Raw genomic sequence first — 198,940 nt, 5'->3', positions numbered from 1 at the left:
GCGCTCACGGGCCTGCTGGTCACGACGTTCGCGTTCCTCGGCGTCAACATGTTCCTGTCCGGGCTGCACAGCTACGGGCGGCTCTGAAACGCGCGCGGCGCCTCCTACCGTGTTCTACCCATGCACTTCGGCGAGCATTACCACTACAAGCCGGACGCGTGCCGCACCAGAATGTCTGAAGGGCGTATCGCCGCATGGCGCGGTGACGTGGGAGGAGCCATGAGAAGGGTCTATTTTCTGTTGCCGACGACACAATGCGCGCAGTCGGTCATCGGCGAACTGCTGTCGCTGCGAATCGAGTGGCGCCATATCCATTGCCTCGCGAATCACGACGTGATGCGCGACGGGTTGCCGGAGGCGACGCTCGCGCAACGCAGCGACCTGCTGCCGTCGCTCGCGCGCGGCACCGCGGTCGGCTTCGGGACCGGCATGCTGCTCGGGCTGCTCGTGCTGGTGTTCCCGCCCGACGGTTTGCGGATCGGCGGCGGCATCGTCGTGGCGATCACGCTGTTCGGCGCGGCCTTCGGCGCATGGGTGGCGACGATGATCGGCGTCGACGTGCCGAGCACGCGCCTGAAGCGCTTCGAGGACGGCATCGAGCACGGCGAATTGCTGATGATGATCGACGTTCCGACCGATCGCGTTCACGAGATCGAGGACGCGATCAAGCTTCATCACACGGATGCACATCTGCAGGGCGAAGATCCGACCATCCCGGCATTTCCCTGATCGTCACCTGACCCGTCGGCCGGTGTCACGCCGGCCGCGGATCGTACGCGCGGCGCCGGTGTTTCAATTCGCGGCGAGGAGCCGTTTGTAGCGCGCAAGTACGCGAGGCACGTACTCGCGTGTCTGCGGAAACGACGGAATGCGATAACCCGCGCGAATCACGGCGTTCTCCCCGGCATTGTAGGCAGCGAGCGTGAGCTCGACGTTTTCCTTGAACAGGTCGAGCAGGAAGCGCAGATACCGCGCGCCGGCCAGCACGTTGTCGCGCGGATCGAGCATGTCGCCGCCCGAAAAGCGCCGGGCCGTGTCCGGCATCAATTGCATGAGCCCGCGCGCGCCTTTGTCCGAGACCGCCTTCGGGTTGTATCCCGATTCGACGTCGATCACCGCGCGAAGGAGTTCGGGCGGAACATTGAACGACCGGCTTGCCTCGGCGATCACGTCCGCGAACGACGACGCGACCGCCGATTTCGGCGCGGCACGCTTCGCTTCCGATGCGGCCGGCGCTGCGGCCGCGACGATCACCTTCAGATTGGCCGTGCCGGGTTCGTTGGTCAGGACGATGGCGCCATTGCTCGCCACCGCGCCGAAGATCTGCGCGTGCGCGGCGCACGACCATGCCGAGCCGAATCCCACGCATGCGGCAACGAGCGCTGTTCCCAATCCGGATGAACGGTGGCGGTGCATCTTTTTGGCCTCCTGCACTTGCATTGTTGTGGCCGGTTCATCGGATCGGCAATGGGGCGACCTCCTACACTTCGATGCCGCAAGAGCAGCCGCGGCGGCGATGCAAAACTGTTACGCAAGTAATCGCAGGTAACGCCTGGTAACCGGGAGAAGTTGACGATTCTTACGCGGAACAGTTGTTTTCTGCTCAATGCGCGCGTCGTCGCGGAATGAATCGTTTCCGGCGCGACGGAAGCGATCGGATAGTCCCGCTATCCGTAGTCCTACCGATGCGACGCACAACGTCAAATCGATTCAACTCTGAAACATTCAGGCCGTTGCGCCGCATGTAGGCGGGCGCATGCCGGTCGCGGATGCTCGCGCGCGGCGCACTGGCGCGATCCTTGCTCCGAGCACGAGTGTGACCCGTCGCTCGCGAGATGGGGCGCCAGACCGGATGAAGCAACGAACGAGCGTCCGGCACCGTGCAAACGAGGCGTCGAGATCCGGCGTGGTGCAAGCGCGGAAAAAACTTGGGGGAAGTCGTGAATACTAAATATCGCGTCATGATTGCAGAGGATCACGATCTGCTGAGAAACGGGCTGCGGTCGATGCTTTCCGCACAAGGCGATTACGAAGTCGTCGGCGAAGCGCGAGACGGCAAGGAAGCGTGCCACCTGGCCATGACGCTCGCGCCGGACCTGATCCTGATGGATCTGTCGATGCGCGGGATGAACGGTATCGATGCGAGTGCGACGATCAAGCGGCGGGCGCCGACGATCCGGATCGTCGTGCTCACCGTGCATCAGAACGAGGAGTACGTGCGCGAGGCGCTGCGTGCAGGCGTCGAAGGCTACGTGCTCAAGGATGTTTCGTTTGACGAATTGCTGCTCGCGATGCGCATGGTCATGCAGGGAAAGCGGCACCTGAGCGCGGATGTGTACGGCTACATGGTCGACTCGTTCGTGACCGGCCGCGAAGCGCCCGCGCCCAAGAAGGCGTGGGACATCCTGACCGCGCGCGAACGCAGCGTGCTGAAGCTGATCGCGGAAGGGCGTACGAACCGGCAGGTCGGCCAGTACCTGAACCTGAGCCCGAAGACGATCGAGAAGTACCGGGCGAGCATGATGCACAAGCTCCATCTCGCGAATCTGACGGAACTGGTGCTCGTCGCGATGAACATGGGTCTGCTGACCACGCTCGCGTCCAAGTGCGCGGAACCGAACGTGACCGACCTGCCGGCTCACCCGATCGTCGACGGCGTGCAGGCGCCCGATGCCGTCGCGCGGCTGGACGACTATCCCGCCGGCGGGGCAAAGCACTGAGCGTCGCCGGTGTCAGAGCGGCCAGGTTGCCGAGACGCGCGTGCCCGTCGTGGCGGACGACTGGATCGCGAACGTGCCGCCGTGCGACTCGATGCGATGTTGCATGCCGATCAGCCCGAGCCCCGCCGCGCGCGCGTCGTCCGTCGCAAGCGGATGACGCTCGTAGCCGGCGCCGTTGTCGTCGATCGTCAGCAGCAGCCCGCCTGTATCGTGTCGCAGGCCGAGCACGATTTCGGTGGCCTGCGCATGTTTGACGACGTTGTGCAGCGCTTCCTGCGCGACCCGGAACATGTCCGCCTTCAGATGCTCGGGAATGTCGTCGTCGTCGACGTCGCAATTGAACTCGACCGACAGCGGGCTCGCGTCGCGCTCGATGCGGCGGCACAGCGACGCGAGCGCGGCCGGCAGCCCGAGCCGGTCGAGCATCGGAGGCTTCAGTTCGCCGCAGATCTGGCGCACTTCGCCGATCGTCTCGCGAATCCGCAGCACCGCGACGTCGAGCAGATTCGTCGCGTCGGAGATCTCGCCGCGACGAAGCCGCATGAGTGCGTCCTCATTCATCAGCTTGATCAGCGTCAGTGCCTGGCCGAGCCCGTCGTGCAATTCCGCGGCGAGCCGATGGCGTTCCTTCTGCTGGCCCATCAGCAAATAGGTGTGGCATGCATGCACGCCCGCATCGTTGGCCGCGTCGCCGCGTCGTACGGGTTCGGGCATTGGCGGTTCTTCGAACAGCGTCAGCGACAGTCGGGTGCCGGGCAGTGCCTGCTGATGGATGACGAATTGCACGGGATGGCCGCTTCGCCCGCCGAGCATCGCCGTGAACGAATGATGCTGAAGAGCGGCGCTCGTGGACAGCTCGTTCGCCAGCCCGAGATGGGCGTCGTCGGGTGCCAGGTCGAGCAGGTGCCGACCGACGAGTTCGGTGGTCTTGTAGCCGAACAGCGCAGCGGCGCTGCGATTGACCGATACGAACGCGCCGTCGTCGGCGAGAAGGGCGAGCGCGGCGCCCCGTGCATCGGTGACGACGGTGGCGCGGCGATCGTCGTGACGAAGCGCACTGCGCAGCTTGCGCATCGCATCGATCAGATCGAGCAGCCTGATCCGTGGCCCGTCGGGCTGGCGTTCAGTCATGGTGGCTCCCGAGGTGCATCTTCAGGAAAACGTAAGGTTTCGATCATTCTAGGACGTGACCGACGCGGGCCGCAACATGGGGATTTCGCGCGTTCGTCATAGGGAAATGCCTGCCGCCTGCATCGCGGAACGCGCCGAGCGGGCATGTCCTACCGGCCTTTGGGGGGCGTCATCCCATGACGCTCGCGGGCAACTTCATGACACTTCATGGACGGGGCACGGAATTGTCCGCTGCCTGGCTCGTGTCATGGAGGCTGGTATGAACAGGATCGCCAGATCGACGATGGGCGTATTCGTGGTCGCGAGCGTCGCGCTTGCCGCGGCGCCCGCGTGGTGTGCGTCCGATGGCGGCGCGATGGAGAGCGCCGGGGCAGCGGCGGCCGAAGGTGCGGCGGCGAACATGAGCGCGACGGAAAACCCGGCGCCGGATGCCGTCGACAGCCTGATGGGAAAGGACATGCAGAACGGTGCCGAACATCCTGCCGCAAACGCGGTGGACAGTGCCGCCGGGGATGCCGCCGGGAGCGCCGCCGACAGCGCAGCGATGCCCGCGATGGGGCACGGGATGGAACACGCGATGGAGCCGGCGGCCGAGCCTGCCGCGGGACCCGCGATGACGCCCGCCATCGACGTCCCGGCACAGCCCGCTCAGCCCGCTCAGCCCGCACCGGCCGCGCCTGCCGGTAACGCGGTCGACAAGGCCGGCACACCCGGCACGCTCGGCACCCCCGTGACCGAGGGCGCGACGGAAGCCGCGGGCATGCACATGCATCACGCGATGATGCCGGGCACCCTGCACACGATGGTCCAGTATGCGACGCCGGCGGTTCAGCTCGTGCGCGACGACGGTCAGTCCGTCTCGCTGGCCAAGGAGCTCGACGACGGCCGGCCGGTGATCCTGACGTTCGTCTACACCAGCTGCACGACCATCTGCCCGATGATCAGCCAGACGCTCGAGCAACTGCAGGGTGAACTCGGCGCCGACCGCGACAAGGTCCACATCATGTCGATCTCGATCGATCCGGAGGCGGACACGCCCGAGCGGCTCAGGACCTACGCGGCGCGCTTCGATGCCGGCCCCGAATGGCAGCACTACACCGGGACCGTCGATGCGAGCGTGGCCGCGCAGCGCGCGTTCAACGTGTATCGCGGCGACAAGATGAACCACACGCCGGTGACGTTCGTGCGGGCCGCGCCGGGCCAGGCGTGGCTGCGGATCGACGGTTTCGCGACGCCCACCGAGCTGCTGGCGGCCTATCGCGACGTCGTTGCGTCCAACTAGGGCCCGCTCCCGCGAATCACGGGTTTGCGCCGGCCCCACGAATGAATTTTTCCAGACAGGGAGACGTATCTTTCCGCCCGCACGGCGGCATCGTTCGTCGTTGCAATGGCTACGGCTGTTGCGACCGCTTTCTCCTTGCACGCGCCCAGCTGAAGTCCCCTCGGGGGACGCGCGGAAAGGCACGTTCGCAAGCCCGTCATTAGCGGGAACCGGCCCTGGGCGCCGCGTTTCTGCGAGGGAGCGTCGAAATTGGACAACAAGCATCGTGTGCTGATCGTCGAGGACCAGCATCTGTTGCGGATCGGCCTGAGTCACCTGGTTTCCGAGCTGGCCGACTACTGCATCGTCGGCGCGGCGAGCGGCGGGGTCGAGGCCTGTCATCTCGCCGAGAAGACCCGGCCCGACCTGATCCTGATGGATCTGTCGATGCCGGGCGGCAGCGGCTTCGAAGCAATCGCGACGATCAAGCGCGACGTGCCGCATGTGCGGATCATCGTCCTCACGGTTCATCGCAGCGAAGATGACGTGAGCGACGCTTTCGCCGCCGGTGCGGACGGCTACGTGCTCAAGGACGCGCCGTTCGCCGACCTGGTGCGCGAGATGCGCTTCGTGATGCAGGGCAAGTGCGTGGTCAGCCTCGACGCCTATCGTGCCCGCGTCGGCCTGCATGGGTTGCGCGACGCGAACGCGCACAAGGCGCGCCTGTGGGGTGCGCTGACCAGTCGCGAGCGCACGGTGTTGCGCCTCGTCGTCGAGGGGCACACGAGCCGGCAGGTCGGCGAGTGCCTGAAGGTCAGTCCGAAGACCGTGGACAAGCACCGCGCCAATCTCATGCGCAAGCTCGGCATCGCCAACCTGACCGGCCTGGTTCACTTCGCGATCGACATCGGCGTGCTCGCGCTGAACGACGACGACCATGTGTGAATCCCCTCCATCGGCAGGTTGCCCAACTGGGGGGGAACTACCCATGGGGATGGACGGCACCTCCTACTTCTGGCGCGTACCGGCGTGAACAAGAATGCAATCAACGGCATCGGCAGCGCCGACGCCGCGGGTCGATACAGGGAGGGAAGCCGTGAGCCATGAATCGTCCTCGATACCGGCCGGCGGGCCGGGCCGGCGGCCGCGCGACGAACGAAGCGTGTGCCGTGCATGCGCGAGCCGCGGCTTCACGTTGCTCGAATTGCTCGTCGTGATGGTCATCATCGGGTTGCTGGCAGGGCTCGTCGCGCCACGGTACTTCGAACAGGTCGGCAAGTCGAACGTGAAGATCGCGCGCGCGCAGATCGTGTCGCTCGGCCAGGCGCTGGATCAATACCGGCTCGACGTCGGTTCGTATCCGACCACCGAGGAAGGGCTCGATGCGCTCGTGAACAAGCCGCAAAGCGCAGCGCGGTGGAGCGGCCCCTATCTGCAGAAAGCCGTCCCGGTGGATCCGTGGGATCGGCCCTATCAGTATCGTTCACCGGGCGAACACGGCGACTACGACCTGTTTTCGCTCGGCAAGGACGGACGCGGCGGCGGTACCGGCGAGAACGTGACGATCTCGTCGTGGTAGGGGCGTGGCCACTGTGCACGGCATGAGCAGACCGCAAGGAGAGTCGACGTGAAATTCGTGCTGCGGGTATTCGATACGAGCGGCTCGGTGCAGACGCTGCGAATCGACAGCGATTCGCCGGCGAACGCCGCATCGCTTGCTCGCGCGCGCGGCCTGCGCGTCGTGTCGGTCAACGCGGACGCCGCGCGGCAGCGGCGCGGCGCGAAGCGGTTCGGCATGCCGCGTGCGCGCTTCGACGTCGACATGTTCGCGCGCGAGCTCGCGGCGCTGCTCGACGCGGGTGTCGGCCTCGTCGACGCATTGCGCACGCTCGGCGGCAGCACGCGGCGCGAAGCGTCCGCGCAGGTGTATCGCGACCTGCTGCGACATCTCGAGGAAGGGCAGTCGCTGTCGATGGCGCTCGAGCACGCGAGCCCGATCTTTCCGCCGGTGCTGGTGGCGTGCGTGAAGGCGAGCGAGCAGACCGGCGGACTGGCCGACAGCCTCACGCGCTATTCGGCCAACAGCGCGACGCTGCGCGAGCTGCGCGCACGGGTCGTGTCGGCGGCGATCTACCCGACGGTGCTGCTGTTCGTCGGCGCAGCCGTCGTGCTGTTCCTGCTCGGCTTCGTGGTGCCGCGGTTCGCGACGCTGCTCGAACACAGCGGGCGCGAACTGCCGCTGATGTCGCGGCTGCTGATGGCGTGGGGCGGCATGGTGCACGCGCACGGCGCCGGGCTGGCGGCGGGCCTGGCCGTGCTGGCGGTCGCAGCCGGCGTCGCGCTGCGGCGGCCGGCCCTGCGGATCTGGATCGCCGACCGGCTGCTGGCGCTGCCCGGCATCGGGCAACACTTCCGCGTGTTTCGCCAGTCGCAGTTCTATCGCACGACCGCGATGCTGGTCGACGGCGGCATTCCCGCCATTCGCGCGTTCGACCTCGCTCGCGGCCTGGTCGGCCGAGCGGATCAGGCCGCGCTTGCCGCCGCGCTGCAGCAGATCCGCAACGGCGCGAAGATGTCCGATGCCTTCCAGCAGGCCGGCCTCGCGAACGCGATCGGCTATCGCCTGCTGACGGTAGCCGAAAAGACCGGCGGGCTCGGGCCCGTCCTCGACCGGATCGCCGCATTCCAGGAAGCGCAGGTGTCGCGCACGATCGACCTGATTTCGCGGCTGATCGAACCCGCGATGATGATCGTGATCGGCGTGGTGATCGGCGGCATCGTCGTGTTGATGTACATGCCGATCTTCGAGATCGCATCGAGCATTCAGTAGACCGTCCTGGAGACGCACGTGGACATCGTCACTTCTCCCCTCGATCCCGATCCCGACGCGGATGCCGGCCTGCGCGACCTGCTTCGCACGCTCGGCGAACGCCACGGTTCCGGCATTCGCGCACTCGAGGCGTTGGCGGCGCACACGGCGCTCGGCGCGGACGACATCCGCGAGCGGCTCGCCACGCAGTTCCGGATGAAACCGATCGGCATCCGCGAGCTGAACCGCCTGGAGCCGGATTTCGAGCTCGTGCCGTTCGTCGAGGCGATAGCGCGTCTCTGCGTGTGCCTGCGCGATCCCGACGGCGGCGCGCTGCTGTTCGCGATCGCCGATCCGCTCGATGCGCGCACGCGCGGCTGGATCGAACACCGGATGCGTGCGCACCCGGCACTGCCGTACGGATGGGCGCTCGCGAGCGCCGGCGACCTGAGCGCGTATCTTGCGGTGCGCGAGAAGGACATCCGCGCGATGGATTCGCTCGCGTTCGACGACCCGATCCAGTGCGCGCCCGATCCGGCGTCGCTCGCGCTGACGCTGCAGGGCATCAGCAGCGACGACAGCCCGGTGGTGCGCCTGCTCAATTCGACGATCTACGATGCGCTCAAGATGCTGGCGAGCGACATCCACCTCGAATGCCGGGCGGCCGGCCTGATGATCAAGTGCCGCGTCGACGGCGTGCTGACGGTGGTGGGGCGCGTGGAGGGCCGCGACGTCGCGGATCAGGTGCTGTCGCGCGTGAAGGTGATCTCCGAGCTCGATATCGCGGAGCGCCGCATCCCGCAGGACGGGCGCTTCAAGGCGATGTACGCGGGACGCGAGATCGATTTCCGCGTGTCGATCATGCCGAACCAGTTCGGCGAGGACGCGGTGTTGCGGATTCTCGACCGCTATCAGCTTTCCCAGGCGTCGGGCGGCCTGACGCTCGAGGCGCTCGGGTTCCAGCCGGCCGACACGCGCTTCATGCGGTCGGTCGCATCGATGCCGTACGGCATGCTGCTCGTCACGGGCCCCACCGGCAGCGGCAAGACCACGACGCTTTACGCAATCCTCACCGAAATCAACAACGGGCTCGAGAAGATCGTGACGATCGAGGATCCGGTCGAGTACCAGCTGGGCGAGATCCTGCAGATCCCGGTCAACGAGGCGAAGGGCCTGACGTTCGCGCGCGGCTTGCGGTCGATCCTGCGGCACGATCCGGACAAGATCATGGTCGGCGAAATCCGCGATCCCGAAACCGCGCAGATCGCCGTGCAGGCGGCGCTGACCGGCCATCAGGTGTTTACCACCGTGCATGCGAACAACGTGTTCGACGTGATCGGCCGGTTCACGAACATGGAGGTCGATCCGTACAGCTTCGTATCGGCGCTGAACGGCGTCATCGCGCAGCGGCTGCTGCGCCAGTGCTGCACGGACTGTCTCGACGAGGACACGGTGGACGCGGATGCGCTCGTCCGCTCGGGCATCGACCCCGATACGGCCGGCAGCTACCTGTTTCGACGCGGTACCGGGTGTGCGATGTGCCGCGGCAGCGGCTATCGCGGCCGGCGGGCGATCGCGGAGGCGCTGCGCATGAACGACGAACTGCGGCAACTGCTGTCCGAGCGCGCACCGCTCGGGCATATCAAGGCCGCGGCGCTGCGCTATGGGATGACGACGTTGCGGGCGTCGGCGATCGACCTGGTGAAGCGCGGCGAAACGACGCTCGAGGAGATCAATCGTGTCACCATGGTCGAATGAATCGCTTGCCGTGGGCGTCGGTACGCGCGAGATCGTCGTCGGCGTCCGTACGCGCGCGCCGTGGCGGCCGGGCCGTCGCGGGTTCGTCGCCGAGCCGCTGAGCGTCGTCATTCCCGACGACCAGTTCGGCAGCGAGGCGGGGATGCTCGACGCGCTGCGTGCCGCGCTGGCTCCCGCGCTCGGTGCCGATGCCGATGCTGGCGCGAAGCGGGCGCCGGCGCGCGGTGCGCACATCGTGCTCGACGACTTCTGGTGTTGTCACGCGATCCTGCGCGGAGACTTCCGCGCGCTGCACGCCCGCGAGCTCGAGGAAATCGCACTCGCGCATTTCTCCGACACGTACGGCGTCGCCGCCGAGTCGCTGGTCGCGCGCTTCGACGTGCGGCACGGCGGCCGTGCGCTCTTTGCCAGCGCGCTGCCGCGCACGCTGTACGACGGCATTCTCGGTACGGGCGCGTCCGGCGACGTGCGGATCTGCTGCCTGCGCGCGGCGCTGCCGGAGACGCTCAACCGGTTCGCGGCGAAGCCGGACGGCGACGCGATGCTGCTCGTCGTCGATGAAGCGCTGCTGCAGGCGGTCATGATCGAGCGCGGCGAGTGGGTCGCGTACGACACGCAGCGCCTCTTTCCGGGCGAGTCGGGCGACGCGTCGCGGCTCGCCGAGCTCGCCGAGCAGCTGTTCGAGCGCTCGGCGATGCGCACGGGCCTGAAGCGTGATGCCTGCAAGGTCTATCTGTCCGGCGTCGACATGGATGCCGCGCCGTTCGACGCGCGTTTCGCCGCGGTCGCGCTGCCGGGCCGCGCGGCGCTCGATGGTTCGCCCGCGCGCCGGTTGCTGGAGTACGCGCCATGATCCGCACGCTCGACATCGATTTTTGCCGGCGCCGCGCGCGCATCGGCACCCGCGGCGCGATCCTCCTCGGTATCGCCGCGTTGCTGTGGGGCGCGTGCGCCGTCCGGCTCTGGTACGCGTACGCGGAGAACGATCGCGTCAGGGACAGCCAGGCGGTCGTCCAGCATCGCATGTTCGTGCAGCAACACGTCGCGAAGGCGCCGCCCACCGCGGCTGCCAAGCTCGCGGAAAAGCAGAGCCAGGCCGTGCTGCGCGAATTGACCGTGCCATGGCAGACGCTCTTCTCGATCGTCGAGGACTATCCGGGCCACGACGTCGCACTGATCGGCATCGACCAGAATCCCGCGCAGGGCCAGATTCGCATCACGGCCGAAGCGAAGGACCCGGACGCGATGATCGCGTACCTGAAGTATTTGCAGACGAGTGTCGTGCTGCGCGAGGCGACGCTCAACGGCCATCTCGTCGAGGAGAACGTGGCGGGCAAGCCGGTGCGTTTCCAGATCACGGCCGTCTGGAGGAAATCATGAAAGCCGATCGTTTCGCGGACCGCCTGCTCACGCTTCGCTTCGAGTGGCGGCGCGCATTCGGCCTGCCGGGCCTCGCCGGGCTGCTGATGCTCGGCGCCGCCGGCATCACGTGTGCGGCGATCGCGGGCGTCGAGTCCGACACGCACGCGATGCTGGCGCCGGCCGGGGTGGTGCGCGCGGCCCACGGCCATCGTCCCGCCGAGGTGCGCGACACGGCCGCGGATGCGACCACGCTTGACGCGCTGCCGACGCTCTTTCCGGCTTCGTCGCAAAGCGCGGACGACATCGCATCGATCTTCGAACAGGCACGCGACAGCCATCTGACGCTCGGGTCCGCCGAGTACCAGATGACGACGGAGTCGGGCGGACGCTTCGCGCGCTACCAGGTGCTGCTGCCCGTGAAGGATCAGTACGGCGCGATCCGGCATTTTCTCGCATCGGTGCTGAACAACGTGCCGAACGCGGCGCTGCAGGAAATCCACGTCGAGCGTCCCGCGGTGGGCAGCAGCATTCTCGACGCGCGGGTGCGTTTCGAACTCGTCTATCGGAGCGCCCAGCCATGATCTCCGCCGTCATGAAGCCTGCTTCGCGCCATCGGCTCGCACTCGCGCTCGCGCTGGGTTGCCTCGTCGTCGCCGGCGCCGGATATCGCGTGCTGGTGGCGGCGATGCAGCAACCGGCACCGGCTGCTGCAAGCATCGTGGTCCATCACGACGGTGCGCACGTGGCGTCCGCGCCGACCCGCGCGCGCGTCGCGCCAGCCTCTCATGCCGCGGCGCCTGCGCCCGCGTCGCACGCAGCGGCGGCGACGCCGCGCGACAGGCTCGCCGCGTTGCGTGCGCCTGTGTCGGTCGAAGCCGCACACGATCCGTTCACGGCGTCGTCGTGGCTGCCGCCGCCGCCCGTCGTGCCGCCGCCGCCCGAAACGCGTCCGGCGCCGCCTACCGCGCCACCGGTGCCGTTCGTCTATCTCGGCCAGCAGGATGCCAAGGCGGCGAAGCCGCAGGTGTTTCTCGGCAACGGAGACCAGTTGCTGATCGTTTCGCCGGGTGACGTGATCGGCGGCCAGTATCGGGTCGATTCGGTATCCGAATCGAACGTGGTGCTCACCTATCTGCCGCTGAACCAGGTCCAGATGGTGCTCATTCCAGTGGAAGGAAAGTAAATGAAAACCATACGCACACGGGATGCGCGCCGCGACGGGGACGACGGCCGGTCGACATGCCTTTGCTCCGCCCCCGCGGCCGACGCGCGATCGGTGCCGCCGGTCAACCGGTGCGCGACGAAACGCGCGCTGGCGATCGCCGCGGCGCTGCTCGCCTGCGGCGGCTGTGCGCATGTGCCGAATCTTCACGACGATCCGACCAATGCGCAGGTGAAGATCGACGCATTGCACGACCGCAAGGAAGCCGTCGACGAGCTGCTCGACAATGCGGACGCGTTTCGCCAGAAGAACGAGTTCGACGACGCGGCGCGCTCCGTCTACATGGCGAAGCAACTCGATCCCGCCAGCGAGCGCGCGCGCCGGATCGGCACGATGATCGACCAGGACCGCAAGCATCTTGCGATCCTGCAGGAAGCCGACCGCATGATGAAGCGCGGTTCGTACGCGCAGGCGGCCGAACGCGTGCATCGCGTGCTGGTCGAGGATCCGGCCAACACGATGGCGGCGCAGATGCAGGCGGAGCTCGACGAAAAGCGCCGCCAGCAACATGCGGATCGCGACGACAAGCTCGCGGCGTCGTCGATCATGCGCACGCCGGTGTCGCTGCAGTTTCGCGACGCGAACGTGCGGATGGTGTTCGAGGCCTTGTCGCGGACGTCCGGGCTGAACGTCATTTTCGATCGCGACGTGCGCGCCGATCTGAAGACGACGATCTTCGTGCAGAACGCATCGCTGCAGGACACGGTCGACATGATCCTGTTGCAGAACCAGCTCGACAAGAAGCAGATGAACGCGAACACGCTGTTCATCTACCCGGCGACGCCGGCCAAGGAGCTCGAATACCAGGAGCTCAAGGTGCGTACGTTCCAGCTGTCGAACGTCGACGCGAAGCAGGTCCAGTCGCTCCTGAAGAGCCTGTTGAAGGTGAAGGAGGCCGTGATCGACGAGCGCGCGAACACGGTGACGATCCGCGGCACGCCGGACATGATCAAGGTCGCCGAGGAGATGATTGCCGCCCAGGACTTGCCGGAGCCGGAAGTGATGCTCGAGGTCGAGGTGCTGGAGGTCTCGCATGACCGGATGTCGCAACTGGGCATCAACTGGCCCAGCTCGTTTACGGTGTCGACGCCGAGCTCGGCCGATACCTGGGGTGTGCTGCACCATCTGCCGATCAATGCGCTGAACGTCAGCAGCCTGTCGGCCACCGCGGACTTCAAGCTGACCGATACCGACGCGAATCTGCTCGCGAGTCCGCGCATCCGAGCGCGCAACAAGGAAAAGGCGCGCATCATGATCGGCGACAAGGTGCCGGTGATCTCGAGCTCGAGCACGCCGAGCACCAGCGGCCCGTCGTTTACGCAGATGATCCAGTACCTCGACGTGGGCATCAAGCTCGAGGTCGAGCCGCAGGTCTATCGCGACGGCGACGTCGGCATCAAGCTGAATCTCGAAGTCAGCAACATCACCAACACGATCTCGAGCGGCAACTCGCAGGGACTGAGCTCGCTCGCCTATCAGATCGGTACGCGCAGTGCGTCGACCAGCCTGCGGCTTCGGGACGGCGAAACGCAGATCATGGGCGGCCTGATTTCCGACGAGGACCGCCGCAACGCGAACAAGGTGCCGGGTCTCGGGCAGTTGCCGGTGCTCGGCCGACTGTTCTCGGATCACGGCGGCGATCACAAGAAGACCGAGATCGTGCTGCAGATCACGCCGCATATCGTCCGGCCGCAGGTTGCGGCGGATGCGGACACGCAGGAAGTGTGGTCGGGCACCGACGTCAACGTGCACGCCGACCAGCTTCGACTCGATCCGGTGATGCTGAGCGCGGAGGCGGCGCCCGCGGCGCCGGAGGCCAAGGTCGTTCCGGGCAGCGTGGGCGGCGGGACCTCGGGTCGTGCGGCGCCGTCGCCGCTGGAGGCCGCGGCGAACCGCACGCAAGCGTCGCCGGGGACCGGCGCGTTCGGGCAGCTGCCGGCCGCCCCGCGCACGACGCCGCCGCCTGAACCGTACGGCGGGCGGTTCTCGCGTCCTCAGCCGGCGCTCCCCGCGCCGGCCGCCGGGACCGGCGGGGCAGCCGCGGCGGAGCAGCCGGCCGCATCGGCGGGCAACGAAGTCGCGCCCGCGCCGGGCACCACCGTGACGCCGGTTGCGTCGCCTGCGCCGGCCGAGCAGGCTGCCGCGGCGGCCCCGCCCCCGACGCTGCAGATGCCGGCGGGCGACATTCCGAGCGAAAACCCGCTTCGCCCGGTCGGGAAGTGAGCCGTGGCCGCGCGCAATGCAGCGACTTGCGTGGGCCGCGCCAGCCGCATCGGCCAGCGCGGCTTCACGCTGATCGAGATGGTCGTCACGCTCGCGCTCGTGGCGATCCTCGCGCTCGCGGTCATGCCGTTCTCCGAACTGCTCGTGCAGCGGCAGAAGGAGCAGGCGTTGGGTGCCGCGTTGCGCGAGATCCGCACGGCGCTCGATGCGTACAAGGAGGCGAGCGACGCGGGGAAGATCGAAAAGGAAGCCGAAGCGTCCGGCTATCCGCCGTCGCTCACCGTGCTCGTGACGGGCGTGAAAAACGCCCGCGACCCGAAGGGCGGCATGCTGATGTTCCTGCGCCGCGTGCCACGCGATCCGTTCTTCACCGGCGACGCCGATACGCCGGACGAGGACACCTGGGACGTGCGTGCGTACGGCACGCCGCCTGAGCCGGCGGCCGACGGGCCGCCCGGCGGCATCGAGCCTGGCAAGGACGTGTTCGACGTGACGTCGAAATCGGCGCGTATCGGCATCAACGGCATTCCGTACAAACAGTGGTGACGGGGTTCATCATGAAACTCGCTCGCATCCGCCGGATCCGCGGCTTTACGCTGATCGAAATCGTGGTCGTGATGGCCATCATCGGACTGCTTCTGACGTTGGCCGTGCCGCGCTACATGCACAGCATCGAGCGCGGCAAGGAGCAGGTGAGGCTGCAGAACCTCGCGGTCATGCGCAATGCGATCGACCAGTATTACGGCGACAACGGGCAGTATCCCGAGACGCTCGACGAACTGGTCGCGAAACACTATCTGCGTGCGGTGCCGGTCGATCCGGTCAACGGCGACGACAAATGGGCGACGCTTGCATCGCCGGACGAGACCAAGCCCGGCGTATACGACGTCGGGCCCGCGAGCGACGCGCAGGGCGTGCCGCCGGGCGTCGCTGCAACGGCAACGGTTGCGGCCGGGGCGGCGAAATGAAGCGGGCCGGGCGCCGCGTCGCGCGCGCACCGCATGCCCGCCGCCGCGGGCGGCAGCGCGGGCTCGTGCTGCTCGCACTGCTGATCGCGCTGATGCTGATGTCGATCGCACTGGCCGGCGCGCTGGACGTCTGGTCGCTGCAGCGGCGCCGCGAGCAGGAGCGGCAACTGCTGTTCGTCGGCGACCAGTACCGGAAGGCCATCATCGGGTATTACCGGCTCGCGCGCGCATACCCGCAAACGGTCGACGATCTGCTGGAAGACACCCGCTTCGCGAAGCCCATGCACCACCTGCGCCGTGCGTATCCGGATCCGGTCAGCGGCAAGAACGACTGGTCCTTCCTGTGGCGCGCCGACCGCTTCTACGGCGTGTTCAGCAGCTCGGACGACGCGACGATCAAGCGCGCGGGATTTCCCGATCGATACATGGATTTCGAAGGGGCCGAGACCTATCGGCAATGGAAGTTCCTGTACCTCGCCCCCGGGCTGTCCGCGCCGGTCGCCGACGCACCGGCGGGGGCCCCGGCGATGCCGGCCAGTGCGCCGAGCCTGTCCGGTTTCCCGGGCGGTGCGCTGCCGGGGCGGAGCCCGGCCGGCCTGCATTGACGCGCTGGCCGCACGCAAAAAAGCGCGACGCCCGTCACGGGCATCGCGCATCAAACGGCGTGGAGCGCCGACGAATGAAACGTGATGAAGAAAGCGCGCCGGGGGCGCGCGGCCCCACGGTGCCGCGGGTCAGGCCTTCGCGAGCTTGATGCCGGTCTGCTCGGCCGTCAGGTAGCCGACGCTGGCGCCGAAGCGGTCCTTGAAGTTCGCGCGCACGAGCGGATCGAGCGTCGGCTTGACCTTGTCGTGCAGCGGCGACTCCCAGTCGCCGGCGTGCTGGAAGTTGCTCATGATGTACGTCCAGCCGTTGATCTCGTCGACCGCGTGCAGGCCCGTCGATTCCGCGCCGGCCGGGCACGACAGCACGCGCGCGAGCGTCTTCGTGTCGATGTTGTACGCCCACAGGAAGTTGTTCACGTGCATGCCCGAGTCTTCGCCGATGAACAGCGTGCGCAGCTTTTCGGAGAACTTCAGGTTGTCCGGGTTGGCGATCCTGTCCGGGTTCGCGAGGTTGCCGAGGCCGTCGGCCGCGGCGAGATCCTCGCCGACGAGCGCGGCCGGCGCGCCCATGTCGACCGGCACCCATTCGCTGTCGATCGTGCCTCCCGTCGTGTCGCGCTGGCCAGCCTTCAGGTTCAGCGCGTAGACGGCGCCGGCAGCGATCTTCTTGTCGACCGCGACGTCGCGCGACACCGCGTTGCCCTTGACCATCGACGTCTCGATCCGCGACATCGCCGTGTAGACGATCTTGTCCTTCGCGTTCACCGTCGTGCCCTCGAGCTTCGTGAAGGCCATGCTGCCGCCGAGCAGCGCCGCGTAGCGGTGCGTCTCGAGGAATGCGGCCGCCTTTTCCATCCCCGGCTTCACGCGCATCCAGTTGAACTTGCCGCCGAAGTGGATCTTCGTGTAGCTCGCGTCGTTCGGGTCGGCGGTCACCAGGTCCATGATGTCCGACGCCTTCAGCGTGTTCGCGAGCGCTTCGATCTCGCTGCTGGTCGCGTGGCCGATCCTGATCCACGTGAGCGTCGCGGTGCCGGCGCCGGCCGACGACGTCTGCGTCCACTTCGCGACGTACAGCGTGCCGGCCGACAGGTCGGCCGCCTTGTCGGCGACGAACATGAACAGGCCGCCGTTGGTCGCATCGTCGCCCATCATCACCGTGCGCTGGTCCGGCATCACCTGGATCAGCTCGTGCGAGATGCGGCCGAGGCAGTAGTGCTTCTTCACGGTGCCCGTGCCGTCCGGGTTCACGGTGATCTCGGGCAGGTGGCCGTAGTGGTAGGGGTTCGCCTTCGTCTCGTCGCCGAACGTGTTCTTGCTGAACGCCTTGAACTGCGCGTCGGTGGCAGCCTTTGTCGCGTCCGGCTCGTATTCCTCGCTCGACAGGTGGGTGCCCCACGGCGACAGGCTCGCGCCGCAGGTGATCCACAGGCCGTGCGCCTTCGACGTGTCGACGTTGTGGTACTTCACGACCTTCAGCGCGCCGGTGGCCGGATCCTGGTCGAGCGAGAGCACCGCGATCGGCGACGGCAGCTGGCCGTACTGCGACGCGCTCGCCTGGTCGCGCGTCGTGTATTCGAACTGCACGACCGCGAACACCGTGTTGCCCTTCACGCCGGGCACGTTCGCGTTCTTCAGCGTCAGCAGCGAGCTGCCGTCCGGGCAGTCGGAATAGAACTGGCGTTCCTTGCCGGCGACCGAGCGATCGATGATCGGCTGGTTGTTGATGTCGTAGTAGCCGCCCGCGAGCGTCGTGCCGCCCTTGCCGTCCGGCACCATGTCGCCCGTCACGAAGAACGGCCGGTACGCGAGCTTGAAGTTGCGCGACGAGCCGTCCGAGAACGACACCGACAGCGTCGAGCCGACCGTCGTCGTGGCCATCGCGGCTGCATTGTCGAGCGTCGGCGCGGCCATCGCCGAGAAGGCGGCCGACGTATAGGCGGCGGCCACCGGGGCCGGCGTCGATGCGGGATTGTCGTCGCCGCCGCAACCCGTCAGCAGGGCCGGCAGCGCGAGACCGGAAAGGGGAAGCATCGGCGCGCCGGCAAGGATCTTCAGGGCCTGACGACGGGCGGCATTGGGCAACGCGGGCATGTGGAGTCCAGTTTCAGTTGTTGGAGGAATGGCCGACGCGAAGCAGGCGGTCGGCAAGCTTCGCGAAGGCAAATTGAAAACTGGACCGAAGTGTAAGGACGCTAGATGAAAGTTTTTTGAATTGAAAACGTAATGATGCGCCGGGTGTTCGTCGGCGGATCGCGGATCAATCGCGCTCGGGCGTCGCCGAGATGCGATGGAGCGACAGGTCGGCACCGTCGAACTCGGCTTCGCGGTCGAGGCGCAGTCCGACGGTCGCTTTCAGCGCGCCGTAGACGAGCGTGCCGCCCGCGGTGGCGATCACGATGCCGCCGAGCGTGCCGACGAGCTGCGACAGGAACGACACGCCGCCGAGACCGCCGAGCGCAGGCAGGCCGAACACGCCGGCCGCGAGGCCGCCGAGCGCGCCGCACATGCCGTGCAGCGGCCACACGCCGAGCACGTCGTCGATGCGCCACCGGTTCTGCACGCAGGTGAACATCGCGACGAACAGCGCGCCGGCGGCCGCGCCCGTGACGAGCGCGCCGATCGGATGCATCACGTCGGAGCCGGCGCAAACCGCGACGAGGCCGGCGAGCGGCCCGTTGTACGTGAAGCCCGGGTCGTTGCGGCCGGCCATCCATGCGGCGAGCGTGCCGCCGACCATCGCCATCAGCGAGTTCACGGCGACGAGGCCGCTGATCTTGTCGAGCGTCTGCGCGCTCATCACGTTGAAGCCGAACCAGCCGACCGCGAGCACCCATGCACCGAGCGCGAGGAACGGGATGTTCGACGGCGGATGCGCGGCGATCCGGCCGTCCTTCGCATAGCGGCCGTGGCGCGCGCCGAGCAGCAGCACGGCCGGCAGCGCGACCCAGCCGCCGAACGCGTGCACGACGACCGAGCCGGCGAAATCGTGGAACGGCGCACCGAACGCGTGCGTGAGCCAGGCCTGTACGCCGAAGCGCTCGTTCCACGCGATGCCTTCGAAGAACGGATAGATGAAACCGACGATGATCAGCGTCGCGACGAGCTGCGGGTTGAACTTCGCGCGCTCGGCGATGCCGCCGGACACGATCGCGGGAATCGCCGCCGCGAAGGTCAGCAGGAAGAAGAAGCGCACGAGCGCGTAGCCGCTGTGCTGCGACAGCGTGCCGATGTCGTCGAAGAACTCGACACCGTACGCGATCGTGTAGCCGATGAAGAAATACGCGAGCGTCGACACCGAGAAGTCGACCAGGATCTTCACGAGCGCGTTGACCTGGTTCTTCTTGCGGACCGTGCCGAGTTCGAGAAATGCGAAGCCCGCGTGCATCGCGAGCACCATGACGGCGCCGATCAACAGGAACAGTGTATCGACGCCGGATTTCAGACCATCCATGCCGTGGCTTCCTTGCGCAAAAAACGGGCAAGGAACGCAAGTATCGAGCCAACTTGGTGATCGGCTGCGTGGAGTTGGTGCTTGGGTGCCGTGCGGTGCGGTATTTCGGTGAATCATGCACGGGATGGGGGCGTGGCCGGAGGCAATCGGCGACCACACGCGGTGCACGCGCATGGTGCGGCGCGTGCTGAACTGGTGCGTCGTGCGGGCGAGGTGATGCGGTGTGGTGCGCCGATGCGCACCGACCTGGCGCGTCAGTGGCGGGCGAACAGCGCGGGCGGCCGGCGCAGCCGCAGCGCGCATGCCGACCAGTAGGTGGCGACGGTCGACAGCCCGAGCGCGGCGAACGCGAGGGCCGCGAAGCCCACAAGCGACTGGCCGTCGCCGTCGGAGCCGAGGATGCCTTCCGCGACGATCAGCGCGGCCGTCCAGAAACCGATCACGGCCTGCACGAGCAGGCGCGCGGACGCGACGCGGCGCGGGCGTCCGGATTCGGCCAGGCGGCGCGCCGACGGCGCGCGCAGGCACAGGAACAGGGTGGCGGCCAGCAGCGCGGCCAGGACGATGAACCAGTCGACGAGGAAAGCCATAAGAAAAAGGGGACACGTACGAAACGGATTGGAGCGTGCCCACTTTAGTGACGTAGCGCCTGCGATTGAATCAGACGAGTCCGAAATTGAAAGGCATTTTTAATAACGGGTCGTTATTTGGCCTGTTCCACAGGCGGTATCATCGACACCGGTCCAACCCACCATAAGGCTGTGCGATGCGCGGCCGGAGATTGCTGATGAACATGAAGACATCGCGGGCGCGTCGCGTGCCCGGGTCCGTGCTGGCGGCCGTGGCCGCCGGCGCGCTGCTGTTGCTCGCGGGCTGCGAGAAGGCCGGCACGCCGGTCGCCCAACCCGATACGGCCGCGAGCGCGGCCGCGGATGCCGCGAACAATGCGGCCAAGGCGCTCGATCAGGTCGCGAGCACCGTCAACCAGCAGATCAATGCCGCAAAGGCCGGCATTGCATCCGCGGCGTCGGCCGTGCCGCCGCTGTCCGCGAGCGGCATCGCGTCGGCCGCGCAGGCGCAGATCGACGCGGCTGCCTCCGCGGTCGTCGCGCATGCGGCTTCCGAAGCGGGCGCGAAGATCGCGGAAGCCGGCAAGAAGCTCCAGCAGTGGAGCCAGCAGAACGCGTCGGGTGCCAAGCCCGCCAGCGGCGAATGACGCGGGCTTGCACGATCCGCAAAATGTAATTATCATAGTTACACATGTCGCCGGTTGCGGGTCGGACCGGCGTCGCCGAGTGAGTGAGCAATGAATACCAGCAGCCGGTTCGCGTTTGCCGTCCACGTGCTCGCCTTGCTGTCGATGCAGGAAGGCGTGCCGTTGTCGTCCGACATCATCGCGGGCAGCGTGAATACGAATCCGGCGCTGATTCGCCGGTTGCTGTCGATGCTGGCAGCCGCGGGGCTGACCACGTCGCAGCTCGGCGCCGGCGGCGGCGCGCTGCTGGCGCGCGAGCCCGGCGAGATCACGCTGCTCGACGTGTATCGCGCGGTCGACGATGCGCAACTGTTCGCGCTGCATCGCGAGGCACCGAATCCCGCGTGCCTCGTCGGCCGGCACATCCAGGGCGTGCTGACCGGTTATATCGGCGATGCGCAGCGCGCGATGGAGGCATCGCTCGCCACGCGCACGCTCGTCGACGTGACGGCCGACATGCTGGATCTCGAGCAGCGCACGCAACAGGCAGCACGCGCCGCCGGCAGATAGCCGGCAGCAGGCAAGGCAGGAAGCCGGACGGCGCGCGGCGCGGTGTCCGGTGCAACGGGGGCTTCGCCCCGTTTTTTTCGGTCTTATGTGTAATTAATTGTGTTACATATTTTTCTTACTGGAGAATCGTCATGACGCAACGTTCCTTGAATATCGCGCTGTTCGGCGCCACCGGCATGATCGGCTCGCGCATCGCGGCGGAAGCCGTGCGACGCGGCCATCGCGTGACCGCGCTGTCGCGCCATCCGGGCGCATCGGGCGACGGCATCACCGCGAAGGCGGCCGACCTGTTCGACGCGGCCAGCATCGCGGCCGCGCTACCGGGCCACGACGTCGTCGCAAGCGCGTACGGCCCGAAGCAGGACGACGCGGCGAAGGTCGTCGCGGCTGCGAAGGCGCTGGTCGCCGGCACGCGCCAGGCCGGCCTGAAGCGTCTCGTGGTGGTCGGCGGCGCCGGCTCGCTCGAAGTCGCGCCGGGCAAGCAGCTCGTCGACACCGAAGGTTTCCCGGACGCGTACAAGGCGGTCGCGCTCGCGCACCGCGACGCGTTCGACTACCTGGAGACGGTCGCCGATCTCGACTGGACCTTCTTCGCGCCGGCCGCGCTGATCGCGCCGGGCGAGCGCACGGGCACGTTCCGCACGGGCGTGGGCAAGCTGATCGTGGACGAGCAGGGCAACAGCAAGATCTCGGCAGAAGACTATGCAGTCGCGTTCGTCGACGCGCTCGAGCAGGACAGCTTCGTGCGCGAGATCGCGACGGTCGCGTATTGAGAGCGGCGCGACGGCCGGCGGCGCATGCGCGCCGGCCCGGCCGGAACGCTGCCGGCAGGCTGCAGCGCGCAGCGACTTCAGGCGATTCCACCTTGACGGGTGGAGTCGCCTGTTTCGTTTGGCGACGAAAGGTTGGCGGCGGAATCGTTCAGGATTGGTATTTATACCGGTCGACGCACGGAAGCCGTTTTCATATTGTTCCCCGTTGTGCAAGATGAATAGAATAAATTTCTATCTACGAGGGACTGGAGAAATGGACGCCATCGATCGCAAGCTGCTGGAACTGCTGCAGGCGGATGCCACACTGCCGATCGCGGAACTGGCGCAGCGCGTGAACCTGTCGCAGACGCCATGCTGGAAGCGCGTGCAGCGGCTCAAGGAAACCGGCGCGATTCGCGCGCAGGTTGCGCTGTGCGATCCGCGCAAGCTCGGCGTCGGCACGACCGTGTTCGTCGCGATTCGCACGAACCAGCACACCGAGGAATGGGCGCAGCGCTTCACGCAGGCCGTGCGCGACATGCCGGAAGTGGTCGAGGTCTACCGGATGAGCGGCGAGACCGATTACCTGCTGCGCGTCGTGGTGGCCGGCATCGACGACTACGACCGCGTCTACAAGCAGCTGATTCGCACGGTGCCGCTGTTCGACGTCAGTTCGTCGTTCGCGATGGAGCAGATCAAGTATTCGACCGCGCTGCCCGTGCGCGATCTTGCCGAGCCGGTGTAGCCTGCTTCAGCGGCCGCGCGCCAGGGCGCGCGCGCGTTCGTCGGCCAGCGCGTCGCGGCGCACGAAATCCGCGACGAATGCGCTCGCCGGATGATGGTGCAGCGCGTACGGCGTGTCCCATTGCGCGAGCCGGCCGTCCTTCATCACGCCGATCCGGTCGGCGATCGCGAACGCTTCGGCCTGGTTGTGCGTGACGAGGATCGCCGTGTGGCCCGTATGTTTCAGGATGTCGCGCAGCTCGAACGCGAGCCGCTCGCGCGTATCGACGTCGAGATTCGAGAACGGCTCGTCGAGCAGCAGCAGCTCCGGCGACGGCGCGAGCGCACGGGCGAGCGCGACGCGTTGCTGCTGGCCGCCCGACAACTCGTGCGGATAGGCGCCGCCGGCATCGGCGAGGCCGACGAGGTCGAGCATTTCGGCGACCCGCATGCGCCGTTCGGCCTTCGGCATGCGCCGCAAGCCGAACGCGACGTTGTCGGCCGCGCTGAGGTGCGGGAACAGCGCGTAGTCCTGGAACATCATGCCGATGCGCCGCCGCTCCGGCGGCACGTCGAGCGACGGCGCCGCGACGGGCGCGCCGTCCAGCACGATGCGCCCCATGCGCACGGGTTCGAAGCCCGCGATCGCACGCAGGACGGTCGTCTTGCCGCAGCCCGACGCACCGAGCAGGCAGCCGATGTCGCCCCGCGGCAGCGCGAGGCTCAGCCCGTCGACCACCATGCGGCGGCCGTGCGGCGTGTCGTAGGCGACGCAGAGATCATCGAGTTCAAGCAGGTTCACGGGTTCAGGCTCCGATCTTGTGACGGGTGCGGGCGAGCAGGATCACGGGCACGAGCCCGGCCAGCACGATCGCGAGCGCGGCGACCGCGCCTTCTTCGTAGGTGCCGCGTGCAGCTTCCGCATACAGCCAGGTCGCGAGCGTGTCGAAATTCAGCGGGCGCAGCAGCAGCGTGGCCGGCAATTCCTTCATCGCGTCGACGAACACCAGCAGCGCGCTCGTCGTGAGCGCGGGCCGCAGCAGCGGCAGGTGGACGCGGCGCAGCGTGCCGCCGGCCGTCTCGCCGAGCGAGCGCGCCGCGTGTTCGAGCGACGGCGGGATGCGCGCGAGGCCGGCCTCGATGCTGCCGGCCGGGATCGCGAGAAAGCGCACGGTGTACGCGATCACGAGCGCGGCGACCGAGCCCATCAGCAGCAGCCCGTCGCGGCCGAGCGCCGCGCCGAACAGCCGGTCGGCCGCCGCGAACGGGATCAGCAGGCCGATCGCGAGCACGGTGCCCGGCACCGCATAGCCGAGGCTCGCGATCCGCGCACACAGGCGGGCAGGGCCTGCACGGGCGCTGTCGCGTTGCGCGCGAGCGGCCCACGCGACGACGAGCCCGCACGCGAGCGTCGCGGCGGTGGCGGCGGTAGCGATCGTCAGCGTGTTCGCGAGCCCCGTCATCAACGGGTCGGATACGCCGCCGACCAGATGCAGCCGCTTGCCGGTCTCGACCGCGAGGTACGCGGCCGGTGCGCCGAAGCCGAGCAGCACGGGCAGCCAGCCGAGCACGGCGGCGCCGAGCGCGGCCGCGCCGGTGAGACGACGCGGCGAGACCGGCCGCATGCGCCGGCCGTGCGCGTAGCGCTGGCGGCGGCGCCCGTAGCGTTCGAGTGCGATCATGCCGACGACGATCGCGAGCATCGCCAGCGCGATCTGCGCGGCGCCGGCGAGGTCGGAGCGCGTGATCCACGTCGTGTAGACGGACACGGTCAGCGTCTGCACGCCGAGGAATTCCGACGCGCCGATGTCGTTCAGCGTTTCGAGCAGCGCGAGGCTCACGCCGACCGCGATCGCGGGCCGCGCGAGCGGCACGACGACGCGCCAGAACGTCGCGATGCGTCCCGCGCCGAGCGTGCGCGCGGCTTCGAGCAGGCTCGCGGACTGCGTGACGAACATCGCGCGCGTGCTGAGGTACACGTACGGATACAGCACGAAGCCGAGCACGAAGATCGCGCCGGGCAGCGAGCGCAGGTCGGGCAGGCGGAACTGGCGCGGGCTGTCGAAGCCGAGCAACCAGCGGATCGTGCCCTGGACGGGGCCGATCGGGTGCAGCAGGTCGAGATACGCGAATGCGACGATGTAGGTGGGCACCGCGAGCGGCAGCAGCAGTGCCCACGTCAGCATCCGGCGGCCGGGGAAATCGTACGCGGTGACGAGCCACGCGCAGCCGGTGCCGACGATCGACACGATCGCGCCGACCCCCGCGAGCAGCAGCAGCGTATTGACGAGCGCCTGCGGCAGCACGAATGCGGCGAGATGGCGCCAGTGCGCGAGATCGGCATCGAGCGCGGCGGCCACGAGCACCGCGAGCGGCGCCGCGACCGCCGCGGCGATCACCAGCGCCGCGAGCAGCCACAGGCTGCCCGCGCGCGGCCGCAGGCGCGGCCGGGATGGCTCGCGGCATGCGCCGGCCGGCGAAGCGTCAGTTGTCAAAGCCGACCTTGTCGACGAGCTGGCTGGCCTGCTGGCGATGCTTCGCGATGTCGGCCAGCGGCAGCGGATCGACCTTCAGCGTACCGAAGCTCGCGATCACCGGATCGAGCTTGACGTTCGCGCGCACCGGGTATTCGTAGTTCGCCTGCGCATACAGAGCCTGCGCTTCCGGCGACACGAGGTATTCGAGCAGCTTCACTGCGTTGGCCTTGTGCGGCGCGTGCTTCGCGACCGTCGCGCCGCTGATGTTCACGTGCGTGCCGCCGCTCTTCGCGTTCGCGAACGTCGGGCGCACGACCTTGATCGCGTCGCCCCACTTGCGCGCGTCGCTGCCGGCTTCCGCGTTCTTCATGTGACCGACGTAGTACGCGTTCGCGAGGCCGACGTCGCAGATGCCGCCGAGGATGTCGCGTGCGACATCGCGGTCGCCGCCCGTCGCCTTGCGCGCGAGGTTCGCCTTCACGCCGCGCAGCCACTTTTCGGTCGCGGCTTCGCCGTCGTGCGCGATCATCGCCGCGACCAGCGCCGTGTTGTACGGATGCTGGCCCGAGCGGATGCAGACCTTGCCCTTCCATTTCGGATCGGCGAGATCTTCATAGCGGAACGAGTCGACCTTCAGGTCCTTTTCGACGTACAGCACGCGGTCGCGCAGCGACAGCGCATACCAGTCGCCGTTCGCGCCGCGCAGGTTCGCGGGAATCGCGTCGTCGAGCGCCTTCGAGCGCACCGGCTGCGTGAGCCCGCCGTCGACGAGATCGAGCAGGTTGCCGACGTCGACCGTCATCAGCACGTCGGCCGGCGACTGCGCGCCTTCCGCCTTCACGCGTTCGAGCAGGCCGTCCTTCACGAACACCGTGTTGACCTTGACGCCGCTCTGCTTCGTGAATGCATCGATGAGCGGCTGGATCAGCTTGGGTTCGCGGGTGGTGTACAGGCTCACTTCCTCGGCTGCCTGGGCAAGCGGCGCGAAAGCGGCCGCAGCCAGGGCGAGGGCGCCGGCGAGCGGCAGCAGGCGGGTGCGCGGATTCGACATGGAGACTCCGGTGGGACAGGTGGACGAAGAAAATATTACAAAATGAAAGACTCCGGATTCTAGATCGAAATGGGAATGATTACCAACTGAAAGCTCGCGGAAAGCGGCGGGATCGATGAAGGCGGGGATCGGAAACGGCGCGTCGCAGCGGCGGCGCAAGCGCGTAGAATGCCCGCTTCGATGAATTTGACGAGACGCACCGACCATGAACGATCAGCGCAAGAAGAACCCTGTCCGCAACGTGAGCATCCTGATCGTCGTCGCCGTGCTGCTCGTGATCGGGACGATCCTGTACAACGCGATTTCGCAGAAGCGCGCGTACGACGAAGCCCATCCGGCCGAGGCCGCGAGCGCGGCATCGCACTGACGTGCCGGTGCGCGGCCCGGCCGGGCCGCGTGCGCGGGGCATGAGAAGGGAGGCCATCCGCGGCTTCCGGCGCGGTTGACGCCGCGCGGAGCCGGGGCAGCAGCGGGCGCCGATGAAGGCGCGCCGCGTACTCAGGTCAGCCGTGCGTCAACGTGACGCAGGTGCAAATTTCGGGCGGATCCGTGCGTAGAACACGGCCGCGAGCAGCGCGAGCCATGCCGCGCCGACATACAGCGCGACGCGCGTATCCTCGAACCAGCCGAGCATCACGATCACGAAACCCATGAACGCGATCGTCAGCGCCGGCGCGACCGGCCACAGCGGCACCTTGAACTTCAGTGCGGCGACTTCGGCGCTCGACAGGCGGCGACGCATCGCGACCTGCGACAGCAGGATCATCAGCCAGACCCACACGGTCGCGAACGTCGCGATCGCGGCGACCACCAGGAACACGTCCTTCGGCATCAGGTAGTTCAGCACCACGCCGACGAGCAGCGCGCCGGCCATCACGAGCACCGTGACCCACGGCACGCCGTGCCGCGAGGTCGTCGTCAACACGCGCGGTGCCTGGCCCTGTCGTGCCATCCCGAACATCATCCGGCCCGCGCCGAAGATATCGCTGTTGATCGCCGAGATCGCCGCGCTGATCACGACCAGGTTGAGGATCGTCGCGGCCGACTTCACGCCGAGCGCCGAGAAGATCTGCACGAACGGGCTGCCGTCGCTGCCGACGCCCGTCCACGGGCTGATCGACATCAGCACGACCATCGTCAGCACGTAGAACAGCAGGATGCGCGCGGGCACCGCGTTGATCGCGCGCGGAATCACGCGTTCCGGGTCCTTCGCCTCGCCGGCGCTCATTCCGATCACCTCGATCCCGCCGTACGCGAAGATCACGACCGACAGCGACGCGATCAGCCCGCCAATGCCGTTCGGCAGGAAGCCGCCGTGGTTCCACAGGTTCGCGAACGTCGGGACATCGGCCGAATGGCCGAAGTGCATGCCGGCCAGCAGAATTGCGACGCCGCCGCCGATCATCGCGACGATCGCGCCGACCTTGATGATCGACAGCCAGAATTCGAGCTCGCCGAACACCTTGACGTGGCACAGGTTCAGCCCGCAGATGACCGCGACGACGCCGAGCACCCAGATCCATTGCGGGACATCCGGAAACCAGAAGCCCATGTAGATGCCGAACGCGGTGATGTCGGCGATCGCGACGATCACCATTTCGAGCGTGTAGGTCCAGCCGGTGACGAAGCCCGCGAACGGGCCGAGGTTTTCGGTCGCGTAGTGGCCGAACGAGCCGGCGACGGGTTCGCGCACGGCCATCTCGCCGAGCGCGCGCATCACCATGTAGACGGCCGCGCCGCCCAGGATGTACGCCAGGATCACGGCCGGGCCCGCGAGCTGGATCGCGGACGCCGAACCGTAGAACAGGCCCGTGCCGATCGCCGAGCCGAGCGCGAGAAAGCGGATGTGCCGCGCGCTCAGGTGGCGCTGCAAGTTTTTCATCGAGTCTCCGATATCGTTATGCGACGAACCGGGCGAGTGGAACCGGCCCGATTGCGCCAAGTTGTCTATACAACTTGAATGTGAACGAATGATAACAAGCCGGGCGCGGTGACCGGAATCGGGTATTCCCTGACTGGCGCGGCGAGCGGAATGGGGCATGGGGCGGTCGCGCGATACTGGCGCGGGCCGCATGGAGCAGGCAGGTCATGCTTCGGGGATCGTTGAATCGCGGTGCGCCGGTGGCCGGTCCGCGGCGTGCGCGGGCCGGGCCACCGGCGCGGACATTCGGGTTCAGGCGGGCAGGCGGATCACGCTCGCATCCTTGCGGATCAGCAGCGACGACGCAAGCATCTGCTTGCACTGGTGCGCGAGCACCTTCAGGTCGTGCGTGAGCTCGGCGCCGACCGCATCGGATTTTTCCGCGGACACGACCATGGCGTCGAGATCGCGCGTGATCTGCTTCGATGCGTCGATCTGGTCGGCAGGCGGCGGCTCGCCGGCTTCGGCCTTCTCGAGATTGTCGAGTACGGCGGCAAGGCCGCGCTGCAGCGCGTCGTCGTGCAGGATGCCGCCGTCGGCCGCGCACGCGGTGCGGATCAGCGGTGCGGCGGCCGTGATCTGCGCGCCGAGCACGTGCGTCTGCACGAGCAGGTCGTTCAGTTCGGGCACGAAGTGCTGGTGCGCCTTCGGCTCGATCATCATGCGCTGGAACGCCTGCCCGAGGTTCGCGAACGCGATGTGCACGTCCTTGCGGGCGAGGCGGTAGCGATAGTCGTCGTCGAGGCTCGCGGCCGGCGACTCGACCACGGCCGCCACGCCCGGGACGACGGCCGCGCCGTCGGCAGCCGGGACCGGCGGCGGCGACATGCCGCGCCCGGCGCGCCACACGGCTTCGAAATACTTGCGAGTGGACGTCAGCATGTCGGTCACGAGCTTGCCCATCAGCCGGTATTCCCAGTACGGGAACAGCCGGCTCGCGGCGATCGCGATCATGCAGCCGACCACCGTGTCGATCGCACGCTCGCCGATGATCCGCATGCTGCCCGGCGCGAGCAGGTGGAACATCAGCAGCACGTACGACGACGTGAAGACCACGCTCGCCGCGTAGTTGAACAGCAGCAGGCTGTAGCTCATCACCATCGACCCGAACATGATCGCGATCAGCAGGTGCGTATCCTTGACCGTGTAGATCAGCGCGACGCTCGCCGCGCAGCCGATCAGCGTGCCGACGATACGCGCCGCGTTGCGCTGCTTGGTCAGCGAATAGCCGGGCTTCAGGATGATGATGGTCGTCATCACGATCCAGTACGCGTTCGTGAGCGGCAGCAGGCGGCCGATCCAGAAGCCGACCGCCACCGCGATCGTCACGCGCAGCGCGTGGCGAAAGCTCGGCGAGCGCATGTTCAGGTTCGAGAAGATCAGGAGCGGCGACATCCGGCGGCGCTGCAGGAAGCGCGTGAGCGCCTTGTCGATCTTCAGTTCGGTTTGCTGCGGATCGGCGTGGCCCGACAGGTTGCGCCGCATCCGGTCGATCAGGCGCGTCGCACTCCAGATGCGCCGGAACGTCGCGAGCACGGCCGCATACGCTTCCGCGTTGGTGGCCGCGAAGTTCTTCTTGCGCATCAGCTCGATCTCGTACTCGATCGCGCGCAGCTCGGCCTTCACGCTGATGTGCGAATGCGGCGCGCGGTTCTCGAGCACCGCGAGGCCGACCTCCTCGAGATCGGCCGCGGCCTTGCGGATCAGGTCGCGGTAGAAGATGATCAGGTCCGAACCGCCGAACGTGTTGCGCACCAGCGGGTAGTCGGTGTGCGCGCCGACGAACAGCTCGTGCAGGTCGACGCTGTTGATGAAAAGGTTGTACATCGCCGTGCGGCCGGGGTCGAGCTTGCCGCGCCGCAGTTTCGGCAGGTTGCGCAGCACGATGTCGCGCGCGGTCTCCTGCGTTTCGACCGCGGTGATCTGCCGGGCGACCAGATTGCGGTAGCACTCGTCGAGATCGGCGTCGAGATCGTAGAACTGCGCGCGTGCGAGCAGGTAGTCGGCACAGGCGAACAGGCTCTCGGCCAGCGCCTGCTGCTCGATCCGGCGTGCCTGCCATTGCGACACGAGCGTGGCCCAGTACGTGTACCAGAGGCCGCCCGCGAGAATCCAGCCGGCGTTGACGAACGCCTGCAGCGGCGTGAACTTCTCCTCGAGCGTCATCACCATCATGAACAGCGTCGCGAAGCTGATCTGCGGCCAGCGGTTGCCGTAGACGACGATCAGCGACAACACGAACGTGAGCGGCACGATCGTGAGCCACAGCGCGAAGATGTTCGGGGTGGCGAGGCCGGTGGCGAGCGCGGCCAGGAAGCCGATCACGCTGCACGCGAGCATTTCGTTGTGCTTGTACTTGAGCGGGCCCGGCATGTCGACGACGCAGGCGCCGAGCGCGCCCGTCGAGATCGTGAAGCCCAGTTCGCGGTTGTGAAACACGATCAGGCACAGCACGGCCGGCAGCGAGACGCCGACCGCGATCCGCAGGCCGCCGAAAAAGTACTGGCTGTAGAAAAACTTTCTGATTTCGACCGAATAGCGCATCGATGGGCTGAATGGCAGACGAAGAGGCCCGGGGGCGGCGTATTGACTGGCGACGAGTCTATCGTATTTCGCGGTCCGCAAAACCTGGCTTTCCGGCCGAGGTTCGCGGCGGCGGTCCATTTGCTATCCTTGGTGATCCTGTTCGCCCGGTCCGGCCGGTGCGAGGTTCCGACGCCTGCTTCATGCTCCATCTCTTCTATTCGAATCGTCACGAAACGCTGGCCGACGCGCTGCTCGAGGATCTGGCCGCGTTCCCGGCCCGCAACGGCCCGTGGGCGCCGCAACAGGTCATCGTGCCGAGCGCGGCGCTGCGCCGTCGCCTCGAGCTCGACATCGCCGCGCGCAACGGCGTGTGCGCGAACGTCGAGTTCACGTATCTCGCGCAATGGCTGTGGGCGCAGATCGGCCGCGTGATGGAGGTCCCCAAGCGTTCGCCGTTCGCGCCCGACCGCCTCGTGTGGCGCTGCTACCGGCTGTTCGCGCAGGTGGCCGGCGGCGCGCCGTGGCTCGCGTCGCCGCGGCTGGCCGCGTATCTGTCCGCATCCGACGATGCGATGCGCTACGAGCTCGCGCACCGCGTCGCGGCCGTGCTCGATCATTACCTGACCTATCGTCCCGAATGGCTGGCCGCGTGGCAGGCCGGCGAATCCGTGCTCGCGGGCGACGCCGCGCCGCGCGGGATCAGCGACGCCGCGCGCGACGACGAGCGCTGGCAGGCCGCGCTGTGGCGCGCGCTGCTCGCCGAGCTGAGCGACAGCGGTACGCCGCCCGCGCACCGCTTCCTCGTCGAGGCGCGCCATCTCGACGCTGAAACGATCGCACGTGCGGACTGGCCGGAATCGGTCAGCGTGTTCGCGCTGCCGACGATGCCGCCGCTGCACGTCGCGCTGCTGCGCGAGCTGTCGCGCTGGATCGACGTGCGCGTCTATGCGCTGAATCCGTGCCGCGAATTCTGGTTCGACATCGTCACGGCCGCGCATGCCGAGGCGCTCGACGCGGCCGGGCGGCTCGACTACCAGGAAGTCGGGCATCCGCTGCTCGCCGAGTGGGGCAGGCAGACGCAGGCGCAACTGCACATGCTGCACGAACTGACTGAAAGCGCCGCGTCGGGCGATGCATCGCGCTTCGTCGAGAATCCCGGGTCCACGTGGCTTGCACGCGTGCAGAACGCGATCCTCGAACTGGAGCCGGAGGCCGAAACCGGCGGCACGCCGGCCGAGCGCGGCATCGAGGTGCACGTGTGCCACAGTCTCGCGCGCCAGCTGGAGGTGCTGCACGACCGCCTGCTCGCGTGGTTCGACGCCGACGCGAGCCTGCAGCCGTCCGACGTGCTGGTCGCGGTGGCCGACCTTGCGGCGGCCGGGCCGCTGATCGATGCCGTGTTCGGCACGGCCGGTGCCGGCGGCGCGCGCGTGCCTTACCGGGTCACCGGCCTGCCGCCGTCGCAGGCAAACCCGGTCGCCCGCGTGCTGCTCGACTGGCTCGCATTGCCGGAACGGCAGGTCGGCGCGCCGGAGCTGGTCGAGTGGCTGCGCGTCGACGCGGTGGCCGCGCGCTACGACATCGACGCGGCCGCGCTCGAGACGGTGCAGACCTGGCTCGCGGCCGCCGGCGCGCGGCGCGGACTGTCGCCGCTCGCAAGCGACGACGCGGCCGTGCCCGCGCCGCGCCACACGTTCTCCGATGCGCTCGCGCGGCTCTTTCTCGGCTATGCGATGCCGGAAGGCGCGGCGCCGATCGGCGCGTGGCTGCCGATCGAGGCGGCCACGGGCAGCGAGGCCGAACTGCTCGGCCGGCTTGCACGCTTTACCGACGATCTCGACGGCTTTGCGCGTCGCCTGGCCGAATCGCACACGCCGGGCGGCTGGAGCGAACTGTTCGCCGACACGCTCGCGCGCTTCTTCGATTCGGGCGCCGCGCATGCGGATGCGCTGGCCGGCGTGCGCGACGCGCTCGATGCGATGCTGGCCGCGATGACGGAGGGGGCGCCCGACGAAGCGTTGCCGGCTGCCGTCGTCCGCGCGGGGCTGGCCGCGGCGCTCGACGATCCGGCGCGCGGCGGCGTGCCGTGGGGCGGTGTCACGTTCTCGTCGCTGACGAGCCTGCGCGGGCTGCCGTATCGCGTCGTCTGCCTGCTCGGGATGGACGACGGCGTGCTGCCGAGCCTTGCGCGCGCGGACGAGTTCGACCTGATGGCCGTGTTGCCGAAGCTCGGCGACCGGCAGCGCCGCGACGACGAGCGCAACCTGTTTCTCGACCTGCTGCTCGCCGCACGCGACCGGCTGCTGATCGCCTATACGGGGCGCAGCATTCGCGACAACGCGCCGTTGCCGCCGGCCGCACTCGTCGACGAATTGCTCGATCATCTGGCGATCGTCACGGCCGGCCCCGACGCTGCCCCCGACGAGGTCGATGCCGCGCGGCGCGCGTTCATCGTCGAGCATCCGCTGCAACCGTTCGCGGCCGCGTATTTCCAGCCGGGCAGCGCACTCGTGTCCTATGACGCCGAGCGGGCGACGCTTGCGTCGCTGCTCGCCGCCGAGGCGTCGCTGCTCGCCGCCGAGGCGTCGCGTGACGGCCCGCGCGAGTTGCCGTTCTTCGCGCAACCGCTGCCGGCCGAACCGGTCGAGCCCGTCGCGTTCAGCGAATTCGAGCGCTTCTGGCGTCATCCGGCGCGCGCGTTGCTGCGCGGCCGGCTCGGCATCGTGCTTGCCGATGCACAGGCCGAACTGCTCGATACCGAGCCGTTCTCGCTCGACTTCGCCGGCAGCGATGCGCTCGCCGAACGCGTGTTGCCGCTGTTGATCGAATCGGACGAGGGCGGCGTGCACGATCACGCGTTGCGCATTGCCGACGCGAGCCCCGAACTGCCGGGCGGTGCGACGGGCGCGGTGTGGCGCGACCAGGCGCTGGGCTCGATGACGCAGCTTGCGTCGAGCGTACGCCGCGCGCTGGCCGACGGCATCGAGCGGCGGCCGTTCTCGCTCACGGTCGTACCGGTGTGGCCCGATACGGAGCAGGCGTTGTTCGGCACTGACGACGCGATGCTGTCGGCCGATGCGGTAAGCGCACCGCTCGAACTGCACGGCACGCTGAACCGGTTGACGCCGGCCGGCCAGATCATCTATCGCTATGCACGGCCGAGTGCGCGCGACTATCTGTCCGCGTGGCTCGCGCATCTCGTCTATTGCGCGGTCGAGCCCGACGGCCCGCGCCGAACGCTGTGGTTCGGCAGCGGCGGTGCGTTCGAACTGACGCCCGTCGCGGCGCCGCTGGAGCGGCTCGCGCCGCTTGCCGCGCTGTTTCGTGCGGGGCGGCGCATGCCGCTGCGGTTCTTTCCGCGCAGCGCGTGGGCGAGGGTATCCGACGGCGAGGCCAAGGCCGCGAGTGTCTGGATCAACGAGCGCGTCGTGAGCGAAGCCGACGATCCGGCCATCGCGATCGCGTGGCGCGGTGCGCACCCGTCGCTCGACGAGCCGTTCGGCACGCTCGCGCGGCTCGTGTTCGAGCCGCTCGTCGAGCATCTGAAGGAGGTCGCATGAGCGCCGTGTCGCAGCCGCAGCAGGCGCTCGAACTCGACGTGTTCGCGTGCCCGCTCGACGGCGTCAACCAGATCGAGGCATCGGCCGGCACCGGCAAGACCTGGAACATCTGCGCGCTGTATGTGCGCCTGCTGCTCGAGAAGGATCTCGGCGCGGACGAAATTCTCGTCGTGACCTTCACTAAGGCGGCGACGGCCGAGCTGCACGAGCGGATTCGCAGCCGGCTCGCGCAGCTTGCGCATGCGCTCGACACGGGTGACGACGGCGGCGATCCGTTCATCGCACGCCTGCTCGAGACCACGCTCGGCGCTGCCGGTGCGCTCGATCCCGAGACGGCCGCGAAGCGGATCCGGCGCGCACTGCGCGCGTTCGACCAGGCCGCGATCCATACGATCCATGCGTTCTGCCAGCGTGCACTGCAGGAAGCGCCGTTCGCGGCCGCGATGCCGTTCGCGTTCGACATGGAGGCCGACGATGCGTCGCTGCGCTTCGAGCTCGCGGCGGATTTCTGGCGCACGCGTGTCGAGCCGGCGGCCGCACGCTGGCCGGGTTTCGCCACCTGGCTCGTCGAATCGGGCGCCGGTCCGGCCGCGCTCGATGCGCAGCTCGCGCGCCGGCTGAAGAAGCCGCTCGCCGCGCTGCGCTGGGACGGCGTGACCGAGCCGGACGAGTCGGCCGAGGCCGCCGCGGCCGAATGCTTCGCCGAGGCGGCGCGGCTGTGGGCGGCCGAGCGCGATGCAATCGATGCGTTGCTGCGCACCGCGCAGCCCGCGCTCAACCAGCGCTCGCACAAGCCCGATGCGCTCGCCGATGCGCTGGCCACATGGGCCGCGCATTTCGCACAGGGCGATGCGACGGCCGCGCTGCCGAAAGCGGCCTTGAAGCTCACGCAATCCGCGCTGGTGAAAGCGACGAAAAAAGGCGGCGCGACGCCCGAGCACGCGTTCTTCGATGTCGCCGACGCGCTCGAAGCCGCGGTGGCCGCCGCCGAGGCCGCGCAGCGCGCGCGCTGGCTCGCGCTGATCGCCGACTGGCTCGACGTGGCGCCGGGCGAGCTGGCCGAGCGCAAGCGCACGCGGCGGGTCGTGTCGTTCGACGACTTGCTCGCGAACCTGTATCACGCGCTGCATGCGCATCCGTGGCTCGCCGAGACGCTGCGCGCGCGCTATCCGGCAGCACTGATCGACGAGTTCCAGGACACCGACCCGCTGCAGTTCGCGATCTTCGACCGGATCTTCGCGCCGGGCGGCCCGCTGTTCCTCGTCGGCGATCCGAAGCAGGCGATCTACAGCTTCCGCGCGGCCGATCTGCATACCTATCTCGCGGCGCGCGCGCGAGCGAGCGCGTGCTACACGCTCGCGGTCAACCAGCGCTCGACGCCCGCGATCGTCGAGGCGTGCAACCGGTTCTTCATGTCGAATCCGCGTGCCTTCGTGCTCGACGGGCTCGACTATTACGCGGTGCGCGCCGGCACGCGCGTGCGCGTGCCGTTCGTCGACGAAACCGATCCGGGCCCGGCCGGTGACTTCCGGGTCTGGGCGTTGCCGGGCGGCGAAGGCACGTTGCTCAAGCGCGATGCACAGGCACAGGCCGCGCAGGCCTGCGCCGCCGAGATCGCGCGGCTGATGCGCGGCGCGCGCGAAGGGCACGTGCGGCTCGGCGAGTCGCCGCTGTCGCCGGGCGACATCGCGGTGCTCGTGCAGACGCACCGGCAGGGCAGTCTCGTGAAGCGCGTGCTCGCCACGTGGGGCATCGGCAGCGTCGAGCTGGCGCAGGCGTCGGTGTTCTCGACCGGCGACGCCGAGCAGCTCGAGCGCGTGCTGGCGGCGATCGATGCGCCGGGCGACCTGCGGCGCCTGCGCGCGGCGCTCGCGTCCGACTGGTTCGGCCTCGATGCCGGCGCGCTGTGGCGGATGGAGCAGGGCGACGGCGAGGCACGCGGCGAAGCATCCGACGGCACCGACGCGATGAGCTGGGTCGAGCGCTTCTCGCGATATCGGCTGCTGTGGCGCGAGCGCGGTTTTGCGGTGATGTGGCGCACGTTCACGCGCGAGCTGCGGATCGCCGAGCGGCTGATGGCCGGTGCGGACGGCGAGCGCCGCGTGACCGACATCAACCATCTGGCCGAGCTGACGCAGGCGCGCGCGTCCGCGCAGCCGGGCATCGCGCCCACGCTGCGCTGGCTCGCCGCGCAACGGCTCGACGGTGGCGGCGAGGAAGCGCAGTTGCGGCTCGAATCCGATCGCAACCTCGTGCAGATCGTGACCGTGCACAAGTCGAAGGGGCTGGAATACGCAATCGTGTTCTGTCCGTTCCTGAACGACGGCGGACTGCGCGAACCGCCTTCGTCCGCGCTGCCCGATGCGCGCGAGTATCACGACGAGGCGGGCGACGCCGTGCTGCATTACGGATGCGACGACGAGGCGGCCGCGCACGCGGCGCGGCAGGCGTTGCGCGAGCAGGCCGCGGAACGCGCGCGTCTCGTCTACGTGGCGCTCACGCGCGCGGTCTACCGTTGCTATGTCGTGGCCGGCCCGTACCTGTCGTCGCGCTCGACGCGTGAAGCGCGGCGCAGCGTGCTCAACTGGCTCGTCGCCGGCGCCGGCCAGTCGTTCGATGCGTGGCTCGACGAACCGCCCGACGAAGCGGCGCTCGAAACGGCGTGGCAGGCGCTCGCGGGCGGCCCCGTGAGCGTCGCGCCGCTGCCGGCGCCTGCGCGCCGCGAGCGTCTCGCGGCCGGGCACGATGCGTCGCAGACGCTCGCGGCGCGTCATGCGACGCGCGTGCTGCGCGACGCGTGGCGGATGGCGAGCTTCAGCTCGCTGACCGCGTCGATGGCGCGCGAGGAAGCGGGCGTCGCGGCCGTCCCCGACGACGAGCTGCGGCCCGATCACGATGCGCTTGCCGAGGTGACGCCGGACGGCGAATGGATCTTCGCCGAGCCGGCCGCGGCCGAACCGCCGGACGACGACATCCTCGTGTTCCCGCGCGGCGCGGCAGCCGGCGAATGCCTGCACCGGCTGTTCGAGCTCAGCCGCTTCACCGAGCGCGAGTCGTGGCACAAGGCCGCGCTCGGTGCGCTGCACGACCGGCCGGTCGAGGCGGTGCCCGAGCTCGCCGCGCGGTTGCCGGCGATGATGGCGCAGCTGGTCGACGACGTCGTGCACACCGAGCTCGTGCCGGGCATGCGGCTCGCCGATCTCGATCCGGCGAAGCGGCTCGACGAAATGGGCTTCCTGTTCCCGGCGTCGCTCGACCTGATGGCGCTGCGCCGCTTGCTGGTCGCACACGGCTATCCGGACGTTGCACTGGAGGCGGGCATGCTCGCCGGTTTCATCAAGGGTTTCATCGACATGATCGTCGAACACGACGGCCGCTTCTGGATCGTCGACTGGAAGTCGAACCATCTCGGCACGACGCCGGATGCCTACGGCCCGCGCGCGCTCGACGTCGCAATGGCCGATCACGCGTATCACCTGCAGGCGCTGCTCTACACGGTCGCGCTGCATCGCTACCTGCACGCGCGGCTGCCCGACTACGACTACGACACGCACATCGCGGGCTACCTGTACCTGTTCGTGCGCGGCGTGCGGCCCGACTGGCGCAGCGGCGGCGAGCCGTCCGGCGTGCATGCGCGCCGGCCCACACGTGCGCTCGTCGATGCCCTCGACCGGATGATGGAAGGGGGGCGCGCATGAAAGCGTCGGACGACACGCTCGAATTTACCGGCGGCCTCGTCGCGCGGCTGCCCGAGCCGGCCGATTTCGGCATCGCGCTGGCGGAGGGCTTCGCACGTCGCATCGGCGACCTCGCGCGGCGCGCCGGCGCACCGTCCGCAGCGGCGCGCTGGGCGGCACGCGCCGCGTTCGCGACGAGCCGTGCGACGGCCGGCGGCCACGTCTGCGTCGCGCTCGGCGCGCTCGCGCAGCGCTACGAAGCACCGCCCGACGAGGTGCGCGCCGCGCTCGCCGCGAGCGGCGTCGTCGCGTTCGGCACGCTTGCGCGCGGCGACGAGCGGCCGCTGATCGTCGACCGGCACGACCACCTGTATCTGTCGCGCTATTTCGATTACGAACGACGGCTCGCCGATGCGCTCGTCGCGCAGGCCGGTGTGGCCGTGCCGGACGAAGGCCTGTCGCCCGAGCGGCTGCGCGACAACCTTGCGCGCTACTTCGGGCCGGCCACCGGCGAAGTCGACTGGCAGCGCGTGGCGGCGATCGTCGCACTGACCGGCCGCGTGACGATCGTCAGCGGCGGCCCCGGCACGGGCAAGACGACGACCGTCGTCGGCGTGCTGGCCTGTCTGCTCGACGCGCACCCGGGGCTGCGCATCGCGCTGGCCGCACCGACCGGCAAGGCCGCGCAGCGGATGCAGGAAGCGTTGCATGCGCGGGCCGGCGACCTGCCGCCCGAGCTGGCCGCACGCCTGCCCGACACGTCGTATACGCTGCATCGGCTGCTGGGCGGCGGCGGAGCGGCCGGGTTCCGCCATCATCGCGACAATCCGCTGCCGTACGACCTGATCGTCGTCGACGAGGCGTCGATGATCGACGTCGCGCTCGCCGCGCACCTGCTCGACGCGCTTGCGCCGGGCGCGCGGCTCGTGCTGCTCGGCGACAAGGATCAACTGGCCGCGGTCGAAGCGGGCGCCGTGTTCGCGGAGCTGAGCGCGCGGCCTGCCTTTACGGCCGCGGCACGCACGCGGATCGCACAGGCGCTCGGCATCGACGAGGCGGCGTTCGTCGCGGCGTTGCCGGTGCCGGACGAAGCGGCGGCCGCAGCGATTCCGGCTGCGAGTCCGGCTTCTGCTTCAGCCCCGGTCTCGGCATCGGTTTCCGTTTCACGCAAACCGGCGCTCCGATCGAAGGCCGATCCGCGACAGGCGTCGCTTTTCGACGACGAGCCGCAGGATGACGAAGCTTCGTCGGCCGGAATCGCGTCGGCGCTACCCGTTGCGCCGATGCCGGCCGATACCGGCACGGCGGGCGACACGCCCGCATGGATCGAAGCCGACGAACTCACGTGGCTCGATGCCGTCGAACTGCCGCCGTTCGACGCGGGCGACGCGGCGCTTGCGTCGGTGACGGCGGCTGCATCGGCAACGATATCGAGCGGAGCGTCCGCCGCCGCGTCCGCCGTCGCCGCGCCGGCCCCGCTCGCGGACTGTGTCGTCTGGCTCGAGCGCAATTACCGTTTCGGTCTCGATTCGCCGATCGGGCGGCTGTCGCTCGCGATCCGCCGCGGCGACGTGCAGGCCGCGCTCGATGCGCTGCCCGCCGACGACGCGGCCGCCGCGTCGTTCGTCGACGATTCGGGCGATACGCTTGCCGCGTCGACGGTCGAGCGGCTCGCGCGTCGCTTCGGCGCGTACCTCGACGCGTTGCGCGACGCGCTGGCCGCGCCGGTGCCCGATCCGCTGCCGTTGTTCGACGCGCTCAACCGGTTCCGGATCCTGTGCGCGACCCGCAACGGCTCGCGCGGCGCGGAGCACGTCAATGCACTCGTGGCCGCCCATGTGCGGCACGCCGCGCGCGTGCCGCTCGCGGTCGGCGCGCACTGGTTCACCGGGCGGCCGATCATGGTGACGCGCAACGACTATGCGCTCGGGCTGTTCAACGGCGACATCGGCATCGCGTTACCCGATGCGCACGGTGTGCTGCGCGTGTGGTTCAGGCGCGCGGACGGCACCGCACGTGCGGTGTCGCCGGCTGCGCTGCCGCCGCACGAAACGGCGTTCGCGCTGACCGTCCACAAATCGCAGGGCTCGGAATTCGACGAAGCCGCGCTCGTGCTGCCGGCCGCGTTCAGCCGGGTGCTCACGCGCGAGCTGGTCTACACGGCCGTCACGCGTGCCCGCACGCGGGTCCAGGTGATCGGGCCGAGGCGCGTACTGGCGCAGGCGGTCGCGACACGCACGCAGCGCGATTCGGGGCTCGCGGCGCGCGTCGACGAAGCGCTCGCACGACGTCGCACGGAGATTTCGCGATGATGATCCGCTATACGCTCGATCCGGCCGAGGTCGAATGGACGGCCGTGCGCGCGCAGGGCGCGGGCGGGCAGAACGTCAACAAGGTGTCGAGCGCGATTCACCTGCGTTTCGACATCCGTGCGTCGTCGCTGCCGCCGGTCATCAAGGAGCGGCTCCTCGCACTGTCCGACCAGCGCATCACGCGTGACGGCATCGTCGTGATCAAGTCGCAGGAATACCGCACGCAGGAGAAGAATCGCGAGGCCGCGCTGGCGCGGCTCGACACGCTGATCGGCAGCGTCGCGTTCACGCCGCGCGCACGCGTGGCGACGCGGCCGACGCGTGCGTCGAAGGAGCGGCGGCTCGAGCACAAGTCGCGCCGCAGCGTGGTGAAGTCCGGAAGAGGGAAGGTGACCGACTGACGCAGGAGCGGCCGGCGGCCCGCGCAGGCCGACGTCCGCGGCTCGCGCTCGCTAGCGCATCACCGTGCCCGCGCTGTCGAGCACGAAGTCGACGCAGAACACGACGAGCCGGCTCTGCGCGCGGATCGCGACGGCGGCCGTATAGCAGTCGCGGCCCTCCGTCAGCGAGAAGTGCGGGCCCATCAGCGCGACGCGCCCGGGCGCGGCGATCGCACGCTGGAAATACGGGCGCCGCGACCAGTTGCTGTGGGTTTCGGGGAACAGCGGCGCGAGGCGGGTGGTGCCCGCCAGGCCGTCGTCGGTGCGGGCGCCGATCGACGGCAGGAACTGCTCGCCGGTCTCGTCGGTGACGAACACGCGGCGCGCGGTCGGTACCGCGAATACGCGTTGCGCGGCGTCCTGCAGGTCGCCGCTCGCGGAAAACGCGGCCGCACCGGTGAGCACGAGCCGTTCGATCGCGTCGAAGCCCGGCTGTTCGGCGACGACCGGCGTATGTCGCTGGCCGATGAAGCGCCGCCACGCGGCGTCGAGCATCGCGGGCGCGGCCGCGCTCGCGTGCGCGATCGACGCATCGGGCTGGCCGAACCGGAAACCCTGCACGAAATCGATATCGGCTTCCATCAGCGCCTGCAGCGCGTCGTCGCTTTCGACGCCTTCGGCCAGCACCATCGCGCCGGCCTGGTGCAGCATCGACACGAGGTGATGCATGATGCGGCGATCTTCGGCCGACCCGGTCGAGCGCTCGACGAGCGAACGGTCGAGCTTGACGATATCGGGCCGCGCGCGCCATACGCGGTCGAAATTCGAGAATCCGGTGCCGAAATCGTCGATCGCGATCAGGAAATCGCGATGCTGAATCATGTCGATCGTGCGGGCGAGCGCGGCTTCGTCGCGCGCCGGTTGCTCGACGACTTCCAGCACGATGCGGTTCGGCGGCAACGAGAAATGCCGGCACAGCGCCTCGACGAACTCGCGCTGCACGAGGCCCGTATCGAGCACGCGCGGCGTCACGTTCAGGAACAGCCAGCCGTCGCCGATGCCTTGCGCGACGAAGTTGGCCGTGTGCAGGCAGCGCGCGAGCCGGTCGAGCAGCAGCGCGTCGGCGTCGCCGCGCGTCCGGTCGAACAGCGCAGTGGGCGACACCAGCGCGCCGTTCGCGTCGACGACGCGCAGCAGCGCCTCGTAGCCGACGACGCGCTTGTGCGTGATCGACAGCACGGGCTGGAACACGCTGCGCAGCGTCGTGGTGCGATAGGTGGCGAGCCAGCCGCCGGGTGTCGGCGTGAGGCGTTCGAGCAGGGAGTCGAGCGACAGGTCGCGGGCGGGCTTCATGTCAACGGTGCCCGGGGGCGAGCGGCGGGGCGGGAGCGAGCCGCCACGCCGATGCAGTCGCATGCGCAGGCGGACGCGAAAGAACGTGGAGCATCGAGGCCGCCTTCTGCGGATAAGTGTTTCGAGTGTAACGGGATTGCAGCGTCGCGCGTATCAGGGTAACTCCAGACGCAAACGGTATACGCGCGTCCGCGGCCTGCGCGCGGCGCCTCAGGCCGCTTCTCCGCCGCGCGGCCGCAGGCCGGGAATCCGCTTGATCACGCCGGTCGCGAGCGCGGTGCCGACGAGCACGATCGCGCAGCCTTCGATCATGACGGCCGACACGTGTTCGCCGAGGAACAGTGCGCCCCACAGCAGCCCGAACACGGGAATCACGAACGTGACGGTAATCGCGCGGGCGGGGCCGACATGCGCGATCAGGTGGAAGAAGATGAAGTACGCGACGCCCGTGCATGCGATGCCGAGGGCGAGTACCGCGCCCCATGCGTGTGCACTGACCGGCGCGGCCGGCCAGGTGGCGATCGCGAACGGCAGCAGCAGGATGGACGAGCCGATCATGCTGCCGGCCGCGTTGACGAGCGGATCGACGCCGCCGAGCTTGCGCTTCGTGTAATTGGCCGCGATGCCGTATAGCAGCGTTGCGCCGAGCGCCGCGGCGGCAGCGAGCGCGGTCGCGCTGGCGCCCGTGTCGCCGTGTGCGTTCGCGATCTGGTTCCATACGAGCGTGAGCACGCCGGCAAAGCCGATCACAAGGCCGAGCGCACGCGGCAGCGACAGCTTGTCCTTCAGCCACAGGTACGCGACGAGCGCCCCCCACAGCGGCGTCGTTGCATTGATCACCGACGTCAGGCCGGCCGACAGCGTCAGTTCGGCGAACGCGAACAGGCAGAACGGGATGCCCGAGTTCAGCGCGCCGACGACGAACAAGGGCCACGCATGGCGGCGCAGCCGCGCGCCGAGGTCGGCGGGTTTGAGGCGCGTCAGCGCGAAGCCCGTGAGAAACAGCGCGCCGATGCCCACGCGCAACGCCATCAGCGGCGCGACGCCGAGATCGACCACGCCGATCCGGATGAACAGGAATGACGCGCCCCACAGGGCAGCGAGCACGGTCAGCAGGAAGGCGTTCTTGGGTGACATCGGTCGTGGGGGCGGGGACGGGATGCGATGAATCTTACACCGCGTTACCGTGCCGTCGTTTCACGATCCGATGAAATGACAAGAAGCGGGAAAGTCGCCGGCAGCGGGGGCAGGGTGGCCGGCCGGCGGCGCCCGTGCCGGTCAGTGATGGTGGTGCCAGCCGCCGCGTCCGCCGAAGCCGAAATTGAGCGACAGCGCCGGTCCCCAATAGCCGCCCCACGCGGGCGCATAGGCCGGCGCCGGGTAGTAGTAGGCGGGGGCCGGATCGACGTACACGGGCGCCGGCTGCACCGGTGCGGCCGTGTAATAGCCGCCAGGATAGTACCCGTACGGGTAGTAGCAGCCGGCGAGCGTCGCGCAGGCGAGCGCCGCGGCGACGAAGGTCCTGTTCATGATGTCTCTCCGGCGGAGCCGGCAATCGGCAGATGCTTAAGCTTAGGCCGCGCGCGGATGACACGGTGTGCAAAACGGTAACCGATCATTTCCGGGCCGCTGCCGGAGATATTGCGGCGCCGCATGCGAAAACGGCGCTTCCGCATCGCGGAAACGCCGTCTGGACGAAGGTTGCGCCGGGTCCGGCCGGCCGCTTACTTGCCGACCTGGTTGCCGATGATGCCGCCGGCTGCCGCGCCGCCCAGCGTCGACAGCGCGTTGCCGCCGATCGCCGCGCCGGCGACGCCGCCGACACCCGCGCCGATTGCCGTGTCGCGCTGGCGCCTCGTCATCGAATCGCAGGCCGACAGGCTGGCCACCGTCGTGACGAGGAGCGCGCATACCCCAATACGCCGAATCGAAATCATGATCGTTGTCCTTGTGGTAGTGAACGGAGGACGCGCGACCGGCTGGCGGTCACGCATGTCCCCAATCTACGCGCCGCTCCGCGGTGCTGCTGTAAGGACTTGTTAAGGCTCGCGCGGTTTCGTAATCAATTGTTTCCCGTGCGTCGGCAGGCACGCGACATGCGCAAAAAAGCCCGCTCGAAAGCGGGCTTCGTGCATCGCGAAGCGACCCGCGGCGGATCGCTGCCTGCGCTTACTGACGGTGGTAGATCTCGGCGCCGGTCTTGACGAACTCGACCGCCTTCACTTCCATCCCTTTCTTCAGCGCTTCGGTTTCCGACACGCCCTGCTGCGCCGCGAACTCGCGCACGTCCTGCGTGATCTTCATCGAGCAGAAGTGCGGGCCGCACATCGAGCAGAAGTGCGCGACCTTTGCCGAATCCTTCGGCAGCGTCTCGTCGTGGAATTCACGTGCCTTGTCCGGATCGAGACCGATATTGAACTGGTCTTCCCAGCGGAACTCGAAGCGTGCCTTCGACAGCGCGTTGTCGCGCACCTGCGCACCGGGGTGACCCTTGGCGAGGTCGGCGGCGTGCGCGGCGAGCTTGTACGTGATGATGCCTTCCTTCACGTCGTCCTTGTTCGGCAGGCCGAGGTGTTCCTTCGGCGTCACGTAGCACAGCATCGCCGTGCCGAACCAGCCGATCATCGCCGCGCCGATGCCCGACGTGATGTGGTCGTAGCCCGGTGCGATGTCGGTGGTGAGCGGCCCGAGCGTGTAGAACGGCGCTTCCTTGCACCAGTCGAGCTGGAGATCCATGTTCTCCTTGATCAACTGCATCGGCACGTGGCCGGGGCCTTCGATCATCACCTGCACGTCGTGCTTCCACGCGATCTGCGTGAGCTCGCCGAGCGTCTTCAGTTCGCCGAGCTGCGCTTCGTCGTTCGCGTCGTAGATCGAGCCGGGACGCAGGCCGTCACCGAGCGAGAAGCTCACGTCGTACGCCTTCATGATCTCGCAGATCTCTTCGAAGTGTTCGTACAGGAAGCTTTCCTTGTGGTGCGCGAGACACCACTTCGCCATGATCGAGCCGCCGCGCGACACGATGCCCGTCATCCGGTTCGCGGTGAGCGGCACGTACTGCAGGCGCACGCCCGCGTGGATCGTGAAGTAGTCGACGCCTTGCTCGGCTTGCTCGATCAGCGTGTCGCGGAAGATTTCCCAGGTCAGGTCCTCGGCCTTGCCGTTGACCTTCTCGAGTGCCTGGTAGATCGGCACCGTGCCGATCGGCACCGGGCTGTTGCGGATGATCCACTCGCGCGTTTCATGGATGTGCTTGCCGGTCGACAGGTCCATCACCGTGTCGCCGCCCCAGCGGATCGCCCACGTCATCTTGTCGACTTCCTCGCCGATCGACGACGTGACGGCCGAGTTGCCGATGTTCGCGTTGATCTTCACGAGGAAGTTGCGGCCGATGATCATCGGCTCGGATTCCGGGTGGTTGATGTTCGCGGGGATGATCGCGCGGCCGCGGGCGATTTCGTCGCGCACGAATTCCGGCGTGATCTCGGCCAGCGCATTCGCGCCGAAGGCGGCTGCGCCGAACGCCTGGCCCGGGTGCTGGCGGCCCATCATCGCGGCGAGCTTTGCGCCGTTCGGGCCGCTCGACTTCAGGCTCTCGATGTACTCGGCGCGGCGCTGGTTCTCGCGGATCGCGATGTATTCCATTTCCGGCGTGATGATGCCCTGACGCGCGTAGTGCATCTGCGTGACGTTCTTGCCGGCCTGGGCGCGGCGCGGATTGCGGTGCAGGCCCGGGAAACGCAGGTCGGCCGTGGCCGGATCGGCCGCGCGCTCGAGGCCGTACCGGCTCGACAGGCCGGGGAGCACTTCGGTGTCGCCGCGCGCTTCGATCCAGCGCTGGCGCAGCGCGGGCAGGCCCGCACGGATGTCGATCTTCGCGTCCGGATCGGTGTAGGGGCCCGACGTGTCGTACACGTAGATCGGCGGGTTCTTTTCGCCGCCGAAGCCGGTCGGCGTGTCGGCCTGCGTGATTTCGCGCATCGGCACGCGGATGTCGGGCTGCGAGCCGGTGACATAGACCTTGCGCGAATTCGGCAGCGGCGCGACAGCCGCGGCGTCGACGTGGGCGTCGGCGGACAGAAACTTCGGATTGGCGTTCATGCAATCTCCTGTGCGGGCGCCGGACAGGCGCTTCGGCGCTTGCCCGGAGCCCTTGACGAATGTGGGGCTCGAGCTAAGCAGGAGACGAGGCTTGGTGAGGCGGCGGATTTCGTCAGAAGGATGGCGGCGAAATCCGTACGCTTCCCTGCGCTGGCATTATCCAGATCAGGTTCAAAGGGTATTTCTCACCCGCAATGCCGGTAATTTGACCGAGCGCATTGCAGGACCCCCGCGTTAGCAAGGGCACACGATACACCGGCTTGGCGGCGGTTTCAACCGGGAGCGGATCGGATGCCGCCACGCAATCGCCGTGCCGCCGCCGGCGAGCCGGGCAGGGTGCAGCGCAGCAAGCGCGGCCGCCGATCCGCGTCCCGGCCGGGCCGGAAAGCGCCGAGCGGTGCAGCATTCCGCCCTTTCATTTCAGGCGTCTAAAATTTTTTCTACATCGCTGTCATTTCCGGCGATGTGCTCCGTCTATTCGGCTCCTAAACCCATGTAGTGGAGAGATGTCATGAAAAACGTATTCCTGGTTGCCTGTGTCGCCGCACTTGCCACGATCGCAACGGGCGCGTATGCGCAGAACGATGCGATGTCGAAGGATGGCATGTCGATGTCGAAGGACGCGATGGGCCACGACGAGATGGCCAAGGACGGCGCGATGAAGAAGGACGGCATGAAGAAGCACGCGATGAAGAAGGACGCCATGAAAAAGGACGCGATGGGCCACGACGCGATGTCGAAGGGCGACGCGATGAAGAAGGACACCATGAGCCCGTCGAACTGATCGATGCGCGCGGGGCGCGGCCGGCCGGCTGCGGGCGCATCGCGTCCCGTCGCATCATTCCGGGAGTCTTCATCATGCAAACGGTTCCTGTCACGGATCGCGCGAGTACGACGCCGCCCGCGCCCACGATCCATCCGCCGTGGGTGCGCGTGAGCCACTGGCTCAACGCGCTCGCGGCGATCCTGATGGCGCTGTCCGGCTGGCGCATCTACGACGCGTCGCCGATCTATCCGTCGTTCACGTTCGCGCACGGCATCACGCTCGGCGGCTGGCTCGGCGGCGCGCTGCAATGGCATTTCGCGGCGATGTGGCTGCTGGTCGGCAACGGGCTGTTCTACCTCGCGATGTCGATCACGACGGGGCGCTTCGCGCGCAAGCTGTTGCCCGTCACGCCGGCATCGGTGTGGCGCGACGTGCGCGCCGCGCTCGGCGGGCGGCTGGCGCACGACGACCTGAGCGTCTACAACGCGGTGCAGCGCGCCGCGTACCTGACCGCGATCGTCGATCTCGTCGTGCTGGTGCTGTCGGGGCTCACGATCTGGAAGTCGGTGCAGTTCCCGCTGCTGCGCGAACTGTTCGGCGGCTACGACAATGCGCGCGTCGTGCATTTCTGGGCGATGTCGCTGCTCGTCGCCTTCTTTGTCGTTCACGTCGCGATGGCGCTGCTGGTGCCGCGCTCGCTGCTCGCGATGCTGCGCGGTCGCTGACCGCCCCATCGCGGGCGAAGGAAATCATCATGTCGGAATCCGAAAAAAGCCGCGGCGAGCCGCGCTGGACGCTCGACCGGAAGTCGCTCGAACTCGACGTGCGCCGCGAGCTCGAGATGCCGTCGCGGCGGCTCTTCAACCGGCGCGTGCTGACGCTCGGCGGCCTCGCGATGCTGACCGGCTGCACGTTGCAGGACGACGCGTCGGTCAACACGTTCCTCGAGAAAGTGTCGCGCATGAACGATCGCGTGCAGGCGTGGCTGTTCAACCCCGACCGGCTCGCGCCGACCTACACCGAAGCCGACATCACGCGCCCGTTCCCGTTCAACGCGTACTACGGGATCGACGAAGTGCGGCACGTCGACGAGTCGACCTATCGCCTCGTGCTGTCCGGCCGTGTCACGGGCAAGCGCGTGTGGACGCTCGACGAGCTTCGCGCGCTGCCGCACGCGGAGCAGATCACGCGACACATCTGCGTGGAAGGGTGGAGTGCGATCGGCCGTTGGGGCGGCACGCCGTTCGGCGCGTTCCTCGCGCGTGCCGGCGCCGACACGCGGGCGAAATACGTCGGCTTCAAGTGCGCGGACGATTACTACGAAAGCATCGACATGCCCACCGCGCTGCATCCGCAGACGCTGCTCGCGCTCGAGTACGACGGTCGCCAGTTGCCGCCCGAGTACGGCTTCCCGATGAAGCTGCGGATGCCGACCAAGCTCGGCTACAAGAACCCGAAGCACATCATGGAAATCTTCGTGACCGATACGTTCCCGGGCGGCTACTGGGTCGATCAGGGGTACAACTGGTTCGGCGGATCGTGAGCGGCGCGCGAGGCGCGCTCGTCCGTCACGCGGATTCGCGCACCTGCAGGTCGACGCGCAGGCCGACGGCCGCGGCCATGTTCACGAGCGCGTCGAGCCCGAACAGGTTGATCTTGCCGCGCAGCAGATCGGACACGCGCGGCTGCGTGACGCCCAGCCGCCTCGCGGCCTGGGCCTGACTGAGTTCGAGCTGCGCGATGCGCTGCTTGAGCGCGATCATCAGTTCGGAGCGCAGCTTCATGTTCTCGGCTTCGGCCGGCCGGCCCTCGATTGCGTCCCAGACGCTCGTGTAGCGTTCGTTGGTCGTCACTTCTTCGACTCCATCATCAGGGCGCGATAGCGCCGGGCGGCCAGGTCGATATCGGCCTGGTTCGTGCGCGCCGATTGCTTCCGGAAGCAATGCAGCACGTAGATCGCTTCGGCGAACGTCGCGACGTAGACGATCCGGAACGCGCCGCTCGCATCGCGCACGCGGATTTCCCGCACGCCGGCACCGATCGTGCGCATCGGTTTCCAGTCGTCGGGCGCGAGGCCGCGCTGTACCTGGTCGATCTGGTGGCCGGCTTCGCGCCGCGCGGGCAGCGGAAAGCCGCGGAGATCGCCCAGTGCGCTGCCGACGAACACGACGGGCTTCGGCGGAAGGATGGTGGAATTATACAAAATTTTGTATGGATGTGCGGGTTTCGAAAAGCGGCTCTGGACGGCAAGAGGAGGGCACGTCGCCCATCACGATAGGCGTGACGGAACGCACCGGCGTGCGTGACTGGCCGTTCGGCCGACGCTCGATCCGACGCCTGCGGGTGGCGATCGCGTGTGTGCGAAACCGGCGCCGGCAACGCGTGCATCCTGCGCATCCGGCCCCGGATTTCACGCGCCCGCCGGCCGAATAATGTCGCGCCGAAACGTCAGTCGTTATCCTTTCAGACGGGTCTGACGATGCTTTCGAATCCTTGATGCCATAATGCCGAGCGTGTTCAGCCGAAGTGGTTGCGCACGTTTTTTTTGTCCCTCTGCCGCCGCTTGCCGGTTCTTTTTCGTCGCCGTTCGCACTGCCATGTCGTCCCGCACGTTCGCTCTGCCTTCCCGGTCCCGCCAGGACCGTTTGCCGGCATGGCCGGCGCCTTTCAGCGGAGCACGCGGCGTGACGTGCGGGCGGGCCGCACGATGACGCCGCTCGACCGCCTCCTCGATTTCTTCGCGCGCTTTTCGTTCCGGATCCGCCTGCCGCAAAGCCGCGGCGGCCGCGTCGCGCTGGCGCTCGTGTTCATCTATTTCGTCTGGGGCTCGACCTACAGCGGCCTGCATTTCGCGCTGCAGTCGTTTCCGCCGCTGCTGCTGTCGGGGCTGCGCAACCTGCTCGGCGGGATCGGCCTGTTCATCTTCGCGCTGCGGCGCAAGCCCGAATGGCCGACGCTGCTGGAAATCCGCAACGCGGGGATCGTCGGCACGATGCTCGTCGCGCTGTCGTCGGGCACGATCGCGCTCGGGATCAGTTCGGTCAGCAGCGGCTCGGCCGCGGTGATGGTGGCCACGGTGCCGCTGTTCGCGACCGTGATCGCGGCGGTGGCCGGCCGGCCGGTGACGAAGGGCGAATGGGCGGCCGTCGCGCTGGGGATGGTCGGTATCGTCGTGCTGAATTCGGGCGGCGCGGCCGCCCAGAATTCGGCGCTCGGCACGATCTGCGTGCTGGCCGGCGCGCTGTTCTGGGCAGGCGGCGCGCACCTCGCGACGCGGCTCAAGCTGCCGTCCGACCTGTTTCTGTCGACGTCGCTGCAGATCGGCCTCGGCGGCCTGATCTCGACACTCGTCGCCTGGCTGATCGGCGAACGCATCGAGCACGTGATGGCGGGGCCGGTGTTCGCGTTCCTCTACCTGATGGTGTTCTGCACGATGGCCGCGTATGTCGCGTACGGCTACCTGATCCGTCACACGAGCCCGATCATCGCGAGCAGCTGCATGTACGTGAACCCGATCGTCGCGGTCGCGCTCGGTGCGCTGCTGCTCGGCGAACCGGTGACGATGGCGACCGTGGTCGCGACCGTCGCGATCCTCGGCAGTGTGGGGCTGTCGTTCGTGTTCGATCCGGCCCGCCGGCCGGCGGCGCGCGCGGCTGCTGCCGGTCCGACGGCCGCGACGGCCGAGCAGGTCTCGGCAGCGGACCCTGCGTCCGCCCCCGAGCAGATCGCGATTCCCGAAGCGGCGCCGATCCTCGCGCCGTCCGCCGTCCCGCTTGCGGTGCCGACGCCGGCGGCCGTGATGGATCCCGCCGCGGTGGTGGATCCGGCACCGGCGTTCGCGCCGCCGCCCGTCGACGAACCGGTCGCGCCACGCGCCGACGCGTAACGCCGTCGTGGCCGGCCGCGCTCAGCCGTGCCGGCCGCCGCGAAGGTGGGACCCGCCCGCGAGCGCGGCAAACAGCAGCCCCGTCGCGCACATGCCGGTCCAGCCGAACGCATGCCATGCGGCAACGCCGGCCGATGAGCCGAGCGCGCCGCCGATGAAGTAACACACCATGTACACCGTGTTCACGCGGCTGCGCGCGTCGGGCTTCAGCGCGTAGATGCGCGACTGGTTCGAGATCTGCGCGGCCTGTACGCCGACATCCAGCACGATCACGCCGATCACGAGCCCGACGAGGCTCGACGCCGACAGCGCGAAGATCACGAACGACAGTGCGAGCAGCGCGATCGCGACCGAGATGGTCGCGCGCGGGCCGCGCTTGTCCGCGGAGCGGCCCGCGTACGGTGCGGCGAGCGCGCCCGCTGCACCGACGATCCCGAACAGGCCGGCGGCCTGCGGGCCGAGATGGAACGGTGCGCCGGCGAGCAGCAGCGTCAGCACGGGCCAGAACGCGCTGAACGCCGCGAACAGCGCGGCGCCCGTCAGCGACGCCTCGCGCAGCCCGCGCAGTTCGACCGCCAGATGCCACATCGAGCCGAGCAGCCTGCCGTACGACAGCGTCGACGTCGGCGAACTGCGCGGCAGCCGCATCACGATCACGGCGGCGAGCGCGACGAGCGCCGCGACCGACGCGGCGAACACTGCGCGCCAGCCGAAATACTCGGCGACGAAGCCGGCGGCCGTGCGCGCCAGCAGGATGCCGAGCAGCAGGCCGCTCATCACGGTGCCGACCGCCTGCCCGCGTTCGGCGGGCGGTGCGATTTCGGCGGCGAACGGCACGGCCTGCTGCGCGATGGTCGCGAGGATGCCGATTGCAAGGCTCGCGACGGCAAGCACGGCCAGCGACGGAGCGGTGGCCGCCACGATCAGCGCGACGGACAGGCCGGCGATCTGCATCAGGATCAGCCTGCGGCGATCGAACCGGTCGCCGAGCGGCGCGAGCAGGAACATGCCGGCGGCATAGCCGAGCTGCGTCGCGGTCGGCACGACGCCGATCCATGACGCGCCGTCCGGGAAGGCCGAGCGGAAGCTGTCGAGCAGCGGCTGGTTGTAGTAGATGTTCGCGACCGACACGCCCGCGATCGTCGCGAGCAGCAACAGCAGGCTGCGCGAGTAATGGGGCGAGGCGGCGTCGGTCGGACGGTCGGTGGAGGCGGTGGACATGGCGGCGCGGACGAAGTTGGGCGGCGTGGCAAGCGGCGCACGCGTCGGGTGCGCAGGCGGGCCGGGCGCCGGTCGAGGCTGCCGATCATACCGGAGCGTCGCGAATCCTGCCGGCCGCGCGGCGAACCGGCCGGCGGCCGTCATCGTGCGCGCCGCCAGCCATCAGCCACCAGCTATCCGCCGCCGGCCATCAGCCGCCAGCCGTCAGTCGACCAGCTCGCCCGTCGGTTCGTAGAACGGATACGGGCCGGCGCCTTCGTCGACGTACACGTGGTGCGACGTCATGCCCGTTTCGGGCGTGTAACGATGGACCGCGAACGCGGGCGGTTCGAGCCGGAATGCCGATGGCGCGTCGGTCCGCAGGTCGAATGCGACCTGGTGCGCGGGCGACGGCACCGCCGACGCAAGCGTGCCGCCGAAGCGCGTGAACATCGTGCGGTGCACGTGACCGCACAGCACGCGCTCGACGTTCGGATGACCGCGCAGCAGCGCGTCGAGTTTCGCGGAAGCGGCGGGCGCGAGGCGCAGCTTGTCCATGTGGCCGATGCCTGCCACGAACGGCGGGTGATGCAGCGCGACGATCACCGGCCGGTCGCGTGCGGCGTCGAGCTGGGCGGCGAGCCAGGCGAGCCGTGCGTCGCACAGGTCGCCGTGGCTTGCGCCGGGCACCTGCGAGTCGAGTGCCAGCACGCGCACCGCGCCGACGTCGAGCGCGTACTGCACGAATTCGCCGTCGTGCAGTTCTGCGCGCTCGGCAAACGCGCGGCGCAGCCCGGCGCGGTCGTCGTGATTGCCGATCATCAGGTAGTACGGAATCTCGAGCGCGGCGAGCAGCCCGCGCAGGTTGCCGTACTCTTCATCGTGGCCGAAGTCGGTGAGGTCGCCGGTGACGAGCACGGCGTCGGGGCGCGGCTCGAGTGCGTTCAGCTTCGCGATGCAGCGCGCGAGCGCGGCCGCCGTGTCGACGCGCCGGTACGCGAGCTGGCCCGGCCGCTTGATGTGGAGATCGCTGATTTGAGCAAGCAGCATCGAAGTTTCTCGGAATCGTCTGGTTGTTGTGGGGGCGGCGTCGTGCGCCGCCGTGGGGTGCTGCATGAATGATGCCCGAACGACGGATTACGCGCCGAGCGCGATCAGGCCTTCCGGCGCGATCGTGAGGCCGACCGCCGTGCCGCGTGCGAGCGCGATGCGGCCGGGCACGTCGATCACGAGCGCGTCGGGTGCCGCATGCTCGATCGTGAGCCGCGTGCGCTCGCCGAGGAACGCACACGCGCCGACCGCGCCGCGTAGCGGTGCATGCGCGGGATCGGCGAGCTGCGCGTCCTCGGGGCGGAAGAACCATTCGTCGGCGGCATGCGGCGTTGCGATCGCGCCACCTGTCGTCACCAGCGCGCCGTCGCGCCATTGTCCGGCCAGCCGGTTCAGCGTGCCGATGAACTGCGCGACCGTGCGGTTCGCCGGGTGGTAGTAGATGTCGCGCGGCGTGCCGATCTGCTCGATGCGGCCCGCGCCCATCACGACGATCCGGTCGCCGAGTTCCATCGCCTCGGCCTGGTCGTGCGTCACGTAGACGGTCGTCACGCCAAGCTCGCGCAGCAGCGCGTTCATCTCGCGGCGCAGCACGTCGCGCAGCTTCGCATCGAGCGCGGTCAGCGGTTCGTCGAGCAGCAGCACGCGCGGCCGCACCGCGAGCGCGCGGGCCAGCGCGACGCGCTGACGCTGTCCGCCGGACAATTGATCGACCGGTTTGTCCGCATGTGCGTCGAGCCGCATCATCGCGAGCAGCTCGTCGACGCGTTCGCGCAGCGCGCGCGGCTCGGTCTTGCGGATCTTCAGCCCGTAGCCGACGTTGCCGCGCACTGTCAGGTTCGGAAACAGCGCGTAGTTCTGGAACACCATGCCGACCTGCCGGCGCTCGATCGGCAGCGCGGTGACGTCGTCGTTGCCGAACGCGATCGTGCCGCCGGCGTCCGGCGTGTCGAGGCCCGCGATCAGGCGCAGCGTCGTCGTCTTGCCGCAGCCGGACGGCCCGAGCAGCACGAGTGTTTCGCCCGCGCCGATCGACAGGTCGAGCGGTTCGAGCACGCGGGTGCCGCGGAACGTTTTTGCGCAGCGGGTCAGCGTGATGGGAGTGGAATCGAGTTTCATGTCTGCGAAAAATTCAGCGCGTGCGCTTCTTGAGCGCGCGCGTGCCGGACGGATCGACGCCGAGCCACTGCATCGCCACGAGCAGCGGCAGCGTCATCAGCAGGAACAGGATCGTGTACGCGCTGCCGACTTCGAGGCGCAGCGACGCATAGGTATCGGCGAGCCCGACCGGCAGCGTCTTGGTATCGGGCGTATGCAGCATCCACGTCAGGTTGAATTCGCCGATCGACAGCGTGAGCACCGCGAGCGCGCCTGCCACGATGCCGGGGCGCAGGTTCGGCAGCACGATCGTGATAAAGCGCGTGACAAACGACGCACCGAGGCTCGCCGCGCCTTCCTCGAGCGTGCGCAGGTCGGCACCGGCCGCGACGGCGGCCACCGCGCGCACCATGAACGGCAGTGTGAACACGACATGGCCGACGACGATGAACCACAGGCTCATCCGGAACGCGGTGAAGCCGCCGTACACCACCAGCAGCGCGAGCGCCGAAGCCAGCCCCGGCAGCGCGACCGGCAGCACGAGCGCTTCCTCGATCGCACGGGCGACGCGGTGCTTGCTGCGCGCGAGCGCATAGCCGGCCGGTACGCCGGTGACGAGCACGATCGCGAGCGTCGCGAATGCCACGTAGAACGACAGCGCGACCGAGCCGTGATACTGCTGCCACACCTGTTCGAGCCAGCGCAGCGTGAGGCCGCTCGACAGGCCGCGGAAATAGTTGACGGTCAGGCCCGCGAGCACGGACATCACGACAGGCACGATCAGGAACGCGCACAGCAGCAGCGTGACGCCCCATTGAAGCGCGGCGATCGCGCGTGCACCCGTGACGCGCGGCGCGCGGCGCGCGACGCCGTTCGCCTGCGCGGGAGCGGGCGCCGGTGACGGTGACGGTGACGGTGACGGCGCGGAAGAGCCGGAAAGCGATTGCATGCGTAAATCCTCAGGCCGCGGCGGCGGCGGTGTGGCCGGTGAAACGGCGCGCGAGCGCAAGCACGGCCCAGGTGACGATGCCGAGCACGATCGACAGGCCGGCCGCCGTCGCGATGTTCGCGTTGAGCGTGAACTCGGTATAGATCGTCATCGGCAGCACGTTCAGGTCGGTGGCGAGCGTGAACGCGGTGCCGAATGCGCCCATCGCGGTCGCGAAGCAGATCGCGCCGGCCGCGATCAGGCCCGGCGCGAGCGCGGGCAGCACGATGTCGACGAAGATGCGCCATGGCGACGCGCCGAGCGAACGGGCGGCTTCCTCGAGCGACGCGTCGAGCTTCGACGCCGCCGCGATCACGGTGACGATCACGCGCGGAATCGAGAAATACAGGTAACCGATGAACAGGCCCGCAACCGAGTACGCGAATACCCACTTGTCGCCGGTGAGTTTCGCCGACAGCATCCCGATCAGCCCCTGGCGGCCGGCGAGCATGATCACCATGAAGCCGACGACGACGCCCGGGAACGCGAGCGGAAACGTCAGCAGCGCGAGCAGCACGCGCTTGCCGGCGAATTCGCGGCGCGCGAGCAGGAGGCCCGAGATCGTCGACAGCGCGAGCGTCGCGAGCGTGACGCCGGCGGACAGCGCCACCGTCTCGCCGAGGCTCCTCATGTAACGTGCATTGCCGAGCAGCGCCGCGTAGTGCGAGAAGAACGCGCCGTCGGCGGACACCTGCACGAGCGACGCCATCGGCAGCAGCCAGAACGCGGCGAACACCGCCAGCGCCGGCGCGACGAGCGCGATGCGCCAGCGCAGCGGGAAAGTCAGGTCGAGCATCGGTTGCGTCCCGCGGCTTACTGCATGATCTGCAGGTACTGCTGGCCGAACGCCTGCTGGCCGGCCGCCATCTTGCCGAAGTCGACCGGCTTCGCCCGTGCGTATTCGCTCGCCGGCAGGAACTTCGCGGCGATGTCGGCGCCGAGCGTCTGCGCGCGCACCGGGCGCAGGTAAGCGTTGGCCCACAGTTTCTGGCCTTCGTCGGACAGCACGAAGTCGAGCACCTTCTTGCCGTTCGCATCGTGCGGCGCGCCCTTCACGAGGCTCATCACGTACGGCACCGCGATCGTGCCTTCCTTCGGAATCACGAACTCGACGTTCGCGTTGTCCTTGTACTTTGCGCGATACGCATCGAAGTCGTAGTCGAGCAGGATCGGAATCTCGCCGGACAGCACGCGCGCATAGGCCGTTTGCTTCGGCACGATCGGCGCGTTCGCCTTCAGCTTGTGGAACCAGTCGAGGCCCGGCTTGAAGTTGTCGAGGCTGCCGCCGAGCGCCTGGTTGACGGCGACCGCACCGGCGTAGCCGACGAACGCGCTCGACGGATCGAGATAGCCGACCATGCCCTTGTATTCGGGCTTCAGCAGATCGGCCCACGAACGCGGCACCGGCTTGCCGTCGAGCGCGTCCTTGTTCACGAAGAAGCCGAGCGTGCCCGAGTGGATCGCGAACCAGTAGCCTTGCGGATCCTTCAGGTTCGCGGGGATGTCGTTCCAGTGCGCGGGCTTGTACGGCGCGATCACGCCCTTGTCCTTCGCCTGGAACGCCGACGACACGCCGAGGTAGACGACGTCGGCGACCGGGCTCTTCTGCTCGGCGATCAGCTGCGCGATCGACTGGCCCGAGTTCTTGTTGTCGAACGGCACGCGGATGCCGGTCTTCTGCTTGATCGCCGCGATCTGCGCGGCCCAGTCGGCCCATTCGGGCGGGCAGTTGTAGCAGATCGCCGTTTCGTCGGCGTGGGCGGCAGGCGCGCCGGCGATGAGCGCGGCGCAGGCGAGCGGCGCGGCGAGCGCGCGCAGCAGCGAGGTCAGGCGAAAGGACACGGTGAATCTCCGGGCGAGTGGGTGTGACGCTGGGGTGGTGTGGTTATTGGGTATGTGTAGCCGCGCGGCGCGTGCGTTCGGCGCTCAGGCGTTGCGCAATTGCAGGTCGGTGGCCGGCGGCGCAATCGTCGCACCGTCGCGCACCGTGTGCGGCAGGATCGTCGACGTGCGCTCGATCGCCGCGCCGCCGATGCATTCGACGAGGCGCTGCCACGCGTGGCGGCCGATGTCGCGGTTCGGCGTCGCGACGCTCGCGAGCGGCGGCGCGAGCAACTCGCCGATCGCGATGCCGTCGAAGCCGAGCACCGACAGGTCGTCGGGAATCGAGAAACCCGCGCGGCGCAGGCCGCGCATCACGACCATCGCGAGCAGGTCGTTGCTGCAGAAGAGGGCGGTCGGACGTGTGGCGTGCGCGGTGAGATGCGCGAGCACCGCATCGGGCAGCTCGGGCGCGTTGAAGTCGACTTCGACGGGCGGCAGCGCGGCCACGCCGACTTCCTCGAGCGCCTGCGCATAACCGAGATGACGCTGGCGTGCGCGGTCCGACGCGGCGAGCGAGCCGGCCAGCATCAGCACGCGGCGATGGCCGTGCGCGGTCAGCCGTTGCACGCCGTCATACGCGGCGCGGCGGTTGTCGACCGATACCGACGGGCGGCGTTGCGTGTCGTTGTGCATCAGCACGTAGTGCGGGCCGTCGCGATCGAGCATGTCGAGCAGCGGGTGCGTGTCCGCATCGGCGACGGTGAGGATCAGCCCTTCGACGCGCTGCTCGCGCAGCGTCTCGATCGCGTGACGCTCGCGCGCCGCGTCGTATTCGGTCGTCATCAGGATCAGCTTGAAACCGGCCGCGGTCGCGAGCGCGTCGATGCCTTGCAGGCAGTCGGCGAACACGGGGTTCGACAGCGTCGGCACGACGACGCCGACGAGCCGCGTGCGCTCGCCGCGCAGTTGGCGGCCGAGCGGGCTCGGGCGGAACTGCAGCGTTTCGATCGCGGTGCGGATCGTCTGCAGCGTCGCGGGGCTGACGGTATGCGGGGCATTGATCGCACGCGAAACGGTGGCGATCGAGAAGCCCGCGAGGGCAGCGACGTCCTTGATGGTCGAGGTCATGAAGTCATGCGATGTAAACGTTTTCGGCCGGGAAATTATCGAAAACGTTTGTGACTTCGCGATGACGCAAGAGACGCTTGTTTCGCAAGAAGCACGATACAAACATCAGACGGTTGGGGCCGTCGGACGACGCGGACCCGATTGTATCGGGGATGTTGCGGCGCGGGAGAAAATCGGCGGATGTGTCGTATCGGTGGTGATGACACGCGCCGGGCGCGAGGAGCGCGGCGGAATAAGGGAACGCATGCGCAAGCAATGGTAGAATCGCGTCCGCCCTCTTGCCGGGGTGATGAAATTGGTAAACATAGCGGACTTAAACGATTGAGTGCCCGGTCGGAAACGGTCGGTGCAGAACCCTTCAAATTCGGCGAAACCCCTGATGTGCGCATCGAGGCAACGCCGAGCCAAGCCTCGCGGTATTCGCGAGGAAGGTGTAGAGACTAGACGGGGGGCGCCTAAGGCGCACGGGCAGCGGTCACGCCCGCGCGCGACGGTGAAGGCATAGTCCAGCGCACGAACGGCATCGCTCACGCGACGCCGGCTTTGAAAGAAGCAGTGTGACGAAAATCCGCCGCCTTAACTGGCTTGCCGGTTCAAGTCCGGTCCCCGGCACCATCGATTGCGTTGACGCGAATCGATTCGATGTAGGTGAAAAAACCCGCGAGAAATACAGCGCTCGCGGGTTTTTTATTTGGCGCAGGCATCTGCCGCGGCACGCCAGCGCGGTTCATGATGCACTTCACTGCGCCGAAAGCGACACCATGTGATACTGGCACGCACGTCGCACCGGCGCCTGCGTCGCCACCGCCAAACGCGTTCCGCCGACCGCTTCCCCGTCGTTCGCCTCTCGCCATCCGATCCGTCATGACCGACTCGACCCATCACTATTACGAACCCTCGCAAGGCCACGGGCTGCCGCACGATCCGTTGAACGCGATCGTCGGTCCGCGCCCGATCGGCTGGATCTCGTCCCGCGGCAGCGACGGCACGCTGAACCTCGCGCCGTACAGTTTCTTCAACGCGTTCAACTATCGCCCGCCGATCATCGGTTTTTCGAGCACCGCCGCGAAGGACAGCCTGCGCAACGTGCAGGAAACCGGCGAGTTCGTGTGGAACCTTGCGACGCGCGATCTCGCCGAGCGGATGAACCAGACCTGTGCGGCGGTGCCGTACGACGTGAATGAATTCGAACTCGGTGGCTTGACGGCGGTGCCGTCGCGCCTCGTCGACGTGCCGCGCGTCGCGGAAAGCGGTGTGAATTTCGAATGCAAGGTGACCGACGTGATCCGCCTGCGCGATCATCGCGGTGTCGAGACGCCGGCCACGCTGGTGCTGGGCGAGGTCGTCGCCGTCCATATCCGCCGTGATCTGCTGAAGGACGGCATCTTCGACACGTTCGGCGCGGGCATCATTCTTCGTGCGGGCGGCCCGTCGGCCTATGCATACGTGACGCCCGACAGCCGCTTCGACCTCTTGCGCCCCGACGCATGATCGATCGCGCGCCGCAATAAGCGGGCCGGCAGGAGCATGCCTCTTTCGCACGCGTGACGACCCGATTCAGGCGGGCGGCGTACCGGACACCGGGCCGTGCGGCTAGCGTCGTCGACGCAAACCGGCGCCACGCCACGCCTTCAGATCAGGCCCATTGACGATGCCTTGAGCGTCGCTGCTGCGCGCGTCGAACAGCCAAGCTTGCGAAACACGCTTTCGACATGCGTGCGTACCGTGCTCGGGCTGATGGTCAGTTCCCGCGCAGCCTCCTTGTTGCTCGCTCCGCGCGAGATCACACGCAGCACGTCGATCTCTCGCTCGGACAGGCCGGCACCGGCCGGCGCGTTTCTGGATACGCGTCGGGCGACGGGGATCGATGCCGACGTCAGCACGCCGACCGCTTCGCCGCATAGCCGGCCATTGGCCGCTTCGTCCCGCAGCAGGCGGGTGGCCGCGTCGTCGGGCAGCGCGGCGCGCCAGGGGCGCGGCGATCGCAACGCGACCCACGCGACCGACGCCGCCAGTACGCGCGCTTCCAGCGTCAACGCCGGGGCGTGAGCGCCGCGGAAATATCCTGAACCGTCCAGCCGCTCGTACGCAAGCGACGCAAGCAGGGCGGCCTGGCTCAGCGCGCCGGATTGCTTGCCGGCGCGTTCGGTCCAGTACGGTACCAGCCGCACCTTCTCCCACGCGCTTGCCGGCAGCGTCGCAGGCAGGTTCCATACGTCGTTCGGCACGGCGGCCCTGCCGATGCCGTGAATCAGTCCGGCCAGGTAAACGAGCGAACGCCCCGCATCATCCGGTTTGAGTCGCGCATGACAGTCGGCCGCCGTCGTCGCGACGGCACGTGAAAACCCCGTCATCCACGGCAATTTCAGGTCGACGATGTCGGCGATCAGTTCCGCGGATGTCATCCGCTGCATATCGGACGTTGCCAGTGCGATATCGAACTCGGCCGGCGACGAGCGCGCCAGTTCCGCCAGCCAGGCCTCCGCGTGACGAACCGTCGTATCGACGAGGTGCGCCGGATACCGCGAGTCTGCACGCTGCCTGATCAGCCCCAGGGCCGGCTCGACGCCATATGTGCGACTCAACACCTCCAGATCGCCGGCAAGCGCAACGACCGGCACGGCAACGGGTACCTGTTCGCGTGCGAGTTGTGCCGGGAAGCCGTTGCCGTCCCACGCCGCGAAAATATGGCGCAGCGCCGTTTCCGTCGCTGTCGAGAGCCCCAGTATTTGCGCGACCTCGCCGGATACTTCGCAGTGAATCCGTGCGAGTTTCATCATCGACGCGCCGGCGCTTTCGATTGCCTCGGCCATGCCGGCCCTGTTCTCGAGCATCGCCGTGCGGATCGCGATGTCGTCGCCGAACACTTCCGCGAAACCGGGTGCATTCGCCGTGCAACCCGACCAGCGAAGCAGCGACGCCTCACGAACCGTATTGCAAACCGATGCGCCCAGTCCTGCTGCGTCCGCGAGGCGTACCCCCAGCCACGCGGTGCGAAGCGAGTGGTCGGTCGGTTGTCCCATGCTCAGGTCGCCGATGAAAGCGATGGCCTTCACGGAATCGAATATGCGCAGTGCGGCGTGGCTGGCTTCGGTGTTGAACATCGGGTTCGGCTTGGAAAATCGCGGGGACGAGTGACCGATCATACGCGACAGCGCGGGGGCCCTCAGTTGCGTGACGCTGTCCGGGGTCGGTCATTTGACCGATCCCGGAGAGCCCGCACGATCGGGACAATCTGGCTGCATGCGGAGCAAGTGAAATGCAAGGCCGCTCGAATGCTTCCGTGTGCCGTGGGGGCACCCGTGTCGCGGCGATCGGGGCCGATTTTTTCAGAAGGAGTCGTCGTCTTATGCCTCATCCCATTTCCACTCTGGGTGCCGGTCACACCATCGTCAGCCTCGCGACGTTCGCCGCGGGCCTCTACAGCTTCGCCCGATATCAGAAGATCGACAGCACGACGCGGTCAGCCAGGCTTTACGTCGCAGGAATGGTGATATCGGTGTTCACGTCGTTTGGCTTGTCCAGCACGGGCGGCTTCAATGCCGGGCATGCCCTCGGCATCCTGGCGCTGATCGCGACAGCGGGCGGACTCCTCGTTCCGCGCATCGAAATGCTGGGGCGCGCGCGGCCGTACCTGGCCCAGTTCGCATTTTCGTTCAGTTTCTTTCTGTTGCTGGTTCCCGGGATCAACGAGACGCTGACGCGGTTGCCGATCGGTCATCCGCTTGCGGACGGTCCCGAATCTCCCATCGTGCGCGGGTCGCTCGTCGCGTGGCTGGGCATCTTCGTGCTTGGTGCCGCGTTGCAGGGGGTACAGCTGCGGTCGCGCCGCAGCACCTGAACGCGCGGCGAGCGGGCTCCCTATCGTTTCGCTACTCGGGGCGCCCGGCCGCGCGGCGTTCCGGACCGGCGCTTGCCGACTGAACCCTCAACGTGTCGATCAGCGCGCGCAACCCGCCGGAAACATGGCGATGGCCGGGGTAATACAGGCACAGTCCCGGCATGACCGGACACCAGTCGGTCAACACACGTTCGAGAAGCCCGTCGCGCAGTGCATCGTGGACGAGATGATCGGGCACGAACGCGATCCCGATGCCGTCGATCGCGGCATCGACCATCAAGGGCTGGTCGGTCAGCGTGAGCGGGCCGCCGACATTGACCGTTTCAACGACGCCACGGCGCTCGAACTCCCAGCGGTAGATCGCGCCGCTGTCGAAGCGAAAGCGAATGCAGTCGTGCCGGTGCAGATCCTGCGGGACGCCGGGGCGCCCGCGCGCGGCGAAATAGGCCGGTGAAGCGACGGCGGCGAACCGCACCGGTTCGGACACGCGAACCGCGATCATGTCTTGCGGCACGGCTTCGGCCAGCCGGATCCCCGCATCGAATCCGCCGGCGACGATGTCGCCGAGTTTCCCGTCCGTCACGATGTCGAGATGAACCTGCGGGTAGTCGCGCAGGAAGCGCGCGAGCACCGGCTTCAGCACCATGCGGATCGCGCCTTCGCTGGCGTTGATGCGCACGGTGCCGCTGGGCGTGTCGCGCATCCCGTCGACCGCGAGCATCGCGTCGGCCACCGACGAGATTGCCGGACGGAGTTTCTCGAGGAGGCGCTCGCCGGCATCCGTCAGCGACACGCTGCGGGTCGTGCGGTTGAACAGGCGAACGCCCAGGCGCTGCTCGAGGCTCTTGATCGAATGGCTGATCGCAGACGGCGTGACGTCGAGCGCGATCGATGCCGCGCGAAAGCTGAGGTGCGTTGCCGCGGCAAGGAACACGTTGAGCGAGAGGAGATCGCCGCTTTTCAATTGATGAGCGGAATTCATCGTGACGTAAAGATTGGCGAGATTGTCATGATAATGCGCCTTTTTTAGACTAGGGCGTCCGTCAACGCAACGGCCGGTTGCGGCGCCAGCGCCGCGGCGGCTGCGTGCGCAGGCGGACCACGCAATGCACCCTACGTTCGGTTGAAAAAGGAGCAAGCAATGAAGATGAAGGCGGTCGTGATGACCGGCGCCAATCGCCCCTGGGAAGTGTGGGAAGTGCCGGTGCCGGTAGCCGGGCCGGGGCAGGTGCTGGTGAAGGTTCATGCGTCGGGGATGTGCTACACGGATGTCTGGGCAACGCAAGGTTACGGCGGCGACATTTACCCGCAGACACCCGGCCACGAGGTCGTCGGCGAAATTGTCGAAGTCGGTGCCGGCGTCCATGCGCGCAAGGTGGGCGACCGGATCGGCACGACGTGGGTGCAGTCCGCATGCGGGCGCTGCGCGTACTGTCGCGAGAATCGTCCGCTTTCCGGTCAGACGGCCGTGAACTGCGACGCGCCGCGGACCACCGGGTTTGCTGCGCAGGGCGGACATGCGGAGTACATCGCCGTCGCGGCCGAGGGGACGGTGCTGCTGCCCGACGGACTGACCTATGTCGATGCCGCGCCGATGATGTGCGCCGGCTACACGACGTGGAGCGGCTTGCGCGACGCGGCGCCGCAACCGCATGAGAAGGTCGCCGTGCTCGGAATCGGCGGATTGGGACACGTGGCGCTGCAGCTGTCGCGGGCCTGCGGTTTCGAGACCATCGCGATCACGCACTCCGAGGACAAGCGCGAACTGGCGATCCGGCTGGGCGCGGACCAGGTCGTCGCGAACGGCGAAGAACTTCGCGAGGCAGGCGGCGCAGACGTGCTGCTCGTCACGACCAACGAATTCAGTACTGCAGAGGAAGCGATGGCCGGGTTGCGGGTCGACGGCCGCGTGATCCTCTGCGGGCTCGACTTCACGAAGCCGTTCTCGATCGCGTCGGCGCGCAAGCCGTTCCACATGATGCGTCAGCAGGTCATCGGCTCCACGCATCGCGGTTTGCGCTATCTGAGCGAAGTGCTGGAGCTTGCCGCCAAAGGCCGGGTCAAGCCGATCGTCGAGACATTCGCACTGGACGACGCGACCGAAGCCTACGACCGCCTCGCGTCGGGGAAGATGCGCTTTCGCGGCGTATTCACACCTGCACAAGGACACTGAACCCGAAGTTTGCCCGGAGGCGGGGAGGTATCCCCCCGGGCAAGCTCGAGATTCGTCCGACCTGGCCGCCACCGGCTGCGGCACGCTCATTGTCTGCCCATTCCCGTCAACGCTCGATGCAGCGCAGCATGGCATCGAGCGGCGGCCAGCCGGGACAGGCCCGCCGGGCCTCCCTCCCGCGCCCGACATGGCAAATCTGCTCACTGCAATCGAGCGGCTTGGACATCGACGTCCGGCGCCGCAAGGCATAGATTTCCAAGGTTGACGTGCTTATCCGCGCGTCAGCCCGCGCGCAGGCCGGCAACCGGCCGCGCGTTCCTAATCAGCGTGAGACACAATCGAGCGTGGAGACGACACGATGAGCCTGTCAGAGCCATTGCGTCTGCATGTGCCGGAGCCCACCGGGCGCCCGGGCTGCAAGACGGATTTTTCCTATCTGCATCTATCGCCGGCCGGCGCAGTCCGCCGCCCGCCGATCGACGTAGCCGCGGCAGACACCGCCGACCTCGCCCGCAGCCTGGTGCGCGTGCTCGACGACAGCGGCAAGGCCGTCGGCCCGTGGGCGCCCGATCTCGACGATGCGCGACTGATCGCCGGGCTGCGCGCGATGCTCAAGACCCGCATTTTCGACGCGCGCATGATGATCGCGCAGCGCCAGAAGAAAATCTCCTTCTACATGTTGAGCCTCGGCGAAGAGGCGATCGGCACCGCGCACGCGATGGCGCTGCGCGACGGCGACATGTGCTTCCCGACCTACCGGCAGCAGAGCATCCTGATCGCGCGCGACGTATCGCTCGAGCGGATGATCTGCCAGCTGATGTCGAACGAGGGCGACCCGCTGAAGGGCCGCCAGCTTCCGGTGATGTATTCGGATCGCGAAGCCGGCTTCTTCTCCATTTCCGGCAACCTCGCGACGCAGTTCATCCAGGCGGTCGGCTGGGCGATGGCGTCGGCGATCAAGGGCGACACGAAGATCGCGTCCGCGTGGATCGGCGACGGCGCGACGGCCGAAGCCGACTTCCACACCGCGCTGACGTTCGCGCACGTGTACCGCGCACCGGTCGTGCTGAACGTCGTCAACAACCAGTGGGCGATCTCGACGTTCCAGGCGATCGCGGGCGGCGAGGGCACGACCTTCGCCGGGCGCGGCGTCGGCTGCGGGATCGCGTCGCTGCGCGTCGACGGCAACGATTTCCTCGCGATCTACGCGGCGTCGAGCTGGGCGGCCGAACGCGCGCGCCGCAATCTCGGCCCGACGCTGATCGAGTGGGTCACCTACCGTGCGGGGGCGCACTCGACGTCGGACGACCCGACCAAGTACCGGCCGAGCGACGACTGGTCCCATTTCCCGCTCGGCGACCCGATCGAGCGCTTCAAGCGTCACCTGATCGTGAAGGGCATCTGGTCGGACAGCGCGCACGACGCGCTGACGGCCGAGCTCGAAGCCGAGGTGATCGCCGCGCAGAAGGAAGCGGAGAAATACGGGACGCTGGCCGACGACCGGATTCCATCGCCGGCCTCGATGTTCGACGACGTGTACAAGGAGCTGCCCGCGCACCTGCGCCGTCAGCGCCAGGAACTGGGAGCATGATCATGGCGCAACACGAGACAGGCACGGCGACGCAGCCGATGACGATGATCCAGGCGCTGCGCTCCGCGATGGACGTAATGCTCGGCCGCGACAGCGACGTGGTCGTGTTCGGGCAGGACGTCGGGTATTTCGGCGGCGTATTCCGCTGTACCGAAGGACTGCAGAACAAATACGGCAAGTCGCGCGTGTTCGATGCACCGATCTCGGAAGGCGGGATCGTCGGCGCGGCGGTCGGGATGGGCGCGTACGGGCTGCGCCCCGTGTGCGAGATCCAGTTCGCCGACTATTTCTACCCGGCGTCCGACCAGATCGTGTCGGAAGGCGCGCGGCTGCGCTATCGCTCGGCCGGCCAGTTCACCGCGCCGATGACGATCCGCATGCCGTGCGGCGGCGGCATCTACGGCGGCCAGACGCACAGCCAGAGCCCGGAGGCGATGTTCACGCAGGTGTGCGGGCTGCGCACGGTGATGCCGTCGAATCCGTACGACGCGAAAGGGCTGCTGATCGCATCGATCGAAAACGATGACCCGGTGATCTTCCTCGAGCCGAAGCGGCTGTACAACGGGCCGTTCGACGGTCATCACGAACGGCCGGTCACGTCGTGGCTCAAGCATCCGGCGAGCGCGGTGCCCGAGGGCTACTACACGGTGCCGCTCGATACGGCCGCCATCGTGCGGCCCGGCAGCGACGTGACGGTGCTGACGTACGGCACGACCGTGCACGTGTCGCTCGCCGCGGCCGAGGAGACGGGCATCGATGCGGAGGTGATCGACCTGCGCACGCTGTGGCCGCTCGACCTCGACACGGTCGTCGCGTCGGTGCGCAAGACCGGGCGTTGCGTCGTCGTGCACGAGGCGACGCGCACCTGCGGTTATGGCGCGGAGCTCGTGTCGCTGGTTCAGGAGCACTGCTTCTATCACCTCGAAGCGCCGGTCGAGCGCACGACAGGCTGGGACACGCCGTATCCGCATGCGCAGGAATGGGCGTACTTTCCGGGCCCGACCCGGGTCGGTGAAGCGTTGCGACGCGTGATGGAGGCGTGAGATGGGGATTCATGTCATCAAGATGCCGGATATCGGCGAAGGGATTGCCGAGGTCGAGCTGGTGGCCTGGCATGTGGAAGTCGGGCAGGTGATCAAGGAAGACCAGCCGCTCGCCGACGTGATGACCGACAAGGCGGCGGTCGAGATTCCGTCGCCGGTGACGGGCAAGGTGCTCGAACTGGGCGGCCGGATCGGCGAGATGATGGCGGTCGGCAGCGAGCTGATTCGCCTCGAGGTCGAAGGCAGCGGCAACCTGAAGGCCGGCGCACCGGTGCGAGAAACAAAGGTGGAAACCGCACCGGTCGCGGTCGCGGCAGCGCCGTCGAAGCCGGCGGCCGAGGTGCCGGCCGAACCGCCCGCCCGGCCCGCGCCGCAGCGCGCACCCGCGGAGCCGCGTCGTGCGGCGCAATCTACGACGCAGCCGCGCGCGGCGCTCGCGCCGGGCGAACGGCCGCTCGCGTCGCCGGCCGTGCGTCAGCGCGCATGGGACATGGGGATCGAGCTGCGCTATGTGCGCGGCACCGGTGAAGCAGGGCGGATCCTGCATGCGGATCTCGACGCATATGCGGGCTCCGGCGGTGGCGCGGCGCGTGCGTCGCACACGCATGGCTACGAGGAGCGCAACGACGAAACGGACGTGCCGGTGATCGGCTTGCGGCGTGCGATCGCGCGCAAGATGCAGGAAGCCAAGCGCCGCATCCCGCACTTCAGCTACGTCGAGGAAATCGACGTCACCGAGCTCGAATCGTTGCGCACGGAACTGAACCGGCGCCATGGCGATGCGCGCGGCAAGCTCACGCCGCTGCCGCTGCTGATCCGCGCGATGGTGATCGCGCTGCGCGACTTCCCGCAGATCAACGCGCGCTTCGACGACGAAGCGGGCGTCGTCACGCGCTACGGTGCCGTGCACATGGGTGTCGCGACGCAGACGGACGGCGGCCTCACGGTACCCGTACTGCGGCATGCGGAAGCGCGCGACGTGTGGTCGATCTCGGCGGAAATCGCACGGCTCGCCGATGCAGTGCGCGCGAACCGCGCGCAGCGCGACGAGCTGAGCGGTTCGACGATCACCATCTCGAGCCTCGGTGCGCTCGGCGGCATCGTGTCGACGCCGGTCATCAATCATCCGGAGGTCGGCATCGTCGGCGTGAACCGGATCGTCGAGCGGCCGATGATCCGCGACGGCGCGGTCGTCGCGCGCAAGATGATGAACCTGTCGTCGTCGTTCGATCATCGCGTCGTCGACGGCGCGGACGCGGCCGAATTCATCCAGGCCGTGCGCGCGGTGCTCGAACGCCCGGCCCTGCTGTTCGTGGAGTGAGCGCGATGAAGAACGAACACACCACCTTGCTCGTCATCGGCGGCGGCCCGGGCGGCTACGTCGCCGCGATCCGCGCCGGCCAGCTCGGCATCCCGACCGTGCTGGTCGAGCGCGAACGGCTCGGCGGCACGTGCCTGAATATCGGCTGCATTCCGTCGAAGGCGCTGATCCACGTGGCCGACGCGTTCGAACAGGCGTGCGGTCATGCGGGCGAGGGCGCGCTCGGGATCCGCGTGCGCACGCCCGAGATCGACATTGCGAAAAGCGTCGCGTGGAAGGACGGCATCGTCGACCGGCTGACGCGCGGCGTCGGCGCGCTGCTCAAGAAGAACGGCGTGCGCGTGCTGCATGGCGATGCACACGTGGTCGACGGCAAGACCGTCGATGTCGTCACCGGCGGCCATTCGGTGCGGGTCAGTTGCGAACACCTGTTGCTCGCGACCGGTTCCGAGCCGGTCGCGCTGCCGACGATGCCGTTCGGCGGGCACGTCGTGTCGTCGACCGAGGCACTGTCGCCCGCGACGCTGCCGAAGCGGCTGGTCGTCGTCGGGGCCGGGTATATCGGGCTCGAACTCGGGACCGTCTATCGCAAGCTCGGGGTCGACGTCAGCATCGTCGAAGCGGCCGACCGCGTGCTGCCTGCGTACGATGCGGAACTCGGGCGGCCGGTGGCCGATTCGCTCGCACGGCTCGGGGTCAGGCCGTGGCTCGGCCACAAGGTGCTCGGGCTGGCGGAGCACGGCGCGGTGCGCGTGCAGGCTGCCGACGGCGCCGAGCAGGTGCTGCCGGCCGATCGCGTGCTGGTGGCCGTCGGCCGCCGGCCGCGCGTCGACGGTTTCGGGCTCGAGACGCTGCAGCTCGATCGCAACGGCCGCGCGCTGCGGATCGACGACGAATGCCGGACGTCGATGCGCAACGTGTGGGCGATCGGCGATGTTGCCGGCGAGCCGATGCTCGCGCATCGCGCGATGGCGCAAGGCGAGATGGTCGCCGAGCTGATTGCCGGCCGGCGCCGCCAGTTCGTGCCGGCGTCGATCCCGGCCGTGTGCTTCACCGATCCCGAGATCGTGACGGCCGGCTGGTCGCCGGACGATGCGCACGCAGCCGGCGTCGATTGCCTGAGCGCGTCGTTCCCGTTCGCGGCGAACGGGCGCGCGATGACGCTGCAGGCGACCGACGGGTTCGTGCGCGTCGTCGCGCGGCGCGACAATCACCTGATCGTCGGCTGGCAAGCCGTTGGGCGCGGCGTGTCGGAACTCGCCGCGGCGTTCTCGCAGTCGCTCGAGATGGGCGCGCGGCTGGAGGACATCGGCGGCACGATCCATGCGCATCCGACGCTCGGCGAGGCGCTGCAGGAAGCCGCACTGCGTGCGCTCGGCCACGCGTTGCACATCTGACGGGCAAGCCTGACAGGCGCTGCCGATGCGTCACGCACGCATCGGCGGCGCTTGGGCCGTCCATGCCGATTCGTGCTGCGGCGGCGGCACATTCGATGACCATGCACTCGCCGCGCAATGCGTGAATGCGCGCGACACGCGGACCGGTGCGCATGTCACGCCAGCCAAGCCGCATTCCATCGCGCCGGCCCCCACCTGATAGCGCCGTAATTTTTCGAGACGAGGGGAGGGTTGCCGGCGCTGCGCCAGCCGACGATCATGTCGATAGCCGGAAACCGGGCCGCATCGGGCCCGCCAACGCAGGCTTCACACGGAAGAAGCGGACATGAAACTGCTGCTTGTCGGCGCGACCGGACTCGTCGGGCGCCACGTCCTCGAAGTCGCGCTTGCCGATTCGCGGGTCGATCAGGTGGTCGTCCTCGCGCGCCGGCCGCTGTCGCCGCATCCGAAGATGCGCGCGCTGGAGGTCGATTTCGACCAGTTGCCCGACGCGGCCGACTGGTGGCAGGCCGATGCGGTCGTTTGCACGCTCGGCACGACGATGCGGGCCGCCGGCTCGCGGGCGGCCTTCCGGCGCGTCGATCGCGACTATCCGCTGGCGGTCGCGCGCCACGCGCACCGGCACGGCACGCCGACCTATGTGCTGAATTCCGCACTCGGCGCGGATGCCGCATCGCGTATCTTCTACAACCGCGTGAAGGGCGAGGTGGAGCAGGCACTGGCCGGCGTCGGGTTTGCGTCGCTCACCTATGTGCGGCCGGGCCTGATCGGCGGCAGCCGCGATGAATTCAGGTTCGGCGAACGGCTGTTCGTGTTTGCGCTGAACGCGCTCGGGCCGGTGCTGCCGGCGAAGTGGCGCGTGAACCCCGCGTCGCGGATCGCGCGTGCGCTGGTCGATGCCGCGATCGACGCGCGGCCGGGCGTTCACGTCGTCGCATCGGACCGGCTCGTCTGACGCGCAACGGGCTGCGCGCGACGGCATCGAGCGGCCGGCGCGCGGGTCGTCGTCGGTTTGTAAAACTGTTTCGTCATACAAAGCGATAGTGCCGTCCCTGCACGTGCGCTGATCTACGATGGAGACATTGCGTCCATCGTCCGCCCGACCGTGTGCACTCACTACCGCGCTCCCGGTGAAGACCCGGGCATCAGCGAACTGAAGATCGGCATCGGCGATCTGTATCGTCGCGACCCGTGGGCACCCGACGTGTATCCCGATTACGCGGCGCCCGTCGCCTGCGCCGACGGCGATGGTCTCGCGGTCGTGGCGGCCGTGTTCGGCTTCTGGCCGAAATTCATGCAGCCCGAGCGGTTCGACGAGCACGGCCGGAAGAAAAAGAAGCTCGACACGGTGAATGCGCGCGCGGAAACGGTCGGCACGTCGCGTCTCTACGCGAATGCCTGGCGCAACGGCCAGCGCTGCCTGATCCCGGTGCGCTGGATCTGCGAGCCGTGCTACGAGACCGGCCGCAACGTGTGGCACCGGATCGGCATCGACGGCTGGCAGCCGTATTGCGTCGCCGGTATCTGGCGCCGCTACGAAGACGGCGACGGGCGCGCATGCATCGGCATGACGATGCTCACGGTGAACGCCGACGCTCATCCGCTGTTCGCGCGAATGCATCGGCCCGGCGACGAGAAGCGCGGCGTCGTGATCCTGCGCAGCGACGATTACGACGAATGGCTGCACACGCGCGACGTCGAAGCCGCACGGCGCATGCTGAACCTGTTTCCCGCCGGCGACATGACGGCCGAGCCTGACCAGGCAGCACCGGCCGGTACCTGACCTTTCGTTTTCACGATGCCCGACTGGCGGCGAAATGGCCCGCCTGCACGACGCTTGCTCGGACGATTTCGAAAATCGGTCGATTCCGGGTAATTACCGATATCTCGCAAGTTGTATATACAAGATCATCCGCTGGCAATGTCGGCACACGTCGTGCCGCTTGCGCGCCAGCGTGCTGACCGTGCGTGCGTGGCGCATGCCGGCGATCCACGGCGCCCCGCACCCGCAGAGCCGAAAGGGCGGCTCGCAGCATCCTGTCCCGTTCAAACCATGTGTGGTCCTGAGTATTTTGGAGATTGACCCGTGTCAACGAATTCCAGTGGAAAAGCCGGCGGACTGATCGAGGTACGCTCGATCGACTTCATTCCCGATGCCGAGCGCCATGGCGGCCTGCTGAGCCAGTTCACGCTGTGGCTGTCGGCGAACATGCAGATCACGGCCATCGTCACGGGCGCACTCGCGGTCGTGCTCGGCGGCGACGTGTTCTGGTCGCTGGTCGCGCTGCTGCTCGGCCAGCTCGTCGGCGGCGCCGTGATGGCGCTGCACGGCGCGCAGGGGCCGCAGCTCGGGCTGCCGCAGATGATCTCGAGCCGCGTGCAGTTCGGCGTATACGGCGCGATGATCCCGATCGTCCTGGTGTGCCTGATGTATATCGGTTTTTCCGCGAGCGGCTCGGTGCTGGCCGGGCAGGCCGTCGCACAGCTGCTGCACGTCGACGACGCAGCCGGCATCCTGCTGTTCGCGGCCGTGATCGTCGTGCTGACCGTGTTCGGCTACCGCGCGATCCACCTCGTCGGCCGGATCGCGAGCGTGGTCGGCATCGTCGCGTTCGTCTACATGTTCGCGCAGCTGTTCGCGAACCACGACGTCGGCGCGTTGCTCGCCAACCGTCATTTCTCGCTCGCGAGCTTCCTGCTGTCGATGTCGCTGTCCGCGTCGTGGCAGATCGCGTTCGGCCCGTACGTCGCCGACTATTCGCGCTACCTGCCGCGCTCGACGTCGTCGGTCGCGACGTTCCTCGCGGTCGGCCTCGGCTCGGTGATCGGCGCGCAGGCGGCGATGGTGTTCGGCGTGTTCGCGGCCGCGCTGGCCGGCAGCCAGTTCGCGCACCATGAAGTGTCGTATATCGTCGGGCTCGGCTCGACGGGCGCCGTGGCCGCGCTGCTGTACTTCAGCATCGCGTTCGGCAAGGTGACCGTGACGGCGCTCAACGCGTACGGCAGCTTCATGTCGATGGCGACGATCGTCAGCGGCTTCCGCGGCAAGGGCGCGGTGTCGTCGAAGAGCCGCCTCGTGTACATCTTCGGGATGATCTGCGTGTCGACGCTGATCGCGCTCGCGGGCCGTCATTCGTTCCTGAAGGAATTCACCGCGTTCATCCTGTTCCTGCTCGCGTTCTTCACGCCGTGGAGCGCGATCAACCTGGTCGACTACTACTGCTTCACGCGCTCGCGCTACGACGTGCCTGCGCTGTCCGATCCGGACGGCCGCTACGGCCGCTGGAACGTGATGGCGATCACGATCTACGTCATCGGCATCCTGGTGCAGCTGCCGTTCATGTCGACGCACATCTACACGGGGCCGCTCGTCGATGCGCTCGGCGGTACCGACATCTCGTGGATCCTCGGGCTGATCGTGCCGGCCGTGCTGTATTACATCGGCGCGCGCGCGTCGCGTCGCAGCATTCCCGAACGCCTGATCCTGCCGCTCGAACGCGGCGAAGTTCACCACTGACCGCGCATCTCGCGCATCGGGCCGGCGCGTTGCCGGCCTGAGCGTCGAGCCCGGCGCCGTCTGCGCCGGGCCGACCCGACCGATTCCCATTCCCGCGATACCGGTACGGCGTGATTGCCGCGCCCGGCATCGTTTCATTCTTCGTTTATTAAATAGTATGACTAAATATATTGAAGCGCACGGCAGCGATTGCCGAGCGCGGCCGGTGCACGCCGGTCTTCGCACGACGGTCGCAGCCGCGTGCCTCGCCGCATCGGGAACCGCGCTCGCGCAGGACGGCGTCACGCTGTACGGCGTGATCGACGAATTCGCGCAGGTCGTGAATACGGGTAACGGCTATACGGCGGCGCTCAACTCGGGTGGCCAGTGGGGCAGCCGGTTCGGATTGAAGGGCGGCGAGGATATCGGCGGTGGCCAGAAGATCGAGTTCGCGCTGGAGAACGGCTTCAACCCGAACAACGGCTCGCTCGCGAGTGCGGGCAGCCTGTTCAACCGGCAGGCGTGGGTCGGCATCGCAGGGCAGTGGGGCAAGGTGCGCGCGGGCCGGCAGAATTCGCCGCTGTTCAACGACCAGGGCGGGCAGGATGCGTTCGGCGGCGTCACGCAGGCGTCCGGCATGGACAACCTGACCGTGTTCGCGTTCCGCACGAGCAACACGCTGTCGTACCAGAGCCCGGAGATCGCCGGTTTCCAGGGCGGGTTGTACTTCGGGTTCGGCGATGCGGGCGGCGTGCGCTCGGCCGGCTCCAGCCAGCAGTTCGACCTGACCTACGAACACGGGCCGTTCGGCGCGTTCGTCGCGGGGCAGTGGTTGAAGAACGCGACGGCGACCACGACCGATCGCACGATCATGGCCGGCGCATCGTACGAGATCGGCAAGGCCACCGTGTACGGCGGCTTTTCGGCAGTGAAGTGGGCCGACCTCGGCATCGATTCGCGCGTGTACGGGCTGTCGGTCAAATACCAGCTCAACCCGGCGAACACTGTCGCGCTCGGTTATGCGTACCTGCACGACCAGTCGTCGCAAGGCAACAATGCGGACCAGCTCGGGCTGATGTACGAGTACGACCTGTCGAAGCGCACGAGCTTCTACGGCGCGCTGTCGTACCTGCGCAACCGCAACCAGGCCGGCTACACGCTCGCCGGCGCAGCGAACCCCGGCTTGCCGCTCGCGTATCCGGGCGCGAATGCGCGCGGCATGCAGCTCGGCATCGTGCATCGCTTCTGACGTTGCCGACGGGCCGGACCGCGTGCGCCCGGCGCCTTCCGCCGGCGCATGCGCGCCGTCATTTCCCGAGCCGTTCCGCGAGCGAATAGCGCTGCATGCAGCGCTCCATCGCGTCGAGAAACGCATGCTCGGCCGCATTCATCTTGCGGTCGCGATGCCACAGCAGGAACACGTCGACGTCGACGAGCCCGTCGTCGGGCGGCAGCCGCCACAGCCGCTGCTGCGCGATGTCGTCGCGCACGATGTGCTCGGGCAGGCACCCGATTCCGTAGCCCGCGAAGATCAGCCGCCGCACTTCCTCGAGGCTCGGCGACGACGCGACGATGCGGCCCGTGAAGCCCTTCTGGTCACGGAACACGGTGAGCGGCGACAGGCTGTCGCCGATCTGGTCGCTCGTGAACGACACGAAGTTCTCTGCGAGCAGGTCGTCCATCCGCAACTGCGTCTGCCCGAACAGCCGGTGATGGCGGCCGCAGTAGATCGCATAGCGCTGGCGCAGGAAACAGCGCATCTCCAGCTTGTCGTGCGGCGTGCGGCACAGGCCGAGCCCGGCCGTGGCCGTCTTCTGCAGCAGCGACGACAGGATGTCCGACGAGCGCATCACTTCGATCTGCAGGTCGATGCGCGGATACGCGCGATGAAATTCCGCCAGGAACTCGTCGTAGACGGGCGATTCGATGCGGCTCACCGTCAGCAGCCGGATCGAGCCGGTCAGGTCGGCCGTGCTGTCGTCGATTTCGGTTTCGAGGCGCGAGATGCCGCAGTAGATGTCGCTCGCGATCCGGTACACGGCTTCGCCGGCCGGCGTCGGCGCGAAGTGTGCGCCGCGCCGCTCGATCAGCCGACGCTCGAGCGTCTCCTCGAGCCGCCGCAGCGCCTGGCTCACGGCCGGCTGCGTCACGTGCAGGCGCGCGGCCGCACGGCTCACGCTGCGCTCCTGCATGATCACCAGGTAGGTGCGCAGCAGGTTCCAGTCGAGGCGGTCGTTCAGGAATGGGGCGAGGTCGGGGCGCATCGGGTCTCCGGGCGGGCGGCGAGCAGGCATTAGTTGAATTTATACGGCGAATAATAACTTGAAATTTGACTAATGATTTGCGGCCACCGATAAAGGAGGGGCGCCGCAGCGTGCGGCGCGAGGCCGCGACAGACGGCCATCACCCGATATTGCGTGTCGCCCCGCCGCGGCGCGCGTCAGGAGCCCGCATGACCCAGTCCCTTCCTTCCGCCCGCCAGCCGGCACGCGCCGCGACGGCCGCGTTCATCGGCACGATGATCGAGTGGTACGACTTCTACATCTACGCGACCGCGGCCGCGCTCGTGTTCGGCGAACTCTATTTCCCGTCGCACGACCCGTTCGTCAGCACGATGGCATCGTTCGCGACGTTCGCGGTCGGCTTCTTCGCGCGTCCGCTCGGCGGCGTGATCTTCGGCCATCTCGGCGACCGCATCGGCCGCAAGAAGGCACTCATGACGACGCTGATGATGATGGGCGTCGCGACCGTCTGCGTCGGGCTGCTGCCCGCTTATTCGAAGGTCGGCATCCTCGCGCCGGTGCTGCTCGTCGCGCTGCGCGTCGTGCAGGGGATCGCGGTCGGCGGCGAATGGGGCGGCGCGGTGCTGATGGCCGGCGAGCATGCGCCGCAGGGGCGCCGCACGTTTTTCGCATCGTTCGCGCAGCTTGGCAGCCCGGCCGGACTGATCCTGTCGCTGATCGCGTTCCGCGCGGTCACGTCGATGGACAAGGCCGACTTCCTCGCGTGGGGCTGGCGCCTGCCGTTTCTCGCGAGCGCGGTGCTGCTCGTGGTGGGCATCCTGATCCGGCTCGGCGTGAACGAGTCGCCGGAATTCGCGCGCGTGAAGGAAACCAACCGCACGGTGAAGCTGCCGGTCGCGGAAGTGTTCCGTTCGGCGTCGGGGCTCGTGCTGCTCTGCATCGGCGCGAACACGATCGGCATCGCGGGCGTCTATTTCACGAACACGTTCATGATCGCGTACACGACGCAGTACGTCGGCGTGTCGCGTTCGCTGATCCTCGACAGCCTGTTCGCGGTTGCGATCATCCAGTTTATCGCGCAGCCGATCGCCGCCTGGACCGCCGAGCGGATCGGCGGCGCGCGCTTCCTGAAGGTCGCGGCGCTGCTCGCGATGCTGTCGCCGTATCCGATGTTCATGCTCGTGCAGGGCGGCACGTCCGCATCGCTGATTGCGGGCATCGCGCTCGCGGTCGTCTGCATGGCCGGCTTCTATTCGGTGATCGCGGGCTTCGTCAGCGACGTGTTTCCCGCCCACGTGCGCTATTCGGCGATCTCGCTCGCGTATCAGATCTGCGGCGCGATCGCAGGCGGCCTGACGCCGCTCGTCGGCACGTGGCTCGCGCATCGCTTCGCCGGCCAGTGGTGGCCGCTCGCGGTGTTCTACACGTGTCTCGCCGGCATCTCGCTGCTCTGCATCGTCGCGCTCGACGCACGCCGGGCAGCGCGGCCGGCCGCTGCCGAAGCGCTCGGCTCGCACTGAACCTCAACGAACGAATTCATCCGGAGTGCACATGAAAGACCTGCTGGAAATCGACGGCGCCCGCTTGTGGCAGAGCCTGGCCGACATGGCGCGCGTCGGCGCGACGCCGCGCGGCGGCGTGCGGCGCCTCGCGCTCACCGATGACGACCGGCGCGGGCGCGACCTGTTCGCGCAATGGTGCCGCGACTCGGGGATGACGGTGAGCGTCGATGCAGTCGGCAACCTGTTCGCGCGGCGCGACGGCACCGATGCGCAGGCCGCGCCCGTGCTGATCGGCAGCCACCTCGATACGCAGCCGGAAGGCGGCCGCTTCGACGGCGTCTATGGCGTGCTCGCCGCGCTCGAACTCGTGCGCACGCTGAACGACGCGGGCATCGCGACCGGCAAGCCGCTCGAAATCGTGTCCTGGACCAACGAGGAAGGCGCGCGCTTCGCGCCGGCGATGCTCGGGTCGGCCGTGTTCACGGGCGCGTTGCCGCTCGACGAAGCGCTCGTGAAGCAGGACGCCGACGGCGTCACGCTCGGCGCCGCACTGGACGCGTGCGGCTATCGCGGCACGCGTGCGACGGGCGGGGCGGTCGACGCGTATTTCGAAGCGCATATCGAACAGGGGCCCGTGCTCGAGGCGAACGGCACGACGATCGGCATCGTCACGGGCGGGCAGGCGATCCGCTGGCTCGACGTGACCGTGACGGGCGTGGCCGCGCATGCGGGCACGACGCCGATGCCGTATCGCAAGGACGCGTATTTCGCGAGCGCACAGATCGCGCTCGAACTCGAAAGGATCGTCGCCGGCCATGCACCGCGCGGGCTTGCGACGATCGGGCAGGTCGGGATCCGCAATGCGTCGCGCAACACCATTGCCGGCGACCTGACGTTCACGGTCGACCTGCGCCATCACGACGATGCCGAAGTCGATGCGATGGAGCGCGACCTGCGCGATGCGTGCGCACGTATTGCCGCCGTGCGTGGCGTGCAGGTCGCGATCGACACCTGCTGGCGCAGCCCGGCGACGCCGTTCGACCGCGGCTGCGTCGAACTGGTTGCGCAGGCGGCCGAAGCGTTCGGCTACACGAACGAGCGGATCGTCAGCGGCGCCGGCCACGACGCGATCCTGCTCGCGCGCCGTTTCCCGACCGCGATGGTGTTCATCCCGTGCGTCGACGGCCTGTCGCACAACGAGGCCGAGGACGCGTTGCCCGACGACGTGACGCGCGGCACGAACGTGCTGCTCCATGCGGTGCTGGCGCGCGCAGGCATCGCGGCGCGCGTCGAGGCGGCGGCCGCCACGCACGACGCGTGACGCGGGGAATCGACGAGGACGAACGATGAAAACCTATTTCCATCCCGAACAACTGCTGCACCATCCGCGCAGCTATCTGTCGCGCGGCCGGATGCGCGAACCGCAGGAAGTGCCCGAACGCGCGGCGCGGCTCGTCGCGGCCGTGCGCGCGCTCGACTTCGACGTGCGCGAACCGGCCGACCGCGGCACCGCGCCGATCGCGGCCGTGCACGACATGAACTACCTGCGCTTTCTCGAGGAGGCGCATCGCGACTGGAAGCGGATGCCCGACGACTGGGGCGACGAAGTGATGTCGAATGTGTTCGTGCGCGACCCGAACCCGTTGCGCGGCGTGCTCGCGAAAGCCGCGCGCTATCTCGCCGACGGCAGCTGCCCGGTTGGCGCGAATACGTGGCGCGCCGCGTACTGGTCCGCGCAGGACGCGCTCGCGGCCGCGGCCGACGTCAACGACGGCGCGCGCGCGGCCTACGCGCTGTGCCGGCCGCCCGGCCATCACGCGCGCCGCGATGCAGCCGGCGGCTTCTGCTACCTGAACAATGCGGCGATCGCCGCGCAAGCGCTGCTCGGTCGCCATCGTCGCGTCGCGATCCTCGACACCGACATGCATCACGGGCAGGGCGTGCAGGAGATCTTCTACGGCCGCGACGATGTGCTGTACGTATCGATCCACGGCGATCCGACCAACTTCTACCCGGTCGTCGCGGGCTACGAGGAAGAGACGGGTGCGGGTGCCGGCGACGGCTTCAACCTCAACCTGCCGATGCCGCACGGTGCGCCGGAATCGGCATTCTTCGAGCGGCTCGACGACGCATTGCGTGCCCTCGCGCGATTCCAGCCCGACGCGCTCGTGCTCGCGCTCGGCTTCGACATCTACAAGGACGATCCGCAATCGCAGGTTGCCGTCACGACCGACGGGTTCGGGCGGCTCGGCGGCGCGATCGGCGCGCTCGGGGTGCCGACGGTGATCGTGCAGGAGGGCGGTTATCACCTCGACAGCCTCGACGCGAACGCCCGTGCGTTCTTCGGCGGGTTTGCCGCGGGGCGCTGATCGAGCCGTCGGGGACGTTCGTCGGATTTCGTCATGAAAAACACCCCGAAGGTTGGATCCAGGTCCACCCTTTGGGGTGCAGTTCAATCGCGCGGCCGTAAAAATGCGTGCGGAACGGGCCTCGGCAGTCCGGGCCTTGCCCGCGCTTACGAGTTCGCGGCGGCCGGCGAGCGGCGGCGCTGCGTGACCTGCAGCATGACGAGCGCCAGTCCGGCCGCCGCGATCAGCCCGCCGACGAGCGGCACCGCCGCGTAGCCGAACCCGGCCGAGAGCGCCGCACCGCCGGCAGCCGCGCCCACTGCATTGCCGAGGTTGAACGCACCGATGTTGACGGCGGACGCGAGGCCCGGCGCTTCATGGGCGGCGCGCATCACGCGCATCTGCAGCGGCGGTACGACCGCGAACGTCGCGACACCCCACACGAGCAGCGTGACGGCGGCGCCGACATGCGTGCTGGCGAGCAACGGGAACGCAGCCATCGTCGCGATCAGCAACAGCAGGAAGCCGATCAGCGTGCCGTCGAGCGAACGGTCGGCGAGGCGGCCGCCCGCGATGTTGCCGATCGAGAAGCCGACGCCGATCAGCACGAGCATCGCGGTCACGAAGCCGGGCGTCGCGCCGGTCAGGTGTTCGAGCGTCGGCGCGACATACGTGTAGAGCGTGAACATCGCGCCGGCGCCGAGCACCGTCGTCGCGAGCGCGCCGAGCACGACAGGGCGCGTCAGCACCGAGAGTTCGGCGCGCAGGTCGGGCATCTTGCCGGCTTCGCCCTTCGGCAGCGCGGCGAACAGGCCGGCGATCGCGATCAGGCCGAGGCCCGCGGTTGCCGCGAACGACATGCGCCAGCCGATGATCTGGCCGAGCCAGGTCGCGGCCGGCACGCCGCCGACGTTCGCGATCGTGAGGCCCATGAACATCGTCGCCACCGCGCTCGCCTGCTTCTCGCGCGGCACGAGGCTGGCCGCGACCACCGAGCCGAGCCCGAAGAACGCGCCGTGGTTGAGGCTCGTCACGAGGCGGGCGAGCAGCAGCGTCGTGTAGCCCGGCGCGACGGCCGACAGCAGGTTGCCGATCGTGAAGATCGACATCAGTGCGATCAGCGCCGAGCGGCGCGACCAGCGTGCGAGCAGCAGCGTCATCATCGGCGCGCCGACCATCACGCCGATCGCATACGCGCTGATCAGCATGCCGGCCTGCGGAATCGACACGTGCACGCCGTCGGCGATCACGGGCAGCAGGCCCATCGGCGAAAACTCGGTCGTGCCGATGCCGAACGCACCGGCGGCGAGCGCCAGCAGCGGCAGCGCGGCGCTGCCGCCCGGGCGGGAAGGAGAAGATGTCGTGGCGTTCACGCGATGGGCTCCTGTAGTCGAGGGGCAACGGCACGGGACCGTTGCGGACAGGGCGAAGTGTGCCTGCATTACTTTTGCGGAAAAAGCCGCGCGCGGACGAAATTATCTTGATTTCATGTCAACAATGCGGACGGTGAGCCGTGCGCTCGCGAGGCCCGTGGGCGTTGTGCCGGCGCGGTTGGCGAGCGACGGTGTCTTTTGTGAAAGGTATTGGTAATGCAGGCGACGGATCCGTCCGCCATGCGGTCGCGATTCGGAGGCGGGTTGCGGCTGGAGGAGGGGCGTGCGGCATGACACGCCGGACGTTGCCCGGCGACGTGCCGCCATCCCGCTCGGGCTCGTCGTCCCGGCGCCTTCCATCACGTGGAGCCGGAATTGCGCGACGGCCGGAAACCCTTTCAGGCAAGGCACCAAAGCAAAAAAGCCCCGACCACAGGGGGACCGTGACCGGGGCGGAAACGCATCCTCTCTTTGGCACGAGGGTTGGATGCGGGCGCAGTATATTTCGGCCCGCGGCAATTCGAATCGGCGTTAAACGACCGTTTTTGGTGCCAATTTGAAAATTCCGGGGCCGCAATATGAATCGTCGGCTTTTGAAAGATTTTTTGCCAGCACGGCAGCCTTGTCCCGACCCGAAGCCGGACCCGGCACAGGGCTCACGATCATCTCGTCTCGCCGGCCGCATTGCGTACGGCCGCGAGAAACCGCGCGACGATCGGCGACGGTGCCGCCGCCGCGCCGTCGAACACGAATTCGATATCGAAGCGGCTCGCCAGCTCGTCGAGCGCGACGAGCCGGACCGTGTGCGGGCAGGTCGGCGACGCGCTTTCCGGCACGAACGCGCAGCCCATCCCGGCCGCGACGAGGCCGATCAGCGTCGGGATGTCGCTGCCGACCTGCGCGATGCGCGGCGTGAAGCCGGCCTGCTGGCACTGCGCCATCAGGAACCGGTGGTGCGCGGCCGAGCGCTGCGCGTCGAACCAGACGAACGGTTCGTCCGCGACGTCGGCCAGCGTGCGCGGCGCATCGAAGCGGCCGCCCGGCGGCGCGGGCATCGCGAGCACGAAGCGGTCGCGCAGCAGCCGCACGCCCGACAGGTGCGGCGCCTCGTCGCGACGCCACGCCATGATCCCGGCGTCGAGCTGGCCGCGCATCAGCGCGCTCGCCTGTTCGGCAGACAGCATCGGCGCGATCGACAGCTTCACGTCCGGGCACGCGTCGCGAAACGCCTTGAGCACGTTCGCGACGATCGGCAGCGGCAGGCAGTTCGGCAGCGCGCCGAGCCGCAGTTCGCCGAGCTGGCCGGCCGCGCTGCGCAACGCGCGTTCGCGGCTGTCCTGCAGCGTCGCGAGCAGGCCGGTCGCATCCTTCAGGAAGCTCGCGCCGGCCGCCGTGAGCGTGACGCCCGTCGCGCGGCGGACCAGCAGCGGCGTGCCGATCGCGTCCTCGAGTTCGCGGATCTGCCGCGACAGCGCGGGCTGGACGATGCCGGCCGCGCGGGCGCCGGCCATCACGCTGCCGGCTTGCGCGACGGCCACGAAGTAGCGCAAGTGACGCAGTTCGATCTGGCGCATGCGGTGTTCGCTCCGGTTTTCAGATATACCTCCCAAGCATAGCAAACGCTACCGGATGGTATTGGAAAGCATGGCTGGCCTGCCGTACGATGGCTGTCATTGCCGCACGCGCTTGCTCGCGAGTCGCGTGCGCTTCCTCCGTTCCCACTGCGCCCCGTCCCATGCCGCTTCATATCCCGACCCCTTATATCCGCTCGCAAATCGCGTCCCGCCGGCTCGGCCGCACCATCCGGCTGAAGCTCGATGCGCTGCAGCCGTCGGGCTCGTTCAAGCTGCGCGGCATCGGTGCCGTCTGCGAAGCGCGGCACGCGGCCGGCGCGCGGCGGTTCGTGTCGTCGTCGGGCGGTAACGCGGGTATCGCGGTCGCGTATTGCGGCCGCGAACTCGGCGTGCCGGTGCTCGTCGTCGTGCCGGAAAGCGCATCGGCCCGCGCGCGCGAACGGATTCGCGTCGAAGGCGCGGAAGTGGTCGTGCATGGCGCGAGCTGGGCCGAGGCGAACGCGTTTGCGCAGTCGGCGCTCGGCGAGCACGACACGTTCGTCCATCCGTTCGACGATCCCGTGCTGTGGCAGGGCCACGCGACGATGATCGACGAGATGGCGGCGGCCGGACCGAAGCCCGCTGCGGTCGTGCTCGCGGTCGGCGGCGGCGGGCTGCTGTGCGGCGTGCTCGAAGGGCTGGCGCGCAACGGCTGGCACGACGTGCCGGTCGTCGCGGTCGAAACGGAAGGCGCCGACTGCTATGCGCGGTCGCTTGCGCAGGGGCGCCCGGTCGAACTGGCCGCGATCGCGAGCATCGCGACGTCGCTCGGCGCGAAGCGGCCGTGCGATGCGGCGGTCGAATGGGCGACACGGCACGAGATCCATCCCGTCGTCGTGTCCGATGCGGACGCGGTGGCCGCATCGCTGCGGTTTCTCGACGAACACGGGATCGTCGTCGAACCCGCATGCGGCGCCGCGCTGGCCGCGCTCGAGCGGCCGGTGCCCGTGCTCGAGAAGGCGTCGGACATCGCGGTGATCGTCTGCGGTGGCGTGACGGCGTCCGTCGAGCATCTGCAGACGCTGCGCGCGACGTTGCGGTAAATCGCTGCGCAAGCGAGCAGGGCGGTCGGCAAATCGCGGGCGGTCAGTGACGCTCGGGTTGCGGCCGCCGCGGGCAGCGGCTGCGCATGGTGTGGCGCGTCGCGTCGGCGTAATTTCTCCGTCGGCACTGCGCGGCCCGGCCGGAAGTGCGGAAATCGCTTTGGAGAATGATGCGCAGGGAGCGCGTATCGTCGCGCTGTACCGCGTGCGGCCGGGCGCGACGATACGGGACGGCGGAGCCGGTCAGTTCGCGGCCGGTGCGCTCGCGCCGGACGGCGCCGACGATGCAACCGGGTTGGCGGCGGCAGGCGCGGGCACGGACGAGGCCGGCTTGGCAGCGGCCGGTGCCGAAACGGCGGGCGTCGATGCCGCGGCGGCAGGCGCCGCCGGGCTGGAAGCCGATGCAGGTGCGGAAGCCGGTGCGGCAGCCGAAGCCGGCGCGGGGGCGGAACCGGAAGCCGCTGCCGGCGCGGCAGCATGCGTCGCAGCCGACGCCGCGGCAGGCACGGCAGTCGCACCCGATTCGGGCGCGACGCCCGGCACCGACAGCGGGACCGGCGCCGCGGGCGGCGTCGGCACGACCGGCGTCGTCATCTTCATCGGCTCGCCTTGCGGCGTCGGCGCGGGTTCGGGCAGCGGCGCGACGGGTTCCTTCTCGGCAGCCTTCACGGTGGCGCGATCGCGGCGTGCCGGGTCGATCTTCAGGAAATGGTCGACGAGATTGAAGAAGCGCTCATAGAACACGCCGGCCGGAATCGTCTCGCTCGCGGTCTTGACGAGCGCATCGTCGCTCGACCCGATCGGCAGCGACAGCGAGCCGAACACGCTCAGGCCGACGCTGGCCGACGTATTCGACTTCTTCAGCGTGTAGCGGTCCTGCACGGCGTTCACGTACGCGATGCTCGACGTGCCGTCGGCATTCGCATCCGCGCACACGACGTGAAATTCGATCACGACGTGCATGTCGTTGCTCGGCTGGAAATTCTTGCTGCCGTCGACCGCGTCGTTACGCGACGACGACACCACATAGCCCTGGCTCAGCAGCGCGCGCCGCGCGGCCTCGCAGGCCGCGTCGGATTTCGAGTGGAACGTATGCGCATACGGGCTGCTGGTCGCGTCGAACTGTTCCTGCTGGTAGATCGGCTTGGGCGGCGACGAGCACGCCGCCAGCACGGCCGCGGCCGCGAGCGCGCACGAAACGGAAAACAGGCGAAATCGGTTGTGCATGGCGTCTTTCAGAAGGCTTGGCGAGAGGTCGCGCAATGGCGGTGCCCGCGATGATGCGCGTGCACATCTCGTAAGGCCGGGGCGTCATTATAGTTTCGTTTGATGTCGCGCTCGCTTCAGTCGGCCGGCGCAACGCGCGCCGCGGCCAGCAATTGCGACGCCAGCGGGTGATGTTCGCCGCGCCGCGAGCGGATCGCGTGGATCTCCTCGGTCACGTCGCCCGCGCGCCCGAGCCGCCGCAACCCGCGCAGCAGCGACGCATCGTTCGCGCCGAGTTCGCTCAGCGGAAACACGCCGAGGCCGCGCGCCGCGAACACGGCCATCAGCGCACTGTCCTCGAATTCCCCGGCCACGCGCGGCACGATCCGTTCGTCTTCCAGCCACAGGTCGAGGCGGGCGCGCAGCGCCGAATGCGCGGTCGGCAGCAGCACGGGCAGGTCGGCCAGGCACTGCGGAAAGTGCTGCCGCGCGGCCGGCGTGACGAGCGCCGCGGGGCCGTACCAGTCGACCGGCGACGCGACGAGCCGCTCGCTCGTCACGCGCAGGTTCGACCCCGACGGCGCCCCCTGGCCGGCGAGCACGAGATCGAGATGATGCAGCGCGAGTTCCGCGAGCAGCGCATCGTGCTCGCCCTCGTGGCACAGGAGCCGCAGCGTGGGCGTGTCGAGCACGGGAGCCAGGATCGCATGCGCGGCGAGCTTGGAGATGCCGTCCGCGAGCCCGACCGCGAGCCGCACGGTCGGCCGGCTGGCCGCCGCGCGCACTTCGTCGGGGATCAGCCGCCCCATCTCGAAGATGGCCTCCGCACGCGCAAACGCGGCCTGGCCCGCGTCCGTCATCGTGACACCGCGCCCGGCCGGGCGCAGTAATTGGTGCCCGAGCGATTTCTCGAGCTCGCGCACCTGCGCGCTGATCGTCTGCACGGCCATGTCGAGCCGGCCGGCCGCGCGCGCGAAGCCGCCTTCCTTCACGACGACCCAGAAATAGTACAGATGTCGAAAATTGAGCATCGGATCGATATATCGTAAAAACCGAACCTAAAGTCAGATTCTCTCTGATTTTTTCGAAGTTCGGGGCGGCCTATCATCAGGCTTTCCACTTTCGTATCGGCCCATTTCATGGACTACCTGCTGACGCTTGCCGTCGATCCCGCCGTCTGGGCTGCGCTCCTGACGCTCGTCGTGATGGAAGTCGTGCTCGGCATCGACAACCTGATCTTCATCTCGATCCTCAGCAACAAGCTGCCCGAAGCGCAGCGCGCTCGCACGCAACGCCTCGGCATCGCGCTCGCGCTGGTGATGCGCCTCGCGCTGCTCGGCAGCGTCGCATGGATCGCGAGCCTCACCGAACCCGTGTTCACGCTGTTCGACCATGCGTTCTCGTGGCGCGACATGATCCTGCTGTCCGGCGGCCTGTTCCTCGTGTGGAAGGCGACCACCGAGATCCATCACCACGTGTCGCACGACGGCGGCGGCGAGGGCGGGGCCGGCGGCGCGGCCGGCCTGACGGTGTGGGCGGCGATCGGCCAGATCGTGTTGCTCGATATCGTGTTCTCGATCGACAGCATCGTGACCGCGATCGGCATGACCGAACACATCCCGATCATGTTCGTCGCCGTGATCGTCGCGGTGACCGTGATGCTGTTCGCTGCGCAGCCGCTCGCACGCTTCATCGACCGCAACCCGACCATCGTGATGCTGGCGCTGTCGTTCCTGGTCGTGATCGGCATGACGCTGATCGCCGAAGGTTTCGGCTCGCACGTGCCGAAGGGTTACATCTATGCGGCAATGGCGTTCTCGGCATTCGTCGAGGGCATGAACATGCTGGCGCGGCGCGCGAAGGCGAAGCGCGCGGCGCAAGTGGAACGCGACTGAGCCGGCGCGCGTGACGCCGGCCGCCGCGGCAGCCGGCTCGCTGCGCGTCGTACGGAATCCAGACGAAATTCGCACGGAAAGGAGAAGCGCGATGAAATGCCCTGTCTGCAAGACGCCCGACCTGCTGATGGCCGAGCGCCGGTCGATCGAGATCGACTACTGTCCGACGTGCCGCGGCGTGTGGCTCGATCGCGGCGAGCTCGACAAGCTGCTTGCCCGTGAAACCGGCGATGCACCGGCCCGCCGCGACGCCGCACCGACGCAGCACACTGCACCGGCGCAGCGCGGCCGCGACGATGGCTGGGGGCGCGACGGCCGCGTGCACGACGAGCGTTACCGGCACGACGGGCAGCGTCGCAAGAAGTCGGTGTTCGACCTGTTCGATTTCGATTGAATCTGCAGTCCGCGTGCCTGAACGCGCGCGGCCCAATGCAAAAAATCCCCGCCTGGCATCGCGCCTGGCGGGGATTTTTCATGTGCGTCGCGTCAGGATACGCGCCAACACTTACGCATTGCCGGCCGTCACGTCGATGCGGCGCGGGCGCGTCTCCTCGCGGCGCGGAATCGTCAGCGTCAGCACGCCGTCGCGCAGGTTGGCGTCGATCCGCGACGTGTCGAGGTCGGGACTCAGCACGAACGTGCGTGCATAGCGTGTCGAGCGAACTTCGGCATGTCGCACGCGCAGGTCTTCCGGCGTATCGATGTGCGTGCCGGCTTCGATCGTCAGCGTGTTGTCGTACACCTTCACGTCGAGGTTCTCGCGCGGCACGCCGGGCAGGTCGGCCCGCAGCGTGACGCCGCGATCGTTCTCGACGATGTCGACGGCCGGCGTGATCGCGGGCCGGCGCGCGGCCTCGGCGGCAGCGGCAGGATGAACGGTGTTCGTTTGGCGCTCGGCCAGGATCGGGTTCGTATTCATGTCGGTATCCTGAAGGTTACTGAACGGTGATCGCGCGCGGCTTCGAGGCTTCGCGCCGGCCGACGCGAATCAGCAGGCAGCCGTTTTCGTAACGCGCGCTGACCTGGTCGGGATCCGCGTCGCGCGGCAGTTCGACGACACGGCGGAACGCGCCGTGAAAGCGCTCCTGTGCATAGGTGCGCACGTCTTCGCCTTCGGCACGCGGCGCCGGTTTGCGCTCGCCGCTGATCGTCAGCAGGTCCTTGTCGATCGACACGTCGAAGTCGCCCGCGGCCATGCCGGGTGCGAACGCAACGATCTCGATGGCTTCGTCGGTGGCGCCGACGTTGAGTGCGGGAAACGCGCCCGGACGCACCGCGCGGATGCCGGACGGGCGCTCGCCGAGCAGGTTCGCCACTTGCCGCTGCACGCGGGCAAAGTCGTCGAACAGGTCGTAGCCGTGATGGATACCGCTCATGTTGGTCCTCCTGAACAGGGAACACGGGAGACGTGACGGCGCGACGCCTGCGGCGGGCGCGACGGGTGGCTCCACTGGATCGAAACGGGGGCCGTGCAAGCGATGAAGCACGGCCCGACGACGGTTAATTAGTGGCCGCTGCCGCGCATTTCAAGAGGGCATCCGCAATCTGCGTCAATGCATGCGCACAGGATTCGATGCGACAATCGCCGCGAGCGATCTGCAGACCAACCACACGGGACAATCATGGACATTCGACGTATCGCGATCGTCGGCGCCGGCGTGATCGGCGCGAGCTGGGCGGCTTTCTATCTGGCGCAGGGTTTCGACGTCGTCGCGACCGATCCGGCGCCGCACGCCGACGCGCGGCTGCGCGACGCGCTGGCCGCATTTCTCGGCGAGCGGGCCGCCGAACTTTCCGCGCGGCTGTCGTTCGACGCCGATCTCGGGCGCGCGCTGGACGGCGTCGACTTCGTGCAGGAAAACGGCCCGGAACGGCTCGACCTGAAGCGCGCACTGTACCGTCAGATGGACGACGTGCTGCCCGCGCACGTGCCGATCGCATCGAGTTCGTCGGGTCTGAAGATGTCCGATATCCAGATCGCGTGTGCGAAGCATCCGGAGCGTTGCCTGATCGCGCATCCGTTCAATCCGCCGCACCTGATCCCGCTCGTCGAGCTGGTCGGCGGCGACGCGACCGGCCAGGATGTGATCGCGCGCGTGAAGCAGTTCTACGATGCGCTCGGCAAGCAGACGATCGTCCTCAACAAGGAGATGACCGGCCACGTCGCGAACCGGCTCGCGGCCGCGCTGTTCCGCGAGGTGTATCACCTCGTCGCCGAAGGCGTCGTGAGTGTCGCCGACGCGGACAAGGCCGTCGCGTGGGGGCCGGGCCTGCGTTGGGGGCTGATGGGGCAGTGCCTGACCTATCACCTCGGCGGTGGCGCGGGCGGGATCGCGCACTTCCTCGAACACCTGTCGGGGCCGATCACGAGTTGGTGGGACGATCTCGGTACGCCGTCGTTCGATCCGGAGGTCGACCGCAAGCTGACCGACGAGCTGCGCGCGATCCAGGGCGAGCGTTCGATGCAGGAACTGGCGGCCGAGCGCGACCGCTTGCTCGTCGAGCTGATCGACGCACGGCGCCGCAGCTTCCTGCCCTGATCCGGTCGTGTCGGCGCGGCGGCGCCGGTCATTGCTGCGACGTCGCCTGGCTGGCCGGCGGCACGTGGGCCAGCCAGGCCGGGCTCGCGGCCTGCACGAGTTCGCGGTTGCGTGCGCGGGTCGCGGCGTTCGGCGGATAGTTGCTGTCGTTCGTCGGCAGTTCGCCGTCGAGATAGGCCTGCTTGAGCTGGTCGATGACTTCCGCGCGCGTCAGGCCCTGTTGTGTGGGCGCCGACGCGTCGGTCTGGGCAAAGGCGGGGGACAGCAGCGCGGCTGCAGCGGTCGCGACGGCGAATCGCAAAACGTTCATGGTGGGCTCCGATCAAGGGGACGGGGAACCGGACGCGCACGGCGACCTGCCGTGCGTTCCGATGGGTCCCATTGTCGCGAGCGGGTGCTGCGCGGACGATGACGCGTTCCGGGCAAAGCTGTCAGGTGCGGGCGCGGCCGTGCCCGCGTGCGGCGCGCCCGGCGCGGCTACAGCTCGGCCGCGGCGGTGATCAGCGTCGCTTCGAGCGCGAGTGTCGAACGCGACGCGGCCGCCGGCCGGTCGATCACGTATTCGAGTTCGCCGAGTTCGGGCAGCCCCGCGTCGAGCCGCGCGAGCCCGGCCGGGATCACGTAGCCGGCGAACGCGCTGACGCCGAGCCCCGCGCTCGCGGCCGCCCGCAACACCGCGACGCTGCTGCTGACCACCGCGATCCGGTACGGCCGCCCGACGGCCTCGAGCGATTCGAGCACGCGGCGGCGCGATACGCTCGGCTCCGGGTGCATCGCGAGCGGCAGCACGGTTTCATGGCCGGTGAGCCGCGATTCGGGGCCGGTGCACCAATACAGCGGTTCGCTGCGGATCACGCGGCCGCGCCGGCTGCCCGCGATGCGCTTCGCGAACACGAGATCGTGCCGGCCTTCGTCGAGCGCGTCGAACAGGTCGCCCGACAGCCCGGTCGAGATCGCGAGCTCGACGTCCGGGTTGCGCTGCACGAAGCTCGCGAGCGCGGCCGTCAGGTGCGCCGACGCGAAATCCTCCGACATCGCGAGCCGCACCTTGCCCGACAGCGGCGGCCCGCAGACCGACGTGACGGCCTCGTCCATCAGTTCGAGAATGCGCACCGCGTAACGGAACAGCGCGTCGCCGTGCTGCGATAGGTGCACGTTGCGCGTGTCGCGCTCGAACAGCGGCCGGTCGAGCAGCTCCTCGAGGCGGCGGATGTGCTGGCTGACGGTCGACTGCGACAGGCTTACGCGCTCGGACGCAGCGGTGAAGCTGCCGGACTGGGCGACGGCGACGAAGCTGCGCAGCAGCTCGGGCGGTAACGGACGCATTGCTAAATCCACTGAATCGGTTTCGACAACTTCATAAATGGCCGGGTTTTGCGGCGCTAGTATCGGATCACGCGCCAGTGCGGCCTCCGCGAACGGGGCGAATCGGGCGCGTAGCCCGTGTCGCGCCGCCGGCTGCTTCGGTCAGTCTAAGCCATCCGGCGTCCGGCCCGAAACCGCATCATCCCATCGACCCCGAGAACGTGCTCGCACGACGAGCCGCCGGGCCGCGGCGCCCCCGCCGCAGGAGACACAAGTCCGCGCCCGGGATCGGCGTGCGGGCCCGGTTCCTGCATGCGTCCGGCGCCCGTCACGAAGAGACTGGAGACGACTCATGATCATCTACGGAACCGCGCTGCTGGCGTTCTGCCACCTGGCCGGACTGTTTCTCGGCGACCTGCTCGGCAGCGCGATCGGCGTGAAGACCAACGTCGGCGGCGTCGGCATCGCGATGCTGCTGCTGATCTGCCTGCGCCTGTGGCTGCACCGGCGCGGCTGGCTGCCGAAGGAGACCGAGGCCGGCGTCGGTTTCTGGGGCGCGATGTACATCCCGGTCGTCGTCGCGATGGCCGCGAACCAGAACGTCGTCGCCGCGCTGAAGGGCGGCCCCGTCGCGCTGCTGGCCGCCGTCGGCGCAGTCGCGATCTGCGCATGCTGCATCGCGGTACTCGTGCGCACCGGGCGCGACGACACGGCCTTCGCGGGCGTGCCGCAATTCGAAGAACAGTAACGGAGGCCGCCATGCTGCAGATGCTCGAAAAGACTGTCGCCCACAATGGGCTCGTCGCGTCGTTCGCGCTGGTCGGCCTGATCATGTGGCTGTCGTCGATCGCGTCGCGCAAGCTCACGTTCGGCCGCGTGCACGGCTCCGCGATCGCGATCGTGATCGGTCTCGTGCTCGCGTACGTCGGCGGCGCATTCACCGGCGGCGAGAAGGGGCTGGCCGACGTCAAGCTGTTCGCCGGCATCGGCCTGATGGGCGGCGCGATGCTGCGCGATTTCGCGATCGTCGCGACCGCGTTCGAAGTGCAGCCGACCGAGGCGCGCAAGGCCGGGCTCGTCGGCGTCGTGTCGCTGCTGCTCGGCACCGTGCTGCCGTTCATCGTCGGCGCGTGCATCGCGCGCGCGTTCGGCTATACCGACGCGGTCAGCATGACGACGATCGGCGCGGGCGCCGTCACCTACATCGTCGGGCCCGTCACCGGCGCGGCGATCGGCGCGAGCTCCGACGTGATCGCGCTCAGCATCGCGACCGGGCTCGTGAAGGCGATCATCGTGATGGTCGGCACGCCGGTCGCGGCGAACTTCATGGGGCTGAAGACGCCGCGTTCCGCGATGATCTTCGGCGGGCTGGCCGGCACCGTCAGCGGCGTGAGCGCGGGGCTCGCCGCGACCGATCGTCGGCTCGTCCCGTACGGTGCGCTGGTCGCGACGTTCCATACGGGCATCGGCTGCCTGCTCGGGCCGTCGCTGCTGTTCTTCACGACGCGCGCGCTGGTCGGCGCATAGCGCGCTGCGGTGCGGCCCGCGCGCGGGCCGCATCCATCGCGGCGTCCTCTGAGTCGCATTCGTCAACATCATCAATCGGCGGCGGCACGAGGCTTAGAATGCCGCTGAACCATCGAAGCGGGAGAACTGTTCATGACGGGATGGAATCACGCGCGGCAGGCGCGCGATGCACGGCTCGCGGCCGGCGCGGCTTATGCGCAGGGCAAGCGGGTCGATGCGCGCGACACCGTCGCGTTGCTCGAAGCGGTGCTGCGGCCCGGCGACCGCGTCTGCCTCGAAGGCGACAACCAGAAGCAGGCCGACCTGCTCGCGACGGCGCTCGCCGACGTCGACAGCGCGAAGATCCACGACCTGCACATGGTGCAGTCGGGTGTCGTGTTGCCCGAGCATCTCGACGTGTTCGAGCGCGGCATCGCGAAGCGTCTCGATTTCGCGTACTCGGGCCCGCAATCCCAGCGCATCGCGAAGCTGCTGTTCGGCGGCAAGATTGCGCTCGGCGCGGTGCACACCTATCTCGAGCTGTTCGCGCGCTACTTCATCGATCTCACGCCGCAGGTCGCGCTGATCGCCGCGGTCAGCGCCGACGCCGACGGCAACCTGTACACGGGCCCGAACACCGAGGACACGCCGACCGTCGTCGAGGCCACCGCCTTCAAGGACGGCATCGTGATCGCGCAGGTCGACCGCATCGTCGACAAGGTGCCGCGCGTCGACATCCCCGGCGATCGCGTGCATTTCGTCGTCGAGGCCGGCCGGCCGTTCTACGTCGAGCCGCTGTTCACGCGCGATCCGGCCGCGATCACCGAAACGCAGATCCTCACCGCGATGCTCGCGATCAAGGGCATCTACGAGCCGTACGGCATCAAGCGCCTGAACCACGGGATCGGCTTCAACACGGCCGCGATCGAGCTGCTGCTGCCGACCTACGGTGCAAAGCTCGGGCTGAAGGGCAAGGTCTGCACGCACTGGGCGCTCAATCCGCACCCGACGTTGATTCCCGCGATCGAGTCGGGCTGGGTCGAGCAGATCCACTGCTTCGGCTCCGAGGTCGGGATGGACGACTACATCCGCGCACGTTCCGACGTGTGGTTCACGGGCCCCGACGGGTCGCTGCGCTCGAACCGTGCGTTCTGCCAGACGGCCGGCCTCTATGCGTGCGACATGTTCATCGGCTCGACGCTGCAGATCGACCTGTCCGGCCATTCGTCGACGGTCACGGCCGAGCGGATCGCCGGTTTCGGCGGCGCGCCGAACATGGGCAGCGATGCACGCGGCCGGCGCCATCCGAGCGAGCCGTGGCTGAAGGCCGGCGCAGAAGCCGACCCCGACACGCCGGCGGCACTCAGGCGCGGCCGCAAGCTCGTCGTGCAGATCGGCGAGACGTTCGGCGACAAGAACGTGCCGATGTTCGTCGAGAAGCTCGATGCGCTGAAGCTCGCCGACAAGCTGCAGCTCGATCTCGCGCCGATCATGGTCTACGGCGACGACGTCACGCACATCGTCACCGAGGAAGGGATCGCGAACCTGCTGATGTGCCGCGACAAGGACGAACGCGAGCACGCGATCCGCGGCGTTGCCGGCTATACGGAAATCGGCCGCGGCCGCGACCGCAAGATGGTCGAGCGGTTGCGCGAGCGCGGCGTGATCCGCCGCCCGGAGGATCTCGGCATCGATCCGCTCGACGCCGACCGCCGCTGGCTCGCCGCGCGTTCGATCAAGGATCTCGTGCACTGGTCGGGCGGGCTCTATGCGCCGCCGGCCCGGTTCCGCAACTGGTGAGGAAAAGCGCATGGAACAGTTGAACTATCGCTTCACCGCGCGTGAACGCGCGAAGGGCGAGCAGGCCGCGGCGCTGGTCGGCGTGGTCGCGTCCGGCAATCTCGAGGTGCTCGTCGAGCGTGTGCTGCCGGGTAACGAGTGCGAGATCGACATCCGCACCGCGGCGGTCGGTTTTGGCGCGGTATGGCAGGCCGTCGTGTCGGATTTCGTCGAACGGCGCACGCCGGGCGGCCTGAAGCTGTCGATCAACGACGGCGGTGCGCGGCCCGACATGGTGTCGCTGCGGCTCGCGCAGGCCGTGCGCGCGATCGAGGGGACGCATGATGAGTGAAGTGATCCACGACGCACCGCCATTCGTCGCGAACGGCGCGAGCTGGTACGAAGCATCGGCGCGGCAGCGCATCGACGGGCTGCTCGACGCGGGCAGCTTCGACGAATTCCTCGGGCCGGCCGAGCGCGTGACGAGCCCGCACCTGCCGCTGTTCGGCCTGCCGCAGCAGTTCGACGACGGGATGGTGGTCGGCCACGGCCGGCTCGACGGCCGGCCGGTGTTCGTCGCCGCGCAGGAAGGCCGCTTCATGGGCGGCGCGTTCGGCGAGGTGCACGGCGCGAAGCTCACGGGGCTGCTGCGCGCCGCGCGCGAAGTCGGCAAGCCGGTGCTGATCCTGTTCGATACGGGCGGCGTGCGGCTGCAGGAAGCGAATGCGGGCGAGCTCGCGATCGCCGAGATCATGCGCGCGCTCGTCGACGCGCGTGCGGCCGGCGTGCCGGTGATCGGGCTGATCGGCGGGCGCGCGGGCTGCTACGGCGGCGGCGGGTTGCTCGCCGCGTGCTGTTCGGCGCTCGCGGTGTCGGAGCAGGGGCGCATCAGCGTGTCGGGCCCCGAAGTGATCGAGACCAATCGCGGTGTAGAGGAATTCGATTCGAAGGATCGCGCGCTGATCTGGCGCACGATGGGCGGCAAGCACCGGCGGCTGATCGGCGGCGCCGATCGTTACGTGGCCGATACGCCGGACGCGTTCCGCGCGGCGGCACTCGACCTGATCGGCCGTGCGCCTGGATTCGATACGGCGATGCTGCGCGCGGAGCAGGCGCGTCTCGAAGCGCGTGTCGAACGGTTCGGCGCGTGCAAGGATGCGCTCGACGTGTGGCGCGCGCTCGGGGCCGACAAGCCGGAAGCGATTCCGGGGATGCCCGACGAAGCATTCGCCAAACTCGCCGATCAACTGCAGGAGCCGCAGCATGACGCTCGATGAAGTTTTGAACTCGCTGTTTCCCCGAGGCCATTCGATCGCGCGCAAGGGCGGCCTGCTGACGGGCCACGCGGAACTGGCCGGCACGCGCGTCGACGTGATCGGCGTCACCGACCGCTTGCCGTTCGGCATCGACGAGGCGCTGGCGCTCGCGTCGCATGTGCTCGACACGATCGCGCGCGGCGGCGACACGCCGATCGTCGTGCTCGTCGACAGCGACAGCCAGCGGATGAGCAAGCGCGACGAACTGCTCGGCCTGAACGAAGGGCTGTCGCATCTCGCGAAGTGCCTGATGCAGGCCGATCTCGCCGGGCACCGGACGATCGGCGTGCTGTATGGCCACACGGCCGCCGGCGCGTTCATCGCGACCGCGCTCGCGACGCGCACGCTGCTCGCGGTGCCGGGCGCCGAGCCGGAAGTGATGGACCTGCCGTCGATGTCGCGCGTGACCAAGCTGCCGATCGACGTGCTGAAGGAAATGTCGCGCTCGACGCCGGTGTTCGCGCCGGGGCTCGACAATCTCGTGAAGATGGGCGCCGTCGATGGCGTACTCGATCCGTCTCGTGCGCTCGACGCACAGGTCGGCGAATGGCTCGGCAAGCCGGCCGACCGTATCGACCGGCGGGCGTCGCGCGGCCGGCCGGTTGCGTCCGACGTCGCGCAGCGCGTCGAGGCACTCGCGCGTGCTGCGCGCTGAGCTGCCGCTGCGCCGCCACACGCTGGTCACGCTGACGGCGGCCGGGTGGAGTGCGGCCTTCGCGCGCGACCCCGCGCTCGCGGGCGAGCCGCTCGTGCGCACATGGGCCGAGCGCGGCTGGCCGCTGATCGTGCGCCGTGCGTCGCCGGATGAAGCCGACGCCGGCCGCGTGCCGCTCGGCCTGCCGCTGCCGCCCGCGGCAGGCAAGCGGCGCATCGCGCTGAACGTCGCCGCCGACGTGCTCGCGACGGTCGGCCCGCTGCCCGCGCTGGCCGACGTGTTCGCCGCCGCACCCGACGCATGGCACGTGCCGCTGCGCGAGCTCGACGCGCTCGGCGCGCGCTGCGGCGTGCAGGGTCGCGTGTTCGGCAGTCTTGCCTGGCAGGCGCTGACGGGCGAGCGGTACCTCACCGCATCGTCCGATCTCGATATCGTGTTTCCGCTGCCGGCGGCCGAGCCGCTCGCCGCGCTGCTCGACGGCCTCGCCGCAATCGACGCGCGCGCGCCGATGCGCATCGACGGCGAACTGCTGCGCGCGGACGGCGCGGGCGTCAACTGGCGCGAACTGCACGCGCGGCGGCCCGATGTCGCGGTGAAGACCGCGATCGCCGTCGAACTGATGGCGGCCGACGCCTTCACCGGAGGCACGCGATGAGCGCATGGGCTGCCTGCCGCGTACCGGCGTCGTCCGATGCCGAGCGCATCGCCGCGCTGGCCGAGCGCAGCCTCGTGCTGGAGATCGAGACCTATCCGAAGCCGGGTCTCGTCAGTCATGTCGACACCGGCAGTCACAGCGACATGGATGCCGCGACGTTCGCGCGCAGCGCCGCCGTGCTGCGGCCTTACTTCGCGGAACTGGCCGCCGCGGGTGCGCGCGATGCCGACATGGCCGTGCTGCGCAAGATCGGCCTGCGCGCCGAGCACGCGATGCTGGCCGCGACCGGCGGCGTCAATACGCATCGGGGCGCGATTTTCGGGCTCGGGCTGCTGTGCGCGGCCGCGGGCCGGCGCGCGGTGCCGGATGTCGTGCCGGACGGGACGACGCTCGGCGCGTTCGTCTCCGGCCGCTGGGGCGTCGATATCCTCGGCGGCCCGCGTTTGCCCGACAGTCACGGCGAACGTGCGAGCCGCCGCTACGGCGTCGGCGGCGCGCGTCGCGAAGCGGCCGACGGCTTCGCGACCGTGTACGCGGTCGGGTTGCCTGCGCTGCGCCGCGCGCAGCGCGATCTGCCCGGCGATCCGGAAGCCGCGCGCGTCGACGCGTGCTTTGCACTGATCGCCGCGCTCGACGACACGAATCTGTTGCACCGGGGCGGCCAGGGCGGCCTCGATTTCGCGCGGGCGACCGCCCGTGCGTTCGTCGCACGCGGCGGCGTGCGGGCGCGCGACTGGCGGCTGCGCGCGGCCGCCGCGCACCGTGCGTTCGTCGCGCGCCGGCTGAGCCCCGGCGGCGCGGCCGACCTGCTTGCGATGAGCGTATTCGTCGATGCGCTCGAAGCCGGCGGGGAGACGCGATGACGCTGGCCATCCTCTGTTCGGGGCAAGGCGCGCAACGCGCCGACATGTTCGACCTGACGGGCGCGGCGCCGCAGGCCGATGCGTTGTTCGCGCACGCCGGCCGGCTCCTCGGCGACGATCCGCGCACCTGGGTCCGGCAGGCCGGGCCCGACGCGCTGCGCGAGAACCGCGCGGCGCAGATCCTTTGTACGGTCCAGGCGCTCGCGGCCGCCGCGCTGCTCGACGCGGCGTGGCCGCGCCGGCGCTGCGTCGCCGGCTACAGCGTCGGCGAGGTCGGCTCGTGGAGCGTCGCGGGGATGATCGAGCCGCATGACGCATTGGACCTCGCCGACGCTCGCGCCCGCGCGATGGATGCGGCGAGCGGCGGCGACGAGCGGATGGTGTTCGTGCGCGGCCTCACGCGCACACGGCTCGCGCAGCTGTGCGACGGCCGGGAGGCGGCCATCGCGATTGCGAATCCCGGCGACGCGTTCGTCGTCGCGGGCCGGCAGGCCGATGTCGATGCGGTGGCCGACGCCGCCGCTCGCGCCGGCGCATCGCGCGTCGCGCCCGTCTGCGTGCACATCGCATCGCACACGCGCCGGCTCGCGGCGGCCGTACCGGTGTTTCGCGCGTCGCTCGCCGCGCTGCGCGTGCGGCGGCCGTTGCCCGTCACGCGGCTGTTTTCGGGGATCGACGGCGCGTCGGTGCTCGACGTCGACACGGGCCTCGACAAGCTCGCGCGGCAGATCGCGGAGCCGGTCGAGTGGGCGGCCTGTCTCGCCGCCTGCGTGGAGGCCGGTGCAACGGCGTTTCTCGAACTCGGGCCCGGGCGCGCGCTGGCCGAGATGGCCGGTGGCGCGTATCCGGCGCTCCCGGCGCGCAGCCTCACGGATTTCCGTTCCGTCGACGGCGTGACGAGCTGGCTCGCGCGCGTCGCGGCCGGCTGATCGATGGCCCCGAAAACGGCCTGAAACACAGCCGCGCGACGCCCGTTCCACACTGTGTGTTGCGCCGGCGCAGCAGCGTCGCAGGCGGTGCTTGCCACGCGAATTGGCGTCGCTACAATGGCGCCCGCCATGAGACCAGCCGCCATTCTTCTCGCCGCGCTTTGCTGTGCGACGAGCGCCCACGCCAGCCTGATTCCGTCCGATGCCGCATCGGTCGGCACATACTTTTCGTATGACAATGCGGCGGCCGATGCGACCGTCGACCTGATCGAACAGGCACAACGTCGCGTGCTGCTGGCCGGCTATACGCACGTGCCGCCGGCGGTCGCGAGCGCGTTGCGCGCGGCCCGCGCGCGCGGGGTCGAGGTCCGTGTCGTGCTCGTGCGCTCGCCGCGCGCGGGCCGGTACAGCGGCGCCGGTTACCTGAAGTCCGCGGGCATCGACGTCGCGATCGATTCGCGGCATGGCGGCGCGCCGCCGCGCTTCGTGATCGTCGACGACAGCGTCGCGCTGACGACGCTGTCCGACGGCGCGGCCGCGCATGCCGAAACGGTGAATGTGTTCCAGCGCGCGCCCGAGCTCGCGCAATCCTACGCGCAGTCGTTCTGGCGGCTGTACCGGCAGGCCGGCGGCCTCTGATCCTTTCCCCGGCGCCGCGCACGCCGGTGTGACCCCGCTTGCATCGGCGCGGCCGATGAACCATGCTCGTTGACAGGCGCCGGCGCGGGTTTCGCGCATCCGGCGCAACGGCAGGGAGCCGATCGTGACCGAGTGTTTTGCCGATCGCGCCGATGCCGGCCGCCAGCTGGCCGACGCATTGTGCGATTACGCGGGGCGGAGCGATGTCGTCGTGCTCGCGTTGCCGCGCGGCGGCGTGCCCGTCGCGTATCCGGTCGCCTGCGCGCTGCGCGCGCCGCTCGACGTGCTGGTCGTGCGCAAACTCGGCGTCCCGTTCGATCCCGAACTTGCAATGGGGGCGATCGCCACCGGCGGCGCGATGCATCTGCAGCGTTCGGTGATCCGTTCGATGAACGTGTCGGACGTGCAGCTCGCCGACGTGATCGTGCGCGAGACGGCCGAGCTTCATCGCCGCGAAGCACTGTATCGCGGCGCGATGCCGCCGCTGCCGGTCGACGGACTCACCGCGATCGTCGTCGACGACGGCGTCGCGACTGGCGCGTCGATGCGCGTCGCGCTGCAGGCGTTGCGCGAGCGCCGCCCCGCGCGCATCGTCGCCGCGGCACCGGTCGCGCCGGCGAGTGCGCGGCATGTGTTCGACGATCTGGCCGACGCATTCGTCACGGTATCGCAGCCGCTGCGGTTCTTCGGGATCAGCCAGTTCTACGCGCGCTTCGAGCAGACGAGCGACGACGAGGTGCGCAGGCTGCTCGAAGCAGCGCGGCCCTGACGCCGGATCACGGCCGCCGGGTGCGGCGCGTGCGCGGGCGCGCCGCTTCCGCCAGCGCGAACACGCGCTGCAGTGCCGGGTGGACGTTGCCGCGCCAGCGCGGCCCCGTGAACAGCCCGTAGTGATCGCAATCGTCGATATCGACGCGATGGCGCTCGCCGGCCGCGAGGCCGCGACAGAGGTCGAGCGCCGCATGCGTCTGGCCGGCGCCCGCGACGGCATCGCATGCGCCTTCGACGGTCAGCAGCGTGACGCCGCGCAGCGCGGCCGGCTCGACGCGCGTGCCGCCCACGTCCCACGTGCCGGTCGCGAGGCTCATGCGCTGGAACACGATGTCGACCGTGTCGAGGAAATAGTCGGCCGGCATGTCGAGCAGCGCGGTGTATTCGAGCAGCGCACGCCGCGCGCCGGCGAGCCCGGCCATGTCGAAGCGCGACGCGGCCAGCGCGTAAGCCTCGATCAGCGTCAGGAAACGCTGCGGATACAGCAGCGCGATCTCGCCCTGCTGCAGATAGGTCGGGAACACATGGCGACCGTGCCCCGCGAAGCCGGGCGGCACGATGTCGATCAGGTGGCGGCGGCACCAGTCGAGCGAGCGGGCGGCGGCGGCCGTGCCGAGCGCGCTCGGATTCAGGCGCGCGTCGAGCGGGCCGCCGATCAGCGTGACGCTCGCGGGCGGTGCGAGGCCGCGGGCGGCGCGCAGCGCCAGCGCGCCGAGCGCCGGCACGGTCGCCTGGCATACGGCGACGACGTGCAGCGGCCGGTCGTCGTGCGCGAGCCCGCCGACGAAGCCGTCGAGCAGCACGACGTATTCGTCGAGCCCGAAGCGGCCTGCTTCGAGCGGCACGTCGCGCGCATTGCGCCAGTCGGTCACGCAGACGTCGCCGTCGGCGAGCAGCGTCTCGACGGTTTCCCGCATCATCACGGCCGCGTGCCCGGCGAGCGGCGCGCACAGCAGCACCGTGCGCCGCGCGTCGGCACGCGCGAAGCGCCGCAGGTCGCAGAACGGCGTGCGGGCGGCGACCTGCTCGTCGACGGCCGGCCGCCCGATGTCGAAGCGCGGCGGCCCGGCCGACGGCCCGAGCAGCGGTTCGAACAGGTCGTCGTAGCACGACGACGCGGCGTGCGGCAGCGTGGCCGCGGGCCACGCATCGAACGCGTGCCGCGTCGCCGCGCGCCAGGCGCGCATCCATTCCCGCTGCTGCTCGACGAGGGCATACCACATGGCGAACCTTGGGGCGGAAGGGGCGTGAATCTGCATTATGGTCACTGTCGCCGCGCAGCGGGAGCCGGAAAGCACGACCGTCTGCTGCGCATCAAGCGTGCGGGCGCGCTAGCCGATGCCGCGCGACGCTGCTACAGTCGTCGATCCCATCCCCAGAAGCGGAGCGTTTGCGATGAAGCTGATCGGCATGCTGGATTCCCCGTTCGTGCGCCGCGTCGCCATTTCGGCGAAGCTGCTCGACCTGCCGTTCGAACACGAGTCGATCTCGGTGTTTCGTCATTTCGAGCAGTTCAGCACGTTCAACCCGGTCGTCAAGGCGCCGACGCTCGTGACCGACGACGGTGCGACGCTGATCGATTCGTCGCTGATCGTCGACTATCTCGATCACCGCGTTGCGCCCGAGCGGCGCCTGCTGCCCGAGGCCGCCGATGCGCGGCTGCGCGTGCTCGTGCCGGTCGGCTTTGCGCTGGCGGCGGCCGAGAAGTCCGTGCAGGTCGTCTACGAACAGGCGCTGCGCCCGTCCGACAAGCAGCACGCGCCGTGGCTCGAGCGTGTGCTGGGGCAGGTCGAGGCCGCGTACGGCCAACTGGAGCCGCTCGTCGCGGCCGCCAACGGCTGGTTCGGCGGTGCGCGCCTGCTGCAATCCGACGTGACGGTCGCGGTCGCATGGCGCTTCACGCAGTTCATGGCGGCCGACTACCCGGCGCTCGCGCGGATCGATCCGGCCCGTTATCCGGCGCTGGCCGCACATTCGGCGCGCGCGGAACAGCTTCCGGCATTCGTCGAGACGCCGCTCGTCTAGGCCGCGCGGGGCGGCGCGAGGCGGTGCCACGCCGCTGTCGCTTGCCCGCCCGGCCTTGCCCGGCAAGCGGCTGCCGATTGTTCTCTGCGGCTGACAAGTGACTTCGCATTCGCGCTGTTTATCCGGAATCGGCCGGTGCCTAGAATCCACTCCATCGAATCACGCATTGCCAGATGGAGCAGATGATGAAAGCCCTGATCGAATCGAGCCTGTACCACCCGTCCGTCGTGTTGCCGCTTGCCGCGCTGACGCAGTTGATGGTCGAGCGCGATTTCAATCTCGGCCAGGTCGGGTTGATCATGGCCACGCGCGGTGCCCAGGCGGCCGTGTCGCGTTCGCGCGCACTGATCTTCTGCCGTCACTGCGAAGCGCGCGCGTGAAGGCGTCTGCATCGAGAGAATGAAAAAAAGCCCGGCCGGCGCAAGCCGGTCGGGCGGATCGGGTTCGATCGGGCCCCGGCTTCGGCCGGGGCTTTTGCATTGTGCGACGCTTACGCGCGGGCAGGAGTCGCAACGCCGTAGATCTCCGACTCGTCGTCCTCCTCGCGCAGCTTGCGCGCGAGCTGGTGCGCCTCGCGGCGCGTCGCGACGGCCGGCGGCGAGCCCTTCAGCGGCTGGCGCGCGGTTTCGGCGAGTGCGACCACCGACACGATGCCGATCACGGCGGCGCCCATCATGTAGTACGCGGGCATCATCAGGTTGTGCGTCACGTCGACGAGCCATGCGGTCACCAGCGGCGTCGTGCCGCCGAACAGCGATACCGACACGTTGAAGCCGATCGCGAGCGCGCCGTAGCGGATCTCGGTCGGGAACAGCGCCGGCAGTGCCGACGGCATCACACCGGTGAAGCACGACAGCAGCACGCCGAGGATCAGCAGGCCGCCGAACACCGACGCGGTGGTGCCGGCGTGAATCAGCATCATCGACGGGATCGACAGCACGAGCAGGCCGACACAGCCGGCAAGCATCACGGGCTTGCGGCCGACCTTGTCCGACAGGCGGCCGGCGTACAGCGTCATCGGCATCATCAGCACCATCACGATCAGCACGAGCACGAGGCTGTGCGATTCGTCGAAGTGCAGCGTCGACGACATGAAGCTCGGCAGGTACGACAGCACCATGTAGTCGGTCACGTTGAAGATCAGCACGAGGCCGACGCACAGCAGCAGCGCACGCCAGTTGCGCATCAGCGTTTCGCGGAAACGCGCCTTCGGCACGGCCTTGTCCTGCGCTTCGCGCTCTTCCGCCTGGCGCTTGAACGCGGGCGTTTCCTCGAGCTTCATCCGGATGTAGAGACCGATCAGGCCGAGCGGGCCGGCGATCAGGAACGGCACGCGCCAGCCCCACGACAGCAGTGCTTCCTGCGACAGCGATGCGGTGAGCAGCGCGACGACGCCGGCGCCCATCACGTAACCGATCAGCGTGCCGAACTCGAGGAAGCTGCCCATGAAGCCGCGGCGCTTGTCGGTCGAGAATTCGGCGATGAAGGTGGCGGCGCCGCCGTATTCGCCGCCGGTCGAGAAGCCCTGCACGAGACGCGCGACGAGCAGCAGCACGGGCGCCATGATGCCGATCGACGCGTAGCTCGGGATCAGGCCGATCGCGAACGTGCCGACGGCCATCATGATCATCGTCGCGGCCAGCACGCGCTGGCGGCCGATGCGGTCGCCGAGCGGTCCGAACACCATGCCGCCGAGCGGGCGCACGAGGAACGCGGCCGCGAACGTGCCGAAGGTGGCGAGCAGCTGCGCGGACGGGCTGCTGGACGGGAAGAACACCTTGCCGAGCGTGACGGCGATGTAGCTGTAGACGCCGAAGTCGAACCATTCCATCGCATTGCCGATGGCCATCGCGCTGACGGCGCGCTTGAGCAGGCTCTGGTCGACGACGGTGATGTCGTCCGCAGCGAGCGGGGCCTCGCCGGACGGCGAAGCGGTGGAAGAAGCAGCGGTCGGGCTGACGTGTGTTGCGGTCAAGGTCATGCACTCCTTTGACTGCGCCGGAACGGGCGGGCCGTCCGACACGGTTTGCCGGCGAGCGCGGTGTCGGATGCGGCGCGTCGGGGCAGGCCATTAAGCACTTACTGCACACAAGGCGGCAAGAAGCCATAAGGGGCTGCTTCGACGCGGGCCCGATGGGCCGTCGCGACAGTGCGCTCATGAAGAATGGGCCGCGTGATGCTGGCGGCAGATGCCGGTGCGGACGATGTGTCCGGCGTTCCGGCAATGCCCCGAAGGGGCAACGAAACGAGAAAAGCGGGCCTGTCGGGCGGGCTTTCCTGTGGGTGCAATTTCGATCGAAAGGCCGGCCCGCCATGCGCGGACGGACTTCTCTCGAAATTGAATAGACAGAGATTGAATGTCGAAACAGGCGACATGATAGCACGATGACGGATGATCGTGCAAATTGCCGGGAGACGCCCGCCCGGCGGGGCATTCGGCGCGGCCTGCTCGGGTATGATCGGCGGCGCGCGGCGGGGCCGTGCTGCCCCCGCGACGAGGGGCCGAATCCACGAGGAACCGGATGACCGAACTGATCAGGATCGCGGCGCTGTTCGCCGCTACCGCGCTCGCCGAAATCGTCGGCTGCTACCTGCCGTGGCTCGTGCTGAAGGGCGGGCGCCCGGGCTGGCTGCTGGTGCCGGCCGCACTGTCGCTCGCGCTGTTCGCGTGGCTGCTGACGCTGCACCCGAGCGCGGCCGGACGGACCTATGCCGCGTACGGCGGCGTCTACATCGCGGTGGCGCTGGTCTGGTTGCGGGTGGTCGACGGCGTCGTGCTGACCCGCTGGGACGTGGCCGGCGCGGTGCTCGCGCTCGGCGGGATGGCCGTCATCGCGCTGCAGCCGCGCGTGTAGGCGCGGCCGCAGTGCGTGCCGTGGGCGTCAGGCCGCTTCCGCGCCGACCGCGTCGCCCGACGCGCGCCACACGCAGGTACCCTTGACCGACTTGTCGAGCTCGTCGAGCTGCGCCTGGTGCGCAGCAAGCTCGTCGTCGCTCGCAGCCAGCACGGCCAGGTCGAGCGCAGCGAGCGACACGCGCTGGCCGTTCGCCGCGCCGCCGTCGGCGCCCCCGTCGTCGAGCATGTCGATCACGAGGCTGTCCTGGCCGCGCGTCATCGCGAGATACACCTCGGCGAGCAGTTCCGAGTCGAGTAGTGCGCCGTGCAGCGTCCGGTGCGCGTTGCTGATGCCGAAGCGGTCGCACAGCGCGTCGAGCGAATTGCGCTTGCCGGGAAACATCTGCTTGGCCTGCACGAGCGTGTCGATCACGCCGCCGCAATGTTCGGTGAACGGCGGCAGGCCGAGCCGCGCGAATTCGGCGTCGAGGAAGCCCAGGTCGAACGGCGCGTTGTGGATGATCAGCTCGGCATCCTTCACGAAGTCGAGGATCTGGTGGGCGACTTCCGCGAATTTCGGCTTGTCGCTGAGGAATTCGGTCGTGAGGCCGTGCACTGCCAGCGCGCCCGGATCGCTGTCGCGCTCGGGGTTCACGTAGAAGTGCAGGTTGTTGCCGGTGAGCCGCCGGTTCAGCAGCTCGACGCAGCCGATTTCGATGAGGCGGTCGCCCGTGCGGGCGTTCAGGCCGGTGGTTTCGGTATCGAGAATAATCTGGCGCATGTCGGGAAAAACGAAGAATACAGGGGAGCGGCCGGTGTTCAGGCCGTGAGCGATTCGACGCCGCGATTCGCGAGCGCGTCCGCGCGCTCGTTTTCGGGATGGCCCGAGTGACCCCTGACCCAGCGCCACTCGACTTCATGCTGCGCGACGAGCGCGTCGAGCCGCTTCCACAGGTCGGCGTTCTTCACGGGGGTCTTCGCCGCGGTGACCCAGCCTTTCTTCTTCCAGCCGTGGATCCACTCGCTGATGCCTTTCTGCACGTATTGCGAATCGGTATGCACGACCACGTGGCACGGCCGCTTCAGCGCTTCGAGCGCGGCGATCACGCCCATCAGTTCCATGCGGTTGTTGGTCGTGTTCGGCTCGCCGCCGAACAGCTCCTTCTCCTTGTCGCCGTAGCGCATCAGTGCGCCCCAGCCGCCGGGGCCGGGGTTGCCCTTGCAGGCGCCGTCGGTATAGATGTCGATCGTATCGATTGTCATGAATGTTCTTGATGGGTAGTCGGGGAGGCCGCCGGCGTCAGGCCCGGTGCGAGCACGGGCTTCTTCATCTTGATCTGGCCGACGAGACGCATGCCGCGCACGCGCTTGACGGCCGTCACCATGTAGACGGCGCCGAAGATCGGCCACCAGCGGTCGCCGGCGGCCTCCATGAAGCCGTAGCGGGCCAGCCACTTGTCGGTGGCGAGCGGCGGCCGGTAGCAGCCGAAGCGGCCGCGTTCGAGGTCGAAGCCGAGCAGCTTGATCCAGTCCTTGAGCCGGATGAACGCGATCTGGTCGCGCGTGGCCGGCACGAACGGGTGATTCGCCATGCGCCCGAACGACTGGCGCATGCCCCACAGGCTGAGCGAATTGAAGCCGGTGATCACGAGCTGGCCTTCCGGCATCAGCACGCGCTCGGCCTCGCGCAGCAGTCGGTGCGGGTCGGACGTGAATTCGAGCGTGTGCGGCATCACGATCAGGTCGACGCTCTGCGACTCGAACGGCAGGTCGAGCAGGTCGCACCAGGTCGTGCTGCGATCGGCGGGCGCGTGCGCCGGCGCATGCGCTTCACGTGCCCACGGGTACTGGTACGGCGCGCTCGCGCCGCTCGCCGGGTCGAGCACGAGGCCGCGATACGGCATGCGGTTCTCGCGCAGCGCGTCGAGCTGCGGCAGGCCGAGCTGCAGCGCGTGGAACCCGAAGACGTCGGACACGATCCGGTCGAGCTGCGCCTGCTCCCAGCCCAGCACGTAGCGGCCGGGAGGCGAGTCGGTCCAGGCGGGCCAGTCTATAATTTGACGGTCAGACATAACGATGATTGCGCGCCCATGAACGAGCTGGAATACGTGCCGGTTCCGGCATTCGAAGACAACTATATCTGGCTCGTCTCGGACGGCCGCGATGCAATCGCCGTCGATCCGGGTGAAGCCGCGCCCGTACGCCGGGTTCTTGCCGAACGAGGCTGGCGGTTGACCGCTATTTTACTCACGCACCACCACGCCGACCACGTCGGCGGTGTCGAGGCGCTGCGTAATAGCCAACCGGACGATGCGCCGCTGACCGTTTACGGCCCGGCGGCCGAAGCGATCGGCGTGGTCACGCGGCCGCTTTCAGGCGGCGATCGCGTGACGCTCGACGCGCCGGCCGCCGCGTTCGACGTGCTCGACGTGCCCGGTCACACGCGCGGCCACATCGCCTATTTCCAGGCGGCCGGGCAGCGCAACGCCGCGCCGCACGTGTTCTGCGGCGACACGCTGTTCTCGTGCGGCTGCGGCCGCCTGTTCGAAGGCACGCCCGCGCAGATGCTTGCATCGCTCGACGCGCTCGCGGCGCTGCCGGGCGACACGCGCGTGCATTGTGCACACGAATACACGCTGTCCAATATCCGCTTCGCACTCGCGTGCGAGCCCGGCAATGCGGCGCTCGCCGCGTGGCGCGACGAAGCGCAGGCGCTGCGCGCGCGGGGCGTGCCGACGCTGCCCACTACGATTGCTCACGAGCGTGCCGTTAACCCGTTCATGCGGGCGGACAGCGCGGCGATTCATGCCACGCTCGAGGCCGAGCTGCACGAAACAGTGCCGGATCGTCTGGCGGCATTCACGCTGATGCGCGAGTGGAAAAACCGGTTCCGATGATGATTTCCGGAGGACTCCAAAGCTCAAGCGGTGTCTGTAAAAATTGCTCCAAATGTAGGATTTCGCTGAGTTTTCGGTGTTTTTATTGACGTGAAGCACGCACTTCCGTAGTATCGCCTGCAATTTCCAGCCGTCGGAAGCCGAGATTTTCATGCGACTTATATTGAGTGCGATGGTGGTGCTGCTACTCGCCGCTTGTGCGAGCCAGCCCCCTGTCGCCAACAACGCCGCCGATTCGCAGGCGACGTCCAACTACCTCCGTAAATCAGCCACCGCCAAAGAAACTGTCGACGTCGACAAGCAATCCGTCGGCGACCTGACCAGTGCCGACTCCGATCTGTGGGGTCGCATTCGCCGCGGCTTCCAGATGCCCGACCTGCAGAGCGACCTCGTCGACATGCAGACGACCTGGTACACGCAGCGTCCCGATTACGTGCAGCGCATGACCGAGCGCTCGCAGAAGTACCTGTACCACATCGTCGAGGAGCTCGAGGCGCGTCACATGCCGACCGAGCTCGCGCTGCTGCCGTTCATCGAGTCCGCGTACAACCCGCAGGCGCTGTCGGTCGCGAAGGCGGCCGGCATGTGGCAGTTCATGCCCGGCACGGGCCGCACGTACAACCTGAAGCGCAACATGTGGCAGGACGAGCGCCGCGACGTGCTCGCGTCGACGAGCGCCGCGCTCGACTACCTGTCGCGCCTGCATGACATGTTCGGCGACTGGTACCTGGCGCTGGCCGCGTACAACTGGGGCGAGGGCAACGTGCAGCGCGCGATCGCGCGCAACCAGGCGGCCGGCCTGCCGACCGACTACCAGAACCTGCGGATGCCGAACGAGACGCGCAACTACGTGCCGAAGCTGCAGGCGGTGAAGAACATCATCGCGAGCCCGCAGCAATATGGCCTGACGCTGCCGGACATCCCGAACCACCCGTATTTCGTGACGGTCACGACGTCGCGCGACATCGACGTGGCAGTGGCCGCGAAGCTCGCGAACCTGCCGCTCGACGAGTTCCGCTCGCTGAACCCGTCGTTCTCGAAGCCGGTGATCCTCGGTGCGACCGAGCCGCAGATCCTGCTGCCGTTCGACAACGCGTCGGCGTTCGAGAAGAACCTGAAGGCCTACAGCGGCCAGCTGTCGACGTGGACCACCTATACGGTGAGCGAGCGGGCGCGGCCGGCTGCGATCGCCGAGAAGATCGGCGTCGACGCCGATACGCTGATGTCGGTCAACAAGATTCCGGCCGGCATGCGCCTGAAGCCGGGTTCGACGATCGTCGTGCCGCGCGGCGACGATGACGACGAGGACATCAGCGCCGACGTCGCCGAAAACGGCGCGCTCGCGATGGAACCGGACGTGCCCGACACGCGCAAGATGCTGATCCGCGTGCGCCGCAAGCAGTCAATGGCGGCGATCGCCGGCCGCTACGGCGTGTCGGTCGGCCAGCTGAAGGCGTGGAACCGCACGCACCGCGATCTCGCGATGCCGGGCCAGGCGCTCGTGCTGCACGTGCCGGTCGGCCGTTCGGTGCCGGCGGAACCGGGCCCGGAGCGGATCGCGACGTCGGTCGGCGGCGCGCACATCGAGCGTGCCAGCCTCGCGGTGGGCGGCAAGTCGCACGGCGCGAAGCGCGGTGCGGCAAAGCCGGCCGCCAAGTCGGCGAAGGCGGCGCCTGCCAAGGCCGCTGCGCACAAGGGCAAGAAGAAGTAACGCAGCGGCCCCGCGCAGCGCGCGCCGGTCCGGTCCGCGCGATTGCGCTATCATCCGACGAAATGCGACGAAACGCCGTCACCGAGGTGACGGCGTTTTCGTTTGTGCGCGGCGCGGGGGCGCTGCTTCGGGTGTGTTCATGTGGCAAGGGGAAGCAATGTCGTCGGTGCAGGTGAGGGTGCTCGCGCTGTTCTCGGTCGGGTATTTCGTGTCGTATGTGTTTCGCGGCGTCAATCTGGGCTTCGCGCCGTTCGTCACGCACGAACTCGGGTTGTCGGCCGCCGATCTCGGCCTGCTGACCAGCCTCTATTTCCTTGGCTTCGCGGGTGCGCAGATCCCGGCCGGCGTGATGCTCGACCATTTCGGCCCGCGGCGCGTGACGGCCGGCATGCTGCTGTTCGCGGCGGCCGGTGCGGCCGTGTTCGGCGCCGCCCACAGTCTCGGCACGATGATGGCCGGCCGGCTGCTGATCGGCGTCGGCGTGTCGGTCTGTCTCGGCGCGGCGTTCAAGGCGCTCGCGCAGCATTTCCCGGTCGGCCGGCTGCCGCTCGTCAACGGCCTCGTGATGGCCGTGGGCGGCCTCGGCGGCGTAATGGTCGGCTCGCCGCTGACCTGGCTGCTCGGCTGGACGAGCTGGCGTGCGATCTGTTTCGGTCTCGCGGTATTGACGGTGGCCGTCGCGGCGTCGATCGGCTTCGGCGCGCCCGAAGCGACGCAGGCGCGCCACCAGGGCGGGCTCGTCAGCCAGTTCAAGGGCACGTGGCACATCCTGGGCAGCCGTGCGTTCTGGAAGATATCGTCGTTCTCCGTCGTCACGCAGGGCGTGTTCTATGCAATGCAGTCGCTGTGGGTCGGACCGTACCTGCGCGATGTCGCCGGATTCGATGCGCCGCATGCCGCGCGCCTCGTGTCGGTGCTCGGCTTCGCGATGATGGCCGGCTGCGTCGGCTTCGGCGCGGCGGCGCGCGTGCTCGAGCGGCGCGGCATATCCGTCTACGCATTCTGCGGCGTCGGGATGGCGCTGTTCGTCGCGACGCAGGTCGTGATCGTCGCGGGCGTGCCGCTGCCGCCGGCCGTGCTGTGGGCGGCATACGGGATGTTCGGCGGCGTCGGCATCCTGACCTACGCGGTGATGGCCGGGCACTTTCCCGCCCACCTGATCGGGCGCGCGAATACGACACTCACGCTCGTGATCTTCCTGCTGATCTTCGCGTTCCAGATCGGTGTCGGCGCGGTGCTGTCGCACTGGCCCGCGGTCGACGGCCGTTATCCGGCTGCCGCGCACTTCACTGCATGGGGCGTGCTGCTCGCGCTGCAGCTCGCGAGCGCGGTCTGGTACGTGTGGCCTGCGCGCGGCGCTGGCCAAGCGCACTGATCCGGCGGTACGCTGATAGATAGGCGGCTGCGGAAACGGGGCCGCAGCACGCCGCGCCGCGCTTCCGGGGGCGGCGAGCGTACGATCGGACGGCCATATCGATTGAAGATAGGGCCATTTTCAGGCTATAATTTGAAAGTTTGTGCTGATCAACCTCGCACCCTAGCGCCTACCTCATTCATCCCGTTCATCCGCCGCACGCCGCCTGCCGGGCGATGCCGCGAAGCCTCGTGCGCCACGCGCCGGGTTCGCGACTCGACAACGCAGGCCGCGTCCAGCAAGCGACCGCGCGCGCCCACGCAGCGCGGCGCTCGCGCGGCAGGGTAAACAGGTCGGCAGCTGGGTGTTCCCCAAGGAGCCTCCCGTGTTGCCGTCTTTTTCTCCCGCCTTGCTTGCACTCGCCGACGGCACGGTCTTTCGTGGTTATTCGATCGGGGCCGAAGGCCACACGATCGGCGAAGTCGTGTTCAATACCGCGATCACCGGCTATCAGGAAATCCTGACTGACCCGAGCTACTCGCGCCAGATCGTCACGCTCACCTATCCGCATATCGGCAACGTCGGCGTCAACGCCGAAGACGTCGAAGCCACGAAAGTCCATGCCGCCGGCCTGATCATCCGTGATCTGCCCACGCTCGCGTCGAATTTCCGCATGGATCGCACGCTCGGCGATTACCTGCGCGACGAAGGCGTCGTCGCGATCGCCGGCATCGATACCCGCAAGCTGACCCGCATCCTGCGCGACAAGGGCGCGCAGAGCGGCTGCATCCTGGCCGGCTCGGACGACGAGGCGAAGGCGATCGAGCTCGCGCGCTCGTTCGCGGGCCTCGCGGGCATGGACCTCGCGAAGGTCGTGTCGACCACCAAGCCGTTCGAGTGGAAGCAGACCGAATGGCGCCTCGAAGGCGGCTACGGCATGCAGGAAGCGCCGAAGTACCGCGTCGTCGCGTACGATTTCGGCGTCAAGTACAACATCCTGCGCATGCTCGCGGAGCGTGGCTGCCACGTGACGGTGCTGCCGGCACAGGCGAGCGCGGAAGATGCGCTCGCGCTGAATCCGGACGGCGTCTTCCTGTCGAACGGCCCGGGCGACCCGGAGCCGTGCGACTACGCGATCGCGGCCACGAAGCAGTTCATCGAGCGCGGCGTGCCGACCTTCGGCATCTGCCTCGGCCACCAGATCATGGGCCTCGCGGTCGGCGCGAAGACGCTGAAGATGAAGACGGGCCACCACGGCGCGAACCATCCGGTGAAGGATCTCGGCGACGGTCGCGTGGTGATCACGTCGCAGAACCACGGCTTCGCGGTCGACGCCGATTCGCTGCCGGCCAACGCGCGCGTGACGCACGTGTCGCTGTTCGACGGCACGCTGCAGGGCTTCGAGCTGACCGACAAGCCGGCATTCTGCTTCCAGGGCCACCCGGAAGCGTCGCCCGGCCCGCACGACATCGGCTACCTGTTCGACCGTTTCACCGCGCTGATGGACGCGGCGAAGCAGCGCAACGCTTAAGTCACTGACGCAACCGAAGGACGGGAGATTCACATCATGTTCGGCCACGCACTCGGCATCACGGATATCTGGACCTACGTGTTCGGCGTGATCTTCATCATCCTGCTGCCGGGGCCGAACTCGATGTACGTGCTGTCGCTCGCGGCGCAGCGCGGCGTGAAGGCCGGCTATCGCGCGGCCTGCGGCGTGTTCGTCGGCGATACGGTGCTGATGGTGCTGTCCGCCGCGGGCGTCGCGTCGCTGCTGAAGGCGAACCCGCTGCTGTTCTCCGTCGTCAAGTACGGCGGCGCCGCGTACCTGCTGTACATCGGCACCGGGATGCTGCGCGGCGCGTGGCAGAAGCTGCGCGCGCGCGGCGATGCGCCGGTCGATGCGCCGCAGGCGGTCGACGGCGAGCGGCCGTTCCGCAAGGCGCTGATCGTGAGCCTGCTGAATCCGAAAGCGATCCTGTTCTTCATCTCGTTCTTCATCCAGTTCGTCGACCCGGCATTCCCGCATCCCGCGCTGTCGTTCGTCGTGCTCGGGGCGATCGCGCAATGCGCGAGCTTCCTGTACCTGAGCACGCTGATCTTCGCGGGCGCGCGGCTCGCCGAGCATTTCCGCCGCCGCCGCAAGCTTGCGGCAGGCGCGGCGAGCAGCGTGGGCGGCCTGTTCATCGGTTTCTCGGTGAAGCTGGCGCTCGCGACCATGAGCTGAGCGCTGCCGGCCGACCCACGACAACGATTACTTATTGAATTCACAAGCCATGCCAAAACGCACAGACATCAAGAGCATCCTCATCATCGGCGCCGGCCCGATCATCATCGGCCAGGCGTGCGAGTTCGACTATTCGGGCGCGCAGGCTTGCAAGGCGTTGCGTGAGGAGGGCTACAAGGTCGTTCTCGTCAACAGCAACCCGGCGACGATCATGACCGACCCGAACACGGCCGACGTGACCTACATCGAGCCGATCACGTGGGAAGTCGTCGCGCGCATCATCGAGAAGGAGCGCCCGGACGCGATCCTGCCGACGATGGGCGGCCAGACCGCGCTGAACTGCGCGCTCGACCTGCACCACCACGGCGTGCTCGAGAAGTTCGGCGTCGAGCTGATCGGCGCGTCGCCGGAAGCGATCGACAAGGCGGAAGACCGCCAGAAGTTCAAGGACGCGATGACCAAGATCGGTCTCGGTTCCGCGAAGTCGGGCGTCGCGCACTCGATGGAAGAGGCGACCCAGGTGCACGCCGAGATCATGGCGCTCACCGGCGGCAGCGGCTACCCGGTCGTGATCCGCCCGTCGTTCACGCTCGGCGGCTCGGGCGGTGGCATCGCATACAACCGCGAAGAGTTCGAAGAGATCTGCAAGCGCGGTCTCGACCTGTCGCCCACGCGCGAACTGCTGATCGAAGAATCGCTGCTCGGCTGGAAGGAATACGAGATGGAAGTCGTGCGCGACCGCGCCGACAACTGCATCATCGTCTGCTCGATCGAAAACCTCGACCCGATGGGCGTGCACACCGGCGACTCGATCACGGTCGCGCCGGCGCAGACGCTCACCGACAAGGAATACCAGATCCTGCGTAACGCATCGCTCGCGGTGCTGCGCGAAATCGGCGTCGACACGGGCGGCTCGAACGTGCAGTTCTCGATCAACCCGAAGGACGGCCGCATGGTCGTCATCGAGATGAACCCGCGCGTGTCGCGTTCGTCGGCGCTCGCCTCGAAGGCGACGGGCTTCCCGATCGCGAAGGTCGCCGCGAAGCTGGCGGTCGGCTATACGCTCGACGAGCTGAAGAACGAAATCACCGGCGGCCAGACGCCGGCATCGTTCGAGCCGACGATCGACTATGTCGTCACGAAGATCCCGCGTTTCGCGTTCGAGAAGTTCCGTGAAGCGGATTCGCGCCTGACGACGCAGATGAAGTCGGTCGGCGAAGTGATGGCAATCGGCCGCACGTTCCAGGAATCGTTCCAGAAGGCGCTGCGCGGCCTCGAAGTCGGTGTCGACGGTCTCGACGAGAAGTCGACCAACCGCGACGAGATCGCGATCGAGATCCACGAGCCGGGCCCGGACCGCATCTGGTACGTCGGCGATGCATTCCGCATCGGCATGACGGCCGAGGAAATCTTCGCGGAAACCGCGATCGACCCGTGGTTCCTCGAGCAGATCGAGCAGATCATCCTGAAGGAAAAGGCGCTCGCGGGCCGCACGCTCGCATCGCTGACATTCGACGAGCTGCGCTACCTGAAGCAGAGCGGCTTCTCCGACCGCCGCCTCGCGAAGCTGCTCGGCGCGACGCCGGAAGACGTCCGCCGCCGCCGCGTGGAACTGAACGTGCGCCCGGTCTACAAGCGCGTCGACACCTGTGCGGCCGAGTTCGCGACGAAAACGGCCTACATGTACTCGACCTACGAGGAAGAGTGCGAGGCGCAGCCGACCACCAATAAGAAGATCATGGTGCTGGGCGGCGGCCCGAACCGGATCGGCCAGGGTATCGAGTTCGACTACTGCTGCGTGCACGCGGCGCTCGCGATGCGCGAGGACGGCTACGAAACGATCATGGTCAACTGCAACCCGGAAACGGTGTCGACCGACTATGACACGTCCGACCGCCTGTACTTCGAGCCGCTGACGCTCGAAGACGTGCTCGAGATCGTCGACAAGGAAAAGCCGGTCGGCGTGATCGTCCAGTACGGCGGCCAGACGCCGCTGAAGCTCGCGCTCGACCTCGAGGCGCACGGCGTGCCGATCGTCGGCACGTCGCCGGACATGATCGACGCGGCCGAAGACCGCGAACGCTTCCAGAAGCTGCTGCAGGATCTCGGCCTGCGCCAGCCGCCGAACCGCACCGCACGCGCCGAAGACGAGGCGCTCGCGCTCGCCGACGAAATCGGCTACCCGCTCGTCGTGCGCCCGTCGTACGTGCTGGGCGGCCGCGCGATGGAAATCGTCCACGAGCCGCGCGACCTCGAGCGCTACATGCGCGAGGCCGTGAAGGTGTCGAACGATTCGCCGGTGCTGCTCGACCGCTTCCTGAACGACGCGATCGAATGCGACGTCGACTGCATCTGCGACGGCGAAGCCGTGTTCATCGGCGGCGTGATGGAGCACATCGAGCAGGCGGGCGTCCACTCGGGCGACTCGGCATGCTCACTGCCGCCGTACTCGCTGTCGAAGGAAACCGTGGCCGAGCTGAAGCGCCAGACGGGCGCGATGGCGAAGGCGCTGAACGTGGTCGGCCTGATGAACGTGCAGTTCGCGATCCAGCAGGTGCCGCAGGCGGACGGTTCGAAGCAGGACATCATCTACGTGCTGGAAGTGAACCCGCGTGCGTCGCGCACGGTGCCGTACGTGTCGAAGGCGACCAGCCTGCCGCTCGCGAAGATCGCGGCGCGCGCGATGGTCGGCCAGAAGCTTGCGCAGCAGGGCGTGACGAAGGAAGTCGAGCCGCCGTACTTCAGCGTGAAGGAAGCCGTGTTCCCGTTCGTCAAGTTCCCGACCGTCGATCCGGTCCTCGGGCCTGAAATGCGTTCGACCGGCGAAGTGATGGGTGTCGGCCAGACGTTCGGCGAAGCGCTGTTCAAGTCGCAGCTCGCGGCCGGCTCGCGCCTGCCGGAGTCGGGCACGGTGCTGCTGACCGTGATGGACGCAGATAAGCCGAAGGCCGTCGAAGTCGCGCGCATGCTGCACGACCTCGGCTACCCGATCGTCGCGACCAAGGGCACGGCTGCCGCGATCGAAGCGGCCGGCGTGCCGGTGAAGGTTGTGAACAAGGTGAAGGACGGCCGTCCGCACATCGTCGACATGATCAAGAACGGCGAGATTGCCCTCGTGTTCACGACGGTCGACGAGACGCGCCAGGCGATCGCCGATTCGCGTTCGATCCGCATGAGCGCGCAGGCGCACAAGGTCACGTACTACACGACGATGTCGGGCGCGCGCGCGGCCGTCGAAGGCTTGCGCTACCTGAAGGATCTGGAAGTCTATGATTTACAAGGTCTTCACGCTCGCCTAAACTAAGCAGTCAGTTACCTGTCGAAGCAACACGTGCCGCGATTAGGCGGTGTTTCCAGTGCATCGGAAGCGCGCTTAATCGCGGTGATTTTTTTTATAGCCGTTTTTAGCGATTGAGCCGTTTATGAGCACCATTCCGTTGACAAAGCGTGGCGCAGAGCAACTGCGCGATGAATTGCAGCGCCTCAAGTCCGTCGAGCGGCCGGCCGTGATCAACGCGATCGCGGAGGCCCGCGCACAGGGCGACCTGTCCGAAAACGCCGAATACGATGCCGCGAAGGAAAAGCAGGGCTTCATCGAGGGTCGTATCGCGGAAATCGAATCGAAGCTGTCGGCCGCGCAGGTCATCGATCCGACCGTGCTCGATGCCGAGGGCCGCGTGGTCTTCGCATCGACGGTCGAACTCGAGGATCTCGAGTCGGGCGATACCGTCAAGTACCAGATCGTCGGCGACGACGAAGCCGATATCGATCACGGCCTGATCTCGGTCAGCTCGCCGATCGCGCGCGCACTGATCGGCAAGTCCGAAGGCGACGTCGCGGCCGTGCAGGCGCCGAGCGGCGTGCGCGAGTACGAAATCATCTCGGTCAGCTACATCTGAAGCGGGGCGACGTGATGCCGCATCGCGTGTTCCGTCTGCTGTCGGCCGTGTGGGTCGGCAGCCTGCTGACGATCGGGTATGCGGTCGCGCCCGTGTTGTTCAAGACGCTGGAGCGGATGACGGCCGGTTCGGTCGCCGCCCAGCTGTTCCGTATCGAGGCGATCCTCGGTGTCGTGTGCGGCGTGCTGCTGCTCGCGTTGTCGAACCAGCAGGTGCGGCGCGGCAGCAGCGAATATCGCCGCGTGCGCTGGGTCGTGGCCGCGATGGTCGTGTGCGTGCTGGTCGGGTATTTCGCGCTGCAGCCGTTCATGAACGCGCTGCGGGTGGCCGCGATGGATGCGGGCACCGATATCGCGAACTCGCCGTATGCAAGCCGCTTCGGGATGCTGCACGGCGTCTCGAGCGTGTTCTACCTCGTCGAGAGCGTGCTGGGGCTGATGCTGATCTGGCGTCTGCCGGCACGCGACGCCTGAGCGCCGCGCGGGCAGGGCGGCACGGGATGCTCCGTGCCGCATGCGTGCTTACTTGTCCTGGAACGGCCGCTTGGTGCTGGCCTGGCGCTTTTTCGCACGCTTCACGTTGCCGCCGGCCGTCACGCGCTCGTTGCCGCGCACCGTGACCTTGACCGGTCGCGGGCGGCGCACGGGGCTCGCGTTCGGCGACACCTTGACGACCTTGACGGTGCGCGGTGCGCGGCCTTTCTTGTCGTCGACGGCTTCGGCCGCGCTCGGCAGCGCGCCGGCACGACGGCCGCGGGCCGGGGCCGCTGCGGCGGCTTCGGGCTTCCAGATCACCAGCAGCTTGCCGATGTGCTGGATCGGCGCCGCGCTCAGGCGGTCGCAGATCTCGTCGTAGATCGCGATGCGCTCGTCGCGCTCGTCGCCGAACACGCGGATCTTGATCAGCTGGTGCGCGTCGAGGTGCACCTTGATTTCTTTCAGCACGGCGTCGGTCAGCCCTTCGGCGCCGATCAGCACGACGGGCTTGAGCGCATGGGCCTGGGAGCGCAGCGCGGAGCGCTCGGCGGGAGAAAGCGAAAGGGCGGGCATGGAAATGTCGAAATCTAAATAAGGGCGCGCTGACTGAATGGCGATCGCGGGAAGTTACCGCGTCAGCCGTGCGCCGAAACCACGTAAAATCGCGGCTTGGGCCTGAAAAGGGGCCGCAGCCGCGCGAAGAAGACGCGTATTATCCGCTAAAAGCGCGGCTTCACGAAGCAATTGGCAGCAATCTCTCTCTCGAATGGCAAAAAACCGCTTCAACCAGCACTGGCTGCACGACCACATCAACGACCCGTACGTCAAAATGGCGCAGCGGGAGGGCTATCGCGCGCGTGCCGCGTACAAGCTGAAGGAAATCGACGAACAGGACAAGCTGATCCGTCCGGGCCAGGTGATCGTCGACCTCGGCGCGACGCCGGGCAGCTGGAGCCAGTATGCCCGCAACAAGCTCGCGCAGGGCAAGAAGCGTGACGCGGAGCGCGAAGGCGGCATCGACGGCACGATCGTGGCGCTCGACATCCTGCCGATGGAGCCGATCGCCGACGTCCACTTCCTCCAGGGCGACTTCCGCGAGGACAGCGTCCTTCACCAGCTCGAAGAAGTGCTCGAAGGGCGCTCGGTGGACCTTGTTATTTCCGACATGGCCCCCAACCTCTCCGGCGTGGCCTCGGCGGACGCGGCGCGCATCGAGCATCTGTGCGATCTGGCGCTCGAATTCGCGCAGAATCATCTGAAGCCTGACGGTGCGCTGCTCGTGAAGTGCTTTCACGGCAGCGGCTACAGCCAGATCGTCGAGAAATTCAAACAGCAGTTTAAGACCGTCGCGCCGCGCAAGCCGAAGGCGTCCCGCGACAAATCGTCCGAAACGTTCATTTTGGGTCGGCATCTGAAGCATCCGCGGTGACGCGGAGCGGGATGCCGCAAACGGGCTCCGGCCCTTGCCAGACAAGCGAAGCGCTATCGCGGCGGTTGTCAATGCTTATGGCGAGGGTGGTCGGACTGGATTAGAATGACCGAGGGGCGCCGCAAGGAAAATGTAGGCGCTCGTCTACGAGTGAAGGAGTGGTGCTTTGAACAACAATATGTTTTCGAAGGCAGCGGTGTGGCTGGTGATCGCACTGGTGCTGTTTACGGTGTTCAAGCAGTTCGACAAGCCCCGCGTCCAGGAAGGCGTGTCCTATTCGCAGTTCATGGACGACGCCAAGAACGGCAAGGTCAAGAACGTCATCGTTCAGGGGCGGAACCTCACCGTCACTCCGGCTGATGGCCAGAAATACCAGATCGTGTCGCCCGGCGACATCTGGATGGTCGGCGACCTGATGAAGTATGGCGTGCAGGTCAGCGGCAAGGCCGACGACGAGCCGAACGCGCTGATGTCCGCGCTGTACTACCTCGGGCCGACGATCCTGATCATCGTGTTCTGGTTCTACATGATGAGGCAGATGCAGGGGGGCGGCAAAGGCGGCGCGTTCTCGTTCGGCAAGTCGCGCGCGCGGTTGATCGACGAGAACAACAACGCGGTGAACTTCTCCGACGTCGCGGGCTGCGACGAAGCGAAGGAAGAAGTGTCCGAGCTCGTCGACTTCCTGCGCGATCCGCAGAAATTCCAGAAGCTGGGCGGTCGCATTCCGCGCGGCGTGCTGCTCGTCGGCCCTCCGGGTACCGGCAAGACGCTGCTGGCCCGCGCGATCGCGGGTGAAGCGAAGGTACCGTTCTTCAGCATCTCGGGTTCGGACTTCGTCGAAATGTTCGTCGGTGTCGGTGCGGCCCGTGTGCGCGACATGTTCGAGCAGGCGAAGAAGCACGCACCGTGCATCGTGTTCATCGACGAAATCGACGCGGTCGGTCGTCATCGCGGCGCCGGCATGGGCGGCGGCAACGACGAGCGCGAACAGACGCTGAACCAGATGCTCGTCGAGATGGACGGCTTCGAGGCGAACTCGGGCGTGATCGTGATCGCTGCAACCAACCGTTCCGACGTGCTCGACAAGGCGCTGCTGCGTCCGGGCCGTTTCGACCGCCAGGTCTATGTCGGCCTGCCGGACATCCGCGGTCGCGAGCAGATCATGCGCGTGCACCTGCGCAAGGTGCCGATCGCGAACGACGTCGATGCGGCAGTCATCGCACGCGGCACGCCGGGCTTCTCGGGCGCCGATCTCGCGAACCTCGTGAACGAAGCTGCGCTGTTCGCGGCCCGTCGCGGCAAGCGCATCGTCGAGATGCAGGATTTCGAGGACGCGAAGGACAAGATCTTCATGGGTCCGGAGCGCAAGTCGGCCGTGATCCGCGAGGAAGCGAAGCGTGCGACCGCGTATCACGAGTCGGGCCACGCGGTGATCGCGAAGCTGCTGCCGAAGGCCGACCCCGTGCACAAGGTCACGATCATTCCGCGCGGCCGTGCGCTGGGTGTCACGTGGCAGTTGCCGGAGCATGACAACGAGACGTACTCGAAGGACTACCTGATGGACCGCCTCGCGATCCTGTTCGGTGGCCGCGTGGCGGAAGAGTTGTTCATGAACCTCGTCAGCACCGGTGCATCGGACGACTTCAACAAGGCAACGCAGACCGCACGTGCGATGGTCGCGCGTTTCGGCATGACCGATGCACTCGGACCGATGGTCTACGTCGACGACGAGAACGATGCATCGCCGTTCGGCCGTGGCTTCACGCGCACGATCTCGGAAGCGACGCAGCAGAAGGTCGACTCGGAAATCCGCCGCGTGCTCGACGAACAGTACGGGCTTGCGCGCCGCCTGCTCGAAGAGAACCGCGACAAGGTCGAAGCGATGACGGCCGCACTGATGGAGTGGGAGACGATCGACGCCGATCAGATCAACGACATCATGGAAGGCCGTCCGCCGCGCTCGCCGAAGAGCTCGCCGGCTGTCGGCGGCGATTCGTCGGGCGGCGGCAGCAGCGCCGAGGTCAAGCCCGCTACCGCGCCGGCACCGGCTTCGCCGGCGGCATAACCTCCGCTTTAGCATCGTTCACGGGCTGGTGTGGCTTCACACCGGCCCGTTTTGCATTCATCTACGCCAGTTGCTCGTGTCCGATTCCGCAGTTTCCCCGTTCATTCCCGCGCCACTCCAGTGCGGCCGTTTCGAGCTGACGTTCGAACGCCCGCTCGTGATGGGCATCCTCAACGCCACGCCCGATTCGTTCTCCGACGGCGGCCGCTTCCTCGCGCGCGACGATGCGCTGCGCCAGGCCGAGCGGATGATTGCCGAAGGCGCGGACCTGCTCGACATCGGCGGTGAGTCGACGCGCCCCGGCGCGCCGCCCGTGCCGCTCGACGAAGAGCTCGCGCGCGTGATCCCGCTCGTCGAGGCCCTGCGGCCGCTGAACGTGCCGCTGTCGATCGACACCTACAAGCCGGCCGTGATGCGCGCGGCACTGGCCGCCGGCGCGGACCTGATCAACGACATCTGGGGGTTTCGCCAGCCGGGTGCGATCGACGCCGTGCGCGAGGGCAACAGCGGGCTATGCGCGATGCACATGCTCGGCGAGCCGCAGACGATGCAGGTCGGCGAACCCGATTACGGCGACGTCGTGACCGACGTACGCGACTTTCTTGCCGCGCGTGCACAGGCGCTGCGCGACGCGGGCATTGCGCCGGAGCGGATTTGCGTCGATCCCGGCTTCGGGTTCGGCAAGGCGGTCGTCGACGACAACTATGCGCTGCTGGCCGCGTTGCCGGACACGGCGCCGGCGCGGCCCGACGGGCGTGCCTATCCGATACTCGCGGGCATGTCGCGCAAGTCGATGCTCGGCGCGGTGATCGGCGGCAAGCCGCCGATGGAGCGCGTCGCGGCGAGCGTGGCGGCCGCGTTGTGCGCGGTCGAGCGCGGCGCCGCGATCGTGCGCGTGCACGACGTCGCGGCGACGGTCGATGCGCTGAAAATATGGAATGCCGTGCGCGAAGCCGCGCGGCAACGATAAGTCAGAAGACGAAGGAGGAAGGACCCCATGGGACGTCGATTTTTCGGCACGGACGGCATTCGCGGCACGGTGGGCGAGGCGCCCATCACACCGGATTTCGTATTGCGTCTCGGCTACGCGGCCGGCAAGGTACTGGCTGGTTCGGCCGACGTCGCGGCGGGCTCGCGTCCGACCGTGCTGATCGGCAAGGACACGCGCGTGTCGGGCTACATGCTCGAAGCCGCGCTCGAGGCCGGCTTCTCGGCGGCGGGCGTCGACGTGATGCTGGCCGGCCCGATGCCGACGCCGGGCGTCGCGTACCTGACGCGCGCGCTGCGCCTGTCGGCCGGCGTCGTGATCAGTGCGTCGCACAACCCGTATCACGACAACGGGATCAAGTTTTTCTCGGCTGACGGCAACAAGCTGCCCGACGACACCGAAGCGGCGATCGAAGCGTGGCTCGACAAGCCGCTCGAATGCGCATCGTCCGACGGCCTCGGCAAGGCGCGCCGCCTCGACGACGCGGCAGGGCGCTACATCGAGTTCTGCAAGAGCACGTTCCCGGCGGCGTTCGACCTGCGCGGGCTGAAGCTCGTGATCGATTGCGCGCACGGTGCCGCGTACCAGATCGCACCGCACGTATTCCACGAACTCGGCGCGGACGTGATCCCGATCGGCGTCGCGCCGAACGGCTTCAACATCAACGACGGCGTCGGTGCGACCGCGCCGGACGCGCTGGTGCGCGCCGTGCGGGCGAACCACGCCGATCTCGGCATTGCGCTCGACGGGGATGCCGACCGCCTGCAGGTCGTCGATTCGACCGGGCGCCTGTACAACGGCGACGAACTCCTCTACGTGCTCGTGAAGGACCGGATCGCGACCGACGGCAAGGTCGACGGCGCGGTCGGCACGCTGATGACGAACCTCGCGGTCGAAGTCGCGCTGCAGCGCGAGGGCGTGAAGTTCGTCCGTGCGGCGGTCGGCGACCGCTACGTGCTCGAGCAGTTGCGCGAAAACGGCTGGCAGCTCGGCGCGGAAGGTTCGGGTCACATCCTGTCGCTCGACCGGCATTCGACCGGCGACGGCATCGTGTCGGCGCTGCTCGTGCTGGCCGCGCTGAAGCGCAGCGGCCGCACGCTCGCGCAGATGCTCGACGGCGTCACGCTGTTCCCGCAGAAGCTGATCAACGTGCGGATGAAGCCGGGCGCCGACTGGAAGGGCAGCGCGTCGATTCGCGCGGCGATCGACGCGGCGGAAGCCGCGCTCGCCGGCAGTGGCCGCGTACTGATCCGCGCATCGGGCACCGAGCCGGTGCTGCGCGTGATGGTCGAGGCGCAGCAGGCGGCCGATGCGGTGCGCCATGCGGAGACGATCGCCGACGCGGTGCGCGCGGCGACAACCTGACCAGGATAGGCGCGCGCGGCGGTCCGGCCGCCCGCGCGCCGGCTCCCGACGACTGTGCGTGCGGCGCCCTCGGGCGCCGCAGTTTTTGTCAGACGCAAAGGTTTGCCCTGCCTGATAACAGCGACATTCGGCAAAACGCATTCTTCCGATCGAATCAGGCATCCGACCCCGAAATCCTGCTTGCTGCCGGGCCGGGCTTCCCGTCCGGCTGACGCTGCGCTACGATGCGCGGCATGCCCTTGAAAACGGGCGTCAATCCCGCCCTCCGAGCCAGGCAATTCTTGCCGCCAGCGCAGCTCGCGCGCCCCCGACGCGCCACCCGATACTCCCTTTCAACCAGTCATGTTACTGTCACGCCAGTTTCATCGATTGTCACATTACCGTCATGAGGAGCCCCTAACCTTCGCGGTGCCGTAGTCATCCGCTCACACACTGGAGGTCTCATGAAATTGATGCAAACCGCGATTGCCGGCCTGGCTGGCGCGCTTTTCGCCGTCGCCGCCCACGCTGCCGACATCACGGGCGCAGGCAGCACGTTTGCGATGCCGATCTATACGAAATGGGCTGCCGACTACCAGCAGTCCGGCGGTTCGAAGGTCAACTACCAAGGTATCGGCTCGTCGGGCGGCCTGAAGCAGATCGTCGCGAAGACGGTCGATTTTGCCGGTTCGGACGCTCCGCTGAAGGATGACGAGCTCGCGAAGGAAGGCCTGTTCCAGTTCCCGACGGTGGTCGGCGGCGTGGTGCCGGTCGTCAACGTGCCGGGCGTGAAGGCCGGTGAACTGACGCTGTCGGGCCCGGTGCTCGGCGACATCTACCTCGGCAAGATCAAGAAGTGGAACGACCCGGCGATCGCCGCGCTGAACCCGAAGGTCAAGCTGCCGGATACGGACATCGCCGTGGTTCGCCGCGCTGACGGTTCGGGCACCAGCTTCATCTGGACGAACTACCTGTCGAAGGTCAACGACGAGTGGAAGTCGAAGATCGGCGAAGGCACGACGGTCAACTGGCCGACGGGTACGGGCGGCAAGGGCAACGACGGCGTTGCAGCCTTCGTGCAGCGCCTGCCGGGCGCGATCGGCTACGTCGAATGGGCGTACGCGAAGAAGAACAACATGATCTACACGGCCCTGAAGAACTCGACGGGCACGGTGGTCGAGCCGAAGACGGAAACGTTCAAGGCCGCTGCTGCTGGCGCGAACTGGTCGAAGTCGTTCTACCAGATCCTGACGAACCAGCCGGGCAAGGAAGCATGGCCGGTCGTCGGCGCGACGTTCGTGCTGCTGCACGCCAAGCAGGAAAAGCCGGAGCAGGGCGCCGAAACGCTGAAGTTCTTCAGCTGGGCGTTCAAGAACGGCGAGAAGGCTGCTGACAGCCTCGACTACATCTCGCTGCCGCCGGCTGTCGAGACGGAAATCCGCAAGCAGTGGAAGACCAAGGTGACGGACGCGTCGGGCAAGCCGGTCGCCGCCGAGTAAGCAGTGCAGCGGTTCGCTGCCCGGCCGCGCCGGTCGGGCAGTGTGTGCGGTGAAGCCGGGCGTCATGGCGCCCGGCAATCAAAAGCAGGCACCCATGTCTGATATTTCCTACACGTCCTCCCGATCGCCCGACGGTGCGCAGCGCGCGCCTGGCCGTCTCGGGGATGTCCTGTTCGGCGGCCTCGCTCGGCTCGCCGCGATCGTGACCCTGCTGCTGCTGGGCGGGATCATCGTTTCCCTGATCATTGCGTCGTTGCCGACCATCCAGAAGTTCGGCCTCGGCTTCCTGTGGCAATCCGAGTGGGATCCCAACTCGGACATCTACGGCGCACTCGTGCCGATCTACGGCACGATCGTGACGTCGGTCATCGCGCTCGTCATCGCGGTGCCCGTCAGTTTCGGCATCGCCCTGTTCCTCACCGAATTGTCGCCCGTCTGGCTGCGCCGCCCGCTCGGCATCGCGATCGAGTTGCTCGCCGCGATTCCGTCGATCGTGTACGGCATGTGGGGCCTGCTCGTGTTCGCGCCGATCTTCGCCGAATACTTCCAGAAGCCGATCGGCCGCCTGTTCAAGGACGTCTGGGTGATCGGTCCGCTGACGGCCGGCCCGCCGATCGGCATCGGCATCCTCGCGGCCGGCGTGATCCTCGCGATCATGATCATCCCGTACATCGCGTCGGTGATGCGCGACGTGTTCGAGGTCACGCCCGTGCTGCTGAAGGAATCGGCGTACGGGATCGGCTGCACGACCTGGGAAGTGATGTGGAAGGTCGTGCTCCCCTATACGAAGACCGGCGTGATCGGCGGCGTGATGCTCGGCCTCGGCCGCGCGCTCGGCGAGACGATGGCCGTGACCTTCGTGATCGGCAACACCAACCTGCTCGACAGCGTGTCGCTGTTCGCGCCGGGCAACAGCATCACGTCGGCGCTGGCGAACGAATTCGCAGAAGCGCAGCCGGGCCTGCATACGTCCGCGCTGATGGAACTGGGCCTGATCCTGTTCGTGATCACGTTTATCGTGCTGTCCATCTCCAAACTGCTGCTGCTGCGTCTCGAGAAGGGAGAGGGCAAGAAATGAGCGAGCCCATCATGAATTTCCCGGGGGCGGACGGCGCCGTGCTCGAAGCGATGCGCAACCGCCTGCAGCGCAAGCGCAAGGCGATCAACGCGATCGCGCTCACCGCGTCGCTCGGCGCGATGGCATTCGGCCTGCTGTGGCTCGTGTGGATTCTCTACACGACGATCCACCTCGGTGTCGGCGGCCTGTCGCTGCAACTGTTCACCGAATCGACGCCGGCGCCGAACACGGAGGGCGGCGGTCTGGCGAACGCGATCGTCGGCAGCCTGCTGCTGTGCGGTTTCGGCACGCTGGTCGGCACGCCGATCGGCATCCTCGCGGGCGTCTATCTCGCCGAATACGGCCAGAAGAACCTGCTGGCGAGCACGATCCGTTTCATCAACGACATCCTGCTGTCGGCGCCGTCGATCGTCATCGGCCTGTTCGTGTACGCGATCGTCGTCGCGAAGTCGGGGCGCTTCTCGGGTTGGGCCGGTGTGATCGCGCTCGCGCTGCTGCAGATTCCGATCGTGATCCGCACGACCGAGAACATGCTGAAGCTCGTGCCGAATGCGCTGCGCGAAGCAGCGTTCGCGCTCGGCACGCCGAAATGGCGGATGGTGCTGAAGATCACGCTGCGTGCATCGGTCGGCGGGATCGTGACGGGCGTGCTGCTCGCGGTCGCACGGATTGCCGGCGAAACGGCGCCGCTGCTGTTCACCGCGCTGTCGAACCAGTTCTTCTCGGTCGACATGGGCCAGCCGATGGCGAACCTGCCCGTCACGATCTACAAGTTCGCGATGAGCCCGTTCGCGGAATGGCAGTCGCTCGCATGGGCGGGCGTGTTCCTGATTACGCTCGGGGTGCTCGGACTCAACGTCCTGGCGCGCTCGATCTTCTCGAAAAAGTAACGGCGGAGCAATCCGATGAATATGGCAGAGAGCCACCTGAATCCTGTCGAGCGCACCGCTGCGCCGGCCGGCACCCATGACGCGGCGAACGATCGCCCGCTCGCGCCGCTGAACGCGAAGATCGAGGTCAACAACCTCAACTTCTTCTACAACAAGTTCCATGCGCTGAAGAACATCAACCTGCGCATTCCGGACGGCAAGGTGACCGCGTTCATCGGCCCGTCGGGTTGCGGCAAGTCGACGCTGCTGCGCACGTTCAACAAGATGTTCGCGCTCTATCCGGAGCAGCGCGCCGAAGGCGAAATCCTGATGGACGGCGAGAACCTGCTGACGACGAAGCGCGACATCTCGCTGCTGCGCGCGCGGATCGGCATGGTGTTCCAGAAGCCGACCCCGTTCCCGATGTCGATCTACGACAACATCGCGTTCGGCGTGAAGATGTTCGAAAAGCTCACGCGTTCGGAAATGGACGACCGCGTCGAGTGGGCGCTCACGAAGGCCGCGCTGTGGAACGAAGTGAAGGACAAGCTGGGCCAGAGCGGCTACGGCCTGTCGGGCGGCCAGCAGCAGCGTCTGTGCATCGCGCGCGGCATTGCCATCCGTCCGGAAGTGCTGCTGCTCGACGAGCCGTGCTCGGCGCTCGACCCGATCTCGACGGGCCGCATCGAGGAGCTGATCGCTGAGCTGAAGAGCGACTACACGGTCGTGATCGTCACGCACAACATGCAGCAGGCCGCACGCTGCTCGGATTACACGGCCTACATGTACCTGGGCGAGCTGATCGAATTCGGTGAAACCGAAAAGATCTTCATCAAGCCGGTGCGCAAGGAAACGGAAGACTACATCACCGGCCGTTTCGGTTGATGACGGAGAACAACAGCCATGTCGGATAAACATCTGTCGAGCCAGTTCGACGCGGACCTGAATGCCGTGTCGTCGAAAGTGCTGGAAATGGGCGGGCTCGTCGAGTCGCAGATCGTCGGCGCGATGCGCGCGCTGAACGAATTCGATCGCGATACGGCCGAGAAGGTGATCGCGGCCGAGGAAACGCTGAACGCGATGGAAGTGGACATCGACCAGGAGTGCGGCAACATCATCGCGCGGAGGCAGCCTGCCGCGCGCGACCTGCGTCTTTTGATGTCGATTTCGAAAACGATTACGAACCTCGAGCGCGCCGGCGACGAGGCCGAGAAGATCGCCAAGCGCGTGCGCCGCCTGGTCGACGAGCCGGCCGCGCGTGCGGTCAACATCGCCGAGATCAAGGTGTCGGGCGAGATGGCCGTGACGATCCTGCGCCGCGCGCTCGACGCGTTTGCGCGTCTCGATACGGTGGCTGCCGCGCAGATCGTCAAGGACGACAAGGAAATCGACATGGAATTCCGCGCGTTCGTGCGCAAGCTCGTGTCGTACATGCAGGAAGATCCGCGCACGATCTCGGTCGGCCTCGATTACCTGTTCATCGCGAAGGCGATCGAACGGATCGGCGACCACGCGAAGAACATCGCCGAATTCATCATCTACATCGTGAAGGGCACCGACGTGCGGCACCAGCCGCGCGACACGCTCGATCGCGAAGCCAACAGTTAATCGACTCCATATAGGAAGAACAGAGGTGCCGATGCCCAGCAACATTCTCGTCGTTGAAGATGAGCCCGCGATTTCCGAACTGATCTCGGTGAATCTCCAGCACGCCGGCCACTGCCCGATCCGTGCGTACAACGCCGAACAGGCGCAGAACCTGATCAGCGATGTGCTGCCCGACCTGGTGCTGCTCGACTGGATGCTGCCGGGCAAGTCCGGTATCGCGTTCGCGCGCGACCTGCGTAACAACGAACGGACCAAGCACATCCCGATCATCATGCTGACTGCCCGCGGCGACGAGCAGGACAAGGTGCTCGGCCTCGAAATCGGCGCGGACGACTACGTGACGAAGCCGTTCTCGCCGAAGGAACTGATGGCGCGGATCAAGGCCGTGCTGCGCCGCCGTGCGCCGCAGCTGACCGAGGACGTCGTGTCGATCAACGGGCTACGCCTCGACCCGGCCACGCATCGCGTCGCCGCGCACGGCGACGGCAGCGAGATCAAGCTCGATCTCGGCCCGACCGAGTTCCGCCTACTGCATTTCTTCATGACGCATCCGGAACGCGTGCACAGCCGCACGCAACTGCTCGACCAGGTGTGGGGTGACCACGTATTCGTCGAGGAGCGTACCGTCGACGTGCACATCAAACGATTGCGCGCGGCCTTGAAACCGGCCGGTTGCGATGCGATGATCGAGACCGTGCGCGGCAGCGGCTACCGGCTCGCCAAGCACGCGTAACGTATCCGGACATGCCGTGTGCCGCGGCATGCCGTTCATTCTTTCGGACGCTGAATCATGAACATCATCTGGGCGCGCTTTCTGGTGTCGCTCGTGCTGCTCGTGCTGATCGGCGTATTGGTCGGCGTCTTCGCCGGCCCGACCGCGGGCCTCGTGTTCGTGGTCGTGATGCTGGTCGCGCAGGGCTTTTTCAGCACCTTCCATACGCAGCGTCTGTGGCGCCTGCTCGACGCGCCGGTTTACGGCGAAGTGCCGAGCGCGCCGGGCATCTGGGGCGAGATCTACTATCGCCTGCACAAGCTCGCGAAGCAGTGGCATGCGCAGGTGCGGCAGGTCGAACAGCAGCATTCGCGCTTCATCCAGGCGATCCAGGCGTCGCCGAACGGCGTCGCGATGCTCGACGACCACGACCAGATCGAGTGGTGCAACGCGATCGCCGAGGTTCATTTCGGCCTCGATGCGAAACGCGACCTGCGCCAGCACATCACGAACCTGGTGCGCCATCCCGACTTCGTCCGGTACCTGAATGCGCAGCATTACGAAGAGACGCTCGTGATGCGCGGCATGGGCGATTCGCGGCAGAACGTGCTGGCCGTGCAGGTGTTTCCGTACGGCGAGAACCGCAAGCTGCTGCTCACGCAGGACATCACCGAGCTCGAGCGGACCGACGCGATGCGGCGCGACTTCGTCGCGAACGTGTCGCATGAGCTGAAGACGCCGCTCACCGTGCTGTCGGGTTTCCTCGAGACGATGCGCGAGCTGCCGCTGAACGAGGACGACCGCGCGCGCTACCTCGACATGATGGAACAGCAGGCATCGCGGATGCGTCACATCGTGACCGACCTGCTGGTGCTCGCGAAGCTGGAAGGCGAGAGCCGCCCGCCGCTCGATCGCGCGATCGACATGCGCGCCGTGTTCGACCATCTGAAGGAGGACGCGCAGACGCTGTCGAACGGGCATCACGACATCGCGTTTGCGATCGACGAGACGCTCGGCGTCACGGGTGCGCAGACGGAGCTGTTCAGCGCCTTCGCGAATCTCGTCACGAACGCGATCCGCTATACGCCGGAAGGCGGCAAGATCGTCGTCACGTGGCGGCGCGAGGGTGCGCAGGGCGTGTTTTCCGTCACGGACAGCGGCTTCGGCATTCCGGCCGCCGACCTGCCGCGGCTCACCGAGCGCTTCTACCGCGTCGACCGCAGCCGGTCGCGCGACACGGGCGGCACGGGGCTCGGGCTCGCGATCGTCAAGCACGTGCTGCAGCGGCACGACGCGCACCTGTACGTGCAGAGCGAGGAAGGGCGCGGCAGCACGTTTACCGCGCGGTTCCCGGGTTCGCGCATCATCGCGATCCGGCCGGCCGCGTACGAGGCTTGATCGCGTCGCGTTCCGGCGTAAAAAAAGCAGCCCGCGGGCTGCTTTTTTCATGGCGATGCGGCGCGCGACCCGCATCGCGCCGACGGCTCACGAGCAGAACTTCGCGAGCAGCCCGAGTTGCGCGTTGCGGATCGTCTTGCCGGCGCGGCGGCGGCGGTAGTGACCGTCGCTTTGCATCTGCCACGCGGACTGGTTGTCGCCGAGACACACCGACAGGCCTTCGGCGATCACGCGCCGCTTGAGCTTGCGCTCGCGAATCGGGAACGCGACTTCGACGCGGCGGAACAGGTTGCGGTCCATCCAGTCGGCGCTCGACAGATAGACGTCCTCGGCGCCGTCCGCATGGAAGTAGTAGATCCGGTGGTGCTCGAGGAAGCGGCCGACGATCGAGCGCACCGTGATGTTTTCCGACAGCCCCGGCACGCCGGGCTTCAGCGCACAGACGCCGCGCACGATCAGGTCGACCTTGACGCCGGCCTGCGACGCTTCGTACAGCGCGGCGATCACCGACGGCTCCAGCAGCGCGTTCATTTTCGCGACGATGCGCGCGCGCTTGCCGGCCTGCGCATTGTCGATCTCCGCACGGATCGAATCGATGATGCGCGGATGCAGCGTGAACGGCGACTGCCACAGCTCGTGCAGCGTCAGTTCGCCGCCGATCCCCGTCAGTTGCTGGAACACGTGATGGACGTCCTCGCAGATCTTCTGGTCGGCCGTCATCAACCCGAAGTCGGTGTAGAGGCGTGCCGTGCGCGGGTGGTAGTTGCCGGTGCCGAGGTGCACGTAGCGGCGCAGTGACGCCTTGCCGGCCTGCACGACGCGCCGCACGATCAGCATCATCTTCGCGTGGCACTTGTGGCCGACCACGCCGTACACGACATGCGCGCCGACGGCCTCGAGCTGCGACGCCCAGTTGATGTTGGTTTCCTCGTCGAAGCGCGCGAGCAGCTCGACGACGACGGTCACTTCCTTGCCGTTGCGCGCGGCTTCCATCAGCGCGTCCATCAGCGGCGAATCGGTGCCGGTGCGGTAGATCGTCTGCTTGATCGCGACGACGCTCGGGTCCTTCGCGGCCTGCTGCAGCAGTTCGAGCACGGGCTGGAAGCTCTCGTACGGGTGGTGCAGCAGGATGTCGCCGTTGTCGATCGCGTCGAACATCGTCGGCGCGTTCGTGATCGCGGCCGGAATCGACGCGGTGAACGGCGCGAACTTCAGGTCGGGGCGGTCGACGAGATCGGGAATCTGCATCAGGCGCACGAGGTTCACGGAACCGGCCACGCGATAGCAGTCCTTGTCGCCGAGCTCGCTCTCCTCGAGCAGGCGCCGCACGATGTGCAGCGGCGTGTCGGCCGACACTTCGAGGCGCACCGCGTTGCCGAGGTGGCGTGCGGGCAGTTCGCCCTGCAGCGCGACGCGCAGGTTCGTGATTTCGTCTTCGTCGACGAACAGTTCGCTGTTGCGCGTGATGCGGAACTGGTTGCAGCTCTTCACGACGAGCTGCGGGAAGAGTTCGCCGACGAAGCGCTGCATGAACGAGCTCAGCAGCACGAAGCCGTGTTCGAAACCCGACAGCGCGTGCGGCATGCGCACGACGCGCGGCAGCGCGCGCGGCGCCTGCACGATGCCCATCACGGCCTGGCGGCCGAACGCGTCGCGGCCTTCGAGCTCGACGACGAAGTTCAGGCTCTTGTTCAGGACGCGCGGGAACGGGTGGGCCGGATCGAGGCCGATCGGCGTCAGCACCGGCAGCAGTTCGTCGAGGAAGTAACGCCGCGCCCATTCGAGCTGCTCGTCGTTCCACGTGTCGCTCGCGTGGAAATAGATGCCTTCCTGCTCGAGCGCGGGCAGCACGGTTTCGTGCAGCATCGTGTACTGTCGATGGACGAGGCGCTGCGCGCGTTCGACGACGAGATCGTAAGCATGCTGTAACGACATGCCGTCGGGTGTCAGCGCGCCGGGGTTGTCGCGGATCTGCTCCTGAAGGCCGGCCATGCGGACTTCGAAGAATTCGTCGAGGTTGCTGCTGGTGATGCAGATGAAACGGAGGCGCTCGAGCAACGGGACTTGAGGATCGGCCGCCTGGGCCAGCACGCGCTCGTTGAAACCGAGGATGCCGAGTTCACGATTGAGAAGCGGGTAACGGACGGACATCGGCAGAGTAGGGGGTGATTCAGGCGATGATTCGAAAGGACGCTCGGAAACTCTCACGGTACGATGACGTGCTGATGACACGATTGTATTTATATCGGCAAATTCTACGCTGGAACCCTTTCGTCTCATAAATGTTTCGGCTATATGGAATCAAGCAGTGTGCATGCCCGTGAAGCGTGGCAACGCCAAGCGTTCCACGCTTAAAATGTCGCCTTTGATTGATCGCCCTGGGCTGCCGGTCCGGCTGCCGCGGGCGAACGCGCACGGAGCCCCCTTCTGATGGTTACAACTCCCCACTTGCTGGCTGCCGTGGATCTCGGCTCGAACAGCTTCCGGCTGATCGTCGGTCGCGTCGAGGAAACGCCGGCGGGCAGCCAGATCTATCCCGTCGACGCGCTGCGCGAGCCCGTTCGGCTGGCCGCGGGCCTGTCGAGCGACAAGATGCTCGATCGTGCGTCGCAGGAGCGTGGCTGGGAGGCGCTCAAGCGGTTCGGCGAGCGCCTGCGCGATTTCCATCCCGATCACGTGCGCGCGGTGGCCACCAACACGCTGCGCGTCGCGAAGAACGCCGGCGAATTTCTCGGCGAGGCCGAAGCGGCGCTCGGTTTCCCGATCGAAGTGATCGCGGGCCGCGAAGAAGCGCGGCTGATCTATGCGGGCGCCGCGCACTCGGTGCCGGCGAGCGCCGGCAAGCGGCTCGTCGTCGACATCGGCGGCGGCTCGACCGAATTCATCATCGGCTCGCACTACACGCCGATCGTGATGGAGAGCCTGTATATCGGCTGCGTGAGCCACAGTCGCACGTTCTTTCCGGCCGGCAACGTCGACGAATACACGATGCGCCAGGCCGAACTCGCGGCCAAGCGCGAGATCCAGATCATTTCGAGCGAGTACAAGAAGGCCGGCTGGGACCAGGCGATCGGTTCGTCCGGCACCGCGCGTGCGCTCGCGGAACTCGTCGAGGCGAACGGCTTCAACGATCCGGGCATCACGCACGGCATTTCGCGCGGTGGCCTCGAACGCCTGAAGCGCGCGCTGATCAAGTCGGAGAACGTCAACCGGCTCAAGCTGATCGCGCTGAAGCCCGACCGCGTGCCGGTGCTCGCGGGCGGCCTGGCGATCATGCTCGCGGTGTTCGAGGAGCTCGGCGTCGATTACGTCGACACGACCGACGGCGCGCTGCGCCTCGGCGTGCTGTACGACCTGCTCGGCCGGACGCAGCACGAGGACATGCGCGCGGTGACCGTCGAGGGCTTCACGCGCCGCTACGGCGTCGATCGTGCGCAGGCCGAGCGGATCGGCGCGCTCGCGGGGCGTTTCTACGACGAACTCGAGGAAGACGACGAAGAGGCGCGCGAGGAAGGGCGGATGTTCCTCGGCTGGGCGGCCGCGTTGCACGAGATCGGCCTGTCGATCTCGCACAGCGCGTATCACAAGCATTCGGCCTATATCGCGAGCAATGCGGACATGCCGGGTTTCTCGCGCACCGACCAGGCGCGGCTCGCCGCGCTCGTGCTCGGTCACGCAGGCAAGCTGGGCAAGCTGTCGCAGGCGCGGGAGGTCGAGTGGCCGCTGCTGTTCTGCCTGCGGCTCGCGGCGCTGCTGTGCCGGCGCCGGACCGATGCGGGGCTGCCCGACATTTCCGTGTCGCAGATGAAGAAGGGCGGGTATGAAGTGCGCCTGCCGAGCGCATGGGTCGAGCAGAATCCGTTGACCGACTACAGCCTCAGCCAGGAGGCGGCCGAGTGGGAGAAGGTCGGTATCCCGTATCGCGTGGTGTACACCGGCGCGTGACGGGTCGATAGCGAGCTGTAGCGGTGCCCGAAAGCCGTCGGGCGGGAAGGTGGCTGCGGGTGCCCTCGGGCGTGCTGTGCGACCGCCCTGACGGCCCGTTCAATCCGACGAGCAGACGATCGCGGTCAGGAACGGGAACGCCTGCTTGACGGTCGCGTCGCTGCCGGCCTTGCGCACGGCTTCCTCCACCGAGCTCTTCGTACCGCGTACCACGACGCCGTAGGCCCAGTCGCCGATCGGCGTGCCGTCGCCCGGACGGAAGATCGGGTCGTTCGCCTGATAGCCGAGCACGACATAGACGCCGAAGCCGTACGCCGTCAGCGCGTGGTTCGTGCGGAACGCGTTGACCGAGTTCGATTCGACATGCATGGGCTCCGACTGGATGTCGCCGGCGGCGAGCAGCGGCGCGACGAACTTGTGGCCGGTCGAATGGCAGTCGAGCGCATCGTCGAGCGCCTTGGCCGACGCGGTGCCGGCGGTCGCCAGCGCGAGCAGAGACGCGCAGAGGGCGGTCTTGAGAATGTTGTTTTTCATGCGCGGGAGCGGGTTGTTCACGCGCATTATCGCGTGTTCCTGGAAGTGTCGCGCGCGGGTTGGCGGGCAGAGTCTCGCGCGTTGTCGCGTCGGTGCCCCAATGAATTTCTACAATGAATTGAAGTGCGCGAGCAGGGGCATGTGCGGGCGATACATGGGCCCAGAAACGGAAAAGGGGCTACGGTGCTTAACCGTAACCCCTTGATTCCTTTGGTCGGAGCGATAGGATTCGAACCTACGACCCTCTGATCCCAAATCAGATGCGCTACCAGGCTGCGCTACGCTCCGACGAACCAAAGATTATATCGGTGCATGACCGATCAGGTCAATCACGACATGCGGGTAAATGCCGCGGCGGCGAACCGGCCGCGATTTGCGACAATTCGCACGGCAATCGGTCGTAACCGTGCGCATGGGTGTGCGCCGCTCGCCGAAGCAAGGAGAACATCATGATGAACCTGATCCTGTGGCGTCACGCTGAAGCCGAAGACTACGCGTCGAGCGATCTCGCGCGCCAGCTGACCGTCCGTGGTCGCAAGGACGCGCAGGCGATGGCCAAATGGCTGCGCGGCAGGCTCGAGACGAACAGCGTGATCCTCGCGAGCCCGGCGGCCCGAACCGTGCAGACGGTCGAGGCGCTGACCGACCAGTACCGGACCGTCGATGCACTCGCGCCGGGCGGCAGCGTCGACGACGTGCTGGAAGCGGCCGGATGGCCGGAAGGCATCGCGCCGACGGTCGTGATCGTCGGACACCAGCCGACGCTCGGCAGCGTCGCCGCACAACTGATCGCGGGCAGCGACGACAGCTGGAGCGTCAAGAAGGGCGGAATCGTGTGGCTGGCGAGTCGCACGCGCGACGGCAGCCGGCAGGCCGTATTGCGGGCGGTATTGACGCCGGACCTGGTGTGAAGCCCGGCTGAATTGGTTTGAAGGGATTGATCATACGGTTTCGCAAGCTTTCTGCTAAAGTCAATTCGGCGACACGTCATTGAAAGGACACAGTCGTGCCACATAACGGTCACGGCCGATTACTACATTGGCGGGCATGTCGTCCTATTCCTTACGACCAGGAAAGCCTAATGCGAGAACTGCCGACGCCTACGCTCCCTTTTGCCTCGCTGCCCCTCGACACGTCGCGGCGCCACCTGCCGCGCGCCAGTGAAACCGTCACATCGGAGTATCGCCTGCGCGCCGCATGGGCGCGTACGGAAGACGAATTGCGCGAAGCCCAGCGCCTGCGCTACAGCGTGTTCGCCGAAGAGATGGGTGCGCAGGTCAGCGGCCCGTCCGGTCTCGACGTCGATCCGTTCGACGCGTACTGCGACCACCTGCTGGTGCGCGATCTCGACACGCTGAAAGTCGTCGGCACGTACCGCGTGCTGCCGCCGCATCAGGCGGCGCGTGTCGGCCGCCTGTACGCCGAAGGCGAATTCGACCTGTCGCGCCTCACGCACCTGCGCGGCAAGATGGTGGAGGTCGGCCGCTCGTGCGTGCACAGCGACTACCGTAGCGGCGCCGTCATCATGGCGCTGTGGGGCGGCCTCGGCGCGTACATGATGCAGAACGGCTACGAGACGATGCTCGGCTGCGCGAGCGTGTCGATGGCCGACGGTGGTCACTATGCGGCGAACCTGTACCAGTCGCTGTCGGCCGGGTCGCTGACGGCGCCCGAATACCGCGCGTTCCCGCACACGGCACTGCCGGTCGACGAACTGCAGACGGGCACCGTCGTCGCGCCGCCGCCGCTGATCAAGGGCTACCTGCGTCTCGGCGCGAAGATTTGCGGCGCACCGGCTTGGGATCCCGACTTCAACTGCGCGGATTTCCTGACGCTGTTCCGCCTGTCGGACATCAACGCGCGCTACGCCCGCCACTTCCTGGGCTGAGCCGTCTGAACCGCGCCGCGCCCGTGCCGGGTGCGCGCAAGCGAACGCCGTCGCGCGGCCATTTCCACGCGACGGCGTTCATTCATTCGACCCTGATAATTTCCGCGGTACGCGGTTCCGAGCACGCCACTGGAATGGCGCGTTTCAGGACGGCCCGGGTTCGATCCGGACCGGACTGCGGGGTAGCTCGCTCAGTGCTTGCGCCGCCAGTCGAGCAGGTGATGTTCCGCCATCCAGTGGTGGATCATCCCTTCGCCGCCGTGGCTGCGCTTGTATTCGCGCGACTCGAAGTACGACAGCGCGACCAGCACCATCAGGCCAATGAACAGGCCGATCAGGCCCGCAATTTCCTCAGTCGACATGGCAGCCTCCTTTCCGCGGCACCGCGCCATGCCTACATAGTAGGACATGCGCGGCGCGACCCTGAAACCGGATTTCCGTTAGACTCGGCGCGGTCCCGGCGCGCGATGGGCGCACCGTTTTCCGGAGCCATACCCGATGACCCGTTTCATGCTGGCCGTGCTGGCCGCATCCTTCCTCGCCGGCTGCGGCAGCGATCCTCGTCAGGCCCGTCGCGGCCACCCGCCGGAAGATCCGGCCGACTATCACGGTGTGCCGACCGACATGACGCCGCCGTCGATGCTCGACGTGCCGCCGCCGAAACCGACGCAATGACGGCTCGGCCAGGCCGACGTCACGCGCGGCCGGTGGACGCGGCGTGCGCGTCGGCGCCGATGCGCCGCAGCAGCCCGGGCAGGTAGCGCGCGAGTGTCGCGCCGCGTGCGGCCATGAACAGCAGCAGCGCGAACCAGAGGCCGTGATTGCCGAACGTGCCGACGGCCGCGAGCGTGGCCGCGACGAAAATCGAGAACGACACGACCATCGCGCGCATCAGCGATTGCGTCTGCGTGGCGCCGATGAAGACGCCATCGAGCAGGAAGCCCCAGACCGACACGATCGGCGAGATCGCCGCCCACGGCAGGTAGCGCAGCGCGACGGCGCGGATCTCGGCCTGATCGGTCAGGCGCGCGACGATCCAGCCGCCGGCTGCCCAGTAGACGAGCGTGAACAGCAGCGCGCCAAGCGCCGACCAGAGCAGCGTGACGTGCACGGCCTGCCGGAATGCACGGCGGTCGCGCGCGCCGGCCGCCGCGCCGACGAGCGCCTCGGCCGCATGAGCGAAGCCGTCGAGGCCATAGGCCATGAAGGTCTGGAAATTCAGCAGCAGCGCATTTGCCGCGAGCGTCGCGTCGCCCTGTTTGGCGCCGAGGTGCGCGAACCAGCCGAACGCGCCGAGCAGGCACAGCGTGCGCAGGAAGATGTCGCGATTGAGCGCGATCAGCCGCTTGAGCGCGGCGCGGTCGGCGAGCGCACGTACCGCGATCGGCGCAAGGCCGCGCGGGCGCAGCCGCCACAGCATCCATGCACCGAGCGCGAAACCGCAGGCATCCGCGGTGGCCGTGGCGGCGCCGATGCCGGCGATGCCCCAGCCGAAGCCGTACACATAGAGCAGGACGGCGCCGATGTTAACCGCGTTGATGAACACCTGCGCGACGAGCGCGAGCCGCACGCGCTGCATGCCGAGCAGGTAACCGAGCACGACGTAGTTCGCGAGCGCGAAGGGCGCGCTCCAGATTCGAGCATGGCTGTACGCGAGCGCCGTTGCGCGCACGGCATCGCTGCCGCCGAGCGCGGCCAGCGCGAACGACAGCAGCGGCCCCTGCAGCGCGAGCACGGCGCTGCCGAGCGCGAACGCGACGATCAGCGCGCGCAGCAGGTTCAGGCGAATACCGGCGGTGTCGCCGGCGCCATGCGCCTGCGCGACGAGGCCGGTCGTCCCCATCCGCAGGAAGCCGAAACCCCAGAACACGAAATTGAAGAACAGTCCGCCGAGCGCGACGCCGCCGAGATACTGCGCGCCGTCGAGGTGACCGGCGACGGCCGTGTCGACGGCGCCGAGGATCGGCTGGGTCAGGTTCGCGAGGACGATCGGGAAGGCGAGCGCGAGGACGCGCCGGTGCGTGACGGTAGCCGAGCCGGCACCGGCCCCCTGCGGTAACGCGGATTCGGACATGGCGAACGCGTCAGGCGCGTTCCTGCACGCAGACCCACGGCGAGACGACGACCGCCCACAGCTCCGGGTTGCGCGCCGCGAAGTCGGCGGCCGTTTCGGCCGGCATGCGGGAGACGAGGCCGGCCGACAGCCAGCGCGTGACCTGATCGGCATCGTCGCTGGCGACCGCTTCCGCGACGCTGACGAGATCGAGGTCGCGCGCGACGGACAGCAGCTTGCCCTGCGCGAAGAAGCGTTCGAGATCGCACCAGTCGATCTTGGCGGTTTCGCCGAGGAGTTTGGCGTAGAGCGGGCTGTGCGACGCGCCCGCGGCGGATGGCTGATCAGAGGACATCGGTTTCTTGGAAAGACTGCGTGGCGCCACTATAAACCATCCGGCCGCACGGGCCGAGCCGCCGGCGGATGGCTCACGCATCGCGCAGCGCGCGGCGCACGATCTTGCCGGTCGCGGTCATCGGCAGGCTGTCGACGAACGCGATCGCGCGCGGATACTCGTGTGCGGTGAGCCGTGTGCGCACGTGTGCCTGCAGCGCGAGCACGAGCGCGTCGTCGCCGACGTGGCCGGGGTTCAGCACGACGAACGCCTTGACGATCTCGGTGCGCGTCGCGTCGGGCACGCCGACGACGGCCGCCATCCGTACCGCCGGATGCGTGAGCAGGCAGTCCTCGATCGGGCCGGGGCCGATCCGGTAGCCGGCGCTCGTGATCACGTCGTCGTCGCGGCCGACGAAGCGCACGAAGCCGTCGGCGTCGATCGTGCCCGTATCGCCGGTGATCAGGTAGTCGCCCGTGAACTTGTCGCGCGTCGCAGCCGGGTTGCGCCAGTATTCGAGGAACATCACCGGGTCGGGACGGCGCACCGCGATGCGGCCTTCGACGCCCGGCGGCAGCGGCGTGCCGACCGCATCGACGACCGCGACCGCATGACCGGGCACCGCCTTGCCGATCGCACCGGGCTGGGCGTCGAACAGCGCCGCGCACGACGACAGCACCATGTTGCACTCGGTTTGGCCGTAGAACTCGTTGATCGTCACGCCGAGCGCATCGCGGCCCCACGCCGTCAGTTCGGTGCCGAGCGATTCGCCGCCGCTCGCGACCGATTTCAGCGACAGCGCATGGCGTTCGCGCGGCGCCGTAACGGCGCGCATCAGCTTCAGCGCGGTGGGCGGCAGGAATGCGTGCGTGACGCCGTGCCGCGCCATCAGCGCGAAAGCGGCGTCGCCGTCGAACTTCTCGAAGCGGCGCGCGAGCACCGGCACGCCGTGATGCCATGACGGCAGCAGCACGTCGAGCAGCCCGCCGATCCATGCCCAGTCGGCCGGCGTCCAGAACAGGCGTGCGTCGCGCGGGAAGCATTGCTGCGACATCTCGACGCCCGGCAGGTGGCCGAGCAGCACGCGATGGGCGTGCAGCGCGCCTTTCGGTTTGCCCGTGGTGCCGGACGTGTAGATGATCACCGCCGGATCGTCGGCGGCCGTGTCGACCGGCACGAAATCCGGCGTTTCGGCGGCAAGCGCTGCGTCGTAGCGCAGCACGCCCGGCGCATCGGGTGTATCGTCGCCGACGCAGTACACGGTGTGCAGCGACGGCAACTGCGCGCGCAGCGGTGCGATTTTCGCGTAGCCGGCCGCGTCGGTGACGAGCGCGGCGGCCTCGCTGTTCGCGAGCCGGTATTCGAGCGCATCGACGCCGAACAGCGTGAAGAGCGGCACCGCGATCGCACCGAGCTTGTATGCGGCGAGGTGCGCAACGGCCGTTTCGGGGCCTTGCGCGAGAAAGATGCCGATCCGGTCGCCGCGTCGCAGGCCGGCGCGCGCAAAGCTGTTCGCGAGCCGGTTAGAAGCATTCCTCAGGTCGTCGAACGTGAGGTGGAACACGTCGCCGTGCGCCGTTTCGTAGATCAATGCGAGGCGTCCGCTGCCGTCGGCCCATTTGTCGCAGACGTCCACGCCGATGTTGTAGCGGGCCGGAATGTCCCACCGGAAGCGGGAGAGCAGGTCGTCGTAGCGGTCGGCGGCGGGCAGCATCGCATTGTCTCCTGGGTGTCGATCGTGGCGCCGGGCGTATCGCTTACATCAGGTTTTCACGCAGGCGAATCCACAATGGTGTCTGCTGATAGGGAATGTTCGGACTCGTCCAATAGCCACGGCTCAGTGCACGATTCCACAATGACGCATAAGATCAAGTCAAAACAGTGATGTGACCATGGATTTGCTTCTGATAGCTGCGGGGTTCAGCCTGATCGGAATCGGTGTGCTGGTGGCGTTTGCTCGTCACGTCGATCCGTTGTCCGGCCGTTTCACCGGACGTCTGCGCAAGCGCTGACTCAACCATTTCCCGTTTTCGCCGCGACGGCACGCGATGCGCGCCGGCATCGCGTGTCGTCCGTCGTGCGCTCAACGCGCCGGCAGGTAGCGTGACGGGTCGATCGACCGGCCGCCGTAGCGCAGCTCGAAATGCAGCGCGACGCGATCGCTGTCGCTGTTGCCCATCTCCGCGATCGACTGTCCCTGCGTAACCGACTGGCCTTCCTTCACCAGCAGCGCGCGGTTATGCGCGTAGGCGGTCAGGTAGTCGGCGTTGTGCTTGAGGATGATCAGGTTGCCGTAGCCGCGCAGCCCGTTCCCGGCATAGACCACGACACCCGGTGCGGCCGCGACCACCGGCGTGCCCGGTGAGTTCGCGATGTCGATCCCCTTCGATTTCGAGCCGTCGAACGTGCGGACCACGTTGCCGGCCGCCGGCCAGATCAGCCCGATGCTCGTGGCCGGTTTGACGGCCGATTCGACCGGCGCGGAAGGTGCCGGACGCGCGCGGCCGGCGCTGCCGGTGCCGGTGGTCGACGGCGTCGATGCGGTGGTCGTGCCGGGCGGCGGCGCGACGCGCAGCACCTGGCCGACTTCGATCGCGTCGGGGTTCGTCATCTGGTTCCAGCGCACGACGTTCTGCACCGACGTGCGGTTGTCGCGCGCGATCTTGTAGAGCGTATCGCCACGCTCGACGCGATAGAACCCGGGGCCGACGGGCGCGGAGCCGCACGCGGCGAGCAGGGCGGCGCAGGCGGCTGCGAAGAGTCGCTTCGTTGTTGTTCCGAACATTGAACCTCGCAAAACCCTGCCGCGGGTGGAGCGGCAGGCAACACAAAACGTCCGATTTTAACGGGTTCGACCCGCGCACCGCAGTTTGGGCCGTTGTCAGGGCCGTCGCGCGCCGGTTTGGCGGCCCGCGTATCAGCCGGCGAGCGGATGCACGCGAATGCGCAGCGTGGCCGTTTCGGTTGCGCCCGGCGCGAGCATGCGCAGCCCGAGGCCGTTGTGGATGGCGTCCGGCAGGCCGAGCCACGGCTCGACGCAATAGAAGTCGGAATCCGGCTTTTCGGTCCAGGTCGTGACCGCGTACCACGGGATCGAGCCCGGCACGTCGAGCGCGATCTCGATCGTGCGGCGGCGGCCCGGCATCACGATGCGCACCGGTGAAGACGGTTCGCCGTCGAGGCAGTGGAAGCGGTCGACGATGTCCGGATCGTCGAGGCGGTAATGCGCTTCACCGGGTTCGAGCGGGCTGATCGAGCCGTCCGCGTGCTGCTGGCAGGTGCGGGTCGGCGGCAGTTCGAGCGTGGTTTCGGCGCGTTCGCCATGCGGCAGCGCGAAATAGAAGTGGTGGCCGGCGTAGTAGGGCAGCGGCGTGTCGCCGCGATTGGTCGTCGTCAGCGCGACGTCCAGCGTGTGCGTGTCTGCCAGCCGGTAGGTCGTCTCGAACCGGAAGTCGAACGGGTAGCTCGCGCGCAGCGCGTCGCTTGCGTCGAGCGTCATCGACAGCGCGGCGCCGTCGGCCGACGGGTGCGCGTCGAACGGCAGGTCGCGCGCGAAGCCGTGCATCGGCAGGTCGCGGACCACGCCGGCGGCGTCGCGCCAGCGGCCGAGTTCGCCGTCGACGCGGTGGCGGCCGAGGAACGGAAACAGCAGCGGATTGCCGCCGCGCACGCGGGCGAGGTTGCTCCAGTCGGCCGTTTCCGGCCAGAAGATGACCGGTTCGCCGTCGACGTGCCAGGACAGCAGGCGGCCGCCGAATTGCGGAGCGACCCGGACGAGCGACGGGCCGGCGTGAAGTTCGTGGATATCGTGTTGCTGGAAGATCGGCATGGCGAATCGGATTGGACGGGTGGACGGAGCAACGCGCGTTCCATTATCGGGCCGCGGCCGCTCGGGGAAAACCCTTCTCGGGAAATTGCGAGTTTTTAAGACTGTCAACGGTCTGGATAATGCATCTAAACCGGTGACGTTGCCGGGTCATGACACTTCGTGGAGGGGGCCATGGATCTGGCAATGGCAATGGGAATCGCACTGTTCGGCATGTTCACCGGCAGCACGGTATTATTTTTCTATCAGCTCGGCCGCTGACGGCAATTCCTGCCGAAGTCGACAGGCCCGCCATGCAAATGGCGGGCTTTTTGCTTTCTGCGTGCTTACAAATTGCAAGCGTTTGTGTGCATTGCCGCAATAAGCTGCCAAATGCCTTGGCGCAGTAATCCTGGCTCGGCATAATCAGGGCGCGTTTTTTCGGACGCGCATCGCGTCGTCCGTCTTTCTTCCCGCTCAATCTCGACTAAAAGGACCGACGCGTGAGTCTCTGGTTTCTGGTATTCCTGAGCGTCCTGCAGGGCGTCACCGAACTCTTCCCTGTCAGCAGCCTGGGCCATACGCTGCTCGTGCCGGCGCTGTTCGGCATGCATATCGACAAGCACGCGCCGCAACTGCTGCCGTTCCTCGTTGCGTTGCACCTCGGCACCGCGCTCGCGCTGCTGTGGTACTTCCGCGCGCGCTGGACCGCGCTGATCAGCGGCTTCTTCGCGCAGCTCGGCGGCCGCAAGAACGACGACGGCCACCTGATGTGGGCGCTGATCATCGGGACGATCCCGACCGGCATCGTCGGGCTGCTGCTCGAGAAGCGTATCGAACGCGTGTTCCACGACCTGCGGATCGTCGCGATCGCGCTGATCGTGAACGGCGTGCTGCTGTGGCTCGGCGATCGCATCCAGCGCAGCCGCGCGCACCAGGCGCCCGAGAAGATGACGTTCAAGCAGGCGTTCTTCGTGGGTCTCGCGCAGATCGGCGCACTGATTCCGGGTTTCTCGCGCAGCGGGCTGACGATGATTGCCGGCAATGTGGCCGGGCTGACGGCGGAGAAGGCAGCGGAATTCTCGTTCCTGCTCGGCACGCCGATCATCTTCGCGGCGGGTGTGCTCGAACTGCCGAAGCTGTTTCATGCGCGCGACCAGCTTGCCGACGCGCTGCTCGGCGGCGTGCTGACGGCGATCGCCGCGTACCTGAGCGTGCGGTTCCTGATGCGCTATTTCGAAGGGCGCGGGCGGCTCGCGTCGTTCGGCGTGTACTGCGTGATCGCCGGGGTGTTCTGTCTTGGCTGGTTCATGCTGCATCCGCAGCCGGTTTGAGGTTGCGATGGCTCGCTTCGCGTGATGTGACGCGATGATCGGGTATAATTTCGGGCTCGGTTCCATACCGGGCCCGTTTTGTTTCGGGGCGTTGAGTTGGGCGGTGCGGTAGTTGCCGTGCGTGACTCGATAGCCCGATGCCGAATGCGGTCCGCGAAAGGCCGTGTCTTTTCTCCGCGACCGCCCTTAGCTCAGTTGGATAGAGCAACGGCCTTCTAAGCCGTAGGTCACACGTTCGAATCGTGTAGGGCGGGCCAGTTTGAGCACTTCGAGACGTTCCGGGGTTACGCCGGGGTTACGGTCGCTCACAACGATGCACCAAAAAACAAAGCCCCGCATTTGCGAGGCTTTTGCCGATTGCGATATTTCAATCGCGATGTACCAGCTTCGTCAAATCAGGAATAGGAGCTGCTGGGCGGTTTTGCGGGGTAGAACTCGTTTGCGAGCGCGCGAAGCTGTTGAGTTTGCTCGCCACCTGGGCCGTTTTCAGGCTGGCTTGCGCCATCGCTTCCCGAACCGGGCGCGGGGTCTGGTACGTGCGCATCTGTCTCTCCTTCAGGATTGTCTTGTGATGGCGACTGTGCGATTGGGTACAGTCTGACATTCGGTGGATCGTCTTCGAAATTAGGCTTGCAAGAATCATGCAAGGCTTGGGCAACCTGCGCGTAGATGCCAGTTGGTCTTTCCACCCGTACAAATATACTTGATGCTTCCTTGCGGTCAATAACAAAGCCGTGCGACGGGTAGCCAACGATCAGCTTATCCAAACCATCAGCACGCAGGTTGTTGCTCTTTGCGTCGAGGCGGCTGCCATACGCGAATGCGATGTCAGTCGCGCGTTGCATTTCCGCGAGCTTCATCGGATCTATTTGCCCGAAAACCGGCGAGAACAGGCCCGTTGTCAGCTTCGTCGAGATATCGGCTGCAACTCGTGTCGACAGGGCGGCTCGCGTGGTCAACTCGATTAGGTACGAGCGAAATGCGTTCATCGCCTGATTTTGAAGGTAGTTGACCGACTGAAAGATGTCCAGGCCGGAGTTTCGGCCGACAATTTCGTCTTGTTTCTTTACCTGCACGTCGAGCGGGCCCAACTCGCTTTGATCGCCGAGCCAGAGCTTGGATGCTCCAATGCAAATGAGGGTGCCGGCGCTCTTGCACAACCATGGAATCAAAGCGTCGAACGAATCGTAACCGTGCTGCAATGCCCGCGCGATTCGGAAACCCGCATGCGGGTCGCCACCAGGGGTGCTCAGAACGAACAACAGATTTGAAGATTGTTTTTTCGCAAGTTCGGAGCAAACGAGATCGTAGCCGGCTCGACTGATCTGTCCAGAATAGACCATGATATCCGGCGAGTTCAATGCTGGAGCCGCGGGCGCAGTTGCTCCTTCCGCTATCTGGTCCATGTGTAGGTCCCCGTTGTCGGGCTGCACTATCGATGCTTCCGTCGCGCACCTTGACAGCACTGGATCCGCCCGCTTATTTGTTAGGCGGATAATACCTTGGCGACGAGCTATTCATATCCGCGAAAACGAGTAGTCCGTGCTGGAGTTTTTGACAACGGGTCGCGGGCTACGTAGTGTTCACAGTACTTGGAAAAGGCAGATGGAGTGTTTGAGTGGCTATGTGCCTATTCCAATAATTTCCACACCTTCCGTGTTACTTCATGGCTAACGATCATATTTCCGTCTCTTTTGAATGCAAGAAGTGCGGCACGCGACTTGCTTGGCCGGACGACGCTACAGATGGGCTTGAAATCTCATGTTCTGGATGCGGAACATCTGCGGGTACGTATGGAGAACTCAAGCGAGTCGCAGTTGATCAAGCGAAGAAGGAGGTCGGCCGAATGTTCAAGGATGCATTCAAAAAATTACGTTGATCGCTAAACCAGCTATCGCTGTGACTTGAGCTCCAATGGATCGATGCGCTGCGTTGACGGCGTGGCACGATACATAGGCAGCGAGAGGCGCGATCGTCGTCCGCGCGACGATCGCGTTGTTGCTCCCTTCAGCCACTAAATTTCTTGCCTTCACTGGGGGCAAACTTCAGCTGGCTTTCGTCGCCGCTTGTTCGCTTCTATGGATCACGAACACGCGCATCCCCTCGCGAATTTTTGCGCCGCTTTCAGGGAGGGGGAAGCCAGCCTGATCGGCCACGGTTGCCGATTGAACTGCAACGTCGTTGACGCGAATGGATTGCACCGGCAGTTCTTCAAAGTAGATGGGCCCCTCGATGGCAAGCGCATCGCCGACGTTGACTACCCCGTTCTCGATTACGACGCCAAATGCATTTGCCTTTGGCCAGACCCCTGCGACCGTGCCGATGAATTCGTAACGCGTCGGAACTACGCTTACGCGTTTGCTGGCGTACAGCAGGGGCGTGACGTCACCTGCAGCCCATTTCCATCGACGCATATTGACGAGGATCCGGTACAAGTCGAACGATGTCATCAGACCGAGGCTAGTCTCGTCTGCAACCGTCAGTAGTTCTTCGCGAAATGGCATGCCGTTGTCGCGCTCGAGCGGTGGTATGTGGCGCTCGTGATTGATAATCGACAACCCTTGAACTTCGGGATTCTTTGATTCCCTAGAGTGGATCAGCGCATGCTTGTTTGCCTGGGTGGCGTCCTCGTCGGTTGGGCGACCGCCGATGCCCTTGATATCAACGACGAGCACGGGGTGGCGATCTTCGATGCGCAGATCCTCGCGCCGACTCTGTTTGGCTTGATCTCGAATCTCATCCACGTCCACGACCTTAAGGAACCCGATTTCGGTTAGAGCTCGCTTCACGGCGTTTACCAATTCGTCGCCGGTTTCGGTCAGCAGGTCGTGAATCCAGCCGTTCTCGGCTTTTTCCGCGTCGATCTGACCGTCCAGCGCGGCAATCGCGGCCCGCGCTTCTTCTTCAATGCGTATCCTTTCACTCCGCAGTTCCGCTACCCGCGGAAGCTCGTATTCGGGGCGATGAGTCCATGCGCCTGTCGCTATGCCAGGGAACAGATCCGGCAAGCACTCGGGCAGTACCGTCGTGAGCAGCTCATCAAGGAAGGCTGCCTTGTTCGCTAGCTGCGGGACTACCAAAGCGACGAGGCGGTCGTTCTTTTTGAGGAGTGCGGCAACGCACTCCCGAAACTTGTTGACCGCTAAGGGGGTCCATACATCGTTCGTATAATTCATCCTTAGGGTGCAGGTGAACCGACTCTCTGGCAAATGCTTTGCGAGGAGTTTCCCGAGGCTAGAGGTATCAACGACCGACATCGTGGACCCGCTATCACCGGCAATGCGCAGATACTCAAGTGCGCTAGCAAGATTCCAAACGTTGAGGTTAGCGGGTGATCCAGGCATCAGTTTTCCGAAACCTATCGACGTAGTCATAGCGTCATGAGGGGGCGCGTAGTCGGCGAAAACCACAACAACTCCGCCTAGCCTGATGATCCGGTCGAAGGTCTCTTTTTCCCGCAGTCCAGTTAGACCGCGGTTATCGATGTACCCCATATCTTGCTTTGCCCATAGGTCAGTAGCGTCCATGGGCCGGTGCTTCTCTCCTGAGGGGCCGGAAGAAGTCTTCCTCATCGCGAAGTCGGCGATTACTACATCGCACTCCTGATGTCCTGACAGGAAGTCGTGATTGATCACGGGAATATAGCCGGACGTTTTCTCAACCTTATAGGGTTGTCCGAGCTTGCCAATGACGACATCTCCCCATCGCGCCTTGACTACTTCAACGACATCCGGATCAAGATCTAGTAGCAACATCTTGGGTTTGCTTTGTCTTTGAGAGGCGGCGTCACTCATAGCTAGCTTCTGATCTCGCGGTGTCCTTTGCCATGGGGCATAGCTTTTTGAGGCTTGATCAGCAAGTTCAGAGGGTTCTACCTTCTTTGCTTTTGAACGGAAGATCATCTTGCTGTTGGTTTCGTACGGGGCATTCATTATTGCCGAAAACGTACCTTACGGATGAGAAATGAAGCTTGGTCTGAAAATGCGCAAGCGGCGTCGGACCAGGGGAATCGTCACTTGACGTCCGCCTATATTGAATCGGCCGGCGACGGTACCGTGACGGTGACCACCGTGCACGAGAACACCGACATGCGCGATTTCGCGGCACGGCGCGCGCAACAGCTCGAGGAGCTGATCAGGCTTGCAGAGGACTGCGGCGACGAATACCGGCCGCTGGTTTCAATGCTGGTTGGGGAGGTGGGCGCGAAGTCGCAGCGCTGCTTCGGGCCGTGACCTGCGACGAGCCGTGCCGTGCTTGAGCGATCGGCCGGTGTGGGCGGCGGCGCGCAATCCGGGGAGCAAGGGGCGAAGGATGGATGACATCGACGATGTAGTGCGACGACTTCGTCATCGTGCGTCGAGCAGTCGAGCGCAGGCACGTTCTCTCGACGCGAAGGCCGCGGACGCCCTCGATCGACTTCTACGGGAGCGCCAGCGAGCAATTGCCCGGGCGGGACGCGAGGGGCCCTCGACGGGCGCTGAAACACCTGCGAAGGCGCTCGAAGGGGTGGGCGCTGCCGCGCCCTTTGAGCAGGATGACGGGCATCCGTCGATGAACGAGCTGCCAGGCGCCCGGCCGCTCGAGCGCGCAAATCAGATGCCGTCAACAGGCCCGCGCGCGCCACAAGCGACTCGATCCGCATCAACTCCGCTGCTTATTGCAAAGTACCTCTTTGCTTGCTGACGAGGCAAATGGCGAGCGCATCTCTAAACCCAGAGAAACTGCGTCGCCCAAACCCGCTGAATCGAGCGGCAAGTTGACTTGCTGAACCGCCGTATGTGGGTCCACGCGATTCAGGAAAACGGGCGGAGGCACAGGGTTCGGAGGGCGACAGGAGCGCGTTTACTCATCCAGGTAGACATAGAGCGAAACAAGTGCGCTGGCTACGATCGCCGCCGCCATTGGCAAGCGGAACTGTGGAGCGAGCCGCACTGTTGCGCGCATGAAGCCGGTGTTCAGGCGAACCGGCGATATGAGAAAGGATGTGTACCAGATCAAGAAATTCAAGCAGAATGCCATCGCGAACATTAGGCCTGATATCGTCACACGCAGATAGGTGTGCAGCGTGCTGGCATCCTGAGGGGCAGCGAAGCAAATCCACTGGCCGAGAAGAAGCCCGAGCATCAACGCACCGAGTGCGTAGGTATTTTGTAGCACCTGATATGCGGCGATCGCGAGCCACCTCTGACGAGGGAGCGCAATCAGCAGGCCGACAAGGATCATCCCAAGCACCGCAAAGACATTCCAGATATGTGGCCCAATGCCTTCGTGGATTGCCGTCTGTAGATATTTGACTGATCGACGGCTGCCGAGCCAGTTAGTTAAGACAACTCCGGTTACGGCTGGTAGCGTCCAGGCTGCGAGAACAATGGCGGCTTGCTTCAGAGCGCAACGAGGCAAGAAGTCCGAGCGTCTGAAGTCGCGGGTGTGATGCCGTAGCCAGCTTCGGGTTCGATTCAGCAGTGTCCGAAAAACTGACGGGGCTGTCGTACTTTGCATTTGATGAGTCATTCCGAAGATCGACGGTGAGAGCGGTCAATGGCGTTTGTGCAAGACGTCGTGCGTTAGATCACGCCGATTATCCATAAAATGATCACGCCATCCAAGCTGGAGTCTGAATTCATTTGGAATTCTCACGGTCTTTTTCTTACCCATTGATGGGGAGACGGCTGTGAAAAGGCAACCAGGGCCGTAATGCTTGGCGTTGCTCTCGCGACATCTTGTGCGGCATATGCGAACTGCATCGGCTGTCCGGGTTGGCAAACATGCGTGAACCGCAGCGGTGACTCATATCGCCGCGACAGGTTGGGCGGTTTGACGACCGTGAGCGGTTGCAATGTAGACGGGCAGTTCGTGGCGTGAGACGGCGAGCACGCGTGGCGACACGACGACGATCAATAGCACGGCTGCGAATGATCAGAACTGGAACAAAGCCGTTCAGAATTTCTGAAACGGAAATTGATCGGTATCCGGCACCGATTCGAACGGGAATTCGTTCAACCGCTACTGCACGGCGTACGGCTGTCACCGATCCTGCGTATACCGCCCGGTAAACGATGGGTCGGCGACACTCTGGTCAAACTGCGTGCTCAATGAGCCCAGTGCGGACATTACGCACGATCGTGCATTGAACGGCAGAAGGTATTGCGGAATTCCAAGCGCGAGTGCTGCGCGTCCGGTGTCGTTTCATCAGATTAATTCAGGTGTTGGTTTGTGACGGTTTCTTATTGATTTGACTTATTGCGCAGCATTCGCGCGACGTGTAGTCTCGGTTCCGGAGATCTAGCGATTAGTCCAGGCATGGCACCGCACGGGGAAAATAATGAATATCAATATCAAGAGGGGATGCTCGAGCACATCACTTGCTATTGCCGTATCTGCAGTGGTGTTTCTGTCGGGCTGTGCTTCCTCGTTTATCGTCAGGCCGCAGCCGTCCCCCGGTTCCGACGGCAATCCACGAAATTCGGCTTCATCTGCAGGCGCCGCAGCCGACTTCGACGCAAGCAAGCTATCTCCACCCTCTGGATATCAGCCTCTTGATCCGGCTCCCGTGGCGGTCAGGCCCATCGGCGGGAAGACTGCCAAGCCAGAAGACATTCTGAATGCACTGCCTGACGAAACGATGCGGCTCGCCATTGGACAAATCGATACCAATGGAAATGTCACTTACGGCCCCGTTAGCATGAGTGTCGAGAATGGTAGATATGTTGTCACGGTCGACTACATAAAATCCAATACCTATCCGCTGTTCGTAAAGAAAACCGACGCACGTTCAGACGGATCATTTCGTGCCACCTTCGTTAGCGATGGAAAGCTCGCCGACCTCGCCGTGCCTGTCTATATCGGTGTGGGATTGCGCGTAACGGCGACGCTCAATACCACGAAAGCGGGGGTCAACCTTGGCAACCTGATCGCGATCGGCGCTGCCGCGCAAGCTAGCCAATTGTCTGGAACGCTCGTGGTGCAGACACTTGGCCTGACCGGAGAGAACATCTCTACCGCATTGCCCATTCCATCCGATATTAGTCTCGCCTCGATTCAAAGTGCGATCCAGGCGCTCGGCACAATGAAAGCCAAGCTATACGACACGTCCAAAACCCACGTCGAGCCGCGTGTGGTTGGTGTCTACAACAACATTGGGGCCAGCACGAACGAAACCATCAACGGGATCATCTCCGGCGTTCTTGCCAAGCCACTCCCGCTTGATGTTCCGGTCGAACAGCCAACCAAGGCGAAGGTCGCGGCAAAATAGGATCCCGTCGGGTATCCGCAGTCGAGTCCGACGCCCTGTTGGCCCTTTACTCCACCGTCACCGATTTCGCCAGATTCCTCGGCTTGTCGATATCCGCGCCGCGCAGGCACGCCGCGTGATACGCGAGCAATTGCAACGGCACGACGTGCAGAATCGGCGACAACAGCCCGTAGTAATCCGGCATCCGCAATACCGACACGCCTTCGCCGTTGTCGATCCGCGTATCGGCATCGGCGAACACGTAAAGCTGCCCGCCACGCGCCCGCACTTCCTGCATGTTCGACTTGAGCTTCTCCAGCAGCGCGTCGTTCGGTGCGATTGTCGCGACCGGCATCGTGTGCGTCACGAGCGCGAGCGGCCCGTGTTTCAGCTCACCGGCCGGATACGCTTCCGCGTGGATATACGAAATCTCCTTCAGCTTCAGCGCACCTTCGAGCGCGATCGGGTAGTGCAGCCCGCGCCCCAGAAACAGCGCGTTTTCGTGCTGAGCGAATTCCGCCGCCCAGCGCTCGATCTGCGGTTCCAGCCCGAGCACGTCCTCGAGCGCGCCAGGCAATCGCCGCAGCTGCATCGTGTAGCGCGCGAGTTGCGCGTCGTCGACGTAGCCGCGCAGCCGTCCGAGCGTGACGGCAAGAATGAACAGCGCGACGAGCTGCGTCGTGAACGCCTTGGTCGACGCAACGCCGATTTCCGGGCCTGCCCGCGTCAGGAAGCGCAGGCCGGTCTGGCGCATCATCGCGCTGGTCGGCACGTTGCAGATCGCCAGCGTGTCGATATGGCCGAGCGCCTGCGCGTACTTGAGCGCGGCGAGCGTGTCGGCGGTCTCGCCGGATTGCGACACGCTGACCACCAGCGTGTTCGGCATCGAGAGCGCATCGCTGTAACGGTATTCGCTCGCGATCTCGACCTGCGCGGGGATGCGCGCGATCGTTTCGAGCCAGCGGCGCGCGGTCAGGCCGGAATAATGGCTCGTGCCGCACGCGAGAATCAGCACGTTGTCGATCTGGTCGAATGCCCGCGCGGCATCCGGGCCGAATACGGCCGGATCGAACAGCCCCGCGTCCGGGATGGTCGCGGCCACGGCCTGCGGCTGCTCGAAAATTTCCTTCTGCATGAAGTGCCGGTACGGCCCGAGCTCGACCACACCCTGCGCGGATGAAACGGTCTGGATCGCGCGTTCGATCGGTGCACCGGTGCGATCGAGCACCCGCACGCTGCCGGGCGTCAACTCGACGATGTCGCCTTCCTCGAGAAAGATGAAGCGGTCGGTAATGCCGGCCAGCGCGAGCGCGTCGGACGCGAGAAAGCATTCGCCGTCCTTCAAGCCGACGACGAGCGGCGAGCCGGCCCGCGCACCGATCAGCCGCTGCGGCTCGTGTTTGCTGAACACCGCGATCGCGTAAGCACCGTGAAGCTGCGACGTCGCATCGCGCACGGCGGCGAGGAGGTCGCCGCGATACTTGCTGTGGATCAGGTGAGCGACGACTTCGGTGTCGGTCTGGCCGTCGAATTCGTAGTGCTCGTCGGACAGTTGCTTGCGCAACGTTTCGTGGTTCTCGATGATGCCGTTGTGCACGAGCGCGATCTCGTCGCGAGAGAAGATCGGGTGTGCGTTGCAGGTTGCCGGCGCGCCATGGGTCGCCCAGCGCGTGTGAGCGATGCCGGTGCTGCCGGTCAGGCCGGCGCTGCGCACGTGGGCGTCGAGATCGGCGACGCGCGACATGCTGCGCTCCCGGCGCGCCTGGCCGTCGACGACCGTCGCGACCCCGCATGAATCGTAGCCGCGATATTCCAGGCGGCGCAAACCTTCAATCAGAATCGGGACGATGTCCCGTTGCGCGACCGCGCCGACGATGCCACACATGACACGTCTCCTTCCCTGTCGATTTTGCCGGAGCGCATGCACGCCGTGTCAGCGCGCCGCAGTCTCCGTTGCCTCGGCCGTCGTGAAGCCGCACTGAGCGGGCGCGACGGGGTCGGCCATCCTGCTTTCGAATGCGAGATAAAGCGATTCCTCCAGTACGTTCCAGTGCGCACCATGCCGGTACGGGCCCGATCGCGCATGCCAGCAGGCGACCGTGTTCCAGTCATTCATCTTGAATGCGACCAGCGCAATCAAGCCCCATGGATAATCGCTGCCGGCCAGTTGCAGCCAGGTCTTGCCGTATTTCTGCATCCACTGCGCGTAGATCGCCTCGTTCGATTGATCGGGAACCTGAATCCCCGACAGGAGCGGGAAGATCTGCGCGACTTTCGCCGGATAGAAGGTCGTGTCGCTGATGCGCTGCGTGCTCGCGCGAAAGCCGGATTGCGTGCCGCGCCAGAACACCTTCAGGATCGCGGACGAGAGCCGGTCGGCGCGCTGGCGCCACGGGCTCGCGTGTGTGTTGTCGGCATGCCGGACGTAGTACGCGGCGAGCGCCTGGAACGCGCTGTGGACCTCGACGTTGTCCATCAGCAGCGCGACGTGCAGCGTGGACGAGATCTGATAGACGCCGGTGGGCTTGCTGAGCAGCGTGTCCAGATGCGCACCCGCGCGGTTCAGGCTGAGTTCCCACGCGGCGGGCATGCCGTCGGGCGGCGCGAAGCGGGAGAGCAGTTCGATCCAGGTGGCCATCATCGCGTCGTCGGCGTCGGCTTCCGCGCAGGCGCTGTACTGGCCGCTCTTCAAGCAGTAGCGATCGAAGCCGCCGTCGGGGCGCTGGCGCGGCAACAGCCACGCGATCCACGCGAGTGCGGCCTGGTGGGTGTCGAGCCCGGCGTCGGCGGCGGCGAGCAGCGCCTTCGCCGCGAAATACGGATCGATGCCGGCGCCATTCAGGCGCACGGTGATCGCGCCGTCGGGGCGCTGGTAGAGTCCGTTGAGCTGGAGCTCGGCGGCGCCTGCGTGCAGCGCGAAGCCGAATGCCGACACACAGCAGGCAACGCGCCACAGGCGGCATAGCCGGGCGGTGGCCGCCACGCGTGCGCGTGCGGCCGGGAACAGCGCGGGCCGGTTCATGATCGGGGGCTCCTGCGCGGTGGTCCTGCGCAAATGCCGCCGGGCGCGACGTTGGCCGCGTCGCGCGCCGGCGGGTGGGTCGAGTTGCGGCTCAGTGCACCTTGGCGCTGGTGAACTTGATGCTGGTGCCGCTGTTCGCGGTCACGAGCCAGTACATCGAGTCGGTGATGACGACGCTGCCAAGGCCTTGCGTGATGACCGGCAGTGCGTAGGCCTTCTTCGGCAGCAACCAGGTCATGTTCGCAAGGCTCGTCGGGTGGCTGGCGGCGAATGACCAGCTGCTGCCCGTGTCGGTGGCCGACCATGTGACGTTCAGGCGTGCACGATCGAAGATCGTGATGTCGCTCATCGTGTACCACTTGAACTGACCGAGCAGCTTCAGCGTATTCGCTTGCGAGAAGATCGCGTTCAACGTCGACGTGTAGGACGACGCGCCGAGCGGGTGTGCATAGATCAGCCGGCTGGTGCGGTTCGCGACGACGAAGTTCATCAGGGCTGCATACCAGTTGTTCACGTCGGACGTCGGCACCGCGTATTGCTGGAACTCTTCGAACGTCGCGTACTTGCCGAACGGCATCACCGGGTAAGCCCACAGGCCCGGGTTCAGCAGCGCGCCGTTGCGGTATGCGCGGGTCGGCGCCGAGCCGGTGTGACCGGTGAAGTAATAGCCGTTGAAGCCGTTGCTTTCGAGCCAGTTGACCGACCAGGTCGGCGTGTTGCCTTCCGGTGCCGCGTACTCGACGTCCGGTTGGCCCGTCGCTGCCTGGACGGCCTGATGGTTCATCACCAGGTACTGCGTGAACGTGCTCGCGTTCGTTTCGCTGGCATTGGCTCCCCAGTAGTCGTGAATCCAGCCGCCGTGGCTGCCGACGTGCTGACCCTTGCTCACGAGATACTTGACGAGATTCTGCGCGGTCGGGTTGTTGGCGAGGTTGATGCCGTTGCCGTCGCCGAACGTCGCTTCATCGGGGCCGGCCGTGATTACCAGCGAGAAGGGCCCATTGTTCCACACGCCGAGGTTCTTCAACTGGAGCGCCGGCTGGATCTGGTCGCCCGCGCAGAAATGCCAGTTGAACACCAGCCCGGCCATCGCCTTCGGCAGCGGCGACAGCGACGGCAGGTTCAGCATCTGCGTGCCGAAATAGTGCAGGTAGCCGTGGATCAGCATGCCGTCGGTCTGGCCGTCGAGGTAGGCGAGCGGCAGGTTGACGAACAGGACGCCGCCGTTGCCATATGTGTTGTAGCCGGACACCAGCCCGAACGTCGGCGAGGTCAGGATCGTCGTGCCGGTGTAGGTCCCCTGCGTGACGAAACTCGGATAGGTCAGGAATCCGTACACATAGCCGGAGATGCCTTCGAGCGTGTCGGTGGTCGTCGCCATCGTGGAGGCGAGCGCGGTTGCCGCCTTGCCGGTCGTGGTGCTGACGAGCGAGTTGGCGCTATACGTGCCGGACTTCACCTGCTTGCCGTTCGCGACGCCGGTCAGCTTCGGCGCCGTCTGGTTCAGCAGGCCGCTGCCTGCAGGAGGCGTGTCGTACTGGAACCATGCGCCGTGGTTGTAGTTGGCGAGGCCGCCGGGGTTCGACGGACTGCCGGACAGATAGAGCGCGCTACCGGTGGTCTGCTTCGGCGCGTTGCTCGTCTTCGCGTTGCCGGTGGTCGCCGCGGCCATGACGCTGGCGGTCGTCGTGGCCGAAGCCGTCGTGGTCCACGCCATCGACTTGCCGGGAGGCACCTGGAGCGTGCGCAGCCAGCTGCTCATGCCGGTCACGTTGCCGAGGCCGATCATGTTGCCGCCGTATTGGTCATACAACACATAGTCGACGCCCACCATGCTGCTGAAGCGCGATTTCGGGCTCACGTAGAAGCCGGCGGAATTCAGCACGCCGAAATCGTAGACGAGCATCACCTTGCCGCCGTTGAGCGCATAGTTCTGGATCGCCGTGACGAGCGTGTCGTCGGCCGTCGTATGCACCTGATCGGGCAGGATCAGGCCGGGATACTGCGACAGCGACGCGCCGGCCGCCATGAACTGGCTGTCGGTCATCACCGTGATCTGCAGTCCTTCCTCTTGTGCGGTGTCGAGCCATGCGGACACGCGCGGATCGGGCAACGTCAGCGTGTTCGGCACCAGCAGGATGAGCTGGTTGGTGGCCGCCCGAACGCCGCCCGGACTGAATGCGAACGCGAGCGCGAGCAACGCGAACAGGATCCGCAAGAACTTGCCTGACTTTGCCAACATGGTGTACTCCTCGCTCAAGGAATGGGGGGCGTGCGGCAGCCGTGATGCGCGTGCCGCCAGGTCGACCAATCCTGCCCCGCAGGTGTGTGCGGCTGTCCGGTGCGTCGGGCATCGAGCGGCACCTGTCGGCGCCAGCCGGACCAACGGGATACGTCGGTACGTCGCGCTGTCGTCGTTGACGAAAGGACTCGATGCGACGCATTGAGTGAAGCGAACAACGTGCCATTTGCGCCGGAGGCCCGGACCTGCTGGCTTCATGTAACGCGAGTCGCGCGGCGCGGCAGCAAACGCAATGGATTCGTTTCATCGCTGATACGGCACGTTTGCGTGCGAAATCAGCAGACGGAATCGGTGTCGCGCGTCAGCGCGCCGGGCCAGCTCGCGCAGTAGGTGTAGAGCGTGACCAGCAAGCCGATCAGCAGCGGTCCGCCGAGCAGGAAATAGCAGAACGGCAGGAACAGCAGCGTGCCGTGATGGATGATCATCGCGTGCAGCAGCATCACGAACGGCAGCGCGAAGATGAAGTAGCCGAGCACCAGTGCCGACGCGAATGCCTTCTGCAGCAGCGAGAAATCGAGCGGGTAGTACAACGCCGCCATCACCAGCGGGATCATCGCGATCGCCGCACCGAGCAGCACGAACATGTCGCGCAGATGCAGCAACGGGACATACGGAAACGTGCCGGGCGCGAGCCAGAAATACACGCAAATCAGTAGCTGGGTGAAGCTCGCGATACGTAACAGATATGCAACGGGCAGCCAGTTCCGGTGTTGTATGAAGGACGCGCCGAAGCCGATCGCGCAGAGCGCCGCGGTGAGGGCCAGCAGCACGTCGCCCGGCATGCGCGCGGCGACGTCGATCGACAGCAGCGGTACGCGCGGCGCATCGGGCGGATAGCCGATCACGATCACGTGCAGCGCCGGATCGATCTGGTATGCGCCCCAGACCATCACCGCGCGCCAGTAGCGCCAGGCGATCGGCAAGCCGACCCACAGCGATGCATACAGCGCAGGCGTCAGCAGTGCGATCGACGACAGCCAGCGCTGCGGATGGGCATGAATCCGCAGCGAACGGTCGGCGGGAGGACGGACGGGATGCGTCTGCATGGCGCCCGCCCGGCTACCAGCGATAGAACACGCTCAGCTCGCCGCCGATCCGTGAGTAGTACGGGTTGTGGTAGTAGTCGAACTCGAGCTGCGTTCCCCACTTGCGCGTGAACCAGTAGCGCCATTTCGCGTCGATCTCGTGGCTGCGGAAATCCGCGATCTGCGAGCCGGAGCCGGTGACCTGGTAGGCCTCGCGGCCGAACCCCCCGCGCAGCACGATCACGCTCTTGCCGACTTCGCCGTAGGTGACGGCGCCGTAATAGGCGGGCGCCTTCACCGATCCGGGCGAATCGACCGTGTAGTTCGTGCCCGCCTCGAAGATCCATTTCGGCAGCGCGTACCAGATCACGCCGGCGTGATAGAGCTGGTCGCGATGGCCGCTGCGGTTCCATGCGTGGCCGGCGCCCAGCGACACGACCAGCGAACGATCCGGCAATAGCTTGCGATTGATCGACAGGTCGACGCGTGCGCTCGGCAGGATCGTCCCCGACGTAGTGCCGGCAAAGCCGATTCCGCCGAACCAGTCGGGGCCGATATCCTGCACGTAGGTCAGCGAGCCGAGCTGCGTGTTCTCGCCGAAGCGGTGCAGTTGCGCGAGTTCGCCGAGCACGGTGCGTCCGCCATCCTGGTAGACACCGCGTAGATGCACGCCGTACCAGTCGCCGTAGCCGTGTGTCAGATGCGCGCTCGAATAGCCGAGCGACAGTTCGGCGTGCTTTTCTTGGGGTGCCTGGACATGTGTGACGATTGCATCGGGCAGCGGCGGTCGGTTCGTATCGTCAGGCGTGAACTCGGCGAGCGACACGCCGTCCGGCAGGCCGTCGGCACTGACGCGCACGAACGTGGATTCGTCGCGCGGCCGTGGCGTGATGACGGTCGGGACGTCGGGTGGCTGCACGGGCGGCGCGGCGGCGCTGTCGTCCGGCAGTGCCGCCAGCACCGATGGCGTACCAAAGGCGACGCCGCACAGCACCGCGAGGGTGGCAACCGGCACGCGCGGGCCGCGATGGCAGGGGCGATCGGACATGGGGCGCTCCTTAACGGGATGCGTGGAACCAGCCGCTGCGCCACGCGACGAGGTCGCCATGCACGCATGCATGACCGACGACCGAGACATCGCGCGCACACGCGCTGACAGGATGGCCGGCGACGCCGATGCGCGCACCGGTCAGCCGCAGCAGGCCGCCGGCCGACACGACGCCGTCGATGCAGCTCGCATTGGCGAGCAGCACGTCGTCGCGCGCAAACACGGCGCCGTGCAGTAATGCGTGACGTTCGAGCTCGACGCGATGTGCCTTGACGCTGCCGCGCAGCACGCAGCCTTCGCCGAGCACGAGCGTGCCGTCGACGATGAGGTTGCCTTGCACGACCGTGTTCGCGGGCAGGCGCACGTCGCAATGCGCCAGGTAGCGGCCGTGCAGGTAGCGATGCGGCAGCGACGCGAAGTGGCGGGTGAGCGAGATCGCGCGGCGCGGTGCGGCAGGCATGTCGGCGGCGCGTGTGCCCGGCGCAGCGCCGAAGACGATCGGTTCGCCGTACAGGCACGCGAATCCGCCGGCGCCGTGCAGGTGCACCGTGCCGCCGACCACGACGCCGCGCAGCACCGCGCCGTCGACGTCGATCTGCGGCGCGTGCGCCAGCGCGCCGATCGTCGCTCCCGCGTGAATGTCGATGCGTTCGCCGGCGAACGCATACGCCGCGCGGGCGCCGCCGTCGAGCGTGATCTCGCGATCGGCATGGAGCACGTCGTCGCGATGCTCGTCGTGTGCAACGTGAATCATGTCGGCATGCTGTACGGCCAGCCCGAGTGTTTGCCAGGGCGGTGCGGCGGACGGATCGGCCGGCGGTTCGCCGGCCGCGTCCGCCCGCAGCGCGTCGTGCCATCGCGTGGCGAGCAATGCCTGATCGACGAACGGACCGTCGCCGATCGGCAGCGCCGCGACGTCGCTGCGCCGGATCAGTTCATGCAGCATCGGCAGGAACGGGAGGCTGAGCACACCGGCCACCGGCACCATCACATTGAAGGTCGTCATCGATCATCGCTCCGGTTTCAGTTGCCGGCGAAAACGCTCGGTCTTGTCCCATTTCAGTTCGCGGCGGAATGCGGCGTCGAGCGTGAGCCCCCATAGCGCGGAGACGACGGCCGCGATCGTCACGCAAAAGCCGACGACGTTGACCGGCACGAGCCGCAGCCGCGTCGCGCGGCCGTCGAGCCGGGCCGCGACGACGATCTCGAAGAACACGCCGAAGTTGCCGAAGGTGCTGAACGAAAACAGCGCGAACAGCGACACGATCAGGCCGAGCGCGGTCGAGTTGACGCCGTTGAACAGGTAGAGCGCGAGCGCCGCGCCCCATGCGACGGCGAGGAGCGCGGGCATCACGAACACGCCGAGCAGCAGCGCGCCGTCGAGACGGCAGCGCCGCGAGATCAGCGGATTGCGCAGCACCGGGAGCAGATAGCGCAGCAGCGTCTGGTTGTGTCCTTTCGCCCAGCGCGTCAATTGCCGGGCCCGCACGGCCCAGCGCTCCGGCACTTCCTCATAGCATTCGGCGTGATTCAGGTAGACCGTGCGCCAGTCGCTCAGCAGCAGGCGATAGGTCATGTCGGTGTCCTCGGCGAGCGTGTCGTCGCGCCAGCCGCCCACCGCGTCGAGCGCGCTCTTGCGGATACCACCGACCGTGCCGCCGTACTGCGGCACCAGGTTGAGGTTGTTGCGGGCTTGCTGGTTGACCTGGTAGCCGCCTGCGCGCTCGAGGTCGAGCAGCCGCGCGAGCAGGTTGCTGTCGGCGTTCTGCGGCACGACGCGGCCCATCACCGCGCCGACTTCCGGATCGAAGAACGGTGCGACGAGTTCCTTCAGCAGCCCCGGGCGCGGCAGGTAGTCGGCGTCGAACACCACCATGATGTCGCCGCGGATGAAGCGCAGCGCATCCTTCAGCGCGGCCGCCTTGCCCGGCTTGCCGGTCTCGCGGTGAAACGGCTGGATGAGGTCGGGCGCGAGTGCATGAACCTGGTCGATCAGCGTGCGGGTGTTGTCGGTCGAGCGGTCGTTGACCGGAATGATCGTCAGCCTGTCGCGCGGGTAGGTCGTCGCCAGCAGCGCCATCAGGCAATCGACGACGACGGCTTCTTCGTTGTGGGCGGCGACGAACACCGTGAGCCGCGGCCATTCGCCGTGGGTGATCGTCCGGTAGGGCGCGCATTGCGGCTTGAACAGGCGGTCGAGGCTGAACACGTAATGCCGTCCGGCGTAGACGCACGTCAACAGCATGAACAGCCACAGGTACGCGACGCAGGGCATCAGCAGCAGGTCGCGGTCGAACGTGGAACGCGGCGCGCCGGCGGGCGGCGGCTCGATCGACATGTCCGCATCGTTCGACACCGGTACGGCGATCGCGAACGGCGCGCTGTCGAGGGCCGTGCGCTCGACGGCGACTGCGACGTTTGCGGCAGGCAGGGTGATCCGCGCCGGTTCGGCGATCGCCTGCGATGCGGTGTCGCGCACGGTCAGCGAGAAGGCAAGCAGGATCAGCAGCAGAATGCCTTGCTCGCAGAGCGACGCCATCCGCGTTTTCTTCATGTCCTGGTCCCCGGTGTCCGCGACGACGACCGATGAGAGCTGAAGGCGCCCGTGGATCGCGCGGATGTCGATGGGTCGCGGCCGCATGTTCGTCGCGCGAGGGCGGATGTCGTTCGCCCCGGCGGACACGTCGCGTCGCCTCCCGGCTTCGTTGCTTTGGCGTCCCCGTCTGTCTGCTGCTGCCGTGCAAGTGCATCGGGACGCACCTGTCCGACATTAAGCAAGGCGTGAGCCATGAGTCACGATGCCCCGTGCAGCAAGGGGCCGGGCGCGAGGTGCGCGCATAGTCGCGGTCGCGGCGACGTGTTTTGATTCACTGACGCATCAGCATAGGCACATGCCGGTCGGCCCCAGGTCGTCTGCAGCCCATCCCGCGTACGTCGCACGGCAGGCGGTTTGCTTGACGAGTCGCATCCTCCTTGCTCGAGGAGGCTTCGCGAGAGGCACCGTCGTGCATTGTTCGCCGCGCGCGCGTTGCCCCGGAGATCGAAACGGCGATCGCCGTCGCCCGTACAGAATGGACCGGACTCCGATGTATCTGCCTGCGCCGGATCCGCGTTACACATTCGCAACGTTTCCCGCGCGTCCATTCGTGCGACGCAAGCGACACTGCACGTCCGGTAAATCGTGCGCGTGCGACCTTGGCCGGCGGCCGCGTGCACGCCGGGGCGCTGCACAGACAAAAGTGCTGAATCGAGACGACGTAAAGCTTTTCGAAAGATGCAGACGGTTCGATGCGCAATGGGTGTTCGACATGCATTCGCGATTCATCGGACGACGTCGTCAGACGGATCGCGCGGTCGGCCGGCTGTTTATCGCTGTCGTACCTATCCGTAGATGAGACGTCCCGTAGCAGTTGTGAAACATTCCATCACGCACCGCGCGTGTGCGATGCGCGTCGCGCGAACCGGACCCGGCCGCAGTACGGCTGGTTTGAATATTGCTGGTGTGGAAGCGACGTGACGGACAGGCGTGACGCTCGACACAGCGAGGAACGACTCATGACGTGACTGATCAGTACAACAGGACGCCGGTAGTACGACGATTCGCGCGGCCGGGACCGCACGGACAAGACGGCGCGCTCGCCCCTCGGCACCGTCGCGTGCCGACCGCGTGCGAGTACGGGAAGCGCCGCCTGGATACATGCTTCGCGCCACGTGCAGGGTCATCCGCGCGAAGTGGCTAAACGAGGATCACGATGAAGAAGATTTTGCTTGTGTTCGGGACTCGGCCGGAGGCCATCAAGATGGCACCGCTGGTGCGCGCGCTGAAGGCGCAGGCAGATGTCGACGCCCGGGTGTGCGTGACCGCGCAGCATCGTGAAATGCTCGACCAGGTGCTGACGCTGTTCGACATCAAGCCCGACTACGATCTCAATCTGATGCGGCAAAGCCAGACGCTGACCGACGTGACGACCGGCATTCTCCAATCGATCGGCATGGTCTTCGACGACCTGCGTCCGGACGTCGTGCTGGTGCACGGCGATACGACGACCACGCTCGCGGTCAGCCTCGCGGCGTTCTACCGCTATCTGCCGGTCGGGCACGTGGAGGCCGGGCTGCGCAGCGGCGACATCTGGTCGCCGTGGCCGGAGGAGCTGAATCGCCGCGTGACCGACGCGGTGTCGTCGTGGCATTTCGCGCCGACCGGGCAGGCGCGTGACAACCTGCTCAGCGAGGGCGTGCCGGGTAGCGGCGTCTCGCTGACCGGCAATACCGTGATCGATGCGTTGCACGAGGTCAAGCGCATGCTGGAGCGCACGTCCGCGCTGTCGGACAAGGTCGCCGCGTTTTTCCCGTTTCTCGAGCCGTCGCGGCGCGTCGTGCTGATCACCGGCCATCGCCGCGAGAGTTTCGGCGAACCGTTCAAGCAATTCTGCGAAGCGCTCTGTACGCTCGCGGGCCGCTATCGCGACGCGCAGTTCGTCTATCCGCTGCACCTGAACCCGAACGTGCGTGAACCGGCGCGTGCGCGGCTCGGCGGTGTGCCGAACATCTACCTGATCGAGCCGCAGGAATACCTGTCGTTCGTATTCCTGATGTCCCGCGCGCACTTCATCATTACCGATTCGGGCGGCATCCAGGAAGAAGGGCCGGCGCTCGGCAAGCCGGTGCTCGTCACGCGCGAGACGACCGAGCGGCCCGAAGCGATCCAGGCGGGCACCGCACGGCTCGTCGGCACCGACCAGGAACGGATCATCTGGGAGGCATCGCGCTTGTTCGACAGCGAGAGCGCCTACGAGGAAATGTCGCGCGCGAGCAATCCGTATGGCGACGGTCACGCGAGCGAGCGGATCGTGCACGCGCTGATGCGCACGCCGGGCGTGACGACGAAGACGACGAGTTTTTCGCTGGGAGCCGCGGAGATGCCGTTCAACGCGCTCACGCTGGGGCTGCAGGCGTTGCGCTCGCCATGAGCGGGAGCACGCGATAGCGTCTTCCGTATCGTTCGCCGCAGTCGCACAAGGATCCGGTCCGGCCGCCAGGCCCGCCGGATCCTTGCATTTGTGCGACCCGGAACGAATTTTCCCGCCGGGTTCAAAACGCGGCAGTTCCCAGTCAACCCGGTGATGCTCGTCGGATAGCGGAAGCGATCGACGCGCGCGAAGCGCTGCATCGGGCGCGCCGGCGCAAAACCGTCGCACTTCGGTTAAAGTCGGAACTCGGCCCAATCCCCATACGAATCCGCCCGCCCGGGCAATGTCGACGCCGTTCGGGCCGAACGTCGCGCGCGGGTGACGACGATCGGGCGCGCCCATTCTGGCAGCCTGGACAGGATCGCGTTGCCGGCGTGACGGTTTGCGTGGGGCAAAATCGGGACCCGCGGGTGCCCGCCTTCGAGCGGAGTCGTACGTGCGGCAGCCCTCGGCAGTCCGCGGCACCGGTAAACACATCGACCGCCGGTTCTTCCGGCGAAGCAGTCCACCAGGCGGTGCCGGGCCGGCACCGTTCGAATCCCCACACGGCACCCGTGGTGCGTCGCGGGCGCCTCGACCATGAGGTGAACGATGATCACGCTGACCATCAACGGTAGCGAGCAGCACTTCGACGGCAATCCCGACATGCCGTTGCTCTGGTATCTGCGCGACGTCCTCGGCCAAACCGGCACCAAGTTCGGCTGCGGCATGGCGCTGTGCGGCGCGTGTACCGTGCACCTCGACGGCGTCGCGATCCGGTCGTGCATCACGCCCGTTGCGGCGGCGTCTGGTAAGCGCGTGACGACGATCGAGGGACTGTCGACCGACCTGACCCATCCGCTGCAGCAGGCGTGGCAGGAACTGAACGTCGCGCAATGCGGCTACTGCCAGTCCGGGCAGATCATGCAGGCCGCGTCGCTGCTGAAGACGAACCCCCGTCCCACCGACGCCGACATCGACGATGCGATGTCCGGCAACATCTGCCGCTGCGGCACCTACACGCGCATTCGCGCGGCGATCCGGCTGGCCGTGCGCCGCGGAGGTGCCGCATGAGCGCGCCCGAACTCTCCGTCCACAACGAAAGCCGTCGTGCGCTGCTGCTCGGCTTCGCGTCCGGCGGGCTGCTGCTCGCATTCGGCGTGCCGTCGCTCGTGCATGCAGCCGCGCCGGTGCAGCCGCCTGTCAGCGCGAATCCGCAGTACGGCGGTGCCGGGATGCCGCACGGGTTGCGTGACGATCCGCACCTGTTCGTTGCGATCGCACCGGACGGCACCGTGACCGTGACCTGCATCCGCTCCGAGATGGGGCAGGGCGTGCGCACGAGTGTCGCGCTCGTGGTCGCCGACGAACTGGGCGCGGACTGGGCACGCGTGAAGGTCGCGCAGGCCGTCGGCGACGAGCCGCGCTACGGCAACCAGAACACCGACGGCTCGCGCAGCCTGCGCCAGAGTTTCGCCGCATTGCGCCGCGCGGGCGCGGCCGCGCGCACGATGCTCGAGCAGGCTGCCGCCGCCGCGTGGGGCGTCGACGTGGGTCAGGTCAAGGCGACGGTGCATGAGGTCATCGACACGAAGAGCGGGCGCAAACTCGGCTTCGGCGAGCTCGCGGCGAAAGCGGCCGCGTTGCCGGTGCCCGATACGACGACACTCGCATTGAAGGCGCCGGCCGAATTCCGCTATATCGGCAAGGGCAAGACCGCGCTGATCGACGGGCGCGACATCGTCGGCGGCCGCGCGCACTACGGGATCGACACGCGGCTCGACGGCATGCTGTATGCGGTCGTCGCACGACCGCCGGCCTACGGCGACACGGTCGCGTCATACGATGCATCGGCGGCCGAGAAGCTGCCGGGCGTCGTCAAGGTCGTGCAGCTCACGTCGGCGCCGTTGCCGTCCGGCTTCCAGCCGCTCGGCGGCGTGGCCGTCGTCGCGCGCGACACGTGGACGGCCACCCAGGCGCGCGCGCAGCTGAAGATCGACTGGAAGCACGGGCCCAACGCGGGCTACGATTCGGCCGAGTACCGCAAGACGCTCGAAGCGGCCGCCACGCAACCGGGCGACGTGATCCGCAACGACGGCGATGCAGCCGCGGCGCTCGCCGGCGCCGCGAAACGCGTGCGCGCGACCTACTACATTCCGCATCTCGCGCACGCGACGATGGAGCCGCCCGCGGCCGTCGCGCGCGTCGCCGACGGCCGCTGCGAAGTATGGACCTGCACGCAGGCGCCGCAGACCACGCGCGACGAGATCGCGAAGGCGCTCGCGTTGCCGACCGAGCGCGTGACGGTCAACGTGACGTTGCTCGGCGGCGGATTCGGCCGCAAGTCGAAGCCCGACTACGTGGTGGAAGCCGCGCTGCTGTCGAAGGCGGTCGGCGCGCCCGTGAAGCTGACGTTCACACGCGAGGACGACATCGCGCACGACTATTTCCACGCAGTGTCGCTCGAAGCGTTCGACGGCGGGATCGATGCATCGGGGAAGGTCGTCGCGTGGCAGCATCGCACGGTCGCGCCGTCGATCCAGTCGACCTTCAGGCCGGGCATCGTGCACGAGCAGCCGGGCGAACTCGCGCAAGGGATCGCGGACCTGCCGTTCTCGATCCCGAACGTGCGGATCGAGAATCCGGCTGCCGAAGGGCATACGCGGATCGGCTGGTTCCGCTCGGTCTACAACATCCCGCATGCGTTCGGCATCCAGAGCTTCGTGTCGGAGCTCGCGCACGCGGCCGGCCGCGACCCGAAGGATTTCCTGCTCGAACTGATCGGGCCCGCGCGGCGTTTCGAGCCGCACATCACGGTGAAGAACGTGAATTACGGCGAGGATCCCGCGCTGTATCCGGTCGATACGGGACGGCTGCGGCGCGTGGTCGAGACGGTCGCGCGCGAAGCCGGCTGGGGGCGCAAGCTGCCAAAGGGGCACGGGCTCGGGATCGCCGCGCATCGCAGCTTCGTGTCGTACACGGCGGCCGTATGCGAGGTGCAGGTCGGCGCGGATGGCAAGATCGCGGTGCCGCGCGTCGACATTGCGATCGACTGCGGGCCGCAGGTCAATCCGGAGCGTGTACGCTCGCAGCTCGAGGGCGCGGTGGTGATGGGGCTCGGTATCGCGCTGCACGGCGAGATCACGTTCAAGGACGGTCATCCGGAACAGAGCAACTTCAACGGTTTCCAGGTGCTGAGAATGAACGAGGCGCCGCGCGAAATCCGCGTGCATCTCGTCGCGCCCGACGACTTCACGGTGCCGCTCGGCGGCGTCGGCGAGCCGGGCCTGCCGCCCGTCGCGCCGGCGCTGACCAACGCGATCTTCGCAGCGACCGGCACGCGCATCCGCAGCCTGCCGGTCGCCGATCAGCTGGCGAAGCCGCAGGCGGGTTGACGCACAATCCTCCCGCGCCGGTCCGCATCGTGCGGCCCGGTCCGCATCAACCCCTGAACAAGGAGTATGACGTGGCCTCATCCGATGTCAGTGTGAAGCAGGCGGTTTCTCCCGCCGAGTGGGAGGCGCGAGTCAACCTCGCGGCGGCCTATCGTCTTACGGCGCTGTTCGGCTGGGACGATCTCGTGTTCACCCATATCTCGGCGCGCGTGCCGGGCCCGGAACACCATTTCCTGATCAACCCGTACGGGATGATGTTCGACGAGATCACGGCGTCGTCGCTGGTCAAGATCGATCTCGACGGACGCAAGGTGTCCGAATCGCCGTACGAGATCAACCCGGCCGGCTTCACGATTCACAGCGCGGTGCATGCGGCCCGCGACGACGCGCTGTGCGTGATGCACACGCATTCGATCAACGGCGTCGCCGTGTCGGCGCAGGAAGCGGGCTTGCTGCCGCTGTCGCAGCAGTCGCTCGGCGTGCTGGCGTCGCTCGGGTATCACGACTACGAGGGTATCGCGCTCAACGAGGGCGAGAAGGCGCGCCTCGTGCACGACCTCGGCAGCAACACGAACCTGATGCTGCGCAATCACGGGCTGTTGACGGTCGGCGCGACGCCGGCCGACGCGTTCGTCGCGATGTACTTCTTCGAGGCGGCCTGCATGATCCAGGTCCGCGCGCAGGCCGGCGGCTCGGCGCTGCTGCCGATCGCGCAACCGATTCTCGACGGCATCAAGCAGCAGATCGCCGCGGTCACGCGCGGGATGGGCGCCGGCGCGCTCGTCTGGCCCGGCTTGCTGCGCCGGCTCGATCGACGCAATCCCGGGTACGCGGACTAGGTCGGCCGTCGTTGTCGTTTGCGAACGACCGTGCTAAATTCCTGCCAGCACTTGCAGTCACGGAACCCTTCATTCGGCTGACAAAGCCGGCACCCCGGGAGGCAGCACGATGAGCCTGTTGATGTCGCGACGCGATCTCGCGTTCCTGCTGTATGACTGGCTCGACGCGGAAGCGCTCGTCGCGCTGCCGCGCTACGCGGAGCACAGTCGCGAGACCTTCGACGCGGTGCTCGACACCAGCGAGCGGATTGCCGGCGATCTGTTCGCGCCGCATGCGGCGCGCGGCGATCGCGAGGAGCCGCATTTCGACGGCGAGCGCGTGACGCTGATCCCCGAAGTCGAACCGGCCGTGCGCGCGTTCGCGGACGCCGGGCTGATCGCCGCAGGCCATGACGCCGCGCTCGGCGGCATGCGGTTGCCGAAGCTGGTCGAAGCCGCGTCGTTCCTGTTCTTCCAGGCCGCGAACATCGCGACGGCCGCCTATCCGTTCCTGACCGTCGCCAACGCGAACCTGCTCGTCGCGCACGGCAGCCCCGCGCAGATCGACGCGTTCGCACGCCCGGAACTGGAAGGGCGCTTCCTCGGCACGATGTGCCTGTCCGAACCGCAAGCCGGCTCGTCGCTGTCCGACATCGCGACGCGCGCGGATTTCGACGGCGACTCGCCGCTCGGCCCGCGCTACCGGCTGACCGGCAACAAGATGTGGATTTCCGGCGGCGAGCACGAGCTGGCGGAGAACATCGTCCACCTCGTCCTCGCGAAGATTCCCGACGAACACGGCCGGCTGCAACCCGGCACGCGCGGCATCTCGCTGTTCGTCGTGCCGAAGTTCCTGACGGGTGCCGACGGCAGCGTGCAGGGCGAACACAACGATGTCGTGCTCGCCGGGCTGAACCACAAGATGGGCTATCGCGGCACGACCAACTGCCTGCTGAATTTCGGCGAAGGCACGCGCTATCGTCCGGAAGGGCGCGCAGGCGCGATCGGCTATCTGGTCGGCAAGCCGAATCAGGGTCTCGCCTACATGTTCCACATGATGAACGAGGCGCGCATCGGTGTCGGCGCGGGCGCGGTGGCGCTCGGCTACACCGGCTATCTGCACGCGCTCGACTATGCGCGCAACCGGCCGCAGGGGCGTCCGCTCGGGCCGGCGGGCAAGGATGCGGCCGCGCCGCAGGCGCCGATCGTCGAACATCCGGACGTGCGGCGCATGCTGCTCGCGCAGAAGGCCTATGTCGAAGGCGGTCTCGCGTTGATCCTGTACTGCGCAAAGCTGGTCGACGAAGCACGCGCGCATGACGACGAGGCAGTACGCGTGCATGCCGAGCGCCTGCTCGACATCCTCACGCCGATCGCGAAGAGCTGGCCGTCGCAGTGGTGTCTCGCCGCCAACGACCTCGCGATCCAGGTGCACGGTGGCTACGGCTACACGCGCGACTACGCGGTCGAGCGGCTCTACCGCGACAATCGCCTGAATCCGATTCACGAAGGCACGCACGGGATCCAGGCGCTCGACCTGCTGGGCCGCAAGGTCGCGCAGGACGACGGCGCACTGCTGCGTGCGCTCGACGCACGGATCGGCACGACGGTCGAACGTGCGCGGTCGCTGGATGCCGGTACGCGCGAGCAGGCCGATGCATTGGCGCGGCGCTGGGCGCGACTGTGCGACGTCACGCGGCAGTTGGGCGCGATCGGCGACCAGCAGAAGCGGCTGGCGAATGCGAGCGTCTATCTCGAAGCGTTCGGCCATCTCGTCGTCGCGTGGCTGTGGCTCGACGTGACGCTCGCCGCGCACGGGCATGACGGCGATTTCCACGACGGCAAGCGTGCGGCAGCCCGGTACTTCTTCCGCTGGGAATTACCGAAGGTGGATGCGCAGCTCGACCTGCTGTCGAGCGTCGACACGACGACGCTCGACATGCACGACGCGTGGTTCTGAACGTTGCGTCACCGACATTCCGGAATGCAGATGATATCGCGGGTGCCGGCGCCGCCGGCCGTCGCGTACTCGTCGTGAACCGGCCGGGCGGGGGCATCCCGCCAACGCACCGATGCGCGGCCGCGCCGCGCAAGGAGAAAGAAGCGCATGAAAGCCCTGTTGTGTACCGCATTCGGCCCGATCGACAGTTTGCGCATCGAGGACGTGGCGATTCCCGAACCGGCCGCCGGCCAGGTGCGGATCCTTGTGAAGGCCGCGTCGCTCAATTTTCCCGACGCGCTGATCGTCCAGGGGTTGTATCAGGTGAAGCCGGCGCTGCCGTTCTCGCCGGGCGCCGAATTCGCCGGCGTGATCGACGCGGTCGGCGCCGGCGTGACCGCGTGGCGGCCGGGCGATTCCGTGGTCGCGTTCACCGGGCACGGCGGGTTCGCGGAACAGTGCGTGGCCGACGTGCACCAGGTCGCCGCGCTGCCGCCGGGGATGTCGTTCGAGCAGGGCGCGGCGCTCGTGCTCGCCTACGGCACGTCGCTGCACGCATTGCAGCAGCGTGCACGGCTGCAGGCGGGCGAGACGCTGCTCGTGCTGGGTGCGGCGGGCGGAGTCGGGATTGCCGCGATCGAGATCGCGAAGGCGCTCGGCGCGCGCGTGATCGCGGCCGCGTCGAGCGCGAACAAGCTCGCACTGTGCCGCGAGGCGGGCGCCGACGAGACGATCGACTATGCGACCGACGACCTGCGCCGCCGCGTGGACGAGCTGACCGGCGGGCGCGGTGCCGATGTCGTCTACGATCCGGTGGGCGGCGCATACAGCGAGGCGGCGCTGCGCGCAACGGCGTGGCGCGGCCGGTTCCTCGTGGTCGGTTTCGCGGCCGGCGAGATTCCGAAGATCGCGCTGAACCTCGCGCTGCTCAAGGAGCGCGACATTCTCGGCGTGTTCTGGGGCGACGCGGTGCGCCGCGACCCGGCGCAGCATGCCGCGAACATGCGGCTGCTCGCCGAATGGTTCGCGGCCGGGAAGGTGCGGCCGGCGATCACCGAGCGCGTGTCGCTGGCCGGCGCGGCCGACGCGATCGCTCGGATGGCGAACCGGCAGGTGAAGGGCAAGGTGGTCATTTTTCCGGACGCATGATCCGGTTTGCCGCGCGGCGAGATGAACACTGCGCGCGCCTCGTCAGCGCGTCAATCCTTCGGCAGACGCAGCGTGTCGAGCGCATCCTGCGAAAACTCCACCCAGAACCGCTCGTTCGCGATGCCGGCCTGCAGCACCAGGTGCTGCAGGCGTTTCGCGCGCGAGTCGGCACCTTCCGCAAAATCGCGCGCCTCGATCTTCAAATACAGGTCGAGCTTTTCCTGGTGAAGCGCGATGCGCCGCCTGATTTCGTCCTCAAGGCCGGACGGGCCGAGCACCGCCTCGGCGCGCAGGCGCACCATCAACGCTTCGCGCAGCGGCGTCGGATCTTCCTGTTCGGCGATCCAGCGGCGCAGTTCCTTCTTGCCGGCCGGCAGGATCCGGTACGCGCGCTTGCGGCCACGCCCCGATTCGGCGGGCAGCGATTCGATCCAGCCGGTTTCCTCGAGGCGCCCCAGTTCGCGATAGATCTGCTGATGCGTCGCTTGCCAGAAATAGCCGATCGAGCGATCGAAGCGGTCGGCGAGTTCGGACCCCGAACCGGGGCGTTCGGCAAGCGCGGTGAGGAGTGCGTGAGGCAGGGACATGTCGGATCGGAGGAGGGCGCGAATGAATCGCATCTTGCCATATCGGGGCCACAGTACAAGCCAATGACTCTGTTTATGCAACATGTTGCATAAACGGGATCGGTGAACTACCATTTGTGCAACTTGTTGCATAAAAATGGAGACACCGATGACATCCCGCTATCCGCATTTGACGACGCCGCTCGACCTGGGCTTCACGTCGCTCAGGAACCGCGTGTTGATGGGGTCGATGCACGTCGGCCTCGAGGAAGCACCGAACGGCTTCGAACGGATGGCGGCGTTCTACGCGGAGCGCGCGCGAGGCGAGGCCGGCCTGATCGTCACGGGCGGATTCGCGCCGAACGAGCGCGGCCGTCCGGCGCCCGGCGGCGCGCTGCTGACGACCGAGGCGGAAGCCGAACGCCATCGCGCCGTGACGCGCGCTGTGCAGGCGGAAGGCGGCAAGATCGCGCTGCAGATCCTGCATTTCGGACGCTACGCGTATCACCCGGCGCTGGCGGCGCCCAGCGCACTGAAGGCGCCGATCAACCCGTTCACGCCGCATGCGTTGAGCAGCGACGAAGTCGACGAGACGATTGCCGATTTCGTGCGCTGCGCGGCGCTCGCGCAGCATGCGGGCTACGACGGCGTCGAGATCATGGGGTCCGAAGGTTACCTGATCAACGAATTCATCGCCGCGCGCACGAACCATCGCGACGACGCGTGGGGCGGCGCGTACGAGAACCGCATCCGCTTCGCGGTCGAGATCGTGCGGCGCGTGCGCGAGCGCGTCGGCACGCACTTCATCGTCATCTACCGGCTGTCGATGCTCGATCTCGTCAAAGGCGGCTCGACGCTGGACGAAGTGATCCGCCTCGCGCAGGCGATCGAGGCAGCCGGCGCGACGATCATCAATACCGGCATCGGCTGGCACGAGGCACGCATTCCGACCATCGCGACCAAGGTGCCGCGCGCCGCGTACGCGTGGGTGACGCGGCAGCTGATGGGCAAGGTCGGGATCCCGCTCGTCGCGACCAACCGGATCAACACGCCGGAAGTGGCCGAGCAGCTGCTCGCCGACGGCTATTGCGACATGGTGTCGATGGCACGGCCGTTCCTCGCCGATGCCGAGTTCGTGCGCAAGGCGCGGGAAGGGCGCGCGGACGAAATCAACACATGCATCGGCTGCAACCAAGCGTGCCTCGACCATACGTTCAGCGGCAGGATCACGTCCTGTCTCGTGAATCCGCGCGCCTGCCATGAGACCGAGCTCGTGATCCGCCCCGCGCAGCAGCGCAAGCGCATCGCGGTGGTTGGCGCGGGGCCCGCAGGCCTCGGCTTCGCGGTCACGGCGGCCGAACGCGGTCATGCGGTGACGCTGTACGAAGCCGCTGCCGAGATCGGCGGCCAGTTCAATCTCGCGAAGAAAGTGCCCGGCAAGGAAGAGTTCAACGAGACGCTGCGCTATTTCCGCCGGCAGATCGAGCTGCGCGGCGTGACGCTGCACGTCAATACGCGTGCGACCGCCGAGATGCTGCTGCAGGGCGAATTCGACGAAGTGGTGATCGCGACGGGCATCGTGCCGCGCACGCCGCCGATCGACGGCATCGGGCATCCGAAGGCGCTCGGCTATCTCGACGTGCTGCGCGACGGCAAGGCCGTGGGCCGCAACGTGGCGATCGTCGGTGCCGGCGGCATCGGTTTCGACGTCGCGGAATATCTCGTGCATCGCGGCGACGGCGAGCACGTCGCCGCGGACCGGTTCTTCGCCGAGTGGGGTGTCGACCGGGCGTATGCGAATGCCGGCGGTGTCGGCCGTGCCCGCCCCGAACCGGCTGCGCGCCACGTCCATTTGCTGCAGCGCAAGGCGTCGAAAGTCGGCGACGGGCTCGGCAAGACCACCGGCTGGATTCACCGCACGGGGCTGAAGGCGCGCGGCGTCGGGATGTCGTCGGCGGTGACGTACCGGCGCATCGATGACGAAGGATTCCACGTGACGATCGACGGCGTCGAACAGACGCTGCCGGTGGACAACGTGATCATCTGCGCGGGGCAGGAGCCGTTGCGCGAGCTGGCCGTGCAACTGGAGGCGGCCGGATGCAAGGTTCACGTGATAGGCGGCGCGTGCGAAGCCGCCGAGCTCGATGCGAAGCGCGCGATTCACCAGGGCACGACGCTGGCCGCGACGCTTTGAGGCCGATTCGTTTCCTTTCCGTTCGATGTTTCAGGAGTCTACGAAGATGAATGCACCGACGCAGGTTCATCCCGCTGTCGCGAAGTCGCTCGATGCGTGGCACGTGATGGTTGCGAGCAAGGACTTTGGCGCGCTGGAGTCGATCGTCCACCCGGACGCCGTGTTTCGTTCGCCGATGGCGTTCAAGCCGTACGGGCCGGCGCCCGCGCTGTTGCTGGCGCTGCGCACGGTGATCACGATCCTCCAGGATTTCACGTATCACCGCCAGTTCGTCACCGACGACGGCAAGGGCGTCGTGCTTGAGTTCAGCGCAGCCGTCGACAGCAAGGCGTTGAAAGGGATCGACATGATCCGCTTCGACGACGACGGGCTGATTGTCGAGTTCGAGGTCATGATCCGGCCGTTCAACGCGCTGCAGGCGCTCGGCGCGGAAATGGGCGCGCGGCTCGGGCAGCAATTGCCGACGTTCAAGATCGGCGGCTGAGCGGGGCGGCGGCTACCGTGTAGCCGTTCCGCCGCCGCATGTCGTCACGCCCCGCGCCAGCCGCTCGACGAACCAGTCGCACACGAACGCGGTGCGCTCGGACGCGTGGTTGTAGATCGTGTGCGCGCTCGATTCCGGTTTCATGCGGGATGCCTCCTTGACGGGCTCATTCGTTGGTTTGCCGTGTGTGCGGCTCAGCGTGCGCTCGAGCCCGGCAGGTTGCAGTCGAAGGCATCCTGCAGCAGCGCGCGCAGGCCGTCCCGTTCGATCGGGCGCGGGTTCCAGTAAGGATTGGCCGCCGCGATATCGGCTGCGCGATCGAGATCGGCCTCCTGCATGCCGATCGCCTTCAACGAGACCGGCGCACCGTTGTCGAGCGCCAGCGCGTAGACGCCGCGCGCGGCGTCGTTCGTCCCGATCGCGCGGGCGATCCGCTGCATCGCGTCCGGCGCATGCGCCGCGTTGTACGCGAGCGCATGCGGCAGCACGACCGTGTGGGTCGGCGCGTGCGGCAGATTGAAGCTGCCGCCGAGCGTGTGACAGAGCTTGTGATGCAGCGCCATGCCGACATTGCCGAGTACCATCCCGCACAGCCACGCGCCGTAGAGTGCGTCGCCGCGCGCTCGGCATCCTGATCCAGCCGCTCTACATCGTCCATGACGACATCGTCGCGGGGAAGCTGGTGCCGGTGCTCACCGTCAACATCGTGTACCAGAGCCGCCGTCACCGGCCGGCGAAGATCCGCGTCTTCACCGAGTTCCCGATCGAGCGTTTCGAACGCCTCGGGCTCGCGCGCAAATGGAAGGAAATCGGCCGCTGATTGCAGGCCGGTACGGCGGCGGAAAGCTGACGAATTCCTGACGAATCAAGTTGATATATTGTATCATCTGAGGTTTTCGTCGCCGACGCACGGCGATGACATCCAACCAAGATCGATACGACGTGACGAAATCCGGAAACCATCCGGCGCGCGGGGAGCGGCACCATGCCGCGCCGCGCCGGAACTCGGGCGCCTGGCGCGCACGCGCGGCGCGCAGCTGCACGGCGCTGCTCGGCTGCGCGATGGCCACGTCCGGCGCGCTGGCCGCCGAAGCCGCGGTACCCGTGACGGACGACCGGCACGCGCTGCCGGCCATCAAGGTCACGGCGTCATCCGCGCCGGTGGATCCGCTGACGCAGCCGCTCGAAACGGGCTCGCGGCTCGGGCTGGCCAGCCTCGATACACCCGCGAGCGTCGAAACCGTCACGGCCGCCACGATCGAGGCCCGCGGCGATCGCACGGTGCTCGACGCGGTCACGCGCACGGCCGGCTTTTCGAGTGCGATGGCGCCGGGCAACGGTGGCACCGCCTTGAGCGTGCGCGGTTTCAGCGGGCAGGAATCGGTGACGACGCTGCTCGACGGCGTGCGGCTGATGCCGGCGGCCGGCACGATCACGTTTCCGTTCGATACGTGGTCGGTCGAGCGCATCGAGGTGCTGCGCGGCCCCGCGTCGGTGCTGTACGGCGAAGGCGCGATCGGCGGCGTCGTGAACGTGGTGCCGAGGCGGCCGCAGCGCACGCGCGAGACGACGCTGCAGGCAGGTGTCGGCCCCGACGGCGCGAAGCGCCTTGCGTTCGATACGACGGGCGCACTCGGCCCGCAGGCGTCATACCGTTTCTACGCAAGCGATGCGCGCGCGAACGGCCTCGCCGAACGGGCCGATACGCACACGACGGCTATCGGCGGCGCATTGAAATTCGACGTGAGCCCGCAGCTCACGCTGACGCTCGACTACGACTACGGCCGCCAGATGCCGGCCACGTACTACGGCGTGCCGGCACCGAACGGCGTGCTCGATCCGTCGCTGCGCAAGCTCAACTACAACGTCGGCGACGCGACGATCGCGTATTACGACCAGTGGACGCGCCTGTCGGCGAGCTACCGGCCCGCGGCCGGCGTGACGATCGACAACCAGCTCTACTACCTGACGTCGAACCGCCACTGGCGCAATGCGGAGTCGTACGCGCTCGACCGGGCGACGGGCCTGGTCACGCGCAGCGACTATCTCGACATCGGCCATCACGAGCGGCAGATCGGCGACCGGCTGAGCGCGCGCTTCGACGGCACGCTGTTCGGCCGTGCGAACCGCTTCGTCGTCGGCACGGAGTTCAGCCAGATCACGTTCAGCGGTACCAACAACTCGCCATACGGCGGCGAATCGACGGTGCCCGCGCACGGCTTCGATCCCGGTACATTCACGAGCCCCGACCCGACGGTGCCGCAGTTCGGCACGCGCGCAAGGCAGGCCGCGGTGTTCGCGGAGAACCGGCTCGAAGTGCTGCCGCGGCTCGCGTGGGTGAGCGGCTTGCGCTACGACCACATCGCATTCAGCCGCGAGCAGGCGGCGACCGGCGCGGGCTTCGACAAGCGCTTCGCGAACGTCGGCTGGCGCACCGGCTTCGTGTTCGAAGTCACACCGACTTTTAGCGCGTACGCGCAGTACACGACGGGTGCGGAGGGGCTCGGCTCGCTCGTGACGCTGTCCGCGTCGCAGGCGAACTACCGGCTCGCGACCGGCGAGCAGTGGGAAACCGGGCTCAAGCAGACGCTGCTCGACGGCCGCGCGTACTGGACCTTCGCCGTGTACGACATCACGAAGCGCAACCTGCTCAGTACCGATCCGTTCAATCCGGCGCTGCGCCGGCAGGTCGGCCGGCAATCGTCACGCGGCGTCGAGCTGACGGGCGGTGCGCGGCTGCCGCACGGCTGGACGATCGATGCGAACGTCGCGCTGCTGCGCGCTCGCTACGACGAATTCAACCAGGCTGCCGGCGGCGCGACGGTATCGCGGGCCGGCAACGTGCCGTCCAACGTGCCGCAGCAGACCGCGAACCTGTGGCTCGGCTGGGCATTCGCCGAGCGCTGGCAGGCGAATGCGGGCGTGCGCTACGTCGGCGCGACCTACGGCGACGATGCGAACCGCCTGCAGGTGCCGTCGTACACGGTATTCGATGCGTCGCTGCGCTGGCAGCCGACGTCGCGCACCGAGCTCGCGCTGTATCTGCGCAATCTCGCGAACCGCACGTACGCGGTGACGACGTCGAACGGCGGCGAGCAATGGCTGCTCGGCCCGTCGCGCTCGGCGGAGCTCGTCGCGACGATGCGCTTCTAGTGCGGCGCGACGTGCATCCCGTCACCCACATGCTCGACATCGAACGCGTGAGCTGGTCTCCCGGCGGTGCGATCGACGTGCTCGATTCGGTGACGCTGACGGTTGTCGAAGGCGAGTTCGTCGGGCTGGTCGGCCCGAACGGCAGCGGCAAGACGAGCCTGCTGCGCTGCATATTCCGCTACGCGCGGCCCGACGCGGGCAGTGTTGCGCTCGATGCGCAGGACGTATGGCGCATGCGGCCGCGCGCGGTTGCGCAGCGCATCGCGGTGCTGCAGCAGGAGACGCCGGACGATTTCGGGCTGACGGTCGACGAACTGGTCGGCATGGGCCGCACGCCGCACAAGCGGCCGTTCGAGGCGGAGTCGGCCGACGATCGCCGGATCGTCGAAACCGCGCTGCACGACGTCGGCCTCGTCGAGCGCCGCGCGCAACGCTTCGCGTCGCTGTCGGGCGGCGAGAAGCAGCGTGCGCTGCTGGCCCGCGCGCTTGCCCAGCAGCCCGAACTGCTGCTGCTCGACGAACCGACCAATCATCTCGACCTGCGTCACCAGCTCGAACTGCTTGCACGCGTGCGCCGCCTCGGCATCGCGACGCTCGCGACGATTCACGACCTCAATCTCGCGGCCGCGTACTGCGACCGGCTCCACGTGCTCGCGCACGGCCGGGTCGTCGCGTCCGGCGCACCCGGCGACGTGCTGACCGAAGCGCTGCTGCGCGACGTGTTCGGCGTTGCCGTGCTCGTCGACCGGCATCCCGTCTCGGGCCGGCCGCGCATCACGCCGCTCCATCCGGAATGACCGCCATGCCGTTTCCAGTGTCCTTTGTCGCACGCCGGCTGCTTGCCGCCGCCGTGCTCGGCTGCGCCGCCGCTCACGCCGGCGCCTATCCCGTCACCGTGCGCAGTTGCGACCGCGACGTGACGTTCGAGCGCGCGCCGACGCGCGCGGTCAGCAACGACGTCAACCTGACCGAGATGATGCTCGTGCTCGGCCTGAAGGACCGGCTCGTCGGCTATACGGGCATCGGCGGCTGGAAGACGGGCACCGTGCGCGTACGCGACGCATTGCGCGGCGTCCCCGAACTGGCGAGCCAGTATCCGTCGCTCGAGGTGCTGGCCGCCGCGCGCGCCGACTTCTATCTCGCGGGCTGGAACTACGGGATGCATGTCGGCGGCCCTGTGACGCCCGAGACGCTCGCGCCGTTCGGCATTCGTACCTATGAGCTGACCGAATCGTGCTCGCATGTGATGAAGCAATCGGCCGCGTCGTTCGACGACGTGTTCCGCGACCTGAACAATCTCGGCCGGATCTTCGGCGTCGACGCGCGCGCCGCGCAGGTCGTCGCCGCAATGCGTGCGCGGCTCGCGGCGGTGTCGCGCGCGATCGGGCAGCCGGCGCCGCTGCGCGTGTTCGTCTACGACAGCGGCACCGACAAGCCGATGACCGCGGGCGGGCTCGCGATGCCGACCGCGTTGCTCGCGGCGGCCGGCGCGCGCAACGTGATGGACGACCTGCCGCGCAGCTGGACGCAGGTGAGCTGGGAGAGCGTGGTCGCGCGCGATCCGCAGGCGATCGTGATCGTCGACTATTCGGCGGTGACGGCCGCGCAGAAGCAGCAGTTCCTGCTGAGCCAGCCGGCGCTCGCGCGCGTGGCTGCGATCCGCGACCGGCGCTTCGTCGTGATTCCCTACGATGCGGCGACGCCGGGCCCCGAGAACGTCGCGGCTGTCGAGACGCTCGCGCGTGCGCTGTATCCGGCCGCGTTCACCGGGCCGGTGCGATGAGCCTGCGCGGACGGGCGTCGCGACCCGGCATGCGCGTCGTGCTGCCGGCGCTGGCCGTGCTGCTGATCGTGTCGATCGTCGTATCGGCCGCGTTCGGTCCGGCGCAGATTTCGATGCCGGCCGCGGTGCGGATCGTCGTCACGCACATCGCGTCGGCGTTCGGCGGCGCCGGCGCGTTCGCGGCGGGCGCGGGCGACGACAGCATCGTGTGGCTGATCCGGATGCCGCGCGCGCTGCTGGCCGCGATCGTCGGCGCGACGCTGGCGGCGGTCGGCGTCGCGTTGCAGGCGGCCACCGCGAATCGCCTGGCCGATCCGCACCTGCTCGGCGTGAGCGCGGGCGCGATGCTCGGCGCCGTCGCGGTCACGGTGATGGTCGGCGCGGCGTTCGGCCCGTTCACGCTGTCGGCCGCTGCGTTCGCGGGTGCGCTCGCGGCAACCGCGTGCGTCGTCGCGCTCGCTCACCGCGGCGGCCGGCTCGAATCGGACCGGCTGCTGCTCACGGGCGTGTCGGTGTCGTTCATGATGGCCGCGCTCGGCAACCTGTTGCTGTATCTCGGCGACCAGCGTGCCGCGTCATCGGTGCTGTTCTGGATGCTCGGCGGCGTCGGGCTCGCACGCTGGGACTTGCTGCCGGTGCCGGCCGTGTGCGCGGTGCTCGCCGGCGGTGCGCTGTACGCGCGACGGCGCGAACTGAATGCGCTGATGTCGGGCGATGTCGCCGCGGCGTCGCTCGGCGTGCCGAGCGCGCGGATGCGGCGCGAGGTGTTCGTCGTCGCATCGTTCGCGACGGGCGCGATGGTCGCGGTGAGCGGTGCGATCGGCTTCGTCGGGCTCGTGACACCGCATCTGTGCCGGCGCGTCGTCGGCGCCGAGCACGGCCGGCTGCTGCCGGTCGCCGCGCTGGCGGGTGCGATCCTGCTCGTGTGGGCCGATGTCGCGGCCCGCACGCTCGCGGCGCCGGAGGATTTGCCGATCGGCATCGTCACTGCGCTGTTCGGCAGCCTGTTCTTCGTTGCGTTGCTGCGCCGCCGCTGAGCGGCGCAATCCCGTCACGTCCGGTCAGGCGAGGACAGGGTGGCGGCCTGCCGTGCCTGTCATCGCAACGGCGCGGCCGTGCGCTTGCCTTCGCCGAGCGTGGCGACACGTGAATCGGTGCCTGTGACGTCGAACAGGCGGTCCGGCAGTGTCAGCGCGGGCAGCGTGATGACGAAGCGTGCGCCGCCGAGCGGCGAATCCTCGAGCCGCACGTCGCCGCCGTGCACCTGCGCGACGCGCCGCACGATCGCGAGCCCGAGCCCGAAGCCGCCGGTCTGCCGGTCGCGGCTGGAGTCGAGCCGCTGGAACGGTTCGAACACGCGTGCGTGTTCGGCGGCCGGAATGCCGGGGCCGTCGTCGTCGACGCTGAGCACGAGCGCGCCGGTCGCGTCGCTGGCGGCGGCCAGCAGGACCGTGTGCGACGCATAGCGTGCGCCGTTGCGGATCAGGTTCAGCAGCGCGCGGGCGACGAGCTTCGGATCGCACACGTGGGTCGCGGGCGCAGCGTGCGCCGACACGTCGAGCGTGATCCCGCGATCGGCGACATCGTTCGCGACGTTGCCGGCGACGCTGTCGATCAGCGCATCGACGACGATCTCCATCGGCGCGAGTTCGCTCGCACCCTGTTCGAGCCGGCCGATCGTCAGCAGCTCGGTGACGAGTTCGTCGAGTTCGCGCACGTCGCGCCGCAGCGCGTCGCGGCGTTCGCGCATCCGCCCCGTTTCGTCGGGCTCGGCAAGCAGCGCGAGCCCGAATTCGAGCCGGGCGAGCGGCGTCTTCAGTTCATGCGAGATGCCGTGCATCATTTCGCGCTGCTGCTTGATCGACGCCTCGATGCGCTCGGCCATGTCGTTGAACTGCTTCGACAGCTCGTAGATGTTCGACTTGCCCGACAGCTTCATGCGCGTCGACAGCGTGCCGGCGCCGAATGCGCGCGCGGCATCCTGCAGCCTGCGAATGTCGCGCCAGTGATAGTGAATCCACAGCGCTACCGCAAACAGCGCCGCGAGCGCGAGCAACAGGTACGCATAGATCCGGATGTCGAGGTCCGGCGGCTCGATCGGGCGCGCATGCAGCACGGAGCCGTCCGCGAGCGGCATGTAGTAATCCTTGCCGTTGTAGCTGATCGCGATCCTGCCGGCATCGAGATCGCGCAGCGGCGCGCCGCTGAGTTGTGCGCGCGCGTCGGCCATCGACATGAAGCCGAATCCTTCGTTGCCGTGCAGTGCGAGTTCGCGCAGCGCAAGCTCGCGCTGCGCGCCCGGATGGCGCTCGAGGTAGTCGTTCAGCACGAACGAATAGGTCGTCAGCGAGTCGCGCTGCGCCTGCGCGACGCGTTCATAGAAGATCCGGTCGAACGCCAGCTGGATGAACATGATCGACGCGGCGACGCATACGATCACGATGAGGTACAGCCTGAGCAACGGGCGCAGCATTTATTCGTCCCACGCGGAAGGGCTGAACAGATAGCCGCGACCCCAGATCGTCTTGATCTTGTGCGGCTCCGATGATGCATCCTCGAACCGGCGGCGCAGCTTCGAGATGCCCGAGTCGACCGAGCGATCGAGTCCGTCGAATTCGATCCCGCGCAACTGCTTCAGGATGTCGTCGCGGCTCAGCACGGTGCCGGCCGCGCGCGCGAGGATAAGCAGCAGGTTGAATTCGGCCGTCTTCAGGTCGACCGGCTCGCCGCGCCACGTGACGGTGCGGTTCGGCGGCGAGATCGTCAGTTCGCCGAACACGAGTGCCTCCGGCGCGGCGACGGGCGCTTCGGCGGCAGCCGGCTGCGCGCGGCGCAACAGCGCACGGGCGCGCGCGACGAGCACGCGCGGCTCGATCGGCTTCGTCACGTAGTCGTCGGCGCCGGTCTCGAGGCCGGCAACCTGGTCGTAGACATCCGCGCGCGCGGTCAGGATCAGCACGGGGACGTTGGTGAACGCGCGGATGCGCCGGCAGACTTCCATCCCGTCGAGGTTCGGCAGCATCAGGTCGAGGATCACGAGGGCCGGCTGGTGCTCGCGCACGGCCGCGACGGCGAGGTCGCCGCGCCGCACGACCGTCACCGCGAATTCGTAGCCGTCGAGATATTCGCGGACGAGCTGCGCGAGACGGTCGTCGTCCTCGATCAGCAGCACACGGTATTTGAGCGGGTTTTCGTTCATGGTCTCCTCTGGATGCACGCGCCATCTCGCACCTGGCAGGCTGATGGGGCGGCGCGGCACGCGAATTCTATCCGGCGTACCGAAGGGCTGGGGAGCAGGACGACAATCTCGAACAATCAAACACAATTGAGCACAGATTCTCCGCAGATTCAGGACAGTCTCGGCGCAAGGCGGCACCTAGACTGCGGGCTCCGTCACTCTTATCTCAATATTGTGCGCCCATTACTCCGCCGCTCTCGCTATTGCATGCCGCTCGCCGGCCTGACCCTTGCCGCCGCCGCCCACGCGGAAAACCAGTATTCGCTGTCACTCGGCGGCGGTGTCGCACCGCGCTATCCGGGCAGCAGCCAGTATCGCGGGGGCGTCGCACCTTCGTTCTCCGCCACGTTCGGCAACGGCTTCTTCGTCGACAGCACGCAGGGCGCCGGCTACCGGCTGGACCTGCCGCACGGCGTGTTCGTGTCGGCGGCCGTGAACTACGACCCGGGCCGCGCGGACGAGAACCGCTTCGACCTGCCGGGCTCCGACTACCTGAAGGGCATGGGCCGGATTCCGGGCTCGGTGCTCGTCGGTGTGCGCGCGGGCGTGACGCTTTTCAATGCGGCGGAACTGAGCGTCACGATCGATACGCCGGTCACGCACACGACGCGCGGCGTGTCGGGGCACATGGATCTCGCGGTGCCGGTGTTCAAGACGTCGCAGCACGAGATCATCGTGACGGGCACCGTGCACGCGGGATCGGGGCGCTATACGCAGACGTTCTACGGCGTGACCGACGCGCAGTCGATGACGAGCCGGTTCCGGCCGTATTCGGTGAGCGGCGGGATCGACAGCGCGTCGATGGCGGTCGCATGGAACTGGACGCTGTCGCAGCACTGGTCGGTACTTGCGACGGGCGGCGTGACGCGGCTGCTCGGCCGCTCCGGCGACAGCCCGATCGTCCAGTCGCGCAGCAACTACTACGGGATTGCGGGCGTGACGTACAAGTTCTGAGCGGCCGGCGTGATGCGCGCGCTCTCCGTACGGGGCGCACGAGTTCGCCGCGGATCGTTGCGGTAACATGACGGCGGCCCGGCTTCGGCTTCGGGATCAGGCTGCCGAGGTGACAGCGCGAAGCCGATTCGACTCGAGCGGATCGCGCAATACGGTGCGTTCGCAGAACCCGTTATGGATCCAACGCCCGGTGCGTGCGCGCATCCCGCGCCTGCTGCGCCGGGCCGCGACACGGAGAAAACGATGAAGAACACGATCGCGATGCTCGTTGCACTCGTTGCTGGTGCAACTTTGTCAGGATGTGCCGACATGGACACGAAGCACCCCAACGCCACCGCCGGCGGCGCGGCTCCGATCCCCGCGCAAGTGTGCAAGGCGGACGCCACACCAGACGACGCGCTGATCGGCAAGACCGAGGCCGAAGCGGCCGCGCTGCTCGACGGCTGTCTGTGGCGCGTGCTCGAGCGCGACGGCAAGTCGTTGCCGGGCACGATGGATTATCGGCAGGAGCGTCGCGACCTCGGTATTCGCGACGGGAAAGTGATCTGGGTGCGGCGGGGGTGACGGTCGGCGTCGCGTTATCTGCGCGTGTACTTCAGGAAGAACGGCACGGCCGAACTGCAATGGGTGGACGACATGAATGCGCCCGAACTGCGGCCGACCGCGGATCAATGAGCGTCGCGACGCGCGTGCGACCGGACGCGCGTTACTTCGAGATGTACCACAGCGCGTCCGCGCTGGCGCGCGACGGCTGAGCGGCCGCGGCCGGTGCTTGAGCCGGCGCGGGCGGCGGCGTGTTCGACGTGATGGCTGTCGGCAGCGTGGCGGGAACGTTCGCGGTCGAAGGCGAGGCCGCCGCCGTTCCCGACGTCGACGGCGTATTCAGGTACCACAGCGCATCGGCCGACGCCGTGCGTTTCGCTGCCGTATCGGGTGCCGTGTTCTTCGCCGCATTCGCGGCCGTACTGGCCGACTTCTTCGATGCCGAGGTCGATGCCCCGGCCGTCGCCGTACCTGTCGTGCCGCCCTGCGCGGTCATGCCCGCGGCCGCCGCACCCCGCTGCGCACGCGCCTCGAACGGCCCGAGCTGAAAGATCAACGTTTGCGCGGGACGCGTCAGGACGGCATACGGAAACTGCAGCTCCCACGACATCAGCACGCGCCCGCTCGACGTCTCGGTGAAGATCGCCGGCACGTGCTTCATGTCGCTGAACTGCACGTAGACTCGTGCGCCGTCGTCGAATACCTGGGTCGGCTTCGCCTGGTCCGCACCCGTGACCGTCCAGCCGAAGTTGTACGAGCCGGCCGGGCCGGCGGGGCCGCCCTGCGGCGGCGGAGGCGGCGGGGCCGACGATATCGTGCGCGGACGCGTGACCGGCGGCGCGGACACGCTCAGGCTCGCGAACGGGTTGTACGCCTCGGCCTGTTGCGGCGGCGTAAAAGAGGGAGGCAGGATAGGCATGGGAGTATCGGGCGAATCCGGCATGGTCCGGATTGCATCATAGACCTTGCGCGCATACGCGAGGCGCTTGTCTGGCGAGGCGGAGTTATATGCGCCGATCGCGTTCCAGTTGGGGCCGAGCTGGCGGATGTTCTGCGACAGGATCCACGCACCGACATACGCGTTCGTGCATGCATCGAACAGGCTTTCCCGCGTGATGCCCTCGCGCGCGAGCGTCGGCAGCCACGTGCTGTTGATCTGCATCAGCCCGATGTCGACCGTGCCGTTCGTGTTCGTGTTGACGGCGCGCGGGTTCATCCCCGATTCGACCTGCGCGATGCCGCGCATCAGGCTGACGCTCACGTGCTGGAACGCGGCCGCGTCGTCGAGGCAATCGGCCCGTGCGACGCCGTGCAGCGCGCACGACATCGCGATCGTCGAGGCGATTTTCAGCGTTTCGTGGCTGATCGAACGGCTTGTATGACGCGGCATGGCAGGTTGGGGCGGAATCCGGCCGCCCGGTGCAAGGAAATTACGCAGACGCGAAGTGTGCCATAGCGCGGACGCAAATGGCTCGCGTCAAACTTTCCTTTGCATTTGTGCTCGCGTTAGCCACGCATTTTTATCGCGTCGGACCACGCGGCCTGACGACGCCCGATCGGTAAAAATGGCTGGATTTTCGATGAATACCGGTGCGATCACAGCGATCGGAACCTGACGCATTGCGTCAGTCGTGCCGTAAGCACGGGATTGAATGGCGTGAACAGGAATTCACCGGGTAATCCTTGCGCGGCTCGAATAAAAGCGGCAAAGAACAACGGCGACCGAAGCCGCCGCGTGCGCAATGCGGATGCGACCGGCCTGCGCCGTGCGCAGCCGGCCGTTTTACATCAGAAGCGGTGACGCAGCCCGAGGTTGACCATCGTCTGCGAACTCGTCCCCGCATAACCGTACGAACCGATCGACGCCTGCGCGGCCATCGAGCCGCCCTTGCCGTCGCCGGTCTGGCCGCTCGCATGCTGGTACGCGGCGGTCAGGTAGACGTCGGTGCGCTTCGACAGGTTGTAGTCGGCGCCGGCCGAGACCTGGTGATAGGTGGCCGACGTGTCGCCGCCCGAGCGCGTGTAGCTGTAGCCGACACCGACCAGCAGCCCATTCGTCGCCTGGTAGTTCACGAAGCCTTGCCCCGTGTTGTAGTGCTCGTTCGAGCCGAACGCCGAACTGGCGTCGCGGCGGTACTGCGCGTTGCTGTAGCCGAGGCCGAACGTGAACGGGCCGGCGACGTACTGGCCCGCGACGCGCGCGATGCCGATCGAGTGGGCGCTCGCATAGCCGTTGTTGATCGGGCCGTCGAACGTGCCGTCCGACGAGCTGGTCCAGCCGGTGCGCAGGCCGTTCGACGCGGGGCCGTTGGTCGCATGGAAGTAGCCGCCCGCGACGCTGAACGGGCCGTTGTTGTACGACACGGCGGCCGAGTACGACTGCGCGGCGCCCGTGCTGCCGGCAATGCCGCCGAACGAGTACATCGTCGAGAACTGCAGGCCCGAATAGACGGGCGACGTGTACTTCACCGCGTTGTCGACGCGAAAGCTGTTGTCGTAGTTGTCGACGTCGCCCGGCGTCGCGAACACGCTGCCCAGGTAGTTGTCGGCGGTGATGCCCTGCACGAGATCGACGAGCGGATCGTACTGGCGGCCGAACGTGAGCGTGCCGTAGCGGTCGCTCGTCAGGCCGACGAACGCCTGACGGCCGAACATGCGGCCGCCCTGGCCCAGCCGGCCGTTGCTCGGGTCGAAGCCGTCCTCGAGCTGGAAGAGCGCCTTCAGCCCGCCGCCGAGATCCTCGGTGCCTTTCACGCCCCAGCGGCTGCCGGCCAGGTTGCCCGCGCTGCTGTTGCCGAGCATCCACGCATTGTCCTTGCCCTGCGCATGGTTCACGTAGGTGATCGACGTGTCGATCACGCCGTACAGCGTGACGCTCGATTGCGCATGTGCGACCGGAATCGCCGCGAATGACGCGACCGAAATCAGCGAGAGGGTCGTGCGTTTCATTTCATCTCCTTGCGCATTGCGCTCGTGTTCGTGATCCGGAATGGCAGGAGACTACAGAGCCGCAATAAAACGGCAAAAATGAAATTCTCTTTTGTGGTCTGACGCAGACAGAGGCGTCCTCCGAAACGAACTATTGAGGGATTTGAATTATTGATGGTCGCGTATCAATGGGTTGTCATTTCGCGATTTGTTCATTGCGTCTTGCATATCCCGTGACAATCGCGCGCAATCGATGGGGGAATGGCGACGGTCCGAATATTGTTATTGATCCGTCAAATAATTATTGAATGAATTGAATTGGCCGCGATGTGACGGGTGTGTTAAGGACGTATCGTCCGCGGCCGGCACCGGCATCGCGGCGTCGCCATCACGCCGCACCTGATCATGGCTGCGCGCACCGGCGCGCATCGAAACCGGGGCGCAGGCTTACTTTTGTATATAATAATCATTCTCATTTACAGAATCGTTGACGCCTGCGCACCCGGAACCCGGCCATGTCCGCTGACAAGCTGTCCCTCCATCGAGAAATCGACGCCCTCTATGCCGGCCACCACGCGTGGCTGCGCGGTTGGCTGAGCCGGAAGCTCGGCTGCGCGCACCGCGCGGCCGATCTCGCGCACGACACCTTCATGCGCCTGCTTGCACGCGACGAGCCGATCGGCGCCGACGAGCCGCGCGCGTTCCTGACGACGGTCGCGCAGCGCGTGCTGAGCAATCACTGGCGGCGCGAGCAGATCGAGCGGGCGTATCTAGACGTGCTGGCACAGCGCCCCGAAGCGTATGCGCCGTCGCCGGAAGAGCGGGCCGTCGTGCTCGAGACGCTGCTCGAAATCGATCGACTGCTCGACGGCCTGCCGCTCGCGGCGAAGCGTGCGTTCCTGCTCGCGCAGCTCGACGGGCTCACGCAGGCCGAGATCGCGCGTGAACTCGGCGTGTCGCTCGCGACGGTAAAGCGTCATCTCGTGAAGGCCGGCACGCAGTGCTTCTTCGCGATGGCGGCCTGACCGATGGCCGCTCCACGCGCACCGTCGGTGCCACCGCACGTTGCACGCCGCGCAGTCGAATGGTGGGTCGACCGGCAGTCCGGCCGCACCGACGACGCATTCGCCGCTGCGCTCGCGCGCTGGCGCGCGGAGGATCCGTCGCACGATGCGGCATGGCGTCATATCGAAACGATGCAGGGCCGCCTCGGCCGGCTCGCGGCCGGGCTCGACCCGCAGGCCGCGCACGCGGCGCTGCTGCCGCCGCGGGCGGGCCGCCGCCGCGCGGCCGTCAAGGCGCTGGCTGTGCTGCTGTTCGCGGGCGGTGCCGCATGGATGGCCGAGCCCGCGCGGCGCGCGGCGATCTGGCCGGCCGACCTGCGCACGGCGGTGGGTGAGCAGCGCACGGTGACGCTCGCGGATCGTACGGTCGTCGTGCTCGATACCGACTCGGCGCTCGACGTGGATTTCGACGACGCAGCGCGCCGCCTGCGCCTGCTGCGCGGCACGATCATGGTGACGAGCGGGCATGACGAGCGCGTCCCCGCGCGGCCGCTCGTCGTCGCGACCGCGCAAGGCGAGTTGCAGCCGCTCGGCACGCGCTTCGCGGTACGGCAGCGCGACGGCGCGACACGCGTCGAAGTGTTCGCCGGCGCGGTGCGCGTGCAGCCGGGCGACGCGACGGCCGGCACGCGCGTGATCGCGGCGGGAGAGGGCGCGGACTTCACGCGCGATGCGATCGGCGTGCCGGCGCCGCTCGATCCGAATGCGTCCGCGTGGACGGGCGGCATGCTCGTCGCGTCGCGCATGCGACTGGCCGACCTCGTCGCCGAGCTCGACCGTTATCGGCGCGGCAGCCTGCGCTGCGATGCGGCCGTGGCCGACCTGCGTGTGTCGGGCACCTATCCGCTCGACGATCCCGCACGCGTGCTCGACACGCTGAAGGCGACGCTGCCGATCGACGTCCACTACCTGACGCGCTACTGGGCGACGGTCGTGCCGGCCCGTTCGTGAGTTCGTCGAAAAATATTTCCGCCGACCTGAGCTGTTTCTCGATGTTCGCGTGACATGGGTATTGAAAGCAGCACTGGCCCATCGTCCACCGACTCTCCGATCATGGTTTCCATCCGTCTCACGTATCGGCGCCGTCCGGCGCCCGCCCGTCATCTGCCGCGCGCGGCCGCGCCGGGCCGTCTTGCCAGCAGGCTGGCCGGCGCGGTCCTGCTGTCGGCGCTGCTGCCGCTGCCCGCGCTGGCCGACACCGACGCCGATGCGGCGCCCGCCGCGCAGCGCGCGCCGCGCCGCACATTCGACATTCCGGCCGGCGCGCTCGAAGCGGCGTTGAACCGGTTCGGGCGCGAGGCGGGCATCCTGCTCGCGTTTCCGGCCGACATGGCAACGGGCCTGACGAGCGGCGGCGTACATGGCCGGTTCGACATCGACGGCGCATTCGATCGCCTGCTGGCCGGCACGGGGCTCGTCGCGCTGCGCCAGCCGGGCGGCGGCTACACGCTGATGCGCGCGGACGGTTCGGCGGCGCGGCCCGTGGCGGCCGACATCGCACCGGCCGCCGAGCTGCCGGCGATCAACGTGCGCTCCAGCGCGTTGCGTGCCGAAAGCTATCGCGCGCCGAAGGAAGCCGGCGTGCTGCGCTCGGAGATTCCGCTGCTCGACACCGCGCAGGCCGTCAACATCGTGCCCGCGCAAGTGTTGCGCGACCAGCGTCCGCGCAATCTCGACGACGCGCTCGGCAACGTGAGCGGCATCACGCAGGGCAACACGCTCGCGGGTACGCAGGACACGATCATGAAGCGCGGCTTCGGCGGCAACCGCGACGGCTCGATCATGCAGAACGGCATGCCGCTCGTGCAGGGCCGTGCGTTCAACGCGGCGGTCGACAGCGTCGAGGTGCTGAAGGGGCCGACCTCGCTGCTGTACGGGCTGATGGATCCGGGCGGCATGATCAACGTCGTCACCAAGCAGCCGCAGCTCGTGCGCTACAACGCGATTTCGCTCGGCGCATCGACGTTCGGGCACGGCAAGAACGGCGGCAGCGCAACGTTCGATTCGACGGGGCCGATCGGCGATTCGCGGCTCGCATATCGGCTGATCGTCGACCAGTCGAACGAGCAGTACTGGCGCAATTTCGGCGAGAACCGGCAGACCTTCGTCGCGCCGTCGCTCGCGTGGTACGGCCGCGATACGCAGGTCGCGGTGTCCTACCAGTACCGCAAGTTCCACTCGCCGTTCGATCGCGGCACCGCGCTCGATCCGCGCACCAATGCACCGCTCGACATTCCCGCGCGGCGGCGGATCGACGAGCCGTTCAACAACATGGACGGCGAATCGCATCTCGCGCAACTGACCGTCGATCACCAGTTCAATGCGGACTGGAGCGCGCATTTCGGCTACAGCTACAACCGTGAGACCTACGACGCGAACCAGTTGCGCACGACCGGCGTCGATCCGGTGAAGGGCACGATGACGCGCAGCAACGATGCGACGCACGGTTCGCTCAGCACCGACAGCTACGGGGTCGGCTACGTGAACGGCAAGCTGACGCTCGCGGGGATGCGTCACGACGTGCAGGTGGGTTTCGATACCGAATACCGCCGCATCTATCGCAAGGACATGCTGCGCCAGGCCGTGAAGACGCCGTTCAACTACATCGATCCGGTGTACGGGCTGCTGCCGCCGTCGAGCACGGTATCCGCGAGCGACAGCGACCAGACCGACACGCTGCACGATGCGTCCGCGTTCTTCCAGGACACCATTCACCTGACCGACAAGTGGATCGTGTCGGGCGGCCTTCGCTACATCACGTACAACCAGGTCGCGGGGCGCGGCCGGCCGTTCACGGCGAACACCGACCTGAGCGGCTCGAAGTGGCTGCCGCGCGCGGGCATCGTCTACAAGTGGACCGATACGTTCTCGCTGTACGGCAGCTATTCGCAGTCGCTGAAGCCGTCGTCGTCGATCGCGCCGATGACGGGCTACATCATCGACGGCGCGACGCCGCCCGAGGAAGCGACCGCGTGGGAAGTGGGCGGCAAGCTCGACCTGCCGGGCGGGCTGACGGGCACGCTCGCGCTGTTCAACATCGACAAGAAGAACGTGCTCGTGTCGCAGTACAACGACGCGACGAAGCTGACCGACTGGCGCACGTCGGGCAAGGCGCGCTCGCGCGGTGTCGAGCTCGACGTGTCGGGCAAGATCGGCGAACGCGTGAACGTGATCGCGAGCTACGCGTACATCGACGCGAAGACGACCGAGGATCCGCTGTATGCAGGCAACCAGCTGTGGAACGTCGCGCGCCACACGGCGTCGCTCGCGGCCGTCTACGACTTCGGCACGGTGATCGGCGGCGACGACCTGCGCGTCGGCGCGGCCGCGCGCTATGTCGGCGCGCGGCCCGGCGATTCGGCGAACAGCTTCACGCTGCCGTCGTACGTGCTCGCCGACGCGTTCGCGACCTACGACACGCAGATCGGCAAGCAGAAGCTGTCGTTCCAGCTCAACGTGAAGAACCTGTTCAACCGCACGTACTACCCGTCGAGCGCGAATCGTTACTTCGTCGCGATCGGCGATGCGCGACAGGTATCGCTGCTGACCACGCTGCAGTTCTGACCACGCAATCGCCGCGCGGCCGGTGCGCCGGCGCGCGGTTTTGGAGAAGACCCGGATGACCCTGAAGATGAAGACCGGCGCCGCGCGCGCCGTTGCCGGTGGCGGCGATGCACGGCGCCGCGCATTGCGCGCGATCGCGGGCTCGGTGCTCGCACTGTCCGCGGGCGTTGGCGTCGGCGTATCGGCGCCTGCGTTCGCCGCCGATGCGCCGCCGGCCGTCACGCGCGTCGCGATGCTCGTGCAGTTGCGCGGCCCGAACCTGAAGGTCGACGAACGCATCGGCCAGCACCTCGGCGAACGCGGCTACGCGGTGCGCCTGATCGACGAGTCGGCCACACCCGATGCGGCGCGCGACGCCGACCTGGTCGTGATCTCGTCGACGGTGTCGTCGAAGAACGTGCGGCCCGGCTGGCGCACGCTCGACAAGCCGCTCGTCACATGGGAAAACGACCTGCTCGACGATCTCGCGATGACGGGCAAGCGGCACGACGTCGATTTCGGCGAAACGGGCAAGGAGCGCTACCTGTGGCTCGTCAACGCGCCGCATCCGATTGCGGCCGGCTTGCCGGCCGGCGCAACCAACGTGTACGGCAAGCAGGCGCCGATGAGCTGGGGCAAGCCGGGGCTCGGCGCGATCACGATCGCGACCGTGTACGGACAGCCCGACAAGGCCGCGGTCTTCGCGTACGAGAAGGGCGCGACGATGGACTACGAGGCGCTCGCACCGGCACGCCGCGTGATGTTCTTCCTCGACAACGACACGTTCACGAACCTGTCGCCGGCCGGCGTTGCGCTGTTCGACGCGGCCGTCGACTGGGCAGCCGGGCGGCGTTGAGCGCCCACGCGCCGGTCAGGCGGGACGCGACGGCACGCCGATCCGCGCCGCCGTTTCGATCAGCTGCGCGAGCTGTTGTGCCGGTTCCGGCATCGTGCGCCGTGCACGATGCACGAGCCCGATGTCGCGGTGGAACGTGTGCGGTCCGAGGTCGATCGCGCGCACGCCGGCCGGCCAGCGGCGATATACGGCCGTCTGCGGCACGATCGCGATGCCGACGCCGTTTTCGACGAGCTTGACGATCGCATCGAGCTCGTCGAGTTCGCAGGTGTCGCGTACCGCGATGTGCATCTTGCGCAGGAAGCGATCGACCTGGCGGCCGCCGAACGACGCACGATCGTAGCGCACGAACGGTTCGCTCGCGAGCAGTTCGGCCCAGTCCTTGCCCTTCACGCCGCGCGGCACGATCAGCCGGAACGGCTCCTGCGTGAGCGTCGTCCAGTGCAGGTCGCTTTGCAGCGAAAACGGCGGGCGGATGATCGCGGCCATGTCGATCTCGCCCGTATCGACCCGGTTCACCAGCTCGATAGACAGCCCGGGGATCACGCGCGTCCGGCACGCGGGATGCCGGCGATGGAACTCGGCCAGCGCGGCCGGCAGCAGCGCGCCCTGCACCGACGCGATCGCGCCGATCGTCACGCGCACGGCGGCCGGCGAGCCCGGCGCCGTCGAGCTCAGGTTCTCGTACAGGCCGATCAGCGCCTGCGCCTGGTCGAGCACGTGATGACCCCTGTCGTTGAGCCGCGCCGACCGGCCTTGCCGGTCGAACAGCGCGAAGCCGAGCTCGGCCTCGAGACGCTGCATTTGCGCGCTGACGGCGGCCTGCGTGAGCCCGATACGGTTGCCGGCGGCGGCGAACGTGCCTTCCCGGGCGACGGCGACGAGGGTTTTCAGCTCGCGGATCATTCATCAATTCCGTTTGTGAATCGCGAAAGTATATATTGATTTAATTTTTGCTCGACCTTGTCTACCATGGTGCCGTCCTCGCGCCACGCGAGCGTTTCTTCACGAGGCAACCATGAGTCTTTCCCCGTTTCACCTGGCGATTCCGGTCTACGACCTGCCGGCCGCGCGCGATTTCTACGGCCGTGTGTTCGGGCTGGCGGAAGGGCGCTCGAGCGCGCAGTGGGTCGACTTCGACTTCTACGGGCACCAGCTCGTGATCCACGAACATCCGAAGACCGCGTCGCAGGAAGGCGCGCACACGAATGCCGTGGACGGTCATGACGTGCCGGTGCCGCATTTCGGGATCGTGCTCGACTGGCCGAGCTGGGAAGCGCTGGCCGAGCGGCTGCGTTCGTTCGGCGTGACCTTCGTGATCGAGCCGTATGTGCGGTTCCAGGGGCAGGTCGGCGAACAGGCGACGATGTTCCTGTTCGACCCGTGCGGCAATGCACTCGAATTCAAGGCGTTCCGCGACATCGGCCAGCTGTTCGCGAAGTGACCGGCGGCAGCGCCAGCGTCGATTGAAATTGGGTGCGAGAATGCGGCCTGCGGCCCGGGCGCGCGCAGCTGCGCCGGCCGGCGCCGCGCCGCACGGCATCCGTCCGTGCGCGCCGTTCTCCAAGGAACCCGTATGGACAGTCACATCGCTCCGGTGGAGCTGAAGAAAGCGTACCGCCTCCTCAACCACGGCCCGACCGTGCTGGTGTCGGCCCGCCAAGACGGCGTCGACAACGTGATGGCGGCCGCGTGGGCGTGCGCGCTGGATTTTCTGCCGCCGAAGCTGACGGTCGTGCTCGACAAGTCCGCGATGACGCGCGAGCTCGTCGAGCGCAGCGGCACGTTCGTGATCCAGGTGCCGACTGCCGCGCAGCTGCAGCTCACGCATGCGGTCGGCAGCCACAGTCTCGCGGAACGGCCCGACAAGCTGCGCGAAGCGGGCGTCGAGCTGTTCGACGTCGAGGGGCACGACCTGCCGTTCGTCGCCGGCTGCTCGGGCTGGCTCGCGTGCAAGCTGATCCCCGAGCCGCACAACCAGCAGACCTACGACCTGTTCATCGGCGAAGTGGTCGGTGCATGGTCCGACACGCGCGTATTCCGTGACGGCCATTGGTATTTCGAATCGGCCGATCCCGCGCTGCGCAGCCTGCACTACATCGCGGGCGGCAATTTCTATGCGATCGGCGAATCGCTGCACGTCGATCCGGACGCGCAGTAAGCGTCGGGCGACCAGCCCATTCGCTTCAGGGCGCGCGGTTCACGCGCGCTTTTTCAATTCCGCCAGCATTGCCTCGGCGAACGCCTGCGCGACGCGCGGCAGCGTGCGCCCGCGTTTCGCGACGAGCGCGATCGGCCGCACGAACGCGGGATCGTCGATCGGCTTCGCGACCAGCTCGGGCTCGGCGCGCACCTCGCGTGCGGTCGCGGGCAGGATCGTCACGCCGAGGCCGCCGCGCACCATCGCGACGGCGGTCATCATGTAGGTCGGCTCGCACGCGATGTCGGGCGTGCAGCCGGCCGCTTCCAGCGCGGCGTCGACGACGCTGCGCACGCTGGTGCCTTGCGCGGTGAGCACGAGCGGCACGGCGGCGACGTCGGCGGTGGTGACGCGGCGCTTGCGCGCGAGCGGATGATCCATCGGGCAGACGGCGACGAGCCGGTCGGCGCCCACGTACAGCACCTCCAGCGACGCGTCGAACGTGTCGCCGCCGGTCAGCCCGAGATCGGCTTCCTCGTTGCGCACGAGTGCGGTGACGAGGCTCGCGACGCCGTCGCGGATCTCGAAGCCCGCGCGCGGCACATCACGCCGGAACGACTGGATCAGCTCCGGCAGCACGCTGGAGGCAAAGGTCGGCAGGCACGCGAGCCGCACCGTGCCGCTCGTGCCTTCGCCGAGCGCACGTGCATCGCGCAGCACGCGCTCCATGTCGTCGAGCGAGCGCTGCAGGAGCGGCAGCAGCTCGCGCCCGGTCTGCGTGAGCGCGACGCTGCGGCTGTTGCGGTCGAACAGGCGCGCGCCGACGATCTCCTCGAGCCGGCGGATCTGCACGGTCAGCGCCGGCTGCGACAGGTGCAGGCGTGCCGCCGCGCGTGTGAAGTTGCCGGCATGCGCGACGGTGACGAAGGCGCGAATGTCGCGAAGATTCAGATCCATAACGGTTCGTGATTGCTGCGATCAAATCATTTCAATTGTGCTATCGCTGCGCCGACCTTACGCTCGTCTCCAACAAAAGACAAGGTAGGAGACACCGATGCTGCCGTTACTCGGGCTGGGCACGATCGTCGTGCTGCTGGCCGCGATTCTGTCGAAGCGGATGTCGCCGCTCGTCGCGCTGATCCTCGTGCCGATCGCCGCGTCGCTGATCGGCGGCTTCGGGCTGCACACCAGCAAGTTCGTGATCGACGGGTTGAAGGGCCTCGCGCCCGTCGTCGGGATGTTCGTGTTCGCGATCCTGTATTTCGGGACGATCACCGACGCCGGCACGCTCGACCCGATCATCGACCGGATCCTGCGCGCGGTCGGCACGCGGCCCACGCGCATCGTGATGGGCACGACGCTGCTCGCGCTGCTGATCCACCTCGACGGCTCGGGCGCCGTCTGCTTTCTCGTGACGATTCCGGCCGTACTGCCGCTGTACGACCGGCTGAAGATGGACCGGCGCGTGCTGGCCGCCGCCGTGTCGATGGCCGCGGGCATCAATTTCCTGCCGTGGACGGGGCCGATGATCCGCGCGTCGGCGTCGCTGCACCTGCCGGTGTCGGCGCTGTTCAATCCGCTGATCCCGGTGCAGGCGATCGGGCTCGTGTTCGTGTTCGGCATCGCGTACTGGCTCGGGCGGCGTGAGGAGAAGCGCCTCGGCCTGTCGCGCGACGATGCGTCGATCCCGCTGCCGAAGCGCGAACTGACGCCCGACGAGCAGGCGCTGCGCCGCCCGCACCTGTTCTGGTTCAACCTCGTGCTGACGCTCGTCGTGCTCGGCACGATGGTCGTGATGGGCGAGAAGATTCCGCCCGCGATCATGTTCATGGTCGGGCTGTGCATCGCGTTGATGGTGAATTACCCGGACGTCGACATGCAGAGAAAGCGCATCGACGCGCATGCGCGCGCCGCGCTGATGATGGCCGGCATCCTGCTCGCGGCCGGCGTGTTCACGGGGATCATGCAGGGCAGCGGGATGCTGAAGGCGATGGCGCAAGCGGCGGTCGGCTTCGTGCCGCCGTCGATGGCCGGCCACATTCCGGTCGTGCTCGGTATCGCCTCGATGCCGCTCAGCATGCTGTTCGATCCCGATTCGTTCTACTTCGGCGTGCTGCCCGTGATCGCGGAAGTGGCCGGCCAGCTCGGCGTGCCGGCCGTACAGGTCGGGCAGGCCGCGCTGCTCGGCCAGATGACGACGGGGTTCCCGGTCAGCCCGCTGACGCCCGCGACGTTCCTCGTCGTCGGCCTGTGCGGGATCGAGCTGGCCGAGCACCAGAAATTCACGTTCCCGCTGCTGTTCGGCGCCTCGATCGTGATGACGATCGCATGCGTCGTGCTGGGCATCTTTTGATCATTTCCGGCGGCGTGATCCGCTGGACGACGGTACGGACATGACAGCAAATCAACCTGAACCGCGCGTGCGCATCGGCGCGGGCGCCGGCTACTCGGGCGACCGGATCGAGCCCGCGGTCGAACTGGCCGAACACGGGCAGCTCGACTATCTCGTGTTCGAATGCCTGGCCGAGCGCACGATCGCGATCGCGCAGCAGGCGCGCCGGCAGGACCCGGCGCTCGGCTACGACCCGCTGCTCGACGCGCGGATGCGCGCCGTGCTGCCGGTCGCGGCGGCGAAACGCGTGCGCATCGTGTCGAACATGGGCGCCGCGAACCCGCGCGCGGCAGCACGACGTACCGCGCAGATCGCGCAGTCGCTCGGCATCGCGGGACTGAAGGTCGCGGCGGTCGAAGGCGACGACGTGCTCGACGTCGTGCTGCGCGGCGCGTTCCGTTTCGAGGAATCGGGCGACGACGTCGCCGCGTATCGCGACCGCATCGTGTCCGCGAATGCGTACCTCGGCGCCGCGCCGATCGTCGACGCGCTCGCGGCCGGCGCGGACGTCGTGCTGACCGGGCGCGTCGCCGATCCGTCGCTGTTCGCCGCGCCGCTGATCCACGCATTCGGCTGGCGGATGGACGACTGGGACACGCTTGGGGCTGCGACCGTCGTCGGCCATCTGCTCGAATGCGCAGGGCAGGTGACGGGCGGCTATTTCGCGGATCCCGGCTACAAGGACGTGCCGAACCTGGCGCGGCTCGGCTTCCCGATCGGCGAAGTCGCGGCCGACGGCTCGGTCGTGATCACGAAGGTGGCGCACGCGGGCGGCCGCGTGAGCGCGGCGACCTGCAAGGAACAGCTGCTCTACGAGATTCACGATCCGGCGCGCTATCTGCAGCCCGACGTCGTCGCCGATTTCACGCGTGTGGCCGTTGTCGAGGAGGCCGTCGGCCGCGTACGCGTGACGGGCGGGCGCGGCACTGCGCGACCCGATACGCTGAAGGTGTCGGTCGCGTATGTCGACGGTTACATCGGCGAAGGCCAGATCTCGTACGGCGGACCGGGCGCGCTCGAACGCGCGCGCCTCGCGCTCGACATCGTCCGCGAGCGGCTGGCGCTGACCGGCGTCGCGGCGACCGAGTGGCGTTTCGACCTGATCGGCGTCGATTCGCTGTATGGCGCCGCGACACCGGCCGTGCGCGGCGAGCCGGCCGAGGTGCGCGTGCGGGTGGCCGGCCGCGCGGCGAGCGCTGCCGAAGCCGCGCGGATCGGCAATGAAGTCGAGACGCTCTATACGAACGGGCCGGCCGGCGGCGGCGGCGCGTTCAAGTCGACGCGCGAGGTGATCGCCGTGCAGTCGGTGCTGCTGCCGCGGGCGGCCGTGACGCCGTCGTTCTCATTCGTGGAGGCATGATGCAACTGCGTGAACTCGCGCATGCGCGCACCGGCGACAAGGGCAATACGCTGAACGTATCGGTCATCTGCGTCGACCCGCGCCATTACGACCATCTGCGCCTGCATCTGGATGCGCACGCGGTGAAGGCGTGGCTCGCGGGCATCGTGCACGGCGACGTCGTGCGCTACGAATTGCCGTCGCTCGGTGCGTTCAACTTCGTGCTGCGCGATGCGCTCGGCGGCGGCGTGACGCGCTCGCTCGCGCTCGACGCGCACGGCAAGTCGGTCAGCTCGGCGCTGCTGGCGATCGAGGTGCCCGACCCGGCGTGACGCGTGGCGCCGCTGCGGGCTTTGGTCAGGGGCGTGTCACGGAATCAGCAGCTCGCGCCGACCGTCCGCATGCTCGATGCGCTCGCCGGCGATGTGCAGGCGCTGATCTCGTCGATAGTCGTAGACCGTGCGCGACGCGGCGAGCTGGTCGAAATCGAGTTCGATCGCATGCCGCGATTCGGTGTTGCCGGCTTCGAAGATCAGGTTGCCGTATGGGTCGACCGCCAGGCTGCCGCCGGCGAACACGACGTCGTGCGCGCTGTCGCCGACGCGGTTGGCGACCGCCGCGAATACCTGGTTTTCCATCGCGCGCGCCGACACCGACGTGCGATGGACGTTGCGGTACGGCTCCATGTTGCCGTCGGTCACGAGGATCAGCTGTGCGCCGAGCGCGGCGAGCGCGCGGCCGGTCTCCGGAAATTCGCTGTCGTAGCAGATCAGCAGGCCGATCCGCACGCCGCGCCATTCGACCGTCGCGTAGCGGTCGCCGGGCAGCACGACGCTGTGCTCGCTCACCCACAGATGCGTCTTGCGATAGCGCAGCGCGATACCGTCCGGCGTGACGAACACGGTCGTGTTGTAGAAGCGGCCGCCATCGTTCTCGATCAACCCGACCACGACCGCGACGTCGCGCTCGCGTGCGGCCGCGATCACCGCGCCGACGCTCGGCCCGTCGAGCGGCTCGGCGACTTCGGCCAGATTCGACGGATCGAGGAAGCCAGTGAGCTGCGCTTCCGGAAACATCACGATGTCGGTGCCGGGCGCGCAGGCCGCGATCGCCTCGAGCGTGCGCTGCAGGTTGTAGTGCGTGTCGCCGTCGCGGCCGGCGAGCTGGACGATGTCGAGCTTCAGTTTCATGGGCGGTTTCGGGGCAGTGGCCCGTCGCGACAGGCAACAGGCGGCGGAGCGGTTGGAACGAGGCTCCAGTATGCGCCGAACCCTACCGTTGGCCATCCCGCCGATGCGTTAGCCCGTCGGGGGTATTGATCTCGTGGGCATCGTGCGGGAAGCAACGGCAAAAAAACGGTTCATCGCGGATTACCGGGGAACGCGGCACGGATTTTGAGGAAGAAGTATTCCTCGTCGCGGTACCCGTAAGCCCGACGCTTGATGACCTTGATGGTGTTGTTGATGCCCTCGACGACACTGGT

179 protein-coding genes, 2 tRNA genes, 2 pseudogenes and 1 riboswitch are annotated in these 198,940 nt (G+C 67.4%); of the genes and pseudogenes, 111 read left to right on the top strand and 72 right to left on the bottom strand.

Translation table 11 applies throughout. From position 1 onward, the window contains the following. Positions 1 to 219 precede the first annotated feature (219 nt). Positions 220 to 729 carry a DUF1269 domain-containing protein gene (locus DIE03_RS22480; RefSeq protein ID WP_124454135.1) on the top strand — a complete coding sequence of 170 codons (510 nt, stop codon included), beginning with the start codon at positions 220 to 222 and terminating at the stop codon, positions 727 to 729. Positions 730 to 792: 63 nt separating this feature from the next. Here DIE03_RS22480 and DIE03_RS22475 read toward each other — a convergent pair whose 3' ends face one another. Then, complete coding sequence (locus DIE03_RS22475) at positions 793 to 1,416, bottom strand: lytic transglycosylase domain-containing protein (RefSeq protein ID WP_124454133.1); 624 nt, start codon at positions 1,414 to 1,416, stop codon at positions 793 to 795. Between the two features lie 524 nt (positions 1,417 to 1,940). On the opposite strand from DIE03_RS22475, the gene DIE03_RS22470 reads away from it, so the two are divergent. Beyond that, positions 1,941 to 2,720: a response regulator transcription factor gene (locus tag DIE03_RS22470; protein WP_124454131.1), complete on the top strand. Its 780-nt coding sequence runs from the start codon at positions 1,941 to 1,943 to the stop codon at positions 2,718 to 2,720. A gap of 12 nt (positions 2,721 to 2,732) precedes the next feature. On the opposite strand, the gene DIE03_RS22465 is transcribed toward DIE03_RS22470, so the two are convergent. Further along, entirely contained in the window at positions 2,733 to 3,851 is a 1,119-nt protein-coding gene (locus DIE03_RS22465; protein WP_124454129.1) for a sensor histidine kinase, read from the bottom strand. A 625-nt stretch (positions 3,852 to 4,476) separates the two neighbouring features. Here DIE03_RS22465 and DIE03_RS22460 point away from each other — a divergent pair. From DIE03_RS22460 to DIE03_RS22400, 13 genes are all read left to right on the top strand, one after another. Further along, the gene (locus DIE03_RS22460) at positions 4,477 to 5,133 is read left to right on the top strand and encodes an SCO family protein (RefSeq protein WP_409364429.1); all 657 of its coding nucleotides are present in this window, start codon (positions 4,477 to 4,479) and stop codon (positions 5,131 to 5,133) included. Between the two features lie 249 nt (positions 5,134 to 5,382). Beyond that, on the top strand, positions 5,383 to 6,057 hold the full coding sequence (locus DIE03_RS22455; protein WP_124454127.1) for a response regulator transcription factor: 675 nt from the start codon (positions 5,383 to 5,385) through the stop codon (positions 6,055 to 6,057). Positions 6,058 to 6,274: 217 nt separating this feature from the next. Further along, positions 6,275 to 6,691, top strand: a complete 417-nt coding sequence (gene gspG, locus DIE03_RS22450) for a type II secretion system major pseudopilin GspG (RefSeq protein WP_185658196.1) — start codon at positions 6,275 to 6,277, stop codon at positions 6,689 to 6,691. Between the two features lie 48 nt (positions 6,692 to 6,739). Then, a complete protein-coding gene (locus DIE03_RS22445; RefSeq protein WP_124454125.1) occupies positions 6,740 to 7,942 on the top strand; it encodes a type II secretion system F family protein in 1,203 nt (400 codons plus the stop codon). An 18-nt stretch (positions 7,943 to 7,960) separates the two neighbouring features. After that, positions 7,961 to 9,679: a GspE/PulE family protein gene (locus tag DIE03_RS22440; protein WP_124454123.1), complete on the top strand. Its 1,719-nt coding sequence runs from the start codon at positions 7,961 to 7,963 to the stop codon at positions 9,677 to 9,679. After that, on the top strand, positions 9,660 to 10,532 hold the full coding sequence (locus tag DIE03_RS22435; RefSeq protein WP_124454121.1) for a hypothetical protein: 873 nt from the start codon (positions 9,660 to 9,662) through the stop codon (positions 10,530 to 10,532). The genes DIE03_RS22440 and DIE03_RS22435 overlap by 20 nt, the downstream gene beginning before the upstream one ends. Beyond that, positions 10,529 to 11,059: a hypothetical protein gene (locus DIE03_RS22430; RefSeq protein ID WP_124454119.1), complete on the top strand. Its 531-nt coding sequence runs from the start codon at positions 10,529 to 10,531 to the stop codon at positions 11,057 to 11,059. Before DIE03_RS22435 ends, DIE03_RS22430 begins: the two co-directional genes overlap by 4 nt. Continuing rightward, entirely contained in the window at positions 11,056 to 11,622 is a 567-nt protein-coding gene (locus DIE03_RS22425; RefSeq protein WP_124454118.1) for a hypothetical protein, read from the top strand. Before DIE03_RS22430 ends, DIE03_RS22425 begins: the two co-directional genes overlap by 4 nt. Further along, a complete protein-coding gene (locus tag DIE03_RS22420) occupies positions 11,619 to 12,224 on the top strand; it encodes a hypothetical protein (RefSeq protein ID WP_124454116.1) in 606 nt (201 codons plus the stop codon). Before DIE03_RS22425 ends, DIE03_RS22420 begins: the two co-directional genes overlap by 4 nt. After that, on the top strand, positions 12,225 to 14,486 hold the full coding sequence (locus DIE03_RS22415) for a type IV pilus secretin PilQ (RefSeq protein ID WP_124454114.1): 2,262 nt from the start codon (positions 12,225 to 12,227) through the stop codon (positions 14,484 to 14,486). It abuts the gene before it with no gap. Positions 14,487 to 14,489: 3 nt separating this feature from the next. Then, a complete protein-coding gene (locus DIE03_RS22410) occupies positions 14,490 to 15,032 on the top strand; it encodes a type II secretion system protein (protein ID WP_124454112.1) in 543 nt (180 codons plus the stop codon). Positions 15,033 to 15,043: 11 nt separating this feature from the next. Then, positions 15,044 to 15,454: a type IV pilin protein gene (locus DIE03_RS22405; protein WP_124454110.1), complete on the top strand. Its 411-nt coding sequence runs from the start codon at positions 15,044 to 15,046 to the stop codon at positions 15,452 to 15,454. Next, positions 15,451 to 16,059, top strand: a complete 609-nt coding sequence (locus tag DIE03_RS22400) for a type II secretion system protein (protein WP_124454108.1) — start codon at positions 15,451 to 15,453, stop codon at positions 16,057 to 16,059. Before DIE03_RS22405 ends, DIE03_RS22400 begins: the two co-directional genes overlap by 4 nt. Positions 16,060 to 16,188: 129 nt before the next feature. On the opposite strand, the gene DIE03_RS22395 is transcribed toward DIE03_RS22400, so the two are convergent. The 3 genes from DIE03_RS22395 to DIE03_RS22385 all read right to left on the bottom strand — a co-directional run bounded on the left by DIE03_RS22395 (position 16,189) and on the right by DIE03_RS22385 (position 20,103). Further along, a complete protein-coding gene (locus DIE03_RS22395; RefSeq protein ID WP_124454106.1) occupies positions 16,189 to 18,153 on the bottom strand; it encodes a PhoX family phosphatase in 1,965 nt (654 codons plus the stop codon). Between the two features lie 166 nt (positions 18,154 to 18,319). After that, on the bottom strand, positions 18,320 to 19,513 hold the full coding sequence (locus tag DIE03_RS22390) for an ammonium transporter (RefSeq protein ID WP_124454104.1): 1,194 nt from the start codon (positions 19,511 to 19,513) through the stop codon (positions 18,320 to 18,322). 254 nt (positions 19,514 to 19,767) lie between these two features. Next, positions 19,768 to 20,103: a hypothetical protein gene (locus tag DIE03_RS22385; protein ID WP_124454102.1), complete on the bottom strand. Its 336-nt coding sequence runs from the start codon at positions 20,101 to 20,103 to the stop codon at positions 19,768 to 19,770. A 197-nt stretch (positions 20,104 to 20,300) separates the two neighbouring features. Between DIE03_RS22385 and DIE03_RS22380 the strand changes: the two genes are divergently transcribed. From DIE03_RS22380 to DIE03_RS22365, 4 genes are all read left to right on the top strand, one after another. Next, positions 20,301 to 20,729 carry a hypothetical protein gene (locus tag DIE03_RS22380; RefSeq protein WP_124454100.1) on the top strand — a complete coding sequence of 143 codons (429 nt, stop codon included), beginning with the start codon at positions 20,301 to 20,303 and terminating at the stop codon, positions 20,727 to 20,729. Positions 20,730 to 20,819: 90 nt separating this feature from the next. Next, complete coding sequence (locus DIE03_RS22375; protein WP_124454098.1) at positions 20,820 to 21,278, top strand: Rrf2 family transcriptional regulator; 459 nt, start codon at positions 20,820 to 20,822, stop codon at positions 21,276 to 21,278. Positions 21,279 to 21,409: 131 nt separating this feature from the next. After that, a complete protein-coding gene (locus DIE03_RS22370; protein WP_124454096.1) occupies positions 21,410 to 22,051 on the top strand; it encodes an NAD(P)-dependent oxidoreductase in 642 nt (213 codons plus the stop codon). 253 nt (positions 22,052 to 22,304) lie between these two features. Continuing rightward, the gene (locus DIE03_RS22365) at positions 22,305 to 22,775 is read left to right on the top strand and encodes an Lrp/AsnC family transcriptional regulator (RefSeq protein WP_124454094.1); all 471 of its coding nucleotides are present in this window, start codon (positions 22,305 to 22,307) and stop codon (positions 22,773 to 22,775) included. 6 nt (positions 22,776 to 22,781) lie between these two features. Here DIE03_RS22365 and DIE03_RS22360 read toward each other — a convergent pair whose 3' ends face one another. The 3 genes from DIE03_RS22360 to DIE03_RS22350 are packed head-to-tail and all read right to left on the bottom strand — an operon-like array spanning position 22,782 to position 26,281. Continuing rightward, a complete protein-coding gene (locus DIE03_RS22360; protein ID WP_124454092.1) occupies positions 22,782 to 23,555 on the bottom strand; it encodes an ABC transporter ATP-binding protein in 774 nt (257 codons plus the stop codon). A 4-nt stretch (positions 23,556 to 23,559) separates the two neighbouring features. After that, positions 23,560 to 25,248: an iron ABC transporter permease gene (locus DIE03_RS22355; RefSeq protein ID WP_124454090.1), complete on the bottom strand. Its 1,689-nt coding sequence runs from the start codon at positions 25,246 to 25,248 to the stop codon at positions 23,560 to 23,562. Next, positions 25,238 to 26,281 carry a Fe(3+) ABC transporter substrate-binding protein gene (locus DIE03_RS22350; protein WP_124454088.1) on the bottom strand — a complete coding sequence of 348 codons (1,044 nt, stop codon included), beginning with the start codon at positions 26,279 to 26,281 and terminating at the stop codon, positions 25,238 to 25,240. Before DIE03_RS22350 ends, DIE03_RS22355 begins: the two co-directional genes overlap by 11 nt. A gap of 205 nt (positions 26,282 to 26,486) precedes the next feature. On the opposite strand from DIE03_RS22350, the gene DIE03_RS22345 reads away from it, so the two are divergent. Continuing rightward, the gene (locus DIE03_RS22345) at positions 26,487 to 26,648 is read left to right on the top strand and encodes a hypothetical protein (RefSeq protein ID WP_009688068.1); all 162 of its coding nucleotides are present in this window, start codon (positions 26,487 to 26,489) and stop codon (positions 26,646 to 26,648) included. A gap of 147 nt (positions 26,649 to 26,795) precedes the next feature. Here DIE03_RS22345 and DIE03_RS22340 read toward each other — a convergent pair whose 3' ends face one another. After that, a complete protein-coding gene (locus DIE03_RS22340) occupies positions 26,796 to 28,163 on the bottom strand; it encodes an amino acid permease (protein ID WP_124454086.1) in 1,368 nt (455 codons plus the stop codon). Positions 28,164 to 28,454: 291 nt separating this feature from the next. Beyond that, a complete protein-coding gene (locus tag DIE03_RS22335) occupies positions 28,455 to 30,746 on the bottom strand; it encodes an FUSC family membrane protein (RefSeq protein ID WP_124454084.1) in 2,292 nt (763 codons plus the stop codon). 182 nt (positions 30,747 to 30,928) lie between these two features. On the opposite strand from DIE03_RS22335, the gene recC reads away from it, so the two are divergent. Genes recC through arfB form a run of 4 tightly spaced genes read left to right on the top strand, consistent with a single transcriptional unit; the run spans position 30,929 to position 40,678 of the window. Further along, positions 30,929 to 34,288 carry an exodeoxyribonuclease V subunit gamma gene (gene recC, locus DIE03_RS22330; protein ID WP_124454082.1) on the top strand — a complete coding sequence of 1,120 codons (3,360 nt, stop codon included), beginning with the start codon at positions 30,929 to 30,931 and terminating at the stop codon, positions 34,286 to 34,288. After that, positions 34,285 to 37,986, top strand: coding sequence for an exodeoxyribonuclease V subunit beta (gene recB / locus DIE03_RS22325; protein WP_124454080.1), 3,702 nt, complete (start codon positions 34,285 to 34,287; stop codon positions 37,984 to 37,986). Before recC ends, recB begins: the two co-directional genes overlap by 4 nt. Further along, positions 37,983 to 40,277 carry an AAA family ATPase gene (locus tag DIE03_RS22320; RefSeq protein ID WP_124454078.1) on the top strand — a complete coding sequence of 765 codons (2,295 nt, stop codon included), beginning with the start codon at positions 37,983 to 37,985 and terminating at the stop codon, positions 40,275 to 40,277. Before recB ends, DIE03_RS22320 begins: the two co-directional genes overlap by 4 nt. Next, positions 40,274 to 40,678, top strand: coding sequence for an alternative ribosome rescue aminoacyl-tRNA hydrolase ArfB (arfB, locus tag DIE03_RS22315; RefSeq protein ID WP_124454076.1), 405 nt, complete (start codon positions 40,274 to 40,276; stop codon positions 40,676 to 40,678). Before DIE03_RS22320 ends, arfB begins: the two co-directional genes overlap by 4 nt. A 51-nt stretch (positions 40,679 to 40,729) precedes the next feature. Here the strand turns inward: arfB and DIE03_RS22310 are convergent, their stop codons facing one another. The 5 genes from DIE03_RS22310 to thiC all read right to left on the bottom strand — a co-directional run bounded on the left by DIE03_RS22310 (position 40,730) and on the right by thiC (position 46,111). Further along, positions 40,730 to 42,010, bottom strand: coding sequence for an EAL domain-containing protein (locus tag DIE03_RS22310; protein WP_124454074.1), 1,281 nt, complete (start codon positions 42,008 to 42,010; stop codon positions 40,730 to 40,732). Positions 42,011 to 42,220: 210 nt separating this feature from the next. Continuing rightward, positions 42,221 to 43,147 carry a DMT family transporter gene (locus tag DIE03_RS22300; RefSeq protein ID WP_124454072.1) on the bottom strand — a complete coding sequence of 309 codons (927 nt, stop codon included), beginning with the start codon at positions 43,145 to 43,147 and terminating at the stop codon, positions 42,221 to 42,223. Between the two features lie 141 nt (positions 43,148 to 43,288). After that, complete coding sequence (locus DIE03_RS22295) at positions 43,289 to 43,540, bottom strand: hypothetical protein (protein WP_124454070.1); 252 nt, start codon at positions 43,538 to 43,540, stop codon at positions 43,289 to 43,291. A 194-nt stretch (positions 43,541 to 43,734) separates the two neighbouring features. After that, positions 43,735 to 43,947, bottom strand: coding sequence for a glycine zipper 2TM domain-containing protein (locus DIE03_RS22290; protein ID WP_124454068.1), 213 nt, complete (start codon positions 43,945 to 43,947; stop codon positions 43,735 to 43,737). 232 nt (positions 43,948 to 44,179) lie between these two features. Continuing rightward, on the bottom strand, positions 44,180 to 46,111 hold the full coding sequence (gene thiC, locus DIE03_RS22285) for a phosphomethylpyrimidine synthase ThiC (protein WP_124454066.1): 1,932 nt from the start codon (positions 46,109 to 46,111) through the stop codon (positions 44,180 to 44,182). 124 nt (positions 46,112 to 46,235) lie between these two features. Then, positions 46,236 to 46,352: riboswitch (TPP riboswitch) on the bottom strand. Between the two features lie 270 nt (positions 46,353 to 46,622). On the opposite strand from thiC, the gene DIE03_RS22280 reads away from it, so the two are divergent. The 3 genes from DIE03_RS22280 to DIE03_RS22270 all read left to right on the top strand — a co-directional run bounded on the left by DIE03_RS22280 (position 46,623) and on the right by DIE03_RS22270 (position 48,420). Beyond that, positions 46,623 to 46,895, top strand: a complete 273-nt coding sequence (locus tag DIE03_RS22280) for a pentapeptide MXKDX repeat protein (RefSeq protein WP_124454064.1) — start codon at positions 46,623 to 46,625, stop codon at positions 46,893 to 46,895. A gap of 74 nt (positions 46,896 to 46,969) precedes the next feature. Then, positions 46,970 to 47,602 carry a cytochrome b/b6 domain-containing protein gene (locus DIE03_RS22275; RefSeq protein ID WP_124454062.1) on the top strand — a complete coding sequence of 211 codons (633 nt, stop codon included), beginning with the start codon at positions 46,970 to 46,972 and terminating at the stop codon, positions 47,600 to 47,602. Positions 47,603 to 47,631: 29 nt separating this feature from the next. Then, the gene (locus DIE03_RS22270; RefSeq protein WP_124454060.1) at positions 47,632 to 48,420 is read left to right on the top strand and encodes a molybdopterin-dependent oxidoreductase; all 789 of its coding nucleotides are present in this window, start codon (positions 47,632 to 47,634) and stop codon (positions 48,418 to 48,420) included. A gap of 25 nt (positions 48,421 to 48,445) precedes the next feature. Here DIE03_RS22270 and DIE03_RS22265 read toward each other — a convergent pair whose 3' ends face one another. After that, positions 48,446 to 48,730, bottom strand: coding sequence for a helix-turn-helix domain-containing protein (locus tag DIE03_RS22265; RefSeq protein WP_124454058.1), 285 nt, complete (start codon positions 48,728 to 48,730; stop codon positions 48,446 to 48,448). After that, entirely contained in the window at positions 48,727 to 49,080 is a 354-nt protein-coding gene (locus tag DIE03_RS22260) for a type II toxin-antitoxin system RelE/ParE family toxin (RefSeq protein WP_124454056.1), read from the bottom strand. Before DIE03_RS22260 ends, DIE03_RS22265 begins: the two co-directional genes overlap by 4 nt. A gap of 504 nt (positions 49,081 to 49,584) precedes the next feature. On the opposite strand from DIE03_RS22260, the gene DIE03_RS22250 reads away from it, so the two are divergent. Then, positions 49,585 to 50,763 carry an EamA family transporter gene (locus DIE03_RS22250; protein ID WP_124454151.1) on the top strand — a complete coding sequence of 393 codons (1,179 nt, stop codon included), beginning with the start codon at positions 49,585 to 49,587 and terminating at the stop codon, positions 50,761 to 50,763. A gap of 21 nt (positions 50,764 to 50,784) precedes the next feature. Here the strand turns inward: DIE03_RS22250 and DIE03_RS22245 are convergent, their stop codons facing one another. From DIE03_RS22245 to DIE03_RS38365, 8 genes are all read right to left on the bottom strand, one after another. Beyond that, positions 50,785 to 51,984: an MFS transporter gene (locus DIE03_RS22245; RefSeq protein WP_124454054.1), complete on the bottom strand. Its 1,200-nt coding sequence runs from the start codon at positions 51,982 to 51,984 to the stop codon at positions 50,785 to 50,787. Between the two features lie 204 nt (positions 51,985 to 52,188). Beyond that, positions 52,189 to 53,013 carry a phosphodiesterase gene (locus DIE03_RS22240; protein WP_124454052.1) on the bottom strand — a complete coding sequence of 275 codons (825 nt, stop codon included), beginning with the start codon at positions 53,011 to 53,013 and terminating at the stop codon, positions 52,189 to 52,191. Between the two features lie 87 nt (positions 53,014 to 53,100). Further along, complete coding sequence (locus tag DIE03_RS22235; protein WP_124454050.1) at positions 53,101 to 54,132, bottom strand: ABC transporter ATP-binding protein; 1,032 nt, start codon at positions 54,130 to 54,132, stop codon at positions 53,101 to 53,103. A 13-nt stretch (positions 54,133 to 54,145) separates the two neighbouring features. Beyond that, positions 54,146 to 55,060: an ABC transporter permease gene (locus DIE03_RS22230; RefSeq protein ID WP_124454048.1), complete on the bottom strand. Its 915-nt coding sequence runs from the start codon at positions 55,058 to 55,060 to the stop codon at positions 54,146 to 54,148. A gap of 10 nt (positions 55,061 to 55,070) precedes the next feature. Then, the gene (locus DIE03_RS22225; RefSeq protein WP_124454046.1) at positions 55,071 to 55,895 is read right to left on the bottom strand and encodes an ABC transporter permease; all 825 of its coding nucleotides are present in this window, start codon (positions 55,893 to 55,895) and stop codon (positions 55,071 to 55,073) included. A 17-nt stretch (positions 55,896 to 55,912) separates the two neighbouring features. After that, the gene (locus DIE03_RS22220) at positions 55,913 to 56,941 is read right to left on the bottom strand and encodes an ABC transporter substrate-binding protein (RefSeq protein ID WP_124454044.1); all 1,029 of its coding nucleotides are present in this window, start codon (positions 56,939 to 56,941) and stop codon (positions 55,913 to 55,915) included. An 84-nt stretch (positions 56,942 to 57,025) separates the two neighbouring features. Next, positions 57,026 to 58,051 (bottom strand): substrate-binding domain-containing protein, encoded by a 1,026-nt coding sequence (locus DIE03_RS22215; RefSeq protein ID WP_124454042.1) that lies wholly within the window; start codon positions 58,049 to 58,051, stop codon positions 57,026 to 57,028. 593 nt (positions 58,052 to 58,644) lie between these two features. After that, positions 58,645 to 58,782: a hypothetical protein gene (locus tag DIE03_RS38365; RefSeq protein WP_185658194.1), complete on the bottom strand. Its 138-nt coding sequence runs from the start codon at positions 58,780 to 58,782 to the stop codon at positions 58,645 to 58,647. Between the two features lie 133 nt (positions 58,783 to 58,915). Here DIE03_RS38365 and DIE03_RS22200 point away from each other — a divergent pair, with 133 nt between their 5' ends. Next, complete coding sequence (locus tag DIE03_RS22200) at positions 58,916 to 59,542, top strand: flavin reductase family protein (protein ID WP_124454038.1); 627 nt, start codon at positions 58,916 to 58,918, stop codon at positions 59,540 to 59,542. 140 nt (positions 59,543 to 59,682) lie between these two features. On the opposite strand, the gene DIE03_RS22195 is transcribed toward DIE03_RS22200, so the two are convergent. Further along, positions 59,683 to 61,155 carry an HD domain-containing phosphohydrolase gene (locus DIE03_RS22195; protein WP_124454036.1) on the bottom strand — a complete coding sequence of 491 codons (1,473 nt, stop codon included), beginning with the start codon at positions 61,153 to 61,155 and terminating at the stop codon, positions 59,683 to 59,685. Between the two features lie 245 nt (positions 61,156 to 61,400). Between DIE03_RS22195 and DIE03_RS22190 the strand changes: the two genes are divergently transcribed. Then, the gene (locus tag DIE03_RS22190) at positions 61,401 to 61,892 is read left to right on the top strand and encodes a hypothetical protein (RefSeq protein WP_124454034.1); all 492 of its coding nucleotides are present in this window, start codon (positions 61,401 to 61,403) and stop codon (positions 61,890 to 61,892) included. Between the two features lie 31 nt (positions 61,893 to 61,923). Here DIE03_RS22190 and DIE03_RS22185 read toward each other — a convergent pair whose 3' ends face one another. Further along, positions 61,924 to 62,874 (bottom strand): LysR family transcriptional regulator, encoded by a 951-nt coding sequence (locus DIE03_RS22185; protein ID WP_124454149.1) that lies wholly within the window; start codon positions 62,872 to 62,874, stop codon positions 61,924 to 61,926. 159 nt (positions 62,875 to 63,033) lie between these two features. Here DIE03_RS22185 and DIE03_RS22180 point away from each other — a divergent pair, with 159 nt between their 5' ends. From DIE03_RS22180 to DIE03_RS22135, 9 genes are all read left to right on the top strand, one after another. Continuing rightward, on the top strand, positions 63,034 to 64,065 hold the full coding sequence (locus DIE03_RS22180; protein ID WP_221623695.1) for an alcohol dehydrogenase catalytic domain-containing protein: 1,032 nt from the start codon (positions 63,034 to 63,036) through the stop codon (positions 64,063 to 64,065). A gap of 358 nt (positions 64,066 to 64,423) precedes the next feature. Then, on the top strand, positions 64,424 to 65,656 hold the full coding sequence (locus DIE03_RS22175) for a 3-methyl-2-oxobutanoate dehydrogenase (2-methylpropanoyl-transferring) subunit alpha (RefSeq protein WP_124454032.1): 1,233 nt from the start codon (positions 64,424 to 64,426) through the stop codon (positions 65,654 to 65,656). 2 nt (positions 65,657 to 65,658) lie between these two features. Next, on the top strand, positions 65,659 to 66,699 hold the full coding sequence (locus tag DIE03_RS22170; RefSeq protein WP_124454145.1) for an alpha-ketoacid dehydrogenase subunit beta: 1,041 nt from the start codon (positions 65,659 to 65,661) through the stop codon (positions 66,697 to 66,699). A gap of 1 nt (position 66,700) precedes the next feature. After that, positions 66,701 to 68,020, top strand: coding sequence for a dihydrolipoamide acetyltransferase family protein (locus tag DIE03_RS22165; protein WP_124454029.1), 1,320 nt, complete (start codon positions 66,701 to 66,703; stop codon positions 68,018 to 68,020). Positions 68,021 to 68,025: 5 nt separating this feature from the next. Beyond that, the gene (gene lpdA, locus DIE03_RS22160; protein ID WP_124454028.1) at positions 68,026 to 69,417 is read left to right on the top strand and encodes a dihydrolipoyl dehydrogenase; all 1,392 of its coding nucleotides are present in this window, start codon (positions 68,026 to 68,028) and stop codon (positions 69,415 to 69,417) included. 325 nt (positions 69,418 to 69,742) lie between these two features. Further along, a complete protein-coding gene (locus DIE03_RS22155; RefSeq protein WP_124454026.1) occupies positions 69,743 to 70,372 on the top strand; it encodes an NAD(P)H-binding protein in 630 nt (209 codons plus the stop codon). Between the two features lie 150 nt (positions 70,373 to 70,522). Beyond that, positions 70,523 to 71,200 (top strand): SOS response-associated peptidase family protein, encoded by a 678-nt coding sequence (locus tag DIE03_RS22150; protein WP_124454024.1) that lies wholly within the window; start codon positions 70,523 to 70,525, stop codon positions 71,198 to 71,200. Between the two features lie 303 nt (positions 71,201 to 71,503). After that, positions 71,504 to 72,934: a cytosine permease gene (locus DIE03_RS22140; RefSeq protein WP_124454020.1), complete on the top strand. Its 1,431-nt coding sequence runs from the start codon at positions 71,504 to 71,506 to the stop codon at positions 72,932 to 72,934. Between the two features lie 157 nt (positions 72,935 to 73,091). Beyond that, positions 73,092 to 74,162, top strand: coding sequence for a porin (locus DIE03_RS22135; RefSeq protein WP_124454018.1), 1,071 nt, complete (start codon positions 73,092 to 73,094; stop codon positions 74,160 to 74,162). A 58-nt stretch (positions 74,163 to 74,220) separates the two neighbouring features. On the opposite strand, the gene DIE03_RS22130 is transcribed toward DIE03_RS22135, so the two are convergent. Then, entirely contained in the window at positions 74,221 to 75,177 is a 957-nt protein-coding gene (locus tag DIE03_RS22130; RefSeq protein ID WP_124454016.1) for a LysR family transcriptional regulator, read from the bottom strand. 188 nt (positions 75,178 to 75,365) lie between these two features. Here DIE03_RS22130 and DIE03_RS22125 point away from each other — a divergent pair, with 188 nt between their 5' ends. Genes DIE03_RS22125 through DIE03_RS22115 form a run of 3 tightly spaced genes read left to right on the top strand, consistent with a single transcriptional unit; the run spans position 75,366 to position 79,027 of the window. After that, positions 75,366 to 76,676, top strand: a complete 1,311-nt coding sequence (locus DIE03_RS22125) for an MFS transporter (RefSeq protein ID WP_124454014.1) — start codon at positions 75,366 to 75,368, stop codon at positions 76,674 to 76,676. A gap of 31 nt (positions 76,677 to 76,707) precedes the next feature. Then, the gene (locus DIE03_RS22120) at positions 76,708 to 77,979 is read left to right on the top strand and encodes a Zn-dependent hydrolase (protein WP_124454012.1); all 1,272 of its coding nucleotides are present in this window, start codon (positions 76,708 to 76,710) and stop codon (positions 77,977 to 77,979) included. A 25-nt stretch (positions 77,980 to 78,004) separates the two neighbouring features. Next, positions 78,005 to 79,027, top strand: coding sequence for a histone deacetylase family protein (locus DIE03_RS22115; RefSeq protein ID WP_124454010.1), 1,023 nt, complete (start codon positions 78,005 to 78,007; stop codon positions 79,025 to 79,027). A 146-nt stretch (positions 79,028 to 79,173) separates the two neighbouring features. On the opposite strand, the gene DIE03_RS22110 is transcribed toward DIE03_RS22115, so the two are convergent. Continuing rightward, positions 79,174 to 80,379, bottom strand: a complete 1,206-nt coding sequence (locus DIE03_RS22110) for an MFS transporter (RefSeq protein WP_124454008.1) — start codon at positions 80,377 to 80,379, stop codon at positions 79,174 to 79,176. Positions 80,380 to 81,041: 662 nt separating this feature from the next. Then, positions 81,042 to 81,953, bottom strand: a complete 912-nt coding sequence (locus DIE03_RS22105) for a LysR family transcriptional regulator (protein WP_124454006.1) — start codon at positions 81,951 to 81,953, stop codon at positions 81,042 to 81,044. A 161-nt stretch (positions 81,954 to 82,114) separates the two neighbouring features. Between DIE03_RS22105 and DIE03_RS22100 the strand changes: the two genes are divergently transcribed. Further along, on the top strand, positions 82,115 to 83,035 hold the full coding sequence (locus DIE03_RS22100; protein ID WP_124454004.1) for a pyridoxal-phosphate dependent enzyme: 921 nt from the start codon (positions 82,115 to 82,117) through the stop codon (positions 83,033 to 83,035). A 243-nt stretch (positions 83,036 to 83,278) separates the two neighbouring features. Here the strand turns inward: DIE03_RS22100 and DIE03_RS22095 are convergent, their stop codons facing one another. Then, on the bottom strand, positions 83,279 to 84,262 hold the full coding sequence (locus tag DIE03_RS22095; RefSeq protein ID WP_124454002.1) for a DUF2242 domain-containing protein: 984 nt from the start codon (positions 84,260 to 84,262) through the stop codon (positions 83,279 to 83,281). A 116-nt stretch (positions 84,263 to 84,378) separates the two neighbouring features. Then, positions 84,379 to 85,272 (bottom strand): LysR family transcriptional regulator, encoded by an 894-nt coding sequence (locus DIE03_RS22090; protein ID WP_124454000.1) that lies wholly within the window; start codon positions 85,270 to 85,272, stop codon positions 84,379 to 84,381. 108 nt (positions 85,273 to 85,380) lie between these two features. Here DIE03_RS22090 and DIE03_RS22085 point away from each other — a divergent pair, with 108 nt between their 5' ends. After that, entirely contained in the window at positions 85,381 to 86,136 is a 756-nt protein-coding gene (locus DIE03_RS22085; RefSeq protein ID WP_124453998.1) for a TerC family protein, read from the top strand. Positions 86,137 to 86,227: 91 nt separating this feature from the next. Then, positions 86,228 to 86,530 (top strand): zf-TFIIB domain-containing protein, encoded by a 303-nt coding sequence (locus DIE03_RS22080; RefSeq protein ID WP_124453996.1) that lies wholly within the window; start codon positions 86,228 to 86,230, stop codon positions 86,528 to 86,530. A 111-nt stretch (positions 86,531 to 86,641) separates the two neighbouring features. Here the strand turns inward: DIE03_RS22080 and DIE03_RS22075 are convergent, their stop codons facing one another. Then, positions 86,642 to 87,055, bottom strand: a complete 414-nt coding sequence (locus DIE03_RS22075) for an Hsp20/alpha crystallin family protein (protein WP_124453994.1) — start codon at positions 87,053 to 87,055, stop codon at positions 86,642 to 86,644. Positions 87,056 to 87,071: 16 nt separating this feature from the next. Further along, positions 87,072 to 87,512 carry an Hsp20/alpha crystallin family protein gene (locus DIE03_RS22070; protein WP_124453992.1) on the bottom strand — a complete coding sequence of 147 codons (441 nt, stop codon included), beginning with the start codon at positions 87,510 to 87,512 and terminating at the stop codon, positions 87,072 to 87,074. A 246-nt stretch (positions 87,513 to 87,758) separates the two neighbouring features. Here DIE03_RS22070 and DIE03_RS22065 point away from each other — a divergent pair, with 246 nt between their 5' ends. Continuing rightward, the gene (locus DIE03_RS22065; protein ID WP_124453990.1) at positions 87,759 to 88,676 is read left to right on the top strand and encodes a 3-hydroxyacyl-CoA dehydrogenase NAD-binding domain-containing protein; all 918 of its coding nucleotides are present in this window, start codon (positions 87,759 to 87,761) and stop codon (positions 88,674 to 88,676) included. A gap of 28 nt (positions 88,677 to 88,704) precedes the next feature. Here the strand turns inward: DIE03_RS22065 and DIE03_RS22060 are convergent, their stop codons facing one another. Beyond that, positions 88,705 to 88,986 (bottom strand): DUF4148 domain-containing protein, encoded by a 282-nt coding sequence (locus tag DIE03_RS22060; RefSeq protein ID WP_124453988.1) that lies wholly within the window; start codon positions 88,984 to 88,986, stop codon positions 88,705 to 88,707. Between the two features lie 167 nt (positions 88,987 to 89,153). Beyond that, positions 89,154 to 90,002, bottom strand: a complete 849-nt coding sequence (locus tag DIE03_RS22055; protein WP_124453986.1) for a LysR substrate-binding domain-containing protein — start codon at positions 90,000 to 90,002, stop codon at positions 89,154 to 89,156. Positions 90,003 to 90,333: 331 nt separating this feature from the next. Between DIE03_RS22055 and madL the strand changes: the two genes are divergently transcribed. The 11 genes from madL (at position 90,334) to DIE03_RS22000 (ending at position 99,092) form a co-directional block, all read left to right on the top strand. Beyond that, positions 90,334 to 90,729 carry a malonate transporter subunit MadL gene (gene madL / locus DIE03_RS22050; protein WP_034186756.1) on the top strand — a complete coding sequence of 132 codons (396 nt, stop codon included), beginning with the start codon at positions 90,334 to 90,336 and terminating at the stop codon, positions 90,727 to 90,729. A gap of 11 nt (positions 90,730 to 90,740) precedes the next feature. Then, a complete protein-coding gene (gene madM / locus DIE03_RS22045; RefSeq protein ID WP_124453984.1) occupies positions 90,741 to 91,508 on the top strand; it encodes a malonate transporter subunit MadM in 768 nt (255 codons plus the stop codon). 132 nt (positions 91,509 to 91,640) lie between these two features. After that, positions 91,641 to 93,287: a malonate decarboxylase subunit alpha gene (mdcA, locus tag DIE03_RS22040; RefSeq protein ID WP_124453982.1), complete on the top strand. Its 1,647-nt coding sequence runs from the start codon at positions 91,641 to 91,643 to the stop codon at positions 93,285 to 93,287. A gap of 10 nt (positions 93,288 to 93,297) precedes the next feature. Beyond that, positions 93,298 to 93,618 carry a malonate decarboxylase acyl carrier protein gene (mdcC, locus tag DIE03_RS22035; RefSeq protein ID WP_124453980.1) on the top strand — a complete coding sequence of 107 codons (321 nt, stop codon included), beginning with the start codon at positions 93,298 to 93,300 and terminating at the stop codon, positions 93,616 to 93,618. Beyond that, entirely contained in the window at positions 93,608 to 94,543 is a 936-nt protein-coding gene (locus DIE03_RS22030; protein WP_124453978.1) for a biotin-independent malonate decarboxylase subunit beta, read from the top strand. The genes mdcC and DIE03_RS22030 overlap by 11 nt, the downstream gene beginning before the upstream one ends. Continuing rightward, the gene (gene mdcE / locus DIE03_RS22025; protein WP_124453975.1) at positions 94,530 to 95,237 is read left to right on the top strand and encodes a biotin-independent malonate decarboxylase subunit gamma; all 708 of its coding nucleotides are present in this window, start codon (positions 94,530 to 94,532) and stop codon (positions 95,235 to 95,237) included. Before DIE03_RS22030 ends, mdcE begins: the two co-directional genes overlap by 14 nt. Beyond that, positions 95,224 to 95,892 (top strand): malonate decarboxylase holo-[acyl-carrier-protein] synthase, encoded by a 669-nt coding sequence (mdcG, locus tag DIE03_RS22020; protein ID WP_124453973.1) that lies wholly within the window; start codon positions 95,224 to 95,226, stop codon positions 95,890 to 95,892. Before mdcE ends, mdcG begins: the two co-directional genes overlap by 14 nt. Next, on the top strand, positions 95,889 to 96,755 hold the full coding sequence (gene mdcB, locus DIE03_RS22015; protein ID WP_124453971.1) for a triphosphoribosyl-dephospho-CoA synthase MdcB: 867 nt from the start codon (positions 95,889 to 95,891) through the stop codon (positions 96,753 to 96,755). Before mdcG ends, mdcB begins: the two co-directional genes overlap by 4 nt. Further along, positions 96,752 to 97,684 carry a malonate decarboxylase subunit epsilon gene (gene mdcH / locus DIE03_RS22010; protein WP_124453969.1) on the top strand — a complete coding sequence of 311 codons (933 nt, stop codon included), beginning with the start codon at positions 96,752 to 96,754 and terminating at the stop codon, positions 97,682 to 97,684. The genes mdcB and mdcH overlap by 4 nt, the downstream gene beginning before the upstream one ends. A gap of 117 nt (positions 97,685 to 97,801) precedes the next feature. Further along, complete coding sequence (locus DIE03_RS22005) at positions 97,802 to 98,323, top strand: phospholipase D-like domain-containing protein (protein ID WP_124453967.1); 522 nt, start codon at positions 97,802 to 97,804, stop codon at positions 98,321 to 98,323. 124 nt (positions 98,324 to 98,447) lie between these two features. Continuing rightward, positions 98,448 to 99,092, top strand: a complete 645-nt coding sequence (locus DIE03_RS22000) for a phosphoribosyltransferase (protein ID WP_185658193.1) — start codon at positions 98,448 to 98,450, stop codon at positions 99,090 to 99,092. A gap of 7 nt (positions 99,093 to 99,099) precedes the next feature. On the opposite strand, the gene DIE03_RS21995 is transcribed toward DIE03_RS22000, so the two are convergent. Beyond that, a complete protein-coding gene (locus DIE03_RS21995) occupies positions 99,100 to 100,317 on the bottom strand; it encodes a polyhydroxyalkanoate depolymerase (RefSeq protein ID WP_124453963.1) in 1,218 nt (405 codons plus the stop codon). A gap of 172 nt (positions 100,318 to 100,489) precedes the next feature. On the opposite strand from DIE03_RS21995, the gene DIE03_RS21990 reads away from it, so the two are divergent. Together DIE03_RS21990 and DIE03_RS21985 are read left to right on the top strand one after the other, a co-directional pair. Beyond that, the gene (locus DIE03_RS21990) at positions 100,490 to 101,119 is read left to right on the top strand and encodes a glutathione S-transferase family protein (RefSeq protein WP_124453961.1); all 630 of its coding nucleotides are present in this window, start codon (positions 100,490 to 100,492) and stop codon (positions 101,117 to 101,119) included. 173 nt (positions 101,120 to 101,292) lie between these two features. Further along, positions 101,293 to 101,499, top strand: a complete 207-nt coding sequence (locus tag DIE03_RS21985; protein WP_124453959.1) for a hypothetical protein — start codon at positions 101,293 to 101,295, stop codon at positions 101,497 to 101,499. 110 nt (positions 101,500 to 101,609) lie between these two features. Here the strand turns inward: DIE03_RS21985 and proP are convergent, their stop codons facing one another. Beyond that, positions 101,610 to 103,100, bottom strand: coding sequence for a glycine betaine/L-proline transporter ProP (proP, locus tag DIE03_RS21980; RefSeq protein WP_124453957.1), 1,491 nt, complete (start codon positions 103,098 to 103,100; stop codon positions 101,610 to 101,612). A 541-nt stretch (positions 103,101 to 103,641) separates the two neighbouring features. Between proP and DIE03_RS21970 the strand changes: the two genes are divergently transcribed. Then, a complete protein-coding gene (locus DIE03_RS21970) occupies positions 103,642 to 103,974 on the top strand; it encodes a YnfA family protein (RefSeq protein WP_124453955.1) in 333 nt (110 codons plus the stop codon). 27 nt (positions 103,975 to 104,001) lie between these two features. On the opposite strand, the gene dnaQ is transcribed toward DIE03_RS21970, so the two are convergent. Genes dnaQ through DIE03_RS21955 form a run of 3 tightly spaced genes read right to left on the bottom strand, consistent with a single transcriptional unit; the run spans position 104,002 to position 106,027 of the window. Beyond that, positions 104,002 to 104,736: a DNA polymerase III subunit epsilon gene (dnaQ, locus tag DIE03_RS21965; protein WP_124453953.1), complete on the bottom strand. Its 735-nt coding sequence runs from the start codon at positions 104,734 to 104,736 to the stop codon at positions 104,002 to 104,004. Between the two features lie 38 nt (positions 104,737 to 104,774). Beyond that, positions 104,775 to 105,218 (bottom strand): ribonuclease HI, encoded by a 444-nt coding sequence (gene rnhA, locus DIE03_RS21960; RefSeq protein ID WP_124453952.1) that lies wholly within the window; start codon positions 105,216 to 105,218, stop codon positions 104,775 to 104,777. Continuing rightward, complete coding sequence (locus tag DIE03_RS21955; RefSeq protein ID WP_124453950.1) at positions 105,215 to 106,027, bottom strand: class I SAM-dependent methyltransferase; 813 nt, start codon at positions 106,025 to 106,027, stop codon at positions 105,215 to 105,217. The genes rnhA and DIE03_RS21955 overlap by 4 nt, the downstream gene beginning before the upstream one ends. Before the next feature lie 18 nt (positions 106,028 to 106,045). Here DIE03_RS21955 and gloB point away from each other — a divergent pair, with 18 nt between their 5' ends. The 8 genes from gloB (at position 106,046) to DIE03_RS21910 (ending at position 116,516) form a co-directional block, all read left to right on the top strand. Further along, positions 106,046 to 106,852, top strand: a complete 807-nt coding sequence (gene gloB / locus DIE03_RS21950) for a hydroxyacylglutathione hydrolase (RefSeq protein ID WP_124453948.1) — start codon at positions 106,046 to 106,048, stop codon at positions 106,850 to 106,852. A gap of 151 nt (positions 106,853 to 107,003) precedes the next feature. After that, positions 107,004 to 108,563, top strand: a complete 1,560-nt coding sequence (locus DIE03_RS21945; RefSeq protein ID WP_124453946.1) for a transglycosylase SLT domain-containing protein — start codon at positions 107,004 to 107,006, stop codon at positions 108,561 to 108,563. Positions 108,564 to 108,720: 157 nt separating this feature from the next. Then, positions 108,721 to 109,938 carry a nitrate/nitrite transporter gene (locus DIE03_RS21940; RefSeq protein WP_124453944.1) on the top strand — a complete coding sequence of 406 codons (1,218 nt, stop codon included), beginning with the start codon at positions 108,721 to 108,723 and terminating at the stop codon, positions 109,936 to 109,938. Between the two features lie 364 nt (positions 109,939 to 110,302). Further along, complete coding sequence (gene carA, locus DIE03_RS21930) at positions 110,303 to 111,448, top strand: glutamine-hydrolyzing carbamoyl-phosphate synthase small subunit (protein WP_124453942.1); 1,146 nt, start codon at positions 110,303 to 110,305, stop codon at positions 111,446 to 111,448. 36 nt (positions 111,449 to 111,484) lie between these two features. Next, positions 111,485 to 112,144, top strand: coding sequence for a leucine efflux protein LeuE (gene leuE / locus DIE03_RS21925; protein ID WP_124453940.1), 660 nt, complete (start codon positions 111,485 to 111,487; stop codon positions 112,142 to 112,144). Positions 112,145 to 112,193: 49 nt separating this feature from the next. After that, a complete protein-coding gene (gene carB / locus DIE03_RS21920) occupies positions 112,194 to 115,448 on the top strand; it encodes a carbamoyl-phosphate synthase large subunit (protein WP_124453938.1) in 3,255 nt (1,084 codons plus the stop codon). Between the two features lie 118 nt (positions 115,449 to 115,566). Beyond that, complete coding sequence (gene greA / locus DIE03_RS21915; RefSeq protein WP_021163362.1) at positions 115,567 to 116,043, top strand: transcription elongation factor GreA; 477 nt, start codon at positions 115,567 to 115,569, stop codon at positions 116,041 to 116,043. Positions 116,044 to 116,057: 14 nt separating this feature from the next. Beyond that, positions 116,058 to 116,516 carry a DUF4149 domain-containing protein gene (locus DIE03_RS21910; protein ID WP_021163361.1) on the top strand — a complete coding sequence of 153 codons (459 nt, stop codon included), beginning with the start codon at positions 116,058 to 116,060 and terminating at the stop codon, positions 116,514 to 116,516. A gap of 48 nt (positions 116,517 to 116,564) precedes the next feature. Here DIE03_RS21910 and DIE03_RS21905 read toward each other — a convergent pair whose 3' ends face one another. Then, positions 116,565 to 117,092, bottom strand: coding sequence for a YhbY family RNA-binding protein (locus tag DIE03_RS21905; protein ID WP_124453936.1), 528 nt, complete (start codon positions 117,090 to 117,092; stop codon positions 116,565 to 116,567). A gap of 193 nt (positions 117,093 to 117,285) precedes the next feature. Between DIE03_RS21905 and DIE03_RS21900 the strand changes: the two genes are divergently transcribed. The 11 genes from DIE03_RS21900 (at position 117,286) to phoR (ending at position 129,509) form a co-directional block, all read left to right on the top strand. After that, the gene (locus DIE03_RS21900; RefSeq protein ID WP_124453935.1) at positions 117,286 to 117,948 is read left to right on the top strand and encodes an RlmE family RNA methyltransferase; all 663 of its coding nucleotides are present in this window, start codon (positions 117,286 to 117,288) and stop codon (positions 117,946 to 117,948) included. Between the two features lie 166 nt (positions 117,949 to 118,114). Then, positions 118,115 to 120,013, top strand: coding sequence for an ATP-dependent zinc metalloprotease FtsH (ftsH, locus tag DIE03_RS21895; protein WP_124453934.1), 1,899 nt, complete (start codon positions 118,115 to 118,117; stop codon positions 120,011 to 120,013). A gap of 28 nt (positions 120,014 to 120,041) precedes the next feature. Continuing rightward, positions 120,042 to 120,983: a dihydropteroate synthase gene (gene folP, locus DIE03_RS21890; RefSeq protein WP_124453932.1), complete on the top strand. Its 942-nt coding sequence runs from the start codon at positions 120,042 to 120,044 to the stop codon at positions 120,981 to 120,983. A gap of 27 nt (positions 120,984 to 121,010) precedes the next feature. Then, on the top strand, positions 121,011 to 122,366 hold the full coding sequence (gene glmM / locus DIE03_RS21885) for a phosphoglucosamine mutase (RefSeq protein ID WP_124453931.1): 1,356 nt from the start codon (positions 121,011 to 121,013) through the stop codon (positions 122,364 to 122,366). Between the two features lie 443 nt (positions 122,367 to 122,809). Then, on the top strand, positions 122,810 to 123,844 hold the full coding sequence (pstS, locus tag DIE03_RS21875) for a phosphate ABC transporter substrate-binding protein PstS (RefSeq protein ID WP_124453929.1): 1,035 nt from the start codon (positions 122,810 to 122,812) through the stop codon (positions 123,842 to 123,844). Between the two features lie 94 nt (positions 123,845 to 123,938). Further along, entirely contained in the window at positions 123,939 to 124,922 is a 984-nt protein-coding gene (gene pstC / locus DIE03_RS21870) for a phosphate ABC transporter permease PstC (protein WP_124453927.1), read from the top strand. Further along, positions 124,919 to 125,812 (top strand): phosphate ABC transporter permease PstA, encoded by an 894-nt coding sequence (gene pstA / locus DIE03_RS21865; protein ID WP_124453925.1) that lies wholly within the window; start codon positions 124,919 to 124,921, stop codon positions 125,810 to 125,812. The genes pstC and pstA overlap by 4 nt, the downstream gene beginning before the upstream one ends. A 15-nt stretch (positions 125,813 to 125,827) precedes the next feature. Next, positions 125,828 to 126,676: a phosphate ABC transporter ATP-binding protein PstB gene (gene pstB / locus DIE03_RS21860; RefSeq protein WP_034186662.1), complete on the top strand. Its 849-nt coding sequence runs from the start codon at positions 125,828 to 125,830 to the stop codon at positions 126,674 to 126,676. An 18-nt stretch (positions 126,677 to 126,694) separates the two neighbouring features. Then, on the top strand, positions 126,695 to 127,399 hold the full coding sequence (gene phoU, locus DIE03_RS21855; RefSeq protein ID WP_006476334.1) for a phosphate signaling complex protein PhoU: 705 nt from the start codon (positions 126,695 to 126,697) through the stop codon (positions 127,397 to 127,399). Positions 127,400 to 127,430: 31 nt separating this feature from the next. After that, entirely contained in the window at positions 127,431 to 128,132 is a 702-nt protein-coding gene (gene phoB / locus DIE03_RS21850; protein ID WP_006750313.1) for a phosphate regulon transcriptional regulator PhoB, read from the top strand. A gap of 57 nt (positions 128,133 to 128,189) precedes the next feature. After that, complete coding sequence (phoR, locus tag DIE03_RS21845) at positions 128,190 to 129,509, top strand: phosphate regulon sensor histidine kinase PhoR (protein WP_124453923.1); 1,320 nt, start codon at positions 128,190 to 128,192, stop codon at positions 129,507 to 129,509. An 87-nt stretch (positions 129,510 to 129,596) separates the two neighbouring features. Here the strand turns inward: phoR and ppk1 are convergent, their stop codons facing one another. Continuing rightward, positions 129,597 to 131,660: a polyphosphate kinase 1 gene (ppk1, locus tag DIE03_RS21840; RefSeq protein ID WP_124453921.1), complete on the bottom strand. Its 2,064-nt coding sequence runs from the start codon at positions 131,658 to 131,660 to the stop codon at positions 129,597 to 129,599. Positions 131,661 to 131,939: 279 nt separating this feature from the next. On the opposite strand from ppk1, the gene ppx reads away from it, so the two are divergent. Further along, positions 131,940 to 133,454, top strand: a complete 1,515-nt coding sequence (gene ppx, locus DIE03_RS21835) for an exopolyphosphatase (RefSeq protein ID WP_124453919.1) — start codon at positions 131,940 to 131,942, stop codon at positions 133,452 to 133,454. Between the two features lie 99 nt (positions 133,455 to 133,553). Here the strand turns inward: ppx and DIE03_RS21830 are convergent, their stop codons facing one another. Both DIE03_RS21830 and DIE03_RS21825 read right to left on the bottom strand, forming a co-directional pair. Continuing rightward, entirely contained in the window at positions 133,554 to 133,988 is a 435-nt protein-coding gene (locus DIE03_RS21830; RefSeq protein WP_124453917.1) for a hypothetical protein, read from the bottom strand. A gap of 211 nt (positions 133,989 to 134,199) precedes the next feature. After that, positions 134,200 to 134,276, bottom strand: a tRNA-Pro gene (locus DIE03_RS21825). Between the two features lie 161 nt (positions 134,277 to 134,437). Between DIE03_RS21825 and sixA the strand changes: the two genes are divergently transcribed. Both sixA and DIE03_RS21815 read left to right on the top strand, forming a co-directional pair. Continuing rightward, a complete protein-coding gene (gene sixA, locus DIE03_RS21820; protein WP_124453915.1) occupies positions 134,438 to 134,899 on the top strand; it encodes a phosphohistidine phosphatase SixA in 462 nt (153 codons plus the stop codon). Between the two features lie 170 nt (positions 134,900 to 135,069). Then, complete coding sequence (locus tag DIE03_RS21815; RefSeq protein ID WP_034206968.1) at positions 135,070 to 135,876, top strand: GNAT family N-acetyltransferase; 807 nt, start codon at positions 135,070 to 135,072, stop codon at positions 135,874 to 135,876. A 191-nt stretch (positions 135,877 to 136,067) separates the two neighbouring features. Here the strand turns inward: DIE03_RS21815 and DIE03_RS38360 are convergent, their stop codons facing one another. Next, a complete protein-coding gene (locus DIE03_RS38360) occupies positions 136,068 to 136,238 on the bottom strand; it encodes a hypothetical protein (RefSeq protein ID WP_179948935.1) in 171 nt (56 codons plus the stop codon). 136 nt (positions 136,239 to 136,374) lie between these two features. Between DIE03_RS38360 and DIE03_RS38355 the strand changes: the two genes are divergently transcribed. Continuing rightward, entirely contained in the window at positions 136,375 to 136,551 is a 177-nt protein-coding gene (locus DIE03_RS38355; protein WP_185658192.1) for a hypothetical protein, read from the top strand. Between the two features lie 19 nt (positions 136,552 to 136,570). On the opposite strand, the gene DIE03_RS21810 is transcribed toward DIE03_RS38355, so the two are convergent. The 5 genes from DIE03_RS21810 to DIE03_RS21790 form a co-directional block, all read right to left on the bottom strand. Next, positions 136,571 to 137,950 carry an MATE family efflux transporter gene (locus DIE03_RS21810; RefSeq protein ID WP_124453913.1) on the bottom strand — a complete coding sequence of 460 codons (1,380 nt, stop codon included), beginning with the start codon at positions 137,948 to 137,950 and terminating at the stop codon, positions 136,571 to 136,573. A gap of 10 nt (positions 137,951 to 137,960) precedes the next feature. After that, the gene (locus DIE03_RS21805) at positions 137,961 to 138,284 is read right to left on the bottom strand and encodes a DUF2288 domain-containing protein (RefSeq protein ID WP_124453911.1); all 324 of its coding nucleotides are present in this window, start codon (positions 138,282 to 138,284) and stop codon (positions 137,961 to 137,963) included. A 73-nt stretch (positions 138,285 to 138,357) separates the two neighbouring features. After that, positions 138,358 to 139,977, bottom strand: coding sequence for an acyl-CoA synthetase (locus DIE03_RS21800; protein ID WP_124453909.1), 1,620 nt, complete (start codon positions 139,975 to 139,977; stop codon positions 138,358 to 138,360). Positions 139,978 to 140,346: 369 nt separating this feature from the next. Further along, on the bottom strand, positions 140,347 to 141,048 hold the full coding sequence (locus DIE03_RS21795; RefSeq protein ID WP_124453906.1) for a peptidoglycan DD-metalloendopeptidase family protein: 702 nt from the start codon (positions 141,046 to 141,048) through the stop codon (positions 140,347 to 140,349). 132 nt (positions 141,049 to 141,180) lie between these two features. Further along, a complete protein-coding gene (locus DIE03_RS21790; RefSeq protein ID WP_124453903.1) occupies positions 141,181 to 142,092 on the bottom strand; it encodes an aldose epimerase in 912 nt (303 codons plus the stop codon). Positions 142,093 to 142,571: 479 nt separating this feature from the next. Between DIE03_RS21790 and DIE03_RS21785 the strand changes: the two genes are divergently transcribed. Both DIE03_RS21785 and DIE03_RS21780 read left to right on the top strand, forming a co-directional pair. Continuing rightward, positions 142,572 to 143,402: an undecaprenyl-diphosphate phosphatase gene (locus DIE03_RS21785; RefSeq protein ID WP_124453901.1), complete on the top strand. Its 831-nt coding sequence runs from the start codon at positions 142,572 to 142,574 to the stop codon at positions 143,400 to 143,402. A 180-nt stretch (positions 143,403 to 143,582) separates the two neighbouring features. Next, positions 143,583 to 143,659 (top strand) — tRNA-Arg (locus DIE03_RS21780). Positions 143,660 to 143,797: 138 nt separating this feature from the next. Here DIE03_RS21780 and DIE03_RS21775 read toward each other — a convergent pair. Next, positions 143,798 to 144,808: an SDH family Clp fold serine proteinase gene (locus tag DIE03_RS21775; RefSeq protein ID WP_124453899.1), complete on the bottom strand. Its 1,011-nt coding sequence runs from the start codon at positions 144,806 to 144,808 to the stop codon at positions 143,798 to 143,800. Positions 144,809 to 145,447: 639 nt separating this feature from the next. After that, a complete protein-coding gene (locus DIE03_RS21770; protein WP_124453898.1) occupies positions 145,448 to 147,334 on the bottom strand; it encodes a hypothetical protein in 1,887 nt (628 codons plus the stop codon). 84 nt (positions 147,335 to 147,418) lie between these two features. Between DIE03_RS21770 and DIE03_RS21765 the strand changes: the two genes are divergently transcribed. Then, the gene (locus DIE03_RS21765) at positions 147,419 to 147,634 is read left to right on the top strand and encodes a hypothetical protein (RefSeq protein WP_124453896.1); all 216 of its coding nucleotides are present in this window, start codon (positions 147,419 to 147,421) and stop codon (positions 147,632 to 147,634) included. A gap of 610 nt (positions 147,635 to 148,244) precedes the next feature. Here the strand turns inward: DIE03_RS21765 and DIE03_RS21760 are convergent. Then, positions 148,245 to 148,913, bottom strand: a complete 669-nt coding sequence (locus DIE03_RS21760; RefSeq protein WP_260434930.1) for a hypothetical protein — start codon at positions 148,911 to 148,913, stop codon at positions 148,245 to 148,247. A gap of 811 nt (positions 148,914 to 149,724) precedes the next feature. Here DIE03_RS21760 and DIE03_RS21755 point away from each other — a divergent pair. After that, positions 149,725 to 150,654: a hypothetical protein gene (locus tag DIE03_RS21755; RefSeq protein ID WP_124453894.1), complete on the top strand. Its 930-nt coding sequence runs from the start codon at positions 149,725 to 149,727 to the stop codon at positions 150,652 to 150,654. Between the two features lie 46 nt (positions 150,655 to 150,700). On the opposite strand, the gene glmS is transcribed toward DIE03_RS21755, so the two are convergent. From glmS to DIE03_RS21720, 7 genes are all read right to left on the bottom strand, one after another. Next, the gene (gene glmS / locus DIE03_RS21750; RefSeq protein WP_124453892.1) at positions 150,701 to 152,518 is read right to left on the bottom strand and encodes a glutamine--fructose-6-phosphate transaminase (isomerizing); all 1,818 of its coding nucleotides are present in this window, start codon (positions 152,516 to 152,518) and stop codon (positions 150,701 to 150,703) included. A 48-nt stretch (positions 152,519 to 152,566) separates the two neighbouring features. Then, the gene (locus DIE03_RS21745; RefSeq protein WP_124453890.1) at positions 152,567 to 153,655 is read right to left on the bottom strand and encodes a hypothetical protein; all 1,089 of its coding nucleotides are present in this window, start codon (positions 153,653 to 153,655) and stop codon (positions 152,567 to 152,569) included. A gap of 91 nt (positions 153,656 to 153,746) precedes the next feature. Then, positions 153,747 to 155,897, bottom strand: a complete 2,151-nt coding sequence (locus DIE03_RS21740) for a hypothetical protein (RefSeq protein ID WP_124453888.1) — start codon at positions 155,895 to 155,897, stop codon at positions 153,747 to 153,749. A 335-nt stretch (positions 155,898 to 156,232) separates the two neighbouring features. Then, positions 156,233 to 157,003, bottom strand: coding sequence for a hypothetical protein (locus tag DIE03_RS21735; protein WP_124453886.1), 771 nt, complete (start codon positions 157,001 to 157,003; stop codon positions 156,233 to 156,235). A gap of 13 nt (positions 157,004 to 157,016) precedes the next feature. Then, the gene (locus DIE03_RS21730) at positions 157,017 to 158,030 is read right to left on the bottom strand and encodes a YaiO family outer membrane beta-barrel protein (RefSeq protein WP_124453884.1); all 1,014 of its coding nucleotides are present in this window, start codon (positions 158,028 to 158,030) and stop codon (positions 157,017 to 157,019) included. Between the two features lie 10 nt (positions 158,031 to 158,040). After that, positions 158,041 to 159,036, bottom strand: a complete 996-nt coding sequence (locus tag DIE03_RS21725; RefSeq protein WP_124453882.1) for a polymer-forming cytoskeletal protein — start codon at positions 159,034 to 159,036, stop codon at positions 158,041 to 158,043. A 3-nt stretch (positions 159,037 to 159,039) separates the two neighbouring features. Beyond that, positions 159,040 to 160,584 carry a glycosyltransferase family 2 protein gene (locus DIE03_RS21720; protein WP_124454140.1) on the bottom strand — a complete coding sequence of 515 codons (1,545 nt, stop codon included), beginning with the start codon at positions 160,582 to 160,584 and terminating at the stop codon, positions 159,040 to 159,042. Between the two features lie 1,198 nt (positions 160,585 to 161,782). Here DIE03_RS21720 and wecB point away from each other — a divergent pair. The 6 genes from wecB (at position 161,783) to DIE03_RS21690 (ending at position 170,280) form a co-directional block, all read left to right on the top strand. Next, the gene (gene wecB, locus DIE03_RS21715) at positions 161,783 to 163,000 is read left to right on the top strand and encodes a non-hydrolyzing UDP-N-acetylglucosamine 2-epimerase (RefSeq protein WP_124453880.1); all 1,218 of its coding nucleotides are present in this window, start codon (positions 161,783 to 161,785) and stop codon (positions 162,998 to 163,000) included. A gap of 591 nt (positions 163,001 to 163,591) precedes the next feature. Beyond that, on the top strand, positions 163,592 to 164,053 hold the full coding sequence (locus DIE03_RS21710) for a (2Fe-2S)-binding protein (RefSeq protein WP_124453878.1): 462 nt from the start codon (positions 163,592 to 163,594) through the stop codon (positions 164,051 to 164,053). Continuing rightward, positions 164,050 to 166,374 carry a xanthine dehydrogenase family protein molybdopterin-binding subunit gene (locus DIE03_RS21705; protein WP_124453876.1) on the top strand — a complete coding sequence of 775 codons (2,325 nt, stop codon included), beginning with the start codon at positions 164,050 to 164,052 and terminating at the stop codon, positions 166,372 to 166,374. Before DIE03_RS21710 ends, DIE03_RS21705 begins: the two co-directional genes overlap by 4 nt. Positions 166,375 to 166,445: 71 nt before the next feature. Continuing rightward, complete coding sequence (locus DIE03_RS21700; RefSeq protein ID WP_124453874.1) at positions 166,446 to 167,213, top strand: class II aldolase/adducin family protein; 768 nt, start codon at positions 166,446 to 166,448, stop codon at positions 167,211 to 167,213. 109 nt (positions 167,214 to 167,322) lie between these two features. Then, complete coding sequence (locus DIE03_RS21695) at positions 167,323 to 169,152, top strand: acyl-CoA dehydrogenase (protein WP_124453872.1); 1,830 nt, start codon at positions 167,323 to 167,325, stop codon at positions 169,150 to 169,152. 147 nt (positions 169,153 to 169,299) lie between these two features. After that, entirely contained in the window at positions 169,300 to 170,280 is a 981-nt protein-coding gene (locus DIE03_RS21690; RefSeq protein WP_124453870.1) for an NADPH:quinone oxidoreductase family protein, read from the top strand. 50 nt (positions 170,281 to 170,330) lie between these two features. Here the strand turns inward: DIE03_RS21690 and DIE03_RS21685 are convergent, their stop codons facing one another. Further along, positions 170,331 to 170,867: a PadR family transcriptional regulator gene (locus DIE03_RS21685; protein WP_124453868.1), complete on the bottom strand. Its 537-nt coding sequence runs from the start codon at positions 170,865 to 170,867 to the stop codon at positions 170,331 to 170,333. Between the two features lie 148 nt (positions 170,868 to 171,015). Between DIE03_RS21685 and DIE03_RS21680 the strand changes: the two genes are divergently transcribed. Both DIE03_RS21680 and DIE03_RS21675 read left to right on the top strand, forming a co-directional pair. Then, complete coding sequence (locus DIE03_RS21680; RefSeq protein WP_124453865.1) at positions 171,016 to 173,040, top strand: NADPH-dependent 2,4-dienoyl-CoA reductase; 2,025 nt, start codon at positions 171,016 to 171,018, stop codon at positions 173,038 to 173,040. Positions 173,041 to 173,086: 46 nt separating this feature from the next. Next, a complete protein-coding gene (locus DIE03_RS21675) occupies positions 173,087 to 173,524 on the top strand; it encodes a nuclear transport factor 2 family protein (RefSeq protein WP_124453863.1) in 438 nt (145 codons plus the stop codon). A 12-nt stretch (positions 173,525 to 173,536) separates the two neighbouring features. Here DIE03_RS21675 and DIE03_RS38810 read toward each other — a convergent pair whose 3' ends face one another. Then, complete coding sequence (locus DIE03_RS38810) at positions 173,537 to 173,668, bottom strand: hypothetical protein (RefSeq protein ID WP_260434929.1); 132 nt, start codon at positions 173,666 to 173,668, stop codon at positions 173,537 to 173,539. A 50-nt stretch (positions 173,669 to 173,718) separates the two neighbouring features. Next, positions 173,719 to 174,147, bottom strand: a pseudogene (locus DIE03_RS21670) (iron-containing alcohol dehydrogenase); the annotation flags it as partial. Between DIE03_RS21670 and DIE03_RS21665 the strand changes: the two are divergent. The 5 genes and pseudogenes from DIE03_RS21665 to DIE03_RS21645 all read left to right on the top strand — a co-directional run. Then, a pseudogene (locus DIE03_RS21665) lies at positions 174,147 to 174,344 on the top strand (LysR family transcriptional regulator); the annotation flags it as partial. The pseudogenes DIE03_RS21670 and DIE03_RS21665 sit on opposite strands and share 1 nt — an antisense overlap. A gap of 242 nt (positions 174,345 to 174,586) precedes the next feature. After that, on the top strand, positions 174,587 to 176,677 hold the full coding sequence (locus DIE03_RS21660) for a TonB-dependent siderophore receptor (RefSeq protein ID WP_124454137.1): 2,091 nt from the start codon (positions 174,587 to 174,589) through the stop codon (positions 176,675 to 176,677). Positions 176,678 to 176,706: 29 nt separating this feature from the next. Next, complete coding sequence (locus DIE03_RS21655) at positions 176,707 to 177,474, top strand: ABC transporter ATP-binding protein (RefSeq protein WP_185658195.1); 768 nt, start codon at positions 176,707 to 176,709, stop codon at positions 177,472 to 177,474. Then, positions 177,471 to 178,460, top strand: coding sequence for an ABC transporter substrate-binding protein (locus DIE03_RS21650; RefSeq protein ID WP_124453861.1), 990 nt, complete (start codon positions 177,471 to 177,473; stop codon positions 178,458 to 178,460). The genes DIE03_RS21655 and DIE03_RS21650 overlap by 4 nt, the downstream gene beginning before the upstream one ends. Next, a complete protein-coding gene (locus DIE03_RS21645; RefSeq protein ID WP_124453859.1) occupies positions 178,457 to 179,497 on the top strand; it encodes an iron ABC transporter permease in 1,041 nt (346 codons plus the stop codon). Before DIE03_RS21650 ends, DIE03_RS21645 begins: the two co-directional genes overlap by 4 nt. Before the next feature lie 59 nt (positions 179,498 to 179,556). On the opposite strand, the gene DIE03_RS21640 is transcribed toward DIE03_RS21645, so the two are convergent. Both DIE03_RS21640 and DIE03_RS21635 read right to left on the bottom strand, forming a co-directional pair. After that, complete coding sequence (locus DIE03_RS21640) at positions 179,557 to 180,933, bottom strand: ATP-binding protein (protein WP_260434928.1); 1,377 nt, start codon at positions 180,931 to 180,933, stop codon at positions 179,557 to 179,559. Then, a complete protein-coding gene (locus DIE03_RS21635; RefSeq protein ID WP_124453857.1) occupies positions 180,934 to 181,659 on the bottom strand; it encodes a response regulator in 726 nt (241 codons plus the stop codon). A gap of 246 nt (positions 181,660 to 181,905) precedes the next feature. On the opposite strand from DIE03_RS21635, the gene DIE03_RS21630 reads away from it, so the two are divergent. Both DIE03_RS21630 and DIE03_RS21625 read left to right on the top strand, forming a co-directional pair. Further along, complete coding sequence (locus DIE03_RS21630; RefSeq protein WP_124453855.1) at positions 181,906 to 182,652, top strand: MipA/OmpV family protein; 747 nt, start codon at positions 181,906 to 181,908, stop codon at positions 182,650 to 182,652. Between the two features lie 243 nt (positions 182,653 to 182,895). Further along, entirely contained in the window at positions 182,896 to 183,216 is a 321-nt protein-coding gene (locus DIE03_RS21625) for a hypothetical protein (protein ID WP_124453853.1), read from the top strand. Positions 183,217 to 183,358: 142 nt separating this feature from the next. On the opposite strand, the gene DIE03_RS21620 is transcribed toward DIE03_RS21625, so the two are convergent. Both DIE03_RS21620 and DIE03_RS21615 read right to left on the bottom strand, forming a co-directional pair. After that, positions 183,359 to 184,585: a transglycosylase SLT domain-containing protein gene (locus DIE03_RS21620; RefSeq protein ID WP_124453851.1), complete on the bottom strand. Its 1,227-nt coding sequence runs from the start codon at positions 184,583 to 184,585 to the stop codon at positions 183,359 to 183,361. 398 nt (positions 184,586 to 184,983) lie between these two features. After that, positions 184,984 to 186,144 carry a porin gene (locus tag DIE03_RS21615; protein WP_124453849.1) on the bottom strand — a complete coding sequence of 387 codons (1,161 nt, stop codon included), beginning with the start codon at positions 186,142 to 186,144 and terminating at the stop codon, positions 184,984 to 184,986. A gap of 494 nt (positions 186,145 to 186,638) precedes the next feature. Between DIE03_RS21615 and DIE03_RS21605 the strand changes: the two genes are divergently transcribed. The 4 genes from DIE03_RS21605 to DIE03_RS21590 are packed head-to-tail and all read left to right on the top strand — an operon-like array spanning position 186,639 to position 191,586. Then, positions 186,639 to 187,148 (top strand): sigma-70 family RNA polymerase sigma factor, encoded by a 510-nt coding sequence (locus tag DIE03_RS21605; RefSeq protein WP_124453847.1) that lies wholly within the window; start codon positions 186,639 to 186,641, stop codon positions 187,146 to 187,148. 3 nt (positions 187,149 to 187,151) lie between these two features. Next, the gene (locus DIE03_RS21600; RefSeq protein WP_124453845.1) at positions 187,152 to 188,138 is read left to right on the top strand and encodes a FecR domain-containing protein; all 987 of its coding nucleotides are present in this window, start codon (positions 187,152 to 187,154) and stop codon (positions 188,136 to 188,138) included. A gap of 54 nt (positions 188,139 to 188,192) precedes the next feature. Further along, positions 188,193 to 190,751: a TonB-dependent receptor gene (locus DIE03_RS21595; RefSeq protein WP_124453843.1), complete on the top strand. Its 2,559-nt coding sequence runs from the start codon at positions 188,193 to 188,195 to the stop codon at positions 190,749 to 190,751. Between the two features lie 55 nt (positions 190,752 to 190,806). Further along, positions 190,807 to 191,586, top strand: coding sequence for a hypothetical protein (locus tag DIE03_RS21590; protein ID WP_124453841.1), 780 nt, complete (start codon positions 190,807 to 190,809; stop codon positions 191,584 to 191,586). A 15-nt stretch (positions 191,587 to 191,601) separates the two neighbouring features. Here the strand turns inward: DIE03_RS21590 and DIE03_RS21585 are convergent, their stop codons facing one another. Beyond that, positions 191,602 to 192,492 carry a LysR family transcriptional regulator gene (locus DIE03_RS21585; RefSeq protein ID WP_124453839.1) on the bottom strand — a complete coding sequence of 297 codons (891 nt, stop codon included), beginning with the start codon at positions 192,490 to 192,492 and terminating at the stop codon, positions 191,602 to 191,604. Between the two features lie 112 nt (positions 192,493 to 192,604). Between DIE03_RS21585 and DIE03_RS21580 the strand changes: the two genes are divergently transcribed. Together DIE03_RS21580 and DIE03_RS21575 are read left to right on the top strand one after the other, a co-directional pair. Then, on the top strand, positions 192,605 to 193,030 hold the full coding sequence (locus DIE03_RS21580; RefSeq protein WP_043182401.1) for a VOC family protein: 426 nt from the start codon (positions 192,605 to 192,607) through the stop codon (positions 193,028 to 193,030). A gap of 132 nt (positions 193,031 to 193,162) precedes the next feature. After that, a complete protein-coding gene (locus tag DIE03_RS21575) occupies positions 193,163 to 193,747 on the top strand; it encodes a flavin reductase family protein (protein WP_124453837.1) in 585 nt (194 codons plus the stop codon). A gap of 39 nt (positions 193,748 to 193,786) precedes the next feature. Here DIE03_RS21575 and DIE03_RS21570 read toward each other — a convergent pair whose 3' ends face one another. Continuing rightward, positions 193,787 to 194,683 (bottom strand): LysR family transcriptional regulator, encoded by an 897-nt coding sequence (locus DIE03_RS21570; RefSeq protein WP_124453835.1) that lies wholly within the window; start codon positions 194,681 to 194,683, stop codon positions 193,787 to 193,789. Between the two features lie 97 nt (positions 194,684 to 194,780). Between DIE03_RS21570 and DIE03_RS21565 the strand changes: the two genes are divergently transcribed. Genes DIE03_RS21565 through DIE03_RS21555 form a run of 3 tightly spaced genes read left to right on the top strand, consistent with a single transcriptional unit; the run spans position 194,781 to position 197,789 of the window. Next, positions 194,781 to 196,079, top strand: a complete 1,299-nt coding sequence (locus DIE03_RS21565; protein ID WP_124453833.1) for a CitMHS family transporter — start codon at positions 194,781 to 194,783, stop codon at positions 196,077 to 196,079. A gap of 40 nt (positions 196,080 to 196,119) precedes the next feature. Next, a complete protein-coding gene (locus tag DIE03_RS21560; RefSeq protein ID WP_124453831.1) occupies positions 196,120 to 197,478 on the top strand; it encodes an acyclic terpene utilization AtuA family protein in 1,359 nt (452 codons plus the stop codon). After that, positions 197,478 to 197,789: a hypothetical protein gene (locus tag DIE03_RS21555; protein ID WP_124453829.1), complete on the top strand. Its 312-nt coding sequence runs from the start codon at positions 197,478 to 197,480 to the stop codon at positions 197,787 to 197,789. Before DIE03_RS21560 ends, DIE03_RS21555 begins: the two co-directional genes overlap by 1 nt. A gap of 36 nt (positions 197,790 to 197,825) precedes the next feature. Here the strand turns inward: DIE03_RS21555 and DIE03_RS21550 are convergent, their stop codons facing one another. Together DIE03_RS21550 and DIE03_RS21545 are read right to left on the bottom strand one after the other, a co-directional pair. Further along, entirely contained in the window at positions 197,826 to 198,647 is an 822-nt protein-coding gene (locus tag DIE03_RS21550) for a carbon-nitrogen hydrolase family protein (protein ID WP_124453827.1), read from the bottom strand. A 170-nt stretch (positions 198,648 to 198,817) separates the two neighbouring features. Next, on the bottom strand, positions 198,818 to 198,940 hold a 123-nt coding region (locus tag DIE03_RS21545), incomplete at its 5' end, for a transposase (RefSeq protein WP_143329487.1).

The organism is Burkholderia sp. Bp8992 (assembly GCF_003853705.1).
Lineage (GTDB): Bacteria > Pseudomonadota > Gammaproteobacteria > Burkholderiales > Burkholderiaceae > Burkholderia.
This window is presented reverse-complemented; position numbering and strand designations above follow the sequence as displayed.

Bases quoted from the DNA above. Each gene is read 5' to 3' on its own strand.
- DIE03_RS22480 (WP_124454135.1), top strand. From the start codon at position 220: ATGAGAAGGGTCTATTTTCTGTTGCCGACGACACAATGCGCGCAGTCG.
- DIE03_RS22475 (WP_124454133.1), bottom strand. From the start codon at position 1,416: ATGCACCGCCACCGTTCATCCGGATTGGGAACAGCGCTCGTTGCCGCA.
- DIE03_RS22465 (WP_124454129.1), bottom strand. From the start codon at position 3,851: ATGACTGAACGCCAGCCCGACGGGCCACGGATCAGGCTGCTCGATCTG.
- DIE03_RS22430 (WP_124454119.1), top strand. From the start codon at position 10,529: ATGATCCGCACGCTCGACATCGATTTTTGCCGGCGCCGCGCGCGCATC.
- DIE03_RS22425 (WP_124454118.1), top strand. From the start codon at position 11,056: ATGAAAGCCGATCGTTTCGCGGACCGCCTGCTCACGCTTCGCTTCGAG.
- DIE03_RS22420 (WP_124454116.1), top strand. From the start codon at position 11,619: ATGATCTCCGCCGTCATGAAGCCTGCTTCGCGCCATCGGCTCGCACTC.
- DIE03_RS22415 (WP_124454114.1), top strand. From the start codon at position 12,225: ATGAAAACCATACGCACACGGGATGCGCGCCGCGACGGGGACGACGGC.
- DIE03_RS22405 (WP_124454110.1), top strand. From the start codon at position 15,044: ATGAAACTCGCTCGCATCCGCCGGATCCGCGGCTTTACGCTGATCGAA.
- DIE03_RS22400 (WP_124454108.1), top strand. From the start codon at position 15,451: ATGAAGCGGGCCGGGCGCCGCGTCGCGCGCGCACCGCATGCCCGCCGC.
- DIE03_RS22395 (WP_124454106.1), bottom strand. From the start codon at position 18,153: ATGCCCGCGTTGCCCAATGCCGCCCGTCGTCAGGCCCTGAAGATCCTT.
- DIE03_RS22390 (WP_124454104.1), bottom strand. From the start codon at position 19,513: ATGGATGGTCTGAAATCCGGCGTCGATACACTGTTCCTGTTGATCGGC.
- DIE03_RS22385 (WP_124454102.1), bottom strand. From the start codon at position 20,103: ATGGCTTTCCTCGTCGACTGGTTCATCGTCCTGGCCGCGCTGCTGGCC.
- DIE03_RS22380 (WP_124454100.1), top strand. From the start codon at position 20,301: ATGAACATGAAGACATCGCGGGCGCGTCGCGTGCCCGGGTCCGTGCTG.
- DIE03_RS22375 (WP_124454098.1), top strand. From the start codon at position 20,820: ATGAATACCAGCAGCCGGTTCGCGTTTGCCGTCCACGTGCTCGCCTTG.
- DIE03_RS22370 (WP_124454096.1), top strand. From the start codon at position 21,410: ATGACGCAACGTTCCTTGAATATCGCGCTGTTCGGCGCCACCGGCATG.
- DIE03_RS22365 (WP_124454094.1), top strand. From the start codon at position 22,305: ATGGACGCCATCGATCGCAAGCTGCTGGAACTGCTGCAGGCGGATGCC.
- DIE03_RS22350 (WP_124454088.1), bottom strand. From the start codon at position 26,281: ATGTCGAATCCGCGCACCCGCCTGCTGCCGCTCGCCGGCGCCCTCGCC.
- DIE03_RS22345 (WP_009688068.1), top strand. From the start codon at position 26,487: ATGAACGATCAGCGCAAGAAGAACCCTGTCCGCAACGTGAGCATCCTG.
- DIE03_RS22340 (WP_124454086.1), bottom strand. From the start codon at position 28,163: ATGAAAAACTTGCAGCGCCACCTGAGCGCGCGGCACATCCGCTTTCTC.
- DIE03_RS22335 (WP_124454084.1), bottom strand. From the start codon at position 30,746: ATGCGCTATTCGGTCGAAATCAGAAAGTTTTTCTACAGCCAGTACTTT.
- recC (WP_124454082.1), top strand. From the start codon at position 30,929: ATGCTCCATCTCTTCTATTCGAATCGTCACGAAACGCTGGCCGACGCG.
- recB (WP_124454080.1), top strand. From the start codon at position 34,285: ATGAGCGCCGTGTCGCAGCCGCAGCAGGCGCTCGAACTCGACGTGTTC.
- DIE03_RS22320 (WP_124454078.1), top strand. From the start codon at position 37,983: ATGAAAGCGTCGGACGACACGCTCGAATTTACCGGCGGCCTCGTCGCG.
- arfB (WP_124454076.1), top strand. From the start codon at position 40,274: ATGATGATCCGCTATACGCTCGATCCGGCCGAGGTCGAATGGACGGCC.
- DIE03_RS22310 (WP_124454074.1), bottom strand. From the start codon at position 42,010: ATGAAGCCCGCCCGCGACCTGTCGCTCGACTCCCTGCTCGAACGCCTC.
- DIE03_RS22300 (WP_124454072.1), bottom strand. From the start codon at position 43,147: ATGTCACCCAAGAACGCCTTCCTGCTGACCGTGCTCGCTGCCCTGTGG.
- DIE03_RS22295 (WP_124454070.1), bottom strand. From the start codon at position 43,540: ATGAACAGGACCTTCGTCGCCGCGGCGCTCGCCTGCGCGACGCTCGCC.
- DIE03_RS22290 (WP_124454068.1), bottom strand. From the start codon at position 43,947: ATGATTTCGATTCGGCGTATTGGGGTATGCGCGCTCCTCGTCACGACG.
- thiC (WP_124454066.1), bottom strand. From the start codon at position 46,111: ATGAACGCCAATCCGAAGTTTCTGTCCGCCGACGCCCACGTCGACGCC.
- DIE03_RS22280 (WP_124454064.1), top strand. From the start codon at position 46,623: ATGAAAAACGTATTCCTGGTTGCCTGTGTCGCCGCACTTGCCACGATC.
- DIE03_RS22275 (WP_124454062.1), top strand. From the start codon at position 46,970: ATGCAAACGGTTCCTGTCACGGATCGCGCGAGTACGACGCCGCCCGCG.
- DIE03_RS22270 (WP_124454060.1), top strand. From the start codon at position 47,632: ATGTCGGAATCCGAAAAAAGCCGCGGCGAGCCGCGCTGGACGCTCGAC.
- DIE03_RS22250 (WP_124454151.1), top strand. From the start codon at position 49,585: ATGACGCCGCTCGACCGCCTCCTCGATTTCTTCGCGCGCTTTTCGTTC.
- DIE03_RS22245 (WP_124454054.1), bottom strand. From the start codon at position 51,984: ATGTCCACCGCCTCCACCGACCGTCCGACCGACGCCGCCTCGCCCCAT.
- DIE03_RS22240 (WP_124454052.1), bottom strand. From the start codon at position 53,013: ATGCTGCTTGCTCAAATCAGCGATCTCCACATCAAGCGGCCGGGCCAG.
- DIE03_RS22235 (WP_124454050.1), bottom strand. From the start codon at position 54,132: ATGAAACTCGATTCCACTCCCATCACGCTGACCCGCTGCGCAAAAACG.
- DIE03_RS22230 (WP_124454048.1), bottom strand. From the start codon at position 55,060: ATGCAATCGCTTTCCGGCTCTTCCGCGCCGTCACCGTCACCGTCACCG.
- DIE03_RS22225 (WP_124454046.1), bottom strand. From the start codon at position 55,895: ATGCTCGACCTGACTTTCCCGCTGCGCTGGCGCATCGCGCTCGTCGCG.
- DIE03_RS22215 (WP_124454042.1), bottom strand. From the start codon at position 58,051: ATGACCTCGACCATCAAGGACGTCGCTGCCCTCGCGGGCTTCTCGATC.
- DIE03_RS38365 (WP_185658194.1), bottom strand. From the start codon at position 58,782: ATGAACCGCGCTGGCGTGCCGCGGCAGATGCCTGCGCCAAATAAAAAA.
- DIE03_RS22200 (WP_124454038.1), top strand. From the start codon at position 58,916: ATGACCGACTCGACCCATCACTATTACGAACCCTCGCAAGGCCACGGG.
- DIE03_RS22195 (WP_124454036.1), bottom strand. From the start codon at position 61,155: ATGTTCAACACCGAAGCCAGCCACGCCGCACTGCGCATATTCGATTCC.
- DIE03_RS22190 (WP_124454034.1), top strand. From the start codon at position 61,401: ATGCCTCATCCCATTTCCACTCTGGGTGCCGGTCACACCATCGTCAGC.
- DIE03_RS22185 (WP_124454149.1), bottom strand. From the start codon at position 62,874: ATGAATTCCGCTCATCAATTGAAAAGCGGCGATCTCCTCTCGCTCAAC.
- DIE03_RS22180 (WP_221623695.1), top strand. From the start codon at position 63,034: ATGAAGATGAAGGCGGTCGTGATGACCGGCGCCAATCGCCCCTGGGAA.
- DIE03_RS22175 (WP_124454032.1), top strand. From the start codon at position 64,424: ATGAGCCTGTCAGAGCCATTGCGTCTGCATGTGCCGGAGCCCACCGGG.
- DIE03_RS22170 (WP_124454145.1), top strand. From the start codon at position 65,659: ATGGCGCAACACGAGACAGGCACGGCGACGCAGCCGATGACGATGATC.
- DIE03_RS22165 (WP_124454029.1), top strand. From the start codon at position 66,701: ATGGGGATTCATGTCATCAAGATGCCGGATATCGGCGAAGGGATTGCC.
- lpdA (WP_124454028.1), top strand. From the start codon at position 68,026: ATGAAGAACGAACACACCACCTTGCTCGTCATCGGCGGCGGCCCGGGC.
- DIE03_RS22155 (WP_124454026.1), top strand. From the start codon at position 69,743: ATGAAACTGCTGCTTGTCGGCGCGACCGGACTCGTCGGGCGCCACGTC.
- DIE03_RS22135 (WP_124454018.1), top strand. From the start codon at position 73,092: ATGACTAAATATATTGAAGCGCACGGCAGCGATTGCCGAGCGCGGCCG.
- DIE03_RS22130 (WP_124454016.1), bottom strand. From the start codon at position 75,177: ATGCGCCCCGACCTCGCCCCATTCCTGAACGACCGCCTCGACTGGAAC.
- DIE03_RS22125 (WP_124454014.1), top strand. From the start codon at position 75,366: ATGACCCAGTCCCTTCCTTCCGCCCGCCAGCCGGCACGCGCCGCGACG.
- DIE03_RS22120 (WP_124454012.1), top strand. From the start codon at position 76,708: ATGAAAGACCTGCTGGAAATCGACGGCGCCCGCTTGTGGCAGAGCCTG.
- DIE03_RS22115 (WP_124454010.1), top strand. From the start codon at position 78,005: ATGAAAACCTATTTCCATCCCGAACAACTGCTGCACCATCCGCGCAGC.
- DIE03_RS22105 (WP_124454006.1), bottom strand. From the start codon at position 81,953: ATGCGCCAGATCGAACTGCGTCACTTGCGCTACTTCGTGGCCGTCGCG.
- DIE03_RS22100 (WP_124454004.1), top strand. From the start codon at position 82,115: ATGCCGCTTCATATCCCGACCCCTTATATCCGCTCGCAAATCGCGTCC.
- DIE03_RS22095 (WP_124454002.1), bottom strand. From the start codon at position 84,262: ATGCACAACCGATTTCGCCTGTTTTCCGTTTCGTGCGCGCTCGCGGCC.
- DIE03_RS22090 (WP_124454000.1), bottom strand. From the start codon at position 85,272: ATGCTCAATTTTCGACATCTGTACTATTTCTGGGTCGTCGTGAAGGAA.
- DIE03_RS22085 (WP_124453998.1), top strand. From the start codon at position 85,381: ATGGACTACCTGCTGACGCTTGCCGTCGATCCCGCCGTCTGGGCTGCG.
- DIE03_RS22080 (WP_124453996.1), top strand. From the start codon at position 86,228: ATGAAATGCCCTGTCTGCAAGACGCCCGACCTGCTGATGGCCGAGCGC.
- DIE03_RS22075 (WP_124453994.1), bottom strand. From the start codon at position 87,055: ATGAATACGAACCCGATCCTGGCCGAGCGCCAAACGAACACCGTTCAT.
- DIE03_RS22070 (WP_124453992.1), bottom strand. From the start codon at position 87,512: ATGAGCGGTATCCATCACGGCTACGACCTGTTCGACGACTTTGCCCGC.
- DIE03_RS22065 (WP_124453990.1), top strand. From the start codon at position 87,759: ATGGACATTCGACGTATCGCGATCGTCGGCGCCGGCGTGATCGGCGCG.
- DIE03_RS22060 (WP_124453988.1), bottom strand. From the start codon at position 88,986: ATGAACGTTTTGCGATTCGCCGTCGCGACCGCTGCAGCCGCGCTGCTG.
- DIE03_RS22055 (WP_124453986.1), bottom strand. From the start codon at position 90,002: ATGCGTCCGTTACCGCCCGAGCTGCTGCGCAGCTTCGTCGCCGTCGCC.
- madL (WP_034186756.1), top strand. From the start codon at position 90,334: ATGATCATCTACGGAACCGCGCTGCTGGCGTTCTGCCACCTGGCCGGA.
- madM (WP_124453984.1), top strand. From the start codon at position 90,741: ATGCTGCAGATGCTCGAAAAGACTGTCGCCCACAATGGGCTCGTCGCG.
- mdcA (WP_124453982.1), top strand. From the start codon at position 91,641: ATGACGGGATGGAATCACGCGCGGCAGGCGCGCGATGCACGGCTCGCG.
- mdcC (WP_124453980.1), top strand. From the start codon at position 93,298: ATGGAACAGTTGAACTATCGCTTCACCGCGCGTGAACGCGCGAAGGGC.
- DIE03_RS22030 (WP_124453978.1), top strand. From the start codon at position 93,608: ATGATGAGTGAAGTGATCCACGACGCACCGCCATTCGTCGCGAACGGC.
- mdcE (WP_124453975.1), top strand. From the start codon at position 94,530: ATGACGCTCGATGAAGTTTTGAACTCGCTGTTTCCCCGAGGCCATTCG.
- mdcB (WP_124453971.1), top strand. From the start codon at position 95,889: ATGAGCGCATGGGCTGCCTGCCGCGTACCGGCGTCGTCCGATGCCGAG.
- mdcH (WP_124453969.1), top strand. From the start codon at position 96,752: ATGACGCTGGCCATCCTCTGTTCGGGGCAAGGCGCGCAACGCGCCGAC.
- DIE03_RS22005 (WP_124453967.1), top strand. From the start codon at position 97,802: ATGGCGCCCGCCATGAGACCAGCCGCCATTCTTCTCGCCGCGCTTTGC.
- DIE03_RS21995 (WP_124453963.1), bottom strand. From the start codon at position 100,317: ATGTGGTATGCCCTCGTCGAGCAGCAGCGGGAATGGATGCGCGCCTGG.
- DIE03_RS21990 (WP_124453961.1), top strand. From the start codon at position 100,490: ATGAAGCTGATCGGCATGCTGGATTCCCCGTTCGTGCGCCGCGTCGCC.
- DIE03_RS21985 (WP_124453959.1), top strand. From the start codon at position 101,293: ATGGAGCAGATGATGAAAGCCCTGATCGAATCGAGCCTGTACCACCCG.
- proP (WP_124453957.1), bottom strand. From the start codon at position 103,100: ATGACCTTGACCGCAACACACGTCAGCCCGACCGCTGCTTCTTCCACC.
- DIE03_RS21970 (WP_124453955.1), top strand. From the start codon at position 103,642: ATGACCGAACTGATCAGGATCGCGGCGCTGTTCGCCGCTACCGCGCTC.
- dnaQ (WP_124453953.1), bottom strand. From the start codon at position 104,736: ATGCGCCAGATTATTCTCGATACCGAAACCACCGGCCTGAACGCCCGC.
- rnhA (WP_124453952.1), bottom strand. From the start codon at position 105,218: ATGACAATCGATACGATCGACATCTATACCGACGGCGCCTGCAAGGGC.
- DIE03_RS21955 (WP_124453950.1), bottom strand. From the start codon at position 106,027: ATGTCTGACCGTCAAATTATAGACTGGCCCGCCTGGACCGACTCGCCT.
- gloB (WP_124453948.1), top strand. From the start codon at position 106,046: ATGAACGAGCTGGAATACGTGCCGGTTCCGGCATTCGAAGACAACTAT.
- DIE03_RS21945 (WP_124453946.1), top strand. From the start codon at position 107,004: ATGCGACTTATATTGAGTGCGATGGTGGTGCTGCTACTCGCCGCTTGT.
- DIE03_RS21940 (WP_124453944.1), top strand. From the start codon at position 108,721: ATGTCGTCGGTGCAGGTGAGGGTGCTCGCGCTGTTCTCGGTCGGGTAT.
- leuE (WP_124453940.1), top strand. From the start codon at position 111,485: ATGTTCGGCCACGCACTCGGCATCACGGATATCTGGACCTACGTGTTC.
- carB (WP_124453938.1), top strand. From the start codon at position 112,194: ATGCCAAAACGCACAGACATCAAGAGCATCCTCATCATCGGCGCCGGC.
- greA (WP_021163362.1), top strand. From the start codon at position 115,567: ATGAGCACCATTCCGTTGACAAAGCGTGGCGCAGAGCAACTGCGCGAT.
- DIE03_RS21910 (WP_021163361.1), top strand. From the start codon at position 116,058: ATGCCGCATCGCGTGTTCCGTCTGCTGTCGGCCGTGTGGGTCGGCAGC.
- DIE03_RS21905 (WP_124453936.1), bottom strand. From the start codon at position 117,092: ATGCCCGCCCTTTCGCTTTCTCCCGCCGAGCGCTCCGCGCTGCGCTCC.
- DIE03_RS21900 (WP_124453935.1), top strand. From the start codon at position 117,286: ATGGCAAAAAACCGCTTCAACCAGCACTGGCTGCACGACCACATCAAC.
- glmM (WP_124453931.1), top strand. From the start codon at position 121,011: ATGGGACGTCGATTTTTCGGCACGGACGGCATTCGCGGCACGGTGGGC.
- pstS (WP_124453929.1), top strand. From the start codon at position 122,810: ATGAAATTGATGCAAACCGCGATTGCCGGCCTGGCTGGCGCGCTTTTC.
- pstC (WP_124453927.1), top strand. From the start codon at position 123,939: ATGTCTGATATTTCCTACACGTCCTCCCGATCGCCCGACGGTGCGCAG.
- pstA (WP_124453925.1), top strand. From the start codon at position 124,919: ATGAGCGAGCCCATCATGAATTTCCCGGGGGCGGACGGCGCCGTGCTC.
- pstB (WP_034186662.1), top strand. From the start codon at position 125,828: ATGAATATGGCAGAGAGCCACCTGAATCCTGTCGAGCGCACCGCTGCG.
- phoU (WP_006476334.1), top strand. From the start codon at position 126,695: ATGTCGGATAAACATCTGTCGAGCCAGTTCGACGCGGACCTGAATGCC.
- phoB (WP_006750313.1), top strand. From the start codon at position 127,431: ATGCCCAGCAACATTCTCGTCGTTGAAGATGAGCCCGCGATTTCCGAA.
- phoR (WP_124453923.1), top strand. From the start codon at position 128,190: ATGAACATCATCTGGGCGCGCTTTCTGGTGTCGCTCGTGCTGCTCGTG.
- ppk1 (WP_124453921.1), bottom strand. From the start codon at position 131,660: ATGTCCGTCCGTTACCCGCTTCTCAATCGTGAACTCGGCATCCTCGGT.
- ppx (WP_124453919.1), top strand. From the start codon at position 131,940: ATGGTTACAACTCCCCACTTGCTGGCTGCCGTGGATCTCGGCTCGAAC.
- DIE03_RS21830 (WP_124453917.1), bottom strand. From the start codon at position 133,988: ATGAAAAACAACATTCTCAAGACCGCCCTCTGCGCGTCTCTGCTCGCG.
- sixA (WP_124453915.1), top strand. From the start codon at position 134,438: ATGATGAACCTGATCCTGTGGCGTCACGCTGAAGCCGAAGACTACGCG.
- DIE03_RS21815 (WP_034206968.1), top strand. From the start codon at position 135,070: ATGCGAGAACTGCCGACGCCTACGCTCCCTTTTGCCTCGCTGCCCCTC.
- DIE03_RS38360 (WP_179948935.1), bottom strand. From the start codon at position 136,238: ATGTCGACTGAGGAAATTGCGGGCCTGATCGGCCTGTTCATTGGCCTG.
- DIE03_RS38355 (WP_185658192.1), top strand. From the start codon at position 136,375: ATGACCCGTTTCATGCTGGCCGTGCTGGCCGCATCCTTCCTCGCCGGC.
- DIE03_RS21810 (WP_124453913.1), bottom strand. From the start codon at position 137,950: ATGTCCGAATCCGCGTTACCGCAGGGGGCCGGTGCCGGCTCGGCTACC.
- DIE03_RS21805 (WP_124453911.1), bottom strand. From the start codon at position 138,284: ATGTCCTCTGATCAGCCATCCGCCGCGGGCGCGTCGCACAGCCCGCTC.
- DIE03_RS21800 (WP_124453909.1), bottom strand. From the start codon at position 139,977: ATGCTGCCCGCCGCCGACCGCTACGACGACCTGCTCTCCCGCTTCCGG.
- DIE03_RS21795 (WP_124453906.1), bottom strand. From the start codon at position 141,048: ATGTTCGGAACAACAACGAAGCGACTCTTCGCAGCCGCCTGCGCCGCC.
- DIE03_RS21790 (WP_124453903.1), bottom strand. From the start codon at position 142,092: ATGCCGATCTTCCAGCAACACGATATCCACGAACTTCACGCCGGCCCG.
- DIE03_RS21775 (WP_124453899.1), bottom strand. From the start codon at position 144,808: ATGGACCAGATAGCGGAAGGAGCAACTGCGCCCGCGGCTCCAGCATTG.
- DIE03_RS21770 (WP_124453898.1), bottom strand. From the start codon at position 147,334: ATGAATGCCCCGTACGAAACCAACAGCAAGATGATCTTCCGTTCAAAA.
- DIE03_RS21760 (WP_260434930.1), bottom strand. From the start codon at position 148,913: ATGACTCATCAAATGCAAAGTACGACAGCCCCGTCAGTTTTTCGGACA.
- DIE03_RS21755 (WP_124453894.1), top strand. From the start codon at position 149,725: ATGAATATCAATATCAAGAGGGGATGCTCGAGCACATCACTTGCTATT.
- glmS (WP_124453892.1), bottom strand. From the start codon at position 152,518: ATGTGTGGCATCGTCGGCGCGGTCGCGCAACGGGACATCGTCCCGATT.
- DIE03_RS21745 (WP_124453890.1), bottom strand. From the start codon at position 153,655: ATGAACCGGCCCGCGCTGTTCCCGGCCGCACGCGCACGCGTGGCGGCC.
- DIE03_RS21740 (WP_124453888.1), bottom strand. From the start codon at position 155,897: ATGTTGGCAAAGTCAGGCAAGTTCTTGCGGATCCTGTTCGCGTTGCTC.
- DIE03_RS21735 (WP_124453886.1), bottom strand. From the start codon at position 157,003: ATGCAGACGCATCCCGTCCGTCCTCCCGCCGACCGTTCGCTGCGGATT.
- DIE03_RS21730 (WP_124453884.1), bottom strand. From the start codon at position 158,030: ATGTCCGATCGCCCCTGCCATCGCGGCCCGCGCGTGCCGGTTGCCACC.
- DIE03_RS21725 (WP_124453882.1), bottom strand. From the start codon at position 159,036: ATGACGACCTTCAATGTGATGGTGCCGGTGGCCGGTGTGCTCAGCCTC.
- DIE03_RS21720 (WP_124454140.1), bottom strand. From the start codon at position 160,584: ATGAAGAAAACGCGGATGGCGTCGCTCTGCGAGCAAGGCATTCTGCTG.
- wecB (WP_124453880.1), top strand. From the start codon at position 161,783: ATGAAGAAGATTTTGCTTGTGTTCGGGACTCGGCCGGAGGCCATCAAG.
- DIE03_RS21710 (WP_124453878.1), top strand. From the start codon at position 163,592: ATGATCACGCTGACCATCAACGGTAGCGAGCAGCACTTCGACGGCAAT.
- DIE03_RS21705 (WP_124453876.1), top strand. From the start codon at position 164,050: ATGAGCGCGCCCGAACTCTCCGTCCACAACGAAAGCCGTCGTGCGCTG.
- DIE03_RS21695 (WP_124453872.1), top strand. From the start codon at position 167,323: ATGAGCCTGTTGATGTCGCGACGCGATCTCGCGTTCCTGCTGTATGAC.
- DIE03_RS21690 (WP_124453870.1), top strand. From the start codon at position 169,300: ATGAAAGCCCTGTTGTGTACCGCATTCGGCCCGATCGACAGTTTGCGC.
- DIE03_RS21685 (WP_124453868.1), bottom strand. From the start codon at position 170,867: ATGTCCCTGCCTCACGCACTCCTCACCGCGCTTGCCGAACGCCCCGGT.
- DIE03_RS21680 (WP_124453865.1), top strand. From the start codon at position 171,016: ATGACATCCCGCTATCCGCATTTGACGACGCCGCTCGACCTGGGCTTC.
- DIE03_RS21675 (WP_124453863.1), top strand. From the start codon at position 173,087: ATGAATGCACCGACGCAGGTTCATCCCGCTGTCGCGAAGTCGCTCGAT.
- DIE03_RS38810 (WP_260434929.1), bottom strand. From the start codon at position 173,668: ATGAAACCGGAATCGAGCGCGCACACGATCTACAACCACGCGTCCGAG.
- DIE03_RS21660 (WP_124454137.1), top strand. From the start codon at position 174,587: ATGGCCACGTCCGGCGCGCTGGCCGCCGAAGCCGCGGTACCCGTGACG.
- DIE03_RS21655 (WP_185658195.1), top strand. From the start codon at position 176,707: ATGCTCGACATCGAACGCGTGAGCTGGTCTCCCGGCGGTGCGATCGAC.
- DIE03_RS21650 (WP_124453861.1), top strand. From the start codon at position 177,471: ATGACCGCCATGCCGTTTCCAGTGTCCTTTGTCGCACGCCGGCTGCTT.
- DIE03_RS21645 (WP_124453859.1), top strand. From the start codon at position 178,457: ATGAGCCTGCGCGGACGGGCGTCGCGACCCGGCATGCGCGTCGTGCTG.
- DIE03_RS21640 (WP_260434928.1), bottom strand. From the start codon at position 180,933: ATGCTGCGCCCGTTGCTCAGGCTGTACCTCATCGTGATCGTATGCGTC.
- DIE03_RS21635 (WP_124453857.1), bottom strand. From the start codon at position 181,659: ATGAACGAAAACCCGCTCAAATACCGTGTGCTGCTGATCGAGGACGAC.
- DIE03_RS21630 (WP_124453855.1), top strand. From the start codon at position 181,906: ATGCCGCTCGCCGGCCTGACCCTTGCCGCCGCCGCCCACGCGGAAAAC.
- DIE03_RS21625 (WP_124453853.1), top strand. From the start codon at position 182,896: ATGAAGAACACGATCGCGATGCTCGTTGCACTCGTTGCTGGTGCAACT.
- DIE03_RS21620 (WP_124453851.1), bottom strand. From the start codon at position 184,585: ATGCCGCGTCATACAAGCCGTTCGATCAGCCACGAAACGCTGAAAATC.
- DIE03_RS21615 (WP_124453849.1), bottom strand. From the start codon at position 186,144: ATGAAACGCACGACCCTCTCGCTGATTTCGGTCGCGTCATTCGCGGCG.
- DIE03_RS21605 (WP_124453847.1), top strand. From the start codon at position 186,639: ATGTCCGCTGACAAGCTGTCCCTCCATCGAGAAATCGACGCCCTCTAT.
- DIE03_RS21600 (WP_124453845.1), top strand. From the start codon at position 187,152: ATGGCCGCTCCACGCGCACCGTCGGTGCCACCGCACGTTGCACGCCGC.
- DIE03_RS21595 (WP_124453843.1), top strand. From the start codon at position 188,193: ATGGGTATTGAAAGCAGCACTGGCCCATCGTCCACCGACTCTCCGATC.
- DIE03_RS21590 (WP_124453841.1), top strand. From the start codon at position 190,807: ATGACCCTGAAGATGAAGACCGGCGCCGCGCGCGCCGTTGCCGGTGGC.
- DIE03_RS21585 (WP_124453839.1), bottom strand. From the start codon at position 192,492: ATGATCCGCGAGCTGAAAACCCTCGTCGCCGTCGCCCGGGAAGGCACG.
- DIE03_RS21580 (WP_043182401.1), top strand. From the start codon at position 192,605: ATGAGTCTTTCCCCGTTTCACCTGGCGATTCCGGTCTACGACCTGCCG.
- DIE03_RS21575 (WP_124453837.1), top strand. From the start codon at position 193,163: ATGGACAGTCACATCGCTCCGGTGGAGCTGAAGAAAGCGTACCGCCTC.
- DIE03_RS21570 (WP_124453835.1), bottom strand. From the start codon at position 194,683: ATGGATCTGAATCTTCGCGACATTCGCGCCTTCGTCACCGTCGCGCAT.
- DIE03_RS21565 (WP_124453833.1), top strand. From the start codon at position 194,781: ATGCTGCCGTTACTCGGGCTGGGCACGATCGTCGTGCTGCTGGCCGCG.
- DIE03_RS21560 (WP_124453831.1), top strand. From the start codon at position 196,120: ATGACAGCAAATCAACCTGAACCGCGCGTGCGCATCGGCGCGGGCGCC.
- DIE03_RS21555 (WP_124453829.1), top strand. From the start codon at position 197,478: ATGCAACTGCGTGAACTCGCGCATGCGCGCACCGGCGACAAGGGCAAT.
- DIE03_RS21550 (WP_124453827.1), bottom strand. From the start codon at position 198,647: ATGAAACTGAAGCTCGACATCGTCCAGCTCGCCGGCCGCGACGGCGAC.